The organism is Bacteroides zoogleoformans, from assembly GCF_002998435.1.
GTDB classification, from domain to species: Bacteria; Bacteroidota; Bacteroidia; order Bacteroidales; family Bacteroidaceae; genus Bacteroides; species Bacteroides zoogleoformans.
The window spans coordinates 2111447-2342132 of record NZ_CP027231.1; the positions used below are offsets into that span (position 1 = coordinate 2111447).

A 230686-nucleotide genomic window follows, 5' to 3' on the forward strand; every position below is an offset into this window, starting at 1 on the left:
TACTTCCTTCGAACGCGCTCAGTTCGATAGGCTTTTGCGGTTTCTCCGGATAAATCCGTCTTGTGGTGGGTTCTTCTTTGCTGCAACCGAGGCAGAGCGTCAGGCAAAAGAGGATGCTGAAAGGAATAAAATGTTTCATAGCGGTAAAGTTTTTAAAGGTTTGTATTAAAGAACGTGGCTCGAACAGCTTTGCGCAGTGTAATGGACAGAAGCCGACAAAAGATATTATTACAAAATAGCAGATTAAATATTAGAAAAACAAATGTTTAGCCAAGTTTCTATAATTAATTTTGCCCATCTTGTTTTGCCGGGGCTTTGCAGAGGCATGCCTGCTTGCCGGTTGAGGGCGGGTGTGTGCCCGTAAGGACAGGAGCAAGTCTATGTCTTGACAAACACCGGACTTTGAGCCGACAGGCGCAAGTGTTTGTCGTGTCAGGCAAAAGCCTTTGTCGCGTCACACACAAGCCTCTGACGGATGCCGGGAAAGCTGCTGATTATGAGGCGGTAAGGATGATCGTCTACCGAAAAAGGCTATTCCCCGGCATATCGCCCCAGATAGTCGAATTGTATCATGCGGTCGGAGATTTCGTATGCCTCTTGCGCATAGGCTGCTTCCTGCGGCGTGACGCTTTCTCCCTCCACCTTCAGTTGGGGACTGACGGCGAACCCTTTCTTCGAGGGGTCGAAGATGCTTTGCCCCAGTCCGCTCCAGCAGTAATCGTCGAGGCGGAGCAGGTTCAGCAGCGTGGGATACATGTCTATCTGCCCCATCACCTTGTCGTAGCGCATGCCTATGGGCGAGTTCACCACGATGAAGGGTGTAAACGTCTTGTCGGACACGACACCCTTGCCGCCGGGGGCGTTGCACAACTCCTCGCGGTGCGAGGCCAGCCCCTCGTGGTCGCCGGTGATGACGATGAGGGTTTCGGCGTATTGCGGCAGCGTCTTCAGGTATTCCACAAACCGTCCTATGGCCTTGTCCGTGTAGCGTGCGGTGGTCATGTAGTCGTTCATCTTCTGCGGGATGGCCGGGGAGAAACGCACCTCTTTCAGCTCTTCGGGCAGTTTGAAGGGGGCGTGTCCCGAATAGGTGACAAGCTGCATGTACACGTTTTCGCCCTGCTTCCATATCTCGCCGTTCTCTATCTTGCGGCGGCACTGTGCCAGAAAAGCGCCGTCGCCCGTGCGCTTGTGCGTGCCGAAGGCTTCCTCCAGCTTGAAGTCGTGATAGGCTATGATGGTGTCCGTGCCGAAGCTGTAAGCAATGACGCCCTGATTCCATGTGGACACCTTGTCGATGGTGAGGAGGTAGTTGCGCGAGGCTTTCTTTTGGTGCATGGCTTTCTGCAAGGTGTGGTAGGTATGGTCGGGGTAGAGGCTGCTGTACGTGCCGCTGTTGATGGGCAGCAGTCCGGCACAGAGCATCAGCTGCGCGTCGATGGAGCGGCCTCCTTTCACCTGCGTCAGCACACGGGGAGCGTACAGGGTGGTGGAGTCCTTTATCAGCCTGTTGAGGCAGGGCGTGATTTCCTGCCCTTCCACTTCCGTCTCCAATACCCAGCTTTCGAGCGACTCGGCAAGGATGACGATGCAGTTGTTTCGTGTGCCGATGGAGTCGGGCAGGGCACGGTGCACGGGCTTCCGGCTCAACCACGCCTCTATCTGCTGCCGTGTTTCGGGGGTGAGCGTCTGCTTGCGGCTCATCAGGTCGTGGCACATATCTCCGAACACGGTGTACATGGAGGTGGTGCTTGCGCACATGTAGGCGTCTTGGCGGACGGCTTTATAGGCCGCGCCGAAACCGCCCTTCAGCAAGGTGGTTGTGGCGAAGAGCACGATGGCGATGCCTGAAAGCACTGCGTAGCGGCGGTACGACGTGCGCTCACGCATCTGCCTGCGGCGCAGTGCGGGCGGAATGCAGGCAAGGGTGGAGAGGGGGAAAAAGGCGTCGTACCAACGGAAAGAGTCGTACACGCTTCCGGTGAAGTCGGCCAGATTGCCCGACAGGGCATAGCTGCTCAAGGGGATGGCCGTGTAGTAGGTGCGGAAATACATCAGGTTGGCCACCAGCAGCATGTCCATCAGCAGCATGACGGCTATTTGCGTCTTCCACAGCCGGAAGAAACGGTAGGGCACGAGCAACAGCAGCGTGGCGATGACTTTCGTGGCGTAGAACTCCACGGTGGAGAACGAAGCGAACGTGGTGGGTATGCTCCAGATGAAGTCGAACAGCAGGAACTTGAAGAACAGGGCGGTGCCGAACCAAAGTACCATCCGGTCGATGTTGGCGGGGCAACGCGTGAAGCGTGGTCTTGTCATACGAAATAAGAGTTTAAGCGTTGGTTTGTGCAGGCATTTTTCCCGTCACGGCGCAAAGGTAAATAAAAAGGAGAGAAAGCTTGGCGGCTTTTCCGGAAAAAGTGGACTTGGCGTACTAAAGGCGTTGCCTTTGTCCCGTATTTCCGTTTATTGTCGTATATTTGTCCCTGCAATCCACTAACAATTAGCAATGAAGGAATTTCTGCAACTGATGCGGCGTTTCGTGACGCCTTATAAGAAGTATATCGGCCGGGCCATCGTGCTCAATGTATTGTCTGCCATTTTCAACGTTTTTTCGTTCACCTTGTTGATTCCCATTCTGAACATCCTCTTCAAGACGGGAGATAATGCGCAGGCCTACCGCTTCATGGAGTGGGGCGCCGGAAGCCTGAAAGAGGTGGCGGTGAACAACTTCTACTACTACGTCACCCGTCTCATCGAGGTCTACGGGCCGTCTACCACGTTGCTCTTCCTGGGGCTCTTCCTCGCCTTCATGACGATGCTGAAGACCTCCTGCTACTTCGGCTCTTCGGCCGTGATGATTCCGTTGCGCACAGGCGTGGTGCGCGACATCCGCGTGATGGTCTACTCCAAAGTGATGCATCTGCCGCTGGGCTTTTTTTCCGAAGAGAGAAAGGGCGACATCATCGCCCGAATGAGCGGCGACGTGGGCGAGATAGAGAATTCCATCACCAGCTCGCTGGATATGCTGCTCAAGAACCCCATCCTGATTATACTTTATTTTTCCACGCTGATTGTCACCAGTTGGCAGTTGACGCTGTTCACCATCTTGGTGCTGCCCGGCATGGGCTGGCTCATGGGCAAGGTGGGCAAGAAACTGAAACGCAAGTCGCTCGAAGCGCAGGGAAAGTGGAGCGACACCATGTCGCAACTGGAAGAGACGCTGGGCGGGCTGCGCATCATCAAGGCATTCATTGCCGAAGACAAGATGGTGGACCGCTTCAGGCAGTGCAGTGACGAACTGCGCGACGCAACCAACAGGGTGGCCACTCGTCAGGCACTGGCGCACCCCATGAGCGAGTTCCTCGGCACACTGCTCATCGTGCTGGTGCTGTGGTTCGGCGGCCTGCTCATTCTGGGCGAGGGCACTTCGATGGAGGCTTCCACGTTCATCTTCTATATGGTGATTCTATACAGCATCATCAACCCGTTGAAGGACTTTGCAAAGGCGGGCTATAACATCCCGAAGGGACTCGCCTCGATGGAGCGTGTGGACAAGATATTGAATGCCGAAAATCCCATCAAGGAACCCGCCCATCCCGTTGCCCTGACCGGTATGGAGCGGCAAATCGAGTTCAGGGATCTGTCGTTCAGCTACGACGGAAAGCGTGAAGTGCTGAAGCACATCGACCTCACCGTGGCCAAAGGACAGACCATCGCCTTGGTGGGGCAGTCGGGTTCGGGAAAGTCGACGCTGGTAGACCTGTTGCCGCGCTACCACGATGTGCATCAGGGTGAAATCCTTATAGACGGCGTGAACATCAAGAACTTCCGCATCCACGATCTGCGCGCTTTGATAGGCAACGTGAACCAGGAGGCCATCCTCTTCAACGATACGTTCTTCAACAACATCGCTTTCGGGGTGGAGAACGCCACGCCGGAGCAGGTGATGGAAGCGGCCAAGATTGCCAATGCCCACGACTTCATCATGGAAACCGAACTGGGCTACCAAACCAATATCGGCGACCGTGGAGGCAAACTCTCGGGCGGCCAGCGCCAGCGCATCAGCATTGCCCGTGCCATCCTTAAGAACCCGCCCATCCTCATCCTCGACGAGGCCACCTCCGCTCTTGATACCGAGAGCGAACGCCTTGTGCAGGAGGCTTTGGAGCGTCTGATGAAGACACGCACCACCATTGCCATTGCCCACCGCCTCTCCACCATCAAGAATGCGGATGAAATATGCGTGCTCTACGAAGGCGAAATAGTGGAGCGCGGCAAGCACGAAGAGCTGCTGGCAAAGAACGGCTACTACAAGCGGCTGAACGACATGCAGTCGCTGGGATGATGGCTAATCGCTCAACGCTATCTCACCCATCGTCACTTTTGCCTTGCGGCCGTTGGGCGAAGTGGCTTCGAGCTTGACGTACCGGGCTTCCACGGCTTTGCCGAAGACCACGGTCTGCGGTTGCGGGTTGTGCATGATGTTGCTGAACTCGCCATGCGTGCGTACTTCCGTCCAGTGCTCGCCGTCGTTGCTCACCAAGAAGCGGAACTTATAGGCCATGTCGGGGGTGGCTTCGCCGTTGGCAGGGGCATAGGTGAAGCTTTTCAGCAGGCAGGTTTTTCCCAAATCGACCGTAAGCGGAGCCTCTGAGAGTTGCTTCCAGCCGTCGCGTTTCATTGCGTCAGGCTCTTTCGCCTTAGATGCCTCTTTCACGGGCCCGGCAAAATAAGCCCCCACTTTGGCTATGTTGGCTTTCAGGCGCGATGCCATCAGTGTGACGCGCAAGGCTTTCGCCTCTATGGCGGGGAAACGGAGCAGGCGTTTGTAGCCCACGGTTGTGCCTTGCGCCACTTCCGTCCAGCCTTCGGATGTAAGGGCTTCTACCTTGAAGGCCTCCACACGTTGCCCCCGACGGATGTCTTCTTGCAGCATCACGACGTTTATCCTTGCCTTCGTTTTCAGTTTGTACACGCGGCTTTCGCCCTCGGCAGGTTGCCACGGTGCGCTGCCTTTGCGCACGTAGTCGGTGGCGAATGTTGCTGCGATGTAATCGGCCAGTTCCTTGATGCGTGCGGCATCGTTTTCATGAATCCGTCCGCGACGGTCGGGCGGAATGTTGAGCAGAAGCACGGAATTGTAGCCCACCGATTTGAAGTAAATATCCACGAGGTGGGCGAGCGGCTTCACCTTGTCGTCTTCCGCCGTATGGTAGAACCATCCCGGACGGATGGACACGTCTACCTCCGAAGGATACCAGAAGAGCCTGTCCACCTTTTGCAACATGTCGCGGCTGCCCAAGTCTTTCGACATGTTGTTGATGCCGAGCTGTGCAAGAGTTTTTTCCGAGTCGGTTGCCGTAGATGGGGGAAGTACCGTGGAGCTCCACTCCGTTTCGCGTCCCACGCCTGCCTCGTTGCCCACCCAGCGGATGTCGTCACCCATGATGGCGGCCACGGCTTTGGGTTGCAGCGTGTTGATTACTTTCATGTAGGCTTCCCAGTCGTACTCTTGTTTTTTGCCGTTGGGGCCTTCGGCGCAAGCTCCGTCGAACCACACCTCGTGCACCTCGCCGTAGTTGGTGAGGAGCTCGGTCAGTTGGCGGATGAAGAACTCGTTATAGCGTGGCGAATCGCCGTAGCATGGAGCGTTCCTGTCCCACGGCGAAAGGTAGACGCCGAACTTCATGCCGTACTTGTCGCATGCCGCGCGCAGTTCCTTCACCACGTCGCCCTTGCCCCCTTTCCACGGCGAGGAGGCTACGGAATGGGCAGTGGTGGCGGTGGGCCACAGGCAGAAGCCGTCGTGATGCTTGGCGGTGATGATGGCCATCTTGAATCCTCCCTCCTTCAGGCTCTTCACCCATTGTTCGGCATCGAAACCGGTGGGATTGAACAGGGCGGGGTCTTCTTTCCCGTCGCCCCATTCGCGGTTGGTAAAGGTGTTGATGCCGAAATGCAGAAAGGCCGTGAGCTCCAGCTTCTGCCACTCGTATTGTTGCGTAGTGGGCACAAGCCGGGCTGCCATTTCCACTTTTTGTTCCATTGGGGCATTTTGCGGAAACTCCACCTGCTTCACATGGTAATGTTCTTTTTCTTGGGCTGCCGCCTGCAACAGGCATAGGTGCAGGCAGGCAAGGAGTAGTGTTTTTTTCATCAGGGATAGTGTTTTTAAGAGCCGGGCGATGGCGTTTCAAAAGAGCCTTCGCCCAAGCTTGGGATTATACATAAATGTCGCATGTCAAGGCAACGGCTGTTTCGCCGCTTCGGGCAGTGTCACTTTGAAGAACCTGCTGGGACGGTGCTCCTTCCGTATGATGCTTACCAGCTGTTCCACTACGTCAGGATACGAGGCGGCGACGTCATGGTCTTCGTGTATGTCTTCAGTCAGATTGTAAAGGTGGGGCACTCCTTTCTTCACTACCATCTTCCAGTCTTCACGGCGCACGGCTATCTGGTCGGTTTCGTGAAACTCCCAATACAGATGATCGTGACGTTGCTGGCGAAGGCTGTCGCCCGTCATGGCTGCGGCAAACGAGATGCCGTCGAAGCAGTCGTCCGCCAGTTGTTTGTTCAGATATTTTTTGGGAAAACGGCGGTCGCCCGTCAGTTCGCAGAAAGTGGGCATCACATCGTAGAAAGCCAGTTGATGACTGCTTGTTGTCCCCGCCGGAACACGTCCGGGCCACCGCACGATGAAAGGCACGCGGATGCCCCCTTCGTGACACTCGCGCTTCAGTCCGCGCAATTTCCCGTCGCGTCCGAAAAAAGCAGGGTCGGCTCCTCCCTCTTCGTGAGGGCCGTTGTCGCTGCTGAATACCACCAGTGTGTTCTCGTCCAGCCCCTTCTCTTTCAGCTTTTGCAGAATCTCGCCCACATAAGCGTCCAACCTTGTAATCATGGCAGCAAACTGTGCATGTGTATGGACGGACGGATTGTAGCGCGAGCCTTCGCTTCCGCCCCATGTGCGGTCGTGAAAGAACTGCTTGCGGTAGGCCTGCAACAGCGAATCGTCAGGCTGTGCCAGTTCGGCATGCGGAAGCGTATAGGTCAGCAGTCCGAAGAAGGGTTGCCGGCCGTCTTGCCTGTCGATCCATTCCAATGCCTTGCGGTGAATCAAATCGGCAGAATATTGTGTGCGCAGTTCATAGCCTTTGCCATACATGGGGTGTTTGATGTTCTCTTCCATCACGACACGCACCACGCCCGTGTCGCCCTGCGTACGGCTGTAACGGTTGAGGAAGTTGGGGTAGTAAAGATGGGCTTGGAACTGGCATATATATCCGAAGAACTCGTCCACGCCGCGCTTGTCGGGTGTGGAGGCGGAACCTTCGTAGCCTCCCGCCCATTTTCCGAAAAGTCCGGTGGTATAGCCGTTGTTCTTCATCACTTCGGGCAGGATGATGTGTCCGGGGGCGTAGGGATGCTGCCCCACCATGCTGTAATCTTCGTTGTCGCCATACATGATGAGGGATGCGTCCTTCCAATACTCCTTATTGCCCCGTACTTCGGTATGTCCTGTGTGTTGTCCGGTCATGAGCGATGCGCGCGACGGCGCACTGACGGGGCTGCCCGCATAGGCCTGCGTGAAGCGCATTCCTTCCGAGGCCATCCGGTCGATGTGCGGAGTCCGGATATAGCGTTGCCCGTAGCAACCCAAGTCGCCGTAGCCCATGTCGTCGCACAAAATAAAAAGGATATTGGGCTTTTCCGCCTGCCGGGCGTTGACGCCGGTTGCCGCAAGCGCCATACATCCCCATAAAAAGGTTTTCCGGTTGTTCATGGTTTCTTAATGATTGTGATATGCAAAAATAGAAAAAGAAAACCGGACTTCATCTATGCCTGTCGGAAAAAAACAGAGTCCGTAACACCGGCAGATGCAATATTGTCGCGAAGATGAGAAGTAAACGGGATGCCGTCCGAAAGATGATGAGACCTGCCTGAAAACATTCGCCGCCAACGGGAGAAAACTCTATCTTAGCGCTTGCGTTATATATCTTGCGCCTTGCGATATATATCTTAGCGCCTGCGATATACATCGCAAGCGCTAAGATAGAACTCCCCTCCTAATCTCTTCCTGTTTCAGACAAGGCAAAGAGAGGTTTTATCCGCTGATGAAAACTCTTTCTTGCACGGACGAAACCCATATCCAAAGCCTTATATCGAATATCGAATGCGTTGGCGAGAAAGATAAAGAACCTGAGTGTGAACTCTGCCTGAGTTCGGGATAAGAAGCAGGTCGACAGCCTCACACGGAGGCTTGTGCTCCAAAGTCGAATCCCATTGCTTATCAGATATTTAATATTGATTTGTCAGACACTTGCCTCTGACGGCTCAAGCACCTGTGTCTGTCACGTCAGAGACTTGTGTCTGCCGGCTCGGACACTTGCCTCTGTCACGACAAAGGCTTGCAGCTGTCAGACAGGGCGGGGGCGGCCGGCCTGAAAGGCTCTCTTCTCTTCTGCCCAATCACCGTAAACCGGTGCATCCGGGAAATATCCGCCCGACAGGGTGAAGCCCCGCATCTTTAGCAAAGTAATCACTTATTCCGAACTCAGGTGAGGTATATGCCGGAAGAAACGGAAAGGGGTATCTTTGAGAGCCGTTGCCTGTTCCGTCATTTCCTTCCGAAGTCGGCGGGTACTTCGCCCCATTGTTTGGTTTCCCATTTCAGGATGGGGGTGGTGTAGGTGTTTTCGCGCAGCCATTTCTCGGCACGTTCTATCAACTCGAAGAGGGCTTCGCTCCGGGCGTTGCGCGGCAGTTTCGTCTTGCATTTCTTCTGCTTCACCCAGCTGATGGCATTCACACTGTCGCTGTAGATGGGCATGTCCATTCCTTTCCGTTTCAGGAGGGCGAGGCCGTGTACGATGGCAAGGAATTCGCCGATGTTGTTTGTGCCATACATGGGGCCGAAGTGGAACACCTGCCGGCGGCTGCCCACGTGCACTCCCCTGTACTCCATGGCGCCGGGATTTCCGCTGCAAGCGGCGTCTACGGCAAGGCTGTCCGCCACGACGGCTGCCGGAAGGGGGGTGTCCTGCGGCTTTCGGGCGGCCGCACGGGTGGGCGATCCCCCTCGCCCGATGTATTGGTAGGGCGAAGAGGCAAAGGCTTTTTCGGCTTCTTCACGCGTGTCGAACGATTTGAATTTCGCCCCTTCGTAGCCTTTGGTTTGCAGTTGGCAGTCGGTCCAGGAGCTGTAAATGCCCGGCGTGACACCCGACCATACAACGTAAAATTTCTCTTTCTTCATAACTGAGGACAAAGGTAAAGAAGAAAATCCGAACAAAATCCCTCTTCAGGTTGTTTCTTTCTCGCGCACTGATGAATTTACACCGTGTCCAAAGCCTGCAAGGATGAACATGGAACATGCAGAATAGAAAGTATTGGCAGGCGGGGTGGGTAAACTCGGAACAGGCTCTGAAAAAGGATAATTCAAATATAAACAAAGAAAGGAAAAGAAAAATGGGAAGAACATTTGCCGAAGCCATGAAGCACCGCCGTACGTATTATTCCATCGGCAGCGGTTCGCCGGTATCGGACAGCGAGATAGAACGCGTGGTTCGCGAAGCCCTGAAGCACGTGCCGTCGGCTTTCAACTCGCAGTCGGCGAGAGTGGTATTGCTGTTGGGCGATGGGCATAAGAAGTTGTGGAACATCGTGAAGAGCACGTTGAAGGAACTCGTCTCTGCCGAAGACTTTGGCAAGACGGAAGCCAAAATAGACGGCTGTTTTGCCGCCGGACACGGTACGGTGCTCTATTTTGAAGACACTTCTGTGGTAAAGAAATTGCAGGAAGCGTTCCCTTCTTACAAGGATAACTTCCCCATCTGGTCGCACCATACTTCTGCCATGCATCAGTTTGCCGTTTGGACGATGCTCGAAGACCTCGGTCTGGGTGCCTCTCTGCAACATTACAACCCGTTGATTGACGAGGAAGTGCGCCGCACCTGGAATCTGCCCGAAGAGTGGCAGCTTGTGGCTCAGATGCCTTTCGGCACACCTACGGGCGAGCCGGGCGAGAAGAGCTTTGAAGACATGGACAAGCGTTTCAAGGTGTTCCGTTCTTGATCGCACTCTTCCGGCGGATTGGCCGGGAAGATGAAAGAACGGTTTGCGGAGAGGCTTTTTCCGGACGCGCACAACGCAGATGGTATGGTTCTTTGGTTTAGAGAACCGTGCCACCTGCGTTTTTTTCATCCGGGTGTTGATGGCTAAGGGCTTGCGCAGAGGTGTTCCGTATGCAGGTGGCACGGCTTCTGCCGGTCGGAGCGTCCCCTCGCTGCACGAGTCCGTAGGTGGCTGTTCGGGGTTTTGACAGACACAAGCCTCTGTCACGACAAACACAAGTCCTTGTGAAAACAGACACTTGTGTCCGTCAATCTTCCTTCACCGTGGGCTGGGAGATTAAATAAATTGTTTACCTTTGCGCGCATAAGGGAAGCAGATATGATACGTATTTTCTTGACCGGCTACATGGGGGCCGGAAAAACTACTTTAGGAAAGGCCTTTGCCCGCGAAATGCATGTGCCGTTCATCGACTTGGACTGGTACATTGAAGAGCGTTTCCACAAATCCGTCCGCGAACTGTTTGCCGGTCGTGGAGAAGATGCTTTCCGTCAGCTGGAGCGGAACATGCTGCACGAGGTGGGAGAGTTTGAAGACGTCGTCATCTCCACCGGCGGCGGCACGCCCTGCTTCTTCGACAACATGGACTACATGAATGCCTGCGGGCAGACGGTGTTTCTCGATGTGCATCCCGACATCCTGTTCCGCCGCCTCCGGGTGGCCACGCAGCAACGCCCCATTCTGCAAGGCAAGACGGACGAAGAACTGCGTGCCTTTATTCTGGAGGCACTGGAGAAGCGTGCCCCCTTTTACTCGCAGGCCCAATACCTGTTCGATGCCGGCCGTCTGGAAAGCCGCAGGCAGATATCCGATTCTGTCCAACGGCTGCGCAACCTCCTGAAACTTTAATTCCCTGTAAATGTGCATTTCTCGGCTGAAAAGGCTGAAGATATTGGATTAATGTGTATTTTTGTCCCCAATAGCAAATAGTAAAATGTCAAATAGTAAACATATTGGTGAAGTAGATGAGAAAATGGCGTATTGAAGATTCAGAAGAGCTGTACAATATAACAGGTTGGGGCACTTCGTACTTTGGTATCAATGACAAAGGTCATGTAGTGGTGACACCGCGCAAAGACGGCGTAGCCGTCGATTTGAAAGAACTGGTGGACGAGTTGCAGCTACGCGACGTGGCGGCGCCCGTGCTGGTTCGTTTTCCCGACATTCTGGACAACCGCATCGAGAAGGTGTCCTGCTGTTTCAAGCAGGCCGCCGATGAATATGGGTATAAAGGCGAGAACTTTATTATCTATCCCATTAAGGTGAACCAGATGCGTCCCGTCGTGGAAGAGATGATTACGCACGGCAAGAAGTTCAATCTGGGATTGGAAGCAGGTTCCAAACCGGAGCTGCATGCCGTAATCGGTGTCAATACCGACCCCGGCTCGTTGGTTGTCTGCAACGGATATAAGGACGAGAGTTTCATCGAAATGGCACTGCTGGCGCAGAAGATGGGCAAACGCATCTTTCTTGTAGTGGAGAAGCTCAACGAACTGAATCTTATCGCCAAGATGGCGAAGCAGCTCAAAGTGAGACCTAACATCGGTATTCGCATTAAGTTGGCCTCCAGCGGAAGCGGCAAGTGGGAAGAAAGCGGAGGCGATGCCAGCAAGTTCGGCCTTACCTCAAGCGAGTTGCTCGAAGCGCTCGACTTTCTGGAGAAGAAAGAAATGAAAGACTGCCTGAAGCTGATACACTTCCACATCGGCAGTCAGATAACCAAGATACGCCGCATCAAGAATGCCTTGCGCGAGGCTTCGCAATTCTTTGTGCAGCTCAACAAATCGGGCTTCAACATCGAGTTTGTGGATACCGGCGGAGGCATGGGGGTGGACTACGACGGCACACGCTCGTCTAACAGCGAAAGCTCCGTCAACTATTCCATTCAGGAGTACGTCAACGACGTGGTGTCCACCTTTGTCGACGCTGCCGACAAACACGGCTTTCCGCATCCCAACATCATCACCGAAACCGGCCGCAGCCTCACCGCTCACCACTCCGTGCTTATCTTCGAAGTGCTGGAGACGGCCTCCCTGCCCGAAATGGACGATGATTGGGAACCGGGTGAAGATGCCCACGAACTGGTGAAGGAACTGTATCACATCTGGGACAACCTGAGCCAGCGCAGTATGCTCGAACCTTGGCACGATGCGCAACAGATTCGCGAAGAGGCCCTCGACCTCTTCAGCCACGGCATTGTCGACCTGAACACGCGTGCGCAGATAGAAAAGCTCTATTGGAGCATCTGCCGCGAAATCAACACCATTGCCGGAAACATGAAGCACGTGCCCGAAGAGTTTCGCAAACTCAACAAGCTGCTTGCCGACAAATACTTCTGCAACTTCTCACTGTTCCAATCATTGCCCGACTCTTGGGCCATCGACCAGATGTTCCCCATCATGCCCATCCAACGGCTGGACGAACGTCCCGACCGCGAAGCCACCTTGCAGGACATGACTTGCGATTCGGACGGTAAGATTGCCAACTTCGTCACTTCGCGTTCCGATACCACCACGCTGCCTTTGCACTCGCTCCGCGACAAGGAAAACTACTATCTGGCCGTGTTCCTCGTAGGAGCCTATCAGGAGATTCTGGGCGATATGCACAACCTCTTCGGCGATACGAACGCCGTACACGTGTCTGTCAACTCCAAGGGCTACACCATCGACCAGCTGATTGACGGCGAAACCGTGGCCGAAGTGCTGGACTACGTGCAATATAACCCCAAGAAACTGGTGCGCACACTGGAAACGTGGGTTACGCAGTCCGTCAAGGAAGGCCGCATCTCGGTAGAGGAGGGCAAGGAATTCTTGTCCAACTACCGCTCCGGACTATACGGATACACGTATTTGGAATAGAACGGTTAGCGTATGGTGGTTAGCGGTTAGTTGGGCGGGGTGTATCTGCAAAGCGAACCAGCCTCCAAAGAATACCTTCACTTACCAATCCTAACCCCTAATCGTTAATCGCTGATGCATACGGTTTTTTTCTTCAAGAAACCGGAGTGTATACACCTTAATTATATATGAGAACTGATTATCCGCATCGTGTCTGCGACTGTCTGCCGGAAGCCGGCACAAGGACATCTTGCGGATAATCGAATTATATGGAAGCAATGAAAGAGAAACTGACTGTTATCAAGGTAGGCGGCAAAATAGTGGAGGAGGAAGCCACCCTCCGTAAGTTGTTGGATGATTTTGCGGCTATCGGGGGGCATAAGCTATTGGTGCACGGAGGCGGACGTTCGGCCACCAAGCTGGCTGAAAGTCTGGGTATCGAAAGCCGTATGGTGAACGGCCGCCGCATCACCGATGCCGAAACCCTGAAAGTAGTGACGATGGTGTATGGCGGATTGGTGAACAAGAATATCGTGGCCGGTTTGCAGGCACGTGGCGTCAACGCATTGGGACTCACGGGAGCCGACATGGATGCCATCCGTTCCGTGAAGCGACCGGTGAAAGAGGTGGACTACGGCTTTGTGGGCGATGTGAAGCAAGTCAACGCCGTTTTGCTGGCCGACCTTATTTGCAAAGGCATCATCCCGGTGATGGCTCCGCTGACGCACGACGGCGAAGGCAACATGCTGAACACGAATGCCGACACCATTGCCGGAGAAATCGCCAAAGCCCTTGCTTCGCTGTTCGATGTCACCTTAGTGTTCTGCTTTGAAAAGAAAGGCGTGCTCCGCAATGAGAACGATGATGACAGCGTGATTCCACACATAACTCCCGACGAGTTCAAACAATATGTGGCCGAGGGAGTGATTCAAGGCGGCATGATTCCGAAGCTCGAAAATGCTTTCGAGGCAATTACCTCCGGGGTTTCCGAAGTAATCATCACTTCGGTTGCGGCTATCGGAGAAGAGGGAGGGACGAGGATGGTGCGTTAATGTACTTTCTTTTGGGCAAGCAAAAGAAAAAGTACATCAGAAGCAAAAAAAAATAGTATTTGCCTGTAACTTTCTGGATACTTAACCGTCAACTTATTAGAGATGCAAGAACTCAGCTTTCGTAATGATATTCTTCCGCTGAAAGACAAACTCTTCCGGCTGGCTCTGCGAATCACGTTCGATAGGGCAGAAGCAGAGGATATTGTGCAAGAAACGCTGATAAGGGTTTGGAACAAGCGTGATGAATGGGCGCAGTTCGGTTCGGTCGAGGCTTACTGCCTGACAGTGGCAAAGAATCTGGCGATAGACCGGAGCGAGCGAAAGGATGCCCACACCGTGGAATTCACCCCTGACATGGAGCAGCTCGCCGATGCATCGAACCCTTACGACAAGCTGGTGAATAAAGAACGGATGGCATTGATACACCGGTTGATGAACGAGCTTCCCGAAAAACAACGGCTGATTATGCAGCTCAGGGATGTCGAAGGCAAGAGTTATAAAGAAATAGCGGTTGTCCTGAACTTGACCGAGGAGCAGGTAAAAGTGAACCTCTTCAGGGCACGGCAAAAAGTAAAACAAAAGTTTATAGATACAGAAGGTTATGGACTCTAAATATATAGAACAACTCTTGAAGCGCTACTGGCAGTGCGAAACCTCCCTCGAAGAGGAAGCGCAACTGCGCGCTTTCTTCAGCGGAAGCGATGTTCCCGCACATCTGCTTCGATATAAAGAATTGTTCGTATACGAGCAACTTCAGCAGGAGGTGCACTTGGGCGAAGATTTCGATGCGCGGGTATTGGCCGAAATAGAAGTCCCGGTAGTCAAAGCAAAGCGTTTGACGCTGGCGGCACGCTTCATACCCTTGTTCAAGGCTGCTGCGGTAGTGGCGGCGATTCTTTCACTGGGCAATGTGATGCAACATTCATTCTTTTCCGATGTGAAGGAAGTGGCCTCGGCTGATACCATAGGTAAACAGATTTCCGCTCCCTCGGTGGCTCTTTCCGGAGAGACGACCGTTGCTAAGGAAAGTCAGGTGATAGACAGCCTGCGCCTTGTGGATAAGGAGAAGGAAATCAAAGAGTAGATATTTTTCTTTGCAATTATAAAATAATATTTTCATTTGCTTTAAACATAATATAGTTAGTGTGCTTTATTAAAACAAGTTGAGGCTGTGAAGTTTCAATTCTCTCAAAACATTTATAGTAACTAACTAAGATAGACGGGATACCGCGAGATGCGGTGTCCCTTTTATGTTTTCATGCACTTCCTCTCCATTGGGATGAAAAAACAAAAGGCTTCCTCACGGAAACCTTTTGCCATTCTCCATATTAGATGCTGTTTCTTAATATTATAGGTAATTTAAGAGAGATTTTTGTTTAGAAGCCTGTTCCTTTTAAGAGAATGTGTCGCAGAAAAGCCACCTGCACTGCTATTATCAGGCGCTGATTTCATGACCGTTATCCTCTTAATCAAAGCTTGTACAATCCTTTTTTCGGGTAGTCCAATTCCGGATTGCCTTTATAGCCTACGCTTCCACTGCCACTGGTGCGCACTTTCAGGAAGTCGGTGGCATGGCATTTGATGCTGCCCGAACCGGTTACATTGGCGGAAACCCTCTTGGCAACAAAATCGGATGCGAATAAGTCACCCGAACCAGTCACGCTGTATGCGGCCTCCGGGGTGCTTCCGTTCAGAATGACGGTGCCCGAACCTGCTACGGATACGCCGGCCGATACAGCCGTCACATTGTTCAGTTTCATGTCGCCTGAGCCGGCAATGGAGGTTTTGAGGTTATTGCAAGTGATGTTGCTGCTGTTGATGTCGCCCGAACCGGCGATGGAGATGCTGAGGTCTGTGCAGGAAATGTTATCTCCGCTGATGTTGCCCGAACCTGCCACGGAGATTTTGAGTTCATCTGTTTTCAGTCCGTTGGCCAGCTCCACATCTCCCGAACCTGCCACGGCAATTCCGTTCAATTTCTCTGCTGAAACGCTAATCTCCAGCTTGCCGTAGGTTACGCTTACATTCTTCTTAAAACCGATGTGAAGTGTATTGTCCTTCACGTGGATGTCCAGCAGGTCTATGATGTTGTCCGAAGTGTACACTTTCACTTCCGGTTTGCCGGCTTTTTGCGTATAGCTGACGTCCGGACTGCCGGCTACGCTCAATCTGATGAAGTTGTCCGTTTTGATGACTTTCGTCACATAGTTCTTGCTGGCCTTTATAGTTTTCCCTTTAAAGAAACCTCTCGAATAGTAACTGTGCTGTTGCGAACAGGCGGTGGTGGAGAAAGCCAAGAAAGCGATTGTAATGATTGTTGTTAAGCTCTTCATTTTCGTTCTTTTTTTGATTTGGTATTCGTCTTTATTTGTTAGACGCAGTACTTTTCGTAAAAGTTGCATGCAGATGCGCTTTTTTTTGAAAGGAACTTCGTCAGCATACTTGACTCAATTTTCATGCCATAATGTTAATCTGTTGTATATTAGTGTGATATGATTTTAAAGGTGTGTTCGTTATCGGACACCCCGTTCGCTTTTGGCGGGCGAATACTTGTTTTTCCGGTCAAATCTTCGTTCTTTTGCCTTGTCATTATGGAACATAAGGAACACATATTGGAAGACAAGGAGTTCGGGCGTATGCTTATTCGCATCAATGCCCGTGCGCGTCGTCTCATCTTTCGGACGAGGGAAGACGGTGTCCACGTCACGGTGCCTCCCGGAACGTCTCTTGCCGAGGTGAAGAGAGCTTTGGAGGAGCTTCGTCCGCGCTTGAGGGCTGCCGGAGAGAAACAGAACCGCAAGTTGATAGATTTGGATTACCGTATCGATACGGAGTTCTTTAAGCTGACTTTGGTGGCAGGGCAGAGGGCACGTTTCTTGTCCCGTTCGGAGTTAGGCGAAATGGAGATTATCTGTCCGCCGGATGCGGATTTCTCGGACAGAAACCTGCAATCTTGGTTGCGCAAGGTGATTGAGGAGGCCCTGCGGCGTAATGCGAAGATTGTTCTTCCTCCCCGTCTGTATATGCTTTCCGTGAAGCACAACCTGCCTTATAAGAGTGTGAAGATTAACTCCAGCAGCGGGCGTTGGGGCAGTTGTTCCATGCGTGGCAACATCAATCTTTCCTATTATTTGGTTCTTCTTCCCAAGCATCTGATAGATTACGTATTGCTTCATGAGTTGGCGCATACCCGCGAAATGAACCACGGCGAACGCTTTTGGGCTTTATTAGACAAGCTGACGGAGGGCAGAGCGGAAGCCTTGCGCATGGAATTGAAGCAATATCGCACGGAGTTTTGAGGTGTGCGTGCCTCCGGCTGTCAGTCCTGCGTCTGCGACAGTTGTTTCACCTCTCCGTTCTCTTTTTCGAACCGGTAGTTGCCTCCCTTCTCGCTCAATTCAAACAAGAAGAGCCGGTCGGTGAGGTTGTCCACAATCATCAGTGCGCTTTGTTCAGCAAAGCGCTTCACTTCCATTTCAAACGGTTCTTCCGTGATTCTCAGCTTTGTCAGCAGGCTGTCGTTGACGAGCAGGGAGAGCGAGTCACCGGCGAACCCTTTGGTCAGTGTGATGGTGTATGTCTCTGCGAAGCTTCGGTTCTCCTCTTTCTTTTGCTGCAACCTCATACTCATGTAAACGAAGATGACGACTACAAAAATCACGGCGAAAGCAAGGATGCCGTTACCTACCATAAACTGCTTGTTGGTGTTCAGACGGTGTGTCATAGTTGGAGTTTGTTTAGAGAATGCTGCAAATGTAGCGAATAAATTCGGATTGACTGCTTTTCAGTGTATAATAGAATGAGGAAAGGGGAGCGGATGTACCGATTGTTTATCATGCCCGAAACCTCTTTCTTCGAGAGAAACGGGGATGCGCTCCATCCCTCGCCAGAAACACTTCTGAGAGGGGTTGACCAAAGTATTATATAGATACCCTAAGTATAGGACTTAGGTAGCCTCGATACGGAACTGATCCTCTTTCTTCTTTTTCGTCTTCTCTTGCCTCTTTCAAGCGCTCTTTTTTTGGTAATATTTTTCGCAGTGAATGCCTTTTCTTTCCGAGAGTGGGAATCTGTACTTTTAAGTAGATTTAATAATGTAATAATTACAATTTGTGCTATCTTTGCCCCACAATGGTTTCGGGCGGATTTTCCCGCCGTCCGGATTAAAAGGGAATCGGGTGGAAATCCCGGACAGTCCCGCTGCTGTGAAGCTCCGCCGAAATTTCCGGCACAACCTGTTGCCACTGCATTCTTGAAAACAGCGTTTGAGATTGCGGGAAGGCGTTGGAAACGAGGAGTCAGTCAGAAGACCTGCCATTCTCGAAAAGCCGGTTCCGCTCGTGGGATTAGGGAACGGTGGCAAACTGTGTACGAGTATTTTTATTCAAATCTAAAAACATCACATGCAGATAGTTAAAAGGAATGGGACTGTGGAGTCCTATAACAGAGAGAAAATAGCCATTGCCATACGCAAAAGTTTTGTTGGCACGGGCAAGGACATTACTGACGAAGCCCTTCATGCCGTAACCGATGAAGTGGAGCAGTTCTTGAACCGGAACGAAGACAAACGTGCGGTGGAGTGCATTCAGGACGAGGTGGAGCGCAGTTTGATGGAACACGGCTTCTATGCCGAGGCCAAAAGCTACATACTTTATCGCTGGCAGCGCACCGAACGGAGGAAAGCCCTCACGCAGATTGTCAATGGAACAAAAGACGAGGCCATAGTCGATGTGCTGAAAGAGATACAAAACGACTTTCCGGGAAGTGAATACAGCCTGAACGTCTTGGCCGAGAAGTTCGCAGGCTTCTGCAAGCCCGACATGGCGGCCGAAGAACGGCTGGCGATGCTCATCAAGGCTGCCGTGGAACTCACCACGCAGGAAGCTCCCGACTGGGAGTTTATCGCCGCCCGGCTGCTCAACTTCCGTATGACGAAAGAACTGAAAGTGCAGACGGAGAAAGCGGATGTCCAATCCTACTACGACAAACTATGCTATCTCACGGACGAGGCTTTGTACGGCAGCTATATACTCAATGCCTATTCGAGGCAAGAGATAGAAATGGCCTTCGGCTTTATCCGTCCCGAACGCGACAAGCTCTTCAACTATTCGGGGCTGGACTTGCTCTATAAGCGATACCTCATCCGCACACGCTCGGCGGAGCTGATGGAGTCGGTGCAGGAAATGTTTCTGGGCATCGCCTTGCATCTGGCCCTGCCCGAAAAGCACGACCGGTTGCAGTGGGTGAAGAAATTCTACGATATGCTGAGCCTGCTGGAAGTGACCATGGCAACGCCCACCCTTTCCAATGCCCGGAAGCCCTACCATCAGCTCTCCAGTTGCTTTATCGATACCGTGCCCGACAGCCTCGAAGGCATATACCGCAGCATCGACAACTTTGCCACCGTAAGCAAGTTCGGCGGCGGCATGGGCATGTACTTCGGCAAGGTGCGCGCCACGGGTGGAAACATCCGGGGCTTCAAAGGCGTGGCCGGAGGTGTCATCCGCTGGATGAAGCTGGTGAACGACACTGCCGTGGCCGTCGACCAATTGGGAATGCGGCAGGGTGCCGTGGCCGTCTACCTCGATGTTTGGCACAAAGACCTGCCCGAATTCTTGCAGCTCCGCACCAACAACGGAGACGACCGCATGAAGGCGCACGACATTTTTCCCGCCGTGTGCTATCCCGACCTCTTCTGGCAGATGGCGAAAGAAGACCTGAACAACCAATGGCACCTGTTCTGCCCCAATGAAATCATGACCGTGAAAGGCTATTGCCTCGAAGATTATTACGGAGAAGAGTGGGAGCGGAGGTATCGGGACTGCGTGAACGACCCGCGCCTATCCCGCCGCAGCATGAGCCTGAAAGACATCGTGAGGCTGATACTCCGTTCCGCCGTGGAGACAGGCACACCCTTTACTTTTAACCGTGATACGGTGAACCGGGCCAACCCCAATCCCCATAAAGGCATCATCTACTGCTCCAACCTCTGCACGGAGATAGCGCAGAACATGTCGGCCATCGAATCCGTCTCTACCGATATCCGGACGACGGATGGCGATACGGTGGTGGTGAAGACGGTCCGCCCCGGCGACTTTGTGGTCTGCAACCTTGCCAGCCTCTCGTTGGGGCACTTGCCTTTGGAGGATGAGGAGCGCATGCAGGAAAAGGTGGCAACCGTGGTCCGGGCATTGGACAACGTCATCGACTTGAACTTCTACCCGTTGCCTTTCGCGCAAATCACGAACCACCGCTACCGCAGCATCGGTCTGGGCGTCAGCGGCTATCACCATGCGCTCGCCCTGCGCGGCATCCGTTGGGAGAGCGAAGAACATCTCCGCTTCATGGATAAGGTGTTCGAGCGCATCAACTATGCCGCCATCCGTGCCAGCATGGAGCTGGCCAAGGAGAAAGGAAAGTACGCCTGTTTTGAAGGAAGCGACTGGCAGACGGGCAGCTACTTCGTCAAGCGCGGATACGATTCGCCCCAATGGAGGCAACTGGCGGCGTCCGTTGCCACAGAGGGGATGCGGAACGCTTATCTTCTGGCCGTTGCCCCCACCAGCAGCACCGGCATCATTGCCGGAACCACGGCGGGCATCGACCCGGTGATGAAACGTTTCTTCCTCGAAGAGAAAAAAGGAGCCATGCTTCCGCGGGTGGCGCCCGGCCTCTCCGACAAAACCTATTGGCTCTACAAAGACGCCTATCTGCTGGAACAATCGTGGAGCGTGCGTGCTGCGGGCATCCGCCAACGGCATATAGACCAGGCGCAAAGCATGAACCTGTACATCACCAACGAATTCACCATGCGCCAACTTTTGAATCTCTATCTGCTGGCTTGGGAGTGCGGAGTGAAGACCGTATATTACGTCCGCAGCAAGTCCTTGGAAGTAGAAGAATGTGAAAGTTGTGCATCCTAACCAAAACGAACGATTATGGAAATAAAAAAACTGAAAAAGAACGCTCTTTTTAATCCCGAAGGCGATATCGAACTCCGCTTCAGGAAAATGATTGGCGGCAATACGACCAATCTGAACGACTTCAACAACATGCGCTACAAGTGGGTGAGCGACTGGTACCGGCAGGCCATGAACAACTTCTGGATACCCGAAGAAATCAATCTCACTCAAGACATAAAGGATTATCCCCATCTGGAGAAAGCCGAACGCACGGCCTACGACAAGATTCTGAGTTTCCTTGTTTTCCTCGACTCGCTTCAAAGCAACAACCTGCCTACCATAAGCGAATACATCACGGCAAACGAAGTGAATCTCTGTCTGCACATACAAGCCTTTCAGGAGTGCGTACACAGCCAGAGCTACAGCTATATGCTCGACTCTATTTGCAGTCCGGAAGAACGTAACGACATCCTCTATCAATGGAAAACGGATGAACATCTGCTGAAGCGAAACACGTTTATCGGCAATTGTTACAATGATTTTCAGAATAGTCAGGACGGTTTCACGCTGATGAAGACGCTGATTGCCAACTACATCCTCGAAGGCATTTACTTTTATAGCGGCTTCATGTTCTTCTATAACCTGAGCCGCAACGGCAAGATGTCGGGCTCGGCCCAAGAGATACGCTATATCAACCGCGACGAGAACACCCATCTGTGGCTGTTCCGCAACATCATCTTGGAACTGAAGAAAGAAGAACCCGAACTCTTCACTCCCGATAAGATAGGCGTGTACGAAAGCATGATGCGCGAAGGCGTGAGGCAGGAGATAGAGTGGGGGCAATACGTCATAGGCGACGACATACAGGGACTCAACAAGCAGATGCTGGAGGAATATATCTTTTATCTCGGCAACCTGCGTTGGCACAGCTTGGGCTTCGGCTTCTTGTACGAAGACCATCGCAAGGAGCCTGAGAGCATGCGCTGGGTGTCGCAATACTCCAATGCCAATATGGTGAAGACCGACTTTTTTGAAGCTAAAAGCACGACCTATGCCAAGAGTACTGCTTTAGAGGATGATTTGTGATTCTTGTTGCCTCTCCCCCGTCAGTTCCTTTACTACTTATAGTTGGTGTAAAAAATGAAATCAAAACTTGCAAACAGAAAAAAGCACGATGACATGAAGATGCAGTAGTCCGTTGCAACAGCATCTTCATGGCGTAAAAATAAAAGTCGTGGAGAATTTGATATAAATCAATTGGTTTTAGCCCGGAAGTTAACTACTTTGTAGTATATTTCTTAAGACTATATCATGAAAAGATTAATCCTTTCTCTTTTTGCTCTCTGCATGCTCTTGGGGGCAAAGGCGCAGTTCTCCGCTTTGAGGGCGCAAAGTAAGGTCGTGACCGACAGTATCTATAGCAAGGTGTTGGGTGCGAACCGGCAGTTTACCATCTATCTTCCTAAGAGTTATGACACAGATGCTACAAGAAAGTATCCCATACTTTACTTGTTGCATGGCATGATGGGCGTCAACACCAGCTGGTTCACCGATCAACGGGTGAAGGATGTAATGGATCAGCTGGTGGCTTCCGGCGAGGCCCGTGAAATGATCATCGTCTCTCCCAATGCCGGAGGCAATATCTATGCAGGTGTATGGAACGGCTATTTCAACATGCCGAGGTGGGCGTATGAAGACTTCTTCTACAAAGAGTTCCTCCCGTATATCGAGAAGACGTACCGGGTGGCGCGCGATAAACAGCACCGTGCCATCGCAGGCCTTTCGATGGGTGGAGGTGGAGCGACAAGCTATGCGCAACGCTATCCGGACATGTATTGCGCCGCTTATGCGATGAGTGCCTTGATGAATATTCCGGTGGGTTCGGAGAATCCGTCACCTAATCCGGACGACAAGATGAGCCTGTTGACGAAGTCGGTGATGGAGCATAGTTGCGTGAAGTATGTAGAAGAGGCTGACGATGCACGTAAAAAGCAGTTGCGCTCCGTACAGTGGTTTGTGGATTGTGGTGACGATGATTTCCTGCTCGACCGCAACATCGAGTTCTTCCAAGCCATGCGCAAGGCACAGATACCTTGTCAGTTCCGTGTACGCGATGGCGGACACATTTCCGAGTATTGGCATTCGGCACTCTACATTTGCCTGCCTTTTGTCTCCCGCTGTTTTGGAAAATAGAAGAGACGGGCTGCTTTGCCTGACCAATTGGTGTAGTGACACACTATAAACACATAATATTTAAAAATATAACGATTAAATAGTGCATAATGAAAAGATTTTCTCTTTTATCAGCCTTGTTGCTGATGTGTGCGATGACTTTTGCACAGCAAGCTCTCTGGGGAGGCGCCCCGGTTGTCTCACCGGAGATACACGACGACAACACCGTTACGTTTCGTCTGAAAGCGCCGAAAGCGGTGAAAGTACAAATCACCGGCGATTTTCTGCTCACACAGAAAATCAAGACACCTTTCGGAGAGTTTGATGGCCCGGGTGTGGCCGATTTGAAAGAAGGTAAGGACGGTATATGGGAATTTACCACTCCCGAACCTCTGAAGCCGGAGCTTTACAGCTACTCCTTTATCGTAAATGATTTGAAGATGATGGACCCGGGCAACGTCTACATGATTCGCGACGTGGCTTCCGTAACCAATGTATTCATCATCGGTGGAGAACGCGCCGATTTGTATAAAGTGAACAAAGTGCCTCACGGAACAGTAAGCCGTATGTGGTACAATAGCCCTACATTGGGTATGGAACGCCGACTGACTGTTTACACTCCTGCCGGTTATGAAACAAGCGGCAAGCGTTATCCCGTATTCTACCTGCTTCACGGCATGGGAGGCGACGAAGAGGCTTGGATTGCACTTGGACGTACCGCACAAATTCTCGACAACCTGATTGCTCAGGGCAAGGCCAAACCGATGATTGTCGTGATGACCAATGGAAATGCCGTACAGGAAGCCGCACCGGGCGAATCGTCTTTGGGCTTTGTCGCTCCTGACATGCAGTTACCCAAAACGATGGAAGGTTCGTTTGAGACCGCTTTCCCCGATGTGGTGAAGTTCATCGACAAGAATTTCCGTACTGCTGCCAACAAGAAGAACCGGGCCATTGCCGGATTGTCCATGGGAGGTTTTCACTCCATGCACATTTCCAAGCAATATCCCGACATGTTCGATTATATAGGCCTATTCTCTGCGGCCATCATGCCCAATAAAGATGCCAAGTCGCCAGTGTACGAAGACATGGAGGCCAAGCTGAAGGTTCAGTTCTCCAAGAAGCCGGCTCTCTACTGGATTGCCATCGGCAAGACCGACTTCCTGTACAAGGCCAATGAAGACTATCGCAAACTGCTGGACGAGAAAGGCTGTAACTATTCCTATTATGAGACCGGAGAAGGACATATCTGGAAGAACTGGCGTATCTACTTGACGGAGTTTGTACCGCAGTTATTCAAATAACCCTTTTAATAAACTTATATCATGAAGAAACACTTTATAAACTCCTGATAGGTGCTTCTTCGCGCGACATCAAAACGGATCTGAGTGCCGATGTGGCTGCCTTGACACAGAAAACAAACAGATTGCTGAAGTTGAAAGAATCCATCGCCACCCTGAAAAAATAACAAAACCGACCCTAAAAAGCATCCTGCCATACCCTTCGGTGTGGCAGGATGTCGCTATATTTGCAAACATCAAACCAATATTATAACCATGAAAAAGAAATTAATCTTATCATTAGCCCTATCCGGCTTAGTACTGACTTCCGCGGCGCAGACCACCGTTAAGCCTGCCATCCCGAGAGATGAGAAGATAGAAAGGCAGATTGAAACACTGCTGAAGAAGATGACATTGGACGAGAAAGTGGGGCAGATGTGCGAACTCACCATCGACGTGTTGCAGAAGCAAGCCAACCCTTTCGCAGGCATTGACCCGAAAGACATCACGCCCGACCGACTGAAAGAAATTGTCCGCCGGTATAAGCTCGAGAAAGAGTTCAAGATAGGCAAGGAAATGCCGGAGCAGGATGTCATGATGAAACTCTACATGCGCATTCAGGAGATAGAAGGCGCCAAAGGCTTCCAATTGGACGAAGCAAAGCTCGACTCCGTGATTGGAAAATACAAAGTCGGATCCATCCTGAATGTGCCCTCCGGTGTGGCGCAGAGCGTGGCGAAGTGGCAGGAAATCATCAAGCGCATTCAGGAGAAGTCTATGCAGGTGATGGGCATTCCTTGTATATACGGTGTCGATCAGATACATGGAACCACCTACACGCTGGGCGGAACGCTCTTCCCCCAAGGCGTCAACATGGGAGCCACCTTCAATCGCCCGTTAACGCGCGAAGGCGCACGCATCTCCGCTTACGAGACAAAGGCGGGAAGCATCCCTTGGACGTACGCTCCGGTGACCGACCTCGGGCGCGATCCTCGCTGGCCGCGCATGTGGGAAAACTATGGAGAAGACGCCTACCTGAATGCCGAGATGGGGCGCGAGTCCGTCATCGGTTTTCAAGGAGACAACCCCAACCTGATTGGAGTAGACCGTGTGGCCGCCTGTATGAAGCACTTCATGGGCTATGGCGTTCCCGTATCGGGCAAAGACCGCACACCCTCATCGATCACTCTGCAGGACATGCGCGAGAAACATTTTGCCCCTTATCTCGAAATGGTAAGAAACGGAGCACTCTCCGTCATGGTGAATTCCGCCATGAACAACGGTCTGCCCTTCCATGCCAACTACGAGCTGCTGACCAAGTGGCTGAAGGAAGATCTCGATTGGGACGGCCTGATTGTGACCGACTGGGCCGACATCGACAACCTCTGGAAGCGCGACCACATAGCCAAAGACAAGAAAGAAGCCATCAAGCTTGCCATCAATGCCGGTATTGACATGTCCATGGACCCTTACGATTGGAACTTCTGTCCGCTGCTCAAGCAACTGGTGCAAGAGGGTGAAGTGCCCATGAGCCGCATCGATGATGCCGTGCGCCGCGTGCTGCGTATGAAGCTCCGCCTCAACCTGTTCGAGAAGCCTTATTATGATTCGAAGGACTTCCCCCTGTTCGGCAGTGCCGAGCATGCCGCCGCCGCATTGCAGGCAGCCGAAGAATCGTTGGTGCTTCTGAAGAATGCGGACGGCATTCTGCCCTTGAGCAAAGGCCGAAAGCTGCTGATTACAGGCCCTAACGCCAACTCTATGCGCTGCCTCAACGGTGGCTGGTCTTACTCTTGGCAGGGTGACAAGGCCGATGAACATGCTGCGGCCTACAATACGATTCTCGAAGCTTTCACCCATAAGTTCGGCGCCGATAATATCATCTACGAAGCCGGTGTCACCTATAAGCAGGGAGGTAACTGGTGGGAAGAAAATGCTCCCAAGATAGAGAAAGCAGTGGCTGCCGCCGCCGGTGCCGACTGCATCGTTGCCTGCATCGGAGAGAATTCTTACTGCGAAACGCCCGGCAACCTGACGAACCTTGCGCTCTCTCAGCATCAGCTTGACTTAGTGAAGGCGCTTGCCAAGACCGGAAAACCCATCATTCTGATTCTGAACCAAGGCCGTCCTCGCCTGATAGCCGACATCGAGCCTTTGGCCAAAGCCGTTGTCAACACCATGCTCCCGGGCAACTACGGTGGCGACGCATTAGCCAACCTCGTGGCAGGCGACGCTAACTTCAGCGGAAAACAGCCTTTTACCTATCCCAAGGAAATCAACTCGTTGATTACGTACGACTACAAGCCCTGCGAGCACATCGGCCGGCAGATGGAGGGCGCTTATAACTACGACGCGCAGGTTTCCGTGCAGTGGCCTTTCGGCTACGGGTTGAGCTACACCTCTTTTGCATACAGCAACTTGAAAGTGGACAAGCCAAACTTCACGGCCGACGACGTACTGACCTTCACCGTTGATGTGAAGAATACCGGTAACCGCATTGGTAAGGAAAGCGTTCTGCTGTTCAGCAGTGACCTTGTGGCTTCACTCACCCCCGACATCCGCCGTCTTCGCGCTTTCGAGAAGGTGGAGCTGAAGCCGGGCGAGACAAAGACCGTGACCCTGAAAGTGAAAGCCTCCGACCTTGCCTTTGTGGGTTATGACGGCAAGTGGATTCTGGAGAAAGGCGATTTCCGCATACAGGCAGGCGACCGCATCCTGAATGTGGCTTGCACGGACACCAAGAAGTGGGAAACGCCGAACAAATAAGAAGGTAAGTAGCTGGCGTATATCGTAGTGCCAAGCGCAAATAACGCGAAGGGTGCGGTTCAAGAAAAAGAACCACATCCTTCGCTTTTTTGTACCATAGGGTTTAAGTGTGCTCACTTTGTTTCACTGGCGAGGCATCCCATCTCGTCAATACTCATTCGCTTGCCATCGGGTAGGGTGACTGTGATCTCATACTTATGGCTGATGGCCTCTACGCTGACATGGCTGCCCAGAGGCAGTGCGTTTAGTTCCTCCTTTGTCAGACCGAAAGCTTCGATGGTGGCGTGATAGCGACCGTGCTTGGCGTATTCTTCCTCTTGTGCGTAGAACAGCATCCACAGGAAGCGCTCCACGGGATAGGTGTCCGGGTAGCGGAAAGCCTCGGGAGCGGCACTGCCTGCGGTGAGGCCGGAGAGGTAGACGTAACCCCAACGTTCGGGCATGTGCATGGCTACTTGACCCGTAGGTCCCCACGTCCAGTTGTCTTCGGGCAGGAACTTGCCGTCGGCTCCTTGCTTGCGGCGATAGCGGCCGTCCTTGTCCGTGACGTGTTGCCACTGCACGCGCGAGAAACCGATGCGCAGGTAGCGGCCCGCTTGCAGGCAGTTGTCGAACTCTGCGGCGATGGCTTCGCGGGGGATGGCCATCTCCACGCTCCAACCGCGGTCGGTGTCGCCCGGGCGGTTCAGACTGCCGTCTACGTGCGTGGCTATCCGAAAGCCGGGGCAGTTCCACTGGAACTGCACGTGTGGGCGGCGGGGTGCGCGGTAGGGCTTCTCCAGAAAGAGGTCGAACACGGTACAGAGGGCGTTGGCTTCGATTTCATAGTAGTGGTGCCCGTCTCCATCCGGGTCAATGAACACCTCGAAATCGTTGTTGTAGTAAACGATGGTGTCGCGCTGCCTCAGATCGGCCCATACATCGGGCTCTTGCAGCTCGGCGGCGATGTATAGGTAGCGGTCGTCCCAAAGCATCCTTGCCTGCGTGCGGAGCCGTGGGGTGGGATATCCCTCTCCGCTGATGTCCGTAAAACGGGTGATGAGAGGGGCATGCTGCCATACCGCTTCATCGGGGATGCCGTCGATGCAGATCGTATCGGTGGTGCGCAGACATACGTAGCCTTCGGGTTGTGTCAGGAATCTGCCGTATCGCTCGGTCAGCGGTTGTGCCGTGACAGAGATTATTGTGGCTGTCAATAAAAGGCAGTATGATAAGAAGAGTTTTTTCATTATGAAAAAAGAGTTTGGTTAAGAATAAGGATAAACCGCGTCATCCGTTTCATCTGCGTCTGAGAAATCAGTTCACCGAAATCACCTGCCCTTCGCCTCGATAGAGTTTGATAGGGCCATCGAGCAATACGGCAATGACGGTAATCTGCTCGTCCAAGCACTCTTCGGGCACGTCGATGTAGACGATGCCGGGAACGGAACTCCAATACAGCTTGTTGTACACCTTATGGTTCAGCATGCTGCCGTTGCCCACCACCCATGTACGGTGCACGGTGTTGGCGATGCCTTTCAGCTCGATGGGGCCGTTAGGACGATTGGGCAGATAAAGGTAAAGGATGTTTCCTTCGCGGTTCAGTGTGGTATATCCTCCGTGGAAATGCTCGGCCGGGATGCCCGCACGGGTTTCGTAGATGGCCTCTTTGTGCTTGGATGTCCAACGTCCGAATTCTTTCAGTATCTCCACTTGCCGGGGCGGAATGGTTCCGTCGGCTTTGGGACCGATGTCCAGCAGCATGTTTCCTCCCATGCTGAGGCAGTCCACGAAGGAGCGCAGCAACATCTGCGGGGTCTTGTAGTTGGTGTCGGTGGGTTGGTAGCCCCAAGAGTCGTTCATGGTGTAGCACAGTTCCCAATACTTCTCTTTGGGACGTACCACGGGTACGCCCTGCTCGGGAGTGGCATAGTCGCCGTAACCCTGTATGCGCGAATTGATGATGACATCCGGATTGGGTGTTCGCAGCAGCTCTACGATGCCTTTGGAGTTCCAGTCTTCGGCAGACTGTTCCCAATCGCCGTCGAACCAATAGAGGTCGGGCTTATAGGCACTGTTCAATTCTTTCAGTTGTGCGAAGTTGAATGTGCAGAACGATTGCCACCGTACCGGGTCGTCCTTGATGTCATAGCGCTTCGTGGTCTTGGTCTTGTTGGGGTAGTCGTCGCGGCTCCAGTCAAGCAGCGAGTAGTAAAGTCCGAGGCGAAGCCCTTGGCGGTGCACTTCATCGGTGAAAGGGGTAAGCAGGTCGCGTTTGGCAGCGGATGTCTTCTTGGCACTCAGTTGCCCTGCTTTCGTGTCCCACAGGGCGAAGCCGTCGTGATGTTTGGTGGTGATGACCGTATATTTCGCTCCGCTCTCTTTGATAAGTTTCACCCACTCTTCGGGTTTATACTTTTCGGCTTTGAATCCACCCTGTTGTTTCATGTACTCTTCGTAAGGCAGGTAGTCGTTGTAGAACGACCAGCTTTCGGACACTCCCCCTACGGCATAGATGCCCCAGTGGATGAATATGCCCAGCTTGGCCTTGTCGAACCACTCCATGCGGCGGTGATACGCCTCGTCTTTCTCTTCCGTCGGCCGGGGCTGTGCCGACACGCTGCCTCCCATGCACAAGAGGAGAAGGACAGCCGCCCATTTCTTCGTATTTTTCATTGTGAACAATATAGGTTTGATAATCAGGCAGTGAAAGTATGCCTTTTTTCTCAGAGTGGCAAAAAATAAACAGTATATTTTAAAAACTTGTCATCTCTTGGTGGCTGTATGCATGTGATGCGACTCATAAATGCCTTCAGCAATAAGAGCCCTCAGAATAATAAGAACCATTAGAAATCTATGAAGAGGCCCGGCCCATCCGCTTCCTTCCTATTGTCGATAAGCGGACTTTTCCTACATTTGTAGAAGAAGACGTTGAGAAGGGCTTGTTGGAGGAGCCGGTGATATGGATTGAAAGAGAAAAATGTTGTATGAAGAAGTTTCTTGCGACTTTTTGTTTCTTAGTGTTGGACTTATACGTTGTTTGTCTGCTTTTTTCCTTATCTTCGCAGCAATACTCTATAAAACTGTATATTATGAATAAAATTACTTGTCTTCTGTTGTCTCTTTTTTTATTATCGTCTGCCTTGTCTGTTTCGGCCAAGAAGCATCCGGCCATGGGCGATCTGACACTTCGTGTATTTGATAAGACGCCCGTTTGTTTCCGTCCCGATACCTTGAAAGGCTATAACGAACCGGATGCCGACGGAGTGATACGTCTGGTGAACGGGCGCATCATCCTGAAGAAAATCCATTTGCCCTCTTATCGCCGTAACGTCAGGGTGGCGGCAACGGTGAGCGTGGAGTCGAACGGAGACCGTTGGGACAAAACCGGATCGTGCTTTGTGTTGCCCAAGGAATCGGTCATCAATATGTTGGGCGTAGCGCGCGACGAGCAGCACTATCCGGAGACGGATACCGCCCGTGTGGAGTTGTTCAAAGGTATAGTGTCTGGCGCAGGCTACTTTCCTGCCATAGAACTGATGCGGTTCATGACACCTTTCGGCGTAGGTTTTTACAGTGGTGGAGATGATGAAAAGGCTTCGTTGCGCCGACCGGTCTATATAGACGGATGGGCTCCGCGGGCAGAATGGACGCAGGATGTCACGGATCGCTTTTCCAGCCTGGAAGGTGAGGCTTATGTGGGGATTTTTATTGACACATGGACTGCCGAGGGGTATGTGGCTTCTTTGACGCTGGAAGTGAAAGAGTCGGCCATTCCGGAGGATGCTTTACTTCGTACACGGGTGTTGCCGCTCATCAATACCGTGCCGTACGTGGGGCAGTCGTTGCCCGACCTGTTTGCCCGTCGCAGTGTGACGGTAGATGCCGAGGTGCCGGCAAAGGCGAAGAACCTGCGTCTGCAATACATCGCCACCGGACATGGTGGACATTCGGGTGGCGATGAGTTTACGCAGCAACTCAATATTGTGCGGGTGGATGGCGATACGGTGATCCATTTTGTGCCTTGGCGCACGGATTGCGCTTCGTTCCGTCGTTTCAATCCCACGTCGGGAGTATGGCTGGTGAAGCGAAAGGCGGCCTATATAGGCGAGAAAGGGTATGAGACGAAAGAGATAGAAGAGGCACTTGCCTCGTCTGACCTATCGCGTTCCAACTGGTGTCCTGGTTCGGACGTATGGCCGGTGGCGGCTTGTCTAAAACATCTGAAGCCGGGCAGCCATATCTTTGCTTTCAGCATTCCGAATGCACAACCCGCCAAAGGTGAAGAACTGAACCATTGGCTCATCTCGGCCTATCTGGTGTGGGAGGAATAGTCGACGCTCTTCTTTGGAGACTGTTTTGATTTTATTTCAGAAAGTGCCAATAACACTTTAAAAAGAAAACAAAAACCGTTTCTAATTCTCGAACATGCGGCTGCGAGCCAGTAAGCAGGCACCCACTACACCGGCCCGTTCTTTCAGCTTGGAAGACGTCACGATGGAATCTTTGTTCACCAAATTCAGTGAATACTTTTTGATGGCCGTCCGTATGGGTTGGATGAGATAGTCGTCGGCCAGCGATAAAGTTCCGCCTATGATGACCATCTCCGGATTGAAAAGGTTTATCAGCCCTGCGATGTGCTTGCCCAACTCTTGTCCTATCTCCTCTATGATTTCGATGCAGAGCATGTCTTCCTTGTTCACCGCTTCTATAATCTCGTCAAGCGTCAATGGCGACTCTTTGGAAGCGACACGGCTCGATAGGATGGACTTTTCGTTTTTTGCTATGCGTTCAAGCAATATGCGGTGCATGGCCACCCCCGAGGCTTGCGTTTCCAGACAACCTTTTTTCCCGCAATGGCACAGAATCTCGTTGTCGAAAGCATGCATGTGTCCGAATTCACCGGAGAAGCCCGATTTGCCAATATAGATTTTTCCGTCAATGATGATGCCGATGCCCAGTCCCCAACTGACATTGACGAAGATGACGTTCTTCTCTCCCTTTACGCACCCTTGCAGGAATTCTCCGTAGGTCATGGCACGCGTGTCGTTGTCGATGCATACTTGGAACCCGAGTTTCTCGGTCAGGATTTCGGCCAGTGGACGTTCGGAGAAGTTGAATTGGCTGAAGCTGTAGCCCGATTCGGGATTCACGCGACCGGATATGTTAATGTTGATGTTCAGTATCTTACCGGTATCAATGCTTGTCTTGGAAATAAACTTGTTGATGAGGCGGCATAGCTCCTCCAATGCCTCGGGGGTATTTTCCAATCGGTAAGGGATGCCCATCTTTTGCTCCACCATGTCTCCTTTGAAGTTGATGATGCCGATGTTAATGGAAAACTTCTTGATGTCTACGCCCACGAAGTAGCCCGATGCCGGATTCAGTCCGTAGAGGCTGGGGTGGCGTCCGCCGCTTGTCTCCAGTTTGCCGTAGTCATTGATGTAACCTTCCTCGCACATTTCGCTGATAAACTTCGTGACGGTGGGTACACTGAGCCCGAGCTCTTTGGACAAGTCTGTAATCGTCGCACTTCCATTATATATATAATATTTAATGAATTTCTTCTTGATGAGTGCGTTTTTACTGCCTAATTCTATTTCCTTTAAAAGTTGCTGATGCATGGTCTTCTTCATTATTTTCAAGATTGTTGTGTTTCTGCAAAAATACGTTTTTTTTCATTGTCTTGAAAATTTTATTCTTTGTTTTATTAAATATGATACTGTATTTAAATTATTTGTATATTTGCCTTTGTTATAAATCTTATTAATCAGAATAAAAGCATGATTGTTTCTAATTTGCAAAACAGCAATCGGATAGAAGGACTTCATCCGTTGTTTCCCCGGCTTTTCGAGTATGTGAAAACGCACGACTTGCTTCATGCCCCTTTGGGTAGGATAGAGATAGACGGCGACCACCTCTTTATCAACAACGTGAACCCTGCATGCGTTTCGCAGGCGGAGCAGCCGCTCGAGGTTCATCGTGCTTATATTGACGTGCATATATTGCTGGAAGGTGCCGAACGAATCGGCTGGAAAGCATTGGAGGATGTGACCGACGAAAAACAACCGTATGCCGAGGAGGGAGACTGTGCACTCTATGGCGATGCGCCTTCCGTTTTCGTTGACCTCAAACCCCATGAGTTCCTCATTGTCTATCCCGAAGACCCGCATGCCCCCCTGATAGGGACGGGGAAGATTCGCAAACTCATTGCGAAGGTGAAGCTCTGATCTTGGCGGAAACGTTTTTTTAAAGTCTTTTTCATACTCTGTTTGTCCTGATTTTTTGACATCTCTTCTAATTCCGTAACGGTCTTGTAATCAAAAGGTTATTGAAGGAGTATCTTAGTCGTATACTTAAGTTGATTCAACCCGTTGGCGGAATTAAATCAGTGCGTACTTAATCCTACCTATGGGTTTGTTGTTAATGTAATTGATGTATTGTAATGCAGTCAGGGCACTGACTTTGCCCACTATTCGGGCAAAAAGGCCGCATGTTTCTTTTGCGTAGTTCCTGATGACGAGGAACTGGTCTGTAAGTTGTGAGAACAGAGTTTCAATCCTCTTTCTTGCCTTTGCAAAAGGAATGAAGGCCGGCTTCCAGTTCTTTTGGTTGAGCCTGTAGGGACACTCAAGCCTGATGTTGGCCGTCTCGAAGAGGTCAAGCTGGATTTCCGCTCCGATATATCCCTTGTCACCGAATATGCTACAATCGTGGTAAAGCGGCTTGATGTCATTCAGATAGTTGATGTCGTGAACACTCGCCTTGGACAGGTCGTATGAATGTATGACACCGCTTAAGCCACAGAGTGCGTGAAGTTTATATCCGAAGAAGTAACTGCCTTGGGATGCACAATAACCGAAGTCAGGGGCTTTGTGGAAATCACCAATACGTCCCATCTTACATCTCTTACCACGAGCCACACGGCACACTTCTATTGGCTTTGAGTCTATGCAGAAGTAATCCTCGCCACCATCTATATGATTGGCCATGCGGCTGCGTATCTGCTCACAAAGACCACTAACCAACTTGCGGCGGTCGTTGAACTGACGGCGGGAGATAAGGTTGGGGATGGAAGAACGGCACTCCTTCAACTTCGCTTCAAACAGCCAGTTCTCGCTGTCTATCTCCTCAGCCTCGGCAGCCATGCTCAATGCGATGACTTCCAAATCGGAGAAACGAGGCACAGGGCCTGGACGACGAACATTTCCAGCTTCAGTAACTAAATCTTCGGAGAATTCCTTGCATATCTCCAGAATTTTGACGAACTTTGTATACAAGTTGCACATAACGAGATTATATAACTTAAATATTGAATACTCTAAGTTACTAAAAATCTGCGATATATGCAACTTTTTCTTATACATTTTGCCAACTATTTAATTCCGCCAACGGGTTGATTCAGTATATGACTGAGATACCCCTTAAGTATAGGACTGTGTTCGAAAGGTTTTTTATTATAATGAATTTTCCAAATATCCATTCTGTCTCGAAGCTAAAACGGCATGGACTTTCGCGTCTGTTGGAATGCTGTCTCTTGGTTGTTTAGAAAATATTGGGATATTTAATTAAATATTTTATCAAACACTGCGGTTGTTATTGAAAATATTCATATATTTGTCCCGTTGATATAATCTATATGAATATAAAAACATCTACACATGAAGAATAAGAATGTATATCCGTGGGTGGTAGTGGGTTTGCTATGGGTTGTGGCGTTGCTCAACTACATGGACAGGCAGATGCTTTCCACTATGCAGGAAGCCATGAAGGCAGATATTGCGGAGTTGAACAAAGCAGAGGCATTTGGCGCGCTGATGGCCATTTTCCTCTGGATTTACGGTCTTTTGAGTCCCGTGGCCGGTATGGTTGCTGACCGTGTGAACCGCAAGTGGCTGGTGGTGGGCAGTTTGTTCGTATGGTCGGCTGTCACGTCGCTGATGGGATATGCCGACAGCTTCAGGGAACTCTACTGGCTGCGTGCTCTGATGGGCGTCAGTGAGGCGCTATACATACCTGCTGCGCTCTCTCTGATTGCCGATTGGCATGTGGGGAAGTCCCGCTCGTTGGCCATCGGTATACACATGACGGGATTGTACATGGGTCAGGCCATCGGCGGTTTTGGTGCAACGATTGCGGCGATGTTTTCGTGGCACACCACGTTCCATTGGTTCGGCTTCATCGGCATGGCCTATTCGCTGGTGCTGATGCTGGCCTTGCGCGAGAATCCGGTGCATGGCTCGGTGAAGAAACCGGAAGGTGCGCCTGCGGCGGCGAAACCAACGCTGTTGGGCGGGTTCAGCATGCTCTTCTCCATGTGGGCTTTTTGGATTATCTTGTTCTACTTTGCGGCTCCCAGTCTGCCGGGGTGGGCCACAAAGAACTGGCTGCCTACGCTATTCTCCGATAGTCTGGGCATTCCGATGTCCGAGGCCGGGCCTATCTCCACGATCACCATTGCAGTGTCGTCGTTCATCGGTGTGATTGTGGGCGGCATCTTGTCCGACCGCTGGGTGCAACGCAATGTGCGCGGACGTGTATATACGGGTGCCATCGGTCTGGGCATGACCATACCTGCACTTGTTCTCTTGGGCTTCGGCCACAGTTTCCCGGCTGTTGTGGGAGCGGGATTACTCTTCGGTGTGGGCTACGGCATTTTCGATGCTAACAACATGCCCATCCTCTGCCAGTTTGTACCCACCCGTCTTCGTGCTACGGCCTACGGTATCATGAACATGACGGGCGTCTTTGCCGGCGCTGCCGTGACGCAACTGTTGGGTAAGTGGACCGACGGCGGAAGTCTGGGGCTGGGCTTCGCCATGCTGGGCGGTGTGGTGCTGGTGGCCTTGGCGCTTCAGGTGTTCTTCCTGCGCCCCACCACGGACAATATGGAATAAAGAAACTTATTTGCCAATTATATAAATAAAAGAATATGAAAAAGATTATTGGACTGATTGATGCGCCGTTTACTCCTTTTTACGAGAATGGTGAGGTGAACTACGAACCCATTGCGGCTTATGCCGAGATGCTGCACAAGAACGGGTTGCAGGGTGTATTTATCAACGGTTCTTCGGGCGAGGGCTATATGCTGACTGACGAAGAGCGCATGCGCTTGGCCGAGCGTTGGGTGGCCGAAGCTCCCGAAGGATTCAAAGTGATTGTGCATGTGGGTAGCTGCTGTGTGAAGTCGAGCCGTGCCTTGGCCGAGCATGCCGCTAAAATAGGTGCGTGGGGCATCGGTGCCATGGCTCCTCCTTTCCCCAAGATAGGCCGAATCGAAGAGTTGGTGAAGTACATCGAGGAGATTGCCGCAGGCGCTCCCGGGCTGCCTTTCTACTACTATCATATCCCTACCTTCAACGGCGCTTTCCTGCCGATGGTGAAACTGCTGGAAGCGGTAGATGGCCGCGTGCTCAACTTTGCGGGCATCAAATATACGTTCGAGAGCATCTACGAATACAATCAATGCCGTATGTACAAGGGCGGTAAGTTCGATATGTTGCACGGACAGGACGAAACCATCCTGCCCAGCCTTGCCATGGGCGGTGCACAGGGCGGCATAGGCGGTACCACCAATTACAACGGCCGCGAACTGGTAGGCATCATCGAAGCATGGAAAGCCGGTGATTTGGAGACGGCACGCGAACGCCAGAACTTCTCGCAAGAGGTGATTAACGTCATCTGCCGTTATCGCGGCAACATTGTCGGCGGTAAGCGCATCATGAAACTCATCGGCTTGGATTTGGGTAAAAACCGCACGCCTTTCCAGAACATGACCGACGAGGAAGAAGCGCAGATGAAAGCCGAATTGGAAGTCATCGGTTTCTTTGATCGTTGCAATAAGTTCTAAGATGTAGATACCATGAATGTGACTGAATATCTAAAGACGTGGGCCGACTCTTATAAGCACGACTTGACGACCGACATTCTGCCTTTCTGGTTGACCAACGGCCTTGACCACGTGCATGGCGGCGTGTACACTTGCCTCGACCGTGAAGGTCGGCTGATGGACAGCACCAAGTCGGTGTGGTTCCAAGGGCGTTTCGGGTTTGTGGCTGCCTATGCCTACAATCAAGTAGAGCGCAACCCCGAGTGGCTGGCTGCTTCGAAAAGTTGCATTGACTTCATCGAAGCTCACTGTGCCGACGCTGACGGACACATGTATTTTGAGGTGGCCGCCGACGGCACTCCGCTTCGCAAGCGTCGCTATGTGTTCTCCGAGTGCTTCACGGCGATAGCCATGTCCGAGTATGCTATTGCGTCGGGTGACAAACGCTATGCCGAAAAGGCTCTTGAGCTGTTCAAACGGATTCAGAGGTTTCTTGCTACCCCCGGCTTTTTGGAACCCAAGTATCTGCCTGCCTTGCAAGCACGCGGACACTCCATCACCATGATTCTCATCAACACCGCTTCCCGCATTCGGGCAGCCATTGACGACCCTATACTTAACACACAGATAGACGAATCGCTCAACGCCATCCGCCGCTACTTCATCCATCCCGAATTCAAGGCATTGCTCGAAATGGTAGGTCCTGAAGGAGAATTCATTGACACCTGCAACGGCCGCCTGATAAACCCCGGCCATTGCATCGAAACAGCTTGGTTCATTCTGGAGGAGGCTCGATACCGCAATTGGGAGAAGAGCCTGACGGACATGGCCTTGCAGATACTCGACTGGTCGTGGCAGTGGGGCTGGGACAAGGAATACGGCGGCATCATCAACTTCCGTGACTGTCGTAACCTGCCGGTGCAGGACTATTCGCAGGACATGAAGTTCTGGTGGCCGCAGACCGAAGCCATCATAGCCACACTCTATGCCTATCAGGCCACGAAGGATGAGAAGTATCTGGCCATGCACAAGCAAATCAGCGACTGGACGTATGCTCACTTTCCCGACAAAGAGTGCGGAGAGTGGTATGGCTATCTGCATCGCGACGGCACGGTGGCACAACCCGCCAAAGGCAATATTTTTAAAGGGCCTTTCCACATTCCCCGCATGATGATTCGTAGTTATTCGTTGTGTAATGGCATCTGTAACGATATTTACCATGAAAAATAAAAATCACTTGGACCTGTCCCTGGCTTCCTATGGCGAAGTCAGGGACTTGACGTACGATTTGGTTGTGCTACCTTGGGGAGCCACCGAGCCTCACAATCTCCATCTGCCTTATCTGACCGATGCAATCTTGTCGCATGCCGTGGCTGTGGATGCCGCTGAAAAGGCCTTGCAGCTGTACGGAGTGCGTTGCATGGTGTTGCCTCCCGTCACGTTAGGCTCTCAGAATCCGGGACAACGAAGCCTCAAATTTTGTATCCATGCCCGCTATGAAACGCAAAAAGCAGTGTTGGCCGACACGGTGGCCTCGCTTCATGCGCAAGGATTTCATAAGCTCGTCCTCATCAATGGGCACGGGGGTAACAACTTCAAGAACATGATTCGTGACTTGGCAGTAGATTATCCCGACTTCTTGATTGCCTCCGGCGAGTGGTTTGCAGTGTTATCCGCCAAAGAATATTTCGATGCTCCCGGCGACCATGCCGACGAGGTGGAAACTTCCGTCATGATGCATTATTATCCCGAGTTGGTAGATCTTTCCATGGCAGGCCCCGGAGTTTATAAACCGTTTGCTTTATCGGCTTTGCGTGAAAAGGTAGCTTGGATGCCGCGAGATTGGGGTCGGGCAACCGAAGATACGGGTATCGGAGATCCGTCACTTTCTACGGCTGAGAAAGGAAAACGCTTTGCGCAAGCAGTATCCGATAAATATGCCGAGTTGTTTGCCCAGCTGGCACGTGCACATTTCCCGGAGGAGTTTTATTAAAAGGTTATTTCGAGGATTGCTTACCGAGACTCCTACGTCGCAAAGACAGGATTGCTCTTGACTTTTTCTTATTACTTAGACATATAAATCCCGATTTATATCTAACTTTGCACTCTCATTTATAATGTGAATAGAGAAAATGGTTCAGATAGACGATGTGGTAGTCAGCCTTGATGTACTGCGTGAGAAGTTTCTTTGCAACTTGGACGCTTGCATGGGAGAATGTTGCATAGAGGGAGATGCCGGCGCACCGTTGGAATCGGAAGAGATGCGAAAGCTGGAAGAAGTCTTGCCGTTGATTTGGAATGATTTATCTCCTCAAGCGCGTGCTGTAATAGATGAGCAGGGTGTGGCCTATACGGATGAAGAAGGAGATTTGGTGACTTCCATTGTCAACGGCAAAGATTGCGTTTTTACCTGCTATGACGAGAAAGGCTGTTGCTATTGTGCCATCGAGAAGGCGTATCGAGAAGGGAAAACAGATTTCTATAAGCCGGTCTCCTGCCATTTGTATCCTATCAGAATAGGCGATTATGGACCTTACAGGGCGGTGAACTATCATCGTTGGGATGTGTGCAAAGCTGCTGTATTGTTGGGACAAAAAGAGAATCTTCCGGTATATAAGTTTCTGAAAGAGCCGTTGGTCCGCAAGTTCGGAGAAAGCTGGTATGCCGAATTGGAACAGGTGGTAGCCGAAATGAAGCAACAGAAAATGCTGTAATCCTTTATCTCAATAAAAAAACTCCGGTCGGCAGGATGTTCCTGCCCGTTCGGAGCTTCTTTGTTGTAAGATGTGAGGTAGGTTAATGAAAACACATGACTCAACAACTTTTGTCGTCAAGGTTTATGCGTCGATATTTGCATATGTTGCATTCTTCTCGATGAATTCTCGGCGAGGCCCTACTTCTTCACCCATCAGCATGGAGAAAATGTAGTCGGCTTCGGCGGCATTCTCAAGGTGCACTTGCTTCAGCATACGGTTTTCCGGATTCATGGTGGTTTCCCACAACTGTTCCGGATTCATCTCACCCAAACCTTTGTAGCGTTGGGTATGAACAGCATTCTCGGAACCTCCGCCATAAGTGTCGATAAATCTCTGGCGTTGTTGGTCGGTCCAGCAGTACTCTTTCACTTTTCCCTTAGTACAAAGATAAAGCGGCGGAGTGGCAATGTAAAGAATGCCTTGCTGGATGACTTGTGGGAAGTAGCGAAAGAAAAGTGTCATAATCAGTGTGTCGATGTGAGAACCATCGACGTCAGCATCGGTCATGATAATCACTTTCTTGTAGCGCAGTTTGTCTATATTGGCTTCCTTGCTGTCTTCGCCGTTCACGCCGAAACGGATGCCCAATGCCTGGATGATATTGTTTACTTCGTCGCTTTCGAAAGCCTTGTGCCACATAGCTTTTTCCACATTCAGGATTTTACCGCGCAGCGGCAAGATGGCTTGGAACGCACGATTGCGTCCTTGCTTGGCCGAGCCGCCTGCCGAATCACCCTCGACGAGGAACAATTCGCATTCTTCGGGGTCTTTGCTGGAACAGTCGGCCAGCTTGCCCGGCATGCCTCCACCCGACATGGGAGATTTGCGTTGTACCGATTCACGTGCTTTACGTGCGGCGATGCGTGCTGTTGCGGCAAGCAACACCTTGTCTACTATTATTTTGGCCTCTTTGGGGTGCTCTTCCAGATAGTAAGTCAAGGCTTCACCTACCGCTTGATTCACGGCGCCACTTACTTCACTGTTGCCAAGCTTCGTTTTGGTCTGTCCTTCAAATTGAGGTTCGGATACTTTTACGGAGATGACGGCAATCAGACCTTCGCGGAAGTCTTCGCCGGAAATCTCAACTTTGGCTTTTTCCAAGGCTTTGGCGCAGTTGTCGTCGGCGTATTTCTTCAGCACACGTGTCAGCGCAGCGCGGAATCCGCCTTCATGTGTACCTCCTTCACGCGTATTGATGTTGTTGACGTAGGAATGCAGATTCTCGCGATACCCAGTGTTATACATGATGGCACATTCGATAGGAACACCTGCCTTTTCGGTATTTAGGTAGATTACATCGTCGAAAAGTGGAGTATTGTTGCTGTTGAGGTAGCGCACAAACTCTTTGACACCTTCTTCGCTGTGGAATGTCTCTTTCAGCGGATTGTCTTCCTCATTTTTTTCTCGGAGGTCGGTCAGCGTGATGTGGATGCCTTTGTTTAGATAGGCCAATTCACGCAGGCGTGCTTGGAGGGTGGAATATTTATATTCAGTGACGGTGAAGATGCTACTGTCCGGCCAAAAGGTCTGTTTGGTTCCTGACAGGTTGGGGTCGCAAACATCTACTTCTTTGACGGAATAAAGAGGTTTTCCGCATTCGTATTCCTGCTGGTAAACTTTCCCGCTGCGGAATACCTGAGTGGTCATGTGCGTGGAAAGTGCGTTTACGCAAGATACGCCTACACCGTGCAGGCCGCCGGATACCTTATAGGAGCCTTTGTCGAACTTACCGCCCGCATGCAGCACGGTCATAACGACTTCCAAAGCAGACTTCTGTTCCTTTTCGTGCCAGTCTACCGGAATACCACGACCGTTATCTTGTACGGTGATGGAGTTGTCTTCATTGATGGTAACTTCGATGTGATCGCAGTAACCGGCCATGGCTTCGTCAATGGAATTGTCCACAACTTCGTAGACCAAATGGTGCAGGCCATTCTCGCTGATGTCTCCGATATACATGGCAGGGCGTTTTCGCACCGCTTCCAATCCTTCCAATACCTGAATGTTGCTTGCGGAATAATTGTTCTCACCAATTATCTTTTCTTCTTCAGTCATAATCTTTTTTCTTATTGTAATAACAGAGCAAATGTACTGAATTTTATTGAGATGTGGTGTTTCTCGCATGGATAAATTCAATTAGTTTACAGCTTTTTAGTACAGAACTGCCTCTGCAATAGGGGGAGGTTAAGGTGAATAAGGTGCAAATAAGAAAGGCCGAACTAAAAAGTTCAGCCTCTTATATATTGTGTACGACAATTGGATTATGACAACTTATTGATGTAAATTGCCAATTTAGACTTCAGATTGTTTGCTTTATTTTTGTGGATGATGTGGGTCTTTGCCAACTTATCCAACATTTTTGTAATACCGGGATACATCGCGATTGCTTCAGCTTTGTCCGTGGTATTGCGAAGTTTACGAACAGCATTTCTCATGGTTTTGCCATAATACCTGTTGTGAAGTCTTCTTGCTCTTTCTTGTCTGATTCTTTTCAGTGATGATTTGTGATTTGCCATCTCGACTAATCTTTTTTAATTCGTTTATTTTTTTATTTGTAGCCCGTGGGGGAATCGAACCCCCCTTTCAAGAATGAAAATCTTGCGTCCTAACCGATAGACGAACGGGCCATCCTTTGTTGAGCGTTTCCGCTCCTGCAAATGCTTTTATCGTTTGCGGATGCAAAGGTAGAAACTATTTTTGAATTGGCAAAATGTTCCTAGAAAAAAATAGCATGATTTTATTATTTTATCTCCATGTCCTGTTTTTACCCGTTGGAGGAATTCATTTAATGCATACTTAATTCTGCCGATAGGTTTATTGTTAGTGTAATTCACATTGTAGAAGGAGGGCAATGTGCTGATTTTGCCAATAATCCGAGTAAACAATCCGTCTTTTGTGTATGTCCTCACACGGTCCTGGGTTTTCTTGCGATCATAGAATCGGAGACGTGAGATGAGATTGAGCGCTATGGCTTCATGCTCCTGCAACTGATAGTGCCACGACGGAGACTGTGTTGCCTTGTTTGTTAAATGGATTCTGAGAGGATGGATATCTCAAGCCTTTTGACGGATTTTATATAGAAATTGTGCATACGCTGATTTGAACTTAATAATTTTGATGAATCACTAAGAATCAGCAGTATGCACAACTCTTACTCATAATTAACGGCTTGATTTAATTCCGTCGGCGAGTCTTTTCCTTACTTAATCAAGTCCTTTCCCGTCATCTCTTCAGGTTGCTTCATTCCCAAAATGTGCAGGATAGAAGGAGCTACATCGGCAAGGACACCATTTTCTACCTTTACATTTTTGTTTGCAGTGACGTAAACAAAAGGAACCGGATTCAAAGAATGGGCGGTGTTAGGCGTTCCATCTTCGTTCAAGGCATGGTCGGCATTACCATGGTCGGCAATGATGATTACCTCGTAATCGTTTGCTTTGGCGGCCTCCACCGTGTCTTTCACACATGAGTCAATAGCTTTCACCGCCTTCTCGATGGCTTCATAAACACCGGTATGTCCCACCATGTCGCCGTTGGCAAAGTTCACGACGATGAAGTCGAACTTCCGGGTACGGATGGCTTCCACCAATTTGTCTTTTACTTCGTAGGCACTCATTTCCGGCTTCAAGTCGTAGGTAGCCACTTTCGGTGAGGGAACCAGAATGCGCTCCTCACCATCGTACGGAGTTTCGCGGCCTCCGTTGAAGAAGAACGTGACATGAGCATATTTCTCTGTCTCGGCCATGTGGAGCTGTGTCTTGCCGTTGGCAGACAAGTATTCGCCCAACGTGTTCTGAACATTTTCCTTGTCAAAAAGGATGTGCACACCCTTAAAGCTTGCATCATACGGCGTCATGCAATAGAACTGCAAGCCCGGAATGGTGTTCATACCCTGTTCCGGCATATCTTGTTGCGTCAGCACGATGGTCAATTCTTTGGCGCGGTCGTTGCGGTAGTTGAAGAAGATAACCACATCGCCTTCCTTGATGGTGCCGTCGAAGCCGCCGTTCACAATCGGCTTGATGAATTCGTCCGTAACGCCTTCGTCGTACGACTCCTGCATGGCCTGAACCATATCCGTAGCCACCTTGCCTTCACCGTTTACCAACAAATCATAGGCAACCTTGACACGCTCCCAACGCTTGTCACGGTCCATTGCATAGAAACGCCCTACGATGGAGGCAATCTTGCCGGCCGACTTTCGGCAATGTGCAGTCAGTTGCTCGATGAAACCCTTACCGCTCTTCGGGTCGGTGTCGCGGCCATCCATGAAGCAATGGATGAAAGTGTTCTCAATGCCATATTCCTTAGAAATATCGCAGAGTTTGAACAAATGGTCGAAAGAGCTGTGTACACCGCCGGTAGAGGTCAGCCCCATGAAGTGGATGTTCTTTCCCTTCTCTTTTGCATAAGAAAAAGCCGAAACGATTTCCTTGTTTTTCAGGATGCTTCCATCGGCACAGGCACGGTTTATCTTCACCAAATCCTGATATACGATACGTCCGGCACCGATATTGAGATGGCCTACCTCGGAATTGCCCATCTGTCCGTCGGGCAAACCCACATTCTCGCCGCTTGCCTGAAGTTGCGAGTGCGGGTAATCGGCCAGCAGACTGTCCCAATAGGGAGTAGGCGTATTGAAAATCACATCGTCTTTGCCTTGATCGCCGATGCCCCAGCCATCAAGAATCATTAAAAGGGCTTTCTTGCTCATAATATCAATCGAATTTTAGTTGTACAATCTTTTTACATCATAAAAACAAAATAAAAATAAACTTTGCACAAAGATGTTCTTTTTGCGGATGCAAAGGTACAAAAAACAGGAGTTAAAATCTATGATTTCAAAAGAATTATATACTTTTGCCACGTGTTTATACCACTCATAAATCAATGAATAAACTCATAAACAGTCATTCATCATGAAAACACGTTCCCTGCTCCCATTGCTCTGCTTCGTTTCTGCAAGCATGTTTGCCCAAGTACAACCCGACACAGTTTCCATCGGGACAAAAGCCGACGGCACAGAGTTGCGTGCCATCGCCTACTCATTGCCGCAACGAGCCGAAACTTTCTCCATGAGCAAAGAGGGAGATTACCTCTGCATCAACTTCCGCGAAACGACCAAGAGCGGGAAGTATCTGCAAAACAAAGGGGAAATCGGTTTCTACGATTTAAACCGGCAAGAATTGTTGTGGAAAAGTCCCATCAACTACCTTTCCACCGCCACCAGATGCCTCTCGCAGGGTGTGCTCATCAACCGCAACGACAAGGTGTGGCTGCTGAACAAGGAAGACGGAACGAAACGATGGGAAACCAAACTACACCCCATCTACATAGACGATTCGCTGGGTCTGATGCTGGGCTACCAATCGGCCACCTCGAACAAGCTGTGCGCCATCGACCTGAATTCGGGCAACGAGCTGTGGCAGACAAGGATGCCCCACCAATACGGTTGGAGCCGGATAGAGGAGTTGGCCGACGGACGGCGGCTCATCGTGGCAGACGAACTGCACCGGCTGAATTTCCGGACAGGCGAGATGGAGACATTCCCCGGAAGCCCCGGCGCCTACGACACGAAAGCCGCCATATTGCAAGGATTGGCAGCAGTGGCTATGGGAACGATGGGTGCGGCGGTGAGCGGAGGAAACATGTACTACGCCTACGTTCCCGTAGCGAACAACACCATCACCTCGCTCTCATCGAACATCCTGCAACACGAAGGCTGGTATTATTGGGCCGACCGTGAGCAGATAGCCTGCATCGACTCGACCATGAACCTTGTCTGGAAGCGGGAGTTTCCGGACGTGAAAGCCGGGCGTTCCATCCTCTTCGTACAAGACGACAAGCTGTACATGCTAAGCTACGGGTACGGATTGCGTGCAAATGGCAGCCGAAAGAAGTACGGATGCCCTTTCATTGCCTGCTACGACCTGCAAGAGGGCACGGAACATTTCTTCAACAAGCTCAGCATGAAGAAAGACATCGTAGAAGATGCGCTGCACACCAAGGATGCGCTTTACATGCTTTTCGATGATGGCCTGGCTTATCAGGAGCTGACCGACTCTGTCGTGAACATCACCCCTTGGGATACCGACCGGAACGGACACCTCTACGCCATGCGACCCGACACCCTTTATGCCGCCAACAACGACTGCACCGCCTTCACGCCCTGTATTTCGACGGGCAATACTGCCCGGTATATAACGATAAGGGAACCCTTTACGAGATAGACAAAGAGCTGAACATCAGCCGCACTTACCACTTGTCAGAAGTGTACCCCATCCGCATCCGTCTTCGCGACTACCTCTGTATAGGATTCAACAACAAATACCATTTCATTCACCGGATAGGCATGCCTGTAGCCCGGATGCCGCTTTCGCTCCGCAAAGGCGAAGCAATCGGCAACAAGCTGCTGATGCTGACCCACGAAAACCGCCTGCTTTTCCTCGACATGAACGAGGCCGTCCGGTAAGGTGATATGAAGCGGCAGTGATGGATAGCCGCCCCACAAGACACGACGCATATCCGGAGAAAAGAAGCATAAAAAAGGCAGGAATCCAAGACCGGAATTCCTTTGAAAAATATTACCAAACAAAATCCTTTGAAAAAGCAATAAAAAAAGGAGAGACAAGATCAGTCCTATATCGAGAGGACCTAAGTAATATACTTAGGGTACCTAAGTCGTATACTTAGATACCCCCTGTCAGAAGGTGTTCTGACAGGGGTATTCCGGTCTTCGTTTTCTTTATCGGATATAAGCTTCAGGACAGTAAATAATAATTATACACAAGCATCTTTGCAAGCGATTCATGCAATTTCCTCTTGAAGGGCAGACGGAAAGAGAATTTATTATCCCCGCCCTGTATTGAAGCAGCCGCTTTCCTGCCCGAAAACCGCCTTGATTCTGTTTTCGGCCTTCCTGCCGGACAACGACAGAGCTTCTCCCCCGAAGAAGCCGTTTTGCAGGCTGACAGCACAAAAAACAGCGACTAAAGTGTACATTTTGAAATGATTTATGTACTTTTGTCACGCTTAAAAAATCTAAAAGAAGAGAATATGGACGATTCAAACCCACGAACGTGCAACAATATTAACCATTAAAACGAACGGAGACGTTGCCCGCAATGCCTCTGTTCCAAACCGAAAGGAGGCAAACAATGAGAAAGTATCTGTACAGCGAAAACGGCTTTGTGGAAAAAGCCGAGTGGCAACCCAACTGCTGGGTAAACGTGGAATGCCCAGACAATGACGATTTCCGGTTCCTCACCGAAGAACTGAAAGTTCCCGAATCTTTTCTGGAAGACATTGCCGACGTGGACGAACGCCCGCGCACGGAAAAAGAAGACAACTGGCTGCTGACCATCCTGCGCATTCCCATGCAGAGCAACCAGCGCGGCGTGCCGTTCATCACCGTTCCCATCGGCATCATCACCAACAACGACATCGTTGTCTCCGTATGCTACCACCACACGGAGCTGATACCGGACTTTATCCAACACACCCGACGCAAAGGCATCGTCGTGAACAACAAACTCGAACTGATTCTGCGCATCATCTACTCCTCGGCCGTATGGTTCCTGAAATACCTGAAGCAGATAAACAACGACGTGACCGCCGCCGAGAAAGAACTGGAAAAGAGCATCCGCAACGAAGACCTCCTGCAACTGATGAAGTTGCAAAAGACGCTGGTTTACTTCAACACCTCCATCCGCGGCAACGAAGTGATGATAGGCCGGCTGAGAAACATCTTTCAGGGAACCGGCTATCTGGACATGGAGCTGCTGGAAGACGTTATCATCGAACTGAAACAGGCCTACAACACCGTGAACATATACAGCGACATCCTTACGGGAACCATGGATGCTTTTGCCTCTATCATCTCCAACAACGTAAACTCCATCATGAAACGCATGACAAGCCTATCCATCACCCTGATGATACCCACCCTGATTGCCAGCTTCTACGGCATGAACGTGGATATACATATAGAGAAGTTTCCCCATGCTTTCGTGTTCATCGTCCTGTTGTCGGCCCTGTTGTCAACAGTGACGTTCGTATGGTTCAGGAAAATCAAGTGGTTTTAGCGCATCTCCGAAAGGAGGGGGATCCCTTAAAGAAAGTCGAGCGCCAATTGTCCGTCGCCCAGCAGATTGAACGTCATGCGGTGATAAGGAGTTGTGCCGTGGGATGCAATGGTGGCACGATGCTTCTTGGTGGGATAGCCTTTGTTGCTGTCCCACCCATATAGGGGGTACTTTTTGTGCAATCCGTTCATATAGTTGTCGCGATACGTCTTGGCCAGTACCGAAGCAGCGGCGATGGAGAGATACTTCCCGTCGCCTTTCACCACGGTGGTATGCGGCAAATCGCGGTACTTCTTGAAACGGTTTCCGTCAATGAGCAAATGTTGCGGGCGCACGGACAACCGGTCCAACGCACGGTGCATGGCCAAAAATGAGGCATTGAGGATATTTATCTTGTCTATCTCTTCGGGAGAGACAATGCCCACCGCCCATGCCACGGCTTCCCGTTCGATTACTTCACGCAGTACATGCCGCTGCTTTTCGGTCAGTTGCTTGGAGTCATTCAGCAACTCGTTCCTGAAATCTTTGGGCAGGATAACGGCGGCGGCATAAACCGCACCCGCCAGACAGCCGCGTCCGGCCTCATCGCAACCTGCCTCTACCAGATCTTCATTCAAATAAGGTAATAGCATAGTTCGTATATCGTTTTCTTTGAAAAGCTGATATTTTTAGACTGCAAAGTTAGTATTTTCCGCTTAAAAGCGTCAAAAGAAAAATAATTAATAACTTGAGGGCCACGGCTTTTTCATTTAAAACTACTTGTAGTTCCGGGGAAAAGCGTTATTTTCGCACATAACGATGCCGAAGCACCGTCTTCGGTGTTTCTTTTTAATCATGTAAAAGATTTTTTAATAGGCGGATTTCAAGAGCGACGTGATGTCTATTTTGTCTTCCACCTTGATTTTTGCAGCAGCAAAAATAGTCATTATTTATCTGATATACAAGTATTTGCATTTAATAATAGTAAAAAAGAAACACTTTGGCTGTCCGAGTGGCAGCACCATGAAACATCTGAGGGAGTTCGTAACTTCAGTACCTGAATACCGTAGAACCGGGAAAGGCAATTTCAAGCATAAACTTGAAGACATACTTATGCTTGTCATATTGGGCAGTCTCAGCAAGTGTATCCCCAGAGCCGAGATAATCGGGTTTGGCAAACGATATTTGAAACGCTTTCACTCAATGGGTATCCTGGTGGGCGGCTTGCCGTCAGAGGCCACGCTATGTCGTGTGTTCAAAAGCATAGATGATGAAGCGATGGCTTGTCGTATGTCCGCGTTCGTCGATTCCTTCCGCAAGGAACTCCCCAACAAGGAGGCTGAGATTATTTGTGTGGACGGTAAAGCCATGAGAGGCACCGTGCATGAAAACGGACGTAATCCGGATATAGTATCAGCCTATTCACTCAATTCCGGGATTACTCTCGCTACGGATGCATGCGAGAAGAAGAGCAACGAGATTAAATCGGTTCCCAGATTACTGGATAAAATAGAGATCTCCGGCTGCATCGTCACCGCTGATGCAATGTCTTTCCAGAAATCAATCATAGACAAGATCAGGGAAAAGGGAGGAGACTTTGTCATCGAGCTTAAAGCAAACCAAAAATCCCTGCGTTACGTACTTGGGGATTATGCACATAAATCAAAGTTTAAATGAAAAAGCCGTGCTTGAGGGCATCATCAAGCAAGTAGACCATTAGTTATTATGGACAGCAACTCCATTGCAAAGTACGGTTCCGTAGGTAAGTAGAGAACTAATTGGTACCCTTGAGTCCACATAGAAGATTATCTCAGTTCAATACCTTCGGGCTTGATGATGTTTTGTTAAACCCTCAAAGTTATATCATTTATGGTAAAAAAGCGAAAAAGAATAAAACAGGCAAAGGATTAAAGTTGGAAGTTGTTAACCCCAACGCCTGTGGGATTAATGTTTCATCCACAGAAATGCAAGTCTGTGTTCCCGAAGATCGTGATGGGGACAATAATCGTTGTTTCGGCACATTCACAGAAGATTTATATCTGATTGCCGACTGGTTAAAATCCTGTGGGATAGACACGGTGGCTATGAAATCCACAGTTGTTTACCGGGTTCAACTGTACATGATCTTGGAGGATTTCGGCTTTGACGTTTTGTTGGTTAATGCCAAAGCCATCAAAAACATCGGTGAGAAGAAAATGGATGAGGTGGATGCCGAGTGGATCATGCTCCTACATAGTTACGGTTTACTTAAAGCTAGTTTTCAACCGGATAATCAGGCACGTCGCATTCGCAATCTCTCCCATCACCGGGATAATCTGATGAAGTCGGATAGCCGGGAAGTCCTGCACATGCAAAAAGTAATGGAATTGATGAATATGAAACTAACGCATGTAATTAGTGATATACTGGGTAAATCCGGGCAGGCTATCATCCCGGCTATTATCAGTGGAGAGCGGGATGCCCGGATATTAGCCTCTCTGGCAGACCCACGATGTAAGTCTTCTAAAGAAACCATTGAAAAATCTCTCGTGGCCAATTGAGATCAGGATTTGTTGTTTATGCTTGGACAGAGCTTTGATCTTTATCACTACTTGCAAACTCAAATGAAAGATTGTGAGAAACAGATCGAGGCCATTTTGGAAGAATATACATCTTTTGAACAGTCGCAGCAAGAGGATGTCAGAGAATGCCCAAGATCAAAGAAAGTTAAAGCCAGAAAGAATATGATATCCATCGATATAGAAGATTATGCTTACAGGATTTGGGGAGTTAATTTGGCTCGTGTATACGGTATCAGTGATGCGGCACTCTTGAGGCTGGTAGGGGGAATTAGGGCATGACTTCACTGTAAAGTTTGCCACGTACAAAGAGGCCTGTTGCTGGGCAAATGTTACTCCGAATAATAAAATATCGGGAGGGAAATTGCTCTCCAGCAAAGTCCCCAAAAGGAAAAACCCTGTCGGGTTGATTTTGCGTTCATTTGCCAACTCCCTGAAAGCAAGCAAAATACCATTAGGATTTTACTTCCGCAAAATACAGGCCAAAAGTGGTTATATTCCGGCAATCATAGCCACAGCAAACAAGCTGGGAAGAATCATATATACCATGGTGAAAAACAAAGTTAAATTTGATGAATCCCTCATGCAAGTCAATGAAGAAGAAAGACTCCGCAGAAAGCTCATCAGAACACAGATGGAACTTGACAGGCTACAGAATCAAATCAACAAAAAAGTTCCTATGTTTAAAATCGGAAGTGACGGATAACAGAAGATAGCACTAAAAAAGCTATACCATTATAGTTAACTTTGTGTGTAACGAAACCAATATTAACTCATAACGATATAGCTTATGAAACGTGTACAAAGTAACACATTAGATTTTAGTGGACAAAATATTTATGTAGGAATTGATGTCCACTTGAAGAGTTGGTCGGTAGCAATCTTATCAGAACATTCTGTACTGAGGCGATTCAGACAAAATCCATAACCGGAAGTGTTGCATAAATATTTGGTAAGCAATTATCCGGGAGCCAATTACTTCTCGTTTTATGAAGCCGGTTTCTGTGGCTTCTGGATACACGGGAGATTGACGGATTTGGGTATCAACAACATCGTGGTTAATCCTGCCGATGTTCCGACCATGAGTAAAGAGAAGTTACGTAAGACCGATGCGGTGGATTGTAACAAGCTCGCTCGTGAGTAACGTTCCGGTTCGTTGGAAGGGATATATATTCCGGGGACTGACATCCTGGAAATGCGCTCTTTGATAAGACTGAGAAACCTGATAGTAAAAGACAGCACACGTGCCAAGAACCGTATCAAGTCTTTGCTTCGTTTTCATGGTGTGGAAATACCGTAAGAGTTTACCCGCTGTTCCATAGGCTGCTGGTCGAAACGTTTTCTGAACTGGCTGCACTCGCTTGAACTATCAACGGAGTATGGCAAGAAAACACTGGAACTTCATCTTGAACAGTTCATCCGTTTGAGGAAGATGCTCTTACAGGAAACACGTGCCATCCGTGAAATATCCCGGAAAGCTCCATTTGACAAACCGATACACCTGCTGACATCAGTTCCGGGTATAGGTATTACAACCGCTGCTACCCTGATGGTCGAGATTGACGATATTGTCCGTTTCAGCAATGCGGACCATTTAGCCTCTTTCATTGGCTTGGTTCCCATGTGTCACTCCAGTGGTGATAATGATAATGTAGGATATATCACACCCCGTCGCCACTTTATGCTCCGGTGTCTGTTGGTGGAAGTCGCCTGGATTGCCATCCGAAAAGATCCGGCGATGACGATGGCTTACACGGAATACAGAAAACGGATGAATCCTCAAAAGGCTATTGTAAAGATTGCCCGCCGGTTGGTAAACAGACTATATTATGAATTATCCAACTTTGTTTGGATTTTAAATGGAAAGCATCATGGGGGGATATAGAAGATAATCATAACTACTGAATATCATTTTATATTGTTATAAAGCAATATAAAATGATGTTAGATAAATACTTCGAAGTTTTACCGTTTTTCGTAACTTCAAGTGAAATTCGGTGTGTTCCGACACTTATCAAAAAATGGCGATGTACGAGTTTGCCATGAGTTCCTTAAAAGTCCTCCACCCATTGAGTGTGAATGAAATGGATGTCTTCGTCGTATCGGCCCCTAATAACGGTAGTTTTTGGGAAATCTTAGCATAAAGTGAGTTCATCTTTACTTTATACTTTGAAAAATAAATGTTTTTATCAAAAAACCGACCGATTTTTAGTAAAAAAGAATAGAAGTGAACTAATAAATTCACTTTAATAGGTATGTGCAATTCCTGAAATAGCCGTTTTTAGGTATTGAAAATATGCGTATAAGCCACTTTCTTTGCAAAAAATAATATTGTCAATGTATTTTTGTTTAATCTATAAAAATCTACATTTATGTGAAAACGAACAAAATTTATTTTACAGCATTTGTGTTGCTCTTATTAGTATGTTCTTGTACACAAGAAGCTGCGATTCAACAAGTTTCGAAAAGTGAGAGAGTCTCTGTTTCGCTTCTATCGAATGGTGGGAAAAGAACCCCAATATTCTGCCTGATGATAGTAAGGTTGCTCCTTGGGTAGCTGCAGACCTTGCCGGTGCTTTAGTGGGAGAAGTGACCGGAGCCATATCCTTTGGAAAATTAAATGGGAAATCCGTATTGGCAGGTGCCGTGAGTGGCTCTACCGGAGCTGTCGGTAAAGGAGCCAAGTTAATATCTAAAATCCTATGAAAACAGTCATAATATATTCATTTGTCATACTTCTGCTTGGTATAATAATTTATGTACCAGTATTATATTCTATATATACCACAGAATTTGCGATTACACTTTTTTTTACTATACTACTTGCTGACGTCATAGGACAATGGATAAGAAAAAGAAAAAAAGAACATGATTTTTCTCAGCATTGAAAGGCTTATGCTTTTCAATGCTGATTTTATCCCGAATCGGTCATTAGAAAATGAGTGTAACACTATTCCTAATGACCGATTTGGGTTTATGTTGACAGATAAAAAGATGAACTCATACAATATTATTCGCAGTTAAAATGGAATAAAATGAGTAATTGGCTTTCAACTTTCAGATGAGATAAGATGGAGGAGGAATGTCTTGCTGTGTCATCAACCGCTGATCACTCACCCCTAACCGCTCATCTCACCCTTTTCCACATCCTCTCCCACCGATAGCCGTCAAGAAGTCCCGTCCCCTCTTCTTTGGAGAACCAGACGAAAGCGGCTTTACCGATGATGTGGTCTTTGGGAACAAAGCCGAAAAGGCGGGAGTCTGAGAGGTTGATGGAGTTGTTGGCACTCATCCAATAGTAATCTTTGGTAAAATAGCAGTGCAATGCAGGCTTGCCATCCACGTAGAGGGTATCGTTCTTTATCTCGGCCTGCTTCTTCTCGTGCAGAAGCAAGGTGTTGCAAAGCAGAGCCATGTTCCACGGATAAACACGCACGGCCCGGTCTTTGCGGGGAACAATCAAGGGCTTCACTGCCTCGATGGAGTCATCCCTGCCCATAGGCTCTATCCAGCACTTTCCGTTCATGACCTGTTCCAGCAGGTAGTATTCGTAGCGGCTGAAGCTGCGTATGCTTTTCACCGAATCTTGCCCCAATAGCTTATCGGGGGCAATGGAAAGCAACTGGAGTAGCGAGTCTAATTGATGCTCTTTCCCTTTGGGGTAAGAGTAGAGGAATTTCTGGTCGGGGGCGTTCTTCTCGGAAGAAACTACGGAGAAGAGCGAATCTATCAGCAAGGTGTCGCCCGGCATACCGATGCAACGGCCGATGAATACCTGCCGCCGCTCTATGGGCATTGTGGAAGTGCCGGCCGGATTATTGAACACCACGATATCCTCTTTCTGTACGGGTCTTTCTGCCCAACGATGATAGCCCCACAAACCCATGAAAGGCAGGCGCAGGCCATAGCTCCATTTGTTCACAAGTATGCGTTCGCCGCGATAGAGCGAGTTCTCCATGCCCGAAGAGGGGATGAGGCAGGACGTGGCAACACAACCCCGGAGCAACACTACGGCGAGTATCACTCCGACGATTGTCAAGGCTGCCCTTCCTGCTTTCTTCATGGCCTTACTTCGGATACGGTTATTTGATGTTGTCTACCCACTTGAATATGCGGTTCCAGCGAATCTTGCCGTCGAGCCAACCACGGTCTTTATCGAGCGAGAGCCAAACCACGATAGGCTTGCCCACCACGTGGTCTTCGGGCACGAAGCCCCAGTAGCGCGAGTCGGCGGAGTTGTGGCGGTTGTCGCCCATCATCCAGTAGTAATCCATCTTAAAGGTATAGGTATCTGTCTTCCCGCCGTTGATGTAGATACCATCAGGCTTCAGTTCCAGCCGATTGCCTTCGTAGGCAGTGATGCAGCGCTCGTAGAGGGGCAGGTTGTCGGCGGTGAGGCGGACGGTGGCTCCATTGGCGGGAATCCATACCGGACCGTAGTCGTCGCGTGTCCAGCCGGTGTGGAGGTTCAACGGATACATCTGTCCGGAATATAAATCGGGCTCTTTCACGATGCGGCTGACCAGTTTTTTGTTCCCCGACAGCGTGTCATACATCTTCCGGGTGAGCGGCAGGTGATAGACCGGCGTCAGTCGGCCTTGCGCGTCGCGGCGGTCAAGCCCCATATCAAGCAATCCTTCCTCCCAATTGAGGTCGCTGCTCATCAGCATCCGGTCGTCCTTGCTGATGCCCAGTTCGATGAACATCTCTTCCGGAATGTAAGGGCCGGTGGTCTGCACAAAGTAGTTGAACTGCATCTCCTGCGGATTCACGGCGGGTGTCCCGTTGATATACACTTGTCCGTCTTTGATTTGCAGCGTGTCGCCCGGCAAGCCGATGCAACGTTTCACGTAGTTCTCGCGGCGGTCTACGGGACGCACCACGATGTCGCCGTACATCTGCGGATTGGAACGGATGAGGTTGCGTCCGGCGTTGTAGTACAACTCGTAAACGGTGCGTTGGCGGTCTCGCGTCAGGCTGTCCATATTTACTTTGTTGGGATAGATGCGCTTGCCCTCCTCATAGGCAAGGCTGTAAAAGTCGGTCTGCTGGAAGTTGGTTGCCACGGTGTCGCCGGCGGGGAAGTTGAACACCACGATGTCGTTGCGCTGCACCCGGCCGAATCCCGACACGCGTTTGTACTTCCATTGCGGCCATTCGATGTACGACTTGCAGTTCAGTATGGGCAGCGTATGCTGCGCCAACGGCATGGAGAGCGGTGTGTTGGGCACGCGCGGCCCATAGCTCATCTTGCTGACGTAGAGGAAATCGCCCACTAACAGCGACTTCTCTAACGAAGAAGAAGGTATCTGGTAGTTTTGAAACACATAAATATTTACGAAGTAGACGGCCACCAAGGCAAATACGATGGCATCTACCCAGCTCATCACGCTGCGCACAGCCGGATTCCTGACCTTCTTCCACCATCCCCACGATATCTTCTTGCTGATATAGACGTCGAAAATGAAAGGCAGTACAATCAGTCCCCACCAGCTTCTTACCCAGACGAGGAAGAGCAGATAGAGCAGGGCTGCGATAGCGAATTTAATCCATTGGGCACGTGTTGCTTTTCTCATTGTATATGGTTGTTTGATTGATGATGTCCGATGATTCTATTGATTTTTCAGGAAAGAGAACAAGTCGCTCATCCCGAGATAGCCGTGGTGTTCCGCCGTGTACTCGGCGGCAAGTACGGCGCCCAGCGCAAAGCCTTTGCGGTTTTTGGCATCGTGGGTGATAGTGATGCTGTCGGCCTCGGAGTCGTAGCGGATGGTGTGTATGCCCGGCACTTCGCCCTCGCGGATGGAGCTGACGGGCAGCTCGCGAGCGTCACATCGGCCGGTGCCCGAAACGGTTCCGTCCGGAGCACGGAAAGTTCCTTTCACCCATTTGTCCTTGCGGTCGAGGTTCTCGATGATGCCCTCGGCAAGGGTGATGGCCGTGCCGCTGGGGGCGTCCAGTTTATGGATGTGGTGCGTCTCGCTCATGGTCACGTCGTAGGCGGGGAAGCGGTTCATGATCTTTGCCAGATACTTGTTCACGGCCGAGAAGACGGCCACCCCCAAGCTGAAGTTGGACGACCAGAACAGTGTTTTGCCGCTCTCGGTGCAAAGGCGTTTCACCTCTTCGCCATGTTCGGCCATCCAGCCCGTGCTGCCCGAAACGAGCTTTACGCCCGCCCTGAAGGTCTTCATGTAGTTGGTGTATGCCACCATGGGGTTAGTGAATTCTATGGCGACATCGGCGCTCTTGAAAGCAGCCGAATCGAAGTCTTCCTGATTGTCCACATCGATGATGCAGACGATTTCGTGTCCGCGGTCGAGGGCAATCCGCTCAATCTCCCTGCCCATTTTTCCGTAACCGATTAGTGCGATTTTCATTCTTCTTATTTTATTATTCATTCAGTTTATCAGCGAAGTATAGGTCGCAAAGATAATCTTTTTCTTACATTTGCGCCCAACATTAACGTCTTGTTAACAATGGAACAATTACTGCACTACGTCTGGAAGCATAAAATCTTTCCTCTGTCTTCGCTTCGGACCACCTCCGGACTGCCGGTGGAAGTGATAGATGCCGGTTTGCCGAACACGAATGCAGGCCCTGACTTCTTCAATGCCAAACTGAAAATAGACGGTACGCTTTGGGTGGGCAACGTAGAGGTGCATACACAGGCTTCGGACTGGCTGCGCCACGGACACCAGCACGACAAGGCTTACGACACCGTCATCCTGCACGTGGTGGGCAAGTGCGACTGCGAGGTATGCCGGGCAAACGGCGAGCCGGTTCAGCAGCTTGTGCTTCCTTGCCCCGACATCGTCAGGCAGCGCTACGAGGAGCTGCGCCGCACCGAGTATTTTCCTCCCTGCCATTCCATACTGCCCGCCCTCCCCAAGCTCACCGTTCACGCTTGGCTGTCGGCCCTGCAAGTGGAGCGTCTTGAACAGAAGGCACACGCCATCTACCAAAGGTTGGAGCGTAACACCGGCCATTGGGAAGACGCCTTTTTCATCACCCTTGCCCGCAACTTCGGCTTCGGACTGAACGGCGACGCTTTCGAGTGTTGGGCAGGCAACCTTCCGTTTCGTGCCGTGGACAAGCATCGCGACAATCTTTTCCAAGTAGAGGCTTTTTTCTTCGGGCAGGCCGGCCTGTTGGAGGAAGTGCCTCCCGAAGCGGATGAGTATTACCTGAAACTCCGGGATGAGTTCCGTTATCTGCAACACAAGTTCGGACTGCCTGCGCCGATGGATGCCCACCGATGGCGCTTCCTGCGCCTGCGTCCCGGCAACTTCCCCCACGTCAGGCTGGCGCAGTTGGCCGGTTTGTATCACCGCGAACAGGGACTTTTTTCCCGTGTCATGGAGGCGGACAGCGCGGATGAGGTGAAGAGGCTTTTCACCTCCCCCACATCGGCTTATTGGGAGGAGCATTTCATCTTCGGCAGGCCGTCGCCCCGCCGAACGAAATCCGTGGGGGCGAATGCCCTGAAACTGATTCTGATAAACACCGTCGTCCCCTTTCTTTATGCCTACGGGCTGCACAAGGCCGACGATTCGCTGTGCGACCGTGCCACCCGTTTTCTCGAATCGCTAACGGCCGAGGATAACCGCATCATCCGGTTGTGGGCAGAGGCGGGATTGCCTGTTTCCACTGCAGCCGATTCGCAGGCCTTGCTCCAGCTTCGGAAGGAGTATTGCGACAGGAAAGAGTGCTTGCGGTGCAGGTTCGGCTACGAGTACCTGAAAAAGGCGTAAACGCCTTGCCGTAGAACGGTTCTTCACCCGTAACGACCGAAAGGAAGCAAGGGCTTTTTCCCGTCTTTTGAAGGCTTTCCGACAGACACTTGTGTTTGTCTTCCCAGACACTTGCGTTTGTCGTGTCAGACACAAGTGTTTATCACATCAGACACAAGTGCCTGTCAGCTTGAACACAAGTATCTGACAAACTAATCATAAACATCTTGATAGACAGACCGTTAAAACGCAGGCGGAAAGGAAGGTCGAATCATCGGCCGACATCTTCGCTTGCGGCACTTGGGGTGGGTATCTCTTTTTTTTCAATATAAAAACTGCAAGGTTCGTCGGTTTTGGTTATCTTTGCTCGCACGGAGCGAATGCCTGCGCGCCGAAAAGCAGAAAAGCTTTCGGGCAAGGCGGCAAAAGGAACAAAAGCATAGCATGGAACAAGAAGAATTTGACATACGCAACCAGCAACTGACGGGAAAGGAGCGCGATTTCGAGAACGCCCTGCGCCCCCTGAACTTCGAGGATTTCAGCGGGCAGGATAAGGTGGTGGACAACCTGCGCATCTTTGTAAAAGCAGCACGCCTTAGGGGCGAGGCTCTGGATCATGTGCTGCTGCACGGCCCTCCCGGACTGGGAAAGACCACACTGAGCAACATCATTGCCAACGAATTGGGCGTGGGCTTTAAGATTACCTCCGGCCCGGTGCTCGACAAACCGGGCGACCTTGCCGGCATACTGACTTCTTTAGAACCGAACGATGTCCTGTTCATCGACGAAATTCACCGCCTCTCTCCCGTGGTGGAGGAGTATCTATACTCTGCCATGGAGGATTACCGCATCGACATCATGATAGACAAAGGCCCGTCGGCACGTAGCATACAGATAGACCTGAACCCCTTTACGCTGGTGGGCGCCACTACTCGCAGCGGGTTGCTCACGGCTCCCCTGCGTGCGCGCTTCGGCATCAACCTGCATCTGGAGTATTACGACGACGACGTGCTGAGCGGCATCATCCGCCGTTCGGCAGGCATCCTCGATGTGCCCTGCTCCACAAAGGCGGCGGCGGAGATAGCTTCGCGCAGCCGGGGCACGCCGCGTATCGCCAATGCGTTGCTTCGCCGTGTGCGCGACTTTGCGCAGGTGAAGGGTTCAGGAAGCATCGACACGGAAATCGCACAATTCTCGTTGGAAGCGCTGAACATTGACAAATACGGGTTGGATGAGATTGACAACAAGATACTCTGCACCATTATCGACAAATTCAAAGGCGGGCCGGTAGGCCTTACCACCATTGCCACCGCCTTGGGCGAAGATGCCGGAACCATCGAAGAGGTGTACGAACCGTTCTTGATAAAAGAGGGATTTCTGAAGCGCACTCCACGCGGACGCGAAGTCACCGAACTGGCCTACAAGCACTTGGGCCGCAACCTTTATAACAGCCAGACAACGTTGTTTAGCGATTAGGGGTGGGAGAAGATAGCTTTATTATTCATCAAGTACGCTAAACACTAACTGACGTGAACGGATTGAAGTCTTTGGCAAAAGAAACTGCCATTTATGGGGCAAGCAGCATTATAGGCAGATTCTTGAACTACCTGCTGGTTCCCGTATATACCATAGCCCTGTCGGCACAGTCGGGAGGATATGGTGTGGTGACTAACATCTATGCCTGGGTGGCCTTGCTGCTGGTCGTCTTGACGTGCGGCATGGAGACGGGCTTCTTCCGCTTCGCCAATAAAGGAGAGGACGACCCCGCACGAGTCTACTCCACCACCCTGCTCAGCGTGGGCATCGGCTCGCTTACGTTCCTTGCGCTGGGGCTGTTGTTCCTCAACCCCATTGCCGCCCTGCTGGACTATGGAGAACACCCTTGGTATGTGGGCATGATGATGATTGTGGTGGCCATGGACGCCATCCAGAGCATCCCCTTCGCCTACCTGCGCTACAAGAAACGGCCGATAAAGTTTGCTTCGCTCAAACTCCTGTTCATCTTCCTGAACATAGCGATGAACCTTACCTACTACGTATGGATGGAAGGCACTGACGTGGGCTATGCTTTCCTCTTCAACCTGATATGCACCTCGGTGGTGATGCTCTGCCTCATACCCGAACTGCGCGGGTTTACCTACGTCATCGACAAGCAGTTGCTCCGTCGGATGCTGAACTACAGCCTCCCCCTGCTGGTGCTGGGCATTGCGGGCATACTGAATCAGGTGGCGGATAAAATCATCTTCCCCTTTATCTATCCGGACAAGGCAGAAGCCGTCGTGCAACTCGGCATCTACGGAGCCGCCAGCAAGATAGCGATGGTGATGGCCATGTTTACACAGGCTTTCCGCTTTGCCTACGAGCCATTTGTCTTCGGCAAGAGCCGCGAGAAGGGGAATAAAGAGATGTATGCCGCCGCCATGAAGTTCTTCATCATCTTCACCCTGCTGGCCTTTCTGGCCGTGATGTTCTATTTGGATATCCTCAAGTTCATCATCGGGCGCGACTATTGGGAGGGACTCCGCGTGGTGCCCATCGTCATGGCGGCGGAAATCTTCATGGGCATCTACTTCAACCTTTCCTTCTGGTACAAGCTGATTGACGAGACGCGCTGGGGCGCTTACTTCTCGCTGATAGGTTGCGCCATACTGATAACGATGAACGTACTGCTGATACCCCGTTACAGCTACATGGCCTGCGCTTGGGCAGGTTTCTGCAGCTATGGCACGGCCATGCTCCTGTCTTACCTTGTGGGGCAGAAGAAGTATCCCATCCGTTACGATTTGAAGTCGATAGGCTGCTACGTGTTGCTTGCCGCCGTGCTTTATGTGGCTGCGGAGTACGTCCCGATAGACAACCTCTACCTGCGCCTGACCTACCGCACCATCTTGCTGCTGGTCTTTATGGCCTACATCATCAAACGCGACATGCCGCTTCGCCAAATTCCGCTGTTAAACCGTTTGGTGAAGAGATAAATCATTTGTAAATAGTAAATTATATAGTAAACGTTATGAAACCAACTGACAGAAAAACATTTGCCGTAAAGAAATTCTTGAAAGAATATCTTGATTTGCGTAAAGACAAGGACAACGAACTTGCCACAGTAGAGTCCATTCGCAAAGGAGTGGAATTCAAAGGCGCCAACCTCTGGATTTTGATATTCGCCATCTTCATGGCGTCTCTGGGCTTGAATGTCAACTCAACCGCCGTGATTATCGGTGCCATGCTTATCTCTCCCTTGATGGGGCCTATCATGGGGGTGGGGCTCTCGGTAGGTCTGAACGATTTCGAACTGATGAAGCGCTCGTTCAAGAGTTTCCTGATAACAACCCTGTTCAGCGTCACCACCGCTACGGTCTTCTTTCTCATCAGTCCCGTGGCCGAAGGACAGTCGGAGCTGTTGGCCCGCACTTCGCCCACTATTTACGATGTATTCATCGCCTTGTTGGGCGGTCTGGCAGGCGTCACGGCACTGTCTACCAAAGAGAAAGGAAACGTAATTCCCGGTGTGGCCATCGCCACGGCTTTGATGCCGCCGCTTTGCACTGCGGGTTACGGACTGGCCACGGGAAATCTGATTTATTTCTTTGGAGCGTTCTACCTCTACTTCATCAATTCGGTCTTCATCAGTCTGGCCACCTTTTTGGGCGTGCGCGTGATGCACTTCCAGCGCAAGGAGTTCGTCGACAAGAACCGTGAGAAGAAAGTGCGCAAGTACATCGTGCTGATTGCCGTGCTCACCATGTGTCCGGCCGTTTATCTGACGGTAGGCATCGTTCAGGAGACCTTCTTCGAGGGGGCAGCCAATCGCTTCATCAACGAGCAGCTCTCTTTCGAGAACACACAGGTGCTGGATAGGAAAATTCAGCACGGCGGCAAGGGACGCGAAATACGCGTGGTGCTGATTGGGAAAGAAGTGCCCGAAGCCTCCATTGCCATTGCCCGCAGCAAGATGGCGGACTATAAGCTGGGCAACACCACGCTGACCGTACTTCAGGGCATGAACAACGACGCAGTGGATATCTCCTCCATCCGTGCCATGGTGATGGAAGATTTCTATAAAAACAGCGAAGAGCGCCTGATAGAGCAGAAGCAGCGCATTGTTTCTTTAGAGAATAGTCTGGAGCGATATAAAGCTTTCGACGAGATGGGGCAGACGATTATACCCGAACTGAAAGTGCTCTATCCCACAGTGAAAAGCGTTTCAATCTCTCATGCCATCGAGGCGGTGGTAGATTCGGCACGCACCGACACCGTGACGCTGGCTGTGCTGAGATTCGGCAAAAAGCCCGATGCACGCGAGAAAGAGAAAATCACCGAATGGCTCAAGGCACGTACCAAAGCCAAACGGTTGAGGCTGATTGCAGAATGACAACAAGGCATACGTTGAACCGAGGATGAAACAGAAAACAGCGATTATACTTGCCTGTTGCCTGTTCTGCCTGTTCTGCCCCAAGGCGCAGGCCGACGAAGGCATGTGGATGCCGGGACATCTGAACAAGCAGACGCGACGAGCCATGAAAGAACTCGGCCTGCAACTCTCCGCCGACCGGTTGTATAGCCCCAAACGCCCTTCACTGAAAGATGCGGTGGTAAGTTTCGGCGGATTTTGCTCGGGAGTCGTGGTGTCGGCAGACGGACTGGTGTTCACCAACCACCATTGCGGCTTCGGCAGCGTGCAGCAGCACTCGTCCGTAGAGCACGATTACTTGAAGAATGGCTTTGTGGCCCGTAGCCTCAGCGAAGAGTTGCCCACCCCCGAGCTCTACGTGCGCTTTCTGCTGAGGCAAGAAGACGTGACGAAGCGGGTGCTCTCAGCAGTAAGTCAGGCAATGAGCGAAACCGAGCGCACCGTGGCGGTAGACTCCGTCATGCTGTGCATCGGCGAGGAAGTGTCTCGCAAAGATTCCACCTTGACGGGCATTGTAGATGCCTATTACGGCGGCAATGAGTTCTGGTTGTCAATCTATCAAGACTATAATGACGTCCGTCTGGTGTTTGCCCCGCCCTCGTCGGTAGGCAAGTTCGGCTGGGATACGGATAACTGGGTATGGCCCAGGCACACGGGCGACTTCTGCGTATTCCGCATCTATGCCGGCAAAGACAACCGCCCGGCCGACTATTCGCCGGACAACGTGCCCTATCATCCTCCCTACGTGGCGCCCATCTCGCTCAATGGCTACCGCGAAGGCTCTTTCTGCATGACCATGGGCTATCCGGGCAGCACCGAACGCTACCTTTCCTCGTTCGGAATCGAAGAGATGATGAACACCGTCAACCAAGCGCGGATAGACGTGCGCGGCATTAAACAGGCCATCTGGAAACGCGAGATGGACCGCAGCGACACCATCCGCATAAAGTATGCGGCCAAGTACGACGAGAGTTCCAATTACTGGAAGAACAGCATCGGGGTGAACCGTGCTATCCAGAAACTCCGGGTGCTGGACAAAAAACGTATGTTGGAAAAAGAGCTGCGCGACTGGATACGACAAACACCCCACGAGAAGGAGAAGCTGCTGCACCTGCTCTCCGACTTGGAACTGAACTACAAGGCCCGCCGCGAAGCCACTCGCGCCATGGCCTATTTTGCCGAATCCTTCCTGAACGGTCCCGAACTGATGCAGCTGGCCTTGTCTATCCTCAATTTCGACTTCGAGGGAGAAGAGAAAAACGTAACGGCAAACATGAGGGCCATTGTCGAAAAGTATGCCCGTCTGGATTTGAACATCGACAAGGAAGTCTTTACGGCCCTGCTGAAAGAATACCGCTCGCAGGTGGACTCCATCTATCTGCCCGAAGTCTACCGCACCATTTCCGCCGAATACGGAGGCAATGAACAGGCCTACGTCGACACGCTCTATGCCCGCTCGCAGGTCACCACTCCGCGCGGCCTGCAACGTTTTCTGGAGCGAGACACCACCTATCAGTTCCTCGATGACCCCGCCATTGCCTTGAGCATCGACCTCCTCACGAAAGCCTTCGAGATGAACGCGCAGACGCAACAACCCTCTGAAGAGATTGTCCGCTGCGAGCGCCTGTTCAATGCCGCCGTGCGACGGATGTACGCCGCGCGTAACTTCTATCCCGACGCCAACGCCACCATGCGCCTCAGCTTCGGCACCGTGCGCGGCTATGCCCCGTCGGACGGGGTGAAATACGGCCACTATACCACCGTCGAAGGCATTCGGGAGAAAGTACGCGCGCATGCCGGCGACCCGGACTTCGCCGTACAGCCCGAAATCCTCTCCCTGCTCTCGTCCGCCGATTTCGGCCGTTATGCCGACAGGGACGGCGAAATGAAGGTATGCTTCATCTCCGACAACGACATCACCGGAGGCAATTCGGGCAGTGCCATGTTCAATGCCCGTGGCCAGCTCTTGGGCCTGGCCTTCGACGGCAACTGGGAGGCCATGAGCAGCGACCTCCTTTACGAGCCGAAGACGCAGCGCACCATCGGCGTGGACGTCCGCTACATCCTCTTCATCCTCGAAAAACTGGGCGCAAAACACGTGGTGGAGAGGCTGGGGATAATGTAAATACGTACTATATATAGAATATGTAGGATATTTAACGAGTATTTTATATCTTTGTTGCCGCTTATAAACTTATAGGATATCACAGAATGAGTCCACTCAACTTTACTCACATTTTGACACAAACAGTCGACGAGCTATCGGAAAGCGAGTCTTATAAAGGCCTGTTTCACCAGCATACAGACGGCAATCCACTGCCCTCGGCAAAAGTTCTGTGTGACATCATCGAATTAGCGCGAGCTATCATCTTCCCCGGATATTTCGGAAACTCCACGGTAAATAGCCGCACGGTAAAGTATCACATCGGCGTGAATGTAGAACGCCTGTTCGACCTCTTGTCCGAGCAGATACTCGCCGGACTGTGCTTCGGCGAAGAGTGTGAGTCGTGCTACTGCACGGAGATGCAGCGCGAAGAGGCCTCCCTGCTGGCAGCCAAGTTTATCAGCTGTTTGCCAGAGATGCGGCGCCTGCTCGCCACGGATGTGGAGGCCGCCTACAACGGTGACCCGGCAGCCCACTCGCCGGGCGAGGTCATCAGCTGCTACCCCGCCGTACGTGCCATCAGCAACTACCGCATTGCCCACCGGCTGCTCACGCAGGGTGTCCCCCTCATCCCGCGAATTCTCACCGAGATGGCGCATAGCGAGACAGGCATCGACATCCATCCGGGTGCTGAGATAGGCAGCCACTTCACCATAGACCACGGCACGGGCGTGGTCATCGGCGAGACGTGTGTGATAGGGAACCACGTCAAACTCTATCAGGGCGTCACGCTGGGGGCGAAGAGTTTTCCGTTGGACGCGGACGGAAAGCCCATCAAGGGCATCCCGCGGCACCCCATCTTGCAGGACAACGTCATCGTCTATTCCAACGCCACCATATTGGGACGCATCACCATCGGTCAAGGTGCCACCGTGGGCGGTAACATCTGGGTGACGGAAGACGTGCCCGCTGGCGCCAGAATCGTACAGACCAAAGCCCGCAAATGAGTGTCCCGCTAATGCGAGAGCATCCCGCGGGGATGCGGTACGGTGTCCCGTTTCCGGCCTGCCCGACAGACGCAAGTCCCTGACAAGACAGACCTCATGCCTGAGAAGGGAGAGACCAATACTTGACAGGACAAAAGGCTGTGTCTGACAAAAGAAAATAAGGAACCGAAATACAATAAGATATCAAACAATAGAAAGCATATTCAATATCGATGAACGAACAATCTTTCGAAATGATTGCCAAAACCTTTCAGGGATTGGAAGAAGTACTGGCACAAGAACTCACCGCACTGGGGGCTAACGACATCGAGATAGGCCGCCGCATGGTGTCCTTCAGCGGAGACAAAGAGATGATGTATAAGGCCAACTTCTGTCTGCGCACCGCCATACGCATCCTGAAGCCCATCAAGCACTTCGACGCCAAAGATGCCGACGAAGTCTACGAGCAAATCAAATCCATCCGTTGGGAGGATTATCTGGACACGGACAAGACCTTCGCCGTAGAACCTACCGTCTTCAGCGAAGAGTTCCGCCACTCCAAGTTCGTGTCTTATAAGGTGAAAGACGCCGTCGTGGACTACTTTCGTGAAAAGACGGGCGAGCGTCCCGGCGTGCGTGTCAACAAGCCTGACGTACTGCTGAACATCCATATCGCCGAGACCCGTTGCACTCTCTCGCTCGACTCCAGTGGCGAATCACTCCATCGCCGTGGCTACCGCCAAGAGGCTGTAGAAGCGCCACTGAACGAAGTACTGGCCGCCGGCATGATACTGATGACGGGCTGGCGAGGCGAGTGTGACCTGATAGACCCCATGTGCGGCTCGGGTACTATCCCCATTGAGGCGGCGCTCATCGCGCGCAACATCGCCCCGGGAGTCTTCCGCAAGGAGTTTGCTTTCGAAAAGTGGGTGGACTTTGACCAAGATCTGTTCGATGCTCTCTATAACGATGATAGTCAGGAACGTGAGTTCACCCATAAGATTTACGGCTACGATAACAATCCGAAAGCAAACGAGATTGCCATACGCAACTTAAAGGCTGCCGGTGTCAGCAAGGACGTGGTGTTGAAGCTGCAACCCTTCCAGCAGTTCGAACAACCGGCTGAAAAATCGATTATCATTACTAACCCTCCTTATGGTGAGCGCATCTCCACGAACGACCTGCTGGGGCTCTACTCCATGATAGGGGAACGGCTGAAACATGCATTCATTGGAAACACGGCGTGGGTGCTTTCTTACCGTGACGAATGCTTCGACCAAATCGGACTGAAAGCTACTACAAAGACGCCCTTGTTCAACGGCGCATTGGAGTGCCAGTTCCGTCAGTACGAAATCTTCGACGGAAAGTACAAGGAGTTTCGCGAAGGCGGAGAAGAGCTGAGCAAAGAGCTCGGCTCGGAGGAAGCAGGTGAAAAGCGTCAGTCCGGGGATGGCGAGAAACGTGAGTTTCGTCCCCGCGAAAGAAGAGAGTTTCGCAATGAAAAGCGAGAGTTTCGTCCCGGAGAGCGTCGCGAGTTCAAAGACGGGGAGAAACGGGAGTTCCGTTCGCGCGAAAGAAGAGAATTTCGCAATGAGAAACGTGAATTTCGTCCCGGAGAGCGTCGTGAGTTCAAGGACGGAGAGAAGCGGGAGTTCCGCCCCCGTGAGAAGCGGGACTTCCGCCCCGCAGGCAAACCCCGCTCGGGAGAGTCGTACCCGGAAAGAAAAAGACGAGAAAGGAGAGAGAAGGAATAATTCCCTCTCCGCAAACCCTTAAAACAACCATATTCATGAACAAGAAAATCATAACCCGGGGCACGCTGGCATTGCTGTTTGCCTTGTCAGCCCCCCACGCAACCCACACCATGGCACAAGAACCGACTGCCGAAGCATTGAAACGCCCCACGCTGGAAGACCTTATCCCCGGCGGGGAAACCTACCGTTATGTCGAAAACCTGTACGGCCTGCAGTGGTGGGGCGATGTCTGCATCAAGCCCGACATAGACGAGCTGAAAGCCATCGACCCCCAAAGCGGAAAAGAAACCCTGCTCGTCACCCGAGAAGCGGTGAACCGCGCTTTGAAAGAGGCGGGACTGAAAGAATTGTCTCACTTCTACAGCGTGCGTCTGCCTTGGCCCGGGAAAGAAGAGCTGCTGCTGCCCATGCCCCAGCAGTTTGCCGTCTATAACTGGCGAACCGGTCAACTGACCCGCAGAGACGACCTGCCCAAAGAACCCGCCGCCAACTACGACCTGAGCACGGAAAGCCTTCACCTGGCCTATACCGTGGAGAACAACCTCTACGTAGACGGCCGCCGCATCACCGACGAACCTCTCGGCGTGGTCTGCGGACAAAGCGTGCACCGCAACGAGTTCGGCATCTCGAAAGGCACCTTCTGGAGTCCTGCCGGCGACCTCCTCGCCTTCTACCGCATGGACGAACGGATGGTGACGGAATATCCGCTGGTAGACATCACCGCACGGGTGGGCGAATTGAACGCCATCCGCTATCCCATGGCGGGCATGACCAGTCACCGGGTGCAGGTGGGCATCTACAACCCTGCCACCCATCAAACGGTCTATCTGAACACCGGAGACCCTACCGACCGCTACTTCACCAACCTCTCGTGGGCGCCGGACGGGAAAAGCCTCTTCCTGATAGAGCTGAACCGCGACCAGAATCGCTCCAAGCTCTGCCGATACGACGCGCAGACGGGCACGCTGCTGCAAGTGCTGTTGGAGGAAAGGCATCCCAAATACGTGGAGCCGCAGCATCCCCTGCTCTTCCTCCCGTGGGACGACACGAAGTTCATCTACCGCAGCCAGCGCGACGGATACAACCACCTTTACCTCTTCGACCTTGGCAAGCTGTCCGCACAGCCCCGCTCCCTGACCTTGGAAAGCGGGGAGCAGACGCCAAGCCCGCTGACAACCGCCGGCAACGGCAAAAGCCCGAAAGGAGCCGCCGGCCTGCAACTTACTTCCGGCGACTGGTTGGTGCAAGATGTGCTGGGCTTCAACGCCAAGCAGAAGGAGGTCATCTTCACCGCCACCAAAGAGTCGCCCTTGCAGAGCAATATATATAAGGTGAACGCGAGTAACGGCCGAATCACCCGTCTGGATAACGGCCAGGGCGTGCACCGTCCCCGTCTCTCTGCCTCGGGCAGCTACCTCATCGACAGCTATTCCACGCCCGACGTGCCCCGCCGCATCGACCTTACAGCCACCCGGAACGGCCAACGGCTTGTCCACCTGCTGACAGCGGCCAGTCCGTACAAAGACTTCGACATGCCAAGCATCGAAACGGGAACGCTGAAAGCCGCCGACGGCACAACCGACCTCTACTACCGCATCGTCAAGCCTGCGGACTTTGACCCGAACCGGAAATATCCCGCCATCGTCTACGTATATGGCGGTTCGCATGCCCAAATAGTGACCAACGGCTGGATGAACGATGCCCGCGGCTGGGATCTCTACATGGCAAACAAGGGCTACATCATGTTCTCGCTGGACAACCGGGGCAGCAGCAACCGGGGACTGGCGTTCGAGAATGTCACCTTCCGTCAGCTGGGCATCGAAGAGGGCAAAGACCAGGTGAAAGGCGTGGAGTTCCTGAAAAGCCTGCCTTACGTGGACGGCGACCGCATCGGCGTGCACGGCTGGAGCTTCGGGGGACACATGACCACCGCACTGATGTTGCGCTATCCCGAAATCTTCAAGGTAGGCGTGGCGGGCGGCCCGGTCATCGACTGGAGCTACTACGAGGTGATGTACGGCGAACGCTACATGGATACCCCGCAAACCAATCCCGAAGGTTACGAGGCCACCAACCTGAAGAACCTTGCCGGCAACCTGAAGGGACATCTGCTCCTCATCCACGATGACCACGACGACACCTGCGTGCCCCAGCATAGCCTCTCGTTCATCAAGGCCTGTGTGGATGCCCGCACCTATCCGGACTTGTTCGTCTACCCCGGCCACAAACACAACGTGCTGGGCCGCGACCGTGTGCATCTGCACGAAAAGATTACGAGGTATTTTGAGGACTACCTCTGATGCAGAAAAGTCTCCTTTCGAACTCAGATAAATGATAACACCATACAGAACAGCAACCATGAAGATCTTATTAGTAGGCTCAGGCGGTCGTGAACACGCTTTGGCGTGGAAGATTGCCCAAAGCCCCCAAGTAGAGAAACTGTTTATTGCTCCCGGCAACGCCGGAACTCAGGCGGTCGGCGAGAATGTGAACCTGAAAGCCACCGACTTTGCCGCACTCAAAGCTTTCGCACTCCAGAAAGGCATCGACATGATAGTGGTAGGCCCCGAAGACCCATTGGTGCAAGGCATCTTCGATGCCTTCAAGGCTGACGACTACACCGCCCACATCGCCGTCATAGGCCCTACCGCCCAAGGCGCCATGCTGGAGGGAAGCAAGGAGTTTGCCAAAGCGTTCATGGCACGCCACCACATACCCACTGCCCGCTACTTGAGCGTGACGTCCGCCACCTTGCAAGAGGGGCTCGACTTCCTGTCAACGCTGCAAGCCCCCTACGTGTTGAAGGCAGACGGCCTGTGTGCCGGCAAGGGAGTACTCATTCTGCCCACGCTGGAAGAGGCACGGAACGCCCTGAAAGAGATGCTGGGCGGAATGTTCGGCAACGCCAGTGCCACGGTGGTCATCGAGGAGTTTCTCAGCGGGATAGAATGTTCGGTGTTCGTCATGACCGACGGCCGACACTATAAGGTCTTGCCCGTGGCCAAAGACTATAAACGCATCGGCGAGGGAGACAAAGGCCTCAACACCGGAGGCATGGGGAGTATCACCCCCGTACCCTTTGCCGACGAGGCGTTCATGGAGAAGGTGCGCACCCGCATCATCGAACCTACGGTGAACGGATTGCAGGAAGAAGGAATCCGATATCAGGGCTTCATCTTCCTGGGACTCATCAACGTGAAAGGCGAACCGATGGTCATCGAATACAACGTGCGCATGGGCGACCCCGAAACGGAAAGCGTCATGCTGCGCATCAAGAGTGACTTGGTAGAGTTGCTGAAAGGCGTCGCACAAGGAGACCTCGACCGTCGTACCTTGGAGTTAGACCCCCGCACGGCCGCCTGTGTCATGCTGGTGAGCGGCGGTTACCCCGAAGCCTACGAGAAAGGGAAAGCCATCTCAGGCCTGGAGCAAGCGGCACAGACGGACAGCCTCGTGTTCCATGCCGGCACCGCTACAAAAGACGGACGGACAGTAACTGCCGGCGGACGCGTCATTGCCGTCTGCTCTTATGGAGAAACGAAAGAAGAAGCCCTGGCAAAGTGCTATAAAGCGGCCGAAAAGATAGCCTTCGAGAAGAAATACTTCAGAAAAGACATCGGCTTCGACCTTTAGCTCTTCCAAGTAAACAAACAGCCTGTATGCACAGAACCAAACGATTGCAAAGCCGGATAACCACGGGGCGGTTTACACTGCCTGCCGCCATCCTGATATCAATAGCCTGCTGGCTATTGTCAGACGCTCTGTTATCCGAACTGCAAGTACAGCAAAGCGAATATCCGCTTTGGCAGACGTTCTGCGACTTATGCATCCCCACTTGGGGAAATCGGTTCTTTGGCTTTATCCTCTATGCCGTGATAGGTTATTTCCTGATACAGCTCAATAACACGTTTGCCATCATTCGGATGCGGGCATCGGTGCAGACCTCTGCTTATTTCCTGTTGATATCCGTCTGCCCCTGCATTCATACGCTGTATGCCGGAGATTTGGCTTCCGTAGCATTCCTTGCTGCCCTGTATTTCTTGTTCAACAGCTATCAGCAAGTACGCTCCATGGGCAACCTTTTCCATGCCTTTGCATTCATCGGATCAGGTAGTCTGCTACTGCCACAACTCATGTTCTTCATCCCCGTCTTTTGGATAGGAGCTTACAACTTCCATTCACTTCAGCCTAAGAGTTTCTTTGCTTCGTTGGTCGGATGGAGTCTGCCTTATTGGTTCCTGTTAGGATATGCTTTTTACTACGGACAGATGGAGTTGTTCTACCAACCGTTCAGAGAATTGGTGTCATTCAGACCCATCGGATTCGATTTCGCACCGTGGGAGCAAGCTACACTGGGCTTTTTTCTGCTACTGTTCGTCGTAAGTTCGGTTCACTGCCTCATAGCCGGCTACGAGGACAAGATACGCACACGAAGCTATCTGCACTTCCTCATCCTGCTGAATCTTTGCATCTTTGTATACATCGGTCTGCAACCGGCATTAACAATTCATCTGCTGTCGTTGCTGCTCATCGGCGTCAGCATCTTGGCCGGACACTTGTTTGTACTGACTAACAGCCGCAGTTCCAACTTGTTCTTTATCTTCACTTTCATTGGATTGTTCATTTTACTCGGACTCAATGTATGGACACTTTCATAGATACACTTGTGCAACTACTGATAGACTGGGGCTATCCCGGTTTATTCATTTCCGCTTTGCTGGCAGGAAGCATCATTCCATTCAGCTCGGAAGTGGTGATGGTGGCGTTAGTCAAGGTAGGGCTAAGCCCTGCGCTCTGCATCCTTGCCGCCACACTGGGCAACACCGCGGGAGGCATGACGTGCTACTGCATGGGCCGTCTGGGACGGACAGACTGGATTGAAAAATACTTCAAGGTAAAGAAAGAAAAGATAGATAAAATGCAACATTTCCTTCAAGGAAAAGGTGCGTTGATGGCATTCTTCGCCTTCCTGCCTTTTGTGGGCGAAGCCATAGCCATTGCTTTAGGATTTATGCGTAGCAACATCGCACTGACCATTACCTCTATGTTCACAGGAAAGCTGACGCGGTACATCGTGATGCTATGGGCATTGCAAGGAGCGGTGGCAATGATGGCTTAAAACCGCTTCCCCCTTGGCTCTGGAAAGAGAAGGAATAAAAAACGGATAACTAAGAAAAGAAATAAACGGCAGAGAAGGATGAAACGTGTAATTGAAAAGACAGAAGACGGAAGCTCTACGCTGTTCGTTCCCGAGCTGAATGAGCATTACCATTCGGTGAAGGGGGCGCGTACCGAGTCGCAGCACATTTTTATCGATATGGGCCTGAAAGCATCGCCCGCTTCTCACCCTTGTGTGCTGGAGATAGGCTTTGGCACCGGGCTGAATGCGCTACTTACTTTGGAGACTGCCGAGAAAGAAAAACGGTGCATACACTACACCGGCATTGATCTTTATCCGCTTGCATGGCACGAAGTGAATGCGTTGAATTATAGCAGCCATCCGCTGTTCAAGACACTGCACGAAGCACCATGGGAAGAGGATGTCCATATTACGCCCAACTTCATCTTGCGCAAAGTGCGGGAGAACGTAGCCGGCGGTGAATGGTCCGTTGCCGGCAGTGAGCGTTTATCGCTGCAATACGATCTCGTTTACTTTGATGCTTTTTCTCCTGAAAAGCAACCGGAGATGTGGAAAGAAGAGATATTTCGAAAGATGTACGCTGCGATGAATGACAACGGCATTTTGACGACCTACTGTTCCAAAGGGGCAATACGCCGCATGCTGCAAAACATAGGGTTTGAGATGGAACGTCTTCCGGGTCCCCCCGGCGGAAAACGAGAGATACTGAGAGGAAGGAAAAGAGCGACTAACCACTAATCACTAACCAACCACCAAATGAAAAAAGTTTATTCATTATTCCTCATAGCCGTTCTGCTTCTTGCTTGCAAGCAGGCAAACCGGCAAACGGATAAGAACGACGGTAAACCTATTATTACCGTCACTATCGAACCATTGCGATATTTCACCGAAGCCATTGCAGGTGATAAGTTTTCCGTTGTCAGCATGGTACCCAAAGGCATGAGTCCGGAAACCTACGATCCTACTCCGGGACAACTCGTAGACCTTGCCAAGAGTAAAGCTTACTTCCGCATTGGATACATCGGTTTTGAGTTGACATGGATAGAGAAACTTACGGACAATGCTCCGCACTTGCACTTCTATGATATGTCCAAAGGTGTGGAACTGATTTCGGACGACAGCCACGCGCATCGTCATGACGAAGGGGACAATCATACGCACGCAGCTCATGACCATGCTTCAGGCATAGAACCTCACATTTGGAATTCCGCCACCAATGCGCAACTCATTGCGGGAAACATTCTCCATGCCCTCTGCACCCTCGACAAGGAGAACGAAGCCTTTTACACAAAGCGTTATCAGAACCTTATCCGAAAAATCGAGCATACGGACGACCTCGTCTGCCAAATGCTTTCCGCAGGTAATGCCGACCGTGCCTTCATGATTTACCATCCTGCATTGTCATACTTTGCGCGCGACTACGACCTGCGCCAAATTCCCATCGAAGCAAGTGGCAAGGAGCCTTCGCCCGCCCATTTAAAGGAACTGATAAAGACCTGCAAGGCCGAAAAAGTGCGTATCATCTTCATACAACCGGAATTCGACCGCCGTAATGCCGAGCTTATAGCCCGACAAACAGGAACACAAGTGGTAAGCATCAATCCTCTCTCCTACGATTGGGAGGAAGAGATGCTGAATGTGGCGAAGAGCCTCTCGTCCAATTCTGCCGAGACGGCCCGAGAGTAAAACAATATGCTTGCAAAATCACCAAAACGTATGATTGAAATAAAGAATCTCTATGCCGGATACGACGGCCGTATTGTACTGCGTGACGTGAACCTGACCATTTACGAGCGTGATTTTTTGGGCATAATCGGCCCTAACGGCGGAGGAAAAACAACCCTGATCAAATGTATTCTGGGATTGTTGAAGCCCATTTCCGGAGAAATTTTATATAGCGGTGAGCGGTTACCGCTAACCATCGGCTATCTTCCGCAGTACAACAGTATCGACCGGAAGTTTCCCATTACGGTAGAAGAGGTTGTCTTGTCGGGACTGAGCAGCAAAAAAAAACTTGTCTCTCGTTTCAATTCTCTGCATCGGGAAAAGGCCCGCGATGTAATAGTACGCATGGGACTGGAAGGGATGGAGCAACGTGCCATCGGTTCGCTGAGTGGCGGACAGATGCAGCGTGCCTTGTTGGGGCGTGCCATCATCTCCGACCCGCAAGTCGTCATTCTCGATGAACCCAGCACGTACATTGACAAGCGTTTCGAGGCTCGTCTCTACGAGTTATTGGCGGAAATAAATAAAGAGTGCGCCATAATCCTTGTCAGCCACGACATCGGCACTGTGCTGCAACAAGTCAAGTCCATTGCCTGCGTCAACGAAACGCTGGATTACCATCCCGATACCGGCATCACGGGGGAGTGGTTGGAACGGAACTTCAACTGCCCGATAGAGTTGCTGGGGCATGGAACGCTACCTCACAGAATATTGGGAGAGCACAAACATGCTCACGACTAAACAAAGAAGCATTGTGCTTTTTTCTCCGACCGATGTAGGTATGCACTTTAACTTACGGTATCCTCTTCACTTTTCGGTTCAATTCTTCGTTTGCGCAATTGTGAATGTTTGTCCGTAGTATGCGGATTTTGTCTCGGTACTCTTTATTCCACCACCCTCCTGAAACGTTCAAGAAATATATCCGCCTCCTCCAGCCCGAGACAGAGGGGCGGAAGCAGGCGAATCACATTCGTGCCACTGACGCCGGTAAACACATGTTGCTCTTTCAAAAGCCTCAGACGCAACTCTTTGATAGGAGCTTCAAATTCCAGACCAATCATCAATCCCAAGCCACGCACATCCTTGATCTGCGGCATCTTCTTCAGCTCCTGTTGCAAATAAGCGCCGACCTTTGCGGCATTCTCCACAAGGTTTTCCCGCTCCATCACGTCCAATACGGCAAGTGCGGCACTGCAAGCCAGATGATTGCCGCCGAAAGTCGTCCCGAGCTGTCCGTAGACCGGAGCAAACATGGGACTGATGAGTACACCTGCCATCGGGAAACCGTTGCCGATGCCTTTTGCCACAGTGATGAGGTCAGCCTTGATGCCGTGGTACCGGTGGGCGAAGAACTTACCGCTGCGCCCGTATCCGCTCTGTATCTCATCGATAATCAGCACCGTATTGTGTTCGGTGCAGGTCTGACGCAGGGCGTGCATAAACTCACCGGTGGGCAGTTGTATGCCGCCCACCCCCTGAATGCCTTCGATGATGACGGCACAGACATCGCCCTTGTCCAACTCTTCCTTCATGGCTTCGATGTCGTTCAACGGCAGGTAGGTGACGTGTCCGCAGGCGTTGATGGGAGCGATGATTTTAGGATTGTCGGTAACTTCTACCGCCAGCGAGGTACGTCCGTGGAAAGCCTTCTCGAAAGAAACCACGCGCGTCCGGCCGTTATGAAAGGAAGCCAGCTTCAGGGCATTCTCGTTAGCCTCGGCTCCACTGTTGACGAGGAATAAGGAATAGTCGTCGTAGCCGCATGCCTTACCCAGCCGTTCGGCCAGCTGTTGCTGCAACTTGTTGATCACCGAGTTGGAATAAAACCCCAGTGTCGCCACCTGTCGGCTTATCATCTCTACATAGTGCGGGTGGGCATGTCCGATGGAAATAACAGCGTGGCCGCCATACAGGTCGAGGTACTCCGTACCCTCCTCATCCCACACGTAGCAGCCCTTGCCTTTGACAATGTTGATGTCAAAAAGAGGATATACATCAAATAGATTCATAAGCAAAAAGAAGCACTTCCCCTAAAGGGAATTACCTTCGTTTTTTAGGTAATTAAATACTGTTTTCCGTCCATTCCTCCTCCCCTTCATACGCGAGGGGACCGGGAAAAAGGCCGGCGTGGGTTTCTAAAATGCGCTCGGCTTGAGCCTAAGCCCCACAGTCTCTTCCAGATTGAACATCAGATTCATGTTATGCACAGCCTGTCCGGCAGCCCCTTTCAGCAGGTTGTCAATGCAGGAGATGATGAGCAGTTTGTTTCCATGCTTCTCCAGATGGATAAGACACTTGTTGGTGTTCACCACCTGCTTCAGGTCGATGTTCTTCTCCACAATGTGCGTAAAGGAATCTTTGGCATAATACCCCTCGTACATGCGTACGATCTCTTCCTCCTCCACTTTGGTCTTCACCACGAGGGTGGCGAAGATGCCGCGAGGAAAGTCGCCACGGTAGGGAATGAAATCAATCTCCGAGTTGAAACTGTTTTGCAACTGCTTGAGCGACTGTTTGATTTCGGGTACGTGCTGGTGCTCGAAAGCTTTATAGACACTCAGGTTGTTGTCGCGCCAGCTGAAGTGGCTCGTTGCGCCCGGCTTTACGCCTGCCCCCGTGCTGCCGGTGATGGCGTTCACCATGATATCGTCGTTCAGCATCAGGTGCTTGGCCAGAGGCAGCAGTCCCAACTGAATGCAGGTGGCAAAACAGCCCGGATTGGCAACGTGCTTTGCCGTGCAGGTGGCGCGACGGTTCAACTCCGGCAGGCCATAGATGAAGTCGTGTTCAGGCGAAGCGATGCGATAGTCCATGGAGAGGTCGATAATCTTCAACTCTTCCGGAACGTTGTGGCTCTCCAGAAACTTCCTTGTATCGCCGTGTGCCGTACAAAAGAAGAGCACGTCGATTTCGTCTAACGGCAGGCGGTCGGTAAACTCCAACTCCGTTTCGCCGTACAGACCTTCGTGCACGTCGGCGATTTTGTTTCCGGCATGGCTCGAGCTGTTGACGAAGGCGATTTCCGCTTCAGGGTGGTTAATGAGCAAGCGTATCAGTTCGCCTGCCGTATAGCCGGCTCCTCCGATAATTCCTACTTTAATCATATTGTCAATCTCTATTGTTTTTTAGGTTATAATCTGTTGTCCGATAAAGCGGTAAGGTTTGGCGATGCACATTCTTTAGACGCGGATGGCGCAGATAACACAGTCTTATCTTAAAAAAGAAACATCATGTTTTCATCCCGCACGATAAAAGAAAAAAATCTGCGGCATCCGTGTCATCCGCGTCTAAAAAATAATCCCCCTCCCAACTCTAAATTTCTTCCTCCTTATGATTGGCATAATACACCCGCAACGGCGTAGAGGTCACTTTGATAAAGCCTTTGGCATCTTCTGCCGTCCAGCCTTTCTGCATCTCTCCGTATTCGCCGAATTTAGTCTTCACGAGGTCATCCTTGCTTTCCACACCTACGGTAGAGAAGCCCAACGGACGAAGCTCCAGAATGGCCGTACCGTTCACGTGGCGTTGCGAAGACTCCAGCATAGCCTCAATGTCGCGCATCACCGGCTCCAGGTATTGGCTCTCGTGCAGGAACATGCCGTACCAGTTGGCCACTTGGTCTTTCCAGTACTGCTGCCATTTGCTCAATGTATATTTTTCGAGAAAGCGGTGAGCGCCGATAATCAGCATTGCCGCAGCCGCCTCGAAGCCCACGCGTCCCTTGATGCCTATTATCGTGTCGCCCACATGCATGTCGCGCCCGATGCCGTAAGCCGCACCAATCTCTTCTACTTTCCGGATGGTTTGGATGGGGTCGTCAAACGCCTCGTTGTTCACCGCTTTCAGCTCGCCTTGCTCAAAGGTGAGGCGCAACTGCTCGCTGCCTTCTTTCCGGCAATGCTTCAGGTAGGCGCTTTCGGGCAATCCTTGGGCAGAGTCGAGAATCTCGCCACCGCAGATGCTGGTACCCCACAGCCCCACGTTATACGAGTATTTCAGCTTGGCAAAGTCGGCGGCAAAGCCATGCTTGTTCAGGTAGTCGATTTCCTCCTGACGGCTCAGGGCCATGTCTCGCGTCAGTGTGATGATTTCCACGCCCGGCGCCATCACCAGAAAGGTCATGTCGAACCGTATCTGGTCGTTGCCTGCCCCCGTAGACCCGTGGGCTATGGCGTCTGCCCCTATCTCGTTCGCATAGCGGGCAATGGCCAGTGCCTGAAAGATGCGCTCAGAACTTACGGAGACGGGGTAAGTGCCATTGCGCAACACATTGCCGAAGACCATGTACTTCAAGCTCTTGTCGTAATACTCCCGCGTCACGTCAAGGGTGACGTATGCCTTTGCTCCCAGTTTATAGGCATTCTCTTCATTGGTTTTCAGCTGTTCGGCGCTGAAGCCTCCGGTGTCGGCGCAAGCCGCGTAAACTTCGTATCCTTTCTCTTTGGCCAGATACATCACCGTGAACGAGGTGTCCAGACCACCGCTGAACGCCACTACTACTTTCTTCTTTTTTGCTTCCATTTCTTTTCGGACGTTTTAGATTTTATCATCTTCGTGCTGCTTCGGGTCGTAAAGCATGGCTGTGCAGATGCAGAATTTACGTTCCTTGGCCATCAATATATCGTGGTTGATGCACCCCTCGCACCCTTTCCAGAAGGCGTCGTCGTCCGTCAGCTCGTTGAAGGTGACGGGCACGTAGCCCAGTTCGGTATTCATCTTCATCACGGCTGCCCCGCTGGTGAGGCTGAATACCTTGGCGTTGGGCCATCGCAGGCGTGCCAACCGGAAAGAGGCCGTCTTGATGCGCTTGGCCAGCCCCAGCCCCCGGTAGTCGGGATGTACTATCAAACCCGAAGTGGCCACGTATTGTTTGTTTCCCCAGCTCTCTATGTAGGTGAAGCCCGCAAACTCCTCGCCGCACAGGGCGATGATGGCCTTCCCTTCCCTCATCTTGGTGGCTACGTATTCGTGGGTGCGCTCCGCAATGCCGGTTCCACGTACCTTGGCAGCCTCACGGATGGTCTCCAGAATCTTGTCTACGTAACTTTCATGGGAGGCATCCGCCACCATCACATCAATTTGTTTCGAATCCATTTCCATTCATTGATTAGAGATGAAGAACAAGAGAATACCTCTTATCCTTTCATTTTGCTTTCTCGTTGTATATGTTATTTGATGTTCGGGATGATTTCCGAAAGAAAACTGAACACTTCGTCGTGCGATGCCGCCTCGTTCAGCACCAACATGATGGTGTCGTCTCCGGCAATGGTTCCCAGGATGGCGGGACATTCACGGTTGTCTATGTCGTAGGCCATACTGCTGGCATATCCGGGGCGAGTGCGGATGACGGCGATATTGGCGGAGAACTGAAGCGAGATGAAACCGCTTGTCATAAGCATCTCGCTGGTGCTTTGCTCGTTGGGGCGTTTGTACATGATATTGTTGGGCAATACATATACATACTTTCCGTTCATGTTTGCTGCTTTTGCTACTTTCAGTTGCTTCAAGTCGCGTGACAAGGTGGCCTGTGTCAACTCAAAACCTTCCTTTTCCAAAGCAGATAACAATTCTTCCTGTGAACTGAGCTCTTTGCCTGAAATAATCATCTTGATGGTTTCTAACCGACTCGCTTTTTTCTTCATACTTTTGTATAATTATTCTTGTGATGGCGCAAAATTAGCGTTTTTTTGAGATATAATATACAAAAAAGAATATTTTTTGTGGTATTTTTATTCTTTATGCATATTGCGTAGGGGTAAACTTCTTTATCTCTCACGTGGTTTGGTTGGGAAATTCGTCATCGTGTCGTTGACGGTTTTGTGCTGCCCGTCATTCAATGAAACTTTTATAATGACGGGCAGTTTTTTCTTTATTGTCGGCTATTCCGGTTTTATCGTCCTATTGCGTACTTTGCGGAGGATATTTTGCATATTAAATACAATTTCCGGATGTTGTGATGCCGTATTGACACGCTCGTATCGGTCTTTTCTCATATCATAAAGTTGCGGGGTACTTGAATTTCCGGTCTCAACCTTCGGCCCCCACTGTATCATGGCAGGTCCATCGTTCGGTTCGATGTATTTCCAATCTTTGGTGCGTATGGACAATACATGATTGGCGGCAAGCTCCACTATCCAAGGTCGATCTGTACTATCTATCCCCAATAAGTTGTCGATGCGGTTATAGCTGTCGGACGCACTTCCTTTTGGGAAAACGGCATTTACTAACGCACCTAAAGAAGCCATCCAATCTATTTGCGACATCAGTACATCCGACTCTTGGCTTTCCTTTATCTTTTTAGGCCAGCGCACAATGGTAGGGACGGCAGTTCCTCCTTCGAATGCACTATACTTATTCCCTCTCCACGGGCCTGCAGGAGTATGCCCATGCAGCAATTCTTCTGCTTTATCGTCATAACCATCGTCTACCACGGGACCATTATCGCTCGACAGGATGATTAGTGTGTTTTCTGTCAAACCAAGTTTGTCCAACGTGTTCATTAGTTGTCCCACGGACCAGTCGAATTGAACGATGGCATCTCCGCGCAGTCCCATCGGGTTTTTGCCTCGGAAGCGTTCGTGCGGGAAGCGGGGAACGTGGATGTCATTGGTGGCAAAGTACATAAAGAACGGTTCTTTTTGATGTTGCTTTATGAAGTCGATGGCGTGACTTGTGATAGAGTCTGCTATATTTTCGTCTTTCCAGAGAGCCTTGCCTCCGCCTTTCATAAAGCCGATGCGGCTGATGCCGTTTACAATGGCCATGTCATGTCCGTGGCTTGGCTTCAGGTTATGAAGCAACTCAGGATTCCGGGCCCCTGTAGGTTCTCCGGCAAAGTTTTGTGTGTAGCTCACCTCAATGGGGGCAGAAGGGTCATGGTTTGCAACTTTCCCGTTTTCTATAAATACACATGGAACACGGTCGGCTGTTGCTGCCATGATGTAGTGGTAATCAAATCCCAAATCTCCTAAGGCGGCAGGGAGTGGAGCATTCCAGTCTTGCCGGGCGGTTTTGTCCCCCAGTCCTAAATGCCATTTACCGATGGCGCAAGTGGTATATCCGGCACTTTTGAACATATCTGCCATTGTAAATTGTTCGGGGCGGATGATCATTCCCGCATTGCCGGCAGCTACATCCGTATCAGGACGACGCCATGCGTATTCGCCGGTCAATATGGAGTAGCGTGAAGGAGTACTGGTAGCTGCTATGGCATGTGAATTGGTAAAGCGAATGCCCTGATTCGCCAAACGATTGACGTTGGGAGTTTGTACGTTTTTTGCACCATAACATTCCAAATCGCCATAACCTAAGTCGTCAGCCAAAATAATGATCACATTGGGTAGTTCTCGGTTAGTCACCTTGTTGTTCTTGACGTTCTGGGCTTTTGTAGGGAAAGCGGAACATACTATCGGTGTGAGAAGTGTGAATGCTAAATGTCGGTTTCTCATAAGCTTTGTTTTTTATCGGAGAAGTTGTGACGATAAGTCTTTATTATTTCTTTTTCAGGTGCGGAATCACATGGTGTTCGCTATATTCTCAAAAAGGATAACCGATGGCAAAGTGCAATGCCATGCTATCTTTAAAGCGGGGGATATTGTAGTAACCCGACTTCCCGGTGTCATAAGGGTTGTGCAGTCCGATGCCCAGATCCAGACGGAAGACCAGAAATTCCATGTCGTAGCGCAGGCCGAATCCCGTGCCCAAAGCTATCTGTTTGGGAAAGTTTTTCCAAGTAAGTTCCCCGTTCGGACGGTTTTCATCCTTACGTATCAGCCATACGTTGCCGGCATCCAGAAAGATGGCACCGTGCAAATCGCTGATGATGCGAAAACGATACTCCAGATTAGCTTCCATGCGGATGTCGCCTACGTGATTAATATAAGTATACTTTTGAGTGTCTTCGGGCGGATAGCCTCCGGGACCTACGCTGCGTACCGAGAACGCTCTTACACTGTTGGCGCCTCCGATGTAGAATTGTTCCGTATAGGGGGCGGTCGTTGCATTTCCGTAAGAGTAGATTATTCCGGCTGCAATGCGCGAAGCTATTTTGTTATTCCTGTCTATCCGATAATGATAGCGAAACTCTGAATTCAGTTTCAGGAACTGGGCGAAAGGCACACCGAAGAGTTCTTTCCCCTCTTCTTTGAAAGATTGTCCTAACAGATGGTAAACAGCCGAGGTGACGTTGCCGGCCGACACAATGGAAGTTTGCCACCAGATGGGGTTACGCTTTCCGCGCACCGAGGCGTTATCGTACGTATAAGTATACTCCATTGCAGGGATGAACTGGTCGCGCAGGCTGACGTATAGTGCCGGATTCTTGGCACGTAGTGCATCGAATTCTGCCGTGGGGTTCTGCAATACATTGAATGTCAGTCTGAAGGGGGTGATGCTGTGCTTGGTGGCAGGTTTGGGCTGGAAGTCATAAGTGACGTTCCCGCCGAAAGCCAGCAACTTGTAATATTTGGCCCGGTTCATTTGGTTGGCATACAGACGGAAAGTCGTTGTGGCGGGAAAGTCATATTCGCGGTCGCCCATACGCGGGAAGACCACACGCGGGAAGATAAGTGAAGAGGAAATCCCCATTTCGTAGCTGTTCATCAGCGAAGAGCGGTCCTTACCCGTCTGCCATTCGTACGAACCGTTCAATTTTACATTCCAGCTCTCACCACCGCCGAAAACGTTATTCTTTGTAACCGTAAAAGATGCGCCGGGGCCGGCCTGGCTGTTACTCTTCATCACGACATTAAAGTCCAATTCTGCATCGTATGGCTTGTCGAAAGCGGCCACGATTTTCATATCCAATGTGTCGGAGGCGAATGTCGTGTCGCGTGGTGTATATAGCATCTCCGCATAGCGGAATATGCCTACATTGGCCAGACGTTCTTGCACACGGGTCTGGCGATACAAGCTATACATCTCCTGCATGGATTGCCGGCGTGCAATGCCTGCGCTGTCTTGCAACTGGCGTTTCCGGCGATAACCCTGATAATTCAGCCATCGGTAAAGCATATTGGGACGTACCCGTAGCTTGTCGTGATAGTGGATAGTCAAGCCTTTGTATGTTATGCTGTCATTGGGCTCCTCTCCTTGCTTCCCAAGCAGATGCACCGACTTTTCGCCTACATAGAAAGGCTTCTCCGCTACTTTGGGCATGCCGGGTACCGGTGTCATGCGCATCTGCACATGTCCTCCGGGCACCATCGTCGTATCTGCCTGGAATGTCAGGTAGTCCGGACGGAAGTAATAGCAGCCCACATTGCGTAGCAAAGTACTGATGCGGGTGCGTTCTCCATCCAAATCAACCACATTGAACTGTTCTCCCGGGCTGATCAGCGAATAGCGGCGCCCCGACTCCATGATACGGGTAGAACGTTGGTTGAATCCCCGATAGCACACTGTATCTATAAAATAGGGATTACGCATATCTACCGTATATTGCAACTTTACTTTCAATGAATCTTTCGGGTCTGCGAAAGTTTTATAACTTACTTTCCCATTGAAATAACCATAGTCGCGCAACAGATTGACAGCGACCTTCCGGCGAATATCCGGATTGACGGTGGAGAGCAACACCGGAGTGGAGGCGAACTTATCAAAAATCCATTTGCCCGGCCCTTTCTCATACTTCTGAAAGCTGTTGTATACCCACAAACCCAAAGGAAAAGGGTAGCGTATGCCGAAGATCGAGTTGTTGGGGGCTTTGTAAAGAGCAGCTTCTACCTCCACCATCGCCGCTTCCCCAACCGATGTCTTGCTCGGATTCAGGAAGATCGTGGATTTCTGTCCGGTGTACAGCACTTCTCCCTCGGGCAGATGCTTCGTAGTGGAGCAAGCTGCAAGGAGCATTATACCTATTATATTTATTATCAGTCGTCTCATTCTTTCTCTGTTCTTGTCGATATAAAGATGCAGGCATTCTCACCTGTGAAAAATAGGCATTGCATAAAACGGTGAGGACACTCACTCCGTCAAAGCTTTTTTCCTCCTTCTGAAAATAAAAAGTTCGCCCAAGCGGTTCATCTTCTTGCGGAGCACAAGACCGACACCTGTCTCCGTTATCTCGCCGTCGAGCATGCTTTCATAGTTCTTGTCATGAAAGACCCGTACATAACGGGTTCCCGACATATCAAGACGATATTCCAGCGAGATATTGTCAATGAAAGATTCCGTATTGTTCGTCGCATTTGTCCCGGTAGATACTTTCCCTCCGATGATAATCTGTACACGGTCGTTGAAGAAGCGCTGAGAATAGCGGAAACTGAAGTCTTTCTGCGTATCGCCGGTTTCGGAGGAAATGCGGTCTTCCACGCCCACACTGATATTGGCGTTTTTTATTCCACCAGCCAGTGAATTTATCTGGCTTTGGAGCACACTGTTCAGAGCCGCTCCCATCGTCAGACCTCTCCCTTTGGCTCCGCTGTTCAGATAGATACCCGTGACCAGCATCGCAATGGCTTGCTTGCTGCGCTCTTCTGCTCCCATGCCCTGCAACTCGTTTTCGATGGTGGCATCTTCGGGTGCTGAAATGTCGAAGGCGAGGTCGGGTGCGTCCAAATGATTCTTGATGGAGATGGACACATCAAAGTTCACCATGCGCGAGGCATTACCGTCCACACCATCCGATACGGAAGCGCGCATTCGTTCGGTGGCTTTCAGGTTCAAAGTGGGGTTCATGATATTTCCCCTCCAGTCTACGTAACTGCCCGGGATGAACAGGAATGTCTTCAGCGGAATGACGGGCAACGAATATTTCATGGAACCGCCCGAAAGCGTATAGCGTCCGGTGAGGGTCATGTCTCCTTGCGGAGTATATTGCAGATTCAAGTCGCCGCCACCTTCCAGTTCTACGTACTTGCTGCGGTCGGAACTCAGGTCGGCACGCAAGCGTACGGCATCATCTATATGGACAGACATCAACATCTTCATACCTCCCAAAGACATTATCGGGGTATTTGCTTCTTTCACGGAAGCGGTGTCGGCGAAGGAAGTAAAGGACACCAATCCGTCAAGGCGGTCCTCCACTGTAAGCGGAGAATCGGTCAGCACATAGGTCGCATTCGTGTTGCCCAGCAGATTCATGTTTCCGCGCATGGTCAGTCCGTCAAGAGGGCCTCTCACTGTGGCCCGCAGGTCGACGAATACTTTCCCGTAGATTAAACTCTCGCGAGTGCGACGGGCATCCAGCAACGTATAGTTTTCAGCCGACAGATTGAGGTTGGCGGTAGGGCGTTCCAAATTCCGGAAATTGATATTCCCGTCGATGGTGAACGGATTTTTGCTTGTGGTATAAATGGCAAACTTGTCTAACGTCAAGCGGTTGTCCCTTATCTGCAGGGGACGGTTGTCGAACCAATAGCGTGCTCCCGCCTGACGGGCATAGACCGACACACTGTCAAATACAATGTCGCCATGCATCTTCGGCTTATCAAGCGTCCCGTTGACTTGCAACCCCCCATCCACATTTCCGGTGAACGACACTACGCGATCAGGGACAAAAGCATTCGCCATTTTCAATGGGAAATGCGCAAAGTCTGTGGTGATTTCCAAGGAGTCCTTACCATCCTTTCGGGTCAGAATACCGTCGGCTGTCATCACCTGCCGGTTATCGCAGGTGAAGTAGGTGTTCAGATAATGCTTGTTTTTCTCTCCCGGCAGCCAAGTAACTCCCAAACCGAGGTTTCCTACAGGTTGGCGTTCGTAGGTCAGTTTCTCTACGTTGGCCTCGGCGGATACTTGCAGCGAGGTGGCGGTCTGCACATAACTCACTTCGGCAGAGAACAATCCCGTAAGCCGAGGCATATAGGGAATCACCCCCGTCAGTTCATTCAGGCGTAAACGAATCAGTTCGAGGTTGATGTTCTGCAACGAAACGGTGTCATTTCTGTCGGACTGCATGCGAAAACTCAGACCATCGTCGCTATCCATGTCCACATTGGCATAGACGCGCATGTTTTTATGCAGGTAAATCCAGTTGCTTTCGTCCACAAAACGGAACTTGCGGAAAGCGATGATAGGCTCGGTGGGTGTCACGCGCAGCAAAAGGCCGTCGCCCTTGCCATGTCCTTCGGTCAGCGAGCGGGCGTTGAGACCAAGCAACACGCCCGTCTTCCCTTTCTCGTCGGTATAGTTCACGGTCAGTTCGGCATCTTCATTCCGAAGCTCTCCCGTCAACGTGCTGCGGAAGACGAATTGCGGATTCTTGGGGCCATTGATCACGCCGCCTTGAAATCTCATGCAGGCGGTGTCCTGCTTCACGCCGAAAAAGAGGGTGTCGAGCTGCAAAGAATCCACACGCAATCCGTGAATGGCTGTGTGTCCGTTGATACCGACCTCGGGAGTTAAGCCGAACCTCAGATTCACATCATCGAACGAGACTTTTTTCGTTGCCAAATAGTAGTTGACAGGGTTGCTGTTACCGGCTGTCAGCCACATGTCGGCCGACGGAAGCACATGCCGAAGAGCGGCATGATTCAGTTTCCTTTCTTGTATTTGCTTCACCAACAATACAGAAAAGTCATTCGATTGCGCTAAAAGCTTTTTCAAAGAGTTGCGAGCCCGGAATCGTAAATCCAAATCTCCGGCATCGAGATGCAGATTGACGGAGTCTCGTCTTGTCTCTGCCCCCATCCGGAAAGCAAACGGATATTTCAAGGGGCGGGGAGCAACCCCTAGTTTGTGCAAATCCACATCTTCTACTTCCACATCCAGCGTACCATCCGGATATTTCCGGTTGAGATGCATATTTGCATCTCCCCGCATCTTCAACAAGGCGTTGTTGCTGCTAAAGTGAAGAGTGGCAACCGACGAACGAAGAGCTGCTTGCAAGTCTATACCGGATATATTCCAATATCCGTATTGCAGCTTTTCCACCGAAGCATTCAGGGTGGCGGCGGTCTTGCGGGATGAGAAATCTACGCCTTTTCCTCTGGCTGAAACATTTGCCGACAATGTATAAATGGAGTCTTTGGGAAGAAAGTGATGAACTTGTAAGGCGTCTATGGTCAAGTCAGCATGATAGGCTTTGGAAGAAAGATGATAAGCGGCATCCAAATTAAGAAATCCCTCTTGTTCCCGCATCTTCAATGCAGCTGTGCATTGCCTGCCATCTAAGGCCAAACGGGCTGTGAAGTACATACTGTCGGGCACTGCAATAGCCCCGTCAGGTGCAAGTCCGGCAAGTTCCGTCAGAAAATTCAGGTTTTGTGTCTGCATTTCGAAGTCGATGCTTCCGTTGCGCTTTAAACTGTCTGCCGGATTCCACAACTCGCCGTTTCCTTTCAGTGAGAAGGCTCCGGGCAGATCGGCGGTGAAGCGGGATATTTCCATACGCTTGGAGTTTCCTTCTATCCCGGCATGAATCACCAAAGGGCGGAAAGGATAAGCTTGTTTGAATGTTTGGGGAGTTCCTCCTGCAAAGAGCAGCATATCTTGTTTTCCGATACGGGCATCAAGGCGGGCAAAAAGATTCTCTGCTGCCGGCCGGTTCGTCATTTCCCAATAAGTACGCCCGGAGAAATTCACCTCGCTGTGCGGAGTGAGCAGTCTCAAGGCGGAGAGCTGTATCAAGGCAGAATCGGCAAGCAGGCGTCCGGTCATGGAAGTAATGTTCAAACCGGAACGTTCGTACATGGAGCATTCGCGGATAACGGCCTTCATGTCTCTGTTGCAGTATGACACAGAGTCGATGCCGAGACGAATATCATGAAGCGCGATGTGTGTGGGGTCGAAGCCTTTCGTCGGCTTCCTTGCGCCATTGCCTGCGCTTGCTCCCTGCCGGCCGGCAGCCGATGTAGTGTCGCTCTCGTCATAACTGATGGAGGCACCGGTCAGCAAAAACTTCTTCCATCCATAAGATTGTCGTTTCAGGTCGGCAGCGACATCGTTCACCTCGGCATCTGCAATGCGGGTAGCCAGCCGCAGAGAATCGAGCGGCATCTGCAAATCTACCGAAACATTTTTCAGCTTCAAGGCATGAAGGGTGATTTTCCAGTTCAATGCAGTTTTCACCGTGTCCTTCGGGATGTCTGTCGTGTCGGCAAGCATCACCTGCATGTGCGTGTCGCTCAACCGTATGTCGTTCAGTACGGCTTCTTCCGTAGTTAAGTCTATGCCGTGAGCTGCCAGAAAAAAATGCCCTAACACGCCTTTTATCCGCATGCCTTCCAGCAGATCGGACGAATTGACGACTGCCTGTTTCAAAGTAATGTCATCTACCTCTATCTTACCTTTGAGCAACGACCAAGCCTGCACGCGTACATTCAGGCTTTTAAGGGTCAGCAAAGTGTCGGCATGTTGCACACCTGCTGCCTCATCCGGTTGCACCACCAATACGTTGCGCACCAACAAGTTCAGGGGAAAACGAAGATCTATTCGCTCTATGGAGATGGTCATACCCGTGGCATCCGATGCCATTGCCGTGGCCTGCTTCCGTATGAGATTCTGTACGGGAGGCACATAAAGCAATATCATCAGCAACGCAAACAGCAATATAGGAGTAAACAGCACCCAAAGTGCTATCTTCAGCCACTTTCTTCTCATCGGAATGTATTCGGTCATCATATTTCAAAAGCCGGGCTCCGACCTTTCCGCCGGCTTCTTTATGCTTTTCCTTTCAGCTGCTTATTCATACGTTCCGTTATATTTCAACAACAAATAGTAAGACAACCTCAAACTGAACGTTTAAAATAATACAGAACAGAAATCAGACAAACTCTTAAAGCTTTGCAAAGTAAACAAAATCTCGTGAAACTTCCGCACTAAAAAGAACAAAATAATGCCTTATTTCGAGATAAAAGCGGGCTTTTTAGAAGAAAATCGGAGTATCGCTTTATTCCTGCTCCCGGAAGACGATCACGGCTTCCTTGTAGGAATAAAGTTGTAAGAAACGAGCAAACTGCTTATCTTTGTACCCATCGAGAAATATATGCGGAAACAGTTCGGATGACTCTACTGCACCGAGGCATCTGATTTAAAGCTGTTAACACAGAAAAAACTCAGGAGAAATGGAAAATAACGACAGGCAGACTGAATTGAAGTTTCAGAGGTTTTTTACTACCTATTTCCCGAAAGTGAAGAACTTTGCTCAAATGCTGCTCAAATCCGACAGTGATGCAGAAGATGTGGCTCAAGAGGTCTTTTGTAAACTTTGGCCAAAGCCTGAAATATGGTTGGATAACGAACAAGAACCGGATAATTACGTATTTACAATGACCAGAAACATCGTTCTGAATATCTTCAAACATCAGCAAATAGAACGGGAATATCAGGCAGAGGTAGAAAAAGCGATTCTCCATGAATTGGCAGAAAACGAAGAAGCTCTGAACAACGTTTATTATAAAGAAATGCTGATGATTATCCGGTTGACTTTGGAGAAAATGCCGAAGCGCCGGAAGTTGATATTCGAGCTTAGCCGCTTCCAAGGATTAAGCCATAAAGAAATAGCAGAAAAACTCGATGTTTCCATTCGTACCGTAGAGCATCAGGTGTATTTGGCATTGGTAGAATTGAAGAAAATGCTTCTCTTATTTATTTTTTTCCTCTTTTTTTAAGTAGTAGGCCCGGGGTGGTTGTATTTTATGTGTGAAGCCCTAAAGGCAAAGGAAAAAAATATGAAAAATTATATTCTGCAACTTATTGAATTGTTCGGGCATAATGTTTATTCAGCCGACACACAAAAGGAAGTCCGACAATGGCTGGCCGACGAAGATCATGCGGATGAAAAAAACGAAGCACTCCGCATGCTCTGGAAACAAGCCGGAGAGCAGGGAATACCCGGCGGAATGCAGCAATCAATTCGTCGGATGCAACAAAACACAGGTGTCGTTTTTTCTGTTCCTCACAAGAATTATCAGCTACTGTTATGGAGAGCCGCAGCCATTCTTTTATTGGCCGTGTCGTCTGTTTCTATTTATCTGATACTCGAAAAGAACAGACCGGAAAAAGATTTGGTAGAATGCTATATACCGACGGCGGAAACCCATGAGTTTACATTGCCCGACGGCACGCGCGTCATGCTGAATTCAAGGAGTACGTTGTTATATCCGAAACAATTTGCAGGAGCCACCCGAAGCGTATATTTGATAGGTGAAGCCAATTTTAAAGTAAAACCGGATAAGAAACATCCCTTTATCGTAAAAGCCAATGACTATCAAGTGACGGCGCTGGGAACCGAATTTAATGTAAACGCTTATCCCGAGAATAACGAACTGATAGCCACTTTGCTGGAAGGCAGTGTGAAAGTAGAATTCAACAATCTGATATCCAACGTCATTCTAAAGCCCAATGAACAACTGATATATAATAAACAGACAAAGAGACACAACCTGAGATTGTCTGAAATCGACGATGTAACGGCATGGCAACGCGGAGAGTTGTTTTTCAGTAATATGCCTTTGGAAGATATTTTTACAAGTCTTGAGCGCAAATTCCCTTATGCTTTCGTATATAGTCTTCATAGCATGAACAAGAGTACATATAGCTTCCGCTTCCGAAAGCAAGCGAATCTGGAAGAAGTGATGAAGATTATATCGCAAGTGGTGGGAGATATAAATTATGTAATCAAAGGAAATAAATGTTACGTAACTTATAAGAAGAAATAACCTTGTTGTAAAACCTATAAAGAAGATACTATGCAAAAAAATATCCGGAAGGAATGCCCGTTCCCTCCGGATGTGAAATCAATTTCCCTTAATATTAGCGCATATTGACGCTATTCTGAAGATTCTAGAATAATAAACCAATTAACTAATACTAAAGATGCTACAAATTTATAAAAAAATAGCAGAACAAATAACCCATAAGTGGGTCTTTCTAACTTTTCTCAGTCTATTATTACTCACACCTACGCTTGTATCGGCTCAGAATGAAAGAAAAATAACGATCAAGCAAGAAAAAATTACTGTCATTCAGGCTCTGAAAGCGGTAGAAAAGCAATCTAAGATGTCCATAAATTATAGCGATTCCGAGTTGAGTGGAAAAGAGTTTATCGACCTTGATTTGCAAAATGTATCGCTGTCAGCCGCTCTTGATGCTATCCTGAAAAATACCGGTTTTGTCTATCAAATTCAAGGCAATTACATTATAGTTACAGGAAAGAAAACAAAAACCGCTACGCAGATTTCCAAAGACATCAAAGGAAAGGTGGTTGATGAGAACGGAGAACCGCTGATCGGAGTAAATATAGCTGTGGATGGAAGTTCTACGGGTACGATTACCGATATCGACGGAAACTTCTCCATAAACGTGCCGACAACATCCAAAATCATCGTTTCTTATATAGGTTATGCCACTCAACTCATCCCTGTTTCAAAAACAGACTTCTATCAAGTGATAATGAAGCAGGATGCGGAAATGCTGGATGAAGTCGTGGTAACCGCATTGGGTATCAAGCGCGAACAAAAAGCATTGAGCTACAATGTGCAGCAAGTGAAGAGCGATGCCTTCAATACTGTAAAAGATGCCAACTTCATGAGTTCACTGGCCGGCAAGGTGGCCGGTGTCACCATCAACAGCTCGTCGACCGGTGCCGGAGGAGCAGCGCGTGTGGTAATGCGCGGTTCAAAATCCATCACTAAAGACAACAACGCACTGTATGTCATCGACGGTATTCCCATGTTCAACGTTTCTGCCGGAGGTTCAAGCGACAGCCGTCTTGCCACACAAGGAGGAACAGATGCCATAGCCGATCTGAACCCGGATGACATCGAAAGCATCAACATGCTTACGGGCCCCTCGGCCGCAGCCCTCTACGGTAACGACGCCGCCAACGGTGTGGTGTTGATCAATACCAAGAAAGGAAACGCAGAACGCACTTCATTGACCGTTACGAACAACACCACTTTCTCCAACGTATACATGATGCCGGAGATGCAGAATACGTATGGCAATCTGGACGGCGCTTTCGAGAGCTGGGGAAACAAGACCGATAAACGCTATGACCCAAGAAACTTCTACAATACCGGAACGAATGTCATCAACACCATCTCGTTCTCTACGGGTACAAACAAGAACCAGACCTATGCCTCGGCTTCTACCACCCATTCCACCGGTGTTATCCCCAATAACTCGTACAGCCGTTACAACTTCTCGCTTCGAAACACTGCCACGTTCTTAAAAGATAAACTGACACTTGACATCGGTGCCGGTTACATTGTTCAGAACGATAAGAACATGACTTCGCAAGGAGAGTATTTCAATCCCATTCCGGCTTTGTATCTGTTCCCCCGTAACGGAAACTTCGACGAGATACGGATGTTCGAGCGCTACAATGTGGGACGCGACCTGATGGTGCAATACTGGCCCTACGAGGCGCAAGGCATGAGCCTTCAGAACCCTTATTGGATTGCAAAGCGCATGAACCGCGAATCGGAAAAGCATCGTTTCATGGTGAATGGAAGTCTGAGCTACAAAATATTGGACTGGCTGAATATCTCAGGTCGCGTGAAACTGGATAACTCAAACTTTCGATTCACGCAAGAGCGTCATGCCACCACATTGGGCACCTTTGCCGGACAGAACGGTTTCTACTCCGACATCGACCGTACAGACCGCAGCATCTATGCCGATGCCATGCTGACCGTAGACAAGCGTTTCAACGACTTCACGCTCAACGCCAACCTCGGTGCCTCCATCAAAGACCTTGTACACGAACTTAAAGGTATGGAAGGTGATTTGGCAGGGCTTGCCAATCTGTTCACCATCCGTAACATCAACTACAACTCTAATTTCAAGCCGAAACAACAAGGCTATCATGACCAGACGCAAAGTATCTTTGCCAATGTGGAATTGGGCTGGAAGAGCCGTCTCTACTTGACACTGACCGGCCGCACCGATTGGGAATCCATGCTTGCTTTCACAGATACCCCTTGCTTCTTCTATCCTTCGGCGGGTGTGTCTGCCGTACTTTCTGAAATGTTCCGCTTGCCGGAGTTCGTCTCGTATGCCAAGGTTCGCGGATCTTACAGTCACGTAGGTTCGTCGTTTGCACGCTATCTCTCCAATCCGGGATTTGCATTCAACGAACAGTCGCACGGATGGGCCACTTCTACTACCCGCCCGGCAACGAACCTGAAACCGGAAGATACCCGCTCTTGGGAAGTAGGTTTGAATATGAAGCTGTGGCGCAATCTGAACGTGGACTTCACATTCTACCGTTCCAATACCTATCATCAGACTTTTTCCATTGATGAGCCTTCTTCCAGCGGCTTCTCCAAAGGAATCGTACAGACCGGTAATATCCAGAATCAGGGTATCGAGTTTGCATTGGGATACACATACAAGAAACGCGATTTCGAGTGGAATAGCACTTATACGCTGACCATGAACCGCTCGAAAGTGAAACGTCTGGCAGGAGGAGCCACCAACCCGGCCACCGGTGAACCCATTGAAATGAAAGAACTGCGCGTGGCCACGCTCGGAGCTGAAGGATATGGCCCTCGTGTCATCTTGCGCGAAGGAGGTTCCATGAGCGACCTCTATGTAGACAAAGAGCTGAAAAAAGACGGTAACGGCTACATCTGGGTAGACTCTCAATCGGGCAACTTGGGTGTAACTACCTATAAAGAACCAAAGAAAATAGGCAGCATGGCTCCGAAAGCCAACATGGGCTTCCACAACAACTTCTCTTACAAAGGATTCAATCTGGGAGTTATGCTTTCGGCACGTTTGGGAGGTCTTGTGATATCCAACACGCAAGGAGTTCTCGACTATTACGGTGTGTCTCAAGCCACGGCCGATGCACGTGATGCAGGCGGTGTATGGGTGAACAACGGTTATGTAGATGCCAAGAAATACTATCAGACCGTGGGTGGAGCTAATGGAGGTTTAGGCCAGTATTACACGTACAGCGCCACTAACGTCCGTTTGTCTGAGCTGAACTTCAGCTATACGCTTCCTCGCAAATGGTTCGGTAACGTGGTAGGCATTACTGCCGGTTTCGTGGCCAAGAATCTGTGGATGATCTACTGCAAGGCTCCGTTCGACCCCGAATTGACTCCTTCCACTACCAGCAATTTCTATCAGGGAGTAGATTATTTCATGACACCAAGTACACGCAATCTTGGCTTCAACCTGAAATTCCAATTTTAAAAACGTCGAATTATTATGAAAAGAAACATTCTACATATAGCATTCATTGTAGCCTTGCTTCCCTTTTTCACGGGATGTACGGATAATTTCGAGAAATACAATACCGAGCCTTATGTCCCCTATACATTGCCTGTACCCGTATTATTCGGTCAACTGATAACCACCGGTATCAACGTGCAGCAGAATGACAACCAGATGATTGATCAGATGGTGGGAGGGCCTTATGGCGGTTATCTCACGATGTCTACCTCATGGGGAGGTTCTAACTTCAATACGTACAATCAGACCGACGGGTGGAATCAGATACCTTTCAATACGCCTTTCGAGAAGTTCTATCCCAATTACTATAAGATAGCCGAAGCCACCCAAAAGAAAGGACACTTCTTTGCCATGGCCCAGATTCTACGGGTCAACACCATGTCGCGTGTGGCGCTTTGCTACGGACCGATTCCTTACAGCAAGGTATCGAAAGGAGAATCGCAGACTCCCTACGATAGCGAAGCCGACTTGTATAAAAATATGCTGGGAGACTTGACTTCTGCCATAGCCGTGCTGAAAGATTACATTTCTGTAACCTCTTTGCGTCCTTTGAGTGAGGTAGATGCCGTATACAAAGGAGATTACTCCAAATGGATTCGTTTTGCCAATTCGTTGAAACTCCGTTTGGCCATGCGCATCGTGAATGCAGACCCCGAACTTGCTCGCAAGGCGGCCGAAGAGGCTGTCAGCGACGACGGAGGATTGATTGATGATGTTTCCTGCAACGCAATGGTTCCGGTAGGCGCCGAACCCAACCCCTTCTGGCTGGTTGCCAATAGTTGGGGAGAAATTCGTGCCAATGCCACGCTGACCAGCTACATGAACGGGTATAACGACCCGCGCATGGCGGCATACTTCACGGCAGCCACCGTGGGGACAGAAGGGACGGACACCTATGTAGGGCTTCGCTCCGGTGTGAAGGGAATGACTACAGCCATGGGCTCTAAATTCTCCAAGCCCGCCTACGGACAGAAAGACGACATGCCGATGTTCCTCGCTTCCGAAACGGCTTTCCTGCGTGCCGAGGGCGCACTGCGCAACTGGAATATGGGAGGTCAAGCAAAGGATTTCTACGAAAAGGGTATTGAACTGTCATTTGCCGAACGGAAAGTGAATGGTGCCGGAACTTATGTGGCAGACAATACTTCCACGCCTAAATCGTATGTCTCGCCCATGGAAGCAGCTAAAATGAATTATTCGATAAAAACGAAAATCACCATCGCCTGGGATGCGGAGGCTGCCTTTGAGACCAATCTCGAACGTATTATCACCCAAAAATGGATTGCCAATTTCCCACTCGGATTGGAAGCCTGGGCAGACTATCGTCGTACGGGTTATCCCGAAATCTTCCCTGTGGTGGACAACCTGAGCAATGGCGTAATCAGCACCGAACGTCAGCAACGCCGTTTGCCTTTCCCTCTGAAAGAAAGACAAGGAAACAGCGAGAATGTGACGGCCGCCGTCAATATGCTTGGAGGCCCGGATACCGGTGCCACGGATTTGTGGTGGGCTAAAAAGAAATAAACATCCAAAACAGAAAAACAGCAAAATCATGAATAAAAAGATACTATATTCAGCCCTTTGGGGATTGTTGACCGTCGCTTTCTGGAGTTGCAGCGATTGGACAGAGGTGGAAAGCAAGGATTATTTTGAGTATCCTGCAAAAGATTACTATGCCTCTTTGCGCGATTATAAGAAAACAGACCATCAGGTGACATTTGGTTGGTTCGGTAACTGGACCGGCCGGGGAGCTTCGATGGTGAACAGCCTGATGGGAATGCCCGACAGTGTGGACTTTGTTTCTGTTTGGGGCAACTGGCATACGCTGGACGAACATCGTATGATTGACAAGAAAAAAGTGAAGGAGCAGAAGGGGACACGTGCCTTGATTTGTTTCATTATTCAGGATATCGGTGCACAAATCACACCGGTGGAGTATAAGGAAAAACCAAACGAGTACTGGGGATTTGACCCGAAGAATACGGCAGGAGACAATGCTCAGAATCTGGCGGCTATCGAGAAATATGCTTTGGCGATTTGCGACACCATTATCAAATATGATTATGATGGTTTCGACATTGATTACGAACCAAACTTCGGGCATCGTGGCAATATGTCGGGCAACGACGCTTACATGTTGCATTTCATCAAGACACTGAGCAAACACATGGGGCCAAAATCCGGCACAAACCGTTTACTGGTGATTGACGGAGAACCTCAAAGCATCGTGTCCGAAAGCGGCCCGTACTTCGACTATTTCATCGTGCAAGCTTATAACGCAACCTCGGACTCTAATCTTGACGGACGGCTCTTCTCCACTATCGAGAACTTCAAAGGAATCTTGTCTCCTGAAGAAGTGGCCAGAAAATATATCGTTACCGAGAATTTCGAGTCGTATGCTTCGACGGGAGGAGTAGGTTATACGGATCGTTACGGCAATAAAATGCAGTCTCTGGCAGGCATGGCCTATTGGACGCCTATCGTGAATGGGAAACCCGTGCGGAAAGGTGGTGTAGGAACCTACCATATGGAGTATGACTATCCCACCACTCCCGTGGAGTATAAATACTTGCGCGAAGCCATTCGCATAATGAATCCGGCAGTTAACTAATTTAAAAAAACATTGAATGTCATGAAACTAAATAAATACCATATCATAGCTTGCGCCGCCTGGCTCTGCGTGGTCGCAAGTTGCGACAATGCAGATTATAGTGTGATAGATAACGCCATCTATCTTCAAGAAGCCTCGAATACGGCTTCTACCTATGGCAAAGTGACTGTGGAAGGCGATATTACGCATACCGACCTGACGGTTCGGGTAGGACAACCGTTGAGTGAAGACGTGGCAGGCACGCTGGAGTTGGACGCTTCACTTCTTGATGCCTATAACCGGACTTTTTCTACCAGCTACGAAGTATTGCCTTCGGAGTATCTGTCGTATGAAAAGAACTTTAAAATAAACAAGGGAGAAACGCTGGCTGAGAAAACGGAGTTCTCCATCAAAACTTACTCTACCAACAATGGTGAGCTTTATGCCATTCCTGTCCGTCTGAAGGTCAATAGCGGAAATATATCCACCATAGGTGACTCCCAATCGTACATCATCTTGTTGGATAAGGCTCTGAAACAACCGGTACCCGTTATGAATCAGAGCAATAAAGCTTCTACCGGCAAAGACATGAACCTCACCACCGGCGAGTGGACCATTGAGACCTGGGTGTGGATGGACGGTTTTGCTATCAACAATCAGGCCATCATCAACTCCGGTAGCGGAAAGGCCGGGCGTGCCAACGAAATCTATATCCGTTTCGGCGACGCCCCCATCCCATACAACTCCTTGCAGATTAAAACAATGGGCTCGCAGGTGAACACCGTTACGCTGTTTGAACCGAAAAAATGGTATCACCTCACCATCACGTACGATGCAGGCGGATTGGTGACGATTTATGTGAACGGAGAGAAAGACGTGACGCTCCAAACCAAGGGTGGCATGGTGAACTTCGACCGCATGGAATTAGTGACGAGTGGTTCTTGGTTCAGAAACACCTGTAAGATGGGACAATTGCGGCTTTGGAAAAAAGCCATTACGCCTTCGCAAATCAAGTCGAACATGTATCTGGGCATCAACCCCAAAAATCCTGATTTGATGGGCTACTGGCGTCTGGATGAAGGAAAAGGCAATGTGTTTAAAGATGCCACTCCGAATGGGTTCGATATGACTGCCGAAGGTTCTCTGAATTGGGAAGAGGATGTGAATTTCAAATAAAGAACGGATTTTAAACATAGAACGTAATGAAAATATACTGGAAAACTGCTCTGTATAAGGCATTAATCGTGTCGGGAGCTATCTTTATACAATCTTGCAGCAATGATGATGAGGAGATGGGGGTAAAGCAACTCTACTATCTCTCTTCGGAGCCTGCGGCCGTCTTACAGCCGTCTCATTTCGAGTTGTCTCTGCTCGACAATACGTTGAGTGGTGAACGAACCGGATATTATGTCGTGGGAAAATCGACTATGCGTGCAGTCAAAGATGTGAAGCTGCACGTGGAACAAGACAATTCGTTGACAGAAAGCTACAATGCCGAACATAAAACAAACTATGAAGCTGTGCCCGAGGGTGCTTTTACCTTCTCTACCGGGCAACTTACCATCAAGGCGGGAGATAATTTTTCTTCGGATACGCTTCGTATTTCGGTTTCGGACTTATCGAAGTTGGAGGCATCCAAGAAGTATGTACTCCCCATCACTCTGAAGAGTGGTGACGAGGGAGCGATTAGCATTAATCGGAATACGGTCTATTTTGTACTCTCTAAAAAGGAAATCCGAATCAGTACCAGGAAGCCGGCCTCATGGATGGAACTGGATCGCAAAGATTGGACAATTACTGCCTCGAACTACCTCGGTGACTATTATAGTCCGGAAAAAGCCGCCGATGGGGATGCCACTTCGTCTTGGTTCTTGGGACTCGATGAACCGGGTTGGTGGGCCGCCGAATGGACGGAACCTGTCACAGTAGTAGGTATCTCCATTAAAAGACAGAATGCTTATAGCTATCAATATAATCTGGTAAGTTTTTCTGTGGAATATAAGAAAAAGGGAGATACGGAATGGAGAAGTCTTGAAGGTGAGGTTACACTGAACAAATCTCAGCTTTATGCGCCTCAATATACCATGTTCAGTTCCGTACTCGAAAATATCGTAGCATTTAAACTCAATGTACTCGAGCCGGGTATTGGTAGTTATACCGGCATAGGTGAATTGAATCTGTTTAAGAAGAAATAGGGGAGAGAATTCTCAAAGAAAGCTGTATTAAAAAGCCTTTATAACTTTCTTTTAGGGACTATCCTGTTTTCGGAGATACTCTGTTCCGAGCCTGCGGATGTCTGTCCGCAGACTCGGACGGAGTTTTTTTATTGACTTACACCTTTCATCATGCGTGCGTTTTTAGCCTGAACCTCATCCACAGCATGACGCCGGCACAGGTCAACCCGAACGGAAAGGCCATCCACACTCCTGCCAGACCCCAATCCAGCACAAAGCCGCAAAGGTATCCTACGGGCAAGGATATGACGAAATAAGCGATAAAGGCAATCACCATCATAGGCTTTACGTCCGAAATGCCTCGCAGAGCATTGGCAAAGTTGATCTGCAATCCGTCTCCGAACTGATAAATCAGGAACGGGAGGAACAAAGAAGCAACCAGGGCAGACACTTCCGCATTGTCCGTAAACCATCCGCCCAACTGCCCCCGCAATGCAAAGACGATGCCCGACAATACCACCGCCATATAGAGGATGAGATGAAATCCGGCATACGCCGCATGCCGCACGTTAGCCCCGTCGCCTTGTCCCTTGAAGTTGCTGACGCGCACGGCCACGGCGGCGCCCATGCCGTAATACATCATAAAGGTGAACTGCGAAATGGTCAGCATAATCTGATGCGAAGCCAGCGCATACGTGCCCAGCCACCCCACCATGACGGTGCTGAGGCTGAAAGAAGCCGTCTCCATGCCCATCTGCAACCCCACGGGCCATCCAAGTGCATTGAGCCGCCTGAACATGGGCACAGACCAGCCCAAACGCACAAGGCCCACTTTGTAGCGTATGAAGCGGCGGCCACGAAGTACAATCAGTGCAAAGACCGCCGCCATCACGATGCGTGAGAACAGCGTGCTGATGCCCGCTCCCAACAACCCCATCTCGGCAAATCCCAGTTTCCCGTTGATGAGCACGTAGTTTCCGGCGATGTTTAGCGCATTGCCTCCCAGCAACACCCACATGGCGGTCTTGGTGTCGGTGATGCCGTCGGTGAACTGCTTGAAGCCATTGAACAACATGACGAAGAGCTGCGAGGCAAGCAGCGTCAGGTAGTAGGGTTTGATTAACGGCAGCAACTCGGCGGGTTGTCCCAGACGTTCTATATTGAAGTAAAGGATGGTCATGATGAAGGTCAGCAAGAGAGCCACCAGCGCATTTGCCGCAAGACTGCATCGCAAAGCCTGCCCGGCCTCGGCAAAGCGGCGATTGCCGTAATAGCCGCCTACCACCGGCGTGAGCCCATAGCTGAAACCGGTACTGAAAATGATGCAAAGCGTAAACAGGTTGTTCACAAAAGAGGCTGCGCCCAGTTCGGCCGTACTGTGGTGTCCTATCATCAGCGTGTCGGCAAAGCCCAGAACAATGACGCCCAACTGGCCTATCATGATGGGCATGCCCAAAAAGACCAAAGCTTTGTAATGGCACTTATATGTATCGAAGAATCTTTTCATAATGTCAGTTTTTTTTGAGGTTCACTTTCTGTCCGGGCCGTGTCGGAGCCCTACCTTCTCCGTGTCATCTCCGCATTTATAGGAGCAGACTTTATACGGAGGTTATACGGAGTTGATACGGAGTTGACACGGAGCTTATACGGAGCTTATACGGAGCGGATGCGGAGCTGATGCGAAGAATAAAAGAACTTTTCGTCAATTCGTCATCTCTTTGCCGGCAGGCAGGAGCCTGATGCTTTTTTATAGTACAATACGATGGTGTTGGAATTTCGGAATGTACGCTGCGCTACGGCGTGGATTTGTTCCGCAGTGACAGAACGATAGCTGTCCACTTCACGGTCTATGTCTTCCGCCTGTCCGGTCAGTTCGAACCAGGTAAGGTTCGTGGCCACGTTCAGATAATTGATGTTCCCGAATATCTGGGTAGCTTCGAACTTGTTCTTCACTTTTTCCAGTTCCCGCTCGTCTACCGGTTGCCGTTTCAACTCTTCCAATTCGTGGCGGACAGCTTCTTCGGCCTGTTCCAATGAAACGCCGGCTGAAGGTTTGCCGCTGATGTGCAGCAGTCCCGCATCGCGCGAACCGGAGATGTATGCGTCGAGTGTGGAAAACAGCTTCCGCTCCTGCACCAGTCGGCGGTTCAGGCGACTGGAACGCCCGTTGCTTAGAATATCGGACAAGATGTCGAACGCATAATAATCGATTCCTTCGCGACCGCACATGGGATAAGCCATGAACAGTGCGTCGAGGGGGACATTGCGTTCCACCGTCTGTCGCCGCTCTTCCGTTTGCTGAGGTTCCTGCGGCAGTTGCCTTACAGTGACGTTCCTCCGCGGAATAGAGGCAAACCACTTCTCGGTCAGTCTGAGGGTTTCTTCCCAGGAAATATTCCCGGTGACGGCCAGCACGGCATTGTTAGGGGCATAGAAACGGTAGAAGAACGACTTCACTTCGTCCAGTGTGGCATTGGCAATGTGAGAAAGTTCCTTGCCGATGGTAGGCCAACGGTAGGGATGCACCCGATAGGCCAACGGGCGAAGCAGATGCCCCACGTCGCCATACGGCTGGTTCAGGCAACGCTGCTTGAACTCTTCCATCACCACTCCCCGCTGCACGTTGAGGCTTTGCTCGCTGAATGCCAACTCCAGCATGCGGTCGGACTCTAACCAGAAGGCCGTCTCCACGTTCTGTTTGGGGACGGTCAGGTAGTAGTTGGTGATGTCGTTGTTCGTCCATGCGTTGTTCTCGCCGCCCGCCAGTTGCAGCGGCGTGTCGTAGTCGGGGATGTGCACCGACCCTCCAAACATCAGATGCTCGAACAGATGGGCAAAGCCCGTGTGTTCGGGATGCTCGTCGCGGGCACCCACGTCGTAGACTATGTTCAGCGCTACCATCTGCGTGCCGGCGTCTTCGTGGTGCACCAGCCGCAGTCCGTTGTCCAATGTCTTTTTATTAATCTTCAAGGAGGGTCACTTTCTTAATCACGACATCCTCTTCGGGACGGTCGCTGCGGTCGGTCTTTACTTTCTGTATCTTGTCCACTACCTCCATGCCCTCCAGTACTTCGCCGAACACGGTGTACTGACCGTCCAGATGAGGCGTTCCGCCCACTGTGGTATAAGCCTTTATCTGTTCGGGCGTGAACTTGAATTCCGGCTCTTTGGCCACCTGTGCTTCGGCCTGAGCAAACAGAGAGTCCTGCAAGTTCATCAAGCCATCTTGGTCATTCTCCCTGCGCATCTTATAGATTTCCTTCATGTGTTTTTGGGCTAAGGCATTGAAAGCGTTGTTCAGACGCATTTGGTTCATCTGCTGCTCCATGTTCAGCAGGGCGGAATCGCCATAAACCTTGCCGGTCACGATGTAGAACTGGCAACCGGAAGACTCCTTCTTCGGGTTCACCTCATCGCCCTGACGCGCGGCGGACAAAGCCCCTTTCTTATGGAAGTAGCGGGGATAGACAAATTCGGCGGGAAGGGTATAGCCCACGTCTCCCGATCCCAGCATCTTGCCCTTGGGGGCTTTCTTCGACTCAGGGTCTCCGGCCTGTATCATAAAGTCTTTGATGACACGATGAAACAGCGTCCCCTCGTAAGTACCCTCTTCTGCCAGCTTGATAAAATTGTCACGGTGTTTCGGCGTCTCGTTATAGAGTTTCACAACGATGTCGCCTGCACTTGTCTCAATCTTCAACTTTGTTTCCTTTTCCATATTCAGGTTTTTCTTTTGTCCCGGTTTGCAGGCTGCCAGCCCGCCCACCAGTATGATTAGTAATACAATAACATTTCTTTTCATTTGCTTCTCTTTTAATTAAAGTCCGCAAATATACGACTTTCACACAAAAGCGCTTACATTTGTGGTGCTAAAAGAAACAAAACACAGGGACTATGACATCCATAATCAATCGTAGAAGATGATGTAACTTGCAGCATGGGTGCAAGTGTCAACATGGGGTTAAGAGCCACACATTCAAGTCGGTGGCAAGTATGGGCATAGCCATAAATAGGTATCGTTCTCCTCGATTATCGGTGCAATCCCACCTCCTCCGGTCAAGAAATACCTATTTTTAGTTATTGCGTGTTTTTTGTCATCGCCGTACCTTTGTAAGCTCTAATTTGTATAAGTGTATAATGCCGAAAAAGTCGTTCCTCATAAGTCATTTACTATTCATCTGTATCCTCTGCTCAGCACAATCATCCCATAGTTTCAGCGGTCGCGTCTTCGATGCTCAAAGCAAGGATGTATTGCCTTTCGCCACGATACGGCTGAAGTCCGATGCGGGCAAGTTCTACGGAACCACCAGCGATGCGGACGGCAAGTTCGGCATTCGGGGGCTGGGGACGGGAAATTACCTGCTCATCGTCTCTTACATAGGATATGAAACGCAGGAAAAAAACATTCGGATAGACGGAGACATCTATCGGGACTTCCGGCTGTTGCCTTCGTCCACCACGCTGAACGAGGTGGTAGTCACCGCCTCCGAATCGAAAGGCATCACCAGCGCTTCGAAGATAGACCGCACGGCCATGGAGCACCTGCAACCCTCCAGCTTCACCGACCTGCTGGCGTTGCTGCCGGGCGGAAGCACAAGCACGCCGAACATGAGCGGGGCCAACATCATCCACCTGCGCGAAGTGGGGACAGGCGATTCGGACTACAGCACCGGGTCTTTGGGCACACAATTCGTGATAGACGGCATACCCGTCAGCACCGCCTCCAACATGCAACGCGTCGCCTCGGACATCACGGCCTCTTTCGACGGATACAATGCCGTGAACGCCGGCGTGGATATGCGTAACATCCCCACCGACAACATCGAAAGCGTGGAAATCGTCCGGGGAATTCCCTCCGTGCAATACAACAACCTGACAAACGGAGTAGTCATCATCAAACGCAAGCTGAAAGCCACCCCGCTGGAAACGCGCTTCAAGGCCGACCAAAGCAGCAAGCTCTTTTCGGCCAACAAAGGCATGGAGTGGAAGAGTAGGGACATGGGGCTTTCGGTCGATATCGACTTTCTGAATGCGCAGAACGACCCGCGCGACCGTTACGACTTGTACAAGCGAATCACCACCTCCGCGCGTTTCCATAAGAAATGGACATTGCGCGACGGACATGCCTTGAAGTGGCAAACCGGCGTAAGCTATTCCGGAAACATAGACCACGTGAAGAACGACCCCGATATAGAGAGGCTGACGGAAGAGAGCTACCGTTCCGGCTTCCACAGCGGAAAGTGGCACAGCCTGCTGGAATGGATGGCGCCCAGAGGGAAAGCCTTCCGGAAATTGGAGCTGGACCTCTCTGCCGGCATGTCGTGGGACGAGATAAAACGCGCACGGTTCATGCATCTGGACCGCGATTGGGCGGTGCCCACCCATACGAAGGCGGGTGAACACGACGCGGAGATACTGCCCTACAAATACACTGCCCATACCACGGTAGACGGCAAGCCGATGAACTTATACGCCAAGCTGGCCGCCGAGTTCGGGATGCAGACCGGTTTGGCGGGCCACAAGCTGCTGGTCGGAAGCACCTTCAGGTACGACAAGAACTTCGGAGGCGGACAGATCTACGACCCCGCACGTCCGCTCGACCCCGGAAGCGCTTTCCTGCGCCCGCGCAAATACAGCGACATTCCTGCCTCCGAGCTGTGGCATGTGTATGTAGAAGACAATGTCAACATCCCCATAGGAAGGCATTCCTTGGAAGTGCAAGCCGGGATAAACGGCAACATGATGCTGAACCTCGACAAGCGGTACGCCTTGAGCGGAAAGATGTACCTCGACCCGCGCATCAACGTGCAGTGGAGATTTCCGGGCATCGGCTTCAGGGGAAAGACGTTGGTAATAAGACTGGGCGGAGGCATGGGCCGGCTGTTGTTGATGCCTACCCTTTCGCAACTCCATCCGAACAACATCTACATGGACTTCACGCAGCTGAACTATTGGCACGCCAATCCCGCATACAAGCGCATCAACTTGCGCACTTACATCGTGAACCCCACCAACTACGACCTGAGGCCTGCCCGTAACTTCAAGCAGGAAGTGCGTCTGAGTCTGGATTACGGCAGAAACACGCTTTCCGTCACTTATTTCCACGAACGGATGAATTCCGGCTTCCGCCATATTCCGACCTATTCTCCGTACGAATACAAGGTGTACGACTCCAGCAAGATAGACGGCTCCGCACTGACTGCCCCACCGGCTTTGGAAGACATGCCTTATGAGATGAGAACCATCTTGAGAGGCTACTCCTACACCGGAAACGGCAGCCGCACACAGAAAGAGGGAGTGGAGTTCCAGTTATCTACCGAACGCTTCAAGGCACTCAATACCCGCTTCACCGTGAACGGGGCTTGGCTGTACACCATCTACGAGAACAGCCAGCCCATAGCCAAAAGCGTTTCCGCGGTAGTAAACGGCGTAGCTCTGAGCGACAAGTACGTGGGCATCTACGAAACGGACGACAGTTCTCACTACGGGCAGTTCAACACCAACTTCACGGTAGATACCTATCTGAAGGAATTAGGCCTGACCCTTTCCGCCACTTCGGAGTGCATGTGGTTTCAAAGCAGGCAGAACCCCAGAGCAAGCGGCACTCCCATCGCCTACATGGATGCCGCCACAGGAAAGGTTTCGCCCTACACCGAGGAAGACAAAAAGGATACTTACAAGCAGCACTTGGTCATTGCTCGTTCCTCGGCCTTGGCAGAGAAGACAACCACACCTTTCTATATGTACGTCAACTTCAAAGCCACCAAAGAGTTCGGCAAGAATATGTCCATCGCACTTTTCGCCAACCGTATTCTGGACTATGTGCCCGACTACACGCGAAACGGATACCTCATACGAAGAACAGCAGCCAGTCCTTATTTCGGGATGGAGCTGAAACTTAAACTATAATAATCCTAATCAAACAGAAAATCAAAAGAAGATGAAAATGAAAAGAGTATTTTATGCAATCTGCATGACAGTGATTGCAGGTTTGGCGTTCACCGCTTGTAGCAGTGACGATGACAACAGTGTAAAGATGGCCAATGTGACCATGCAGTTCAATGCGCCTGCCGAGTTACGGAATCAGAATCCCGTTATCGGCATTCAGGAACTGGTATTGAAGAACATCAATACGGGAGAGAAGACCACCGTCGTGAAACCCGCCACTCGTGCCAATGTTCTTTCTCCTTCTACCGTAAGCATCGCCGTGAGTGTGCCCGAAGGGCTTTACACCATCAGCATGGAAGGTTCTCTGACCTACCGCCTGAATGGAGAGACCATCCATTCCAAGATACGGGCCTATAAGGAATCGGTAACTCTGACCGAAACCTCCGCCTCCGCCCCGCTCAACCTTACGGGCTATCTGTATAACGACAGCAAAGAAAGCGGAAGCTTCGTCATTGCCGAAATCTTCTTCACCGGAACAGAAACCCCGGAGAATAAGCAGTACAACGGCGACAAATACATACGTATCTACAACAACTCGGGCGATACGCTCTGCGCAGACGGACTCACCATCGCCGAGTCTGCATTCCTCACGGTAAGCAAGTACACCTATTCTCCGGACATTATGAACGAAGCCTTCACCACCGACGCCATCTACCGCGTCCCGCTGGGAGGTAAAATCATGGTTGCCCCTGGAAAGTCTCTGTTGCTGTGCGACATCGGCAAGAACCATACTACCGTCAACTCCAATTCTTTTGACCTGACGAAAGCCGACTTCGAGTGGTATGACGAAAGTTCCAACCCGAAATTCACAGATACCGATACCCCCGTACCCAACATGGAAAAGATTTATTGCTACACGCGCACCATCTGGGGCCCTCACAACCGCGGCTTCAAAGCCTTCGTGCTGGCACGTCTGGGCGACGACGAGAACAACCAGCTCTCTGCCGAAAAGTATCTGAAAGACTATGTTTACGAATACAAGTACAACATGATTATCAACGGAAACGTGTACGAAATGGGTCCTAACAATGCCTATAAGATTCCGAACAAATGGGTGCTTGACGCCGTCAACCTCTGTGTGGAAAGCGAATACGAATGGAACGTGACATCGCCTGCCTTGGACAGAGGCTGGACGTACTGCGGAAAAGTTAACAGCGACAAGACCCGCTACGGCAAGAGCGTGCGTCGCAAGGTGCTTTCAGGCATCACCCTGCAGGACACCAACGACTCGTCTGCGGACTTCCTGCCCGAGCAGAAAGCCGATCCTTACTTCAAGTTCCACGAATAAACCATCCTCCGAAAGCAAAATGAAGAAAGGGCTCATCTCTTCACTTCTATTCCTGTCGGTAGCCGTATCCTCCTCTTGGGCTCAAGGGGAGGACACGGTTTTCATACTGAAAAGGGCATTTATGCACTCCGCCGCCAAGCGGGAGTTCCTCACACGCCCCTTCCTCAATCCTGCCTTGAACTATTATCGGCAATCTTATTCGCTCTCCACCCTCGGGGCCGGGGGCCGGTGGGACGGACAAAGCCGGGCGATCGTGGCAGAACTGGGAGACGGATGGAAAGGATTCCTTGTGGCGGGCGACTCGTACGTATGCACATCCGAGAAATCGCGTATATGGGGAGATGCCTACTACCGGAACGGTACGCGCCGGAATGTGCAGTGGAACGAAAGTTCGGACTATGAACTGCTCTACCCGTACGTTGCCGCCGACACCATAGGCGGAGATATGAAGTCGGAAACCTACTTCTTCAGAGGCGGATATGCCGCTGCAACCGGACGGTGGACGTTCGGAGGGGAATTCTCGTACCGGGCGGTGCAAGAGTTTCGCGACATAGACCCTCGCCCCAACAATAAGGCGGCCGACCTGCAGGCCAAAGTCGGCGCCGCTTACGGCATCCGGGCCCCGTATGCGGTGGCTCTGTCCGCCGAAGCGCGCAAATACAAGCAAAACGGCTCTCTGGCCTACTACAACGAACTGGGGGTATCGAAGACGTTCCACCTTACGGGATTGGGGAACAGCTACACCCGCTTCGACGGTACCCGCACGACCGTTCGCTATCAGGGACACAGCTACGGAGCCGGAGTAGATTTGCTGCCCGTACAGGCCGGCGGCAGATGGAGCGGGAGCTTCCATTATCGTTATTCTTTCTACGAGAAGATGCTGCCCGAGTCCAACGACCTCACACTGAACGAGCTGAAAGAAAACAACCTGCAAGGCGAGGTGACCCGGACTTTCTTACGGCATGCCCGCCGGTTCTTCGGCCTTAAGGCATCGGTAGCCTACAACGAGCGGAAAGGGACGGAAAACCTCTACGGCGACGCAGTGAACCACATCTATCCGCATATCTCCGCCGTAGAGCAGTTCGGCAGCAAGGCGCTGCACGCAACGGCAAGCGGCAGTTATGAGCAGGAACAGACGGAGAAGTGGCGATGGAGCCTGCAGCCTGCCATCGGGTATCTGCAACGGGAAGACACCTACCACACGCCTGCCAAGAGCATGAAGTACAGTCTGTGGAGCGCTTCGCTGCACTTTGCTTCGACCCATAAATGGAGCAAAAGCCTGCTGTACGCGCGTGTTTACGGCATTTACCAAGGAAAGATAGACGCCTCGCTGAACATCGCCGGGCAAACGGCGCACCCGTATGCCCTGACCGTCTTGCAACAGAACCTCGAGATGCTGAGCGGCAGCCGTACGACATACGGCCTCTCTCTGCGATGGTCTCGATACATCGGAAAGAATCTGGGCTACGCGGAAGTCGGGTGGCAACATACGCTATACGCCGACCGCGAGAAGAACCGTTCATTCCAAGCAGGCATCGGAGTGTATCTGTAGGCCTGTCCAATCATTAGCAAACAACATTTTTATACTAACTAATAACAAGAGAACAATGAAAACCAAGAACATTCTCATCGCAGCCATTGCTGCAACAGCACTCACATTCACCGCATGCGGCAACAAGCAAGCCAAGAACGCGGACAGTTCTACAACCGCCGAACAGACTTCAGGCGTACTCGGAATAGACAGCCTGCTGGCCGATGCCGAAGCATTGGCCAATCAGGAAGTGACCGTCGAAGGCGTATGCACGCATGCCTGCAAGCACGGTGCCACCAAGATTTTCCTGATGGGCAGCGACGACACGCAGACCATTCGTGTGGAAGCAGGCGAACTGGGTTCGTTCGACACGAAATGCGTCAACAGCATCGTGCGTGTGAAAGGTACGCTCATGGAACAGCGTGTGGACGAAGCCTACCTGCAAAAATGGGAATCTCAACTGAAAGAAGCTTCTGCCCAAAAGCACGGCGAAGAGGGTGAAGGCGGATGCAGCACCGAGAAGAAAGCACGCAACGAAACGGCCAACACGCCCGAAGCACGCATCGCCGACTTCCGTGCCAAGATAGCCGACCGTCAGGCAAAAGAGGGGAAAGCCTATCTGTCTTTCTACTACATACAGGCCACCGGCTATGAGATTCAGTAAGTCGCCGACGGAAGAAGGCATACCGAACGTCAAGAACGAGCGGCAACGCAACACTCAAGGCAAGGCCGGCACGCTTCTGCGCAAGTGGTGCCGCCTTGTGCACCGCGACGTGTCGTTCTTCTTCTCGGGGATGGTGCTGATATACGCCATTTCGGGCATTGCGATGAACCACCGCAGCAGCTTCAATCCTCACTACTCGATAGAACGACAGGAGTACAAGCTGACCGAGGCGCTTCTCCCGCAAGCGGATATCCGCAAGGAGGATGTGCTGAAGTTGCTGGAACCCATCGACGAAGCAGGCAACTACACCAAGCATTACTTCCCCAAAGAGGGCGAGATGAAGGTGTTTCTGAAAGGAGGTTCCAACGTGATGATAGACCTTGCCGACCGCCACGTGGTGTATGAGAAACTGACACGCCGTCCGTTGCTGAGCGCCCTGACCAAGCTGCACTACAACCCCGGAAGCTGGTGGACACACTTCTCCGACTTGTTTGCGGGAGGACTTATCCTCATCACGCTGACAGGCCTCATCATGCTGAAAGGCCCGAAAGGATTGTGGGGACGCGGAGGAATAGAGTTGGCGGCGGGGATATTGATACCGCTGCTGTTTCTCTTTCTCTAAAGCCTCTCTCCCCGTCTCCTGTCCCATAGGGAGGGGGGAGGGGGTTCGGACTGTCTGATCCCTGCAAGGAGCATTTTATCCTTGCAAGGGCAATATGTATAATATGTAACATGAACTTTTTTATTTCATCTCCTTTCCTACTCTTTTCCCTCTCCCCTCCCTATGGGGGAGAGGCCGGGGGAGAGGCCGGAGTTTCTTTAATCAATGGAAAATATCATTGAATGCAATAACCTGACGCACTACTACGGCAAACGGTTGATATACGAGAACCTCAGCTTCAGTGTTCCGCAAGGGCGCATTCTGGGGCTGCTGGGGAAGAACGGAACGGGCAAGACCACCACCATCAACATCTTGAGCGGCTACCTGACGCCCCGTTCGGGACAATGTTTCATCTTCGGAGAGAACATACAGACCATGCCGCCGGCCTTGCGCCGAAACATCGGACTGCTCATCGAGGGACATGTGCAATACCAGTTCATGACCATCCGCGAGATTGAGCGGTTTTATGCCGCCTTCTATCCCGGACAGTGGCGGAAGGAGGCCTACTACGACCTGATGAACAAGCTGAAAGTGGCGCCCAAGCAGCGCATCTCGCGCATGTCGTGCGGACAGCGCTCGCAAGTGGCGCTGGGTCTGATTTTGGCACAGAATCCGGAGCTGCTGGTACTGGACGACTTCTCGCTGGGACTCGACCCCGGCTACCGCCGCCTCTTCGTAGATTACCTGCGCGACTATGCCCGCTCGGAGAACAAAACCGTCTTCCTGACCTCGCACATCATTCAAGACATGGAACGCCTGATAGACGACTGCATCATCATGGACTACGGCAGCATCCTGATTCAACAACCCGTCAGGGAACTGCTCGACACGATACGCCGCTACACCTGCACCGTGCCCGAAGGCTATACCTTGCCGGAGGATGCGGACTTCCATCATCCCGCCGTGATACGCAACACGCTGGAGACATTCTCCTTCCTCACTCGGCAAGAAGTGGAAGCCCGGTTCGCCGCCCTGCAAGTGCCCTACAGTCAACTGAAATGTGAAACCGTCAATCTGGAAGACGCCTTCATCGGCCTCACCGGGAAATATTAAGAAAGAAATGAACGCTATATTTTATAAAGAATGGATTAAGACGCGCTGGTACCTGCTGCTCGCCTTCTTCGTCACCACGGGCTTTGCCGGATACTGCATGCTGCGCGTCAATCGCGTGGTCGAACTGAAAGGCGCCGCCCACGTCTGGGAGGTGATGCTGATGCGCGACGTCATCTTCGTGGACTTGCTGCAATACATCCCCCTGCTGGCGGGCATCTTGCTGGCGTTGGTGCAGTTCATCCCCGAGATGTATCACAAATGCCTGAAGCTGACGTTGCACCTGCCCTATCCGCAACTGCGGATGATAAACCTCATGCTGCTCTACGGCCTGCTGGCACTGACCGTCTGCTTTGCCGCGAACTTCCTGCTGATGTTCGTCTATCTGCAGGGCGTGCTTGCCTCCGAGCTCTACACGCGCATCCTGCTGACGGCCGCCACTTGGTACGTGGCCGGCCTCTGCGCCTATTCGCTCACGGCATGGGTGTGCCTGGAGCCTACCTGGAAACGGCGGGTGTTCAATCTGGCGGTGACGCTGTTGCTGCTGCGCATCTTCTTCCTCTCCTCCGAGCCCGAGGCATACAACGGTTTTCTGCCGTGGCTTGTCGTCTACAGCCTGCTGTGCGTCAGCCTCTCGTGGATTTCCGTCCTGCGCTTCAAGGCGGGCAGGCAAGACTGACCTCACCCCATTCAATCATTAAAGCATAACAAAGAGATGAAACGTTTTAGTCAACTATTCCTATACCTCACGGTGGCGTTGTTGCTCCTCTGGCAACTGCCGTGGTGCTACGCATTCTTCGCCTCCAAGCCTTCGCGCACGCCTTTCGCCCTATACAGTTGCGTGATTGGCGACTTCCTCTCCATCGGTTACGACGAGGCCACCGGCATGATACGGCGCGATCGCTCGGGCAACAATTATACGCAGGAACAGACAGACAGCATCCTGCCCCTGTTCTACGTCCGGCAACTGATGGCCGACGAGCGCTTCCCCGACACTCTGAAGGGGGTGCCCGTCACACCGCGCGAGGTGCAGCGCACCAACTTCAACTTCCGTGTATCGGCGTCGGAAGTCAATACCGCCGTCGTCCCCTTGTATCCGTTGTTGGAGAGCATGTCGAAGCGGGTGGACCTGGCCATGCCGGATGATGTATTCCGCATCACCCCGAGAGGCATTGAGTTCGTTGTGATGGACAGTAACAGCGTGGACAAGGCGAAGAGCGCGAAGTTTACGGAGGCGCTCGTGAAGAAAGGCTTCCGCTTTCCCGCCTCTCGTATAGCCGGCAACCCAAACCCTCGGAAAGAATACGATGAAGGATACCTCATTCTGGACGATGAGGGCAAGCTGTTCCACCTGAAGCAGGTTCGGGGCCGTCCCTACGTGCGCGCCATCCCCCTGCCCGAAGGACTGCACGCCAAATACCTTTTCATCACGGAGTTCTCCGACCGCAAGACACTGGGATACCTCACCGATGCCGACCATTCCTTCTACGTATTGATGAACAAGACCTACGAAGTGATAAAGACCGGACTGCCCTCCTACAATCCGGAGACGGACAAGCTCACCATCTTCGGCAATATGTTCGACTGGACGGTTTGCGTTGTGACGCCCGAGGCGGAAGAATACTATGCGCTGTCTGCCGACGACTTCTCGCTCATCGACTCGATGCGCATCCCGATCTCCGACGGCCCGATGCCCGGACTGCACTTCACCTCGTACACGGATAAGTACGTCAAGCCGCACTTCTTCTGACAAGCACTGCTTGCTTGTTCTCCATAAGATACAACGTTTCCCTGAAAGGGCGATGGATGCCGAAAGCTCACACTCACTTTCGCTGTTGCATATCGCCCGTGTAAGGGAAACGTTTATTTTTGTCTGCATAATCACTTAAACCAATCGAGAGATGATCTATTTTTTACCAAGTTTTAGGCAGGCGGGCCATACAATTGAGCCCGGCATAGAGCAACCTGCCGGGAAAAAACGGAAGCCGGTTCCGATGCTTTCCGTTTGTGCCGAGCAGGCACCCCGTGGCGTAAGTCGTTCCACGGCGGAAAATTACCGTACGGCAGTGCGCTCCTTCATCCGCTTCTGCGGCAACACAGATGTCCCCGTATCGGCGCTCAACGCCGACAATGTGCGCCGCTACGAGCGTTGGCTGCAAGACCGTGGCGTATGCCCCAACACCTCCTCGTGCTACATGCGCTCCTTGCGCGCCATCCACAACAAAGCGGCCTCGAAGCGGCTCGTGAAGGACAGGAAGCCCTTCAAGGGCGTGTTCACGGGCAACTCTCCCACGGTGAAGCGCGGCATCACCACAGGGGAGTTGCGCAGGCTCAAAAGCCTCTCCCCCGCAGGAGGCGGGGCAGAGGCCGGGGAAGCCGGGAGGAAGCGGACAGCCGTGGAGGCTGCGGCCCTGGACTTCTTCCTCTTCTCGTTCTACGCCATGGGCATGCCCTTCGCGGACCTGGCCGGCCTCCGGCGCCCGCAGGTCAGGGACGGGGTGCTTACCTACCGGCGGCGCAAGACCGGCCGGCAGGTCAGGGTGACGCTGGAACCCTGCATGCTCGACATACTGGACAAGTATGCGACGCGGGAGTCGGACTACCTCTTTCCCATATTATATAAGATGAAAGGCGGTGAGAAAGACCGGACGAAAGGCGGTGATACGGACAAGGGGAAAGACGGCGGTAAGGGCAGGACGAAACGTGGAAATCCTGTGGAAGTCTCCTACTCCTCGGCGCTGAACCGCTACAACCGCGCGCTCAAGACCCTTGCCCGTGAGGCGGGAATAGCGGTGAACCTGACCTCCTACGTCGCCCGCCACTCCTGGGCGAGCATCGCCTACGAGGGGAACGTCGACCTGCCCGTCATCTCCAAGGCATTGGGGCATACCGACACCAAGACGACACTCATATACATCGGGGAGATAAACGACACGCGGCCGGCATCGGCCAACCGCAAACTGCTGGAAGAGGTTTTCCCGTCCTGAAAGGAATTGCCATATCCCGGGGGATCCGCCATGAAAGAGAACCCCCTTTCCACACCTCTTGGCAAGAGGTGTGACCCCTCCCGTAACTGCCTGCAAATAAAAGGCTTTTATTTAATATATACAAATATTTGTGAGAAAAAATGCATCCCCGCCCCGTGCAAACGACTGCACCGTGATGTTTACAACCCCAGGTCCGGCCCTCCTGCCGCAAGAGGCCGGAACCTGCCGGCCGTCCCGCCTTTCCTTCCCTTTCCCCCGAGTGGAAATTTCCTTATGCCTTTTCCCGTCCCCCACACCTCTTGCCAAGAGGTGTGACTCCCGGAACACCTGCCCGAAGCCGCCCCGACAAGGACATGACAGGTCCCCGGACAAGCGGACGGGCGGGCGGACGGACAGCCGGTACGGTTACCCGTCCGAGAGATGAAAAAGATGTATAACCCTTATTCACAGGCAATGAAAAGACCCTTCCTCCTCCTGCTTTTCCTGCTTTCCCTGGGGCATTCCCGGGGACAGGAATCCGACTTCCGCCGCGGCACGGATTCCGTGCGCGTCTATTTCCGTCAGGGCGAATCGCGCCTCGACCCCTATTTCCGTGAGAACGGCGCGCGCGTTCGCGCCTTCACCGAACGTTTCAGTGCCCTGCTCCGGGACCCCTCGCGGCGCATACGGGGCCTGCGGGTCACCGCAGGCGCCTCCCCCGAGGGAAGCACGGCATTGAACCAGCGTCTCTCCGAGCGGAGGGCCGAGGCCATCCGGCAGCTGGTCTCCGGCTACTTCCCCCATGAGTTCGGGTGGCTCTCCACCGTGCCCAAGGGCGTGGACTGGCAGGGACTGGAAAAGCTCGTGCTGGCGGACGAATACATGCCTTACCGCCACGAAGTGCTCGACATCCTCCGTTACACCCCCGAGTGGGTCACCGCCGGCGGCAAGGTGGCCGACGGCCGCAAGCGCCGTCTGGCCATGGCGGGCGGGGGCTACGCCTGGCGCTACATGGAGAGCCGCTTCTTCCCCGAGCTGCGCGCCTCCACCCTGCACGTGTGGTACGAGACAGAGGAGGCGCAACAGGCCGTGAAGGACACCGTCTACATCCTCCCGCCCGAACAGGCTGAGGCCGTACCAGCGCCGCAGGATCGCAGACCTTTCTACATGGCGCTGAAGACCAACCTGCTCTATGACGCCCTCGCCGTTCCCAACATCGGGCTGGAGTTCTACTTGGGCCGCGGCTGGTCGGTAGCCGGCAACTGGATGTACACCTGGCTCAAGAGCGACAGCCGCCACCGTTACCACCGCATCTATGGCGGCGACCTCGAGCTCCGCCGCTGGCTGAGCTACGGCAAGAAGCCGCTGACCGGGCACCACATAGGGCTTTACGGCCAGCTGCTGACCTACGACTTAGAGTGGGGCGGCAAGGGCTATCTGGGCGACCGCTGGAGCTACGGGGGCGGCATCGCCTACGGCTACTCCGCCCCCATCGGACGCAGGCTGAACCTCGACTTCAGCATCGGCATCGGCTACTTGGGCGGCGAATACTTCGAGTACATCCCCAAGGGATGGTGCGAGACCCACCGGAAAGAGTGCTACCTGTGGCAGGCCACCCGGCAGCGCCGCTGGTTCGGCCCCACCAAGGCCGAGGTGTCGCTGGTATGGCTGCTGGGACATGATAACGTAAACACGAAGAAAGGAGGCAAACGATGAAAACCGAGAATATGATGAAAACCGGAAGACACCCGCTCACGTCCCGCCCGCTGCGGGCCCTCGGCACCGCGGGCGCCGCCGTAGCGCTGACACTCTGCGCGGCCCTGATTGCCGCGCTCATCACCGGCACACTCTCATCCTGCGACCACAAGACTTTCTGCGACCCCGAGCCGGCCGTGTCGAAGGTGCATGTCGTCTTCGACTGGCGCAAGGCTCCCGGAGCGGCCGTCACCGGCATGAGCCTCTATCTCTATCCCACGGCCGGCGGTGAGATGCTGCGCTACGACTTCGACAACGCCCTTGGCGGCGTGGTGGAGATCCCTCCCGGCAACTACCGGGCCCTGTTCCTGAACAACGACACGGAGACCACGCTGCTGCGCGGCACCGACGCCTACGGAACCTTCGAGGCCTACACCCGTCCCTCCTACCTGCTCGAGCCGCTTGGCATACAGAGCAGCCCGTCGGAGGCCAACCCCACGGGCGAGGAGGTGGCACTGCCCACAGACCCCGTATGGGGCGGCCGGGACGGGGCTGTGGAGGTGCCCGCGGCAAAGGCCGTCGGCGAGGGGGCATACGACCATCAGCTGACGTTCTATCCCGAGCGGGAGACCTCGCGCTACACGGTGGAGGTGCGTAACGCCGAGAACCTGCGCTACGTGTCGGCCCTGAGCTTCTCCCTGTCGGGGCTGTCGGGCAGCATGGCCCTGGCTTCCGACGCCCGCTCGCCGCTACGCACCACCATCCCGTTCGAGGGGCGCACCAACGCCGACGCCGGCACCGCCACGGGCCATTTCCACGCCTTCGGCCTCCCGTCCTCGGGCAACAAGCTGCGCACGCTGGTGATATACGTCATCCTCACGGACGGGAGCAAGCAGTTCTACTCGTTCGACGTGAGCGGCCAGGTGAACGACGCCCCCGACCCCCTGAACGTGCGCATAGTGATAGACGGGCTGAAGCTGCCACACCCCATAGTGGAGCCGGGAGGGGGAGGTTTCCAACCCTCTGTGGACGACTGGGTGGGCGAGACGATAGAGATGGAGATGTAGCCGCCGTCCGGCCCTCGGCCGGAGGTCAGGTGTCAGGTATCAGGTGTCAGGTATCAGGTGTCAGGTATCAGACGTAAAACCTAAAAGACCTAAAAGACATAAAAGACATGTATGTGATGTGGTTCTCTATTATATGAATTAAGACCATCGGTCATTGATTGTTTTATCTTTATTAATTAACCCTTTTATTAATCATTTAAAATTAACAAGAACATGAAAAAGAATGTATTGTTTTTAGCTGCGGGCCTGCTGGCGTTCGCCTCCTGCTCGCAGGACGAGACCACGGGTCTGGACAAGGGCGGCGCCATCAAGTTCCGCCCCAACGTGGGCAACGTGACGCGCGGCCCCATCATCACCACGAGCAACATCGCGGCCTTCAAGGTGAGCGCGTCCATCGCGGCCGCCCCCGCCAACTTCTTCACCGACCTGCAGGTGAACAAGGCCGGTACCGTGTGGAACACCGCTCAGACCTATTACTGGCCCGGCACGGGCACACTGCGCTTCTTCGCCTATGCTCCGGTGGACGTGACCACCGTGGCCATAACCCCCGGGGCGCAGACCATCAACAACTTCTCGCCGACGGCCGCCGTAGCCTCCCAGAAAGACGTGGTAGTGGCCTACAATACCGGCACGAAGGCCGCCAACGAGGCGAGCGGCGTGGCGCTGACCTTCAAGCACATCCTCTCGCAGATCGAGGTGAAGGCCGAGATGGACGCCGCCGCCGTTGGAAGCTATGAAATTAAGGTATTGGGCACGAAACTGGGACGCATCCCATCCACGGCGAACTTCACCTTCCCCGCCTCGGTGGTAACGGGTACGCTGCCGCAAAGCCAGTGGTCCGCCGCCGCCACTCCGGCGGACTACGGCACGATGCTGGACGCCGCCGCCACACTGACGGCCGCCGCTCAGAAAGTCACCAAGGACAACTTCCTGATGATTCCGCAGCAGCTGACCAAGTGGACGGGAGGAAACACGGCCGACGGCGCCTACATCGCCGTGCTTTGCCAGATCTCGAGCAAGAACGGGGGAAACACCACGCAGATCTTCCCCAAGGTGTCGGGCAAGTACGCCTACGCCGCCGTGCCGGTGAACACCAACTGGCTGCCGGGCAAGAAGTACACCTACAAGCTGAAGTTCTTGGGCAGCGGCGGCGCCGGACACGTAGATCCGAACCAGACCAACCCGGACGATCCGAGCGACCCGAACGTGGACACCACGCAGAACAACGGCGGTGACCCCGTATTGGGCGGTGCCATCAAGTTCACCGTGACGGTTGAGGACTGGGACGAGCTGGCCGAGGAGGAAATAAGCCTGTAAGAGCCTGTAAGAGGATGCCCGCCACGGGCACATGACCCACATCGACAGGACGGCGGGGGTTGGACCGGCCCGGGACAAGCGGCCGGGGAGGGCGCAGGCCCTCCGTCCCCCGGCGTCCACAAAGCCTGAAGCCTCTCCCCCGTCCCCTCCCACATAGGGAGGGGGGGAGAGAATCACTTTCAACTAATCACCAATCGTTAAATAATTATGAGAACTATGAGATTTATTCGCCCGGTCACGACCTCCCGGCTGCTGTCGGGCGTTGTGCTTGCGCTTCTGTCCGCGCTGCTGTTTGCGGCCTGCTCGGACGAGGAAGACGGCGGAGGCCTGCGGGGCAGGACCATCGGGTTTGAAATGACCGCACCGCAAGGGGCGGAGGAGACCGGTACGAAAGGAGCCGCCACCCGGGCGGCGGCCGACACCCTGCCACGGGTGGAGATAACCGCCATTGAGGGAACCACCGACGAAGAGGGAAGACAGCTGTACCTGCACACGCTCACGGAAGAGGACATGGCGGCAGATGACGCAAGGGAGGCCGATGCCGGCGTTGCCGGGGAAAGCGGCGGCGCAACCACCAAGGCGGCACCGGTGACTACCGCCACCATGCACGCCGACGCCACGGTGTTCGCCGCCGTGTACCCGTCCGCCGACACGTGGAACAACACCGTTGCCCCTAACTACTTCTTCGACACGCAGGTGAAGAAGTCGGAAAGCTGGGCGACGACCTACTACTGGCCGGGCACGAACAAGCGGGTGGCGTTTTTCGCCTACGCCCCTCACCACTGCGCGGGCGTTACCCTGACCACGGGCATCGCCACGCCCGGAGCACCGGCATTCAGCTACACCGTTCCGGCGGCCGTGGCCGCCCAGACCGACCTGCTGACGGCCTCGTCGGTGGACGTGGCGGGCGTGCTGCATGCGCCGGCGCCGCTGACATTCAGGCACGCGCTGACGGCCGTGCGCTTCGAGACGGGCAACCCGCTCCTGCCGGGGACGGTGACCAAGATAACCCTCAAGGGGGTGTACGGTACGGCGACGCACCGCATAGGGGAAAGCACATGGAGCGGGTACTCGGGCACAAAGGATTTCGCGCAGACGCTTGCCGTGGTGACGCCCGACCCTAATGTGGCGGGAACGGAGATTACACAGCCGTCGGCCACGTTCATGATGCTGCCGCAGACGCTGCCCGCGAATGCGAAGATAGAGGTGGTCTACACCGACAAGCTGACGAACATGCAGCGCACGCTCACGGCAAGCATAGCCGGTAAGGTGTGGGGCATGGGCAAGACTGTGACATACCGCATCAGCACAAACAGCATCGTGGTGACGCCTATACTGACGGTGACGCCCCCGGCGGACTTTGAGTACACGGGCGGCATGAAAGGCTACACGGTGACAAGCTACCTGGAGGTGACACGCCCGGGAGACCCGACAAAGACCGTACCTGCCCCGTGGACGGTGGAGTACTCCACGGACAACGGGCTGAACTGGAGCAATACTAGACCGGCGTGGCTCATGTCCTTCACCGAAAGCGGCGCGGGCGGAACCTCGCCCTCTACATACACCGCCACCGTGGCGGCACAGGTGAACAGCGCCTCGGCCAACCCGCACACCGAAGCACTGAAGAATGCCTCACCGGTGAACGACGGGACAAACACCAACATATACGACCTCTCCACCCACGACGGGCAAGGAAACATCGCCCCCATGCGTACGGCCAACTGCTACATAGTGAACGCCGCCGGGAGGTATAAATTGCCGCTGGTGTACGGAAATGCCGTGGATTACGTCAAGGTGCCCGGCACGGGCAACAACACTTCCGCTTACACATCTACGGCAAGCGGAGGCAATGTGCTGAAGCCGTTTATCAACCACCGAGGAGCAGGTATTACCTCCCCGTATATTTACAACAATGCAAACTGCACTCCCGATAACTGCACGCTCATCTGGCAGGACGAGCCGAACCTTGTTACGAACGTGGCCCTCTCTTCCGACGGGCACTACCTCGAGTTTACTGTGGGGCAGGCCACCATTCACCAAGGCAACGCCGTGGTGGCGGTGCGCAACGCATCGAACACCGTGCTGTGGAGCTGGCACATCTGGGTGACGGACTACAAGCCCGGAACAACGGGAACAGCCACACCCGACAAGGAAATAACCAACCACCAGGGTAAACATTATAAGATTATGACCGTCAACCTCGGTTGGTGCGACGGAAAGGAGGAGACCTACGCCGAACGCACCGTACAAGTACGCTTCAAGCAGAAGCCTACGGCAGGATACACGCCGGCGGCGACACAAACCATCACAGTGAAACAGAAAGCGCATACCATTGCGGAACTTGGGAACAATACCTACTTCCAGTGGGGACGCAAAGACCCGTTCGTGGGGGGTATACTCGACGGCTCCACAATGAAGAATAAGACATGGTATGATGCATTGGGGACATCCCACACCGACGAGCTTCCTCCGACAAGCAACTTCTCATACAATAATGCCTGCATCACCTCAGGCATCACCCGGCCTAACACGTACTGTACGAATTATTACATGGATTATAAATACGCCAACCTCTGGAGTGCAAACAACACCATTTATACAAATAACGACAACCCTGTTGTAAAGACCATCTACGACCCTTGCCCCGCAGGCTACAAAATGCCTCCGGGCAATGTTTACACCGGTTTTACTACAACGGGACAATACGCGGGCTACTCGTCACAATTCAATGTGCAAGGACCTTGGGACAACGGTTGGAACTTCTATTGCGACCCAAGTAAGACCCAAACCGTCTTTTTCCCTGCGTCGGGCTATCGGGCCAGCAATTCCGCAGTGCCCATCTTCGTGGGGAGCTACGGCTACTGTTGGTCGGCGGGGCCGAGCAACACGTACTACGGGAGGTACCTGCACTTCTGCCTGGGCTACGTGCACCCGCTGAGCAGCAACGTATTTCGGAGCAACGGCTACGGGGTGAGGGCGGCCCAAGAATAAAGGGAGCGAAGCGACCGCGTCAATTATTATTTGTAAGGATTATTCTGCTATCGTGCAATCTGAGGTAACAAGCAAATTTATCGGTGTATGCCGTCTGAAGAAGAGAGTTATCTCATAAACAGGATGCTCCGATGATACGGAAATAACAACTTTATATGTGCGTATTATGCTGACAATGAAACATATACAAACCCGGTTGCGGTATGCGTATCTACCTGCCCGTGACATACGTATCTCAATGGTCACGACATACGTATCTCATGAGGCACGACATACGTGTCTCGTCATGCACGACATACGTATGTCACCGCCAACGACATACGTATGTCATCGCGGGGTATGAACCGAAGAAAGAGAGTCATCCGAAAGGATGTAGTATATTTTTATTAACCATTTAACAAATAGGAGATCAAACTATGAGTGTAAATTACAAATTAGTGCGGAAGAAAAATCCGCAAAAGAAAAGCGAACCTGCCAAATGGTATGCCACGCCCAACAGCGCAAAACCGTTGGCGCAGAAAGCCATGACCCGTGCCGCCACGGAGAACACCACCACGGCGCCCATCGAGATGGAGGCCGCCATGGAGCTGCTGGCAGCATTCATCCCGCAACAGCTTCAGCAGGGTCACACGGTGAACGTGCCCGGAATGGGTACATTCCGCCTCACCTTCAAGAGTGAGGGCGTGGAAGACATCGACAAGTTCAATGCCGGGCAGATGATAAAATCGCCCCGCATCGTCTTCACCCCCGCCAAAGAACTGCGTGAGAGAACTCTGCAAGGCATCAGCTACGAGAACGGCGGCGTACTGGAAAACAAAATCAACTACGCCTCGCTGGCGGACTACCGCAAAGCGAAAGGGATTCCCGAACCTACGCCCGGCGGCACAGGCGGTAGCGGCACGGGCGGCGGTACTCCCGGCGGCTCGGGCGGCCAAGGAGAGAATCCGCTTGGTTAGCGGTTGTTAGCGGTTAGTGGTTAGTTGTCAGTGGTGAGCGATTAGTGAGTGGTGAGTGAAAAACAGAAAGCTTCAAAGCCACACGAACAGCGCTCACCACTTATCACTCACCGCTCACCGTTCACCACTCATCGTTAACCGTTCATCACCCATCGTTAACCGCTCATCGACTAACCGTTAAACACTACTACCATGGCCCCCTATCGAACTATCAAAAGAATACGTGCGGCGAAATTCCGCAAGAGTTGCCTGATAAACATCGACATGACGGGCGAGGCATTCACGGCCTATGACCGCTCGGCCTTGATATTGCACGCCATATATCCGCAACTGCCCCTCCGACATGTGGTTTGCGGAGATGGACAGAAGCATCCGATGGTGACGGACATCCCACAGAAAATCATCCTCGAGGTGTGCCGCAGATACCGGTTAGTGGATGCGACGGCGAGGCTGATAAATGGGGGTTAGGAATCACTAACTCACCAATGCCTTTCGGGATACAGGTCGTTCCACCACGCCGGGCTGTTCTGCAGCCAGCGGGCAAACCATGCCATGATGGAGTTGTGCCACAACACGCGCTTGTCGTAGTCGAGGATGAAGTGGTTTTCGCCTTCGACGGTGATGAGCTCTACCGGTTTGCCCAGAATCTTCAGGGCGTTGTACATCTGGATGCTCTCGCCGATGGGCACATTGGTGTCCGCCGTGCCGTGCAACAGCAAGAGCGGAGTCTTGATTTTGTCGGCATTGAACAAGGCGCCGTGCTTGGTGAAGAGGTCGGGGTTGTTCCACGGATAACTCTCGGCGGCGGCCACGGAGTTGTACGAATATCCCCAATAGCCTTCGCCCCAATAGCTGGCCACGTTGCTGATGCCGGCATGCGAGGCGGCGGCGGCAAAGAGGTCGGTCTTGGTCTGCAGATACATCGTCATGAATCCGCCGTAGGAAGCTCCCAGACAGCCGATGCGCTTGGCGTCGACAAAGGGGTGGGCGGCGCAGAACTTCTTGGTACCCTCGATAATCTCGTCGGCCGTGCGGTCGCCCCAAGCGTTGACGTGGCGGGCCGAGAATTCCTGCCCGTAGCCGATGGTGCCGCTGGGCTGGAGGACGTAGACCACATAGTTGCGCGAGGCAAAGAGTTGGGGGGAGTAGGGCGAGGTGATGCCGCGCGTGGAGGGCAGCGTTCCGCCGTAATAGTAAACGATAAGCGGGTATTTCTTTGCCGGGTCGAAAGAAGGAGGCAGGCACATCATGCCCCTGATTGTCGTGCCGTCTGCCGCCGTAAAGTCCCACTCTTCCATCTTGCCCAATTCTATCTTCTCCAAGATGAGGCTCATGGGATTGGCAAGCAAAGCGGAGGTCTGCTTTTTGGCATCATACATGTAAGCCGCTCCCGTGCCGGTGTTTCCTCCTCCCACATAGGCGGCAACCGAAGGATTGTCTTCGGCCAGTGAGAAATTGTAAATCACATCTTCCTCAAGTGGCAGTTTTTCGAACCGGCGGGTCTTCAAAGAATAGCGATAGATGTTCCGGCAGTCTCCGTCGGTGGTATTGAAATAAATGCAACCGTCCACACGGTTCCACTGCAAGGGAGTTACTGTCGGGTTGAAGTCTCGTGTGATAGGGTCTAACTTCTGCGTTGTCAAGTCCAAGATGAATGCTTGTGTGTCGAAGCTGTTGGCAATGGGATGAGGGTCACAATTGCGTCCGATGCCTCCGAGGGCATCCGGCCCGCCGGTCAGCAGCAGCTTCTTGCCGTCGGGAGAATAAGAAGCCCCCCCTATATAAGCGTCCCAGCCCACCAAAGTATCGGTCTTCAAAGTGGACAATTCTATCTCGAACAAAGAAGAAAGCGAGAACGGACACTCGGTGATGTTCGATTTGGATGTACTGCACAGCAGCTTCTTCCCGTCAGGAGAAATATCGTTCAGATAGACGCTGTGGCTGCCATAAGTGAGGCGTTCGGAAAGTCCCGTCGACAAATCGTACTTCATGAGATAATAGCGGTTGCGCGAATCGGGTATGCGGTCGTCCGGATGCAACAGTCGCTTCAACGGCCCGGCGACCTTTTCGCCTTCATCCGTCAGCGTATAAATGAGGCAGTCTTCCGTAGGCGACCAAGTGAAGTGCTCTTCGGGAACGTTCTTCAACAAGACTTCCTCGCGCATGGTGGCGGGGTCGAACACCACCAAGTCATTCTGCTCTTTACCCACAACCGTATAATAAAGCTTATTGCTTCGTGGCATCCAACGCATACGCTCGTTGGCGCTGGGCAATATCACCCGCCCGGTCTTCACCTCGGTCAGCTCGCAACGGGTTTTGGAACGCTTCACGCCATAGTTGTCGGAGTAGCAGGTCAGCAGGTATTTGCCGTTGGGCGAAAGGGAGACCCACCTCACCCGCGAGCCGAAGTTGGTCTCGAACAAAGAGAGGCGCCGCTGCAAGTCGGGCGCCATCCGGCAAACGACCTCGGCAAAGTCTTTCTCTTTCTCGAACTCGCACTTCAGCATCGGCTGCATCTTATCGTCGGCCGAAGAGAGCAGCTTGATGACCACCACGCAGTCTGCTTCCGGCTCCATGCGCAGGCTCACTACGGAGGGGCGCACCTGCGACAGGCTGTCTTCCGCCGTGTCTTTGGACTGCCGCGATTCACCGTTGACGAACACCTCGAAGCGGACGGGCGAATAGACGTTCAGCTTGCCTTTCAGGAAACGTTCCGCCCGCAGATGGGTGGAAAACAGGTAGACCAGATGGTCTTTATCCGCCTTCGCCACGGTGACGTAGCCTGCGGTGTCGGCAGAGACGCGCTCGGAGGGATGTGCGTCGAAATCGAGACTGATTTTCGTCTTCAGCAGGTCGGCAGGCGTAAACCTTTCTCCCTTGAAGTTGATGCTGTCTCCCTGTAGGGGAGTTCGTACTGCAACGGCAGGACGTACTTTGTATTCGGCAACTCTTTCTTGTGCCCGGACTGCCAATCCCGCCATCAGGAGCAGCCCCGATAAAATCATAAGTCTTTTCATCGCTATTCAGTTATAAGATTCGTTTCAAAACTCTGCCACAAGCCGTCGGAGGCGGGGGTGGGCGCTTCTATCTCTATCCGTTCCTTGGACACCGGATGCACGAAACGGATGCGCCGCGCGTGCAGGCTGATGCCGCCGTCGGGGTTGGAACGCGGAAAGCCGTATTTCAAATCGCCCTTGATGGGGCATCCCATCTTTGCCAGCTGGCAGCGTATCTGATGATGGCGCCCGGTCTTCAGGTCTACCTCCAGCAGGCAGTAGCTCTGCGAATGCCCGATGAGCCGGTAGTGCAGAACGGCTTTCTTGCCGCCCGGCTTCTCGCGGTCGTAGGCATAGCTCTTGTTCTGCTTCTCGTTGCGCACCATGTAGTGCACCAGCTCCCCCTCGTCTTGGGGAGGCGGGTTCTTCACCACCGCCCAATAGGTCTTCTTCACCTCGCCGTTCTTGAACATCTCGTTCAGCCGCGAAAGCGCCTTGCCGGTCTTGGCAAAAACGACAAGACCGCTCACGGGGCGGTCCAGCCGGTGGGTGACACCGATAAAGACATTGCCGGGTTTCTGATACTTCTCTTTCAGATACCGTTTCACGGTCTCCGAAAGCGGCGTATCGCCCGTCTTGTCTCCCTGAACTATCTCGGAAGCGGTCTTGTTGACTATAATGATATGATTGTCCTCGTATACGACAGTCATACGGCAGCTTGTTTACATGTTCATACCCCCATCTATCTGGATGACTTGCCCCGACACGTAGGATGACATATCGGAAGCCAGGAAAGTGGCTACGTCGGCCACGTCTTCGGGCGTACCGCCCCGACGCAAAGGAATCTTCTTGGCCCATTCGGCCTTTACCTCATCGGACAAGGCATCGGTCATGGCCGTCATGATGAACCCCGGCGCAATGGCGTTGGCACGGATGCCGCGCGAGCCCAGCTCTTGTGCGATGGACTTGGCCAAAGCAATCATACCGGCCTTGGAAGCGGCGTAGTTGGCTTGCCCCGCATTGCCGTGGACACCCACCACCGACGCCATGTTGATGATGCTGCCGGCTTTCTGACGCATCATAATGGGCGTGCAGGCGTGAATGAAGTTGAATGCCGACTTGAGGTTTACGTTGATGACCATGTCCCATTGTTGTTCGCTCATGCGCATCATCAGTCCGTCGCGCGTGATGCCGGCATTGTTCACCAGAACATCGATGCGTCCGAAGTCTTTCTGAATGGTTGCCACCACATTGGCTGTGTCTTCAAAATTGGCGGCGTTCGACGCGTAGGCCTTGGCTTTTACGCCCAATGCCTCCAACTCTTTCACCGTGGCCTCGGCATTCTCGTCAATCACCAAGTCAGTGAACGCAACATCAGCTCCTTCTTGAGCAAACTTCAACGCGATGGCTTTGCCAATGCCGCGAGCGGCACCGGTGACAATGGCTGTCTTTCCTGTTAATAATCCCATATTCTTCAATTATTTATGATTTGTTTATAAGTTTTTCTTCCCCAATGCACTGAGCACCATGCGGCTCACATAGTCTCCGCGGACCTCGTCGTCCAAATCGGCGCCTATCCAGCCGCGAATGTAGGGCACTTCTATCCCTTTCACGCTATAATGCACGATGGCGGCGGTCATATCGATGTCATCAATCTGAAACACCCCCTTTTCCACGCCTTCGCTGAGCACGTCTTTGAAGAGCTGTATCTCTTTCGCGTCAAAACGCTTGCGCACTTTCTCCACTCTCCATATATCCCTGAAGAAGTTGGCCCGCAGCGTCCCGTTGCGAAACACCACCTCTTTCACCGCATCCAGACGGGTGTATATCATTTCCATCATTTTCTCATCCGGCGAGATGTCTTTCTCCGCCACACGCTTCATCATATCCGAAAGGATGTCCAGTTCCGACTCCACAACAGCCATGTAAATATCTTCCTTGCTCTTGAAATAGGTATAGAGCGTTCTTCTGCCTTTCTTGGAAGCGAGGGCGATATCGTTCATCGTGGTATTCTCGACGCCCATCTTTGCAAACAGCTGGCGGGCGACATCCACTAATTTAGCTTTTGTCTTCGATACGGTCATAGTTTGATTGCACATAGCTTGATTATTTGAGCAAAAGTAAGACATTTCTACATATCTCACAAGGAACAGGAAAAATAATATGCGTTTTATTTGCAGATTAGAAATAAAGCCGTACCTTTGCGACCACAAAACAACAACATCGCGGAGTGGAGCAGTGGTAGCTCGTTGGGCTCATAACCCAAAGGTCGTCTGTTCGAATCAGGCCTCCGCAACTAAAGTGAGGATAAACCTTTTCGTTTCAAGGGTTTATCCTTTTCTGCTTTTAAAAGGTCGGACAAAAGTCGGACAAGAAAGAGGCAGCCCGTGCAACCGGGTTTTCGTGCGGCTTTCCTATTTTTGTGCAGTCTTCCTATTTTCGTGCTGCTTCCCCCCCCATATTTCGCCTTTCGGTAGGTTATTGCTAAGCATATATAGGTATTGCTAAGCATATGAAAATAAGCAAGTCTTGGAAGCTGCGTGTCGTATTTGAACGGATAGGCGGCAAAGGTATTGCTAAGCATATAAAATAAGCAAGTCTTGGAAGAGTTGCCTCTTTCAAGACTTGCTTTCGGCGTTGGACTACCAGGATTCGAACCTGGACAAACAGAACCAAAACCTGTTGTGCTACCATTACACCATAGTCCAAACTTCTGTGCTTTCTGTTAAAAAGCGGTGCAAAGATAGAAGTCTGTCCCGAAATATCCAAATATTCCAGGACTATTTTTCTATAGCTTCCTTATTTGGCGAAGATTAAGTAGTAATTTTTCTTTCCGCGTTGCACCAATAGATACTTATTGTTCAGCAAATCGGCTGTTGTAAGCATATGGTCGAAAGTGGTCAGCTTCTCTTTGTTCAGCGAAACACCGCCGCCTTGCACCAGCTTGCGCATTTCGCCCTTGGAAGTGAATACGGGGGCGTTGTCCACAAGGAAGTCTACTGCCTTTACGCCGGCAGACAACACGTCGCGCGACACCTCAAACCGGGGGACACCCTCGAACACGGCCAGCAGCGTATCTTCGTCCAACTTTTTCAGGGCTTCGGAAGTGGCGTTGCCGAAGAGTATGTTAGAGGCCTCTACTGCTGCATTATAATCTTCTTCGGAGTGAACCATGATGGTTACCTCCTTGGCCAGACGCTTTTGGAGCACGCGCAAGTGAGGAGCTCCGGCATGCTCTGCCGTTAAGGTTTCTATCTCTTCTTTCGGCAATGAAGTGAAGATTTTGATATAGCGTGCCGCATCTTCATCGCTCACGTTGAGCCAGAACTGATAGAATTTATAAGGAGAGGTGTAGCGAGGGTCGAGCCATACGTTTCCCGATTCTGTTTTTCCGAACTTGCCGCCATCGGCTTTCGTAATCAACGGACAGACCAATGCGAACACTTCACCGCCATTGGTGCGGCGAATCAGTTCGGCACCGGTCGTGATGTTCCCCCACTGGTCGGAACCGCCCATCTGAAGCTTGCAGCCTTTGGTCTCATATAAATGCAGAAAGTCGTAGCCCTGCAACAATTGATAAGTGAACTCCGTGAACGAAAGACCGTCGCGGGCTTCACCGTTCAGGCGTTTCTGTACCGATTCTTTCGCCATCATGTAGTTCACGGTGATATGCTTGCCTACTTCGCGGGCAAAGTCAAGGAAGGTGAACTCCTTCATCCAGTCGTAGTTGTTCACTAATTCCGCCTTGTTGGGTGCGTCGCTCTCAAAGTCAAGAAATTTGGCCAACTGTTTCTTGATGCATTCCTGATTGTGGCGGAGGGTTTCTTCGTCCAGCAGGTTGCGCTCCGCCGACTTGCCCGACGGGTCGCCTATCATGCCTGTTGCCCCTCCCACAAGTGCCAAAGGCTTGTGGCCGCAACGCTGTAAATGGCGCAACATCATTACGCCGCACAAATGGCCGATGTGTAAAGAATCGGCTGTAGGGTCAATACCTACGTATGCCGTAACTTGCTCTTTAGCCAATAGTTCTTCGGTGCCCGGCATCATCGTGTGCACCATTCCACGCCATTTTAGTTCTTCTACAAAATTCATCGAATGATTATCTTATTAAATTGTTTTCGCAAAAATACGACACTTTCTTTGAAGATACAAACTCTTATTGTTTAAAAAAGAGTTTGCTGACATTTCTTTCTACGGTCTTTTTCAGCTCGCAGGAGCTGACGCCTCGCAACGCGGCGGCTCGTGCGTAGAGTTTGTCAAGGAGAACTGTGCTTTCGTCCGTTTCGATGAGCAGACGGTCGGCAGGCATCAGTCGAAGAGCCTCTTCCTGATATTTTTCTCCGAAGGAAAGATAAAAGCCATGCCGCAGAAAATCCGCTGCCAATGCCGCTTTCCCGCGGAATCCGTGTATTATCCACGGATTGGCGGGAAGTAGCGTACGCTTCAAAGCCGATACTTCGGCAACAGCCTTCACTAAGTGAATCACCAAAGGTTTGTGGACTTTCATGGCCAAGCGTGCCTGAAGCTCGAAGACTTCCATCTGCAGAAACAGGGGAGCCGCCGTCAGTTTGTCTAATCCTGCTTCGCCCACTGCCAACACTTGGGGATGTCGCACCACGGCTTCAAGGCATTCCATGCGTTGGCTCAGGGTGGGGTGGGAGGAGGATGCTTCGGGGTCAATATGAAGAGACCAAGGATGTATTCCCACCGAATACCATCCCCCTTCTTGCGGAAGAAACGTTTCGGGGCTGCAGTTTACAATTGCCTCTCCGGGTGTTTGCGGCAGTCGGTGCGTATGTATGTCGAGGGGTATATTCATGGCACGGGGTCATAACCGGAGCCTCCCCAAGGGTGACAGCGCAGAATGCGCCTCACGGCGAGATACAGCCCTTTGAAAGGTCCATGCTTTTTGATGGCTTCTATGGCATATTGAGAGCAGGTGGGAGTAAAACGGCACGATGGAGAGGTCATGGGTGAAATGAACTTCCGGTAAAAATAAATGGGAAGCAGCAACAGATATGAAAGTAGGCTTCTCATGGCTCCGATGACGTTACTTTTTCGGCGATGTGAGCCAAAGCTGTTTTGAGGCGGGTTTCAATGAGGGAAGAATCTTCAAGGCGGTCGGAAAGGTAGATGAAAGCGATGGCCAGACGGCATTGTCTCTCGGCCAGAACGCTCAGCAGCTCATGTTTATTGGCGCGATAGGCCTCGCGTATCTGACGTTTCACCCGGTTGCGTTTCACCGCATGCTTGAAACGGCGTTTGGAAACACTCACCAAGATGGAAGCCGTCGCTTCCAATTCTTCTACCGGCAGATATACCACGCGCAAGGGGAAGATTGAAAACGAATGCGAGCCTCCCGCAAACATCTTCTCTATCACTTTCTTCTTGTCCAACCTTTCGGATTTGTGCAGAGTATTTGCCACTTTATTATAGAATTTCATAGGTTATAAAATCAAATTACGAACCATGAATTACGTATGCACCATTGTCTTCACACACTATGCTTCCGTAATCTGTGGTTCGTAATTTGCTGTCTCTTACCAATAAGGGGATTATTTCCCTTTATTGTTCTCTTTGATAAACATATCAAGGGCTGCCGTCATCGAAGGTGCTTGTATGCTGGGCGCTTCCAAGTCCAAACGAAGTCCGGCGTCGCGGACAGCCTGAGCGGTGGTGGAACCAAACGTGCCAATCTTGATTTCTTTTTGGTCAAAATCAGGGAAATTCTTCTTCAAGGAGGTGACGCCCGCCGGACTGAAGAATACCAGCATGTCATAGTCGAACGTCTCGTCTGAACCGAAATCATTGCTGACAGTGCGATACATCACCGCTTCGCTGTGTTGCAGTTTGTGCTTGTCCAGCATATTCTTTATATCGTCATTATGTACATCCGACATCGGTATCAAGTACTTTTCAGCTTTATGCTTTATCATGGAAGGTATCAAGTCGTCTATTTTCCCTGTATTGCCAAAGAAGATTTTACGTTTGCGATATTGTACATACTTCTGTATATACAAAGCAACGGCCTCCGTCACACAGAAATACTTCATGGTTTCAGGGACTGTCACGCGTAAATCGCTGCAAAGGTGAAAGAAGTGATCGATGGCATGGCGCGAAGTGAAAATAACGGCAGTATGATCAAGAATAGAAACTTTCTGCTGTCTGAACTCTTTCGCTGAAAGGCTTTCCACTTTGATAAACGGGCGAAAATCTATTTTCACACCATACTTTTCGGCGATGTCGTAGTAAGGAGATTTCTCCGATGCCGGTTTAGGCTGCGACACAAGTACTTTCTTAATTTTCAACGTCCTAAAATTTTATTATCAAATAATCATTTAATAACACCATGCCTTGATATAGAACGAAACAAGGTGTAATTTCAAGGGCACAAAAGTACAAAATTAAAGGTAAACAGCCATGTAAATCTTGATAAAAAAGTTTTATCCATTTGTAAAACATCAATATTTTAGCAAAAAAGGCCAAAATAAGCCCGATTATTATTGCGGAATATAGGCTTAAGTCGAAATAAACAATGAAAAGAGTAAAGGGAAAAAGGATAAAACCGATGTAATAAAGTAGTGTGGAGTAGGATTCCAACCAAAGCGATGTGGTATTTCCGTCAAAAAAAATCCAACCCAATAAGGAGTAAAGCAGCCATTTCATTACTATGTAAAAAATACATATTCCGATATATACGGCAAGTAAGATTCCGGGATAAATATGATGTACAAGTTCCGGCCGCATATCATTGAAATAATTAAAAATGCATACACCGGCCAGCACACAAGTCTGCAATATGAGCAACAGCATATAGCGCATGTCGGCTGCGGTAGAGGTGGCAAAGATGCTGGTACGCTCGCGGTGGAACAGGAAATCTTTCACCAGCTGGGCCAGAAACTTACGGCTACGCGACAAGACGTAGGCCGACAGAAAGAAGCAGCACAGCAGAGTAATGGTGATGCTGTTGTCCATCTGCGGAGAGTATGGAAGGGGAATTCCTTCCGTTGCCGTTACTGCCCAAATCATCAATATCTTTGTCATATGGCCTCGGATTTACGAATGGAAATATTCCATAGGAGGAATGTGTATATCAGGCGCAGGCGTTTCCGCCCCGACAAAGTGTCTGTCTTGCGGGCTGCGTTGAAATAAGCAGGGTTTGTTTTTGTGCCCGATGCACAATATACGCATACGGAATCTATCTTCTTCATCGTTTTGTTCCAACCTTTTGGGCAGATGCTGCAAAGGTACATGATTTCAAGGAAATCTGAAACGATTCGGAGTATCAATTCACAAAAGTGTGATAGTGTAATGATTATTTGTCATTTAGGAATTTTCCTCGACAAAGAAGTCGATAAATCGGGAACCCCCTGTCAGAACACATTCCGGAGGGGGTAGGAACAGTATACTACTGATGTACTTTCAGCATACGACTGATCCTACATCAGTATACGACTCATGTAGGATCAGTATAGTACTTATTCTTCCTTCTCTTTTTTGATAGGTTTCCGGAGCTCTTTTAAAAGGCTCATCCGACATTTCGAGTGATACGGCAGTCGTGTAGTGCATAAAGCCTAAGCTCAAAGTATCGTTCATCCCTGAATCCGTACGCATTCCTTTTCATTACTTTTATCTTATTGTTGATGCCCTCCACTTTGCCGGTAGAGATATGGCAGTCGTACCATGCGAGTATTCCCGTTCGATGCGCCATAATGGTTGCAGCCATTTTCATCAGCTGTGGCACTTCGCTCTCTTTAGCCTGGTTTACCCAATCCAGCATTACTTTCTCCGCCTCTTCCTTGTTGATCTGTGTCCAAAATTCCCGGAGCTGCTCCTTGAGGTAATATGCCTGCGAGAGAGGCTTGTTCATGTCCAGAGCATTGTCAAGCCTCGTTTTATATTCCTTGTCAAAGATGTCCTCACCATTGCTTAACAGGAGGTATCTCGTGCCTTTCCTCTAAAAAGAAAAATCTCCATCTATTATATATCCATATTTAACCGATTCGTATTCCTTTGGTTATATTATAGCTTGTAAACTTTTCCCATAAGTCTCTTTAGACGACAAGTATTTTGTCGTCTGTACTAATAAAGTTTTTTACTTTCCTCTTCAGCCTGGAAGGACTACGCCGGTGTCCAATCCCTCTATGGATGCAATAATTTTGTAAACGCGCTCATGTGGCGGCACAAAGGTAATTATGTTGTCTATAGAGGTCTATCGGAATGGTCTATCCGACCAATAACGATTCTAATTCCCGGATTTTATTTTGCCATTCCGCCTCCTTTTCAAGACGCTTGAGATAAACATCCATAAAATCCTCTTCTTTTGTCAGCATGTGCCATACCGCGACTAATAACTTTCGGGCGATGGCTACTTGTATCTTCATCTTGTTCTTATGCCGTTGGGTGCATTGCACGCAGCTGAAGTTTGAGGAAAAGCAGTTTCGGGTTCTTGATGCGACCCGGGATATTTCAACCAATATCTGACGCAGAAATCGGTTCCCATGCGTCGTCCTGTTACTCTTGACTTTATTGTTGCTTATATCATTGCGTGGTTTCAATCCACACCATCCAACAAGATTTGTTGCTTTTTCAAACGGTTTCATGTCAGCCCCGGTCTCCGCAATTATAGCTGAAGCTGTGCGTTCTTTAACACCGGGGATGCTCTGTAGACGTTTGAATTGTTTCGGGCAATGCTCCTGACACATGGCAATGAGAGCATTCCTGCATTCTTCGATTTGTCGCCCGATTACGTCTATAAGCTCTGCGTATTGCTTTAATAAACAGATGTCTGCCTGGTGAAAGTCACCCGTTACGGCATCCTTTATGATGTTAAGTCCGTATTTACGTAGAGTTTTTCCATGAATGAGTTTCACCAACTCCTCAGGGGCTGTTATCCCGGTTATTATCGCACGGACGCACTTCTGATAACTTTTTCCATTGACGCGGGATACATAGTTACTTAACCGGAAACCACATCGCTGTAAAGCAGCGTCCAATTTATTGGTGTTATACGTCAGGTCTTCATTCAGGTCGAAGATGCGACGGTTATACTTGCGCATATCCTGCACGGTCTTCTCCGGCACAAAACTTCCCCGAATCAGATGCTTCAACAGACACTCCGCTATCCATTGGGCATCTTTCACATCACTCTTGCGACCGGGAAGCTGCTTTATAAAATAAGGATTTACCAATTTGAGCGACATGCTATCGCACAAGGCATTCCACACCGGAACCCAATAGGTCGAAGTGCTTTCCATTGCCGCCTCTGTCACCCCATGAGGAACCATATCCGAACACATAAGTTGCAAATCCGGAGTTAATGTGCCATAAACATTTGCAAAAATAACGGTCTCTGCAGTGTCCAACACACAGAGATAAACTGTATCTTTGTGCACATCGAGGCCGGCCACGATTCTGTCTTTGTCCATATTTGAGATTTTTTAGTTACACTCTTTAAATATAGGACATTCGTAACAATTAAACGAAGCATGAAGCTGAGTTTGTGGGCCGGCCTCGGTTTTTATTACGCCGGTATAGAAAAACTCGATTTTTCTATATAATTTTGTATTCCTCACGGGTGCATTTGTGATTGTATAGCCCCCACGCATGATATAGAAAACTGCTGTTCATAAATGTACATTTGTTTGTGGTTATTCAAATATACAATTTGTTCAGCGGTTTTCTTCTTTAACATACCATCACTCGAAATGTCGGAAGAGCCGAATATGCTGTCAAGGATGCCCATTGTCGTTTATAGTTATGGCAATACCACCCCTAAGGCATTCTCCAATGGTGCAAGTGCTTCCTTACGCTTTTCTCGGATAGCTCTCATATTGAGAGAACTGATAAGTTCCTTCGTCTCGTAGCCCTTCTTGTAGGTTCTTCGTGCCTTGCTGTACAAGTCCAGCATCTTCTGGTAACCATTCGCACCCTTCAATCCTGATGGAACTTGTTTCAGATGAAGGTATTGACAGATGCCTGAAACATCATCGAGAATCCAGTCCTCGATGGAACTCTTCACGCCCACACGGATAAACTCTTCAATACCCATGCGCTTGATACTCTTGCCAATCGCATCCCATTTTACAATCTGAGGCTGCTTGACTTCAAAGACATCTGTATCATATGAGCAGCAGACCGTCTTAATCGCATAGCCGTTATTACGAGCCATAGGCAGATATTCATTCTTCAACTTCGCCAACAACTTGCTGGAGTATCGGGTAACGCCTTTCAGGTTGCAGACATCATGTTGCAACAGCGGTTGAGTACTCACTGATGCGTAATAGTCTATAAGTGCTTTGAAGAACACTTCATCCGTATCTCCCTCAACAAATAGCAGCACATGTGGCGGCAGCTTCGTCTGTTTCTTCTTTACCATAGTCGCTTACTGTTTGAAGAAGGTTGCCAGTTTCTCATCATCCGCTTCCATGTCGAGCATGAAGTCAAACATAAACTCACCGAAAGTCAGTTCCATGTCACCTGCATACTTATATAGATATTTCAGCTTTGACGGATTGACCTTTGCAAAGTGTGCAAGTCCATCATGCTTGGGCAAGCCGAAATACATTTGGTCGGGCTGCATATAGCGCATGAGATAAGGCGAGTGGCTTGTCATCAGAATCTTGGTGTTCGAGGCATATGTTTGAAGTGTCAACAGCAGGTTCTCCATCAATCGTGGATGGACGGAGTTTTCGGGTTCTTCCACCATAATCATCGGTATGTTCTGCTTCTGCGCTGCCATACACAGCGTGAAAAGGAATATCATGCGCTTGCTGCCGCTTGACAACAGGCGAATGCTGGTAGGCTGCGAGTTGAACTCTTCCTGCACACGTATATCATAGACTTTGCTCCTTCCGTCGCTCAGCGTAATCTCGTCAGGTTCGAATGATACCACACCTGGGATAAGTTGTCTGATGCCGTCGGACAGTATGCTGAAGTTGTCAGCATCCGTCTCTTTCAGTCGATAGATGTATTCGCTCAATGTCATCCCTCCTAACAGCGAGATACCCTTTCCACCATCAACAGAGAAGTAGGATTCGGGATTGTCCAATGTCTCCAGATTTGGAATCTTGATGTCGCAAATCTGCTTGGCTAAGTCTGACAGATATAAGCTGCCACCTGCAATCAATGGAAGTGCAAGCTGTTGGGGTGTTGTTGGATATGGTTTGTTGCACCGGCCTGTAGCCGATGGTACTATCAAAGCGTAGTAACCATTCTTGCGATTAATGAGCTGTCGGAAACGCTGTTCGTCCTCGGCTTTTATCCTTAGCCATTCTGAAAGGGAATAACCGGGAACTATACCCTCTGCCCACTGGCATTCATAGCCATACTGAACTATATTAGTTCGACCATCACGTTCTATGCGACCGTGAATCTCAAAGTGGAACTTGCAGCCCTGCATGGCAATGTTGATGGGAAGATAGCGGCTTGATAGCATCTGCCGTTTTGTTTCCTCATTGGCATTCAGGAAATACAATCCGAAACTGATGGCACGGAGCACGTTGCTCTTGCCATATCCGTTAGGGGCGATGAGTGCATTCATCTCCCCAACATCCAACCGCACATGCCCGATGTTGGAGATACCCTCGATGATAAAACTGTCAATAATCATAACTCGCGAAAATATTTTTGCGTCAGTGACGCTTAAAACCGCCATAAAGATACAAAAATAAAACAACTCACGCAAATATTTTTGCGCGAGTTGCATCTTAATTAATCATTTTTAGTGCTTGAACGTAATTACATCAAAGACAAACTGATGTTTATAATGAGTATTACAGGTCTGTAGTATTCACTTTCCTTGTCTATAACCTTATATATTTCTTGCAGCCTCATTCTTCTTGCGTTCTTTAATTTCGTCCATATATCCAGCAGTAATAATTCCAGAAGGTAAAGCTATAATAGCTATGCCAACCATTGAAGATATAATACTAATGACTCGTCCTACATCAGAAATAGGATATAAATCGCCATAACCGACAGTCGTCAAAGTACATGCCGCCCAGTAGAAAGCATCAAAAAAATTGTCAAATAAATACCGTCCTGTTTCTGGATTTATTTCCTCCTCAGCATTAAACATAATCATCGCCGTAACAAATATGTAGAAAACAGCCAATGATAGAACTGTACAGAGGATTGTCTTTTGTCTCTTAATAACTGACAGAATGACTTCCAAAGGTTCGAAGTATCTAATAACCTTTATCACTCTCAACAATCGAAGCAATCGCGACAAACGTGCCAGTTTGAATGTTGGAGCTATCAGGTTGATTGTAGGAAGGTGGAAAAGCCACTCTACTTTGACCCTTTTGGCCAAACAGGATTGCCCACCTTGGCCATAATATGATTGCCCCTTTTGGCCAAAATAACATTAACCACTTAGTACAAGTGTCGTTAGAGTTTTTTTTGTGTAGATTTGAGAACCCGAGTCCTGGTGTAAGGGGTAATAATAAAATCTATGCAAATGAATAAAAGAATCAAGAACATTTTAAGATGTTATGCGGCAGGGATGGGTATCAAGGAAACGGCATCCACGTTCCATACTTCCCGTAACACTGTCCGCAAGTATGTCCGTCTGTTCCTTTCAAGTGGGAAAAGCATCGATCATCTTCTCTCCCTTTCCGAGGAGCAGTTGCATGAGATGTTTGGCGGTACGGAATCCCGACGTCGGGAGCCTTCTTCCAAAAGGATTGAATTAGAGGCTTTGCTTCCCGGATATGTATCCCGCCTGACACGCAAAGGGATGAGTGTCAGAAAACTGTTTAAGGAGTATCATGCTGAATATCCTGACGGTCTTCAGCTGTCTTCCTTCAAGCGGGCAGTCCGCCAGTACAAGTTCCACATCAAGGTCGTCGGCCATGTCGAGCACTATGCCGCCGACCAGATGTATGTTGATTTTGCCGGTGACAGGCTTGAAGTTGTCGATGAGATGACAGGCGAGACGAAGAAGGCCGAGGTCTTTGTCGCTGTCCTGCCGTTCAGTCATTATACCTACTGTGAGGCCGTATGGTCACAACGCAAGGAAGACCTGATAAGGGGATGTGAGAACGCCATGCAATATTTTGAGGGTGTCCCGGCGGCCATCGTTCCCGACAATCTGAAAGCAGCTGTCACACGGAGCGACCGTAACGAGCCGGTCATCAATGATGATTTCGCCGCCTTTGCCGAGCATTACGGTTGTGCAGTCTATCCTGCCCGTGTACGCCACCCCAAGGACAAGGCCCTGGTTGAGAATACCGTGAAACTTCTCTACCGTTCCGTTTACCTTGACATAGAGGGGATGACATTCTCCAGCCTGGACGGTCTCAATACCGCCATCCGTATTTCCCTGCTTGATTTCAACGAAAAGGTGATGGCCGGTCGGGAGGCGTCACGTAAGGAGATGTTCCTGCGTGGAGAGAAAGACTATCTCCGTCCGCTTCCTAAGAAACGCTACGTGATGAAAGAGAGAAAACTCATGACCGTGGGCAAGAACTCCTACGTCTCGTTGTTCAGGCACCATTACAGTGTCCCGAAGGAATATGCAGGAAGGCGTGTGACGATTCTCTATGATGCCGATACGGTGGAAATATACTGTAGCATGAACCTTGTCGCCATCCACGACCGCTGTGACATACCCTACACCTATTCATGGAAAAAGGAGCACAACCTGCCGGGGCACTATGGTCCTTATGACAAGGATCTTGAGGAACTCTTCCGACGTGCCTCGGAAATAGACAATATCGTATTGAATTATCTCCGGGAAGTGGAGCGTGTCATGCAATATCCTCCAAAAGCGTTCAGATCCTGTCGGGGCATACTGACGCTGGAGAAAAAATACGGCCGTGACCGTTTGGTCGCTGCCTGCGCCTGCGCAGAACAGAAGCTACAATACGGGTATCAGGCCTTACGCGAGGTGCTTGAACTGGGAGAAGACGCGGATTTCCTTCCTGATGAGGACGGGAGGATACAGCCTGACATGACATCCCCGACACCACTGACCCACAAGAATATACGTGGACGTGACTATTACAGAAAAGACAAACAGGAACAATAAAGCTAAAATTATGGAAATAAATAATAAGACAGCTCCCGTAACGGGACAACAAGACCAGAACACCATATCACTGGATTTGATGAGCCGCATGAAATTACACGGTATGGCGGAGGCTTTCAGGGAAAGCCTTGCCGGCACCACTCCACAGTCCATGACCGCGGACACCTTCCTTTCCATGCTCCTTGCACGCGAATGGGATTACCGTGCCCAGGCTGCCATAGTGCGGCTTACTAAGAATGCGGCGTTCCGATACAAGGCTTATCTCGAACAGATTGACTATGCCACAAACCGGGGCCTTGAGCGCAATCAGATGGAACGCCTCGCCACCCTTGACTTTGTACATAAGGGGCAGAACCTCTTCATTACCGGCTCTTCAGGTACAGGGAAAAGCTATCTGGCATGTGCCCTTGGCCACGAGGCATGCAAAAGGGGATTCCGTACTTTCTATGCCAATGCACCCAAACTGCTTGGTGCACTGAAGGTTGCCAAAGTCAAAGGTACACTTGAAACTGAGCTCAAGAAGATTGAGCGTTGCCAGTTACTCATCCTTGACGACCTGTTTCTTGTACCTCTTGATGCCAAGGAACGTCCCATCCTGCTCGAAATTATTGAGGACAGGCATGAAAGGAAATCCACTATCATAACCTCGCAGTACCCATCGTCCAACTGGTATGACATGGTTGGTGATCCGACAATAGCCGACGCCATCCTTGACCGAATCATTCATACGGCCCATACCATTGAGTTGTACGGTGAAAGTATGCGCAAGTTAAGGTCTAAGAAAAACTAGAGAATCAAAAGGATAAAATAAAATTGACCCCTATCACCAGGACTTTAAAGGGGCAATCATATTATGGCCAAGATGGGCAATCCTGTTTGGCCAAAAGGGTCAAAGTAGAGTGGCTTTTCCATCAAGCAAGTGAGTGGGCGCACCGCCATGGAGTGGATTAACGAATACGCCATCGAGCAGATAAAACAAGAGTTGAAGCATTCGGACAAGTCAATCAAAGAGATTGCCGACGAGTTTAATTTCTCCAATCAGTCCTTCTTCGGAAAATATGTGAAAGCGCATCTGGGCATGTCGCCCGCGCAATACAGGAGAGAACCGGAGAAATAAGATGCGGGCCGGCGGAAAGAACGGTACGGACGAGGATGACGATACCGGTTTATTTCAACTTCAGCCACTCCCTAATGCATCGTTTCCCGAATGTATCTCCGAAGACTAAAACAGGCGGTGTCAATATCAGGCATGCTCCTATGAAATAAACCACGGCCAATCCATGTAGTAGCAAATAGCCGAACATAAACACGCTGACCGCCAACGCTTGTTTGTTTAGCAGCGAACGTTTCGACCTGTATATGAGCAACAACCATCCCAGGCAGTAGAATGCGACGGCCAACTCGTCTCCCTGGTTATTGGGGATGAAGACAAACATTTTCGTTTCGATGTAGCAAGAACAGAACGTAAATACGCTCCATTGCAACCAAGCCGGCTTTATACCTTGCATCACAAAGAAATATACTCCCGACAGTCCCAATAGGATAAAAATAATTCCACCGGCCGTCAGGAGTATATTGCTGTTTCTTACAGTTTCATTATCTTTTCTCATCTTTCAAACAGGTATCGTCAAAGGGGCGACAAGAAAGAAATGGATAGGTTCTCCGTTATTTATAAAGTTTTATGGTAGAACCGTCTTCAAGATGAACGGCTATTTCTACCAATCCGAATTTATGGTTTCCGGTGTAAACTATTTTCGTTATTCCCGGTTCGGTAGGAATTTGTTCCACTTGTACAACCTTGATCTTCATGTACCCCATGCTGTAATCATTCTCTGTCGATTTCTTTGTGACTTTGAGAGTTTCCACCGTTCCCTTTTGAGACTTATACGACCACGTATCTCCTACATTGACATCGTATTTCATGATCACTCCCTGCCTGCCGGTTGCATTGACGATTGCCACTCCTTCAGAAGAATTAAACAATCTGCCTTTTGCTATAACTTTCCCACCGGAAGAGGTGAAAGAATCGCCTATGTTGAACTCTTTTGCATAATTGGCAATATGGTTCAGCGCATTGCTCAAAGACTCGGATTTCGTTTCCATTGAGAGCTCTACTTCGATAACGCCATTATCATTGGCAATGACTTTCGACTTGCCGAACTCGGTCTTGAAATTATTACCTGAATACAGTCTGACCATGCTATTCAGCACAGTGCCTACCTTGTTCTCTTCAAGGTCTGTATTACCTTTTAAGGTAATATCTCCGTTTTCTTCTTTTTCGCAAGCGGTTATCATCGTCATGCCGCATAACAGAAGAAACAAACATTTGATTTTGAATTCTCTTTTCATAATTCTCTAATTTTATAAGAAGATATACTGCTTTTAAACGTTCTGCTGCCGGGACTGTTTTACTCTTGCAAATTAACGGAATATAAGTGTTGGAAGTACTAACAAATCATACAAAAACACTAACAAATCATACAAATGTTCGGATTTGTCCGTATCAGGACTTGTGTTTTGTTAAGGCTATGCTGGGAGTAGATAGAATGGTTCGCATCATCTCCTCGCACACCGCATCCTGAAACGCCCGTGCTTCTCTGCCCGAAAGCACATTCTGATTCATGATGGCGAAGGCTATCGCATGTCCGTTGGCTGCTTTTGCGTATCCGGCAAGGCAATTGATGGCTGTAAAAGAACCTGTCTTGGCATGGACGTTCTTGTAGGAAAGTGTGCCCTTCTTCATACGGTTTTTCAGTGTGCCGTCCACTCCGCCAATGGGCAATGCCTTATACAGTTTCCTGAAGATGTCGGTCTGCGAATAGGCGTACTTCAAGAAACCTACCAGCAATGCCGGGGAGATGTAATTATAGCCGGACAGTCCGCAACCATCTGCCAGCTTATAACGCTCGGGGTCATAGCCCAACCGCTTTATCAGCAGGCGGATGGCGGAAAGTCCGTCTTCGGCCGAAACGTACTTCTTGCCGGATGCTTGCGCTCCCAAGCGGCACAGCAGGGCTTCGGCATTGAGGTTGTCGCTCTCTTTCATTATCTCTCTCACCACTGTTTCCACGGGTGTCTCGTAGGTAGTTACCGGCACGGAGAGGCTGTCCTTGACGAACTCACCGAAGGCATAACCGGGGGAGGAAGCGTCGTTTACAGCTTTAATACGCCGGATGCCCTGTGCTTGCAGGCGTTCCATGAAGGAGTGCATGAAGAAGTCTTGCGAAGAATAGATGTTGACCGTGCCTGTGCGGCGTCCGTCCACATTGCCGGTCACGATAATCCGGTTGCCATGCTCCAACCAGTTGCGCGACACGCGGAAGCGGCCGGCAGAAGGTGTTTGCGACTTCGTCAGATTGGCGATGGTGTAGTAAGAAGAGGCGGGGATGCACGATAGTCGTGCGGCCTCTCCCCGCTCGCCGGGTGTGGCGGCCACTGTGACCGTGCCTTTGTTCAGCATCAACGGCGAAAGGTAGGGCTGATAGGCTTCGGGGGTGTCGTCCCATGCCCATCCGCTTCCCCAATACAAGGAGTCTTTCATGGAAATATCGCCGTACACTCTTCCGTGAATCACGCTGAACGGCAACCGTGCCACGGCGTTTACCAATGAGTCCAATGCGGCTTCGTCAAACTCCGGGTCATATCCACCTATTATATAGAGGTCGCCTTGCAGGGTGTCGCGTGCAATCGTTCCCTTGTACCACACTTCCGTGCGGAACGGCTCGTCGGCTTCGGGTCGGGCAAGGGCGGTGATGGCGGTAAGCAGCTTCATGGTAGAGGCGGGACGGGAAAGCATCTCGGCCTGATACTCGTACAACGGCTTGTCGTCCGTCAGGTCATATACCGAGATGCCTACATTGGAGCCGGCAGGAAGCATCTGTTTGATGAGCGTGTCGAGGCGGGAAGAGTGGCTGCTACTTCTGCCCTTTTGAGCAAAAAGCGGTAGCGAGTAAACGCACAGCAGCAATATTAGGTAATAGACTTTAGACATTAGAATCAACCCTTTCGTCTGACGGATTTACTGTATGTACGGTTCTTGTTCCCACCATGTGCTTCCAAATAGCCGAACTCCGTGAGTTGGCGTAAATAGCGCTTTGCTGTAGTAGTGGTAAAGCCCAAATGGGTCACGATGGTTTCGGTCGTGATGTCTATCCGGTCATCCATAAAATCCAAAATATCGACCAACTTCTCTGCCAAAGATGGCTTTATCGACCAGTTATCGACCATTTCGTATTTCAAAGTCTCTTTATCGACCACTTCTATTGTCGCACTTTTGACGTATTGGTCAATATCGGCCTTTAGGTGCTGGCAGTGGTGGCGCGCCATGAAGTCGAGGAAGATGTTAATATCCTCCTGTTCCCTTGTGTCAATCAAGGCTTGTATATATTCGGCTTTGTCCTCCTTCAATACCTTGGTCGGTAGCACACCGAACTCCCATTGCAACAAGTTCATCAGCAGCCGGGATGTCCGTCCGTTGCCGTCTGCCCAAGGATGTATGCTGACCAACTCTAAATGCGCCCAAAAGCTAAGGTCATAGACGGCAGCAATATCAGAAGCATCTATTCTTTTGCGACGATCATTCAGCTCTTCACAGAATGCGGCCAACTTTGTAGGCACTTTCAGATACGATATATATGACTTGTCGCCGATGCCGGCCGTTACATTCAACTTGCGCAGCTCGCCTTTGGCGGCAGAGAATTCGCCATCGATGGAATGATATTCGCTGCCTGTCCGGGCCATCACCTTTGAAGAAAGCCTGATGAGCCATTCCACGGTGATAGGTTCATGGCGTACAATCCACTCCCTACCGTAATCGTAAGCCACTTTCAGATCGAGGTTCATCATCTGTTCCATCATTGTGCGCTTGCTGCTGGTAATACCTTCATCGAACAGCAGCTGTGCTTCCACTTCTGTCACCGTCGAGCCTTCGATGGCTGTGGAGTGCGTGATGATGGAGTAGAGATAGAACTTGTCGAAGTCTATCTGCTCCGCAATGCCCAGTTCCTTGTATCTTTGGAGCAGTCTCAGCAGTTGGTCTTTATTTTCTTGTGTCATATATAATTACGAAATAATAAATTCAAAACTGTTTCTTAGCTGTTTTTTTATTAGTTAATATAGCAGGACGGTTACGACAATCGTTGAACCGAAAGCATATAACGCTTTAGAAACAAAACTCTTTCCACCTATATCAAAAAAATATGCTGATGAGGAAAAAGCAATTAGGGCAATGATGAAAGTTATTATTTTGTTTCTCATTTTATTTATCTCACCTCTTACATCATCTCCCTGAATATCTCCCCCACCGTGGGATGCGGGAAAACAATCTTCTTCCATTGGCCGATGGTGAGTCTTAGTTCGATGGCCATGCCTGCCAGCGTGATGATTTCGGAGGCGGGGTTGCCCAGTACGTGTGCTCCCAGCACGGTGTCGTCGTCGGCAAGCAGTAGCTTGCATACGCCGTTCACTCCCTCGTTTTCGGCTACGAAGCGGCCGCTATAAGCCATCGGGAGTTTGAGGGCACGATAGGCGATGCCTTTCTTTTGCAGGGACTCTTCGGTTTCTCCCACACCGGCTATTTCGGGGTTGGTATATACCACGCCGGGGATGGCCCGATAGCTCATGACGTCTTCCTTACCTATGATATGATGTACGGCTACTTCGGCTTCGCGCACGGCGGTGTGTGCCAGCAGCGAGAAACCGGTGAGGTCGCCGCAGACGTAGACGCCGGGGAGGGAGGTCTGCATGTGCCCGTCCACGCGGATGCTGCCGCGCTCGGTCTTTTCAAGATTCAGGTTCTCCAGTCCGAAGCCTTTCGTCACGGGCCGGCGGCCTACGCTCATCAGCAGCTTGTGGGCCACCACGGAACCTGCACCTTGGGCGTCCTCATAGCCCACCTGCACTTGCGGGATGCTTTCTGCCGATGAGGCTTCGGACAGGGCGGTCACTTTCGTGCCCGTCATGAAGCGGATGCCCCGCTTGGCATATTCCGCGCGGAGCAGGGCGGAGAGCTCCTTGTCCATGCCGCCGAGAATTTCGTCGAGCATCTCGATGACCGTGACCTGCACACCCAAGCTGTTGAAGAAAGAGGCGAACTCCATGCCGATGACGCCTCCGCCGATGACGACGAGCGAGGCGGGGAGGTCTTTGTTGTCTAATGCGTCGCGGTGCGTCCAGTAAGGCACTCGGTCCACGCCGGGAATGGGGGGGATGAATGTCTCCGAACCGGTGCACAGCAGCAGGTTGTCGCACTCATAGGTCTCTTCGCCGCACTGCACGTGGCGGCTGTCCACAATCACGGCCTCGCCGCTTACGATGTTCACCCCGTGGGCGGTGAGCTTGCCTTTTACGCCCAACACCAGTTTGCGCACCACCTTCTGTTTGCGGGCTATTATCTTGGGCAGGTCGAACGACGCTTCGGGCACGTTGACCGCATATTTGGAGGCATGGCGCGCCCCGTCGTAGGTCTTTGCCGAGTAGAGCAGGGTTTTGGTGGGGATGCAGCCCTCGTTCAGGCATACTCCGCCAAGGTTTTGTTTCTCGAACAGGACTACACTCAGGCCGGCTTTTCCGGCAGCTTCGGCGGCCGTATATCCCGCAGGGCCTCCGCCGATAATGGCAAGTTGATATTTCATGGTTTTCCGTATTATAGATTTCTGCCTGCAAGATACGACATCTATTTCAGAAAAACTCGCTCTGCGGCACTCTTTTTTTCACAGAAAACGCTTACCTTTGCCGATACATTCATTGATTTGCCCCGTTCGTCCCGGCGAAGCTAAAACTGAAGATGCAGATGAAAACAACCTTCTTATTCCGTTCTCTTGCTTTGTGGCCCGTCTTTCTCGTCTGCCTGTTGGCAGCTTGCAGCAAAGATGAGGAGACCGGTCTGGCTCCCTTTAGGAAAATCACTATGGAGGGCGAAGCCTGTACGCTGCAAATGGATATGGCACGCGGCGGGTGGCGCATCGCCTCCGTCATCACCCCGTGGGGAGAGACCATGAAGGATAAGTATGGCAAACCCCTGCAATTGGAAGGCACGGGAAGCTTGCACTATCGTTGGTGGGACTTGGAGCGAAGCGCTGACACTCACCTCACTCTGCACTTGAAAGACAATTTCGACTTGGGAGAACGCCGTTTCCTCGTCCTCAACCTGGAGATGAAAGAGGGCTTTTATAAGGAACAAGTGGTCATCACCCAAAACGCCTGCCATAATTTCTACGAGATAGAATCCTTGACGTACAGTCTGGAAGAGGGTGACGGGGTGTCGGAAGCCGAGACCGGCCGCTATGGCCTGAAGTATCGGGAAGAAAGGGGGAGCGACGAGTCCGATACATTTACTGTCCATCCTTTTATCAACGAATGGACTACCTACCAATTCAGTTTTGATGACCGGGTCGAGAATTATTTTTCTTGGGTAAACCCGCAAAAACGCTTCGTGAATCTGCCCGATCGCATCGAAGCCGGGAAAATCGTTGTGAACGAAGCCCCTCTTCCGTTCAAGGAAGAAAGCACATACTTCAAGGACGAGGAGTTGAGAAAGAAAGGCTTTGAGGTGCAGATGATACCCTCTAAGTGGAATATATATGCTGCCGACATCTACTACAAGCGTTTGAAGTTGACTTTTTGCCTGACCCTTGCCCGCCCCGGCAGCGACACGAAGCAAGTTCTCAAAGGAAAACTGACGCAGAAGTATCCTTACGACTGCTCGCCGGTGAGGTACACAACTGAGGATTATCAAGGGGAATAAAACCTCTCTCCGGGCCGACATCCCCTCCGTATCATCTCCGTATCCCCTCCGTATCATCTCCGTATCATCTCCGTATCATCTCCGTATCACCTCCGTTCCTATAGATACGGAGGAAATACGGTTTTGATACAGCGTTGATACGGTTTGGGTATGGTTCTGATGGCAGGGATGCATTCGTTTGCGGCATATTCGTCAAGATAAGTAATCATATATGTGCTTGCATAGAAGAATATTCCATTAAATCTTAAACAAAAGATTAGTTGAATTTCAGATAAAAAAAGATGCGACAGTTTTTTTCTTTATATTTGCTTTGGTATTTGTTTTATTTGATTTATCTTTGCCGAGAAATTAAAATATTGAATTAAATACCTGCATAATCATTTGGTTTTATTATTAATTTAACCGCTATATCCAACTTAAACGAGAAAACTATGAAGAGACTAACAAGGTTTCTGCGCATAATGCTGCTTGTTTCAATAGCATTGTCGGGGATGTCCCATGTAGCATTGGGAAATGGGAGCGTCTGTACGGCGGCAAACCGTGAGGTGTCGGACACTGTCTTTGTGCACGAAACCCAAATCCCTATTTTAATAGAACGCCAAGATAATGTGCTCTTCCGCATGCGTCTTGAAGCCACTTCGGGAAAGAAATTGAACGAGGTGGACTTGTGTTTCGGCAAAGAGGTGAATCTTTCGGACATTGAAGCGGTGAAACTCTATTACGGCGGAACCGAGGCTCTTCAAGAGTATGCTCGTAAGCCGTTTGCTCCGGTAGATTATGTTTCTGCTTTTGCTGTGGGAAAAACATTGGCGGCCAATTCCTCTTACTCTGTGCTGAAGTCTCAGGCGGAAATTCGTGGAAGCAATGTGAAGCTGAAAGCCGACCAGAATCTTTTTCCGGGTATCAACTATTTCTGGGTCAGCCTTCAGATGAAACCGCAGGCTACTTTATTTAATAAGGTGACGGCAACCATCGTTTCGGTCAAAGTCGATGGGAAAAAGGCTCCGCTTCAGACGGTCACGCCCGAAGGAATCGTACATCGCATGGGAGTGGGAGTACGCCATGCGGGCGACGATGGATCGGCAGCTTTCCGTATCCCCGGCTTGGTGACTACCAACCGAGGAACATTGCTCGGTGTATATGACGTGCGTTACAACAGCAGTGTCGACCTTCAAGAGCATGTCGACGTCGGTTTGAGCCGCAGTACGGATGGCGGGCGTACGTGGGAAAGGATGCGTCTGCCATTGTCGTTCGGCGAAACCGGCGGGCTTCCTTCAGCCCAGAACGGAGTGGGCGACCCCTCTATTTTGGTGGATACGCAGACAAACACCGTGTGGATAGTGGCTGCATGGACCCATGGCATGGGCAACCAACGTGCATGGTGGAGCTCGCATCCAGGCATGGATAAACGCACTACAGCGCAGCTTGTGATGACTAAAAGTACGGACGACGGAAAGAGCTGGTCTGCGCCCATAAACATCACCGGGCAGGTGAAAGACCCTTCGTGGTACTTCTTGTTGCAAGGCCCGGGGCGAGGCATCACCATGCAAGACGGTACGCTGGTGTTCCCCATTCAGTATATCGACTCCACTCGCGTGCCCAATGCCGGCATCATGTACAGCAAAGACCGGGGCGAGACGTGGGCCATACACAATCATGCCCGTACCAACACCACTGAAGCACAGGTGGCGGAAGTGGCTCCGGGCGTACTGATGCTGAACATGCGTGATAACCGCGGCGGAAGTCGGGCCGTTTCGGTGACCGAAGACCTGGGACGCACATGGACGGAGCATCCCTCTTCACGGAAAGCATTGGATGAGCCGGTATGTATGGCCAGTCTCATTTCCGTGAAAGCCGAAGACAATGTGTTGGGCAAAGATCTGCTGTTGTTCTCCAATCCGGCCACAACCAAGAGACGGAACCATATAACTATTAAAGCCAGTTTTGATGGTGGTCACACGTGGCTTCCGGCCAACCAGCTGCTGCTTGACGAGGCTGACGGATGGGGATACTCCTGCCTGACGATGATAGACAAAGAGACAGTAGGCATCTTGTATGAGAGCAGTGTGGCGCACATGGCTTTTCAGGCGGTAAAGCTGAAGGATATCTGCAAAGGTGTCGTGAACGTGGATAACTGATTTTATGATAAGCGAAATATGCCGTGCGTGGTGTATTTCTCTTTCTTACTTATATATTTCTGTTACTTTAATTTTATTATTATGTACAAACTATTTAAAAAAGTAGTGGGGATGGCAGCATTTCTTTGCGCGGCTTGCATAAGTAGCGCTTACGCCGGCCCCACAAATGAAACTTCGAAGGTGGAGGTTGTTCAACAGGACAACGCTTGCACCGGTGTTGTGAAAGACGCGTCGGGAGAAACAATCATCGGCGCTTCGGTCGTGGTGAAAGGGACCACAAACGGAACGATTACGGATATAGACGGGAAGTTTTCGTTAAGCAATGTTAAACCGGGGGGGGTGATTTTGGTCTCCTTCATCGGTTATAAAAGTGTAGAGATAGTATGGAACGGGCGTCCGCTCAATATTGTTCTGCGCGAGAATACGGAAATGCTGGAAGAAGTGGTGGTGACGGGCTACGGAGGCAGACAGCTCCGTACGAAAGTGACCAGCTCCATCTCGAAAGTAAACGAGGAAGCCTTGTCGGTGGGTGTTCACTCCAATCCCGCACAAGCTTTGTCCGGTGCTGTGGCCGGATTGCGGGTTATTCAGAGTTCCGGTAATCCAGGAAGTGTGCCGAGCATCGTGCTTCGCGGCGGAACGAATCTGGATGGAACGGGTGCTCCGCTGGTGATGGTGGACGGTCAGTTGCGTGGCAGCTTGAGCGACATCAACCCGGAAGATATTGAATCCATCGACGTGTTGAAAGATGCGGGTGCTACTGCTCTCTACGGTGCACGTGCCAGTAACGGCGTAATATTGGTGACAACCAAAAGCGGAAAAACGGGACGCGCCGAGGTTAATTTGAAAGCTCGTTTGGGCTTTAACTATGCCAATGTCCCGCACGAGTTTTTAGGGGCGAAAGATTATCTGTATTGGATGCGCACAGCCTACAATATAACTCCGTGGGCACCCAAAGGTAACCTGAAAGGGGCTCAACCCATGGGAACGGGCAACCCTTATGACGCCACCATGAAATGGAACGTCATGGCCTATTCGTCCGAATACGACCATCTGTTGCAGAAGGGTTGGGAAAAGATGGAAGACCCTATCAATCCCGGTTCATACCTTATATATAAAAATACCAACCCTGCGGATTATAACTTCAACTCTCCGGCCATGACACAGGATTACAATGTTAACTTTTCCGGTGGAAACGACAAAGGCTCTTACTATGCCGGGCTTGGATATAATAAGTCGGAGGGACTTCCCATTACTTCATTCTACGAACGCTACAGCTTCGTCTTCAACGGATCATATCAGTTGACCAAATGGCTGAAGAGTACTTCTTCGTTCAACTACAACAGAGCCAATTGGGATTCCATGCCGGGTTCGCAAACCAGTGAAGCCAACTACTTCGGCCGTATTTTGTCAGTTCCTATGACTGTACGTTATGAAGACGAAGAGGGCAATCCGCTGTTAGGACCGAGCGTGGGTGATGGTAACCAGAACTTTCAACCGGAGAAATGGACGAAAGACTACCAAACAGACAAATTCACAATGATTCAAACCTTAGAGGCGAAACTCTTGAAAAATCTTCTACTGAAAGGAACAGCCAACTGGTATTATTCGGAAGGTGTATACGAATGGTTCACCAAAGATTATCAAACAAATACACAAGGAACAAGTTGGAGCCGCACGCGTAACACAGGTGCAAAGTTCGAACGGACGTTTTCACAGACCTACAACTTGTTGCTGAACTACAACACCGTGATAGCTCGCGAACATAACGTTGATGTGATGCTCGGTACGGAATTCTATGACAGCAAAGCCAAGGGATTTTCGGCTTCCGGTTCGGGTGCGCCCACCGACGATTTCGCCGATTTGGGTCTGACGCTTACCGAGGAGGGGAAACGCTCCATCGATTCTGAGCATTCACAAATCCGTATCCTGTCTTACTTCGGTCGCTTGAACTACGATTTCCGCGACAAATATCTTTTCTCTCTTGTGTTCAGAAAAGACGGCTATTCATCCTTGCTGGACAACAGATGGGGCTTCTTCCCGGGACTTTCGGCCGGATGGATTTTCGGAAAGGAGAAGAAGGTGCAGGAACTTGTACCCGTGCTTTCGTTCGGAAAGTTGCGCGTCAGCTACGGTGTGAACGGAAACGCCTCGGGCATCGGTGCATACACGTTGCAAGGCAATTACTCGTCGGCCAAGTATAACGGCAATGTGGGCTATCTGATAGGTGCGTTGCCCAACCCCACGTTGAGATGGGAGAAAACCACCACCTTCGAGTTTGGTTTGGACCTCAGTTTCTGGCACAACCGCCTGAACGCTAACCTGACCTACTATAACCGACTGACTGCCGACAAGTATGCGGCTTTCAGTCTGCCCAGCACCACCGGTTTCTCGTCTATTACCAACAATAACGGCGAGTTCCGCAATCGGGGGTTGGAGATAGAGCTCTCGGGTAGGATTCTTCAGACCAAGGATTTCTCATGGAGTATGAAGGCTAACATTGCCTACAACAAAAACAAAGTAATGAAACTGCCCAACAACGGTCTCGACAGAAACCGGCAAGGTGGACAACAGATATACTCGGGGCGCAAGGTGAAAGACAAAGACGGAAATCTGAAAGATGAGCTCATCTGGGTAGGAGGTTATCAAGAAGGGTACGAGCCGGGTGTGCTGGTGGGTTACGTGGCGCAAGGAATCTTCCAAAGCGATGAAGAAATCAACGCAGCCTACTCTCAAGGCATAGTGACATCGGGCAATGTGCAAGGCAAGACGCAATACACGCCGGCCAAGTGGGCCACGCTGACCGATGCGCAAAGAGCAAACGGCATTCTGATTACTCCGGGAGATATCCGCTGGAAAGACATCAATGGCGACGGAAAGATAGACAGCTTCGACCAAGAAAAGTTGGGCAACACCTCTCCGCACTGGACGGGCGGTTTCACCAGCACTTTCGAGTGGAAAGGATTTAAATTGTACGGTGCTTTCGACTTCGCCCTTGGATTCCGTAATTACGACACCACCACTCCATGGTTCTTGGGTGCCATGCAGGGCACTTACAACACCACTACCGATGTGTTCAATACGTGGACGGAGAAGAATACGGGTGCCAAATATCCCAAGTATGTGTATGCCGACCAGCTGGGTGTGGCCAATTTCTACCGTTCATCTACGCTCTTCTCTTACAAGGGAGACTACTTGGCCATTCGCGAGTTGTCCTTATCTTACTTGTTGCCCAAGGAGTTGACACGTAAGTTCTATTGCCAAAAACTGGAAGTGTCTGTCACAGGACAGAACTTGGGTTATCTGACGGCTGCGCCGGTGGCTGCACCCGAGGTGTCGAGAGGCGGTGGCATTGCCTCCGGAACCGGCTATCCGTTGCCCAGGACTCTGCTATTCGGCGTCAATGTAACATTCTAAAAAGGAAAAAAGACATGAAAACAATAAAATCAATCATAGTATCGGGTGCCGCTCTGATTGCAGCGAGCACATTGCTTACGTCGTGCGGCGACCTGCTCGACTTGACCCCCATCGATTATTACGGAAGCTCTTCTTACTGGAAAAGCGAGGCGCACGTTGCCGGCTATACGGACGGACTGCACAAGCATTTGCGGGACGTGGCCTGGCAACACACCATCATTTTCGGTGAACTGAGAGGCGGACAGTATGTGGACGGAACCAGTTGCGACGGCATGACCACCTCATACGGCGACATACGCCTGCAGAACTTCGACGCCGACCATACCGGAGTGAGCAAATTCGGTGACCTCTATGGGCGCATCACCAACTGTAACCTCCTGATATCCCGTGTTTCGCAGGCCAATTTCCTGTCGGAAGAGAAGAAGAACTACTATCTGGGCATTGCTTACGGCTTGCGCGCATTCTACTATTTCGACCTCTACCGAGTGTATGGAGGAGTACCTCTGCGTTTAGGCGTGGAAGTCATCGATGGTGAACTGGACCCCGTGAAGCTCTTCCTGCCCCGCTCTAAACCGAGCGAAGTGATGGCACAAATCAAGAGCGACGTGGAGAAGTCTATTTCCTGCTTTGGCAATCAGACAGGGTTCAATCCATACGGACATGGCTCAAAATGTTATTGGAACAAAGCTGCGAGCGAATGTCTGGCCGGTGAGATTTATCTTTGGAACGCCAAAGTGAGCACAGGCGACCAAGCCGCCGATGAGAAAGACTTGGCTGCGGCCAAGCGTTACCTCGAGAATGTGGTAAACAACTATAACTTGTCTATGCTGAAAAACTTTGCCGATGTGTTCGATGCCAAGAACAAGGCGAATGCGGAGGTGATATTCGCCGTGCGTTATTTAGAGGGAGAGGAGACCAATGGCAACGGGTATTATACCTACCACTTGTCCCTTGGCTCCACCGAGGCGCAGAGTTACAGGAAAGACGGAAGCCGGTGGAACGACCCTCTGGGGTTGAAGACGGGATATACCATGTCCATGGAGTATAAGAAAGGCATGTTTACACAGTTCGATGAGGAAGACACTCGTCTCGATGCCACTTTCATAGGCTCGTATCGCTACAATGCCGAAAATCAACTCTATCTCAACGGGGTTCACACGGTGAAGAACATTGGCTACATCAATTCGAGCGGAAACCGCATCATGTGTGGTGACTACATCTTCTACCGCTTGCCGTGGGTGTATCTGTCTCTGGCGGAGATTGCCAACATGGAGGGCGACAACACCGGCGTGGAGAACTACATAAACAAGGTACGCGAACGTGCCTATGGCAACAAATGGAACGCGGACGTTTACGGGTACAAAGCGGGTGACTTCACCGCCAACGAGCTGGCCATTTTCAACGAGAAGAACAAGGAATTCATCCAAGAAGGGCAACGCTGGTGGGACTTACGCCGCATGACCTTGAACAAGGGTGGCAAGCATCTGGTGTTCTGCAAAGAAGGCTCTCTGGATAGCCAAGAAGCCATCCTCGACGAGAGTCAGGCACACAAAGTGCTGTGGCCGTTGGATAAAACCATCCTGGGCAATGACACCACATTGGTACAGACACCGGGGTATTGAGCACCGGTATCGGGGAAGCGAAAGCTGATGACAGCTTCCTGACAGGGGAAGAAAGAGGGGATGCCGGATTAAAAAACGAGCGTCTCCTCTTCCTTTTTCAGGAGAAATGGTGACGGCAGAGGTTTCCGAAATGCCCGCAAGAACCCTAAAAAACAGCTTTGCCATTCACTTCCGAATGAATAAAGTTGTTACATTTGCTCGCTGTGTATCAACGCATCGCACTTTTCACCTCCCGCTTCGGTATTTTCTGAACGACATTGTGAAACCTTCATATAAAAAGAGAAATGAAAAAAGAGAACTTCTTGTTGGCTGCGCTGATGATATGGCTGTGGAGCACGGCGGCTGTGGCGCAACAACCGATCAAAGTGGCTTGTGTGGGAAACAGCATCACTTACGGGGCCGTATTGCCCGACAGAGCGACGCAAGCCTATCCCGTGCAGTTGCAAAAGATGCTGGGCGACGGATATCAGGTAGAAAACTTCGGAAAGTCCGGCGCAACGTTGCTCTATAAGGGACACCGACCCTACGTCCGGCAGGAAGAGTTCCGCAAGGCCATGGACTTTGCCGCCGACGTCGTGGTGATACATCTCGGCATCAACGACACCGACCCGCGCGACTGGCCGGAGCATCGCGATGAGTTTGTCAGAGACTACCTGAGCTTGATTGATTCGTTTCGCCTTGCCAAGCCGGAGGCACGCATCCTGATTGCCCGCATGACGCCCATCGTCCACCGGCACGCCCGTTTCCTCTCCGGCACACGCGACTGGCATGCGGAGATACAGACAGCCATCGAGACGACGGCACGTTGCGCCGGCGCGCAGCTCATCGACTTCCATGCGCCGCTCTACCCTTACCCCCAGCTGCTGCCGGATGCCGTTCATCCCAACCCCGAAGGCGCCCTGATCATGGCACGGACGGTCTATTCGGCCATTACGGGAGACTACGGAGGACTGCGGTTATCGCCCCTGTACACCGACAACATGGTGTTGCAGCGCAATGTTCCGCTGGATGTGTCCGGCACGGCCAATGCCGGCGAGCAAGTGACGGTGACCATCGGCGGACAGCGTTGCCGTGTGAAGACCGGCGCGGACGGCAAGTGGACGGTACGTCTGCTGCCCCTGAAAACCGGCGGACCCTATGAACTGACCGTATCCACCCTTCGCCGGACGTTGCGTTACCGCAATGTGCTGGCAGGCGAGGTATGGCTCTGTTCCGGACAGAGCAATATGGAGCTGATGCTGAAGCAGGCCGATACGGCCGCGCGGGACATCCCCGCAGCCCATGACAACCAACTTCGGTTCTACGACATGAAAGCCCGCTGGCGTACGAATGCCGTAGAGTGGGACGACACCGTACTGGATTCGTTGAACGCGTTGCAGTACTACGCGCAGACGGAGTGGGAACCCTGTACGCCCGGCACAGCAAGCGCTTTCTCTGCCGTGGCTTACTACTTCGGGCGCATGTTGCGCGACAGTCTGCAAGTGCCCGTGGGATTGATTTGCAATGCCGTGGGAGGTTCGCCCGCGGAGGCATGGATAGACCGGGAAACGTTGGAGCGTGAGTTCCCCGCCATTCTGAAAGACTGGAAACAGAACGACTTCATTCAAGACTGGGTGCGCGGGCGTGCGGCACTCAACATCAAGCGCTCTGCCGACCCCCATCAACGCCATCCGTACGAGCCGTGCTATCTGTTCGAGGCGGGCATCGCCCCCTTGCGAGGCTATCCGGTAAAGGGTGTCATCTGGTATCAGGGAGAATCGAACGCGCACCACAAAGACGCCCACGAACGCCTCTTCAAGCTGTTGGTGAGCAGTTGGCGCAAGACGTGGGAAAACGCCCGCATGCCTTTCTACTACGTACAGCTGTCCAGCCTGAACCGTCCGTCATGGCCGTGGTTCAGAGACAGCCAGCGCAGACTGCTACAGGACATGCCTTATCTGGGTATGGCGGTCAGCAGCGACGTGGGCGACTCGTTAGACGTGCACCCCGTGCGCAAGCAACCCGTGGGAGAACGGCTGGCACGCTGGGCCTTGAGCGACACGTATCAGCGGCCTTCGACGCCTTCCGGTCCGTTGCTGAACAGAGCCGCCTTCCGTGACGGAGTGGTTTACCTCACCTTCGATTACGACAACGGATTGCGAAGCGCCGACGGGCAGCCGTTGCGCACGTTCGAAGTGGCCGAGACGGACGGACTGTTCCATCCGGCCCAAGCCGTCGTGGAGGATGGATACCTGAAGGTATGGTCTTCAGCCGTGAAGCGCCCGCACTACGTGCGTTACGGATGGCAACCCTTCACCCGCGCCAATTTGGTGAATGCCGCCGGACTGCCTGCCTCCACCTTCCGGGCGGAAGACCCGGACTGGACGGGCAAACCGTACGTAGACCCGTATGAAGAGGCTTTCAAACTCTTCTTGCGTACTTCCCGGGAGTTCTGTCAACCTGCTTTGCCGGTGGAAAAAAGGCTCAACCTGCGTCCGATGGAAGGCTTTCCGAAGGGCGAGAAAGGCTTCGAACTGGGCGTTTCCGCTTGTTTTGCCGGTACGCTGAACGGACAGTTGCTCATGGCAGGTGGTTGCAACTTCCCCGAAGTCCCCGTGGCGGACGGCGGACAGAAGCGTTATTACCGCGGCATCTACGCCGCCCCGTTGCCTGCGGACTCCGTCCTGCTCTGGCGCAAAGTGGGCGAGCTGCCCGTGCCGCTGGCCTACGGCGCCTCCGTGCCTACGGCCGACGGGCTGATCTGCATCGGCGGCATGAACGCGCAAGGCCCTGTGGCGAGCGTCTATCGCCTTGTCATCGGGAATAAAGATAAAAAGGTGCGGATAGAAACGCTGCCTTCCCTGCCCTATGCGCTGGACAACCTGACGGGCAGCCTGGTGGGAAACACCGTCTACGTGGCGGGAGGCAACCGCGAAGGAGTCCCCTCGAACTCGTTCCTCTGCCTGGATTTGGAGCGGCCGGACGAGGGCTGGACAGAGTTGGAATCCTTCCCCGGAGACCCCCGCATACAGCCCGTCTCGGCGGCAGTATATATCGACGGATCCTATCGTTTCTACCTCTGGGGAGGTTTCGCGCCCGCCTCTCAGGGGCGCGAGGCCACGCTTTCCGTAGATGGATATTATTACGCGTTCAACTTGAAGCGATGGGTACCGCTGCAAGCCCCCACGGCGTTCAACGGTGATCCGGTTTCGTTGGGCGGAGGCACAGCCATTGCCCTGAACGACGGCCGCATCCTTTGCATGGGAGGGGTAGACAAGGACATCTTCCTCTCCGCCTTGCACGGAACGGACGAGGAATACCTGCGCCGCCAAGCCGAGTGGTACCGCTTCAACCGCCGTATCTTGATTTTCAATGCGCCCACCAGCAACTGGCAAGAAGTGACGCAGACACCCCATGCCGCCCGTGCAGGCGCGGCATTGGTGGGCGACAACGGTACGTACTTCTACATCAACGGCGAACTGAAGCCCGGCATCCGTACGCCGGAAATCCTGAAGCTGACCGTGGAATAAGAGAGGAATTTCTCCTGTTTGCAAGGGCTTATCGCAGCCCATGCGGAAGAACGGAAAAAATGAGGAAGCGGTTTCTTGGACGGAACCGCTTTTTTCTTGAAATTTCTTGTCTTCCTTTTTGTTTTTCTCGTTCTTTTTCTTTATTTTAGGCCCTTGTTAAAACCTTTTAATATGAGTCATACTATGGACCAATTACTTTTTTGGCTGGTTCCGGCCGCTTCTGTTCTGGCACTCTGCTTTGCCGGATATTTCCATCGCGAAATGATGAAAGAGAGTGAGGGTACTCCTCAAATGATTCGAATTGCCGCCGCCGTGCGTAAGGGGGCGATGTCTTACCTCAAACAGCAGTACAAGATTGTGGGGTGGGTGTTCTTCGGACTGGTGATTCTTTTCTCTATCATGGCGTATGGCTTCGGGGTGCAGAACCCATGGGTGCCGGTGGCTTTCCTTACCGGCGGCTTCTTCTCGGGGCTTTCGGGTTTTCTGGGCATGAAGACGGCGACATACGCCTCGGCGCGTACGGCAAATGCCGCACGAACCTCGCTGAACGCAGGGTTGCGCGTCGCTTTCCGCAGCGGGGCGGTGATGGGACTGGTAGTGGTAGGTCTCGGGCTGCTCGATATCTCCTTCTGGTATCTGTTGCTCAACGCCGTGATTCCGGAGGATGTGCTGACGCCCACCCATAAACTCTGCATCATCACCACCACCATGCTGACGTTCGGCATGGGAGCCTCCACGCAGGCCCTCTTCGCACGTGTGGGCGGCGGCATCTATACCAAGGCGGCCGATGTGGGAGCCGACCTGGTGGGCAAGGTGGAAGCCGGCATCCCCGAAGACGACCCGCGCAACCCCGCCACCATTGCCGACAACGTGGGCGACAACGTGGGCGACGTGGCCGGCATGGGCGCCGACCTTTACGAGAGTTATTGCGGTTCCATCCTGGCCACGGCGGCTCTGGGCGCTGCCGCCTTCATCCATTCGGGCGACACGCTGATGCAGTTCAAGGCGGTGATTGCACCCATGCTGATTGCCGCGGTGGGGATACTGCTTTCCATCATCGGCATCTTCTCGGTGCGCACCAAGGAGAACGCGAAGATGAAGGACTTGCTGAACTCGCTGGCGCTGGGCACCAACCTCAGCTCCGTATTGATTGTGGTGGCCGCTTTCTTCATTCTTTGGCTGCTGAAGCTGGATAACTGGGCTTGGATTGCCTGCTCGGTGGTAGTGGGACTGGTAGTGGGCATTGTCATCGGCCGTTCCACGGAGTACTATACCTCCCAATCCTACCGTCCGACTCAGAAGCTGAGCGAGAGCGGGAAAACAGGCCCTGCCACCGTCATCATCTCGGGCATCGGGTTGGGCATGCTCTCTACCGCCATCCCGGTGGTTGCGGTAGTGGCGGGCATCATCGCCTCTTACCTCTTCGCCTCCGGCTTCGACTTCTCCAACGTCGGCCTGGGACTTTACGGCATCGGCATCGCCGCCGTGGGCATGCTATCCACGCTGGGCATCACCCTGGCTACGGATGCCTACGGCCCCATTGCCGACAATGCGGGCGGCAACGCCGAGATGTCCGGCTTGGGCGAGGCTGTGCGCAAGCGCACCGATGCGCTCGACTCTCTGGGAAATACCACCGCCGCCACGGGCAAAGGCTTTGCCATCGGCTCGGCGGCCCTTACGGGTTTGGCGCTGCTGGCCTCGTACATCGAGGAAATACGCATTGGCCTCACCCGCCTGGGCACCACCGAGATACATGCCGGCGGCCAAACCATACCCGTGCAAGACGCCACGTTCTTCGACTTCATGCACCATTACGATGTGACGCTGATGAACCCGAAGGTGCTGTCGGGCATGTTCATCGGTTCCATGATGGCCTTTCTGTTCTGCGGACTGACGATGAATGCCGTGGGCCGCGCCGCCTCTCACATGGTGGACGAAGTGCGCCGGCAGTTCCGCGAAATCAAAGGCATCCTTACCGGCGAGGCCGAACCCGACTACGAGCGTTGCGTGGCCATCTCCACCAAAGGGGCGCAGCGCGAAATGGTGATTCCCTCGCTGATTGCCATTGTAGCTCCCATCCTTACGGGATTGGTCTTCGGCGTTCCCGGCGTGCTGGGCTTGCTGATTGGGGGATTGAGCAGCGGATTCGTACTCGCCATCTTCATGGCCAATGCGGGTGGCGCATGGGACAATGCCAAGAAGTACGTAGAAGAAGGAAACTTCGGCGGCAAGGGCGGTGAGACGCACAAAGCCACCGTGGTGGGCGACACCGTGGGCGACCCGTTCAAGGACACCTCGGGCCCCAGCCTGAATATCCTCATCAAACTGATGAGCATGGTAGCCATTGTGATGGCAGGGCTTACGGTGGCTTGGAGCTTGTTCTGAGGGAGCCCGTGATACTTGTGACTTAAGTTTGTTTTACTGGGCTCTCTTTGTTATCCTCTCTTTCTTTTTTCGGATACAGTCGGATAATTTTTGAATTATCCGACTGTATTTCTTTTGCCGGATTATGTTCTCATTCTCTTCCCGGTCGGAATGGTGGTCGAACAGCATCCGGCTTTGTCGTCCGTGTGTTTCGGGCCATTCGGCGTAATTATATCTTCGGTTTGCGGCATTGTCCCCTCCTTGCCACTGTATATAGACATGCTTTTTAGTCTGTGCCTTGAGGTTCCTCAGTATGGGGACGAAACTCTTTCCGTCCAATTGTCCTTGAGGTGTGTCTATGCGACATAAGTCGCATAGCGTAGGATAGAGATCTACGAGTTCTACAAGCGATTCGGTTGTTCCTCGTTCCATACCTGGCACACGTACGATGAGTGGAACTTGGGTGGCTTTCTGCATTAGTGTATGTTTACCCCAGAAGTTATGTTCTCCCAATTGCCAGCCATGGTCACCGAAGAAGATAATCAGGGTGTTGTCGGCCAGTTCCAACTCTTCCAATGCCGTGAGGATGCGCCCTATTTGAGCGTCTATATAGCTGATGGCAGCATAGTAGCCGTGTTTAGCTTCACGCTGGAAAGCTTCTTCTTCCATATTGACACGAGCGTACGAGCGAATCTCTTGCGAACCTTGTACCTCTTCTGGTAAGTTGTGCGGACGAAAACGGTTCGTTGCCAAGGGAATTTCTTCACGTTGATACATGTCCCAGTATTTTTTAGGAACATTGAAAGGTAGATGCGGGCGCCAGAAACCGCAAGCAAGGAAGAAAGGTTTATGGAGTTCTTTCAGCCTTTTCAGATCCTCGATGGTGTGGGTGGCACCTTTGCCGTCGTCGTATGCATCATCTTCCACGTCGGCTGACTCACAAAAGGGACCGCGCATGGTTCGGGGATTGATGTGGTTGCCTGATTCGGTATTCATCCACACCTCCCACTTGTTGTATTCCGCCCAGTCGTGTCCATATCCGTCGGGATGCACCCGCCAGGGATATTCGCTCCAGCTTTCGGCATGGTCGGCGATGTTGTGGAACACTTTGCCGTTGGAAACGGTATGGTAGCCATGAGAAGTGAACCAGCCGGACAAAGGGATGGCGTCGGGAGCATCTATGCTGGCTGATGCTTCATAGTGGGTAAATCTTTGCGGATAACAAGGATACATACCCGTGAACAGACTGGCTCGCGAAGCACCGCTGACCGGAATATTGCAATAGGCATTCCGAAAGAGTATGCCCGTGGCAGCCAAACGGTCAATGTTGGGAGTGTGTATCTCCTTGATTCCGTAGCATCCTAATTCCGGTCTCATGTCATCGGCAATCAGCATGAGAACGTTCATTCGTTCAGGTTGTGCTACCTCTTGCGCCGGAAGAAGCGACGGGAAGAGCGATAAGGAAGCTCCTCCCATTGCTAAGGTCTGTAAGCAATTCATGCGTATCATTTGTTGTATCCGGGATTCGGTTTCAGGTTAGGGTTCAAGGCCGATTCGCTCATTGGAATGGGATAGAGGTAATAGTGCGGTTGCCATCCTTTAAGCCCTTCCATGGTGAAGATATACAGGTAGCCTTCTTTCAGTGTGCCGGAGGTGTCGATTGTTCCGTCTTCATTGTATCGTGCCACTTTCATGTTGCTTGGGTTTCCGTAGTCGGCTTTTACAATGTAGGCTCCCATCGGCATTTTGGAAAGTTGGTTTTCGGCTTTTTTCCATCGTCTGATGTCGTTGAAAGCGAATCCTTCGCACGAGAGTTCCATGATTCTTTCGCGGCGAATTTCCCACAATACAGGATTTACGTCCGGTTCGCGATATTTGTCCCAATCTTCCGTAATGGCATTTACTTTCATTGGTGTCACTCCTCCGCGTGCGCGCAGTTTATTGATGGTAGCATCTGCTATGCTTTGAGTAAATTCGCCCAGCTCACAGGCAGCTTCGGCATAGTTCACCATCACTTCTCCCACTCTGAAGAGCGGTGCTGCCGAGTTGTTGGAAGAGTCGTTGCTGGGACATATCACCCACGTATTGTAGAATTTCCACGGAATATAACCCATATAGGCTTTCTGCCAGTTCCACACTCCGTTGGTCGACTGCCAGAGGTTGGGCATACGAGTCGTGTAGTAATTCTTGAAATTGGAAGCGGGTAATGTCTTATAGCCAGCCCATCCCGAGCCGGAATTGGTATTGATGAGCTCGATATACTCATCGGCATAGGCTTTCGGATGTGTTGGTTCGTAACGTTTAAAGGCGGTGATGTTACCGGAGCGTGCATTGTCCGTCATATATGGAGGGATGATGGTCAAGTAGAGCCTACGGTCGCGGTTTCTGAAATTGGCATACTCTTTTCTGGAACCGTCTGTCTCTTTGTATCCTTCGTATACGGCACTGGTACTGATGGGTTTTCCATCGCTGCAAAGGAATCTGTCTACGAAGTCTTTGGTGGCTTCTGTCCGAGCCTCGCCGGTACGCAGGCTTCTTACTCTGGAATGTCCTTCATTCTTTACGTTGCGATACTCTTTATAAAGGAGAATTTCCTTTATTTTGGTAATATTGCCGGTATTAGAGTTGAATAAAGCGTCATATTGCGGATATACATCAGGTATACTGGTCAACACTTTTCGGGACGCTTCGATCGATGCTTTCAGAAACTTCTCGCCGTCCGACAGATGATGGTATTTTCTCCATGTGCCTTCAAAAAGACCGAAGCGTGAAATCAGGGCGTTTACCACATTTCTGTTGATCGTATTATTGCCGTCGCCTCCTTTACGAATATGTCTCTCGGCATATTGAAGGTTTTCCAATATATGGTCGGCCACTTCTGTTCTCGGTGTTCGGGACATGGTTAGCTCCGAAGAGTTGGTATTTAATACATGCTCAATCCAAGGTACGTCTCCATAGCGTGCAATCAATTCCATATATCGATATGCGCGGAAGAAGTAGCCTACTGACCGCCAATGTTCTTTATCGGCCTCATCCATTCGTGAAGACTCGATGTTGTCAAGCATAAGGTTTGCTTGACGGATAAATGTAAAGTCCCAATCATGGTGATAGATCACTCTGTCTTGATTCTTTTTATCTTCATAGTTCTCTGGATTGGCCGGGACGGTTATATCTCCGGTAGCCCATTTAGAGAGGCTCCCGGCCGCAGAGTTGCTTTTCGTAATGAAATATCCTGCATTGATTTCATCGCTGAAATTTGTATCGGAGTATCCCTCGAATATTTCATATAAACTCCATGCATAGGTCTTGAAGCTGGCGCTTGTGGTAAATGCGGTGGCCTCGGTTTGTTGATCCTTGGGATATACTTCGAGAAAACTATCGTTACACCCGCAACACAAAGCTGTCATTGCTGTGGCTAATAGAATATCTATTTTTTTCATGTCTGTTACTTTTATATGATTGTTAGAATGTCAGTTTTATTCCTGCTGAACATTTCCTTAAGTAAGGATAAGTCCATCCGCGGGCACTTTCTCTATCAAGTTCTGCTTCGGGATCCAGTCCGTCGGGAAGATGGTCGAATGTGGCAATATTCTCTCCGCTCACGAAGACAGAAGCTTGAGCTATTTGAGTCGGTTTCAACCACTTTTTCGGTAGTTTGTAGGAGATGGTAACGTTGCGTATGGACAAATATGCACCGTTTTGCAGATATTTGGTTTGGGGCAATCTGTTGGCACTCGTATTCTTTTTGGCTTTGTCGTAGATGCGCGGAAAGTAAGCGTTGGCATTTTCTTTTGTCCAATAGTTCAATTGACTGCTCATCAGGGTGGAATATTCATCGAACCATGGCCAGAACAGTTCATTCGAAATCCATAAATCCCGTTTTCCTACACCTTGCAGAAGGAAAGAGAAAGAAAGATTTTTATAAGAGATTCTTCCGGTAATGCCATATTGGTAGCGCGGAGTGGAATTGCCGATGATGCTGCGGTCGCCCGGATTTGACAATGTGTTTTGTCCCTTATCTATGATTCCACTCTTATCATGGTCTACATAAAGCACATCGCCCGGATTGGGCCTTGAGTAGCCGTCCACATAAGGAATGCCTTTTTTGAGGCTACCGTCGGGGTTAAAGTCGTCTTCCGTGTAGTAACGGTCTGTTGTATACCCCCAGATTTCATTGATGTACTGTCCGTTGTAGTGTTGCGAAAGTAAGCCGGAAACATTGTCGAACTTGGTGATCTTGGTTCTGCTGTCATATAGAGTTGCACCGATGGTATAATCCATGTCCTTGTTGACGTTTCCATTGTAGTTAACGGCGAGTTCCCAACCTTTAGTACGCAGATTGGCAGTGTTCTCCAGTGGTGCAGTGGTGCCGAGCACCGATGGCTTTTTGCTGCCCTCGGCAAGCATGCCGTTTGTATCCCGTATGTACCAGTCGAAAGTCATATTCAGGCGATTTTGCAGGAAAGAAGCGTCCAAGCCCAAATCAAGCGTCTTTACTTTCTCCCACGTAAAAGAACTGCTTACCAAATCGGGCGTATTCAGCGTATAAACATATCCCCCATTCAGATACCATGATGATTTACGTATACTCATGCCCGGCAACCATTTGTAAGGTTGTATATTTTGATTGCCGATGGTTCCGTACGAGCATCTGAGCTTAAGATTGCTTAAAATTCTTTCTGTCCCTTTCATGAATGGCTCTTGGCTGATGCGCCATGCAGCCGAGATAGATGGGAAAAGACCGAACCGCGATTGGGTGGGGAACTTGGAAGAACCATCATAACGGCCGTTCACTTCGAGCAGATACTTGTCGGCATGGCTGTAATTGATCCGGAAGAATCCGCTACGCAAAGTGTATGATGAAAAATTATCATCCGAATAGACTTCGCCCACACCACCTGATATGCTTGGCATGTCTTGGTTGATCATATTGGCTTTTCGGCTGAGAAGCTGTTCCCATTTGTACGATTCTTGAGAGAAGCCTGCCATTGCTTTGAAGAAATGTTGCTCACCCAATGCAAGCGAGTATGTGCTGTAAAGATTGAAAGAATAGTAGTTCGTCTTTTCTTCCGTCACGTTGTAGAACGATGTAGTTTCTGTGGCCGATTGTTCCAACACATCGTCCTGACAACGGAGATAAGTGTAGATGGGATTGAACGATTTCTTGTTGTAGAATTTCTTGTCGAGTGTGTATTCGGCTACCGTATTCCAGTCTTTTATGGGAGTTAGGGTGAATCTGCCGGTCAGGCGCAGGTTGTCTTGTTGCACATTGGTGGCATATGCGTTTTTGATGAAGTTTGCCGGGGTATTGTAGTCGTAGACCATATCGTCTACTTTTCCACTGCCGATGGAGTAGTAGCTCGGAAAGGCAATGGCTGCGCCCCAAATACCAAAGTTGGCATTGGTTTCTGGCAGTTTCTTGGTAGAGTTGCTGTATTTGAAGTCGAGTTCGGGCTTTATCCACGATTTGGCATCGGAGCGGATATAGCCGGTTACGTTGTAGCGCTTGTAGGAATCTTTAGAACTTATTAAGATACCGTCTTCATCGACATAGCCCAGAGACATACGGTATGACATGTTTTTGTTGCCCCCATCAGCCACCACATCATAGATTTGTTGGAAACCGGCAGAAGACATCATGTTCTCAATCATGTCTGTTTCGGCCATGGAGTATTTGATGCCTGCGTCACCGTCGGCTTCTGTTCCCATGACATATCCGTCGGGATAGGATGAAGGTGAGCGACGATAGTCTTTGATCAGGTTGATCCACTTGTCAAGATTCTGTGGACCACTGAAGTCGCCCGTATTCTTATACATCTCCACAGTCTGTAACGGAGTGGCTTTCTTGGGCAGGTTCATGGGAGTGGACATTGCCCAGTTGGCATTGAAGTTGAGGCGGAAAGAGTTGTCTTTGCTTCCTTTCTTAGTCGTTATCAGAATGACACCGAAAGCGGCCCGGGCACCGTAGATGGCTGATGAAGCTGCATCTTTCAGCACAGTGACCGATTCGATATCGTTGGGATTGAGCATATCGATATCCATCTCTACATTGTCGACCAGCACAAGGGGGGAACCGCCTCCTTCGTTTATGGTGCCGATAGCTCCGCGTACCGACCATTTGTTGGAGGAACCCGGCTCGCCGTTTCCATTGGAGATTTGTAATCCGGGTATGGCTCCTCTCAGTGCTGTACCGGTAGATGTTACGGGGCGATTGCCCAAGACCTTATCCATATTGACGGTTGTAGTGGCTCCGGTCAGGTTTTGTTTCTTTTGCGTTCCGTAGCCCACTATCACCACTTCATCCAACAGTTCAGTGTCTTCTTTCAAAATGATCTCCAATACGGATTTATCTTTTACCGATACTTTCTGAGGCTGATATCCTATATAGGAAAAGGTCAGTACACTGCCGGGTGAAACGTCTAACGAGAAGTGTCCGTCAATATCCGTCGTGGTGCCGTTGCTGCTACCTTCGGCCAAGATGCTGGCACCGATGATGGCTTCTCCGGCTGTATCTCGCACAAATCCGGTTATTGTCTTCTGGCGGTTCTTCTCTCCATTTTCTTGGTGTACCTTGTCTGTAATCACAATAGAGGTTCGGGATACTATTTTATAAGTCAGGTTTCGTCCTGTGAGAGCTTGCTCCAAGATAGAGGATACCGGAACATTTTCCATCTGCAAAGAGATGTCTTTCCGGTTGTCTATTACGGCTTCCCGATAGGAGAAGCGATAGGAGGTTTGTACTTCGATAGATTGAAAGACTTCTTGCAAAGAAGCGTTTTTCAGATGGACGTTGATTCTCGGCTCTTCTTGAGCGCAGGCGAAAAAGCTTGTCCATAACATGAATAGTGTAAATAAACAGAGCTGTTTTACTTGATTTTTTTTCATACTTGTCACGTATTAGCATGGTTAGTTAGATAATAAGTCGTTTTTTGATAGTAATACAAAGTCGATACTTAAAAGTACCGAGGAATGTAATATGTTTTATAACACACTGCATTCCCCGGTCTGTTTCTGTTGCATGACATTTCTCTATTAGCCTGAACGGAGTTCGATATAATAAGGGTAAAATGACATGTATATGTCATTACTCATGATATATATTAGGATGTACTTAATGAGCTCTCTCTATTCTCTTTAGTTTTTATATAAGATAGAGCTGGGTTTTATATACTGCTTCAGTGTTTCTCTGTCTTATTATATAGAGTTTCTGTTTATTGCTCCAACACCCAAATACATTCATCCTCTTGCATTTTGCCATTAATGGAGGTTTGTGCCTTGATTCGATTGATTCCGGGTATAAGCGAAATATTGAATGAAGCCGTCTTCCATTCGTCAGTCCCAACTGTTTGGGGCTTTTCGTTATTTACATAAAGTGTGACTTCATTTCCATTAGAGAAGATCCATATCTCCGTTTCTTTTTTTGTGCGGAGGTTGTTCCTTTTACCGCAGATATAAAGCATCGGCTCCGGATTCCAATTGGCTTTATAGAAAAAGAAAGCATCTTTCTTGGTGCGTCGGTCGTACGTCACCAGTCCCTTGTCGTTGATGCCCGGACGGTCTCCTTCCATGCGGTGCGCCGCCCCGAAGTCGAACATGTTCCACACGAAACTTCCCCAGACGTAGGGACGTTTGGAAATAATCCGCCAATTCTGTATATGATAGTACGTCTGCCAATTTTCCGGATGCCACCAACTTTTGGGCGTGCTTTGCCGGAGGCTGTCCTGCTGATGGTATAGACTGGCGCCGGCGCCGTATTCGCTGATGGCAATTTTTAGTTGCGGATTCTCCCGGTGTGTTTTATCCAACCATGTGGCCAATGAGGCGGGAGTTGCTCCATACCATCCGTCGTAGCGGTTCCATGCTATTACATCGGTAATGAAATTCATATCGCCTTCCTGATTACTGGCCGCTGTGGTGGGACGTGTCGGGTCTTCCCGGTGTGCCAATTCGTGCAGCTCTTTGATGTATTCGACCGGATTATCTCCTTCTTCTTTCAGTTCGTTGAACAATCCCCAGAAGCATATACTGGGGTGATTGTAGTGCTGGCGAATCAGTTCCTTGAGCTGTTCCTTGCCGTTGGAACGGAATGAGGGCATGTCTACGAATCCTTTGTCGGCGTATCCGCCGGGACCTACAAAGGGAATTTCCGCCCAAGCGATGATGCCATGGCGGTCTAACAAGCTGTATAGGTAGGTGGAATGCGGATAATGCGCCAGACGAACGGCGTTCACTCCCATTTCGCGCATCAGACTGACATCCTCTTCGTGATGGTAAGGGTGGAGGGCATTTCCCCTTTCGGCTCTGTCCTGATGCTTGCAAACACCGTGCAGGTTCAGATGTTTTCCATTCAGGAAAAAGCCTTTGTCGGCATCGACGCTGTAATATCTCAGTCCCAGAGGTTGTGTCACGCAGTCTGTCTGTTGTTTCTTTTCCCATACGGAGGCAGTGACTTGATACATGAAAGGGTCTTGCGTGCCGTTCCAAAGGTGCGGATTGTCTATTTTGAAAGTGAAAGATACCGGTTGATTATGCTGTTGGGCCTGCACGGTCACTTTCCTTTCGTATTCATCAATAACCTTTCCGTTTTCTTTTATCTGTAATCTTATGACTCGTTCCTGTGGGATGGTATATACGTTGGACAACATTACGGTGGCTTGTACCTTGGCTTGTTTTTCGTTTACGTCCTGCTGTGTCAGGTAAAGTCCCGGCGAGGCATAATCCAAAGGAGAAATACATACGTTGTCCGTTATTATGAACTCTACGTCTCGGTAAATGCCTCCATAGAAGTTGAAGTCACCTACCAGAGGCATTACGTCGAGTTGCTCTGCGTTGTTCACTCTTACCAACAAGGAGTTCTCCTCTCCGTAGCGGACGTGGTTTGTCAGTTCGAAGATAAACGCTCCGTAACCTCCTCTGTGTTCGCCCCGGTGTTTGCCGTTGACGAAGAGGTTGGCTATGCTGTTGGCCCCTTCAAACCGGATGAACAGGCGTTTCTGTTTCCATGCTTCGGGGATGAATATCTTTTTGGTGTAGTTGCCTATGCCGCGTTTATAGTCTATCTTTCCTGACAGTGCGTCTTGCGCATTCCAAGTATGCGGAAGATCCACTCTTTGTTCCGTATTCCGATGCACTTGGTGTGAGAAGCGGAACTGCCAGTCGGGATTGAGCGAATAGGTTTGTCGCTGGCCGAGTGCAGGTTCTGTAAACGCAAATAAGATAATGGCTGTGAGACTTGAAATAAATGCTTTCATGGTTGGTGTTTTTTATTTGTCAATAGTATTTTCTTTGGGGTATATTGAATAATGAGGTGATAGGTGGTAGCGACAATATCTAAGGCTTCGTGCAGGTTGGAGGCTGTGATGGTTCCTGTAAACAAATCTTCCGAGCGTGCCGGTTCGGCAATCTCGATGGTCACGGCATAGTTCTTTTCCAATACTTTTACCACATGCTCCAGTCTGGAGTTGCGGAATACGAATTGACGTTTCTTCCAGTCCGGAGTTTCTTTCCGAGGCTCCGTCTCAAGGCTAAAATTGCCGGTCTGATAGTTCAAGGTGACTTTGTTGCCCGGCTTCATAGCCAATGACTGCCGGGAAAGAACAGAGGTCAGGCGGACATTGCCTTCATCGAGAGTGACCACGGCATGTTGTTCGTCCTTACGGGCTTTGAGGTTGAACTTGGTTCCCACTACTTCCACTTCCAAATGGCAGGTGTGGATGCTGAACGGCATGTGCGGATTTTTCTTTACTTCAAAATAGCCTTCTCCTTCGAAGCGGATATGTCGTTGCCCGGAGCTGAAAGCGACCGCCGGATAATGGATGGACGACTTTTCGTTGAGTGAAACGTTTGTCCCGTCGGGCAAGGTCACATGCGCCCTTTCATTACTGCCGGTGCTTACGATTATCTCTTTCGAGTTTAGCCGGCTGTTCTGTCTGTATAATGTAATGGTGGATATGAGCAATACGGGAATTAATATGGCGGCGGCTACTTTCATGGCAATGCCCAAACGGCGCAAAGGTTTCGTTTCCCGTTCCGTTCTGTGGTCGATGGCCTTCTTCATCCGTGCTATTTCAGTCTCGCTTACGGCAGTCTCGTTTTCCGTATCTTCGTTCATCCAGATGTCGAGCAAGCGGGCTTCCGTCTTTTGCCTCTCTTCCGAATTTACTTGCTGGCGAAGAAGCTCAAGCTCTTTTCGGCTCAGTCGGTCTTGCCTGTATTTCTTTTCTAAGTTTTCCATTCTTTTCTTTTTTGGATAGTACAATATAATAGATGTAAAGTACCGTTCGGCACGGATTTAATTAACGAATAATAACGGGAGTGCCAAGCTGATGAATTCGGTGATGAGTTCTCGCAGTTTTTTCAGTCCGATGGATAGTTGGTTCTTTACGGTTTGTTCGCTTAAACCGGTTTGAGTGGCTATTTCCTTGTTGGAAAGGTTTTGGAAGCGAGATAGCCGGATGACTTTTTGTTGGGAGGGCGACAGTTTCCCGATGGCTTTTTCTACGTTGTCCAAAAACTCTTGGTATTCGATATGGAGATGCGTGTCTTCGTCCTTTAAGGCATCTTGAAAACAGACATAGTCTTCGTATGCTGGTGAGTTGATACGCCTTTTATAAGCATTTATCAGGTCGTTTTTGGCTATGGCGAACAGCAGGGGGCGGATTGAAGGGCAGTCTTGCAGCTTATTCCTATTTTCCCACAACTTGACGAATGTCTCTTGTACGATGTCGCAGGATTCCTCGGCCGACTTTGTGAATTGCAGGCAATAAGCGTATAAACGCTTGGCATACATTCGGTATAGGGTATTGAATGCCGAATAAGAGCCGTTTCTAAGTCGGGTGATTAATAGAGCTTCCTCCATAGTATTAAATTGATTATGCGCCTAAACGGCCTAAAGATAATGGAACATATCGAGAAAGAAAGCCTGCCGACTGTTAAAAGAGATTTTGCTCCTTTGTAGTGGGCAGGCTTTATCTGATTGCAAGGTTTCGCGTTTCTTGTGGCTATGGTCTACTCCTTGCCGTACTCCTCGTACAGCATCAGCAGATGCGATGAGCTCCAACTGAAGTGGGGAGCTTTCAGGCATTCGCCGTTGTGGGTTCCGTAGTTCTCGTGTATGGGGGCACCTTCTTTCAGTCCGCTCAGACGGTCGAAGACTTGCAGGGTATATTCATCGGCCAGTTTGCTGTAACCGTAGTTGCGCAGTCCGCGAATCGCGAAGTAGGTTTGGTCGAGCCAGATAGGGCCGCGCCAGTAGCCACGCGGGTCGTATTTGGGGTTATCGGCGGCAATGGTGGGGAAGGGGATATACGTCGAGAACTTGGCCGTATCGCGCAACATCGGCAACATGCTGTCTACTTGGGTTTGCGTGGCGATTTGCGTCCACAACGGGGTGTAAGCCTCGCAACCCGGCTCTTCGATGAATGAACCGTCTTTCAGCCGGCGGTCGCAGAAGAAGTTGATGCGCTTGTCAAAGAAGTAATCGCCCACCCGGTCGCCATAGTCCGGACCGGAGAAGGAGGTATTCAGCAGTCCGGCGAACTTTTTCAGCAGCCGGCATTCCAATGCCAAGTAGGCATTGAGGTCTACACTCTCCTGATTCATGCTCCAAGCATCGTCGGCTCCTTCGTTCTTCAGCATGGTGGCGTTGTCAAAGCGGATGGCGTTGTCCATGCCGCTTTCCCATGCGGCGGCTTCCAGTGTACCGTCGGTAGAGCCGTATTCGCACATGCCGTTGCGGTTATGGTCGCGTTTCTGGTACCACCAGTTATAGTAGGATAAGAGTTGCGGGTACATTTCGGCAACGAAAGCCGTGTCGCCTGTTTGGGTGAAGATTTCATCTACTGCCCAGCACACCAAGGGCGGTTTGCTGTCGCGTGCGTTGTTCTCTGCCGGGTTGGTATAGATGCAGTCGATAATCATGCCGTCGGGCTGCTGATAGTCGAACATGGCGCGGATGTTGTTCTTGGCCAGTTCGGGGGCGAACTTGGCGGTTCCGGCACTGAAACGCCAACTGTCCCATGCCCAGAAACCGACAAAGTAGTCTACGGCATGGCTGGGTACGATGCCTTCGTGCAAGAGTCCGCCATGATGCGTGCGCCAATTGGAGATAAGGGTAGTGACGGCTTTCACGGCAATGCGGTCGTATTCGGGCTTCATGTCCGTGCGCAGCGCCTTGCTGAGGTAACCCTCCCAACGTTCGGCATTGGCTTGCAAGGCGTTTTCGGGATTATTGAGCAATGCCGGGAGATTCTGCAAGCCCACGGTCATCTCCTTCTCAGAGCTAAAGAAAGAGATGGCTACGTTGACGGTGCGTTTGGAAGCAAGAACAAGCGCTGTATAGTTATGATCCACTTCGGTCAGCATCACATCCGGAGTGAAGGTTATGGTCACACTTTCTCCACTCGGATGGCGGGCGATGACGGAGCTTTGCTCTACGGTCACGCTTACGTCGTCGGCCCATCGGCTACCCGTCAGGAGCAGTTTCTCCGCTTTGTCGGTTTCGATGCGTAGCAGGACGGTAGAGGCGTCGGTGAAGTTGAGGCGTTGTGTGATGCTTCCCTTGCAGGAACGAGCCGACATGTACAACTCGCCGGGATAATAGCAGGTGGAGTCGGGCACGAATAGTCCCTGCGGCTCTTTGGCGAAGCCAACGGTTACGGCCGATTGTGCTATCCATTGGCGGCGAAACATATCCAGACTGAACGGGCCGCAGAAACCGTTTACCCATTGATTCTTTTCGGGCAGGGTGAAGCCCATCCACGAGCCGGCATCCGTGAACCAGCCGTGGCAACGATGCAGGGTGTCGGGGGTATAGGCAATGTCGAGAATGTTGCTGAAGGCGTACCTTCTTTGCTGTGTGCTTTGAGCGCCGGAGGTGCAGGAAGTCAAACCTGCCGCGAGCAGGAGAAAGCAAAGCAGGGATATAAATTTGTATCTCATGTTGTTTAAAGAGGTTAATGGTTTTATAACGAAATGATAAGTATGCTTCATGCTATTGTAGTATTTATATCGTTCTATGTATTAAAATGTCCTTTTAATGCGCTTGTTTCTTGGTTTATACTTCTTTGCTCATCTGTATAAATAGGATTCTTCATTCATAAGCCATCCATCTTCCACCCATCTATCCTCAATCCCACATGCCCTCCCGGCCTCACCGCAGGAGCGTTAAAGCGTAGAAAGTGTTTTCTGCGTCAAGAAAGTACATCTTTTATTCCACCGCTTTAAGCGGTTGCAGCCTGAAGCCATACCTCCACTCTTTCGGGGTGATGGTATATTCGGGATGCACTTGCGCTCCCCATGTGTTATCGCCTCCCACACCCATCTGCCGGTGGTCGATGTTGAGCCATACCATCTCTTTCTTTTGGATGCTTCCGCCATGCCGGCGTTCCATTTGCGAAGGGCGATATTCGATGTCCTCCATCGGGAAGTTCCATGCACTGATGCTGAGCGGTTCTTCTCCGGTTATTAGCAGACCTTCTCCGGCTGCATTGCGCAGGGTCACCCAACGTACATCGCAGTGATTGGCTGTTTCTTGGGCACGCACATACGGATGGAATTGCTCCCATACGGTGGCGTTGTAAAGGCCTATCAAAGCACCGGTCTTGCGGTCGGCATAGTTTTCGTGCGGGCCGCGTCCCAGCCATGATATCCTTTCGTATTCGGCAGGCAGCACCATGCGCATGCCCAAGCGGGGCATCTCGCTCAGCGGTTTCTTGCCGGGAATGAAGTGCATCGTCACTTGAATGGAGCCGTCGGGGCGGATTTCATAACCGGTTTGCAAGGTGGCGTCTTGCGCTTCCATGCGATAGGTGGCAGTGACGGTGGCAAGGTGTTCGGCTTCTGTCAAGTTAATATCTTGCAGCTTTGCGTCACGCCCGGCGTGTTTCCATGTTCCGCAACGTGTCAGGTGTCCGTTGGGGATGTCGTTATCGGTCAGCGGACGCCAGAAGTTGGGTTGCAATCCCTCTCTAATCAGGTTCTTTTCGTTGTAGACAAGTGCGGTCATCTCACCGGTCAGGGTGGAAAAGTTCACTTGAAAGGTGTTGCCACTCACGGTCAGTGTTTGCTCGTTACGGCGTGTGGTCAATGTCCCGGTTATGGGGCGAACGGGGTTGGCTGCCGGGATAGTGGGTAAAGCCCATTGTTCGATGGCCGCTTCGTGTCCTTTCGGGATGAGTGGCGCCGGCTGCTTGGTGAATGCGCGCAGGGTGAGGAAATACTCTTTGCCGTCGGCAGGGAGAGGCTTCAGAGGTAGTTCCATGTCGGCAGTGCAGCCGGGTGCGATGGCCGGGAAATCGGCCTCTCCGTTTTGAACGGCCTGTCCGTTGCACTCCACAGACCAGCGCAGGAGGTATCCTTCCAGTCCGATGAAGTCGTGGCGGTTGGTTACTTTTATCCGGTTGGCGGTGAAGGCAAGCGGCTCGAAGTGGATGTATTGCAACACCTTTTTTACTTCGTGGATATGTGGATGCAGGGTGCGGTCGGCTGCCACCAGACCGTTGGCGCAGAAGTTGGAATCGTTGACGATGCCCACGAAGCCCATGTCGCCTCCAAAGGCCCAGATGTCTCGTCCGGCTTTATCCTTGATGGCAAAGGTCTGGTCCACCCAATCCCAGATGAAGCCGCCTTGCAGTTGGTCGTACTTGTAAATCAAGTCCCAATAGTCCTGAAGGTTGCCCACACTGTTGCCCATGGCATGGGCATACTCGCAAAGGATGAGGGGGCGGGCATCCCGTTGGTTCACGTGCCGGCGGAGTGCCCATATGCGTGCATACATCGGACAGAAGATGTCGCTTTTGCCGTCGTAGCCGCCGCCTTCGTACTGGAAGGGACGTGTCGGGTCGGCCTTCTTGGCATAGCCGTAGAGCGTCTCGAAGTGCTTGCCGTAGCCCGATTCGTTACCCATAGACCAAGTGACGACGGCCGAACAGTTGCGGTCGCGGGCCATCATCCGGCTCATGCGTTGCATGAACGGCAGCTCCCAGTCGGGATAGTTGGCAAGCGTTCCGTCCTTATGGTCCATCATGCCGTGGCTTTCGATGTTAGCCTCGTCTACCATGTAGAGGCCGAACTCGGTGCATAGCTCATACCAAGCGTAGTTGTTGGGGTAGTGGCAGTTTCGCACGCTGTTCAGGTTGAACTGTTTCATCAGCCGGATGTCTTGTATCATGGAAGTCGTACTGATGGTGCGCCCCTTGTGCGCGTCGTGCTCGTGGCGGTTCACGCCTTTGAACAAGATGGCTTTCCCATTGATTAGCTGCATGCCGTTCTTCATCTCTACCGTGCGGAAGCCGAAGAGGTGGGTGAAAGATTCCAAAGATTTGCCTTGTGCATCGTAGGTGTTCACTACCAGCGTGTAGGTGTGGGGCGTTTCGGCGTTCCATGCGCGCACGCGGGGAAATTGCTGTTGCAGGGCAAAGAGCGTGTCGGCGGCAGAAGCGGTGGTTTTCTTTTGCCTGTAGATTACGCCGTTTGCGTCCAGCACCTTTACCTCTACGGTTTGTCCCGTTTTCGGCCTGTGCAGAAGTACATCCAGTTTCAGCTCTCCGTCTTTGTAGTTGTTGACGAGTTCGGAAGTCATCCGGAAATCCTTCACGCGGCTTTCGGGACGGGCATAGAGATATACGCTGCGTTCGATGCCGCTGTATTTCCAGTAGTCCTGCCCTTCGAGGTAGGAACCGTCGCTGTATCTGAACACCTTCACGGCCAGCCGGTTGTTGCCTTTCTTCAGCAGGCGGGTGATGTTGAAGTGCGATGGTAGGCGGCTGTCTTCCGCATATCCGGCAAGTTTGCCGTTCATCCATACGTAATAGGCCGACTCCACACCCTCGAAATCGAGGAAGACGTCCATGCCTTCCCAACCTGCCGGAACTCTGAACTCGCGGACGTAAGCGCCTACCGGATTGTAGTCGGCGGGCACGTACGGCGGATTGGCGGGGAACGGATAGCGTGTGTCCGTATAGATGGGGGCGTCGAAGCCTTGCAATTCCCAGCTGCCGGGAACTTCTATTTTACTCCACTTCCGTGTGTCGTATCCCGGCTTGTGGAAGTCGTTGGGGCAAAGCCCGTTGTTCTTTGAGAAGAGAAACTTCCAAGTGCCGTCCAGCGATATGCGCCGTTCTGCCGCAGAATTCACGTCGAAACGCACTTCGGGCGGCAACGAGCGTTGTTTCATGGCGCCGGCTTCGCTGGCAAAGGGGATGAAGTGGGCGTGCATCGGCTCTCTGTTCAGCTCGTTGACTTGGGGGTTCTGCCACGGCTCGTTATCGGCCGGGGCACTGCTGCAAAGCAGCGAGGCGAGGAGAAAAGTATAAAGTCTGGTTTTCATTATGAATAAGATTTGATATATAAATAAGGTATGGCTGACGCGCTGTTTTCCTTGATTTGTCAGACACTTGTCTTTGTCCTGACAGACACTTGTGTTTGAAGCGTCAGGGACAAGTGTTTGACAAGACGGCTGCCGAAGCCTGTCCACAACCGTGTCCGAAGCCCTTATAAGGAGCAGAACAGGGTGACCAGAAACGGTACACTGAAGTCCACCACAAAGCCGTGGAAGATGGAAACCACCACAAACTGTTGTCCGGCCGTCCGCGTGATGATAGGCAGCGTGGTGTCCATCGTCGTGGCGCCTCCGGCCGAGATGGGGGCGAGGTTTCCGAACCACCGCACCAGCAGAGGCGCTGCCAGCAGTGTCAGTATCTCGCGGCTGATATTGGCCAGCAGGGCGATGGTTCCCAGTTCGGCTCCCTTGTATTCGGTGATGAAGATGCTGGAGAGCGAATAGTAACCGAACCCCGACCCTATGGCCAGACAGTCTGTTACGGAACGGTGAGTCAGGATGAGGCTGACCGCCGCCGAACCTGCCAACGTGCCTAGTATCGTCATCACGGGCAGAAATATCAGCCGGGGGTTGAGCGAGCGGAAATTCTTCAGTGTCTGCGGGTCGTTGCCCACGCTTATCCCCACGCTGAACATCAGTGCGCAGAGGGCGTAGTAGCCGATGTCGGTTTCGGCAATGTCGAAAGGCATCAGGCCGGAAACTCCGCACAGCGCACCCAGCACGAAAAAGCCGACGATGACGAGGCTTCCTTTCATACTTCGCCTCCTTTCTGTCTGTACAGGCTCTTCCACAAGGCCCATGCGGCAGTGACGCTTCCCAGCGTTCCACCCAGCGTCAGTATCACGGCCTCCATGCCGATGGTGTGCAGGCCTTTGATAATCTGTTCGTTGCTTCCCACCTCTATGCCGAGGATGAAAAGCAGCAGCCAGATGAGCAGGGTAATGATTTGGGAGATTTTCCGTAAGTCCCGTTTCCGTAAGAGATAGCCCAGCAGCATTCCGGTGAGCATCAGTCCGATGATTGCAAACATATCTATGTCGTTTTTTTGTAGGCAAAGATAGCACAAACCCACTAAGTTTCAGCAAAGAAAAAGTTTTCAAGGCGTACAAGGCGGCACGGGTCGGAACAGATGCTGCCTTGTACTGAGGTTGTGTCAGAGAGAATTAATTTCTACTTATTTATCAGGTCGTTGGCATTGATTTCGGTCAGAGGCACGGGATAGAAGGCATGCTTCGTCTCGTCGAATCCGGCGCGTCCGGCGCTTGCCAGTGCCGATGCCAGCTTGCCCCAACGGCGTAGGTCGTACCAGCGCCAGTTTTCCAGCGGAAACTCGATCATGCGCTCGTGCTCTATCTGCGCACGCACTTCGGCTTGCGAAGTACCTTTCATGGCAGGCATGTCGCCGTGCACGCTTCTCACCTCGTTAATCAGAGGGATGGCTTGTTCGGGGTGCCCCTGTTCGTTCAGCACCTCGGCTTTCATCAGCAATACGTTGGCGTAGCGCATCAAGGGGATGTTGATGGCGCAGTAGTTGTTGCTTAGCCCTTCATGGTCGGTAGGCATGAATTTGCGGAATGCCGGGCGGTTGTTACCCTCGAACCAGTCGTTGTAGTTGCGTCCGTATACGCGGCCTTTGCCATCGTTGTAGTAATCGCATTGGAAGAAGATGGTTTCGTATAGGCGTGAGTCGTAACGGCCGGTGGAGGCAGTTTTGCCCTCTTTTATGAATTCGTCCATCAAGACACTACTCGGAAGTATCTCATCCCATCCCCAAAGTTCCGATACGCCTATCCAGCGGTGAAGCTGGGTGCGGTAGTTGGCTCCGTTGGCACTGCTCATCGAAGTCTGCAACTCAAAGACGGACTCCTTACTGTTCTTGTTGGTGGCGTCGAACATGCTTGAGAATTTCTTGACGAGCTCGTAGCCGGTCACCTTGTTCAAGGCATCGAGAGCCAAAGTCAAATACTCCGACTTTTTCTCCGGTTCTTCGTAGGCACGTGTCAGGTAAGACAGTCCCAGATAGGCATAGGCTGCCCCGCAGGTGGCGCGTCCCAAGTTGTCGTTGTCGTAGGAGGCGGGCAGAGCCGCGGCCTGTTTCAGGTCTTCGATGATGAAATCCCATGCGTCGGGGCGCGAAGAGAGTGCTTTGTTCAGTTCTGCCTGACCGGTGATATATTTATCGCGGATGATGATTTCCTTCCAGTTCAGCAGCAGTTTCAGGTGGTAGTAGGCACGCAGGAAGTGTCCCTCATTTACGATTTGGCTACGCATGGCGGGGGCAATGGAACCTTCCTTCATGGCTGTCACCTTCTCTATCACCTGATTGGCGAAGCTGGCGCCTTTGTAGTTGTTCCACCAGTAGTTGCTGAACTGCGAGTTACCGTTGGTATAGGTGAAGTTGTACAGCTCCAGCCAATTGGGATAGTTGCGTGCGTCGTTGCCCATGTTGACGATGTCTTCGCGATAAGCCTCAACGGGCCACTTCACTTCGGCGAACTCCCAAGTGTCGATGTAATATTCCAACTGTGAATAGGCAGCCGAAATGCCGGCTTGCGCATCGTTCTCATTACGCCAGAAACTGCCCGAAGTAAGTTGGTCGGGCGACTCCAAGGTTAAATAATCGTCGCACGAGCCTGTCAGGAGCGATGCGAAACAAAGGCCGGCTATGTATATTGCTTTTTTCATTTTCATATCGTATTAATTTGGTTAGAATGTTAGTTGTGCACCCAGTGTGAACGAACGGGTAAACGGATAAATCAGCTTGTCGATACCGGTGTTCAGCACACTTGCACGCGAGAATTCGGGGTCGATGCCGTCGTAGCCGGTGATGGTGAAAAGGTTTTCGCCGCTTACGTAGAAGCGCAGTTTCTCGATGAACACTTTCTGCATCATGGCTTTCGGCAGGGTATATCCCAGTTGCAACTGGCGCAGGCGAATGAAGTCGCCCTTCTCGATGAAACGGTCGGATTCCTTCAGGTTGCCGTTGGGGTCGTTGAAGATGGCACGGGGCACGTTGGTATTTGTGTGCTGAGGCGTCCACGCATCGAGCGACGAAGCAAGGAAGTTGGAGCCGGAGTTCATGCCTTCATAGAAGTATTTATTTCCGTTGTAGAGCTTGTGTCCCCATGCGCTGCCCAATACGAAAGAAAGGTCGAAACCTTTGTAGCCGGCAGAGAAATTGAGGTTGACTTCCAGCGTGGGGATGCCCGAACCGCAATACACCTTGTCGTCATCGTCGATGGAACCGTCACCGTTCGTATCGGCAAAACGGATGTCGCCGGCATCGGCAAAGGGCTGATACTCTTTACCATCCGCATTTTTGTATTGTCGGGCTTCGGCGTTACTTTGAAACAAGCCTTCGGTCTTGTAGAGATAGAATGCGCCGATGGGTTGGCCCACGCGCGTCTGGGTGGGGAAGTGTTCGCTTCCGTATTTCAGACCCTCGCCATAGAGCACCTGGCTCTTGTCTGCCAGTTCCACCACCTTATTATTTGTGGTGCTGAGGTTCATGCCTACGCTGTAGTCTAATCCGCCTTTCGAGTCGGTCCAATTCAGCTCGACCTCGACACCGGAGTTGCGTATTTTGCCTACATTCAGAATGGGGTTGTTCAGACCGGCAGAGGGTGGGAGCGCTTTGGTTATCAGCAGTTCTTCGGTCTGGTTGTAATAGTAGTTCAAGGCTCCGGTCAGCTTGTTGTCGAAGAAGCCGAAGTCAAGTCCGATGTTCTTCGTGTCGGTGGTTTCCCACTTCAACGAACGGTTTTCCAGTCCACGGGCGATGCTTCCCGTCCATGCGTTGTCTCCGTTGCCTTTCACATATCCCTGATACTTGGTGTTGTAGGTCGAAATCAAGGCAAGGAAATCGTAAAATCCCAGAGCATTCTCGTTGCCCAGCCGTCCCCAACTGGCACGGAGCTTCAGGTTGTTCAGCGCAATGTCTTTCGGGAAGAACGCCTCTTCGCTGATTCTCCAGCCCACGGCCACCGACGGGAAGAAGCCCCAACGGTTGTCCGCACCGAACTTGGAAGAGCCGTCGCTGCGCACGGTAGCCTGCACGAGGTAGCGGTTATTGTAGTTGTAGTTCACGCGTCCGAAGAAAGACACCCGTCTGTAATCCCATTTGCTTCCGCTTCCGTCGAAAGTGCCGCCCGCACCTGCTCCTACGGTAGAGAAGCCTGAGTCGAGGAAGCCGCCGGGTTGTTCGCCTATCACTAACTGCCCGTCTTCCACCTTGTAAGTGGTGGTTTTGCCTTCCACGCCTACCGAGTGCCAAGTATATCTGCGGGCCATGGTCGACGTACCTGCCACTGCGTTGACAGTGTGCTTGCCAAACTCCTTGTTGAAGCTCAACAGGTTTTCCCATACGTGTTCTTCCCAGTAAGCTGAAGTCTCGCTGTGGTACGGGTAGTCACGTTTCGATTTTACGTCGGCTATATAAGTCGGTGTGTGGTAAGTCTGGCGTTGATGTTCTCCCCGGTATGCATAGCTTGTTTTAAAGCTGAGCCATTTCGTGAAGTTGGCGGTCAGGGCTATGTTGGCGCTGGTATGATAGCGTTTGTCGGTCGACTTTTCGTAATGATGGTCGGCCATCACGTTTCGGTTGTTTGGCAGGTTGTCGAAGTTGGTCAGGCCGAAACCGTACTTCTCGTCTTTGTTATAGATAGGTACTAACGGAGAAATCATATACATCTCTTTCAGTTGGTACTCCGGCTGTTTGCTGTCAGTGAACTTGAAAGCCATGTTGGCGTCTATGTCGAAGATATACTTGCTTGTGTGCAGTTTTAGGCGGGCGTTATCCTGCCGGTAGTCATTGCCCAGGAAGATTCCTTTGTCGTCGGCATGGTTGTACGACACCGAATACTGTGTGTTTTCGCCGCCCCCTCTGATGCTGACCATATAGTTCTGCGACAGACCCGTGCGCAACATGGCTTTCTGCCAGTCGGTATCGATGCCTGTATTCTTGGTCATGTAAGGTTCGAGTTCCATCAACTGTTTTTTCCATACGCCTTCGTTCTCGGCGTCGTATTGCGATTTGTGGTTCTCTACGTGCGAGTTCCAGTTTTCATACATTTGCGTATGCACTTTCTTGTACTGATCGGCATTCAGCAAGTCGAGCTTCTTTGCCACATCCGTCATGCTGACATATGCGCTGAAGTCTATTTTGGTTTCGCCTTTCTTTCCGTTCTTCGTAGTCACGATGATGACGCCGTTGGCTGCCACCGAACCGTAGATGGCTGCTGCCGCGCCGTCTTTCAACACCTCCATCGCCTGAATGTCCTGCGGGTTCACCGAGTTGATGTCGCCGGGAAAACCGTCGATGATGTAAAGAGGCTCGTTATCGCCGAAGGTTTTCACACCGCGGATTTTCACCTGCACGCCTGCACCGGCATTACCTCCGGACTTCATGATGTTTACGCCCGCAATTTTTCCTTGCAGTGCTTCGGCCGGATTGGTGGTAGTGCGTTTGGACAGTTCTTCCACATCGACGGAAGAGATGGCTCCCGTCATATCGCTTTTCTTCATTGTGCCGTAGCCTATCACGACCACTTCGTCCAGCATTCCGGCGTCTTCTTTCAATACCACTTTCAGGGTATTGCGTCCGTTCAGTGGTATCTCTTGAGCAGTATAGCCCACATAAGAGATGATGATGGTTGCATTGGACGAAACGTACAGGGTGAAGTTTCCGTCAATGTCCGTAATCACTCCGTTCGTCGTTCCTTTTTCCAATACGCTGGCACCGATGATGCTTTCACCGGTTGCATCGGTCACGTTACCCGTCAGCCGGATGGCTTGTGCCAATGCGCTTATGGGCAACATAGAAGCAAAGAAGAAAAGCAGCAGAGTCGCTCTTTCTTTAAAGTAGTTACTTTTATTCATGTGAATAAGTTTTTAAGGTTAATATTCTTGTTTCTCACGATGCTAAGTTATTAAGCATAAGCGTGAAAAAACAAATAAAAGTATCTACAAGAGAACTACAAATGCTGCTTATTCTTTGTTTTATAATCTACAGCTGTTAATGTAAATAGTTGATTAATAGTATATAATTATTTGCTTGTATGCCTACAAATCATGAAAGCCGAGGCTCGGGCCGTAAATAACGCTTTATGTGCTCCGCCGCCTCTTTCTTTTTTTTATTGATTGTACTTCTTGTATTCCTCATCCGTCACCGCTTCGCACCATTCGGTACTTGTGCCCTCGGCAGGAACGGCGATGGCAATGTGTTGAAACCAACTATCCCGGGCTGCTCCGTGCCAATGTTTTACCTCGGCAGGAATGTTCACTACGTCACCGGGCTTGAGTGCGCGTGCCGGTTCGCCCCATGCCTGATACCAACCGCGACCGCCGACACAAATAAGGAGTTGTCCGCCTTTGTGGTGTATGTGCCAGTTGTTGCGGCAACCCGGCTCAAACGTTACGTTATGCAACGGTAAAGTGCCTTCGGTAAGAGGGGCGAGGTAACTGTTGCCAATAAAATATTTGGCGTAGGCAGTGTTGAGCTCGCCTTTGGGGAATATCATGTCTTCGATGGGTTCGCCTCCTGCAAACGGTTCGCCGAAAACTTCGGCGATAGTTCTGTCTGCGCGATAAGCCTCCAAGTCGCCCGCTTTTTGCCGCAAGGCTTGTGGGATGGCGCGGATAGCTGTGTCCGAAAGTCCCATGTTGCGAGCGCCGCGGACGTGCGAAGCCAATTGCGGCTCAACTCCTTTCAGTCCGCACAACGCACTGATTGTGACGAGTTCGCGCTCGGCAAACGAGAGGTTGTTGCGGACGAAGATGTCACCGAATAGATGGGCTTTGAGATAATAATCTGTTGCGGGCGCAAAATCGTAATTGAAAGGTTTGCCTCCCGTAAGCAGAGTCTGCACTTCCGTGCCGTGTTTCAAGGCATTATAGTCTTCCGGCAATGGTTCGGCATCTTTTCCCTCGTCGTCTTTGATGCCTTCAGCCCTTCGCGCTTCCAAGGTTCGTTGCAGCACACTGAGCCCGTTCAGGCTGCGGGGGAAGCCCGTATAGGCATACAATTGCGACAGAGCCTCTTTGATTTGATTGACGGTCAGTCCGTTATCCAATCCTTCGTGAATGGCCTGTGCCAGTCCGTCAACATCTCCTTTGGCTTCCAGACAGGCTATGGCCGCCATGTCCTACCATTTTCGGTCTAATGTTTCCATTACATTCATTGTCTGATTGTTTTTTATTTCTTTCTGTGCGCAGGCGGTTGTACTGACGGCCGCTATTGCAAAAATTGTCAGTATAATCTTTTTCATGGCTTTTACTGCGGTGCGAATGATTTGTGAAACAAAGGCGTTGCATTATCTCATTTCAATATCCCAGTCCCTTGAGCCACTTTACCACCTTTGCCTTTTCTGTCCTCACCTCGTGTCCGTAGATGGCGAATGCGCCGGTAACCTTGGCGCGCGGATATTGCTTCTTCACGTCTTCGACCGTGCTTGCAAGTCCGCTGCCTTCGTGGGTGGTGAATGGTATGAGTGTCTTGCCGTTGAGGTCGTGTTTTTTGAAGAAGCTGAACATGACCTGCGGATAAGTGCCCCACCATATCGGGCCACCGATGAAAATCACATCATATTCGCCGATGTTGCTTATCGAGCCTTTGAATGCAGGCAGTTCTCCACTCTTCTTCTCCGCCTGTGCCACCTTTATCAGTTCCGAATAGGGCATGTCGTAGCTCTTTTCGGCTACTATTTCAAAGACATCGGCTCCGGTCTGTTCTTTGATGTAATCGGCCACAATCTTAGTGTTGCCTTCTTTGATATTTCCTACTGCATAGTTATCTCCCGCATGCGAGAAGAATACTATCAATGCTTTTCCTTTTTCCATTTCGTTTTCCTGTTTTTCGCTTCCGTTGCATGCCACGGACGTCAGCAATGCGGCCACAACGGTTATGATTCTCGATAATTTCATAAGATAGTCGGATTATAAGATAGTCGGATTATGGGTTATTTTCATTTATTCATATCAGAGTTGTCGCCATCCCATAAACATTTTCACGGTTTCGGGGTCGTTATGGTCGAAGAACACACTCCTGGCGAGGTCAAGGGCCTTGATGCGTTCCATCTCGTCGGGTGTCAACTCGAAATCGTAGATGCTGAAGTTCTCTTCCATACGGTTACGATGGGTGGACTTGGGAATGATGATGACGTCGCGCTGCGTAAGGTAGCGAAGAGCCACTTGTGCCACACTCTTGCCATGTGCCTTGCCGATTTCTTCTAACACCGGGTTGGTGAAGAGGCCGTTGCGTCCCTCGGCAAGCGGTCCCCACGACATGGTATGCGTGCCGAATTCATCCATGTATTTCTTGGCTTTGATTTGCTGGCAGAAGACGTGTGTTTCTACCTGGTTCACTGCCGGTACGATTTCGACATTGCTTGCAAGGTCGATGAAATGGTTCGGTTGGAAGTTACTCACGCCGATGGCCCGCAACTTGCCTTCCCGATAGCCCTCTTCCAAAGCGCGGTAGGCTCCGTAGTAGTCGCAAAAAGGCTGATGGAGCAGCATGAGGTCGATGTATTCGGTCTGCAACCGCCGCAGGCTCTCGTCGATGCTTGCCTTGGCGCGTTCATAGCCATAGTGGCTGATCCATATTTTGGACACCAGAAAGACCTCACTGCGGGCAATGCCGCTCTTCTTCACCGCTGCACCCACACCCTCCTCGTTGTGATACGCCTGTGCCGTATCTACCATCCGATATCCTGCACCGAGTGCGTCGCTCACACAACGTTCGGCTTCTGTCGGGTTCACTTGATATACCCCATAGCCCGATTGGGGCATCTTCACTCCGTTGTTTAAAGTTACATACTTCATTTTTTTCTTTTTTTGGTTTTACGATTACAAAGTTACGGCGTTTGATTTATTACATTGTTTCACAAAACACCTCGAAAATGTCACATTTCACGCAAATCGTTCACCTGATACCGGAATATTGCTTAACTTTGGCGTATGAACGGGAATAATGAGTTGGACTTTGTGTTTTCCACAGACTTTCTGCAAATCAACGACAAGCGCTTCTATCGTTGGTGCGTGCACCTGATTTGCCTCGACGGCGAGGGCAGCTTCGTGTTCAACGAACGTTGTTGGCATATCTGTCGTAACGATATAGCCATCCTGATTCTGCCCGACAAGGTGTGTAACCTTGCGCCCCATCCCGACCTGCGGGTAGAGTTCTTCGCCGCTCCGCTCAAATTCCTGAACGCTCAGCTTCCGGCCAACAACTTCGGTATAGGTGGCGGCATCACGCTTTACAATAATCCGGTCATTCCCGTTTGCGAAGAAGATGCCCGGAAGTTCACGGACGACATTCACCGGCTTCGCGACCGTATGGCCGACACCTCTCACTTGTTTTACCGCGAGCTGATGGGCAGCCTGTGCCAAACGATGATGTACGACCTCTTCGACTTCCACGCCAAGTACTACGGAGCGCGGGAATCGACCGACCGCCGTAGTTTTATCGTGAAAGAGTTGATGCAACTGTTGCAGACCGGCATCAGCCGCACCGAGCGAGACGTAGCCTACTATGCCGACCGCCTTCATGTTACACCCAAATATCTTTCGGACACCGTGCGTCGAACCACGGGCAGCAGTGTCACATCTTTCATCGACCGCTATACCATCCCGATGCTCAAAGGCTTTCTTGAAGACGAGCACTTGTCGCTCACCCAAATTGCCGACATCATGAACTTTGCCTCACTTTCCTACTTCAGCCGCTATGTATCGAAGCATTTGGGAATGTCGCCCAGTCAATACCGGTTGAGTTTGCAGCCGGAGAAGCAGTGAAGCGGAGAAGCAGTGAAGGGTGATGGCGGCGGCACGATCCAGAGTCTCCTTGTCGAAGCAGAGAAGCAGTGAAGTAGTGAAGCCGGAGAAGCAGTGAAGCGGAGAAACCGGAGAAGCAGTGAAGGGTGATGGCGGTGGCACGATCCAGAATCTCCTTGTCGAAGCAGAGAAGCCGGAGAAGCAGTGAAGCAGAGAAGGGCAACCTTCAGTGCACCAAGCAGTTTGGGTGCAGAAGCGGAGAAGCAGTGAAGCAGTGAAGCAGAGAAGCAGTGAAGCGGAGGGGGGGGTAGAATAAATATGGCCGGCCGGTTATATGTGTTGCAGATAGTCGGCCAGGTCTTCTTCCGAAGAAAGGTTGAGCGACTTGCGCAAGCGATAGCGGTTCATGTTGATGGTCTTCGGCGTGGTGCCGGTCAGCATGGATATCTCTTTGGTGGAGAGGTTCACCCTTAGCAATGTGGCAAGATACTTTTCGCCTTGCGTCAGTTTGGGATGGAGGGCAACGAGACGTTGCAGAAACTCCTTGTTCTTGTCCTCCACGTTCGTCAGTACGGCGCTGTTGGCCTTGTCTCCGCTTTGGCACTGGCCGATGAAGGCATTCACCTTTTTCAGATGGGGGATGAGAAGTTGGTTGTCCATCTTATACCCCTCTTTTATCATTTCGCGTATCTTGTCCAGCAGTTCGTTGCGGCTTCTGAGGAATACGGCGAAACTCATGGCCTCCTGCCGGCTGGTGTTGAGTGCGTTTTGTACGTGCTCCAGTTCCAGCTCCTGCTGATGCAGCTTCAGTTCGGAGACCTCGCGCTCCGACAGCTCAAGCCGGTAGCGTGCCTTTACCAATTGCAGGTCTTTCCTGCGTTTATACCATTTATAAAGAAAGATGCAGAAAGCCACGCCCAGCAGCAGGACACTGCCCAGCAGCCAGACGTTGCGCTTCAGCAGCTCTATCCTGTAAGCCTGCTCCTGCAACTCGGTGGCATACTTCTGGTCTTGATATCTTTTGTAGGAGATTTCCAGCTCGATGTTGCGCAGCTTGTTGCTGCTTTGCAACTCCTTGCTCAGGTGATACATCTTGTCCAGAGCCTCGTAGGCTTTGGCAAAATCGCCTATGGCGGCATACACCATGGAGGAATACTCGCAGTTGTCGCAAATCAGCTCGCGGGCGCCGATGTTGTGGGCATATTCATGCGCTTTCTGCAAGGCTTCCAGCGCCTTGTCGTACTGCCGGCCGTAGTAATATTGTTTTGCCATGTTGTTATAGTTCTCGCCCAGCGACCATTGCGCATCCAGATTCTTGTTGATGACGATGGCCTCCTGAATGAAGGAGAGTTTCTCTTCCGTGTTTCCTTGATACAGGCAGAGGTTGTTCAGATTGGTGGCTATCTCCTTCAGGTTGCGCTGGGCGCGGTTGATGGCCAATGCTCTCTGAAAGAACCGTTCGGCCACGGCAAACTCGTTGAGGAAGTGGTGCATCACTCCGCGCTCGTTGTAGCACCCGGCTATGGAGGTGGAGTCGCCGATGGATTTAAAGATGGAGGTGGCCTTGTCGTTCAGCTCGATGGCCTTGTTGTAGTCGCCCAGTTTGCTATACACACGTCCCATGAGAGAGTAGAGGCAGGCGTTCTGTCTTTTGTTGGAGGGATGGATGTACTTCTGCGTGTCATACAGGTTTTTGATGCTTAAATCGAAGTTGCCCAGCAGTTGCTCTGCCTGACAGTAGAGCAGCATGGCTTGTGCGCGGACCTCGTTCGGCTCGTCTTCGGGGAACAGGGCAGAGGCTTGGGAGGCATAATAAGAGGCTTGCTTAGGATTGTTGTACAAGTATTTCTGCGCTTGTCCGATCAGGGTCCGGGCTTGTTTTATATCTTGGCTTTGCAGGGATGTCGTTGCACACAGAAGGCATGCGAGTAATAAATAAAAGGCTTTCTTCATCGTCTCGTCTTGTTTTTGCAAATTTAATTATTTCTTCTCAAAACTCCCGCCTGCCTCTGAAAAGATTTGGAAACGGTGCTTGGCGAGGGCATCCCGTCCCTCGGTGGCCGCCACTGTTCCGCTGCCTCTGAGAAGATTTGGAAACGGTACTTGGCGAGTTCAGGATAATTAATTTCTGGATAGGCACTTGTCTTCCCGTTTTTTTTGGGGGGGGATATGTGCAAGCAGTTATCTCCGGCTTGCTGTCGGAGAGACGGCATGCGGTAATACGAAGGTTGTACGCTGACCGCAGTCGTAAATGAATGGGGGGGGAAACAATTTGTGATACATTCTTGATATCATCTTGAAGGTGTGACCTCATAAAGATGCCGATGCTTTCAGCTATGACATTTGGATATTCAGCTATGACATTCGGATATATAGCTATGACATTCGGATATATGGCTATGGCATTCGGATATTATAGTATATGGATATATAGTATACGTATATAGGATAAAAACATGGATGAGAATAGGTAGTCTTTTTGTTCTTGATTACTGTGGAATCTCTGTTCGCACACTGCGAACGTCCGTTCGCGCACTGCGAACATAAATCCGCGCACTGCGGATATCCGTTCGCAGTGCGCGAACAGAGATTTTGTTTACTGAAAAGCCAACTTCTCTCCTTGATGAGATTAAGTTTTTTCCTTGACCGGCTCAACTTTTCTCTTTGACGCCGAGATAGGTTGCGATAGGAGTTTGAAACGCCAATCGGTAGGGGGGAGGAGGCAAATGGCACTCAGGTTTCAACATTTATAGGTTACGGATAGAAGTTTGAGACGCCAACCGGTAGGGGGAGGAGGCAAATAGTACTCAGGTTTCAATATTTATAGGTTGCGGATAGGAGTTTGAAACGCCGGTCAATAGGGGGCTGTGCACATCATATATATTGTACACATTATACATATTTATATATAAAGCGACTACCCTTTAAAAAAACCGAACCGGGTTGCGATATTTCGCCGTTCGGCTTTTTTTAAAGGGTAGTCGCACATGTCAGAAGATACCTCCGGTGGTGGTGGGGGTATTCTGTCGGGATTGCTTATCCGGCATTATTTCTGCAAAATAGCCATTGTGTCGGAGGCAATCATCAGTTCTTCGTCGGTGGGGATTACCACTACTTTTACTTTGGAGTCGGCGGATGAGATGACGGCTTCTTCACCGCGAACCTTGTTCTTTTCGGCATCCAGCTTCACGCCCATGTATTCCAGTCCTCCGCAGGCTCCCCAACGGGCGCTGGCCTGATTTTCGCCCACACCGCCGGTGAAGACAATGATGTCCGCGCCGCCCAATGCGGCCGCATAGGCGCCGATATATTTCTTGATGCGATAGAAGTACATCTCTTCGGCCAGGATGGCTTTCGGGTTGCCGGCTGCCACGGCGTTTTCCAGGTCGCGCATGTCGCTGGACTCGCCGAAGATGCCCAGCACACCGCTTTTCTTGTTCAGGAGGTTGGACACTCCGTTTGCGTCCAAGCCTTCCTTTTCCATGATGAAGGCGACGGCGCCCGCGTCGATGTCGCCGCTACGGGTTCCCATCATCAGGCCTTCGAGCGGGGTGAGCCCCATGCTGGTATCTATGCACCGGCCGTCTTTGACGGCACTGATGGAGGCTCCGTTGCCGATGTGGCAGGTGATTATCTTTTTCCCTTGCGGCTGCACTCCCAGGAACTCGCAGACGCGTTGCGACACATAGCGGTGGGAGGTGCCGTGGAAGCCGTAACGGCGCACGCCGTACTTCTCGTAAAGCTCGTAGGGCACGGCGTATAGATAGGCGTGCTTCGGCATGGTCTGATGGAAAGCGGTGTCGAACACGCCGATTTGAGGAACATCGGGCAAGATGGCCGATATGGCGTTTACGCCTTTCAGGTTGGCCGGGTTGTGGAGCGGGGCCAGGTCGTTGCAAGCGGTAAAGGCGGCCAGCACTTCGGGCGTCAGCTGCACGGATTGGCTGAACTTTTCGCCTCCGTGCACCATGCGGTGGCCTACGGCGTCGATTTCGTCCAAGGACTTGATGGCGCCGTATTCGGGGCCGGTTAAGGTGTTCAGGATAAATTCCACGCCTACGGTATGTTCGGGGATGGCTTTCTCCAGAATCTTCTTCCCGCCTCCGGGCAGGGTTATCTTCAGGAATGAGTCTTTCAAGCCTATTTTCTCTATTCCGCCTTGTGCGATAACTTCTTTCGTATCCATGTCGAACAACTTGTATTTGATGGACGAGCTACCGCAGTTCAATACTAAGATTTTCATGTCGATATATCAGATTTTAATGTTATTCGGGTTTTTGTTTGGCAGCAATGGCCTGATTGGCCGTGATGGCAATCATGCGATAGACGTCTTCGATGGAGCAGCCGCGCGAGAGGTCGTTTACCGGGCGGGCGATGCCTTGCAGGATGGGGCCTACGGCATCGGCGTGTCCCAGGCGCTGTACCAGTTTGTAGGAGATGTTGCCTACCTCGAGGCTGGGGACAATCAGCACGTTGGCGTTGCCGGCAATCTTTGAGCCCGGCGCCTTGCTTGCGCCTACTTCGGGAACCAGTGCCGCGTCTGCCTGCAACTCGCCGTCGATGGCCAATTTAGGATCCATTTCTTTGGCTATCTTCAAGGCTTCTACCACCTTGTCCACCACTTCGTGCTTGGCGGAGCCTTTGGTGGAGAAGCTGAGCAGCGCTACCTTCGGGTTCATGCCCACAACGGCTTTCGCCGTACGTGCCGTACAGACTGCAATCTCGGCCAGCTGTGCGGCGTCGGGCACGGGGGTGACGGCCACGTCGCCCATCACCAGTATGCCGTTCTTGCCATATTCGGGGGCGTGTGTCAGCAACAGCATGGCGCCGGAAACGCAGGTGATGCCGGGGGTGGTTTTGATAATCTGCAAAGCCGGACGAAGCACGTCGCCGGTGGTGTTGCGGGCGCCTGCCAACTGGCCGTCGGCATCGCCGTTCTTTATAATCAGGCAGCCCAGATAGAGGGGGTTGAGCACCAGTTTGCGGGCTTCTTCGATGGTCATGCCTTTCTTTTTGCGAAGCTCGTACAGCAGCTGTGCATATTCTTCTTTCTTGGGATGGTCTGCCGGATTGACGATGGTGGCTTTCTCGATGTTTCCCAATCCCCACTCTTGGGCGCAAGCGCGTATTTCTTCCGGATTTCCCAGAAGTATCAGATCTGCGATGCCGTCAGTCAGAATCTGGTTGGCGGCTTTCAAGGTACGCTCTTCCGTACCTTCGGGAAGAACAATGCGTTGGCGGTCGGCTTTCGCACGTTCAAGGATTTCATTGATTAATCTTTGCATGATATTTATGTGTATAACTAAGAATAGCGGTGTGTGTCATTCACTTCGCAAAAGTATAGTTTTTTGCAATATCAACATTGCAAAAAACTCTCTTTTTCCATGCTTGCTCTCATTTATTATAATATTTAACATTAAAAAGTAAGAGATGGAATGTGCTCGTACACATTGCCGCTCCAAGGCGGAGGGGGACATACAGCGGTTGTGCGATAAAAAAAGCAGACCGGCTGCAACAAGCAATGTGTAGAATGTCTACCTTTGCAACGTTTTTTCAACATATAATAATCAGTCGGTCTCCCGGAGACCTTGTTTTTATGATTCGTCAATGTGCCATCCTCTTCGGATGTTTAGCTTTGGGTGAGCTGGTCGTATTCGTCACAGGCGTCAAGTTGCCTTCCAGCATCATCGGTATGCTGTTGCTTACCTTGTTCTTGAAATTAGGTTGGATAAAGTTGCACTGGGTGCAGGGCATGTCCGACTTTCTGGTGGCCAATCTGGGTTTCTTCTTTGTGCCGCCCGGTGTAGCCTTGATGCTCTATTTCGATATTATCGCGGCCGAATTCTGGCCGATAGTCGTTGCTTCATTAGTCAGTACTCTGCTGGTGATTGTCGTCACCGGATGGGTTCATCAATTAACACGTAAAATCAAATGAGTTTCTTAGAAAACAACTTTTTCCTGTTGGCCGTCACCTTCGGAGTGTTTTTCTTTTCCAAACTGTTGCAAAAGAAAACCGGCATCATGCTGCTTAATCCCATTTTGCTGACAATCGGCATCCTCATCATCTTTCTGAAAACGGCGCATATCAGCTATGAGACCTACAACGAAGGGGGGCGCTTGATAGAGTTCTGGCTGAAACCCGCCGTCGTTGCCTTGGGAGTGCCTCTGTATCTTCAGCTGGAGACCATAAAGAAACAGTTGCTGCCCATCATCTTGTCTCAATTGGCGGGCTGCATCGTGGGTGTTGTTTCCGTGGTGCTGATAGCCAAACTGATGGGGGCTTCCGATGAAATCGTCTTTTCATTGGCTCCCAAGTCGGTAACCACGCCGATTGCAATGGAAGTGACCAAATCATTGGGCGGCATCCCTTCGCTGACTGCCGCCGTCGTGGTCAGCGTCGGTCTGCTTGGTGGCATATTGGGCTTCAAGACAATGAAGCTGACGGGTATAGGCAGCCCCATGGCTCAAGGCCTCTCGATGGGAGCCGCCGCTCATGCGGTAGGCACTTCCGCTGCCATGGAGATAAGTCGTAAGTACGGTGCATTCGCCGGTCTCGGCCTGACGCTGAACGGCATTTTCACGGCCTTGTTCACACCGGCCATTCTGCGTTTGCTGGGTTTGCTCTAACAAAACCCACCGTTTTTTTGTTATTACTGCCAATCTCAATCAACCCAAACATTTATGATTTCATTTAAAGACATCGAACCGCAAGACAAAGAGCTTATCACCTCATACACCTTAAATGCTCCTCGAAGAAACTGTGACCTTTCGTTTTCCAATCTGTGCAGCTGGCGCTTCCTGTACAATACCCGGTTTGCCATTATGGACGGATTCCTGTTATTGAAGTTCCGGGCCAATGGGAAATCGGTATATATGATGCCGATAGGCAACGGTGATTTGAAGAAAGTGTTGGATGCTCTGATGGAGGATGCCCGTCGGGAAGGAGAGCCTTTCTGCTTGCTGGGCATTTGCTCCGGGATGTGTTCCGAACTGGAAGCTTTCATGCCCGGGAGGTTCCGGTTCACGGCAGACCGTGACTATGCGGATTATCTCTATCTTCGTACCGACCTTGCCACGCTTTCGGGGAAGAAGCTTCAAGCCAAGCGAAACCACGTGAATAAATTCAAGCGGACTTATAGCTATGAATACACTCCCATTACCCCCGATCGCATTCAGGAATGCCTGGAACTGGAGGCCATCTGGTGCAGGGCCAACAACTGCGACCAACATGAGGGAACAGGCAACGAACGCCGCGCATTGGTTTACGCTCTTCAGCACTTTGATGAGCTGGGGCTGATGGGGGGTATTCTGCATGTAAACGGTAAGATTGCGGCCTTCACCTTCGGCATGCCCATCAACCGGGATACCTTCGGGGTGCACATCGAGAAGGCCGATGCAAGTATTGACGGAGCATACGCGATGATTAACCACGAGTTTGCAAACCATATTCCCGAACAATATATCTATATCAACCGGGAGGAGGATTTGGGCATCGAAGGTTTGCGCAAGTCCAAGCTATCTTATCAGCCTGCCATCATTCTGGAAAAATACATGGCCTGCCTGAAAGACGAACCCGTGGAAATGATAAAATAGTAGCGGAACGAGATGGACGGGGTGAAACGACAGATAAAGAACTTATGGAAGCTTTGTTTCGCTGATAGCGAGGAGTTCAGAGAGATGTATTTCCGGCTGCGCTACAATGACAGCGTCAACATTGCCATGGAAAGTGAGGGGAAAGTGATTGCGGCTTTGCAAATGTTGCCTTATCCCATGACGTTTGGAGGGGAGGAAATCAAAGTCGCTTATGTCTCCGGGGCCTGTACGCATCCCGACCATCGTAACCGGGGGGTAATGGGCGAGCTCTTATCCCGGGCTTTCATGCGCATGTTGCACAATGGCAAGGTCTTGTCTGCTTTGATTCCTGCGGAACCTTGGCTGTTCGCTTATTATGCCCGCTATGGCTACGCGCCTGTGTTCAAATGCAGGACAAGCACTTTCGTGGCTTCGGACGTTCCTGCTTCCGGCCAAGAGTATGTGTTGAGAGTGGGTGAACAATGCAAAGCGAGAAGATATGAATACCTGAATGGTAAGTTAAGAGAACGAGCTTACTGCATGCAACATACAAAGGAGGACTTTCGTGTTATTCTTGCCGATTTGCGATTGGGGCAGGGATATGTCTATACATTGCATACGAAGGAGAGCAAGCTTAAGGAAGGCAATGACGAGCCGGAAAGTAAGGCCCGGATTGTTGCGCTGGCTGTGGCCTATCGGGCAGGGTCGGACGAATGGCGTATCGGAGAAATTGTATCGGACACTCCCGAAACATATACCTTATTGCTTCAAAGCATTTGCAGGGATTTGAATGTCTCGTCCGTCGAAGTGCTTGCCCCTCTTTCGGCGGATGAAGCCGGCGAGCCTTTAGGAATGGCGCGTATCATCGATGCCGGAGCCATGTTGGAACTTTATGCGGGCATCCATCCCGAAGTGGAGAGTTGCATCTGCCTCACCGACGAGCAAATAAGCGAGAACAACGGCTGCTATCACTTGAGTGGCGGTAAATGTATAAAAAGTGCCACGTGCTTGCCGGACAACCACGTGGCACTTACAATCGGTGAACTCACCACTAAAATATTCGAAAGGTCACTCCCGTATATGAGCCTGATGATGAACTGACGTTACAATCCGCTGAAGTCCACTCCCTCGAATACCAACGAAGGTATGCGCCAGGAAGAGGAGAGACGGGGGTCATTGCCAACGGCTGTCAAAGAAGACCAGAGGGTAATCATATTGCCGGTCACATTCATTTCGTTGACAGGTTGAATCAATTTTCCGTTTTCTATCAGGAAGCCTTCGATGCCATAGGAGAAGTCACCGGTACTCTTGTTGCTGTTTCCGCCGTTGAATCCGGTAACTAATATGCCTTTTTGTACATCCGCCACCAAACCGTCCAAGTCTTTGTTTCCCGGTTGCAGCACCAGCAGAGAAGGTGAGTTGATGGTCGGTTTCACTCCCATTTTCTTGGAGTTATAGGTGTCGATGAAATAGGTTTTCAATGTTCCGCTTTCGAATATCGGACGACGTTCGGTTGCCACGCCTTCACTGTCGAAGTAACGGGCGCCACGGGCTCCGATGAGATGAGGCTCATCCATCAGGTTCAGTTTGTCGGAACCGACTTTCGTGTTGAGCTTGTTCAGCAGGAACGAATTCTTTTGCTGAAGGGCGGAACCGTACAAGGCACTCAACAACGGGCTGAGCAATTGGCCTGCATTCATGGGATCGACCACCATGGTATACTTGCCCGAAGCGGCCTTGCGCTGTCCCAGTTTCTTTAATACACGTTCCAATGCCTTTGTTCCGATGCCCGACTTTATCAGTTTGTCATAAAAGATGGCCGAGTCGTACCAATAAGAAGAAGGACGTGCTTCTCCTTCTCCTTTCACGGCCACATCGGCCGAAACCGAGAACCAGGTGGACTTGGATTCGCCTTCAAAACCGTTACTCGTCAGGCGGTATGAAGCCTCTTCTCCATCACTGTAAGAGCTGCCGACCGATATGATGCGTTCGTCTTTTCCCAAGACCTCTTCGGCTGCGGCACGGGCGATAGCCACTTTGTCGTCGGGGTTCAGACTGTAGAACTTGTTGTCGAACAGTTGCAAATCGGGCTTTCCCCCTTTATAGTAGCGGGAAGGTTCGGGCAATACGCGTGCTTCGTCTTCTGCCAGATAGCGTGTGGACTCAATGCCGTTCTTGATGAAGCTTTCCAGTTCTTTCTTATCCAAACGGTTGGTGGAATACGAACCGTATTTTCCGTCAACATACAAACTGATGCTCAAACCGCTTTCAGAAGCCTGTTGCAATTTATCCATCTTGGCGTCACGCAATTCGAACGAAGCGTTGGAGTTGGAATACAGCACCAACTTGGCTGCCTGACAGCCATTCTTCAGGGCATAATCCATTGCCCATTGTGCCAATTTCTTATTATTATCCGTAATCATTTCGTTTAATTTTCAGTTTTCCGTTTTTTGTTAGCTTTCTCCTCCTACCGTCAGTTTGCTGACCAATGCCGACGGCATGCCGCAGGTCACCGGACAAGACTGCCCGTCTTTGCCGCAGGTCCATGTGCCGTTGTCTATCTTGTCGTTGTTGGCCACCATGGTGATGTCTGCCAGTGCTTTCGGTCCGTTGCCGATGATATTGATGTCTTTGATGGGCTGTGTCAGTTTTCCGTCTTCAATCAGATAACCGGACTTCACGAAGAAAGTAAAGTCGCCGGCACCGATTTGCACCTGTCCGTTGGTGAAGTTGTCCACAAAGATACCGTTCTTCACGGTAGAAATGATATCCTCCTCTTTCATGTTTCCGGCTTCCATATAGGTGGCTCGCATGCGGGGGATGGGCATATTTCGGAATGTGTCGCGACGGCCGTTTCCGGTAGGCGCCACGCCATAATGTTTGGCGCTGATGCGGTCGTGCAGGTAACTGGTCAGCACGCCTTCTTTCACGATATAAGTCTTTTGTCCTTCCACACCCTCATCGTCGAAGTTTACGGAGCCTCGGTTGAAGGGAATGGTACCGTCGTCTACCACGTTGATGTGCTCGTCGCAAATCTTCTTGCCGAAGAGGTCGCAGAAGATGGAGGTGCGCTTGCGGTTGAAGTCGGCTTCGAAAGCATGTCCGATGGCTTCGTGCAGCAGGATGCCCGAACCTCCTGCGCCCATAACCACGGGCATTTCGCCACCTTTGGGCTTGATGGCCTTGAACAGGATGGAAGTGTTGTCTACCGCTTCGCGTGCAAGAACTTCAACGATATCGTCTGTCATGAATTCAAACCCTTTGCGGTAGGAACGGCTGGCATAGCCATTCTCCATCTTTCCGTTTTCTTCCATGATGCAGACTGCCACGAACGAAACCATGGGGCGGTAGTCATAGTAACTCACACCCTCGGAATTGCAGAACAGCACGTGCGAAGTGTTGTCGGTGAGGTAGGCCTGCACCTTGCTTACACGTTTGTCCAAAGAGAAAATCTTCTCGTTCAGTTTTTCCAAGTAAGGAATTTTTGTCTTTACGCTCACGTCTTCCCACGATTCGTTAACGGCATAGCGGCTTTTGGCTATTGTCTTCTCCGTCAGTGCCATCGTTTTGCCGGCCTTGCCGGACGACGCGATGCGGGCGGCTGTACGGGCGGCACGCAACATTTCGTCTAACGTGACGCCTTCCACATAAGCGTACCCGGTTTGGTCTCCTGCCAAAACACGCACCCCCATGCCGAAGTCGATGTTGGCTCCGCAATTGTTTACCTTGCCGTCCTTCAGACTTACATTGTTGTTGAATGTATGTTCAAAATAGAGGTCGGCATAGTCGCCTCCCTTTTCCAGAGCGGCAGCAAGCACTTTCCTTAAATCGGCTTCTGTCACGCCGAAATGGTTCATTGCCGCAGTAACGGCAGATTTGTCATCTGCTCTTTCCAATGTCTTCCGAACGGATGCCGGCACAGCCAACGACGGTGCTGCCAGCGAGCCTAATGCCGCCAGACTTCCCGTCCTTAAAAAATTTCGTCTATCCATCTTTTTGCTATAAATTGGTTATAAGAAACTGTTTCTTTTTTCTTTTCCGGGTTATCGGTCAACTTTCCTTTGTCAACAGGCTTTCAAGTTCTTCCGCATTCAGTCGCAGGTAGAACTGTCCTTTGTAGGCCACGGAGATGGCTCCGGTCTCTTCCGATACGATGATTGCGTGTGCATCCGAGACTTGGGCAATACCCATGGCTGCTCTATGACGTAAGCCCAGTTCTTTGGGAATATCCAGATTGTGAGATACCGGCAAGATGCAGCCTGCCGCCTTGATTCGCTTCTTGCTGATCACCATGGCTCCATCGTGCAACGGACTGTTCTTGAAAAAGATATTTTCTATCAGGCGCTGGTTGATGTCGGCATTGATTACCTCTCCCGTGCGCACTACGTCGTCCAAAGGCATGTCGTGCTCCATGACAATCAATGCACCTACTTTTTGCTTTCCCATGCTGATGCATGCCATCACTATCGGCATGATGTCTTCATGTTCCAGCTTTTTTTTCTTGTTGCCGGTGAAGAAACGTACCAATGCGCTGGCATGTTGGTGCGAGCCGAGCGTCAGCAGAAAGCGCCGTATTTCTTCCTGAAACAAGATGATGAGTGCCAATACACCGACACTGACCAGTTTGTCGAAGATGGAGCCAAGCAGCTTCATTTCCAACACTTGGGATACCACCAGCCATATCAGGATAAATACCAGAATCCCGGTAAACACATTGATAGAACCGGAGGCTTTCATCAGTTTATACGTATAGTATAACATGAGCGCCACCAGCAGTATGTCAATGAAATCTTTTATGCCAAATTCTATAAACACAAGCTATCTATAATTTATGATTCGTATTTTTTCTCATTGCCTCCACTATTTTCACAGTCTCCACGGCTTCTTTCACATCGTGAACCCGAATGATGTCGGCTCCTTTCAGCAAACATATCGTATCAATCACCGTGGTGCCGTTCAGGGCTTCCTGCGGCGTGCTGCCCAGCAGACGATATATCATCGACTTGCGGGACACTCCTATGAGCAAGGGTAATTCGAAGATGCGGAACTCTTCCAAATGTGCCAATAGTTCGTAGTTGTGCTCCAACGTTTTTCCGAAGCCGAATCCTGGATCGAGAATGATATCCTTCACGCCGAGGTCGCGCAATTGTTGCACTTTGCGGGCAAAATATTGAAACACGTCTTTCAGCAGATTGTCATAATGCGGATGTTGCTGCATGTTTTGCGGTGTGCCTTGCATGTGCATCATGATATAAGGCACGTTCAGCTCGGCCACCGTGCCGAACATGTCGGCATCCATTTCTCCCGCTGCAATGTCGTTGATGATGGCTACACCGTATTCCTCTACACACATGCGGGCCACATCGGCACGAAAGGTGTCTACGGACACTACAGCGTTCGGACATCTTTTGTGCAGTATGGTCAGTCCGAAGCGCAACCGTTCCATCTCTTCGCTGGCAGAAACGTCTGCGGCATCCGGGCGGGAAGAGTAAGCTCCGATGTCGATGATTCCGGCGCCATCGGCCAGAATCCGTTCCGCACGGCAGGCTATTTCCTCTTCCGTCTGCATGCGGCTGCCGGAATAAAAAGAGTCGGGAGTTACATTCAATATCCCCATGACGCAAGGGGTAGATAAGTCCATTAGTTGGCCGTTGACGTTTATATAGCGGGGTTTCAAGAATTCCATAAGCGTTTTCCTTGTTACATCTCTGCAAATGTAAACAAAAAAGTTGTAGTTGGTGCATGCCTGCAATCACAAAATGAAGAATACGCCCCGGAATGCCCCGCGAATTGGAGTTGCTCAAGAAAGAGGGGGAGCGTGCCCGGCATTTGGATGAGCAGGTACAGGTTCTCTCTTCTGCTTTGGTGGAGGGCGATGAGGTGGTGAGAAAGCTGCGCAGTCACCCCAAGTTTCTTACAGATGCCGATTGGGAGTATTTGCAGAAGCTTGCCGACCGAGTGTACGATGGCTTCACCGGACGGTTTTCTCTTCACTCTCCTCAACTTACGCCCGCCCATCGCCTGCTCATCCGCCTGCATTTCAGCAATGTGCAGATTGCCGCATTGACTGCCGTATCTCCCTCCTCCGTGTCTCAATTGAAGTTCCGCCTGAAGAAACGGCTGATGGAGGCAGATGCCGCGTTGTTCGTCAACGGAGAGACGGTGGATAGCGTGATTGAACGTTACTGTGGCTTATAGGGACCTCTCTGTTTGCATATCATCGGTTGACGTTTTTGCTTTCTGTTCGAAACGAAAAGGTATGGATATTCGTTTGCTTGTCCGAACTAAAGGACTATAAATCAAGCGGTATGGCCTCCGCTCGTGGATTCATATCGAATTCCTGACTATAATACCGGATAAAAATGAAACTACCTTAAAAAAGAAGAAAGAAAGGGGAAAAAGCCCGTAGATGCTCAAAGAACACTATCTTTGCAACATTTTCAGGATGTGTCTCCTGATAATATCATAAAACCAAACAGGCTTATAAATATGATTATCTTTGATTGTGAACGAATGAGACATGCCAACTGCGGATTCTTTTCTTTCTGCAATTATCTGTCACAGGCATTACACGAAGAGGCCCGGCAGCATCCGGAATATCCTTTGGGCTTTTACATGCCCAAAAAGCTCATGGGCTTCTGGGGGGATGACTATCGGTACATCAAAGTGAACACTTTCCTTCACAAACTGTTTTTATACAGACCCCACACCACTTTGTGGCACTCCAGCTGTCAGCTTACGCACTACATCCCGTTCGGCATCAAGGTGGTGCAAACCATTCACGACTTGAACTATCTGTATGAGCCGGTGTCGCAAAAAGAACGCACGCGCATTGTAAGACGAATAAAGAAGCACATCAATCGGATTTCGCAGTTTGTGGCCATATCGGAATGGACCAAGAAAGATATTCTGAATAATTTCGATATAGGAGACAGACCCGTTAAGGTAATATACAATGGCTGTAACATATGGAACGGTCCCGTGGAAGAGCCTAAACGGAAACCCACCCGCCCTTTCCTCTTCTCCATCAGCTCCATGTATCCCAAGAAGAACTTTCACGTGCTGGCATGCCTGCTGAAAGACAATGATTATGAACTGATACTTGCCGGTGCTCACAATTCTCCGGAGTATGTCCGGAAGATTTATGAAGAAGCTGTGCGGTGGCAGGTAGCAGACAGGATTCATCTTCCGGGTGCCATTCCCGAAAGCGAAAAGCACTGGTATCTGCGCCATTGCACAGCTTTCCTGTTCCCATCCATAGCCGAGGGGTTCGGACTTCCTGTTGTCGAGGCCATGCAATACGGCAAACCGGTGTTCCTATCTACGCACACCTGTCTGCCTGAAATAGGGAAAGAGTATGCCTACTATTTCAACCACGACTTTGACAGAGAAGTGATGAGAACCGAGTTTCGGAACGGACTTGACGACTTCTATAACGGGCATAAAGATCCGGAGAAAATCAAAGCCCATGCACTGAGCTTTTCATGGGAGAATACCGCAAAACAATATTGGGAGGTCTATAAAGAGGTAATCAACCGGTAAGAAACGGTCTCTTTTCAAAAGGTGCTTAAGATACTCTTTAGCTTTTGCCCGATATCCTTTTCGAGGAAAGTTCAGATAGGGACTTAAGCAGGCGTTGATTTTTGGAAATATAAGAAAGTTTACTTAGTTTTGTCTTTCAATAAACAGTTTATCATTTAATCTCTGAAGTTATGAGCTTTACAACACTAAGTAACAGTATTTTTACAGCGTCCATTCTTGACTATCACAAGGCAGACCATGTGGATACCCCTATTCAGAATCCTTATCCACTGAAAAGCATTGAGTACTATCTGTATCTGAAGAACTGGATCGATACCGTGCAGTGGCACTTGGAAGACATCATACGCGACCCCGCCATCGACCCGGTGGAGGCCTTGAAGATTAAAAGAAGAATAGACAAGTCCAACCAAGACCGCACGGATCTGGTGGAACTGATAGACAGCTACTTCCTCGACAAATACAAGGATGTGCAAGTACGCCCCGATGCCATCATCAACACCGAGAGTCCGGCATGGGCCATAGACCGCCTCTCCATCCTCGCACTCAAAATCTATCACATGCGTCAGGAGGTGGAGCGCACCGATACCACTCCGGAACATCGCGCTCAATGCGAGACCAAACTGAACGTGCTACTGGAACAACAAAAAGACCTCTCCTCCGCCATCGACCGGCTGATTGCTGACATTGAAGCGGGATATAAGTATATGAAGGTGTACAAGCAGATGAAGATGTACAACGACCCCAGCCTGAATCCTGTTCTTTACGGCAAGAAATGAGAATACTTGTCATCCGTCTTTCAGCATTGGGCGACGTGGCAATGACCGTGCCGGTCATTGATTCCGTGGCCCGTCGGTATCCGCAGTTGGAAATCACCGTATTGAGCAAGCCTTTCGTGTCGCCCCTGTTCGAGCGGATGCCTGCCAACGTGCGATTTCGAGGTGCAAACCTCGGCCAATACAAGGGGGTAGGCGGATTGTTCTGTCTGTTCCGTGAGCTCAAGGAAGAAAGATACGATGCCGTGGCCGACCTGCACGACGTGCTCCGTTCTAAATTCCTCCGCTTCCTGTTCGCCTGTTGCGGCAAGCTGACGGCGCACATAGACAAAGGAAGAAAAGCAAGAAAGCGATTGACAAGACCGCACGACAAGAAGATGCAGCCCCTGCCTTCCTCTTTCGCCCGTTACGCCGATGTGTTCAGGCGGTTGGGCTTCCCAACGGAAGTAATCTTCCGCTCCATCTATGGCGAAAGCAAAGGAGAAGCAAGCCTTTTTCAAGCAGTGACCGGTCTGCCCGACGGCAAGCATTGGATAGGCATTGCCCCTTTTGCCGCACACGCGGGAAAGATACTGCCCGAAAGCACCCTTACAGCACTCATTGAAAAAGTTGCTTCGCATAAAGACCGGAAGATATTCCTGTTTGGAGGCGGAAAGGCCGAGGCGGAGAAGTTGGAACGCTGGAGCAAACCCTACGACAACGTGGTGTCACTGGCCGGGAAACTGAAACTGAACGCAGAGTTGTCTTTGATGAGCCATCTCAAGGTGATGGTGTGCATGGACTCGGCCAATATGCATCTGGCTTCGCTCACCGCCACGCCGGTCGTATCCGTCTGGGGTGCCACGCATCCCTTTGCCGGGTTCATGGGATGGGGGCAAAGCAACGACAATGCCGTTCAGACGGATTTGCCTTGCCGCCCGTGTTCCATCTTCGGCAACAAGCCGTGCCTTAGAGGCGATTATGCCTGTCTGACGGAAATAACTGTCGGACAAATCATTAAGAAAATAGAGTCAAGCCTAAACGCATGAAAATAATCATTCACCCCAAATATCAATCGGCTTCTGCTTTTATTGCCCGTCTGCCCGAAGCGTTCGAAACGGAAGGAGAAGTGATATATGCAGGTCGCAATGTGGTCAAGAGGTTCAATACCGCTTACGGCGAGTGGATTGTGAAGCGATACAAAAAGCCAAACTTCATCCAGCGATTGGCCTATACGTTCTGGCGCAAAAGCAAGGCGGAAAGAGCTTTTCTGTATGCCGGGATACTGAACTCCATCGGGATAGATACACCCGAAGGCATCGGGTATGTGGAATGCAGGCAAAACGGACTGTTCCACACCGGTTATTTCATATCCGCGGCATACAATTATCCACCGCTTCATCCTGTATTGGTGACAAGCATCGACTTCGACAAACAGCTGGCTTCTGCCTTAGCGTCTTTCCTTGTATCCATGCACTGCAAAGGGTTCATGCATGGTGACCCTAATCCGGCCAACATCCTCTATCATACCGATGAAGAGGGGAAATTCTGCTTTTCCGTCATCGACACCAACCGTTCCGTCTTCAAGGCTTCGCTTTCTCGCAAAGAGTGTCTGGACAATCTGAAGCGGGTTACTCACAGACGGGATTTGCTGCAATACGTCGTGGAGGAGTATGCTATAGGGCGCAAATGGAATGTCAGACAAAGTGTGGAACAAGTGATGCGTGCATTAGACTGCTTTGAGAAAAGAAGACGATTCAAACGTCTCCTTAGGCCCAAACATTCGTCCTGACAGCAGTCTCATGCCGACTTTTTATCGACTTTTTTATTCTTCTCCCTACTGATTGTCTTCCGGACATCGGCTTTCCACCTCTGCAACGGTTGCTTCTTCCACCGGACGGGCATAGTCCATGCGGCACATCTCGTACACCAACTTCAACCATATCACAAAACAAGGAAATGCCTTTAGGGCATAGGGGCGCACGATTTCTTTACGGATAAAGGCCGGAAAGAGGTCGGACGATGACATACTTGTCAGAATGAAGGCAAAGATCATCAACGCCACGTCCCACTTTGAACGTTTCCAAGGAGCCGACCAATACCAGTAGCCCAGTCCGGCAAAAGCGATGATATAGGTACTCGACTCGCTGCCTGTACTGAAGAGCACTACAAACAGCAACACCGAAGCCAACAGCGTATAGCGGAAAGAAGCGTGCTTATACTGATTCAGACGCAGATAGGGGAGACCGAAAAGGAACAGTGCTGGGGCTATGAGCCAAAGGTCGGAATAGGTGGAGCAACCTGAAATCTTACGAACCATACCCAGCAGCGAGATGTTCTGATAGCCCGAAAACATGTTCTCGATATTCTTTGCCGAAAGACTTTCCCACCAGTCGGCATACTGTGACACGATATAGCCGGGACTGCTGATGAGCATGGGAGCTGCAAACATCACCGCCGCCCAGAACAGCAGTGACAGCACGAACTTGGTTTTATGTCGGGAGAAGAAGAAAAACGCCAGTCCCACGATGCCGTAGAGCTTCACGAATGTGCCCGACATGATGAAACACGCTGCCCAGAAATCCTTTTCTTTCTCTATGCAATAGAAAGTGGCTATGATGATAGCGGCAACAGCTATGTTGAACTGCGACATGAAGAGTGCTGACAATAGCTCGTGGGCGCAAAACCAATAGAGGAAGATGCGCTTACGCCGGGGGAAGGGTAGCAGCCGTATGGCATAATAGAGGCAGAGTGACAAGGCGATGTGCCAGAACAGCATACCCACCCATTCGGGCAGTAAAGCAAAGGGAGCTATCATCAAACTGAAGAAGGGACCGTAATGGTTCGTGTCCCAATACTCGTCATAGACTGCATAGAGCGGATTCTGCTCTATCGTGTGCCAAAAAACATATCTGAATATGAGGAAATTGTTGTGTTTCGAGATTTTCAGCAAAGAGGCAACTACCGGTAGCAGGAGCCATAGGCCGAAAAGCGTGCGGTCGTCTCTGAAAAAGGGCTTCTGCAAGAAAGCGCGAAAACGTCGTAACTGTGCCATAACGTCATTTTTCATACCATGGTTTATTTCATTCAAACTGCAAAGATAGATAATTTAAAGAAGCCAAACGCTCTACATCCAAATATTACCTATATTTGTGCCTAAAAAAGAACCATGAAGATAGGATTCGATGCCAAGCGAGCGGCACAAAACAGAACCGGACTGGGCAATTACAGCCGGTTTGTCATCGAGAGTCTTGCAAAGTATGCCCCTGCCGGGCGATACCTGCTGTATGTCCCCCATCCGGGGAAAACCGACTGTATAGGTAACCTCCTTCAACAGTCCAAGGTGGAAATGCGCTGCCCTCGCACAAGTTTCTGGAAAAGGCTGCGTTCGCTGTGGCGCGTATGGGGCGTCACCCCCGACTTTGAACAGGACCGCATACGGCTGTTTCACGGCCTGAGCAACGAGTTGCCCCTGAACATACGCAAAGCTCGCCGTGTGCGCAGCATCGTCACCATCCACGATCTCATCTTCCTGCGCCATCCGGAGTATTACCCGTACATCGACCGCAAAATCTACGCCTACAAATTTCGCAAGGCCTGCCAGAATGCCGACCGCATCATCGCCGTGAGCCAATGCACTAAGCAAGACATCGTGGACTTCTTCCACATCCCCGAAGAGAAGATAGACGTGGTGTATCAGGGTTGCGACGCCAGCTTCAAGCGCCCCGTCGATGCCGAAAAGAAAGAGCGCGTACGCCGGAAGTACAGCCTGCCTTCCCGATACATCCTCTATGTGGGAAGCATCGAAGAGCGGAAAAACCTGATGCTGCTGGCGCAAGCCCTGCCCTTTCTGCCCGATGGGACGGAGGTGATAGCCGTGGGCAAGCGCACCCGCTATGCCGGCAAGGTGGAGGCCTTCCTCAAGCGGAACAGGCTGGAACACCGCATGCGGCTCGTCAGCAACGTGCCTTTCGACGACCTGCCGGCCTTCTATCAGATGGCCTCCGTGTTTGTATATCCCTCCAAGTTCGAAGGCTTCGGCATTCCGCTGCTGGAAGCGCTGAACAGCGGCACGCCTGCTATAGGCGCCACAGGCTCGTGTCTGGAAGAAGCCGGCGGGCCGTATTCGTTGTACGTAAGTCCCACCGATGCCCGTGAACTGGCTGAAGCCATTACCCGTACACTCACCGATTCCGAGCTCAGGGAAAAGATGATTACCGAAGGAAAGAAATACGCCATCAACTTCGAGCCGGAGAGAATAGCCACAGAGATAATGACGGTGTATGAGAAAGTAATATACACATAAGAAGAAATGAAAGTCATCGTAGACAACAAAATCCCCTTTATCAGCGAAGCCATCGAAAAGATAGCTGACAGTGTGGTTTATGCTCCTGGAGCGGACTTCACGCCGGAGCTGGTGAGGGATGCGGACGCACTCATCGTGCGCACACGTACCCGGTGCGACCGTTGTTTGCTGGAGGGCAGTCGGGTGCGCTTCATCGCCACCGCCACCATCGGGTTCGACCATATTGACACCGACTATTGCCGACAGGCAGGCATCACGTGGAGCAACGCTCCCGGCTGCAACTCGGCTTCCGTGGCCCAATACCTGCAATCGTCGCTGCTCCTGCTGCAAGAGCTGCGGGGCATGCGTCTGCCGGAGCTGACGCTGGGCGTTGTGGGCGTGGGCAATGTGGGCAGCAAGGTGGCCGAAGTGGGGCGCTGCTTGGGCATGCGTGTGCTGCTGAATGACCTTCCGCGTGAGGAGCAGGAGGAAACGTCTGTTTTCCGGTCACTGCAAACCTTGGCTGAAAAGTGTGACATCATCAGTTTTCACGTACCATTATATAAGGTGGGAAGATACAAGACGTTTCATCTGGCTGACGATGCCTTCTTCCGCTCACTGAAGCGTCGTCCCGTCATCATCAATACCTCGCGCGGCGAAGTGGTCGAAACCCATGCACTGCTGGAGGCCTTGGAGTACGGGAAAATATCGAATGCCATCATCGACGTCTGGGAGAACGAACCTGACATCGACCTTACCTTATTAAATAAGGTGTTCCTCGGCACTCCCCACATTGCCGGCTATTCGGCCGACGGCAAGGCAAACGCCACACGCATGTCTCTTGATGCGCTCTGCCGTTTCTTTCACATAAAGGGCGATTATTCGATTTCCCCTCCACCGCCGCCAAATCCGGTCATCACTGCCACCTCGCTTGCCGAGGCCTGCCTGCAAATATACGATCCACGGCGTGACAGCGATGCACTGAAAGCCTGTCCCAAACTATTCGAAAAACTGCGAGGCGACTATCCGTTGCGAAGAGAAAAAGATGCGTATGAGGTAGTGGTTAGTGATTCGCATCCGAGGATTATGAAAGGATATTGAACTTCGTTGTGGACAGAAGCATGTATGCGGCTACGGAAGCATTCCGGAAGTGGTGAAAGCAGCTTACAACGTTCCGTCAACCGACTGCTCCGATTGCGGGTTTTATCGTATCAGGCGCAATCTCCGCCAACGGTTTCATTACGAAGTCGCGTTGTAGCATCAGCGGGTGGGGCAGTGTGAGTTCGGGGGTGTTTTGCACAACAAGCGTACCGTCGGATTCGAGGCAGAACAAGAGGTCGATGTCTATCACCCGGTCGGTGTAAACGCCGTCCACTGACTTGCGGGTGCGCCCCATCTCCCGTTCTATCTCTTGTGTAATCCTCAGGATTTCCAGCGGAAGAAAGGTAGTCTCCACACAAAGGACGGCATTCAGAAAACCGTTCGCCGAAGTGAAGCCCCACGGTGCGGTGGCGTAAAAAGAAGACAAGGAAACGCGTCGCCCTATCCTCTCTTCTATCTTCCGCACGGCAAACAAGAGATTATGCTCCTTGTCGCCAAGATTGGTGCCAAGACTTAAATAAAGGGTCATTAGTGGTGAGTGGTTAGTGGTGAGTGGTTAGTGATGAGTGGTTAGTGTCCGCAAGAATATTAACCGTTAATCACTAACCACTAACCGTTATATAATCAGCATGGCGTCGCCGTAGGTGCCGAAGCGGTAGTCCTCTTTGATGGCCACTTCGTAGGCGCTCATCACCTGGTCGTATCCGCCGAAGGCAGAGACAATCATCAGCATTGTGGAGAGCGGCATGTGGAAGTTGGAAATCATTGCATTGGCTACGGTGAAGTCGTAAGGAGGAAAGATGAACTTGTTGGTCCAGCCGTCGTACGTCTTCAGATGGCCGTCCGTGCTGACGGTGCTCTCGATGGCGCGCATCACGGTGGTGCCCACGGCGCAGACCTGCTTGCCGAGGTCTTTGGCGCAGTTCACCTTCTGTACGGTTTCTTCGTTTACAATCATCTGCTCGGAGTCGGTCTTATGCTTGGTGAGGTCTTCCACATCGATGTCGCGGAAGTTGCCCAGACCGGCATGCAGGGTGATGTAGGCAAAGTCGATACCTTTGATTTCCAAACGCTTCATCAGCTCGCGGCTGAAATGTAGACTGGCGGTGGGAGCAGTCACCGCCCCCTCGTTCCGTGCAAAGATGGACTGGAACCGTTCGGCGTCTTCCGGTTCGGCCGGACGGTTGATGATGCTGTGCGGCAGCGGTGTCTCGCCCAATGCATAGAGGGCTTTCTTGAACTCGTCGTGCGGGCCGTCGTAGAGGAAACGGAGCGTACGTCCGCGCGAAGTGGTGTTGTCAATCACTTCGGCCACCATGGAGTCGTCTTCGCCGAAGTAGAGCTTATTGCCGATGCGGATTTTGCGGGCGGGGTCTACCAGCACGTCCCACAACCGGAGTTCTTCGTTCAGCTCGCGCAACAGAAACACTTCGATGCGTGCGCCGGTCTTCTCTTTGTTGCCGTACAAGCGGGCGGGGAACACCTTGGTGTCGTTGAAGACAAACACATCCTTATCGTCGAAATAGTTCAGAATGTCCTTGAATGTCTTGTGCTCGATTTCACCTGTCTTGCGGTGCAGCACCATCAGGCGCGACTCGTCTCTGTACTTCACGGGATGCAAAGCAATCTTCTCTTCGGGAAGTTTGAATTTAAATTGCGACAGTTTCATATTGTATATAATGTATAAAGGTGTCGGTATGGACCGGGTGCCGATAGAAACACCGGCCACAGCACGACGTTACTAATTCAATCTCTGTTATTCTCTTCCGTTTCTACCTCTTGCGAGTCTATCCACTCCCTGAACTTGAGCGGGTCGAGGCAGTCTTCCACGCGCACATTGCCCACGCGGGTGCGTTGCAAGGCGGTGAGGTGCGCCCCGCTCTGCAGAGCTTCGCCGATGTCGCGGGCCAGGGCACGGATGTAGGTACCTTTGCTGCACACTACCCGCACCTTGATTTGGGGCAGGTTGCACTCCAGCAGCTCTATCTCGTCGATGACCAGCGGTTTGGGCTTCAGCTCCACTTCCTTGCCTTTGCGTGCCAGGTCGTAGGCGCGTTTGCCGTTCACCATGCAGGCGGAAAAGGCGGGAGGTACTTGGCGTATCTCGCCGACGAACTTCTTCAGCGCTTCCTCCACCAACTCGCGGGTGATGTGCTCTGTGGGGTAGACGGCGTCTATCTGGTGTTCCAAGTCGTAAGAGGGAGTGGTGGCGCCCAGCTGTATGGTGGCTATATACTCCTTTGTATGATATTGAAACTCTTCAATTCTTTTCGTGGCCTTGCCCGTGCAGACAATCATCACACCCGTGGCAAGCGGGTCGAGCGTACCGGCATGGCCTACCTTCAGCTTCTTCGCTTTCATTCGCCGGCAGATGTGGTAGCGCGCATGCCCCACCACCTTGAACGATGTCCAGCCCAACGGCTTATCGAAATACAATACTTCTCCTTCTCTGAAATCCATGCTTGCTTATATTTCCAGTGTGTGCCCCGCCAACAACAGAAGCAGTATCAGTCCGCCCACCACGATGCGATACCAGCCGAATGCCTTGAAGCCGTACTTTGTGACAAAGCTGATGAAGAACTTGATGGCCAGCAGTGCTACCACGAACGCCACGACGTTGCCAATTATCAAGGCGGAGATGTTGTTGACGATGATTTCCGTCCCCCCGTCGACGAAGAGTTTCAGTACCTTGTAGGCGGTAGCGGCGAACATGGTGGGGACGGCCAGGAAGAACGAGAACTCGGCAGCCTGCTTGCGGGTGAGTCTTTGCGCCATGCCGCCCACAATGGTGGCCATGGAGCGAGATACGCCCGGTATCATGGCGATGCACTGAAAGAGGCCGATGTTGAAAGCCCGCTTCTCGGTCAGTACGGTGTCTTCGCCGCCTTTATCGAATAGCTTGTCGCAGAACAGCATGAATATGCCTCCGATTACCAGCATTGCGGCAACCACCGTCACGCTCTCCAGCAGCTGGTCTATCTTGTCGCTGAACAAAAAGCCCAGCACAACGGCAGGGATAAAAGCCACCAGCAACTTCCAATAGAAATCGAACTTCTGCAGAAAGCGTTTCACCCAAATGTCGAACTTTTCGGCTGTTTCTTTTCCGGCAGTGGCCTCGGCATCGAACACCTTGACGGGATTAAGCCGGAAGAAACGCTTCCGGTACAGCCACACCACCGACAGAATGGCGCCGAACTGAATGATGACCGTAAAGGCTTTGACGAACTCTGTGCTCTCCACCCCCAAGAGATGTTGGGCAATAATCATGTGTCCGGTAGAAGATACCGGCAAGAACTCTGTCAGTCCCTCGACAATGGCAATGACAATGACCTGGAATATGCTTAAATCTCCCATCAGTCTTCAGTCTGCTGTTTCTTCGCCTTTGGTTTGCGCAACACGGCGTATATGATGAACACAAAGCCTGAAAGGCATATCACGGGAGCCACCTTGATGCGTCTGACGCTGAAGATGTCCGGTTCGAAAGCAGCCTGTCCGGATGCGGGGCCGGTCATCAGAAGGAAACCGATGATCACTACTGCCATGCCCGCGGCCAGCAGGATGAAGTTGGTCTTGTCGAAAGCGAATTTCTCTTTACTCATTTATGTCTTTTTTATGGTTTTACTGTTTATAGTTCCATGCAAGCTTTCTTGCCTTCAAAAGATCTTTGTATGTCGTTCAGACCGGATACAAACTCTGAAAAAATCCGAAGAACTCAAATATAATATAGTGTGCTTGCTTTCATTCTGAGATACTTATTGATGGAAAGCAATGCGCACAGCCAAGTGATGAGTACGCCAAATACCAGTACGGCAAGAGATACCGACAGCATGACGTCGGAAGTGATGACTTTCACCAGTTCCGGTTCGTACGACACCAGCCACAAAACTGCTCCCCACAATATGCCGTCGGCTATAAAGGCAGCCAACACGCCGATCCAGAAGTTGCGGAGCAAGAACGGACGGCGTATAAAAGCCCAGCTTGCCCCTACTAATTTCATGGTGTGGATAAGGAAGCGCTTGGAATATATAGCCAGCCGGATGGTGTTGTTAATCAGTGCAAAAGAGATAAAGGTCAGTATCACGGCCAGTCCCAGCAGCAACAGGCTGATGTTTCGTATATTGTCGTTCACGGCGTCTATGAGATCTTTCCGGTAGAGAACCTCCTGAATGTTGGTGTCCTTCTTGATGGACTTCTCTATTTTGGCGATGCTGTCGGAATTGGCATAGTCGGAATGTAGCTTTATCTCAATGGAAGCGGTGAAGGGATTGTATCCCAGAAACTCTTGCGGGTCGGTTCCCATTGCCTCGGTTTGCTCGCGCAAAGCCTGTTTCTTGGAAATGTATTCCGTTTGTTTCACGAAAGCCTCTTTGTCCAATTTCTTTTGAAGTTTCAGGATATCGCTCTCTTTCATGTCATCACTTATCAGCAGGGAGAAGCTGATGTTCTCTTTGACGTAGACGGAAAGGTTGTGGGATGCCAATACAAAGAACACAACCAGCCCTAACAACAGCAATACCAAGGTGGTACTGATGCCGGACGTGATGAACTGCATGTCAAAATAAGAAATAGAGTTGTTTTTCGCTTTCATCGGTTATGTCTTTTTCCTTTTATCGTCATACGTTCCGGTTCTTTTCCCGGAGATATACACAATCATTTTTTCCTGAACACGTAAATCATCGAACTGCTGCGCTCTTTCTTCACCAAAGCACTGAGCCATGCCATTGTGCCGACAAGCATTCCTCTGAGGAAAGCGCATGAGTGCATCATATGTTGCTCGGTCAGCATGGATACGTAGAAAGCGTCGAAAGGCATGGGATGCCTTTCTGCCAGTATGAATCCGTGTTTGGCACCGAATTGCTGTATGGTGGCGGGGGTGAAGTGCCACAAGTGGCGGGGCACATCGTAAGCGGCCCAATAGGCTCCGTATTTCTTGGCGTCGAAAGAAGAACAGTTGGGCACTGCCACAACCAGTACCCCTTTCTCGGTCAACAAGGAATGCAGGACATCCCATGTCTCGTTGAGGGGCTCCAGATGCTCCATGACGTGCCACAGGGTGATGACGTCGAAGCTGTTGGGCATAAGGCCTTTTAATGCTGTATGGGGCTTTATGTCCAAGTTGAAATGCTCCTTGGCGAATGCGCGGGCTTGCGGACTCTTCTCTATCGCTTCCACCTGCCAGGCATGGCGTCGCATGGTGTCGGCAAAGTAGCCCGTTCCTGTACCTATATCCAGCAGATGTCCGGTTTTGCGGTGGGCCTCGTGCATCACAAGGCCGGCTTTGCGCTTCAGCATGTAGTTGCGCACCCGATGGTACACGGAGTTCATCACTCCTTTTTTCGTATCTGTATGAGAAATGTAGTCGGGGGTATCGTAGTAGCGTCCTATTTCGCTCTCTACAGGAGCGTCTTGTGTGAAAAGAAACCCGCAATCCTGGCATCGGCATAAATGGTACATTTCGCCTGACACATAATGATCTACACAGGTCAGAGAACGCTCTAAATGCGTTCCATCGCACAACGGACAAGCTTTTATAGTGAGTTTATTCATCGAACCTCCTACCAACAAGGAGCATGGCCTTGAATGGGACAAGACATAGCACCTCCAAATTTGGTGCAAAATAACAAATAAAAACTGATTTACAAGCCCTTTGTTAAGGAGATTTAAGAGTAAGCGCGGGATGAAACTGTCTATGCTGCCACTTTCTGTCCCTTTTTCTTGTTATTTCTTGATGATTTTGCTTCCTTTGTTTCTTCTAAGACGGTATTCCTTTTTGAGGAAAAAATGAGCCGGCTCTTATAAGCGATAAAGTTTTTGTATATGAAGTACGGAGTATCTCCAAACACCCTGCTCGTAGTTGCCGGAGCAATATGGCTGCTGGCCGGGGCTAACATCTTGCGTATCGGACTGATTTGCTGGTTGGACGACGGACGCTATTGGTTGTTGAAAGTATGTGAGGCAGGTCTGATTTTCTGTTTATTCTTCGGCATCATCTTTCATCGGTTGTACAAGAAGCATACTCTTCGCATCTCGCAGAAAAAAGGGAAGCGTTGCCCTTTCTCTTTCTTCGATGTGAAAGGGTGGATTGTGATGGTTTGCATGATTACGGCGGGAGTTGTGATACGTGCCTGTCATCTTCTGCCCGAGACTTTTATTGCAGTGTTCTACACAGGACTGTCCTTGGCGCTTCTCGGCACGGGATTACGCTTCATCGGATATTGGTGGAGAAATCGTTTCATACTGAATGCATAACCGGAATACTGCCTATGCCTGCATTAAATTCCGAAACCCTATCGTTTATCCATGAGCATTGCAACGACGATGTGCGGGCGCTGGCTCTGCAGGCCGGTAAGTATCCGGCCGTGGATATGCCTGCTGCCATCACGCAAATAGCCGGACGACAGACGGTCAAAGAGAAAGTGCCTGCATGGGCGGAGCGGGAAGGTATTTTCTATCCCGTCCACCTTTCTTTGGAACAATGTTCGTCGGAACCGGCGGCGCGCCATAAGGCGGATATCGTTCGTCGGATAAGGCACGCCTCCGATTCGGAGCATAAGATGCCGGATGAGGCGGAAGGTGCATTTGCCGATTTGACGGGAGGCTTCGGTATAGACTGCGCTTTCCTCTCTGCCTATTTCCGGGAAGCCGTCTACGTGGAAAGGCAAGAGTCGCTTTGCAGCATAGCTGCGCATAACTTTCCGCTTTTAGGCTTGAAACACATCTCTGTTTTCCATGAGGACTGTGTCGGCTATTTGCAGCGGATGCAGCCGGTGGACTGGATTTTCATCGATCCTGCCCGTCGGGATGAGAAAGGAGGGAAAGTGGTATCTATCGGCGATTGTGAACCAGACGTCTCTGCTTTGGAAGAACTGCTGCTCGAAAAAGCGGAGCATGTGTTGATTAAACTGTCGCCCATGCTGGATCTGACACTCGCCTTGAACGATTTGAAGCATGTGCGGGAGGCGCATATCGTCTCGGTAAGCAACGAGTGCAAAGAGTTGCTCCTCGTATTGGGGCGTAACGGAAGTCTGCCGGCGGAAGATGTGCCCATTCACTGTACCAACCTCGCCGGTGCAGGTCTTCCTCAAACCCTTATTTTCAGCCGTCGGCAGGAGAGGGAGTGCGCATGCCGGTTTTCTGCCGTGCCGCAGGTCTACCTTTACGAGCCGAACGCTTCCATCCTGAAAGGCGGGGCTTTCCGTTGCGTCTCCCATATATATAAGGTGGAGAAGTTGCATCCCAACAGTCATCTTTACACTTCCGACGAATACATATCCGACTTTCCCGGCCGGAAGTTTCAGGTTCTCGGAAGTTGCGGTTTCGGCAAGAAAGAGATAAAGGAACTGTTGGGTGCGGCAAAGAGGGGAAATCTCACTGTGCGTAATTTTCCCTCTTCCGTTGCCGAACTACGCAAACGATTGAAGCTGGCAGAGGGCGGAGATGCTCACTTCTTCGCCACCACACTGACCGACGAAAAGAAAGTGCTGATATGCTGCTACCCAACGGGCTGACGCCGGCCGACTTCGATACCTATTCGTCTTTCTCTTCCAAAAAGAAAATCTCGTTTACCGGCTTCCCGAATGTCCGGGATATTTTCAGTGCCAACAGCGTGGAAGGGATGTTATTCTTGAAAGAAATTGATAAAACCGGCGTTTTCCCCCCCAAAAAGATTATCATCTATAAGCTGTGTTATGTTGAAAAAGAACCCCGCCATTGATATTAACTTCATCAATGACGGGTGATTTATGATATTCTAAAAAAGAGTAGTATGGAATCTTATATCTTATCACCGAATGCCAAATCTCCCGCATCGCCCAAACCGGGTACAATGTAAGAATGTTCGTTCATGTCGGGGTCGATGGCGGCACACCATAAAGTCACTTCATCTCCGGGGAAGAGATTCTCCAAATGTTCTACTCCCTGCCGGCTGGCTATGACGCAAGCTATCTGCAATTTGGAAGGGGTGCCTTTGGTGAGAAAAGCCTTCCATGCAAGTTCCATGCTTTCGCCCGTGGCAAGCATAGGGTCTACCAGCAACAAAGTCTTCTTTGACAAGTCCGGAGTGGCGATGTATTCGATGTGTACGTCTACCGTGCGGCATTCCTTATCTTTATAATAACGGTAAGCGGAAACAAAGGCGTTGCCGGCACCGTCGAACATGTTTAGAAAGCCCGTATGCAAGGGGAGTCCGGCACGGAAGACGGTGGCAATCACCACGTCATCATCAGGGGTGCTGACCGATGCCATTCCCAATGGGGTTCGTACTTGCTTGACGGAATAAGTCAGTTCTTTACTCATTTCATAAGCCATAATCTCTCCGATGCGTTCAATATTACGCCGGAAACGCATGCGGTCGTTTTGCACTGCCACGTCACGAATCTCTGCCACATACTGATTCAAGACAGAGTCTGTCTCGGCAAAATTTACAATTTTCATTGTTATTATTAGGTTGATATATTTCTGGTTACTTTTCCTCAAACGAAATGCGGTGCAAAAGTAAACGAAATTCACCCAATTTGCAACATTCAGTTGGCAGATATTGTTATGGTTCTATAAAAGAGTTTTTATTACAGAAAAATTTCTTTAATAGGGTATTTCTTTTAAAAGAAAGTATTACTTTTGTAGGCGAAAAACAAGGGCTTGTCAAAAAGCAGTCAAAAAAGAGTGGACTTTTCATGCTGTTTTTCCCTTGCATGCTTTTAAGGTAAGAAGAGATTATAAACCAAAATACCAAATTTTAAAATCTTAAAAAGAAATGGCAAATTTAGATTTAAGCAAGTACGGTATCAAGGACGTGAAGGAAATCATCCACAACCCGTCTTATGATGTATTGTTCGCCGAAGAGACCAAATCGGGCCTCGAAGGCTATGAAAAAGGCCAAGTAACCGAACTGGGTGCAGTGAACGTAATGACTGGTATCTATACCGGACGTTCTCCTAAAGATAAATTCTTCGTGATGAACGAAGCCAGCAAAGACTCTGTATGGTGGACATCCGAGGAATACAAGAACGACAACAAACCTTGCTCCGAAGCTGCTTGGGCCGACCTGAAAGCCAAAGCCGTAAAACAGTTGAGCGGCAAGCGCTTGTTTGTAGTCGATACTTTCTGCGGAGCCAACGAAGGCACTCGCATGAAAGTGCGCTTCATCATGGAGGTGGCATGGCAGGCTCATTTCGTGACCAACATGTTCATCCGCCCCACTGCAGAAGAGCTGGCCAACTACGGAGAGCCCGACTTTGTTTCGTTCAACGCATCCAAAGCAAAAGTAGACAACTACAAAGAGTTGGGCCTGAACTCTGAAACAGCTACCGTGTTCAACCTGAAGACCAACGAACAGGTCATCCTCAACACATGGTACGGCGGTGAGATGAAGAAAGGAATGTTCTCCATCATGAACTACAAGAACCCGCTTCGCGGCATCGCTTCGATGCACTGCTCCGCCAATACCAACATGGAAGGCACGGACTCTGCCATCTTCTTCGGTCTGTCCGGTACGGGTAAAACGACTCTGTCTACCGACCCGAAACGTCTGCTCATCGGTGACGACGAGCACGGATGGGACGACGAGGGCGTATTCAACTACGAAGGCGGCTGCTATGCCAAGGTCATCAACCTGGATAAAGAAAGCGAACCCGATATCTATAACGCCATCAAGCGCGACGCCCTGTTGGAGAACGTGACTGTTGACGCCAAGGGTAAGATTGACTTCGCTGATAAGAGCGTGACAGAGAATACCCGCGTTTCTTATCCCATCTACCACATCAAGAACATCGTTAAGCCCGTATCGAAAGGGCCTCATGCTCATCAGGTAATCTTCCTGTCGGCTGACGCGTTCGGCGTATTGCCTCCCGTATCTATTCTGAACCCCGAGCAGGCTCAGTACTACTTCCTGTCCGGTTTCACCGCCAAGTTGGCCGGAACGGAACGCGGCATCACCGAACCGACTCCTACATTCTCTGCTTGCTTCGGCGCGGCTTTCTTGAGCCTGCACCCCACTAAATACGCAGAAGAGTTGGTGAAGAAGATGAACAAGGTAGGCGCCAAAGCATACTTGGTGAACACCGGTTGGAACGGTAGCGGCAAACGTATCTCCATTAAAGATACCCGCGGCATCATCGACGCCATTCTCGACGGTTCCATCGACAAGGCTCCGACAAAGACAATTCCTTTCTTCGATTTCGTTGTTCCAACTGCATTGCCGGGCGTTGATCCGAAGATTCTTGATCCTCGCGACACGTACGACTGCTCTTGCAAGTGGGAAGAGAAGGCAAAGGACTTGGCCGGACGCTTCATCAAGAACTTCGCCAAGTTTACGGGCAACGCAGCCGGTAAGGCTCTGGTTGCTGCCGGTCCGAAACTCTAATTTGTAACAATAATCGAAACGGAAGCGGCTTCCCATGTTGCATGGGGAGTCGCTTTTTTTAGTTCGGTTGCGTTTTGCTTATGTTCTACCGGTTCGGTAGAGACTCAATGAGGCTGGCATATAACTTGGCAATATCCATTTAATTTACGTTGTGTTTTTTGATTGATTATGATGCCTTTATATATGCTTTTAGGGGTGAAAGATCGCAAATTACTCGGTCGGTAAATGGCATATCTGCTGGTTCCTGAAATAGAAAAAGGAAAAACATACGAACTGATTTGTGAAAACTTTGACATACTTTTGGCTTTTTCGTTTAAAATCTTTAATATTGTAATTCTTTTCATTCTCCAGAGAAATGTTCCGAACTCCACTGTTACATAAGTGTTCTTAAGGATCGGCAACTTTATAGCTATGGTACACCAATGTCTCTGAATAAAAAGAAGAAAGATGTGAGATGAAGGAAACAGACTCCGACATAGTTTTATTCAATAAGCTCTTTAACGAATATCGGGCGAGGTTTGTGCGCTTTGCTTCTACTTATGTGGATGATCTGATGGAGGCCGAAGACATCGTGATGGAGGCGATGATGTACTACTGGGAAAATCGTGCGAGGATAAAGAGTGAAAAGCATCCGGAGATATTGCCATACGTCTATGTCTTCACTGCAGTAAAGAACAAGTGTCTTAATCATCTGCGTAACCGTCGATATGACCAAATGCTGTCCGAGCAAATACGAAAACACGAAGAGTGGAAACTGTCCGTACAGATGGCTACATTAGAGGCATGCGATCCGCGAGAGTTATTCTCGAAAGAGGTGCGTGAGCAAGTGCGGCATGCATTGGCAAAATTACCTGAAACCACACGGAAGATTTTCATAATGCATCATTTCGAAGAGAAAACCCATCGCGAAATAGCCGCATTGATGAATCTATCAGTCAAAGGCGTGGAGTATCACATGACCAAAGCCATACGCTCGCTGAAAAAGTCGTTGAAACATCTTCTTTTCTCTCTGCTATTCATGTAATGATTTTCTGGAATTGTAAAGACTACATCGGTAGGCGGCAAAACGAGTTTTTCTTATTTAACTTTTTTTAAATAGGGGCCAATCGATGTTGTGTGCTTTATATACAAACCCTGAATAGAATCATGTATAAAAACATAGACCAAGAGATACTCTTCCGATTCTTTAACTGCTCTGCCACCAATGAGGAGGAAAAGAAGATTCGTCAATGGCTTGAAAAGTCGGAAGAGAACCGTTGCAGACTGATGGAGGAACGAAAACTGTTCGACGCTGTGCTTCTGAACGGTGATGTTTCGCCTGCCGACAGTCGGCCACGCAGAATCGTGTTGCGTAAAATCGCATTAAGGATAGTGGGAGTGGCCGCCGCAGTGGTAATAACCTTTTTCCTTACCACTCTTTACGTGGAGCAAAGTATCCAAGGGGCACGGCAGAACCAGATTGTAGTGCCACAAGGACAACGGGTGAATCTTACTCTGTCAGACGGAACAACCGTATGGCTAAACGCTAAAACAGAGATGAAGTATCCACAGAGCTTCAAAGGGGCAGACAAGCGAGTGGTGCAAGTGAACGGAGAAGCTTACTTCGAAGTGACCAAGAATGCAGGAAAACCCTTTGTGGTGGAGACCTCGAAAGGGAGAGTGGAGGTGCTTGGCACTAAATTCTACGTGAGTGCCTATGACCATGCTGATAAATTCGAGATAGCTTTGATGGAAGGAAGTGTAAGGGTTCTCACTGCTCATGGCAACCTTGTTTTATCGCCCAATCAAAGGGCCATATTGAGTAATAACCTTTTGTTTTGCAAGAGTATAGAAGATATCGACGTTTTTCGTTGGCGCGACGGGCTATTCTGCTTCAAGGACTTGCCTTTGGAGAAAGTGCTTAAACTATTTGAAACCTATTACGATGTGTCTTTCGTGGTGGAGAACAAGAAGATACCAGATACGAGACTGAACGGAAAGTTCCGCTTGATAGACGGTGTGGACTATGCGCTGAGAGTCTTGCAAAAAGAGATAAAGTTTTCTTTCAGCAGAGACCGTGAAAGTAACGTGATATACTTGAAATGACCAAAGAGTTGCATCAACTCCTTCAGACTTCTTCGGCCTTCCTGTCTGCTTTTCTGAGGAACATGGCAGGCTATATGACGAAAGAAAACTGATAAAAATACTCAAAAATAACTCCCGGAAGGAAGTTGAAATAAAATCAAAACAGTTTCTGAAAATCCGTTTGATACACACCTGGACTAATGCTATAATAGGACAAAAAAGAAAAATAGTCTTAGATGATGCTAGAATAATTTCTAAGATAATATTTGTAGAACAATAAAAAAGAAAAGCCTATGCAGAAAAACACTCATTGATCATCCCGTTTGCAAAACAGAAGAGTGTGGCTAGCGCAAAGAAATATCGAAAAAACTTTGACGCCTCCTCTTCGGAAAAAGAGAGCGGCAAGTACTGCAATACCTGCCGCAAGTGAAAAAAAGTTCTTTCACTTAAACCGTAAAAGAAACCTTTATTAAACCCAATCGTAAATGTATGAAAAAAGAATTAACAGAAGATGGAACTTTAGGGAAAGTGCCTCCTTTTAACCTATTTTATAGAGTAATGAAAATCACTACATTGTTATTATTCTTTGCCTTTTGCGCCACAGCCTCGACGGCTAGTTCACAAACGGCCAAAGTGACCATCAAGAAATCGAATGTGCCTCTCCTTGAGGTTCTGAATGAAATCGAGAATCAGACAAACTTTTTGTTTATATACTCCAACGGCATCGACGTGAAAAGTCCTGTCTCAGTTGATGTGAACAATAAGACGGTGAAAAGGGTGCTGACACAGCTGTTTTCCGAAGGAGATGTGGCCTACACGCTGGAAGGAAGTCACATCGTACTGACCCGTACTAACTTGAAGCAACAAGTTGAGGACAACAGGGTGACGGGCATAGTAGTGGATGAAACCGGTGAACCCATAATAGGTGCCACCGTAAGGGTGAGAGGTGAGGCTGCCGGAACCATTACGGACATGGACGGAAAATTCTCGTTGGTTGTTGCTGCCAAGTCACAGCTTGAAATCTCCTACATAGGTTACAAGACGCAAATTGTGACAGCTGTTACGGACAAAATTATGCAAATCAGAATGACGGCAGACACGCAACTACTTGATGAAGTGGTAGTAGTGGGTTATGGTACAACCTCAAAGCGTAAAACCACTTCAGCCGTGTCGCAGGTGAAAGCCGACGAACTGGGTAAGGTGCCTGTACCTAACGTTACGCAGAGCCTTGCCGGACGCGCACCGGGGCTCATCGTGCAGCAATCCGGAGGGGGAATCAACTCCAAAGCATCCATATCGATACGTGGTGGTGGAACGCCACTATACGTAATAAACGACGTGATTTGCGAAGAGCGCGATTTTCAAAATCTCAACCCAGAGGACATAGAGCAGATGTCGGTGTTGAAAGATGCCTCGGCAACAGCCGTATACGGAGCGCGTGCAGCCAACGGCATCATCATGGTTCGTACAAAGAACGGACAAACTGGCAAGATAAGCGTGGACTACAACTTCAACTATACCATGAGCCAACCGGCTAACATGGCCGATAAGGTGAATTCTTATAAGGCGGCTCTCTATCTAAACCGCGGATTGCAGTACGACGGACGTGCTCCACAGTACACCGACGAAGACCTTAGACTTTTTAAGGACGGTACCGACCCCAAAGGGCATCCCGATACTGATTGGCAGAAAGTGACTATGCGTAACTTCGCTCCCGAAATGCGCCACAACCTAAGTTTCACCGGCGGTTCTGAAACAATGAAGGTATATACGGGACTGGGGTATTACAACCAAGAGTCTATCTATCGCACCAATGCGCACAATATGCAACGCTATAACTTCCGCACCAATGTGGAAACCTACCTCAAGCCCATAGGTTTGCGAGTAACGGCAAGTGTGGATGCTTATCTGCTTGATACTAAAGAACCCGCAACGACAAACGGACGCGGTTACTACTATGTGTGGTCGCACATACAGAATAAGCGTCCCATGGAGGCTGCTTACAATCCTGCCGGACAGATATACAGCGGTACCAATGACAATCCCTTGCTTGACATCAGCAACAACGGCGGATACTACACCGCTAAAGAAAACTCGGTGAGAGGAAACCTTAACTTGGAATGGAATGTACCTTGGGTTAAGGGACTGAAGTTGAAAGCCATAGGCAGCTACACGTTGGCCAACGACCATTACAAAGCATGGGCCAAAACAGCAATGTCTTACGACTGGGAAGGTAATCCCTCTACCACGGGCAAACCCAACTTGAATAAATGGGCCAATCATCACAGCAACTTCAATACACAGTTTCTGGCCGACTACTCACACACTTTTTCTGAAGCGCATACTATAGGTGCATTGTTCGGTATGGAGGCCAGCGGTAGCGACTACGATAATTTGTGGTCGGCACGAAAGAACTTCGTCTTTGATGTAGACCAAATGGGTGCCGGCCCAAGTAGCACCATGGAGAACAGTTCAGGAGAAGAAGTGGGTGAACGCCGTGCTGCCTTCATTGGACGCTTGAAGTATGACTACAACGCTAAATACATGGCCGAATTCAACTTCCGCCACGATGGTAGTGACTACTTCCCAAAAGGAAACCGTTGGGGGACATTCTTTTCGGGTTCGCTGGCGTGGACTGTGTCCGATGAAGACTTCTGGCATAATATCGGAGTTGACAAAGTATTCGACTTGTTTAAACTACGTACCTCGTACGGTGAAATCGGTCAGGATTTCCTTGATCAGGATGGTGACAAGGTGGCCGATCGCTACACTTATCTTACCTCCTATACCCTGAATCAGCGTAGTGCCTATATCAATAGAGAGTGGATGCCGGGATTCAGTGAGGGAGCCTTGGTGAGTCCTGACATGACATGGTACACTACCAAAGACTTCAACATCGGTATTGACTTTGCCTCACTCAACAATCGCTTGTCAGGTTCCATCGACTATTTTGCCAAAACAACTACCGGTTACTTAGCAACTCCGTCAAATGTGGGCTATACCGCACCTTTGGGCAAAAATCTTCCCGTGGTGAAATCCAATGGAGAGAGTATACGTCGAGGTTTCGAGTTCGTTCTGCAATGGAAAGATAAAATAGGTGACTTGAATTACGGCATATCGGCCAATATGACCGCATACGACGACCGTTGGAATCTGAATCCGAATGAAGCAGAAACACAACTTAAAGATCCCTATAAAAGAGGAACACAAGTCAGAGCATATTCTGGAGTGTACTACAAAAACTTAGGCTACTATAAAGATTATGAAGATATTCTCAACTCACCCAAACGTAATGGCTCGGTGAATCTGATGGCGGGTGACCTGAAATATTACGACTTTAATGGTGATGGAAAGATTGACGGAGATGATCAGACACGTATGGGTGCCGGCTCAAAACCCAAGGCCAATTACGGATTTACTTTCGACCTCGGATATAAGGGTTGGTTTTTCAATATGTTGTGGCAGGGAGCCACCAACTATAACTTCTACATAGATGCCATTCTGCAAGGTGGAAACAGTAATTACCTGCCCGTAATCTATGAGTTCCAGACCAATATATGGGCACCGGACAACACCGGTTCTCTGTATCCTCGTCAGCATGCATCGGCCGGATACAACGGTAATAACAACTTCGTGAACAGTGATTTCTGGCTGATAGACGCTCACTACCTCCGGTTGAAGAATATGAGCGTAGGCTACGATTTCAAGCACAAGTTACTGAAAAACACATCGTGGTTGTCGAAATGTGTCTTATCACTCTCGGGTTACAATCTGCTGACTTTCAGTCCGGCCAACGATTACGGATTCGATCCCGAAGCAGGACGGGGAGATGGATACAGCTATCCTATATCGAGAGTTTATACCGTAAGTTTAACCATCGGTTTCTAAACCAACAAAGATTAATGATATGAAAATCAAGAAACATATTTTATCGTTTTGCCTGATAGGCGCAATCGGGTTGCAAGGGTGTGAAAACTTCCTTGACACATATCCCAAAGAAAGCTACAGCGACAACACCGTATGGGCAACTCAAGGAACCGTCGATGCATTTGTGACAAACTGCTATGCCTCTGCCTACGATCCATACCTGAACTTTTCCATGTGGGACAAGACTTTCAGCAACAACATGGTGAATTGTCGCCACTCTTGTCCTGCTGAGGCAAGAGGATTAATGGAGAATACATACGGATGGGGGTTGAATGACCGCTTCGGCTCAATCCGTAATTGCAATCTCATTCTTGAGAAAGTGGCACAATCAAACGTGCTGAACGAGAATTTCAAGAAGCGATACACAGCGGAAGCCAAGATGATGCGTGCCATGATATACTATGACTTGGCCCGTAAGGGAGGCCGATACATGTGGGTGGACAAGGTACTGAATGCGGGTGATGAGTTCAATATTCCGCTCACCAAAGATATAGTAGAAAGCTACAGTCATGTGTTGACAGACTTGCGCGAAGCCATTGTCGATCTGCCTGAAGAGAAAGTACCGGGACGCTTGAATAAGAATGCCGGATTAGCACTGTTATCTGAGGTATGCCTTACGGCCGCCGCCTATACCGATGACAATACTACGTTACGAATGAGTGGAAAAAGTCTGTATCAAGAAGTTGTGGAGGCAGTGAACGCAATCAAAAATGTGGAATTAGACAGTAACTATGAAAGCATGTTCAACCAGACGGGGGCATACTCATCATCCGAAATCATCCTTGCACGTTATTGGAGTGCAGACAACACGCAAATGATGCACACCGATATGATAAACATGGTGCCCAACCTGACGAATAGTAACTTGGAAATCAATGGTTGCGGCCCACTCTTCAGCAAGGCCGACATCTTTGAATGCTGGCTCGACCATACACCCAGTCAGAATTTGGTCGATGCCTATCTGGTTATCGATGCTGAAAGCCGTAAGGCGGTGCGTTGGTATGAATCTTCCCAATTCAAGAAAAACACCAAGAGCATCGGAGTCAATGAGGCTATGATTAAGATAGAGTATAAAGACGAGGCAGAGTTCAAAGGAAAGAGTTTCAAGGCTTTCGAGGTAACGACTCCGGGCAGGAGCATCAGCGATTTGATGTATGGTGGGCGTGATAAGCGTTTTGATGCTTCCATCATACACGACGGTTCCAAATTCCTGAACGAAGACATTACCACTTACAACCATGGCAACATGAGCCGTTGGGCTACAAAACGCTATGCTGCGGATCATGTACCCCTGACCAACTACAGTACACGTAAGTATATCTATAGCAACATGTCGCCTCGTCCGTTCTACAACGTCTATACAGACTATCACAAGATTCTGTTTCGTTATGGACGTGCCTTGCTTAATAAAGCAGAAGCACTGCTCCGGTTAGGGCAGATAAGCGAGGCTGTGGCCACTCTGAACCAAACCCGTACGATACATGGCGGTTTGCCTGCTTCCGAAGCTTCTACGGCCGTGGAGGCATGGAATGACTATAAGACGGAGCGACGTGTGGAGCTGTTTTGGGAAGGCGATTTCTACTTCAGCTTGTTGCGCTGGGGCAAATATGGCAGAGAAGCCAATGATGGTAAAGAGCCGGGAAGCGTGATAGATGAGTTGTGCGAACCTGCTACGTTCATCGAAATAAACAAAGAGCGTACGGCGGCGTTTGTAGGTAATGTGCAACAACAAAACGACCAGCGGAAATTCGACATCCGCTCTTATTTATTCCCCATCACCAAGTCGGTAATCCAAGCCAATTCAGCTATTTCAGATGCTGACCAGAATAAGGGATGGGAGTGATTTGTTTAATTACTAACTGCAAAAACAATGAAGAACATGAAATTGAAAAATTACAAATGGATAATGATACTGATGTGTATTCCATTCATGACCGCATGTGATTGGGAAACCCTTCCGACATACGGAGAAGCCGAAATCAGTGCGGTACAGTTCTATTTTCGCTGGGCAAGCGAGCAGAAAGACCCCGTCACCGGTGAACCGGTAGTGAAGGAACAACGCCTCAATACTACGAATAATGTAGCATCTGAAAGCGGCGTCATAGAAGCTGTGGTGACAGTGCCCGCTGCTACTGGCGACTTTACAGAAAACATACGCAAGCAGGTGTCTGTGAGTAAACTGTGGGGACAGGTTTCCGTGTCAACCGCAGCGCGTATTACCCCCATTGAGGGAAGTGCGATTCTTGGTACACCCGATGACTGGAGCAAAGAGCGGAAGTTCGAGGTGACGGCAGCCAACGGCAGCAAGAAGATTTGGACAATCAGAGTTACTCAATTTAACAAAAACGATTAAAATAATAATGAATGATTCTTTTTAAGGATATGCCGCAAAAGACGTGTGTCGTCGATATGCACCTTGTTGAAGATGTTACACGAAAAGACGGCGAATGTTTTTGGCGGCACATCCTTTTTACTCAAAAAAAAGTATCAACCCGTATGAGAACAATTTCTATTCTCTTTATGCTGTTGCTTTATGCTTTGTCTTTATCGGTGCAACAGAAAGATGTCGTTTACGTATCCGACTTCGGCGTCAAGCCATATACCTACGAGAATTGCGTCGAAAAGCTGCAACTTGCCATCAAGGCTTGCAAGGAACGAAACGCCCGCACGCTGGTGTTTGAAAAAGGACGTTACGACTTTTGGCCTGAGGGTGCTGTGTGCAAAGAATATTTCATCACTAATACCTCAACAGCCGAGGAATGTCCGTCGAAAGTAAAAACCATCGGCCTCTTCTTTGAGGAAATGGACGGGCTGACCATAGAAGGAAATGGAGCCACATTGATGTTTCACGGCAAAATGACCATGATAGCTTTTGCGCATTGCAAACGGATGATATTGAAAGACATTCATCTCGACTTTGAACGTCCGGGAGGTTCGGAAATGACCTATACCAAAGCAGACGCTGAGGGTGTGGAGGTGGTGTTTCATAAAGACAGCCGATACGAAATTGTGGATGGAAAGATACATTTGTATGGCGAGGGGTGGCGCTCGAACCGTATTCACTGCATAGAATACGATCCGAAGACAGAATTCTTCTTCTACAGTCGCGGATGGAAAACGCTGTCGGCCTCCAAAGCCGAGGAAGTGGCGCCCGGCATTGTGAGATTCACCACGCCGGAGAGTTTCCACCCTCAAGTGGGCAACACACTCACTATGCGCGACATTATTCGCGATCAGGTAGGTTTGTTTCTCTTTCAAAGTAAGGATATAACGCTGGACAATGTGGGGGTGCACTACATGCACGGGTTAGGCATCGTGAGCCAATACACCGAGAATATCACAATGAACAACGTGAGATGCGAACCGCGTGAAGGGAGCGGACGTATATTGGCTTCTTCGGCAGACTTCATGCACTTTTCGGGATGTAGTGGAAAAATAAGCATTACGGGATGCCGATATACCGGAGCGCAGGATGACCCCATCAACGTGCACGGTACCAATCTGCGTGTCACGAAACAAAGTGATCTTCGTACTCTGACACTGCGTTTCATGCATGGACAAAGCTATGGATTCGATGCCTACTTTGAGGGTGATACGGTGGCTTTCGTCAATACCGCAACCATGGAACGGTATGCGTATGCTAAGGTTGAGACCGTAAAACGGCTGACCGACTACACCTTAGAACTGAATCTCGACCGCGATATCCCCTCTGCGTTGAAGTTAAACAGTGACTGTGTGGAAAATATGAGCCGCACACCCGAGGTGGAGATTCGCAACTGTCGCTTCACGCGCACCAGTACCCGAGGCACGTTGATGACAACGCCGCGGAAGGTAGTGATAGTCGATAATGTGTATTATAAGACCGGAATGAGTGCCATCCTGATAGAAGGAGACGCCAATGACTGGTTTGAGTCCGGCCCGGTGAAGGATGTGCTGATTAAGGGAAATACCTTCATTGAGTGTGCGCATGCCGGAGGTCCGGAGAATGCAGTGATAGCCATACGTCCCTCGAATACCGTGATTGACGCTGATTGTCCCGTGCATCGGAATATACGCATTGAGAATAATATCTTCAAGACACTCGGCAATCCGGTGCTTTATGCCAAGAGCACCCAAGGACTAATCTTCAGGGAGAATGTGGTGGAGAAAGAAGATACTATAGTCTTCAGTGATGATAAACCTCTGTTTTATCTGATTGGATGTAAAGATGTAGTGATTAAAGGGAATGAAATGAATGAGGAAGACCGTCGGTTGCTGCTTCTGGAGAAAATGAAGAGACGTTTTGTAAAGACTGATGGCAAGATGAGAATCAAAAACGCTCAGTGAGACAAAATGCTTCTTGCAGGGAAAGTTGTACATTGGCATCGGTTCCTGCTATCTATAGAGAGGTCTTTTGATTGTATTTAATGTGAATTCAATGAATTATAAGTTCCTATAAATTGGGTGATTAGCGAATTTTGTTGTAACTTTATAGTGTTTAAAGAACAAAGAAATACAAACAAAAATCGCTATGATCACCGAGGACAAAGTTTCTGAAATATTTTGTATGGCAGACGACTTCTGCAAGTTTTTTGAATCTTACTCGTCTGTTGTCAAGAACTGCCTTCAAGCTGTCCCTATCAAGAGGCATTAGGCATTCTCTGTGATATTTGCGGCACAAGTACAGTATGCTTCGAAAGCTGTATTTATTGAAGTTGAACTCCATAGTTCTATTTGTTATACTTGTTCCACATTCTCTTTATCTTTCCTTTCCCTAAAAAGAGAATCAAACCGGTACCTATTTCTTTTTCTTGCTCCGCTTGGCCCATCCCTCTTCGCTGAAGTCGGGTTCAGAACCTTTGAAGTCGTCGTAACCTTGGAAGAATTGCTTCCAGTCGTCCTTTTTGCCCCGGGCTTTGGTGTAGCCGCGCTCTTCGCGGCTGGGCTTGCTTTTCTTGCCCGATGTGGCGTTCTCGAGCTTCTCGCTGCGTTGGGCAGCCGAAGCATCGTTTCGTTTACTTGCCTTATAGCCACGTTTCTGGTCGTTGTGCTCCTTTTTTCCGCTGCGCTCTTTCTTGCCGCCGCCTCTCGAAGCGTCGTTGCCCCCCTCTTCACCGGCAATTTCCACCGATATTCTACGTCCGTTCCAGTTGGCACGGTTCAGGGCTTTCACCACGTTGCCGGCCTCTTTTTCTTCTACTTCGAAGAACGAGAACTTCTGCATCAGGTCGATACGTCCCAGTTCGATGCGCCCGCGAGTATTCTTGTTCAGCAGGCCGATGAGTTCGCCGGGGAAGAAGTTGTCCATCTTACCCAGATTGATGAACAGCCGTTTGTAGCCGGTTTCGGGCTGACGGTTGCCGCCATTGCTTCCGCGGCGTTCGCCACGTGCGCCGCTTTTTGCGCCACGCTCGTTTCCTGTGGCCGTCTCAATGTCTTCGCGGTCGCGGTAATAATCAAGGAATTTGTTGAATTCATGCGAAGCCATACGCTTTATCAGGTCTTCCTTGCTCAGCCAATCCAGCTTGCGGTAAACGTCGGGCATGAAGGCATCTATCTCTTCTTCGTTCACCTTCACCTTCTCCAAGTCGTCAATTACCTTCAACAGCTGCTTTTCGCATATCTGTGCGGAAGTAGGCATTTCTCCCTGCTCGAACTTCTTGGCAATGATGCGTTCTATTTCGCGCATCTTTCCCTTTTCGCGCAGGTTGATGATGGCGATGGAGGTTCCGGTCTTTCCGGCACGTCCAGTACGCCCGCTGCGGTGGGTGTAACTCTCGGTGTCGTCCGGCAAACCGTAGTTGATGACATGCGTCAGGTCGTCTACGTCCAGCCCTCGGGCAGCCACATCGGTGGCAACCAGCAGTTGCAGGTTGCGGATGCGGAACTTCTGCATCACGGCGTCTCTCTGCGCCTGGCTCAGTTCGCCGTGCAGGGAGTCGGCATTGTAGCCCTCCTGCATCAGTTTGTCGGCAATCTCCTGCGTCTCCTTGCGGGTGCGGCAGAAGATGATGCCGTATATCTGCGGGTAATAATCGACGATGCGCTTCAGTGCGGCGTATTTGTCTTTGGCATGGACGCAGAAAACCACGTGCTTCACGTTGCTCGTACCCTCATTCTTACGTCCGATGGTGATTTCCTTGGCGTTATGCAGGTAGTTCTTCGAGATGCGTGCTATCTCCGGACTCATGGTGGCGGAGAACAGCAATGTGTTCCGCTCTTGGGGCACGTCGGCCAGAATGGCGTTGATGCTGTCGGTGAAACCCATGTTCAGCATCTCGTCGGCCTCGTCCATCACTACGTTCCGGATAGTGGCGAGGGATACGGTTTTGCGCTCCATCAGGTCGAGCAGTCGTCCCGGTGTGGCAACGATGATGTGTACTCCCCGTTTCAGGGCGCGTATCTGGCTCTCGATGGACGAACCGCCGTATACAGGCAATACGCGCAGGCCGTCGATGTATTTGGAGTAATCGTTCAGGTCGCCCGCTATCTGGAGGCAAAGCTCACGGGTGGGGCAAAGGATGAGGGATTGGGGAATCTGTTGGTTTACGTCAATCTTCTGTATAAGCGGCAGGCCGAATGCTGCAGTCTTTCCTGTTCCGGTTTGTGCCAGCGCCACTACGTCATTGTTTTCTCCTAAAAGGTAAGGAATCACTTCCTCTTGTACCGGCATGGGACACGCATATCCCATCTCTTCAATGGCACGGCGTATCTCCGCCGACACACCGAGCTCTTCAAATGTCTTCATTAATCTTTTCGTATATCTTAAATTTCGGCTGCAAAGATAGTGCTTTCCAATGGATATTCGATTATTGCCGGCTGATTATTATGCGATTATGAAGAAAAGTTATTGTTTTTGCAGGACGTAGGCCTTTGAGCCGACAGAGACTTGCGCCTTTTCTCTCATCGTCCGCCGTCTGCCAGCAACATGCTTCGCAGACGCTTGATTTCGTCTTTGGTCAGGCCGAT

General features: G+C 50.8%; 178 protein-coding genes, 3 tRNA genes, 3 pseudogenes and 1 riboswitch (2 of these 185 cut by a window edge). Of the genes and pseudogenes, 96 read left to right on the top strand and 88 right to left on the bottom strand.

Going from position 1 to position 230686, the window contains the following annotated elements:
- Together C4H11_RS08710 and C4H11_RS08715 are read right to left on the bottom strand one after the other, a co-directional pair.
- Nucleotides 1-139, bottom strand: the start of a protein-coding gene (locus C4H11_RS08710; RefSeq protein ID WP_106041310.1) for a M43 family zinc metalloprotease. 1880 nt of this gene lie to the left of the window's left edge; 139 of the gene's 2019 nt are visible here — the first part of the coding sequence; its start codon is at nt 137-139; its stop codon lies beyond the left edge, outside the window.
- A gap of 392 nt (nt 140-531) precedes the next feature.
- Entirely contained in the window at nt 532-2319 is a 1788-nt protein-coding gene (locus tag C4H11_RS08715) for an LTA synthase family protein (protein ID WP_106041311.1), read from the bottom strand.
- Between the two features lie 190 nt (nt 2320-2509).
- Here C4H11_RS08715 and C4H11_RS08720 point away from each other — a divergent pair, with 190 nt between their 5' ends.
- A complete protein-coding gene (locus C4H11_RS08720; RefSeq protein ID WP_106041312.1) occupies nt 2510-4348 on the top strand; it encodes an ABC transporter ATP-binding protein in 1839 nt (612 codons plus the stop codon).
- 3 nt (nt 4349-4351) lie between these two features.
- Here C4H11_RS08720 and C4H11_RS08725 read toward each other — a convergent pair whose 3' ends face one another.
- From C4H11_RS08725 to C4H11_RS08740, 3 genes are all read right to left on the bottom strand, one after another.
- A complete protein-coding gene (locus C4H11_RS08725; RefSeq protein ID WP_106041313.1) occupies nt 4352-6160 on the bottom strand; it encodes an alpha-L-fucosidase in 1809 nt (602 codons plus the stop codon).
- Nucleotides 6161-6244: 84 nt separating this feature from the next.
- Complete coding sequence (locus C4H11_RS08730; RefSeq protein WP_106041314.1) at nt 6245-7786, bottom strand: arylsulfatase; 1542 nt, start codon at nt 7784-7786, stop codon at nt 6245-6247.
- Between the two features lie 834 nt (nt 7787-8620).
- Nucleotides 8621-9259 carry a ribonuclease H1 domain-containing protein gene (locus tag C4H11_RS08740; RefSeq protein WP_106043275.1) on the bottom strand — a complete coding sequence of 213 codons (639 nt, stop codon included), beginning with the start codon at nt 9257-9259 and terminating at the stop codon, nt 8621-8623.
- Nucleotides 9260-9471: 212 nt separating this feature from the next.
- On the opposite strand from C4H11_RS08740, the gene C4H11_RS08745 reads away from it, so the two are divergent.
- The 7 genes from C4H11_RS08745 (at nt 9472) to C4H11_RS08770 (ending at nt 15107) form a co-directional block, all read left to right on the top strand.
- A complete protein-coding gene (locus C4H11_RS08745; protein WP_106043277.1) occupies nt 9472-10077 on the top strand; it encodes a nitroreductase family protein in 606 nt (201 codons plus the stop codon).
- 79 nt (nt 10078-10156) lie between these two features.
- The gene (locus C4H11_RS14175) at nt 10157-10324 is read left to right on the top strand and encodes a hypothetical protein (protein WP_164996522.1); all 168 of its coding nucleotides are present in this window, start codon (nt 10157-10159) and stop codon (nt 10322-10324) included.
- A 131-nt stretch (nt 10325-10455) separates the two neighbouring features.
- Nucleotides 10456-10983: a shikimate kinase gene (locus C4H11_RS08750; protein WP_106041316.1), complete on the top strand. Its 528-nt coding sequence runs from the start codon at nt 10456-10458 to the stop codon at nt 10981-10983.
- Between the two features lie 116 nt (nt 10984-11099).
- Nucleotides 11100-12992 carry a biosynthetic arginine decarboxylase gene (gene speA / locus C4H11_RS08755; protein WP_106041317.1) on the top strand — a complete coding sequence of 631 codons (1893 nt, stop codon included), beginning with the start codon at nt 11100-11102 and terminating at the stop codon, nt 12990-12992.
- Between the two features lie 257 nt (nt 12993-13249).
- A complete protein-coding gene (argB, locus tag C4H11_RS08760; protein WP_106041318.1) occupies nt 13250-14023 on the top strand; it encodes an acetylglutamate kinase in 774 nt (257 codons plus the stop codon).
- A gap of 102 nt (nt 14024-14125) precedes the next feature.
- Nucleotides 14126-14635 carry an RNA polymerase sigma factor gene (locus tag C4H11_RS08765; protein ID WP_106041319.1) on the top strand — a complete coding sequence of 170 codons (510 nt, stop codon included), beginning with the start codon at nt 14126-14128 and terminating at the stop codon, nt 14633-14635.
- Nucleotides 14625-15107, top strand: coding sequence for a hypothetical protein (locus C4H11_RS08770; RefSeq protein ID WP_106041320.1), 483 nt, complete (start codon nt 14625-14627; stop codon nt 15105-15107). The genes C4H11_RS08765 and C4H11_RS08770 overlap by 11 nt, the downstream gene beginning before the upstream one ends.
- Before the next feature lie 385 nt (nt 15108-15492).
- On the opposite strand, the gene C4H11_RS08775 is transcribed toward C4H11_RS08770, so the two are convergent.
- Entirely contained in the window at nt 15493-16356 is an 864-nt protein-coding gene (locus tag C4H11_RS08775) for a head GIN domain-containing protein (protein ID WP_106041321.1), read from the bottom strand.
- Nucleotides 16357-16614: 258 nt separating this feature from the next.
- Here C4H11_RS08775 and C4H11_RS08780 point away from each other — a divergent pair, with 258 nt between their 5' ends.
- Nucleotides 16615-17322 (top strand): YgjP family zinc-dependent metalloprotease, encoded by a 708-nt coding sequence (locus C4H11_RS08780; protein WP_317045981.1) that lies wholly within the window; start codon nt 16615-16617, stop codon nt 17320-17322.
- Between the two features lie 20 nt (nt 17323-17342).
- Here the strand turns inward: C4H11_RS08780 and C4H11_RS08785 are convergent, their stop codons facing one another.
- A complete protein-coding gene (locus C4H11_RS08785) occupies nt 17343-17747 on the bottom strand; it encodes a hypothetical protein (RefSeq protein WP_106041322.1) in 405 nt (134 codons plus the stop codon).
- A gap of 391 nt (nt 17748-18138) precedes the next feature.
- Nucleotides 18139-18356: riboswitch (cobalamin riboswitch) on the top strand.
- 70 nt (nt 18357-18426) lie between these two features.
- Here C4H11_RS08785 and C4H11_RS08790 point away from each other — a divergent pair.
- The 5 genes from C4H11_RS08790 (at nt 18427) to C4H11_RS08810 (ending at nt 27143) form a co-directional block, all read left to right on the top strand.
- Nucleotides 18427-20946, top strand: a complete 2520-nt coding sequence (locus C4H11_RS08790; RefSeq protein ID WP_106041323.1) for a ribonucleoside-diphosphate reductase subunit alpha — start codon at nt 18427-18429, stop codon at nt 20944-20946.
- A 15-nt stretch (nt 20947-20961) separates the two neighbouring features.
- Entirely contained in the window at nt 20962-22011 is a 1050-nt protein-coding gene (locus C4H11_RS08795) for a ribonucleotide-diphosphate reductase subunit beta (protein WP_106041324.1), read from the top strand.
- Between the two features lie 225 nt (nt 22012-22236).
- Nucleotides 22237-23118: an alpha/beta hydrolase gene (locus C4H11_RS08800; protein ID WP_106041325.1), complete on the top strand. Its 882-nt coding sequence runs from the start codon at nt 22237-22239 to the stop codon at nt 23116-23118.
- Between the two features lie 89 nt (nt 23119-23207).
- Nucleotides 23208-24401, top strand: a complete 1194-nt coding sequence (locus C4H11_RS08805; protein WP_106041326.1) for an esterase — start codon at nt 23208-23210, stop codon at nt 24399-24401.
- Between the two features lie 252 nt (nt 24402-24653).
- Nucleotides 24654-27143, top strand: a complete 2490-nt coding sequence (locus C4H11_RS08810; RefSeq protein WP_106041327.1) for a glycoside hydrolase family 3 N-terminal domain-containing protein — start codon at nt 24654-24656, stop codon at nt 27141-27143.
- A 113-nt stretch (nt 27144-27256) separates the two neighbouring features.
- Here C4H11_RS08810 and C4H11_RS08815 read toward each other — a convergent pair whose 3' ends face one another.
- Entirely contained in the window at nt 27257-28372 is a 1116-nt protein-coding gene (locus C4H11_RS08815) for a carbohydrate-binding family 9-like protein (protein ID WP_106041328.1), read from the bottom strand.
- A gap of 67 nt (nt 28373-28439) precedes the next feature.
- The gene (locus C4H11_RS08820; protein ID WP_234819920.1) at nt 28440-29753 is read right to left on the bottom strand and encodes an alpha-L-fucosidase; all 1314 of its coding nucleotides are present in this window, start codon (nt 29751-29753) and stop codon (nt 28440-28442) included.
- A 461-nt stretch (nt 29754-30214) separates the two neighbouring features.
- Between C4H11_RS08820 and C4H11_RS08825 the strand changes: the two genes are divergently transcribed.
- Complete coding sequence (locus C4H11_RS08825; RefSeq protein ID WP_106043283.1) at nt 30215-31456, top strand: PNGase F N-terminal domain-containing protein; 1242 nt, start codon at nt 30215-30217, stop codon at nt 31454-31456.
- Between the two features lie 81 nt (nt 31457-31537).
- Here the strand turns inward: C4H11_RS08825 and C4H11_RS08830 are convergent, their stop codons facing one another.
- Nucleotides 31538-32746 (bottom strand): ROK family transcriptional regulator, encoded by a 1209-nt coding sequence (locus tag C4H11_RS08830; protein WP_106043285.1) that lies wholly within the window; start codon nt 32744-32746, stop codon nt 31538-31540.
- Nucleotides 32747-32905: 159 nt separating this feature from the next.
- Here C4H11_RS08830 and C4H11_RS08835 point away from each other — a divergent pair, with 159 nt between their 5' ends.
- Nucleotides 32906-33352: a YhcH/YjgK/YiaL family protein gene (locus C4H11_RS08835; RefSeq protein WP_106041329.1), complete on the top strand. Its 447-nt coding sequence runs from the start codon at nt 32906-32908 to the stop codon at nt 33350-33352.
- 153 nt (nt 33353-33505) lie between these two features.
- On the opposite strand, the gene C4H11_RS08840 is transcribed toward C4H11_RS08835, so the two are convergent.
- A complete protein-coding gene (locus tag C4H11_RS08840; protein WP_106040391.1) occupies nt 33506-34489 on the bottom strand; it encodes an IS982 family transposase in 984 nt (327 codons plus the stop codon).
- 294 nt (nt 34490-34783) lie between these two features.
- On the opposite strand from C4H11_RS08840, the gene C4H11_RS08845 reads away from it, so the two are divergent.
- The 5 genes from C4H11_RS08845 (at nt 34784) to C4H11_RS08865 (ending at nt 39665) form a co-directional block, all read left to right on the top strand.
- Nucleotides 34784-36019, top strand: a complete 1236-nt coding sequence (locus C4H11_RS08845; RefSeq protein ID WP_106041330.1) for an MFS transporter — start codon at nt 34784-34786, stop codon at nt 36017-36019.
- A 35-nt stretch (nt 36020-36054) separates the two neighbouring features.
- Nucleotides 36055-36972 carry a dihydrodipicolinate synthase family protein gene (locus C4H11_RS08850; RefSeq protein ID WP_106041331.1) on the top strand — a complete coding sequence of 306 codons (918 nt, stop codon included), beginning with the start codon at nt 36055-36057 and terminating at the stop codon, nt 36970-36972.
- A gap of 12 nt (nt 36973-36984) precedes the next feature.
- Nucleotides 36985-38181, top strand: coding sequence for an AGE family epimerase/isomerase (locus C4H11_RS08855; protein ID WP_106041332.1), 1197 nt, complete (start codon nt 36985-36987; stop codon nt 38179-38181).
- The gene (locus C4H11_RS08860) at nt 38171-38944 is read left to right on the top strand and encodes a creatininase family protein (RefSeq protein ID WP_106041333.1); all 774 of its coding nucleotides are present in this window, start codon (nt 38171-38173) and stop codon (nt 38942-38944) included. Before C4H11_RS08855 ends, C4H11_RS08860 begins: the two co-directional genes overlap by 11 nt.
- Before the next feature lie 139 nt (nt 38945-39083).
- Entirely contained in the window at nt 39084-39665 is a 582-nt protein-coding gene (locus C4H11_RS08865) for a DUF3109 family protein (protein WP_106041334.1), read from the top strand.
- A 123-nt stretch (nt 39666-39788) separates the two neighbouring features.
- Here C4H11_RS08865 and gyrB read toward each other — a convergent pair whose 3' ends face one another.
- The 5 genes and pseudogenes from gyrB to gpmI form a co-directional block, all read right to left on the bottom strand.
- A complete protein-coding gene (gene gyrB, locus C4H11_RS08870; RefSeq protein ID WP_106041335.1) occupies nt 39789-41762 on the bottom strand; it encodes a DNA topoisomerase (ATP-hydrolyzing) subunit B in 1974 nt (657 codons plus the stop codon).
- A 206-nt stretch (nt 41763-41968) separates the two neighbouring features.
- The gene (gene rpsT / locus C4H11_RS08875; RefSeq protein ID WP_106041336.1) at nt 41969-42223 is read right to left on the bottom strand and encodes a 30S ribosomal protein S20; all 255 of its coding nucleotides are present in this window, start codon (nt 42221-42223) and stop codon (nt 41969-41971) included.
- 39 nt (nt 42224-42262) lie between these two features.
- Nucleotides 42263-42334: transfer RNA gene (locus C4H11_RS08880), tRNA-Glu, on the bottom strand.
- Between the two features lie 159 nt (nt 42335-42493).
- A pseudogene (locus C4H11_RS14440) lies at nt 42494-42616 on the bottom strand (IS982 family transposase); the annotation flags it as partial.
- A 290-nt stretch (nt 42617-42906) separates the two neighbouring features.
- A complete protein-coding gene (gpmI, locus tag C4H11_RS08885; RefSeq protein WP_106041337.1) occupies nt 42907-44421 on the bottom strand; it encodes a 2,3-bisphosphoglycerate-independent phosphoglycerate mutase in 1515 nt (504 codons plus the stop codon).
- A gap of 205 nt (nt 44422-44626) precedes the next feature.
- Between gpmI and C4H11_RS08890 the strand changes: the two genes are divergently transcribed.
- Both C4H11_RS08890 and C4H11_RS14445 read left to right on the top strand, forming a co-directional pair.
- Nucleotides 44627-45937 carry an outer membrane protein assembly factor BamB family protein gene (locus C4H11_RS08890; RefSeq protein WP_234819808.1) on the top strand — a complete coding sequence of 437 codons (1311 nt, stop codon included), beginning with the start codon at nt 44627-44629 and terminating at the stop codon, nt 45935-45937.
- A gap of 32 nt (nt 45938-45969) precedes the next feature.
- Nucleotides 45970-46179, top strand: coding sequence for a hypothetical protein (locus C4H11_RS14445; protein WP_234819809.1), 210 nt, complete (start codon nt 45970-45972; stop codon nt 46177-46179).
- 377 nt (nt 46180-46556) lie between these two features.
- On the opposite strand, the gene C4H11_RS14180 is transcribed toward C4H11_RS14445, so the two are convergent.
- The gene (locus C4H11_RS14180) at nt 46557-46709 is read right to left on the bottom strand and encodes a hypothetical protein (RefSeq protein WP_164996523.1); all 153 of its coding nucleotides are present in this window, start codon (nt 46707-46709) and stop codon (nt 46557-46559) included.
- 155 nt (nt 46710-46864) lie between these two features.
- On the opposite strand from C4H11_RS14180, the gene C4H11_RS08895 reads away from it, so the two are divergent.
- Complete coding sequence (locus C4H11_RS08895; protein ID WP_106041338.1) at nt 46865-47791, top strand: magnesium transporter CorA family protein; 927 nt, start codon at nt 46865-46867, stop codon at nt 47789-47791.
- A gap of 26 nt (nt 47792-47817) precedes the next feature.
- On the opposite strand, the gene C4H11_RS08900 is transcribed toward C4H11_RS08895, so the two are convergent.
- Entirely contained in the window at nt 47818-48423 is a 606-nt protein-coding gene (locus tag C4H11_RS08900; protein WP_106041339.1) for a ribonuclease HII, read from the bottom strand.
- Between the two features lie 370 nt (nt 48424-48793).
- On the opposite strand from C4H11_RS08900, the gene C4H11_RS08905 reads away from it, so the two are divergent.
- The 4 genes and pseudogenes from C4H11_RS08905 to C4H11_RS14710 all read left to right on the top strand — a co-directional run bounded on the left by C4H11_RS08905 (nt 48794) and on the right by C4H11_RS14710 (nt 52213).
- Nucleotides 48794-49447: an ISAs1 family transposase gene (locus tag C4H11_RS08905; RefSeq protein ID WP_129588295.1), complete on the top strand. Its 654-nt coding sequence runs from the start codon at nt 48794-48796 to the stop codon at nt 49445-49447.
- 101 nt (nt 49448-49548) lie between these two features.
- Complete coding sequence (locus C4H11_RS14315; RefSeq protein WP_205729962.1) at nt 49549-50310, top strand: IS110 family transposase; 762 nt, start codon at nt 49549-49551, stop codon at nt 50308-50310.
- Nucleotides 50311-50373: 63 nt separating this feature from the next.
- On the top strand, nt 50374-50610 hold the full coding sequence (locus C4H11_RS14320) for a hypothetical protein (RefSeq protein ID WP_205729963.1): 237 nt from the start codon (nt 50374-50376) through the stop codon (nt 50608-50610).
- A gap of 508 nt (nt 50611-51118) precedes the next feature.
- Nucleotides 51119-52213, top strand: a pseudogene (locus C4H11_RS14710) (IS110 family transposase).
- 1242 nt (nt 52214-53455) lie between these two features.
- Here the strand turns inward: C4H11_RS14710 and lepB are convergent.
- From lepB to dapB, 3 genes are read right to left on the bottom strand one after another with little or no spacing between them, the layout of a single operon-like run.
- Entirely contained in the window at nt 53456-54391 is a 936-nt protein-coding gene (gene lepB, locus C4H11_RS08930; RefSeq protein ID WP_106041341.1) for a signal peptidase I, read from the bottom strand.
- Nucleotides 54392-54410: 19 nt separating this feature from the next.
- On the bottom strand, nt 54411-55904 hold the full coding sequence (locus C4H11_RS08935; RefSeq protein WP_106041342.1) for a S26 family signal peptidase: 1494 nt from the start codon (nt 55902-55904) through the stop codon (nt 54411-54413).
- A gap of 36 nt (nt 55905-55940) precedes the next feature.
- Nucleotides 55941-56708 carry a 4-hydroxy-tetrahydrodipicolinate reductase gene (dapB, locus tag C4H11_RS08940; protein WP_106041343.1) on the bottom strand — a complete coding sequence of 256 codons (768 nt, stop codon included), beginning with the start codon at nt 56706-56708 and terminating at the stop codon, nt 55941-55943.
- Nucleotides 56709-56807: 99 nt separating this feature from the next.
- Between dapB and C4H11_RS08945 the strand changes: the two genes are divergently transcribed.
- The 14 genes from C4H11_RS08945 to C4H11_RS09010 all read left to right on the top strand — a co-directional run bounded on the left by C4H11_RS08945 (nt 56808) and on the right by C4H11_RS09010 (nt 74922).
- Nucleotides 56808-58082: a DUF2851 family protein gene (locus tag C4H11_RS08945; protein ID WP_106041344.1), complete on the top strand. Its 1275-nt coding sequence runs from the start codon at nt 56808-56810 to the stop codon at nt 58080-58082.
- 423 nt (nt 58083-58505) lie between these two features.
- The gene (gene ruvB, locus C4H11_RS08950; RefSeq protein ID WP_106043287.1) at nt 58506-59537 is read left to right on the top strand and encodes a Holliday junction branch migration DNA helicase RuvB; all 1032 of its coding nucleotides are present in this window, start codon (nt 58506-58508) and stop codon (nt 59535-59537) included.
- Between the two features lie 53 nt (nt 59538-59590).
- Nucleotides 59591-61036, top strand: a complete 1446-nt coding sequence (locus tag C4H11_RS08955; protein WP_106041345.1) for a lipopolysaccharide biosynthesis protein — start codon at nt 59591-59593, stop codon at nt 61034-61036.
- Nucleotides 61037-61071: 35 nt separating this feature from the next.
- The gene (locus C4H11_RS08960; protein WP_106041346.1) at nt 61072-62433 is read left to right on the top strand and encodes a TIGR00341 family protein; all 1362 of its coding nucleotides are present in this window, start codon (nt 61072-61074) and stop codon (nt 62431-62433) included.
- Between the two features lie 25 nt (nt 62434-62458).
- Complete coding sequence (locus C4H11_RS08965; protein ID WP_106041347.1) at nt 62459-64597, top strand: S46 family peptidase; 2139 nt, start codon at nt 62459-62461, stop codon at nt 64595-64597.
- Between the two features lie 86 nt (nt 64598-64683).
- The gene (locus tag C4H11_RS08970; protein ID WP_106041348.1) at nt 64684-65583 is read left to right on the top strand and encodes a serine O-acetyltransferase; all 900 of its coding nucleotides are present in this window, start codon (nt 64684-64686) and stop codon (nt 65581-65583) included.
- Nucleotides 65584-65795: 212 nt separating this feature from the next.
- Nucleotides 65796-67316, top strand: a complete 1521-nt coding sequence (locus tag C4H11_RS08975) for a THUMP domain-containing class I SAM-dependent RNA methyltransferase (RefSeq protein ID WP_106041349.1) — start codon at nt 65796-65798, stop codon at nt 67314-67316.
- Nucleotides 67317-67351: 35 nt separating this feature from the next.
- Nucleotides 67352-69616 (top strand): S9 family peptidase, encoded by a 2265-nt coding sequence (locus tag C4H11_RS08980; protein ID WP_106041350.1) that lies wholly within the window; start codon nt 67352-67354, stop codon nt 69614-69616.
- A gap of 58 nt (nt 69617-69674) precedes the next feature.
- The gene (purD, locus tag C4H11_RS08985; RefSeq protein ID WP_106041351.1) at nt 69675-70949 is read left to right on the top strand and encodes a phosphoribosylamine--glycine ligase; all 1275 of its coding nucleotides are present in this window, start codon (nt 69675-69677) and stop codon (nt 70947-70949) included.
- A 26-nt stretch (nt 70950-70975) separates the two neighbouring features.
- The gene (locus C4H11_RS08990; RefSeq protein ID WP_106041352.1) at nt 70976-71974 is read left to right on the top strand and encodes a hypothetical protein; all 999 of its coding nucleotides are present in this window, start codon (nt 70976-70978) and stop codon (nt 71972-71974) included.
- A complete protein-coding gene (locus tag C4H11_RS08995; protein WP_106041353.1) occupies nt 71959-72435 on the top strand; it encodes a YqaA family protein in 477 nt (158 codons plus the stop codon). The genes C4H11_RS08990 and C4H11_RS08995 overlap by 16 nt, the downstream gene beginning before the upstream one ends.
- A gap of 78 nt (nt 72436-72513) precedes the next feature.
- Nucleotides 72514-73194 carry a tRNA (5-methylaminomethyl-2-thiouridine)(34)-methyltransferase MnmD gene (mnmD, locus tag C4H11_RS09000; RefSeq protein WP_106041354.1) on the top strand — a complete coding sequence of 227 codons (681 nt, stop codon included), beginning with the start codon at nt 72514-72516 and terminating at the stop codon, nt 73192-73194.
- Nucleotides 73195-73212: 18 nt separating this feature from the next.
- Entirely contained in the window at nt 73213-74142 is a 930-nt protein-coding gene (locus C4H11_RS09005; protein WP_106041355.1) for a metal ABC transporter solute-binding protein, Zn/Mn family, read from the top strand.
- 30 nt (nt 74143-74172) lie between these two features.
- The gene (locus C4H11_RS09010) at nt 74173-74922 is read left to right on the top strand and encodes a metal ABC transporter ATP-binding protein (RefSeq protein WP_281644618.1); all 750 of its coding nucleotides are present in this window, start codon (nt 74173-74175) and stop codon (nt 74920-74922) included.
- Between the two features lie 143 nt (nt 74923-75065).
- Here the strand turns inward: C4H11_RS09010 and C4H11_RS09015 are convergent, their stop codons facing one another.
- From C4H11_RS09015 to C4H11_RS09050, 8 genes are all read right to left on the bottom strand, one after another.
- Nucleotides 75066-76190 carry an aspartate aminotransferase family protein gene (locus C4H11_RS09015; protein WP_106043289.1) on the bottom strand — a complete coding sequence of 375 codons (1125 nt, stop codon included), beginning with the start codon at nt 76188-76190 and terminating at the stop codon, nt 75066-75068.
- A gap of 126 nt (nt 76191-76316) precedes the next feature.
- Nucleotides 76317-77285 carry an N-acetyl-gamma-glutamyl-phosphate reductase gene (gene argC, locus C4H11_RS09020; RefSeq protein WP_106041357.1) on the bottom strand — a complete coding sequence of 323 codons (969 nt, stop codon included), beginning with the start codon at nt 77283-77285 and terminating at the stop codon, nt 76317-76319.
- Nucleotides 77286-77493: 208 nt separating this feature from the next.
- Nucleotides 77494-78702: an argininosuccinate synthase gene (locus tag C4H11_RS09025; protein ID WP_106041358.1), complete on the bottom strand. Its 1209-nt coding sequence runs from the start codon at nt 78700-78702 to the stop codon at nt 77494-77496.
- A 15-nt stretch (nt 78703-78717) separates the two neighbouring features.
- Complete coding sequence (locus C4H11_RS09030; RefSeq protein WP_106043291.1) at nt 78718-79275, bottom strand: GNAT family N-acetyltransferase; 558 nt, start codon at nt 79273-79275, stop codon at nt 78718-78720.
- 74 nt (nt 79276-79349) lie between these two features.
- Complete coding sequence (locus tag C4H11_RS09035) at nt 79350-79823, bottom strand: arginine repressor (protein ID WP_106041359.1); 474 nt, start codon at nt 79821-79823, stop codon at nt 79350-79352.
- A gap of 237 nt (nt 79824-80060) precedes the next feature.
- Nucleotides 80061-81629, bottom strand: coding sequence for a sulfatase family protein (locus C4H11_RS09040; RefSeq protein WP_106041360.1), 1569 nt, complete (start codon nt 81627-81629; stop codon nt 80061-80063).
- Between the two features lie 88 nt (nt 81630-81717).
- On the bottom strand, nt 81718-84063 hold the full coding sequence (gene tamL / locus C4H11_RS09045) for a translocation and assembly module lipoprotein TamL (RefSeq protein WP_106041361.1): 2346 nt from the start codon (nt 84061-84063) through the stop codon (nt 81718-81720).
- Between the two features lie 81 nt (nt 84064-84144).
- Nucleotides 84145-88722, bottom strand: a complete 4578-nt coding sequence (locus C4H11_RS09050; RefSeq protein WP_106043294.1) for a translocation/assembly module TamB domain-containing protein — start codon at nt 88720-88722, stop codon at nt 84145-84147.
- 464 nt (nt 88723-89186) lie between these two features.
- Here C4H11_RS09050 and C4H11_RS09055 point away from each other — a divergent pair, with 464 nt between their 5' ends.
- The 7 genes from C4H11_RS09055 (at nt 89187) to C4H11_RS09085 (ending at nt 99093) form a co-directional block, all read left to right on the top strand.
- A complete protein-coding gene (locus C4H11_RS09055) occupies nt 89187-89732 on the top strand; it encodes an RNA polymerase sigma-70 factor (protein WP_106041362.1) in 546 nt (181 codons plus the stop codon).
- 60 nt (nt 89733-89792) lie between these two features.
- On the top strand, nt 89793-90782 hold the full coding sequence (locus tag C4H11_RS09060; protein WP_106041363.1) for a FecR family protein: 990 nt from the start codon (nt 89793-89795) through the stop codon (nt 90780-90782).
- Nucleotides 90783-90939: 157 nt separating this feature from the next.
- Entirely contained in the window at nt 90940-94269 is a 3330-nt protein-coding gene (locus tag C4H11_RS09065) for a SusC/RagA family TonB-linked outer membrane protein (protein ID WP_106041365.1), read from the top strand.
- Between the two features lie 15 nt (nt 94270-94284).
- Entirely contained in the window at nt 94285-95832 is a 1548-nt protein-coding gene (locus C4H11_RS09070) for a SusD/RagB family nutrient-binding outer membrane lipoprotein (RefSeq protein WP_106041367.1), read from the top strand.
- Between the two features lie 28 nt (nt 95833-95860).
- Nucleotides 95861-96919, top strand: a complete 1059-nt coding sequence (locus tag C4H11_RS09075; RefSeq protein ID WP_106041369.1) for a glycoside hydrolase family 18 — start codon at nt 95861-95863, stop codon at nt 96917-96919.
- A 21-nt stretch (nt 96920-96940) separates the two neighbouring features.
- The gene (locus C4H11_RS09080; protein WP_106041371.1) at nt 96941-98074 is read left to right on the top strand and encodes a DUF1735 and LamG domain-containing protein; all 1134 of its coding nucleotides are present in this window, start codon (nt 96941-96943) and stop codon (nt 98072-98074) included.
- 26 nt (nt 98075-98100) lie between these two features.
- A complete protein-coding gene (locus C4H11_RS09085) occupies nt 98101-99093 on the top strand; it encodes a BT_3987 domain-containing protein (RefSeq protein ID WP_106041373.1) in 993 nt (330 codons plus the stop codon).
- A gap of 148 nt (nt 99094-99241) precedes the next feature.
- On the opposite strand, the gene C4H11_RS09090 is transcribed toward C4H11_RS09085, so the two are convergent.
- The 3 genes from C4H11_RS09090 to C4H11_RS09100 all read right to left on the bottom strand — a co-directional run bounded on the left by C4H11_RS09090 (nt 99242) and on the right by C4H11_RS09100 (nt 102874).
- Nucleotides 99242-100579 carry an MATE family efflux transporter gene (locus C4H11_RS09090; protein WP_106041375.1) on the bottom strand — a complete coding sequence of 446 codons (1338 nt, stop codon included), beginning with the start codon at nt 100577-100579 and terminating at the stop codon, nt 99242-99244.
- A gap of 203 nt (nt 100580-100782) precedes the next feature.
- The gene (locus tag C4H11_RS09095; RefSeq protein ID WP_106041377.1) at nt 100783-102042 is read right to left on the bottom strand and encodes a M16 family metallopeptidase; all 1260 of its coding nucleotides are present in this window, start codon (nt 102040-102042) and stop codon (nt 100783-100785) included.
- Nucleotides 102032-102874 (bottom strand): peptidylprolyl isomerase, encoded by an 843-nt coding sequence (locus C4H11_RS09100; protein ID WP_106041379.1) that lies wholly within the window; start codon nt 102872-102874, stop codon nt 102032-102034. The genes C4H11_RS09095 and C4H11_RS09100 overlap by 11 nt, the downstream gene beginning before the upstream one ends.
- Before the next feature lie 335 nt (nt 102875-103209).
- On the opposite strand from C4H11_RS09100, the gene C4H11_RS09105 reads away from it, so the two are divergent.
- From C4H11_RS09105 to C4H11_RS09175, 15 genes are all read left to right on the top strand, one after another.
- The gene (locus tag C4H11_RS09105) at nt 103210-105981 is read left to right on the top strand and encodes a TonB-dependent receptor (protein WP_106041381.1); all 2772 of its coding nucleotides are present in this window, start codon (nt 103210-103212) and stop codon (nt 105979-105981) included.
- 37 nt (nt 105982-106018) lie between these two features.
- Nucleotides 106019-107308: a DUF4876 domain-containing protein gene (locus C4H11_RS09110; protein ID WP_234819812.1), complete on the top strand. Its 1290-nt coding sequence runs from the start codon at nt 106019-106021 to the stop codon at nt 107306-107308.
- A 19-nt stretch (nt 107309-107327) separates the two neighbouring features.
- Nucleotides 107328-108860 carry a DUF6850 family outer membrane beta-barrel protein gene (locus C4H11_RS09115; protein WP_106041385.1) on the top strand — a complete coding sequence of 511 codons (1533 nt, stop codon included), beginning with the start codon at nt 107328-107330 and terminating at the stop codon, nt 108858-108860.
- Between the two features lie 55 nt (nt 108861-108915).
- Complete coding sequence (locus tag C4H11_RS09120) at nt 108916-109503, top strand: hypothetical protein (RefSeq protein WP_106041387.1); 588 nt, start codon at nt 108916-108918, stop codon at nt 109501-109503.
- A complete protein-coding gene (locus C4H11_RS09125; RefSeq protein WP_106041389.1) occupies nt 109490-110125 on the top strand; it encodes a PepSY-associated TM helix domain-containing protein in 636 nt (211 codons plus the stop codon). Before C4H11_RS09120 ends, C4H11_RS09125 begins: the two co-directional genes overlap by 14 nt.
- Nucleotides 110126-110329: 204 nt before the next feature.
- Nucleotides 110330-111217, top strand: coding sequence for an ABC transporter ATP-binding protein (locus tag C4H11_RS09130; protein ID WP_106041391.1), 888 nt, complete (start codon nt 110330-110332; stop codon nt 111215-111217).
- Between the two features lie 7 nt (nt 111218-111224).
- Entirely contained in the window at nt 111225-111893 is a 669-nt protein-coding gene (locus tag C4H11_RS09135) for a hypothetical protein (RefSeq protein WP_106041393.1), read from the top strand.
- 36 nt (nt 111894-111929) lie between these two features.
- A complete protein-coding gene (locus C4H11_RS09140; RefSeq protein WP_106041395.1) occupies nt 111930-112964 on the top strand; it encodes a DUF4857 domain-containing protein in 1035 nt (344 codons plus the stop codon).
- Between the two features lie 244 nt (nt 112965-113208).
- The gene (locus C4H11_RS14665; protein WP_394336058.1) at nt 113209-114201 is read left to right on the top strand and encodes a tyrosine-type recombinase/integrase; all 993 of its coding nucleotides are present in this window, start codon (nt 113209-113211) and stop codon (nt 114199-114201) included.
- A gap of 420 nt (nt 114202-114621) precedes the next feature.
- Nucleotides 114622-115896, top strand: coding sequence for a DUF3575 domain-containing protein (locus C4H11_RS09150; RefSeq protein WP_234819813.1), 1275 nt, complete (start codon nt 114622-114624; stop codon nt 115894-115896).
- Entirely contained in the window at nt 115893-116942 is a 1050-nt protein-coding gene (locus C4H11_RS09155) for a DUF5119 domain-containing protein (protein WP_106041399.1), read from the top strand. Before C4H11_RS09150 ends, C4H11_RS09155 begins: the two co-directional genes overlap by 4 nt.
- A gap of 213 nt (nt 116943-117155) precedes the next feature.
- Complete coding sequence (locus C4H11_RS09160) at nt 117156-118259, top strand: fimbrillin family protein (protein ID WP_106041401.1); 1104 nt, start codon at nt 117156-117158, stop codon at nt 118257-118259.
- 207 nt (nt 118260-118466) lie between these two features.
- Nucleotides 118467-121250, top strand: a complete 2784-nt coding sequence (locus C4H11_RS09165; RefSeq protein WP_129588296.1) for a fimbrillin family protein — start codon at nt 118467-118469, stop codon at nt 121248-121250.
- Nucleotides 121251-121666: 416 nt separating this feature from the next.
- Entirely contained in the window at nt 121667-122206 is a 540-nt protein-coding gene (locus C4H11_RS09170; RefSeq protein WP_106041405.1) for an HU family DNA-binding protein, read from the top strand.
- Between the two features lie 192 nt (nt 122207-122398).
- Complete coding sequence (locus C4H11_RS09175) at nt 122399-122674, top strand: hypothetical protein (protein WP_106041407.1); 276 nt, start codon at nt 122399-122401, stop codon at nt 122672-122674.
- A gap of 11 nt (nt 122675-122685) precedes the next feature.
- Here C4H11_RS09175 and C4H11_RS09180 read toward each other — a convergent pair whose 3' ends face one another.
- Genes C4H11_RS09180 through C4H11_RS09195 form a run of 4 tightly spaced genes read right to left on the bottom strand, consistent with a single transcriptional unit; the run spans nt 122686 to nt 127286 of the window.
- On the bottom strand, nt 122686-125223 hold the full coding sequence (locus tag C4H11_RS09180) for a S9 family peptidase (RefSeq protein ID WP_106041409.1): 2538 nt from the start codon (nt 125221-125223) through the stop codon (nt 122686-122688).
- A gap of 2 nt (nt 125224-125225) precedes the next feature.
- Entirely contained in the window at nt 125226-125912 is a 687-nt protein-coding gene (locus tag C4H11_RS09185) for an RluA family pseudouridine synthase (RefSeq protein ID WP_106041411.1), read from the bottom strand.
- Between the two features lie 12 nt (nt 125913-125924).
- Entirely contained in the window at nt 125925-126671 is a 747-nt protein-coding gene (fabG, locus tag C4H11_RS09190) for a 3-oxoacyl-[acyl-carrier-protein] reductase (protein ID WP_106041413.1), read from the bottom strand.
- Nucleotides 126672-126695: 24 nt separating this feature from the next.
- Complete coding sequence (locus C4H11_RS09195; RefSeq protein WP_106041415.1) at nt 126696-127286, bottom strand: TetR/AcrR family transcriptional regulator; 591 nt, start codon at nt 127284-127286, stop codon at nt 126696-126698.
- A gap of 140 nt (nt 127287-127426) precedes the next feature.
- Between C4H11_RS09195 and C4H11_RS09200 the strand changes: the two genes are divergently transcribed.
- Nucleotides 127427-127498: transfer RNA gene (locus tag C4H11_RS09200), tRNA-Met, on the top strand.
- A gap of 341 nt (nt 127499-127839) precedes the next feature.
- Here C4H11_RS09200 and C4H11_RS09210 read toward each other — a convergent pair.
- From C4H11_RS09210 to C4H11_RS09270, 13 genes are all read right to left on the bottom strand, one after another.
- Nucleotides 127840-127910: transfer RNA gene (locus C4H11_RS09210), tRNA-Gln, on the bottom strand.
- Between the two features lie 91 nt (nt 127911-128001).
- Complete coding sequence (gene tyrS / locus C4H11_RS09215; protein WP_106041419.1) at nt 128002-129294, bottom strand: tyrosine--tRNA ligase; 1293 nt, start codon at nt 129292-129294, stop codon at nt 128002-128004.
- A 64-nt stretch (nt 129295-129358) separates the two neighbouring features.
- Nucleotides 129359-130021: a TatD family hydrolase gene (locus C4H11_RS09220; RefSeq protein WP_106041421.1), complete on the bottom strand. Its 663-nt coding sequence runs from the start codon at nt 130019-130021 to the stop codon at nt 129359-129361.
- On the bottom strand, nt 130018-130239 hold the full coding sequence (gene yidD / locus C4H11_RS09225; protein WP_106041423.1) for a membrane protein insertion efficiency factor YidD: 222 nt from the start codon (nt 130237-130239) through the stop codon (nt 130018-130020). The genes C4H11_RS09220 and yidD overlap by 4 nt, the downstream gene beginning before the upstream one ends.
- Entirely contained in the window at nt 130236-130628 is a 393-nt protein-coding gene (gene rnpA, locus C4H11_RS09230; RefSeq protein ID WP_106043298.1) for a ribonuclease P protein component, read from the bottom strand. The genes yidD and rnpA overlap by 4 nt, the downstream gene beginning before the upstream one ends.
- A gap of 129 nt (nt 130629-130757) precedes the next feature.
- A complete protein-coding gene (locus C4H11_RS09235; protein WP_106041425.1) occupies nt 130758-131510 on the bottom strand; it encodes a uroporphyrinogen-III synthase in 753 nt (250 codons plus the stop codon).
- 4 nt (nt 131511-131514) lie between these two features.
- On the bottom strand, nt 131515-132246 hold the full coding sequence (locus C4H11_RS09240) for a DUF4271 domain-containing protein (RefSeq protein ID WP_106041427.1): 732 nt from the start codon (nt 132244-132246) through the stop codon (nt 131515-131517).
- A complete protein-coding gene (locus C4H11_RS14325) occupies nt 132243-132413 on the bottom strand; it encodes a hypothetical protein (protein WP_205729964.1) in 171 nt (56 codons plus the stop codon). The genes C4H11_RS09240 and C4H11_RS14325 overlap by 4 nt, the downstream gene beginning before the upstream one ends.
- Before the next feature lie 317 nt (nt 132414-132730).
- Nucleotides 132731-133138, bottom strand: coding sequence for a transposase (locus tag C4H11_RS09250; RefSeq protein ID WP_106041429.1), 408 nt, complete (start codon nt 133136-133138; stop codon nt 132731-132733).
- A 289-nt stretch (nt 133139-133427) separates the two neighbouring features.
- Entirely contained in the window at nt 133428-134630 is a 1203-nt protein-coding gene (locus tag C4H11_RS09255) for an IS110 family RNA-guided transposase (RefSeq protein ID WP_106041432.1), read from the bottom strand.
- A gap of 329 nt (nt 134631-134959) precedes the next feature.
- Nucleotides 134960-135580, bottom strand: coding sequence for a hypothetical protein (locus C4H11_RS09260; RefSeq protein ID WP_106041435.1), 621 nt, complete (start codon nt 135578-135580; stop codon nt 134960-134962).
- A 6-nt stretch (nt 135581-135586) separates the two neighbouring features.
- Nucleotides 135587-136813, bottom strand: coding sequence for an AAA family ATPase (locus C4H11_RS09265; protein WP_164996524.1), 1227 nt, complete (start codon nt 136811-136813; stop codon nt 135587-135589).
- Between the two features lie 201 nt (nt 136814-137014).
- Complete coding sequence (locus C4H11_RS09270; protein ID WP_234819925.1) at nt 137015-137407, bottom strand: potassium channel family protein; 393 nt, start codon at nt 137405-137407, stop codon at nt 137015-137017.
- A 255-nt stretch (nt 137408-137662) separates the two neighbouring features.
- Between C4H11_RS09270 and istA the strand changes: the two genes are divergently transcribed.
- The 3 genes and pseudogenes from istA to C4H11_RS09285 all read left to right on the top strand — a co-directional run.
- Complete coding sequence (istA, locus tag C4H11_RS09275) at nt 137663-139234, top strand: IS21 family transposase (RefSeq protein WP_106042995.1); 1572 nt, start codon at nt 137663-137665, stop codon at nt 139232-139234.
- Nucleotides 139235-139244: 10 nt separating this feature from the next.
- Nucleotides 139245-140024, top strand: coding sequence for an IS21-like element helper ATPase IstB (istB, locus tag C4H11_RS09280; RefSeq protein WP_106040164.1), 780 nt, complete (start codon nt 139245-139247; stop codon nt 140022-140024).
- Nucleotides 140025-140144: 120 nt separating this feature from the next.
- Nucleotides 140145-140351 (top strand): annotated as a pseudogene (locus tag C4H11_RS09285) (helix-turn-helix domain-containing protein); the annotation flags it as partial.
- 49 nt (nt 140352-140400) lie between these two features.
- Here C4H11_RS09285 and C4H11_RS09290 read toward each other — a convergent pair.
- The 5 genes from C4H11_RS09290 to lpdA form a co-directional block, all read right to left on the bottom strand.
- Complete coding sequence (locus C4H11_RS09290; protein ID WP_106041440.1) at nt 140401-140844, bottom strand: hypothetical protein; 444 nt, start codon at nt 140842-140844, stop codon at nt 140401-140403.
- 55 nt (nt 140845-140899) lie between these two features.
- On the bottom strand, nt 140900-141583 hold the full coding sequence (locus C4H11_RS09295; protein ID WP_106041442.1) for a hypothetical protein: 684 nt from the start codon (nt 141581-141583) through the stop codon (nt 140900-140902).
- A gap of 154 nt (nt 141584-141737) precedes the next feature.
- Nucleotides 141738-143225 carry a D-alanyl-D-alanine carboxypeptidase/D-alanyl-D-alanine endopeptidase gene (gene dacB, locus C4H11_RS09300; RefSeq protein WP_106041444.1) on the bottom strand — a complete coding sequence of 496 codons (1488 nt, stop codon included), beginning with the start codon at nt 143223-143225 and terminating at the stop codon, nt 141738-141740.
- A gap of 5 nt (nt 143226-143230) precedes the next feature.
- Nucleotides 143231-144289: a Fic family protein gene (locus C4H11_RS09305; protein WP_106041446.1), complete on the bottom strand. Its 1059-nt coding sequence runs from the start codon at nt 144287-144289 to the stop codon at nt 143231-143233.
- Nucleotides 144290-144507: 218 nt separating this feature from the next.
- Entirely contained in the window at nt 144508-145866 is a 1359-nt protein-coding gene (gene lpdA / locus C4H11_RS09310; protein WP_106041448.1) for a dihydrolipoyl dehydrogenase, read from the bottom strand.
- Nucleotides 145867-146024: 158 nt separating this feature from the next.
- On the opposite strand from lpdA, the gene C4H11_RS09315 reads away from it, so the two are divergent.
- From C4H11_RS09315 to C4H11_RS09340, 6 genes are all read left to right on the top strand, one after another.
- Nucleotides 146025-146978 carry a hypothetical protein gene (locus C4H11_RS09315; RefSeq protein ID WP_106043300.1) on the top strand — a complete coding sequence of 318 codons (954 nt, stop codon included), beginning with the start codon at nt 146025-146027 and terminating at the stop codon, nt 146976-146978.
- Between the two features lie 491 nt (nt 146979-147469).
- Nucleotides 147470-149116, top strand: a complete 1647-nt coding sequence (locus C4H11_RS09320) for a sialidase family protein (RefSeq protein WP_106043302.1) — start codon at nt 147470-147472, stop codon at nt 149114-149116.
- Nucleotides 149117-149227: 111 nt separating this feature from the next.
- Complete coding sequence (locus C4H11_RS09325) at nt 149228-152533, top strand: SusC/RagA family TonB-linked outer membrane protein (protein WP_106041450.1); 3306 nt, start codon at nt 149228-149230, stop codon at nt 152531-152533.
- Nucleotides 152534-152547: 14 nt separating this feature from the next.
- Nucleotides 152548-154155, top strand: coding sequence for a RagB/SusD family nutrient uptake outer membrane protein (locus C4H11_RS09330; protein ID WP_106041452.1), 1608 nt, complete (start codon nt 152548-152550; stop codon nt 154153-154155).
- A 284-nt stretch (nt 154156-154439) separates the two neighbouring features.
- On the top strand, nt 154440-157664 hold the full coding sequence (locus C4H11_RS09335; protein ID WP_106041454.1) for a cyclically-permuted mutarotase family protein: 3225 nt from the start codon (nt 154440-154442) through the stop codon (nt 157662-157664).
- 183 nt (nt 157665-157847) lie between these two features.
- Entirely contained in the window at nt 157848-160049 is a 2202-nt protein-coding gene (locus tag C4H11_RS09340; protein ID WP_106041456.1) for a sodium-translocating pyrophosphatase, read from the top strand.
- Between the two features lie 33 nt (nt 160050-160082).
- Here C4H11_RS09340 and C4H11_RS09345 read toward each other — a convergent pair whose 3' ends face one another.
- From C4H11_RS09345 to C4H11_RS09415, 16 genes are all read right to left on the bottom strand, one after another.
- Complete coding sequence (locus C4H11_RS09345) at nt 160083-161504, bottom strand: sulfatase (protein ID WP_234819927.1); 1422 nt, start codon at nt 161502-161504, stop codon at nt 160083-160085.
- Between the two features lie 29 nt (nt 161505-161533).
- Nucleotides 161534-163468, bottom strand: coding sequence for a RagB/SusD family nutrient uptake outer membrane protein (locus C4H11_RS09350; RefSeq protein ID WP_106041458.1), 1935 nt, complete (start codon nt 163466-163468; stop codon nt 161534-161536).
- A gap of 22 nt (nt 163469-163490) precedes the next feature.
- Nucleotides 163491-166913, bottom strand: a complete 3423-nt coding sequence (locus tag C4H11_RS09355; RefSeq protein ID WP_106043306.1) for a TonB-dependent receptor — start codon at nt 166911-166913, stop codon at nt 163491-163493.
- 326 nt (nt 166914-167239) lie between these two features.
- A complete protein-coding gene (lacZ4, locus tag C4H11_RS09360; protein ID WP_106041460.1) occupies nt 167240-169279 on the bottom strand; it encodes a beta-glucuronidase LacZ4 in 2040 nt (679 codons plus the stop codon).
- Nucleotides 169276-170262 (bottom strand): FecR family protein, encoded by a 987-nt coding sequence (locus tag C4H11_RS09365; protein ID WP_106041462.1) that lies wholly within the window; start codon nt 170260-170262, stop codon nt 169276-169278. The genes lacZ4 and C4H11_RS09365 overlap by 4 nt, the downstream gene beginning before the upstream one ends.
- Before the next feature lie 57 nt (nt 170263-170319).
- Nucleotides 170320-170886, bottom strand: a complete 567-nt coding sequence (locus tag C4H11_RS09370) for an RNA polymerase sigma factor (protein WP_106041464.1) — start codon at nt 170884-170886, stop codon at nt 170320-170322.
- Nucleotides 170887-171035: 149 nt separating this feature from the next.
- Nucleotides 171036-172967: an MGH1-like glycoside hydrolase domain-containing protein gene (locus tag C4H11_RS09375; protein WP_106041466.1), complete on the bottom strand. Its 1932-nt coding sequence runs from the start codon at nt 172965-172967 to the stop codon at nt 171036-171038.
- A 268-nt stretch (nt 172968-173235) separates the two neighbouring features.
- Complete coding sequence (locus tag C4H11_RS09380) at nt 173236-176355, bottom strand: glycoside hydrolase family 2 TIM barrel-domain containing protein (RefSeq protein ID WP_106041468.1); 3120 nt, start codon at nt 176353-176355, stop codon at nt 173236-173238.
- 164 nt (nt 176356-176519) lie between these two features.
- Nucleotides 176520-177122: a lysine exporter LysO family protein gene (locus tag C4H11_RS09385; RefSeq protein ID WP_106041470.1), complete on the bottom strand. Its 603-nt coding sequence runs from the start codon at nt 177120-177122 to the stop codon at nt 176520-176522.
- Nucleotides 177119-177397, bottom strand: a complete 279-nt coding sequence (locus C4H11_RS09390) for a LysO family transporter (RefSeq protein ID WP_106041472.1) — start codon at nt 177395-177397, stop codon at nt 177119-177121. Before C4H11_RS09390 ends, C4H11_RS09385 begins: the two co-directional genes overlap by 4 nt.
- 140 nt (nt 177398-177537) lie before the next feature.
- Nucleotides 177538-179052, bottom strand: a complete 1515-nt coding sequence (locus tag C4H11_RS09395; protein ID WP_106043308.1) for a RagB/SusD family nutrient uptake outer membrane protein — start codon at nt 179050-179052, stop codon at nt 177538-177540.
- Nucleotides 179053-179073: 21 nt separating this feature from the next.
- Nucleotides 179074-182244 carry a SusC/RagA family TonB-linked outer membrane protein gene (locus C4H11_RS09400; RefSeq protein WP_106041474.1) on the bottom strand — a complete coding sequence of 1057 codons (3171 nt, stop codon included), beginning with the start codon at nt 182242-182244 and terminating at the stop codon, nt 179074-179076.
- A gap of 254 nt (nt 182245-182498) precedes the next feature.
- Nucleotides 182499-183506: a carboxymuconolactone decarboxylase family protein gene (locus C4H11_RS09405; RefSeq protein WP_106041477.1), complete on the bottom strand. Its 1008-nt coding sequence runs from the start codon at nt 183504-183506 to the stop codon at nt 182499-182501.
- A 3-nt stretch (nt 183507-183509) separates the two neighbouring features.
- Nucleotides 183510-183632 (bottom strand): hypothetical protein, encoded by a 123-nt coding sequence (locus C4H11_RS14605; RefSeq protein WP_262494814.1) that lies wholly within the window; start codon nt 183630-183632, stop codon nt 183510-183512.
- Nucleotides 183633-183687: 55 nt separating this feature from the next.
- Entirely contained in the window at nt 183688-184287 is a 600-nt protein-coding gene (locus tag C4H11_RS09410; RefSeq protein ID WP_106041479.1) for a flavodoxin, read from the bottom strand.
- 54 nt (nt 184288-184341) lie between these two features.
- Nucleotides 184342-185187: an aldo/keto reductase gene (locus C4H11_RS09415; protein ID WP_106041481.1), complete on the bottom strand. Its 846-nt coding sequence runs from the start codon at nt 185185-185187 to the stop codon at nt 184342-184344.
- A gap of 135 nt (nt 185188-185322) precedes the next feature.
- Between C4H11_RS09415 and C4H11_RS09420 the strand changes: the two genes are divergently transcribed.
- The gene (locus C4H11_RS09420; RefSeq protein WP_106041482.1) at nt 185323-186156 is read left to right on the top strand and encodes a helix-turn-helix domain-containing protein; all 834 of its coding nucleotides are present in this window, start codon (nt 185323-185325) and stop codon (nt 186154-186156) included.
- A 309-nt stretch (nt 186157-186465) separates the two neighbouring features.
- Here C4H11_RS09420 and C4H11_RS09425 read toward each other — a convergent pair whose 3' ends face one another.
- The 3 genes from C4H11_RS09425 to pta all read right to left on the bottom strand — a co-directional run bounded on the left by C4H11_RS09425 (nt 186466) and on the right by pta (nt 191420).
- On the bottom strand, nt 186466-188088 hold the full coding sequence (locus C4H11_RS09425; RefSeq protein WP_106043310.1) for a tetratricopeptide repeat protein: 1623 nt from the start codon (nt 188086-188088) through the stop codon (nt 186466-186468).
- A gap of 1093 nt (nt 188089-189181) precedes the next feature.
- Entirely contained in the window at nt 189182-190378 is a 1197-nt protein-coding gene (locus tag C4H11_RS09430) for an acetate kinase (protein WP_106041484.1), read from the bottom strand.
- 22 nt (nt 190379-190400) lie between these two features.
- Nucleotides 190401-191420 (bottom strand): phosphate acetyltransferase, encoded by a 1020-nt coding sequence (gene pta, locus C4H11_RS09435; protein WP_106041486.1) that lies wholly within the window; start codon nt 191418-191420, stop codon nt 190401-190403.
- Between the two features lie 311 nt (nt 191421-191731).
- On the opposite strand from pta, the gene C4H11_RS09440 reads away from it, so the two are divergent.
- The 4 genes from C4H11_RS09440 to C4H11_RS09455 are packed head-to-tail and all read left to right on the top strand — an operon-like array spanning nt 191732 to nt 194808.
- Complete coding sequence (locus C4H11_RS09440) at nt 191732-192070, top strand: CidA/LrgA family protein (RefSeq protein WP_106043312.1); 339 nt, start codon at nt 191732-191734, stop codon at nt 192068-192070.
- Nucleotides 192067-192762: an LrgB family protein gene (locus tag C4H11_RS09445; protein ID WP_106041488.1), complete on the top strand. Its 696-nt coding sequence runs from the start codon at nt 192067-192069 to the stop codon at nt 192760-192762. The genes C4H11_RS09440 and C4H11_RS09445 overlap by 4 nt, the downstream gene beginning before the upstream one ends.
- A 54-nt stretch (nt 192763-192816) precedes the next feature.
- On the top strand, nt 192817-193728 hold the full coding sequence (locus C4H11_RS09450) for a DUF2156 domain-containing protein (RefSeq protein WP_106041490.1): 912 nt from the start codon (nt 192817-192819) through the stop codon (nt 193726-193728).
- 12 nt (nt 193729-193740) lie between these two features.
- Entirely contained in the window at nt 193741-194808 is a 1068-nt protein-coding gene (locus C4H11_RS09455) for a GNAT family N-acetyltransferase (protein ID WP_106041492.1), read from the top strand.
- Nucleotides 194809-194810: 2 nt separating this feature from the next.
- Here the strand turns inward: C4H11_RS09455 and C4H11_RS09460 are convergent, their stop codons facing one another.
- Genes C4H11_RS09460 through folP form a run of 4 tightly spaced genes read right to left on the bottom strand, consistent with a single transcriptional unit; the run spans nt 194811 to nt 199393 of the window.
- Nucleotides 194811-196130, bottom strand: a complete 1320-nt coding sequence (locus C4H11_RS09460; RefSeq protein WP_106041494.1) for a TldD/PmbA family protein — start codon at nt 196128-196130, stop codon at nt 194811-194813.
- A 30-nt stretch (nt 196131-196160) separates the two neighbouring features.
- Nucleotides 196161-197699, bottom strand: a complete 1539-nt coding sequence (locus C4H11_RS09465; protein ID WP_106041496.1) for a TldD/PmbA family protein — start codon at nt 197697-197699, stop codon at nt 196161-196163.
- A gap of 58 nt (nt 197700-197757) precedes the next feature.
- Nucleotides 197758-198522: a diadenylate cyclase CdaA gene (gene cdaA, locus C4H11_RS09470; RefSeq protein WP_106041498.1), complete on the bottom strand. Its 765-nt coding sequence runs from the start codon at nt 198520-198522 to the stop codon at nt 197758-197760.
- A 7-nt stretch (nt 198523-198529) separates the two neighbouring features.
- A complete protein-coding gene (folP, locus tag C4H11_RS09475; RefSeq protein WP_106041500.1) occupies nt 198530-199393 on the bottom strand; it encodes a dihydropteroate synthase in 864 nt (287 codons plus the stop codon).
- Nucleotides 199394-199485: 92 nt separating this feature from the next.
- Between folP and C4H11_RS09480 the strand changes: the two genes are divergently transcribed.
- The 5 genes from C4H11_RS09480 (at nt 199486) to C4H11_RS09500 (ending at nt 203793) form a co-directional block, all read left to right on the top strand.
- Nucleotides 199486-199905 (top strand): sigma-70 RNA polymerase sigma factor region 4 domain-containing protein, encoded by a 420-nt coding sequence (locus tag C4H11_RS09480; RefSeq protein ID WP_106041502.1) that lies wholly within the window; start codon nt 199486-199488, stop codon nt 199903-199905.
- 291 nt (nt 199906-200196) lie between these two features.
- Nucleotides 200197-201249: a glycosyltransferase family 4 protein gene (locus C4H11_RS09485; RefSeq protein WP_106041504.1), complete on the top strand. Its 1053-nt coding sequence runs from the start codon at nt 200197-200199 to the stop codon at nt 201247-201249.
- 170 nt (nt 201250-201419) lie between these two features.
- Nucleotides 201420-202025: a DUF4254 domain-containing protein gene (locus C4H11_RS09490; RefSeq protein ID WP_106041506.1), complete on the top strand. Its 606-nt coding sequence runs from the start codon at nt 201420-201422 to the stop codon at nt 202023-202025.
- The gene (locus C4H11_RS09495; protein WP_106041508.1) at nt 202022-203050 is read left to right on the top strand and encodes a glycosyltransferase family 9 protein; all 1029 of its coding nucleotides are present in this window, start codon (nt 202022-202024) and stop codon (nt 203048-203050) included. The genes C4H11_RS09490 and C4H11_RS09495 overlap by 4 nt, the downstream gene beginning before the upstream one ends.
- A complete protein-coding gene (locus C4H11_RS09500; protein ID WP_106041510.1) occupies nt 203047-203793 on the top strand; it encodes a lipopolysaccharide kinase InaA family protein in 747 nt (248 codons plus the stop codon). Before C4H11_RS09495 ends, C4H11_RS09500 begins: the two co-directional genes overlap by 4 nt.
- 45 nt (nt 203794-203838) lie before the next feature.
- Here C4H11_RS09500 and C4H11_RS09505 read toward each other — a convergent pair whose 3' ends face one another.
- Complete coding sequence (locus tag C4H11_RS09505; RefSeq protein ID WP_394336035.1) at nt 203839-205071, bottom strand: glycosyltransferase family 87 protein; 1233 nt, start codon at nt 205069-205071, stop codon at nt 203839-203841.
- Nucleotides 205072-205170: 99 nt separating this feature from the next.
- Between C4H11_RS09505 and C4H11_RS09510 the strand changes: the two genes are divergently transcribed.
- Together C4H11_RS09510 and pdxB are read left to right on the top strand one after the other, a co-directional pair.
- Complete coding sequence (locus C4H11_RS09510; RefSeq protein WP_106041514.1) at nt 205171-206307, top strand: glycosyltransferase family 4 protein; 1137 nt, start codon at nt 205171-205173, stop codon at nt 206305-206307.
- A gap of 6 nt (nt 206308-206313) precedes the next feature.
- Complete coding sequence (gene pdxB / locus C4H11_RS09515) at nt 206314-207387, top strand: 4-phosphoerythronate dehydrogenase PdxB (protein ID WP_106041516.1); 1074 nt, start codon at nt 206314-206316, stop codon at nt 207385-207387.
- Nucleotides 207388-207463: 76 nt separating this feature from the next.
- On the opposite strand, the gene folK is transcribed toward pdxB, so the two are convergent.
- The 7 genes from folK to C4H11_RS09550 all read right to left on the bottom strand — a co-directional run bounded on the left by folK (nt 207464) and on the right by C4H11_RS09550 (nt 212934).
- Entirely contained in the window at nt 207464-207916 is a 453-nt protein-coding gene (gene folK / locus C4H11_RS09520; RefSeq protein ID WP_106041518.1) for a 2-amino-4-hydroxy-6-hydroxymethyldihydropteridine diphosphokinase, read from the bottom strand.
- Between the two features lie 87 nt (nt 207917-208003).
- The gene (gene queA, locus C4H11_RS09525; protein ID WP_106043314.1) at nt 208004-209056 is read right to left on the bottom strand and encodes a tRNA preQ1(34) S-adenosylmethionine ribosyltransferase-isomerase QueA; all 1053 of its coding nucleotides are present in this window, start codon (nt 209054-209056) and stop codon (nt 208004-208006) included.
- 77 nt (nt 209057-209133) lie between these two features.
- Entirely contained in the window at nt 209134-209847 is a 714-nt protein-coding gene (gene truB, locus C4H11_RS09530) for a tRNA pseudouridine(55) synthase TruB (protein WP_106041520.1), read from the bottom strand.
- Nucleotides 209848-209853: 6 nt separating this feature from the next.
- Nucleotides 209854-210741 carry an undecaprenyl-diphosphate phosphatase gene (locus tag C4H11_RS09535; protein ID WP_106041522.1) on the bottom strand — a complete coding sequence of 296 codons (888 nt, stop codon included), beginning with the start codon at nt 210739-210741 and terminating at the stop codon, nt 209854-209856.
- Complete coding sequence (locus tag C4H11_RS09540) at nt 210741-210986, bottom strand: DUF3098 domain-containing protein (RefSeq protein WP_106041524.1); 246 nt, start codon at nt 210984-210986, stop codon at nt 210741-210743. The genes C4H11_RS09535 and C4H11_RS09540 overlap by 1 nt, the downstream gene beginning before the upstream one ends.
- 113 nt (nt 210987-211099) lie before the next feature.
- Nucleotides 211100-211975 (bottom strand): cell division protein FtsX, encoded by an 876-nt coding sequence (locus tag C4H11_RS09545; RefSeq protein ID WP_106041526.1) that lies wholly within the window; start codon nt 211973-211975, stop codon nt 211100-211102.
- Nucleotides 211976-212037: 62 nt separating this feature from the next.
- Entirely contained in the window at nt 212038-212934 is an 897-nt protein-coding gene (locus C4H11_RS09550; RefSeq protein ID WP_106041528.1) for a class I SAM-dependent methyltransferase, read from the bottom strand.
- 270 nt (nt 212935-213204) lie between these two features.
- On the opposite strand from C4H11_RS09550, the gene C4H11_RS09555 reads away from it, so the two are divergent.
- The 3 genes from C4H11_RS09555 to C4H11_RS09565 are packed head-to-tail and all read left to right on the top strand — an operon-like array spanning nt 213205 to nt 215101.
- Nucleotides 213205-213636, top strand: a complete 432-nt coding sequence (locus tag C4H11_RS09555; RefSeq protein WP_106043316.1) for a hypothetical protein — start codon at nt 213205-213207, stop codon at nt 213634-213636.
- Nucleotides 213637-213650: 14 nt separating this feature from the next.
- Nucleotides 213651-214895: a class I SAM-dependent methyltransferase gene (locus tag C4H11_RS09560; protein ID WP_106041530.1), complete on the top strand. Its 1245-nt coding sequence runs from the start codon at nt 213651-213653 to the stop codon at nt 214893-214895.
- Entirely contained in the window at nt 214874-215101 is a 228-nt protein-coding gene (locus C4H11_RS09565) for a hypothetical protein (RefSeq protein WP_106041532.1), read from the top strand. The genes C4H11_RS09560 and C4H11_RS09565 overlap by 22 nt, the downstream gene beginning before the upstream one ends.
- Nucleotides 215102-215160: 59 nt before the next feature.
- On the opposite strand, the gene upp is transcribed toward C4H11_RS09565, so the two are convergent.
- On the bottom strand, nt 215161-215820 hold the full coding sequence (gene upp, locus C4H11_RS09570; RefSeq protein ID WP_106041534.1) for a uracil phosphoribosyltransferase: 660 nt from the start codon (nt 215818-215820) through the stop codon (nt 215161-215163).
- A gap of 319 nt (nt 215821-216139) precedes the next feature.
- On the opposite strand from upp, the gene pckA reads away from it, so the two are divergent.
- From pckA to C4H11_RS09610, 7 genes are all read left to right on the top strand, one after another.
- On the top strand, nt 216140-217747 hold the full coding sequence (gene pckA / locus C4H11_RS09580; RefSeq protein ID WP_106041538.1) for a phosphoenolpyruvate carboxykinase (ATP): 1608 nt from the start codon (nt 216140-216142) through the stop codon (nt 217745-217747).
- Between the two features lie 454 nt (nt 217748-218201).
- The gene (locus C4H11_RS09585) at nt 218202-218771 is read left to right on the top strand and encodes an RNA polymerase sigma-70 factor (protein WP_106041540.1); all 570 of its coding nucleotides are present in this window, start codon (nt 218202-218204) and stop codon (nt 218769-218771) included.
- Between the two features lie 122 nt (nt 218772-218893).
- The gene (locus C4H11_RS09590; protein ID WP_106041542.1) at nt 218894-219832 is read left to right on the top strand and encodes a FecR family protein; all 939 of its coding nucleotides are present in this window, start codon (nt 218894-218896) and stop codon (nt 219830-219832) included.
- 468 nt (nt 219833-220300) lie between these two features.
- Nucleotides 220301-223699, top strand: coding sequence for a TonB-dependent receptor (locus C4H11_RS09595; RefSeq protein WP_106041544.1), 3399 nt, complete (start codon nt 220301-220303; stop codon nt 223697-223699).
- Nucleotides 223700-223718: 19 nt separating this feature from the next.
- The gene (locus C4H11_RS09600) at nt 223719-225581 is read left to right on the top strand and encodes a RagB/SusD family nutrient uptake outer membrane protein (protein WP_106041546.1); all 1863 of its coding nucleotides are present in this window, start codon (nt 223719-223721) and stop codon (nt 225579-225581) included.
- A 36-nt stretch (nt 225582-225617) separates the two neighbouring features.
- Complete coding sequence (locus tag C4H11_RS09605) at nt 225618-226091, top strand: DUF5018-related domain-containing protein (RefSeq protein ID WP_234819814.1); 474 nt, start codon at nt 225618-225620, stop codon at nt 226089-226091.
- Between the two features lie 143 nt (nt 226092-226234).
- Nucleotides 226235-228064 carry a right-handed parallel beta-helix repeat-containing protein gene (locus C4H11_RS09610; RefSeq protein ID WP_106043318.1) on the top strand — a complete coding sequence of 610 codons (1830 nt, stop codon included), beginning with the start codon at nt 226235-226237 and terminating at the stop codon, nt 228062-228064.
- Nucleotides 228065-228515: 451 nt separating this feature from the next.
- Here the strand turns inward: C4H11_RS09610 and C4H11_RS09615 are convergent, their stop codons facing one another.
- Both C4H11_RS09615 and C4H11_RS09620 read right to left on the bottom strand, forming a co-directional pair.
- Nucleotides 228516-230465: a DEAD/DEAH box helicase gene (locus tag C4H11_RS09615; RefSeq protein WP_106041550.1), complete on the bottom strand. Its 1950-nt coding sequence runs from the start codon at nt 230463-230465 to the stop codon at nt 228516-228518.
- A 155-nt stretch (nt 230466-230620) separates the two neighbouring features.
- On the bottom strand, nt 230621-230686 hold the 3' portion of the coding sequence (locus C4H11_RS09620) for a tyrosine-protein phosphatase (RefSeq protein WP_106043320.1). Its footprint extends 1002 nt past the window's final position; 66 of the gene's 1068 nt are visible here — the last part of the coding sequence; the start codon falls outside the window, past its right edge — the gene reads right to left on this strand; its stop codon occupies nt 230621-230623.

Coding starts and splice junctions, on each gene's coding strand:
- C4H11_RS08715 (WP_106041311.1), bottom strand. CDS start 2,319: ATGACAAGACCACGCTTCACGCGTTGCCCCGCCAACATCGACCGGATG.
- C4H11_RS08720 (WP_106041312.1), top strand. CDS start 2,510: ATGAAGGAATTTCTGCAACTGATGCGGCGTTTCGTGACGCCTTATAAG.
- C4H11_RS08725 (WP_106041313.1), bottom strand. CDS start 6,160: ATGAAAAAAACACTACTCCTTGCCTGCCTGCACCTATGCCTGTTGCAG.
- C4H11_RS08730 (WP_106041314.1), bottom strand. CDS start 7,786: ATGAACAACCGGAAAACCTTTTTATGGGGATGTATGGCGCTTGCGGCA.
- C4H11_RS08740 (WP_106043275.1), bottom strand. CDS start 9,259: ATGAAGAAAGAGAAATTTTACGTTGTATGGTCGGGTGTCACGCCGGGC.
- C4H11_RS08745 (WP_106043277.1), top strand. CDS start 9,472: ATGGGAAGAACATTTGCCGAAGCCATGAAGCACCGCCGTACGTATTAT.
- C4H11_RS14175 (WP_164996522.1), top strand. CDS start 10,157: ATGGTATGGTTCTTTGGTTTAGAGAACCGTGCCACCTGCGTTTTTTTC.
- C4H11_RS08750 (WP_106041316.1), top strand. CDS start 10,456: ATGATACGTATTTTCTTGACCGGCTACATGGGGGCCGGAAAAACTACT.
- speA (WP_106041317.1), top strand. CDS start 11,100: ATGAGAAAATGGCGTATTGAAGATTCAGAAGAGCTGTACAATATAACA.
- argB (WP_106041318.1), top strand. CDS start 13,250: ATGAAAGAGAAACTGACTGTTATCAAGGTAGGCGGCAAAATAGTGGAG.
- C4H11_RS08765 (WP_106041319.1), top strand. CDS start 14,126: ATGCAAGAACTCAGCTTTCGTAATGATATTCTTCCGCTGAAAGACAAA.
- C4H11_RS08770 (WP_106041320.1), top strand. CDS start 14,625: ATGGACTCTAAATATATAGAACAACTCTTGAAGCGCTACTGGCAGTGC.
- C4H11_RS08775 (WP_106041321.1), bottom strand. CDS start 16,356: ATGAAGAGCTTAACAACAATCATTACAATCGCTTTCTTGGCTTTCTCC.
- C4H11_RS08780 (WP_317045981.1), top strand. CDS start 16,615: ATGGAACATAAGGAACACATATTGGAAGACAAGGAGTTCGGGCGTATG.
- C4H11_RS08785 (WP_106041322.1), bottom strand. CDS start 17,747: ATGACACACCGTCTGAACACCAACAAGCAGTTTATGGTAGGTAACGGC.
- C4H11_RS08790 (WP_106041323.1), top strand. CDS start 18,427: ATGCAGATAGTTAAAAGGAATGGGACTGTGGAGTCCTATAACAGAGAG.
- C4H11_RS08795 (WP_106041324.1), top strand. CDS start 20,962: ATGGAAATAAAAAAACTGAAAAAGAACGCTCTTTTTAATCCCGAAGGC.
- C4H11_RS08800 (WP_106041325.1), top strand. CDS start 22,237: ATGAAAAGATTAATCCTTTCTCTTTTTGCTCTCTGCATGCTCTTGGGG.
- C4H11_RS08805 (WP_106041326.1), top strand. CDS start 23,208: ATGAAAAGATTTTCTCTTTTATCAGCCTTGTTGCTGATGTGTGCGATG.
- C4H11_RS08810 (WP_106041327.1), top strand. CDS start 24,654: ATGAAAAAGAAATTAATCTTATCATTAGCCCTATCCGGCTTAGTACTG.
- C4H11_RS08815 (WP_106041328.1), bottom strand. CDS start 28,372: ATGAAAAAACTCTTCTTATCATACTGCCTTTTATTGACAGCCACAATA.
- C4H11_RS08820 (WP_234819920.1), bottom strand. CDS start 29,753: ATGGGAGGCAGCGTGTCGGCACAGCCCCGGCCGACGGAAGAGAAAGAC.
- C4H11_RS08825 (WP_106043283.1), top strand. CDS start 30,215: ATGAATAAAATTACTTGTCTTCTGTTGTCTCTTTTTTTATTATCGTCT.
- C4H11_RS08830 (WP_106043285.1), bottom strand. CDS start 32,746: ATGCATCAGCAACTTTTAAAGGAAATAGAATTAGGCAGTAAAAACGCA.
- C4H11_RS08835 (WP_106041329.1), top strand. CDS start 32,906: ATGATTGTTTCTAATTTGCAAAACAGCAATCGGATAGAAGGACTTCAT.
- C4H11_RS08840 (WP_106040391.1), bottom strand. CDS start 34,489: ATGTATAAGAAAAAGTTGCATATATCGCAGATTTTTAGTAACTTAGAG.
- C4H11_RS08845 (WP_106041330.1), top strand. CDS start 34,784: ATGAAGAATAAGAATGTATATCCGTGGGTGGTAGTGGGTTTGCTATGG.
- C4H11_RS08850 (WP_106041331.1), top strand. CDS start 36,055: ATGAAAAAGATTATTGGACTGATTGATGCGCCGTTTACTCCTTTTTAC.
- C4H11_RS08855 (WP_106041332.1), top strand. CDS start 36,985: ATGAATGTGACTGAATATCTAAAGACGTGGGCCGACTCTTATAAGCAC.
- C4H11_RS08860 (WP_106041333.1), top strand. CDS start 38,171: ATGAAAAATAAAAATCACTTGGACCTGTCCCTGGCTTCCTATGGCGAA.
- C4H11_RS08865 (WP_106041334.1), top strand. CDS start 39,084: ATGGTTCAGATAGACGATGTGGTAGTCAGCCTTGATGTACTGCGTGAG.
- gyrB (WP_106041335.1), bottom strand. CDS start 41,762: ATGACTGAAGAAGAAAAGATAATTGGTGAGAACAATTATTCCGCAAGC.
- rpsT (WP_106041336.1), bottom strand. CDS start 42,223: ATGGCAAATCACAAATCATCACTGAAAAGAATCAGACAAGAAAGAGCA.
- gpmI (WP_106041337.1), bottom strand. CDS start 44,421: ATGAGCAAGAAAGCCCTTTTAATGATTCTTGATGGCTGGGGCATCGGC.
- C4H11_RS08890 (WP_234819808.1), top strand. CDS start 44,627: ATGAAAACACGTTCCCTGCTCCCATTGCTCTGCTTCGTTTCTGCAAGC.
- C4H11_RS14180 (WP_164996523.1), bottom strand. CDS start 46,709: ATGTACACTTTAGTCGCTGTTTTTTGTGCTGTCAGCCTGCAAAACGGC.
- C4H11_RS08895 (WP_106041338.1), top strand. CDS start 46,865: ATGAGAAAGTATCTGTACAGCGAAAACGGCTTTGTGGAAAAAGCCGAG.
- C4H11_RS08900 (WP_106041339.1), bottom strand. CDS start 48,423: ATGCTATTACCTTATTTGAATGAAGATCTGGTAGAGGCAGGTTGCGAT.
- C4H11_RS08905 (WP_129588295.1), top strand. CDS start 48,794: ATGAAACATCTGAGGGAGTTCGTAACTTCAGTACCTGAATACCGTAGA.
- C4H11_RS14320 (WP_205729963.1), top strand. CDS start 50,374: ATGAAAGATTGTGAGAAACAGATCGAGGCCATTTTGGAAGAATATACA.
- lepB (WP_106041341.1), bottom strand. CDS start 54,391: ATGAAGAAAGCAGGAAGGGCAGCCTTGACAATCGTCGGAGTGATACTC.
- C4H11_RS08935 (WP_106041342.1), bottom strand. CDS start 55,904: ATGAGAAAAGCAACACGTGCCCAATGGATTAAATTCGCTATCGCAGCC.
- dapB (WP_106041343.1), bottom strand. CDS start 56,708: ATGAAAATCGCACTAATCGGTTACGGAAAAATGGGCAGGGAGATTGAG.
- C4H11_RS08945 (WP_106041344.1), top strand. CDS start 56,808: ATGGAACAATTACTGCACTACGTCTGGAAGCATAAAATCTTTCCTCTG.
- ruvB (WP_106043287.1), top strand. CDS start 58,506: ATGGAACAAGAAGAATTTGACATACGCAACCAGCAACTGACGGGAAAG.
- C4H11_RS08960 (WP_106041346.1), top strand. CDS start 61,072: ATGAAACCAACTGACAGAAAAACATTTGCCGTAAAGAAATTCTTGAAA.
- C4H11_RS08965 (WP_106041347.1), top strand. CDS start 62,459: ATGAAACAGAAAACAGCGATTATACTTGCCTGTTGCCTGTTCTGCCTG.
- C4H11_RS08970 (WP_106041348.1), top strand. CDS start 64,684: ATGAGTCCACTCAACTTTACTCACATTTTGACACAAACAGTCGACGAG.
- C4H11_RS08975 (WP_106041349.1), top strand. CDS start 65,796: ATGAACGAACAATCTTTCGAAATGATTGCCAAAACCTTTCAGGGATTG.
- C4H11_RS08980 (WP_106041350.1), top strand. CDS start 67,352: ATGAACAAGAAAATCATAACCCGGGGCACGCTGGCATTGCTGTTTGCC.
- purD (WP_106041351.1), top strand. CDS start 69,675: ATGAAGATCTTATTAGTAGGCTCAGGCGGTCGTGAACACGCTTTGGCG.
- C4H11_RS08990 (WP_106041352.1), top strand. CDS start 70,976: ATGCACAGAACCAAACGATTGCAAAGCCGGATAACCACGGGGCGGTTT.
- C4H11_RS08995 (WP_106041353.1), top strand. CDS start 71,959: ATGGACACTTTCATAGATACACTTGTGCAACTACTGATAGACTGGGGC.
- mnmD (WP_106041354.1), top strand. CDS start 72,514: ATGAAACGTGTAATTGAAAAGACAGAAGACGGAAGCTCTACGCTGTTC.
- C4H11_RS09005 (WP_106041355.1), top strand. CDS start 73,213: ATGAAAAAAGTTTATTCATTATTCCTCATAGCCGTTCTGCTTCTTGCT.
- C4H11_RS09010 (WP_281644618.1), top strand. CDS start 74,173: ATGATTGAAATAAAGAATCTCTATGCCGGATACGACGGCCGTATTGTA.
- C4H11_RS09015 (WP_106043289.1), bottom strand. CDS start 76,190: ATGAATCTATTTGATGTATATCCTCTTTTTGACATCAACATTGTCAAA.
- argC (WP_106041357.1), bottom strand. CDS start 77,285: ATGATTAAAGTAGGAATTATCGGAGGAGCCGGCTATACGGCAGGCGAA.
- C4H11_RS09025 (WP_106041358.1), bottom strand. CDS start 78,702: ATGGAAGCAAAAAAGAAGAAAGTAGTAGTGGCGTTCAGCGGTGGTCTG.
- C4H11_RS09030 (WP_106043291.1), bottom strand. CDS start 79,275: ATGGATTCGAAACAAATTGATGTGATGGTGGCGGATGCCTCCCATGAA.
- C4H11_RS09035 (WP_106041359.1), bottom strand. CDS start 79,823: ATGAAGAAAAAAGCGAGTCGGTTAGAAACCATCAAGATGATTATTTCA.
- C4H11_RS09040 (WP_106041360.1), bottom strand. CDS start 81,629: ATGAGAAACCGACATTTAGCATTCACACTTCTCACACCGATAGTATGT.
- tamL (WP_106041361.1), bottom strand. CDS start 84,063: ATGAGACGACTGATAATAAATATAATAGGTATAATGCTCCTTGCAGCT.
- C4H11_RS09050 (WP_106043294.1), bottom strand. CDS start 88,722: ATGAGAAGAAAGTGGCTGAAGATAGCACTTTGGGTGCTGTTTACTCCT.
- C4H11_RS09055 (WP_106041362.1), top strand. CDS start 89,187: ATGGAAAATAACGACAGGCAGACTGAATTGAAGTTTCAGAGGTTTTTT.
- C4H11_RS09060 (WP_106041363.1), top strand. CDS start 89,793: ATGAAAAATTATATTCTGCAACTTATTGAATTGTTCGGGCATAATGTT.
- C4H11_RS09065 (WP_106041365.1), top strand. CDS start 90,940: ATGCTACAAATTTATAAAAAAATAGCAGAACAAATAACCCATAAGTGG.
- C4H11_RS09070 (WP_106041367.1), top strand. CDS start 94,285: ATGAAAAGAAACATTCTACATATAGCATTCATTGTAGCCTTGCTTCCC.
- C4H11_RS09075 (WP_106041369.1), top strand. CDS start 95,861: ATGAATAAAAAGATACTATATTCAGCCCTTTGGGGATTGTTGACCGTC.
- C4H11_RS09080 (WP_106041371.1), top strand. CDS start 96,941: ATGAAACTAAATAAATACCATATCATAGCTTGCGCCGCCTGGCTCTGC.
- C4H11_RS09085 (WP_106041373.1), top strand. CDS start 98,101: ATGAAAATATACTGGAAAACTGCTCTGTATAAGGCATTAATCGTGTCG.
- C4H11_RS09090 (WP_106041375.1), bottom strand. CDS start 100,579: ATGAAAAGATTCTTCGATACATATAAGTGCCATTACAAAGCTTTGGTC.
- C4H11_RS09100 (WP_106041379.1), bottom strand. CDS start 102,874: ATGAAAAGAAATGTTATTGTATTACTAATCATACTGGTGGGCGGGCTG.
- C4H11_RS09105 (WP_106041381.1), top strand. CDS start 103,210: ATGCCGAAAAAGTCGTTCCTCATAAGTCATTTACTATTCATCTGTATC.
- C4H11_RS09110 (WP_234819812.1), top strand. CDS start 106,019: ATGAAAAGAGTATTTTATGCAATCTGCATGACAGTGATTGCAGGTTTG.
- C4H11_RS09115 (WP_106041385.1), top strand. CDS start 107,328: ATGAAGAAAGGGCTCATCTCTTCACTTCTATTCCTGTCGGTAGCCGTA.
- C4H11_RS09120 (WP_106041387.1), top strand. CDS start 108,916: ATGAAAACCAAGAACATTCTCATCGCAGCCATTGCTGCAACAGCACTC.
- C4H11_RS09125 (WP_106041389.1), top strand. CDS start 109,490: ATGAGATTCAGTAAGTCGCCGACGGAAGAAGGCATACCGAACGTCAAG.
- C4H11_RS09130 (WP_106041391.1), top strand. CDS start 110,330: ATGGAAAATATCATTGAATGCAATAACCTGACGCACTACTACGGCAAA.
- C4H11_RS09135 (WP_106041393.1), top strand. CDS start 111,225: ATGAACGCTATATTTTATAAAGAATGGATTAAGACGCGCTGGTACCTG.
- C4H11_RS09140 (WP_106041395.1), top strand. CDS start 111,930: ATGAAACGTTTTAGTCAACTATTCCTATACCTCACGGTGGCGTTGTTG.
- C4H11_RS14665 (WP_394336058.1), top strand. CDS start 113,209: ATGCTTTCCGTTTGTGCCGAGCAGGCACCCCGTGGCGTAAGTCGTTCC.
- C4H11_RS09150 (WP_234819813.1), top strand. CDS start 114,622: ATGAAAAAGATGTATAACCCTTATTCACAGGCAATGAAAAGACCCTTC.
- C4H11_RS09155 (WP_106041399.1), top strand. CDS start 115,893: ATGAAAACCGAGAATATGATGAAAACCGGAAGACACCCGCTCACGTCC.
- C4H11_RS09160 (WP_106041401.1), top strand. CDS start 117,156: ATGAAAAAGAATGTATTGTTTTTAGCTGCGGGCCTGCTGGCGTTCGCC.
- C4H11_RS09165 (WP_129588296.1), top strand. CDS start 118,467: ATGAGAACTATGAGATTTATTCGCCCGGTCACGACCTCCCGGCTGCTG.
- C4H11_RS09170 (WP_106041405.1), top strand. CDS start 121,667: ATGAGTGTAAATTACAAATTAGTGCGGAAGAAAAATCCGCAAAAGAAA.
- C4H11_RS09175 (WP_106041407.1), top strand. CDS start 122,399: ATGGCCCCCTATCGAACTATCAAAAGAATACGTGCGGCGAAATTCCGC.
- C4H11_RS09180 (WP_106041409.1), bottom strand. CDS start 125,223: ATGAAAAGACTTATGATTTTATCGGGGCTGCTCCTGATGGCGGGATTG.
- C4H11_RS09185 (WP_106041411.1), bottom strand. CDS start 125,912: ATGACTGTCGTATACGAGGACAATCATATCATTATAGTCAACAAGACC.
- fabG (WP_106041413.1), bottom strand. CDS start 126,671: ATGGGATTATTAACAGGAAAGACAGCCATTGTCACCGGTGCCGCTCGC.
- C4H11_RS09195 (WP_106041415.1), bottom strand. CDS start 127,286: ATGACCGTATCGAAGACAAAAGCTAAATTAGTGGATGTCGCCCGCCAG.
- tyrS (WP_106041419.1), bottom strand. CDS start 129,294: ATGAATTTTGTAGAAGAACTAAAATGGCGTGGAATGGTGCACACGATG.
- C4H11_RS09220 (WP_106041421.1), bottom strand. CDS start 130,021: ATGAATATACCCCTCGACATACATACGCACCGACTGCCGCAAACACCC.
- yidD (WP_106041423.1), bottom strand. CDS start 130,239: ATGAGAAGCCTACTTTCATATCTGTTGCTGCTTCCCATTTATTTTTAC.
- C4H11_RS09240 (WP_106041427.1), bottom strand. CDS start 132,246: ATGACAAAGATATTGATGATTTGGGCAGTAACGGCAACGGAAGGAATT.
- C4H11_RS14325 (WP_205729964.1), bottom strand. CDS start 132,413: ATGAAGAAGATAGATTCCGTATGCGTATATTGTGCATCGGGCACAAAA.
- C4H11_RS09255 (WP_106041432.1), bottom strand. CDS start 134,630: ATGGACAAAGACAGAATCGTGGCCGGCCTCGATGTGCACAAAGATACA.
- C4H11_RS09260 (WP_106041435.1), bottom strand. CDS start 135,580: ATGGTAAAGAAGAAACAGACGAAGCTGCCGCCACATGTGCTGCTATTT.
- C4H11_RS09265 (WP_164996524.1), bottom strand. CDS start 136,813: ATGATTATTGACAGTTTTATCATCGAGGGTATCTCCAACATCGGGCAT.
- istA (WP_106042995.1), top strand. CDS start 137,663: ATGAATAAAAGAATCAAGAACATTTTAAGATGTTATGCGGCAGGGATG.
- istB (WP_106040164.1), top strand. CDS start 139,245: ATGGAAATAAATAATAAGACAGCTCCCGTAACGGGACAACAAGACCAG.
- C4H11_RS09290 (WP_106041440.1), bottom strand. CDS start 140,844: ATGAGAAAAGATAATGAAACTGTAAGAAACAGCAATATACTCCTGACG.
- C4H11_RS09295 (WP_106041442.1), bottom strand. CDS start 141,583: ATGAAAAGAGAATTCAAAATCAAATGTTTGTTTCTTCTGTTATGCGGC.
- dacB (WP_106041444.1), bottom strand. CDS start 143,225: ATGTCTAAAGTCTATTACCTAATATTGCTGCTGTGCGTTTACTCGCTA.
- C4H11_RS09305 (WP_106041446.1), bottom strand. CDS start 144,289: ATGACACAAGAAAATAAAGACCAACTGCTGAGACTGCTCCAAAGATAC.
- lpdA (WP_106041448.1), bottom strand. CDS start 145,866: ATGAAATATCAACTTGCCATTATCGGCGGAGGCCCTGCGGGATATACG.
- C4H11_RS09315 (WP_106043300.1), top strand. CDS start 146,025: ATGAAAACAACCTTCTTATTCCGTTCTCTTGCTTTGTGGCCCGTCTTT.
- C4H11_RS09320 (WP_106043302.1), top strand. CDS start 147,470: ATGTCCCATGTAGCATTGGGAAATGGGAGCGTCTGTACGGCGGCAAAC.
- C4H11_RS09325 (WP_106041450.1), top strand. CDS start 149,228: ATGGCAGCATTTCTTTGCGCGGCTTGCATAAGTAGCGCTTACGCCGGC.
- C4H11_RS09330 (WP_106041452.1), top strand. CDS start 152,548: ATGAAAACAATAAAATCAATCATAGTATCGGGTGCCGCTCTGATTGCA.
- C4H11_RS09335 (WP_106041454.1), top strand. CDS start 154,440: ATGAAAAAAGAGAACTTCTTGTTGGCTGCGCTGATGATATGGCTGTGG.
- C4H11_RS09340 (WP_106041456.1), top strand. CDS start 157,848: ATGGACCAATTACTTTTTTGGCTGGTTCCGGCCGCTTCTGTTCTGGCA.
- C4H11_RS09345 (WP_234819927.1), bottom strand. CDS start 161,504: ATGGGAGGAGCTTCCTTATCGCTCTTCCCGTCGCTTCTTCCGGCGCAA.
- C4H11_RS09350 (WP_106041458.1), bottom strand. CDS start 163,468: ATGAAAAAAATAGATATTCTATTAGCCACAGCAATGACAGCTTTGTGT.
- C4H11_RS09355 (WP_106043306.1), bottom strand. CDS start 166,913: ATGAAAAAAAATCAAGTAAAACAGCTCTGTTTATTTACACTATTCATG.
- lacZ4 (WP_106041460.1), bottom strand. CDS start 169,279: ATGAAAGCATTTATTTCAAGTCTCACAGCCATTATCTTATTTGCGTTT.
- C4H11_RS09365 (WP_106041462.1), bottom strand. CDS start 170,262: ATGGAAAACTTAGAAAAGAAATACAGGCAAGACCGACTGAGCCGAAAA.
- C4H11_RS09370 (WP_106041464.1), bottom strand. CDS start 170,886: ATGGAGGAAGCTCTATTAATCACCCGACTTAGAAACGGCTCTTATTCG.
- C4H11_RS09375 (WP_106041466.1), bottom strand. CDS start 172,967: ATGAGATACAAATTTATATCCCTGCTTTGCTTTCTCCTGCTCGCGGCA.
- C4H11_RS09380 (WP_106041468.1), bottom strand. CDS start 176,355: ATGAAAACCAGACTTTATACTTTTCTCCTCGCCTCGCTGCTTTGCAGC.
- C4H11_RS09385 (WP_106041470.1), bottom strand. CDS start 177,122: ATGAAAGGAAGCCTCGTCATCGTCGGCTTTTTCGTGCTGGGTGCGCTG.
- C4H11_RS09390 (WP_106041472.1), bottom strand. CDS start 177,397: ATGTTTGCAATCATCGGACTGATGCTCACCGGAATGCTGCTGGGCTAT.
- C4H11_RS09395 (WP_106043308.1), bottom strand. CDS start 179,052: ATGAAAAAAGCAATATACATAGCCGGCCTTTGTTTCGCATCGCTCCTG.
- C4H11_RS09400 (WP_106041474.1), bottom strand. CDS start 182,244: ATGAATAAAAGTAACTACTTTAAAGAAAGAGCGACTCTGCTGCTTTTC.
- C4H11_RS09405 (WP_106041477.1), bottom strand. CDS start 183,506: ATGGCGGCCATAGCCTGTCTGGAAGCCAAAGGAGATGTTGACGGACTG.
- C4H11_RS14605 (WP_262494814.1), bottom strand. CDS start 183,632: ATGAAAAAGATTATACTGACAATTTTTGCAATAGCGGCCGTCAGTACA.
- C4H11_RS09410 (WP_106041479.1), bottom strand. CDS start 184,287: ATGAAATTATCGAGAATCATAACCGTTGTGGCCGCATTGCTGACGTCC.
- C4H11_RS09415 (WP_106041481.1), bottom strand. CDS start 185,187: ATGAAGTATGTAACTTTAAACAACGGAGTGAAGATGCCCCAATCGGGC.
- C4H11_RS09420 (WP_106041482.1), top strand. CDS start 185,323: ATGAACGGGAATAATGAGTTGGACTTTGTGTTTTCCACAGACTTTCTG.
- C4H11_RS09425 (WP_106043310.1), bottom strand. CDS start 188,088: ATGAAGAAAGCCTTTTATTTATTACTCGCATGCCTTCTGTGTGCAACG.
- C4H11_RS09430 (WP_106041484.1), bottom strand. CDS start 190,378: ATGAAAATCTTAGTATTGAACTGCGGTAGCTCGTCCATCAAATACAAG.
- pta (WP_106041486.1), bottom strand. CDS start 191,420: ATGCAAAGATTAATCAATGAAATCCTTGAACGTGCGAAAGCCGACCGC.
- C4H11_RS09440 (WP_106043312.1), top strand. CDS start 191,732: ATGATTCGTCAATGTGCCATCCTCTTCGGATGTTTAGCTTTGGGTGAG.
- C4H11_RS09445 (WP_106041488.1), top strand. CDS start 192,067: ATGAGTTTCTTAGAAAACAACTTTTTCCTGTTGGCCGTCACCTTCGGA.
- C4H11_RS09450 (WP_106041490.1), top strand. CDS start 192,817: ATGATTTCATTTAAAGACATCGAACCGCAAGACAAAGAGCTTATCACC.
- C4H11_RS09455 (WP_106041492.1), top strand. CDS start 193,741: ATGGACGGGGTGAAACGACAGATAAAGAACTTATGGAAGCTTTGTTTC.
- C4H11_RS09460 (WP_106041494.1), bottom strand. CDS start 196,130: ATGATTACGGATAATAATAAGAAATTGGCACAATGGGCAATGGATTAT.
- C4H11_RS09465 (WP_106041496.1), bottom strand. CDS start 197,699: ATGGATAGACGAAATTTTTTAAGGACGGGAAGTCTGGCGGCATTAGGC.
- folP (WP_106041500.1), bottom strand. CDS start 199,393: ATGGAATTCTTGAAACCCCGCTATATAAACGTCAACGGCCAACTAATG.
- C4H11_RS09480 (WP_106041502.1), top strand. CDS start 199,486: ATGCCCCGCGAATTGGAGTTGCTCAAGAAAGAGGGGGAGCGTGCCCGG.
- C4H11_RS09485 (WP_106041504.1), top strand. CDS start 200,197: ATGATTATCTTTGATTGTGAACGAATGAGACATGCCAACTGCGGATTC.
- C4H11_RS09490 (WP_106041506.1), top strand. CDS start 201,420: ATGAGCTTTACAACACTAAGTAACAGTATTTTTACAGCGTCCATTCTT.
- C4H11_RS09495 (WP_106041508.1), top strand. CDS start 202,022: ATGAGAATACTTGTCATCCGTCTTTCAGCATTGGGCGACGTGGCAATG.
- C4H11_RS09500 (WP_106041510.1), top strand. CDS start 203,047: ATGAAAATAATCATTCACCCCAAATATCAATCGGCTTCTGCTTTTATT.
- C4H11_RS09505 (WP_394336035.1), bottom strand. CDS start 205,071: ATGAAAAATGACGTTATGGCACAGTTACGACGTTTTCGCGCTTTCTTG.
- C4H11_RS09510 (WP_106041514.1), top strand. CDS start 205,171: ATGAAGATAGGATTCGATGCCAAGCGAGCGGCACAAAACAGAACCGGA.
- pdxB (WP_106041516.1), top strand. CDS start 206,314: ATGAAAGTCATCGTAGACAACAAAATCCCCTTTATCAGCGAAGCCATC.
- folK (WP_106041518.1), bottom strand. CDS start 207,916: ATGACCCTTTATTTAAGTCTTGGCACCAATCTTGGCGACAAGGAGCAT.
- queA (WP_106043314.1), bottom strand. CDS start 209,056: ATGAAACTGTCGCAATTTAAATTCAAACTTCCCGAAGAGAAGATTGCT.
- truB (WP_106041520.1), bottom strand. CDS start 209,847: ATGGATTTCAGAGAAGGAGAAGTATTGTATTTCGATAAGCCGTTGGGC.
- C4H11_RS09535 (WP_106041522.1), bottom strand. CDS start 210,741: ATGGGAGATTTAAGCATATTCCAGGTCATTGTCATTGCCATTGTCGAG.
- C4H11_RS09540 (WP_106041524.1), bottom strand. CDS start 210,986: ATGAGTAAAGAGAAATTCGCTTTCGACAAGACCAACTTCATCCTGCTG.
- C4H11_RS09545 (WP_106041526.1), bottom strand. CDS start 211,975: ATGAAAGCGAAAAACAACTCTATTTCTTATTTTGACATGCAGTTCATC.
- C4H11_RS09550 (WP_106041528.1), bottom strand. CDS start 212,934: ATGAATAAACTCACTATAAAAGCTTGTCCGTTGTGCGATGGAACGCAT.
- C4H11_RS09555 (WP_106043316.1), top strand. CDS start 213,205: ATGAAGTACGGAGTATCTCCAAACACCCTGCTCGTAGTTGCCGGAGCA.
- C4H11_RS09560 (WP_106041530.1), top strand. CDS start 213,651: ATGCCTGCATTAAATTCCGAAACCCTATCGTTTATCCATGAGCATTGC.
- C4H11_RS09565 (WP_106041532.1), top strand. CDS start 214,874: ATGCTGCTACCCAACGGGCTGACGCCGGCCGACTTCGATACCTATTCG.
- upp (WP_106041534.1), bottom strand. CDS start 215,820: ATGAAAATTGTAAATTTTGCCGAGACAGACTCTGTCTTGAATCAGTAT.
- pckA (WP_106041538.1), top strand. CDS start 216,140: ATGGCAAATTTAGATTTAAGCAAGTACGGTATCAAGGACGTGAAGGAA.
- C4H11_RS09585 (WP_106041540.1), top strand. CDS start 218,202: ATGAAGGAAACAGACTCCGACATAGTTTTATTCAATAAGCTCTTTAAC.
- C4H11_RS09590 (WP_106041542.1), top strand. CDS start 218,894: ATGTATAAAAACATAGACCAAGAGATACTCTTCCGATTCTTTAACTGC.
- C4H11_RS09595 (WP_106041544.1), top strand. CDS start 220,301: ATGAAAAAAGAATTAACAGAAGATGGAACTTTAGGGAAAGTGCCTCCT.
- C4H11_RS09600 (WP_106041546.1), top strand. CDS start 223,719: ATGAAAATCAAGAAACATATTTTATCGTTTTGCCTGATAGGCGCAATC.
- C4H11_RS09605 (WP_234819814.1), top strand. CDS start 225,618: ATGAAATTGAAAAATTACAAATGGATAATGATACTGATGTGTATTCCA.
- C4H11_RS09610 (WP_106043318.1), top strand. CDS start 226,235: ATGAGAACAATTTCTATTCTCTTTATGCTGTTGCTTTATGCTTTGTCT.
- C4H11_RS09615 (WP_106041550.1), bottom strand. CDS start 230,465: ATGAAGACATTTGAAGAGCTCGGTGTGTCGGCGGAGATACGCCGTGCC.